This window comes from Nonomuraea fastidiosa (assembly GCF_042751225.1).
GTDB classification, from domain to species: Bacteria; Actinomycetota; Actinomycetes; order Streptosporangiales; family Streptosporangiaceae; genus Nonomuraea; species Nonomuraea fastidiosa.
This window is the reverse complement of record NZ_CP170570.1, coordinates 5,168,144-5,397,844: the sequence shown is the minus strand read 5'-3', so window position 1 is coordinate 5,397,844 and position 229,701 is coordinate 5,168,144. Positions and strand designations below refer to the sequence as shown.

201 protein-coding genes and 1 tRNA gene (2 of these 202 only partly in view) are annotated in these 229,701 nt (G+C 71.8%); 102 read left to right on the top strand and 100 right to left on the bottom strand.

Annotated elements, in window-relative coordinates; translation table 11 throughout:
* Positions 1-553, bottom strand: partial view of an Ig-like domain-containing protein gene (locus ACFMQL_RS25055; protein WP_378787280.1) — the beginning only. It extends 665 nt beyond the left edge of the window; only the first 553 of its 1,218 coding nucleotides appear in the window; the start codon lies at positions 551-553; its stop codon lies beyond the left edge, outside the window.
* Between the two features lie 165 nt (positions 554-718).
* Here ACFMQL_RS25055 and ACFMQL_RS25050 point away from each other — a divergent pair, with 165 nt between their 5' ends.
* A complete protein-coding gene (locus ACFMQL_RS25050; RefSeq protein WP_378787279.1) occupies positions 719-1,369 on the top strand; it encodes a hypothetical protein in 651 nt (216 codons plus the stop codon).
* A 93-nt stretch (positions 1,370-1,462) separates the two neighbouring features.
* Positions 1,463-2,935 (top strand): cytochrome b N-terminal domain-containing protein, encoded by a 1,473-nt coding sequence (locus ACFMQL_RS25045; RefSeq protein WP_364056469.1) that lies wholly within the window; start codon positions 1,463-1,465, stop codon positions 2,933-2,935.
* On the opposite strand, the gene ACFMQL_RS25040 is transcribed toward ACFMQL_RS25045, so the two are convergent.
* A complete protein-coding gene (locus tag ACFMQL_RS25040) occupies positions 2,901-3,026 on the bottom strand; it encodes a hypothetical protein (protein WP_378787277.1) in 126 nt (41 codons plus the stop codon). The two genes, ACFMQL_RS25045 and ACFMQL_RS25040, sit on opposite strands and share 35 nt — an antisense overlap.
* A gap of 852 nt (positions 3,027-3,878) precedes the next feature.
* On the opposite strand from ACFMQL_RS25040, the gene ACFMQL_RS25035 reads away from it, so the two are divergent.
* Positions 3,879-4,526 carry a polysaccharide deacetylase family protein gene (locus tag ACFMQL_RS25035; RefSeq protein ID WP_364056474.1) on the top strand — a complete coding sequence of 216 codons (648 nt, stop codon included), beginning with the start codon at positions 3,879-3,881 and terminating at the stop codon, positions 4,524-4,526.
* A gap of 748 nt (positions 4,527-5,274) precedes the next feature.
* Positions 5,275-6,150 (top strand): alpha/beta hydrolase, encoded by an 876-nt coding sequence (locus tag ACFMQL_RS25030; protein ID WP_378787275.1) that lies wholly within the window; start codon positions 5,275-5,277, stop codon positions 6,148-6,150.
* A gap of 51 nt (positions 6,151-6,201) precedes the next feature.
* Here the strand turns inward: ACFMQL_RS25030 and ACFMQL_RS25025 are convergent, their stop codons facing one another.
* Genes ACFMQL_RS25025 through ACFMQL_RS25005 form a run of 5 tightly spaced genes read right to left on the bottom strand, consistent with a single transcriptional unit; the run spans position 6,202 to position 13,559 of the window.
* Positions 6,202-8,985 (bottom strand): DUF5682 family protein, encoded by a 2,784-nt coding sequence (locus tag ACFMQL_RS25025; RefSeq protein ID WP_378787273.1) that lies wholly within the window; start codon positions 8,983-8,985, stop codon positions 6,202-6,204.
* The gene (locus ACFMQL_RS25020) at positions 8,982-10,094 is read right to left on the bottom strand and encodes an AAA family ATPase (protein WP_364056483.1); all 1,113 of its coding nucleotides are present in this window, start codon (positions 10,092-10,094) and stop codon (positions 8,982-8,984) included. Before ACFMQL_RS25020 ends, ACFMQL_RS25025 begins: the two co-directional genes overlap by 4 nt.
* Positions 10,095-10,109: 15 nt before the next feature.
* The gene (locus ACFMQL_RS25015) at positions 10,110-11,621 is read right to left on the bottom strand and encodes a VWA domain-containing protein (RefSeq protein ID WP_378787271.1); all 1,512 of its coding nucleotides are present in this window, start codon (positions 11,619-11,621) and stop codon (positions 10,110-10,112) included.
* 8 nt (positions 11,622-11,629) lie between these two features.
* The gene (locus tag ACFMQL_RS25010) at positions 11,630-13,021 is read right to left on the bottom strand and encodes a hypothetical protein (protein WP_378787269.1); all 1,392 of its coding nucleotides are present in this window, start codon (positions 13,019-13,021) and stop codon (positions 11,630-11,632) included.
* A gap of 46 nt (positions 13,022-13,067) precedes the next feature.
* Positions 13,068-13,559, bottom strand: a complete 492-nt coding sequence (locus ACFMQL_RS25005; protein WP_364056492.1) for a hypothetical protein — start codon at positions 13,557-13,559, stop codon at positions 13,068-13,070.
* An 896-nt stretch (positions 13,560-14,455) separates the two neighbouring features.
* Here ACFMQL_RS25005 and ACFMQL_RS25000 point away from each other — a divergent pair.
* On the top strand, positions 14,456-15,097 hold the full coding sequence (locus tag ACFMQL_RS25000; RefSeq protein ID WP_364056494.1) for a GntR family transcriptional regulator: 642 nt from the start codon (positions 14,456-14,458) through the stop codon (positions 15,095-15,097).
* Positions 15,098-15,472: 375 nt separating this feature from the next.
* Here the strand turns inward: ACFMQL_RS25000 and ACFMQL_RS24995 are convergent, their stop codons facing one another.
* Positions 15,473-15,985: a DUF1932 domain-containing protein gene (locus ACFMQL_RS24995; RefSeq protein WP_378787267.1), complete on the bottom strand. Its 513-nt coding sequence runs from the start codon at positions 15,983-15,985 to the stop codon at positions 15,473-15,475.
* 323 nt (positions 15,986-16,308) lie between these two features.
* Between ACFMQL_RS24995 and ACFMQL_RS24990 the strand changes: the two genes are divergently transcribed.
* Both ACFMQL_RS24990 and ACFMQL_RS24985 read left to right on the top strand, forming a co-directional pair.
* Complete coding sequence (locus ACFMQL_RS24990; RefSeq protein WP_378787266.1) at positions 16,309-16,668, top strand: hypothetical protein; 360 nt, start codon at positions 16,309-16,311, stop codon at positions 16,666-16,668.
* 6 nt (positions 16,669-16,674) lie between these two features.
* The gene (locus tag ACFMQL_RS24985; protein WP_378787264.1) at positions 16,675-17,676 is read left to right on the top strand and encodes a catechol 2,3-dioxygenase; all 1,002 of its coding nucleotides are present in this window, start codon (positions 16,675-16,677) and stop codon (positions 17,674-17,676) included.
* Here the strand turns inward: ACFMQL_RS24985 and ACFMQL_RS24980 are convergent.
* The 4 genes from ACFMQL_RS24980 to ACFMQL_RS24965 form a co-directional block, all read right to left on the bottom strand.
* Positions 17,663-18,076, bottom strand: coding sequence for a cupin domain-containing protein (locus ACFMQL_RS24980; RefSeq protein ID WP_364056506.1), 414 nt, complete (start codon positions 18,074-18,076; stop codon positions 17,663-17,665). The genes ACFMQL_RS24985 and ACFMQL_RS24980 overlap by 14 nt on opposite strands.
* A gap of 19 nt (positions 18,077-18,095) precedes the next feature.
* Positions 18,096-18,911, bottom strand: a complete 816-nt coding sequence (locus ACFMQL_RS24975; protein ID WP_364056509.1) for a phosphoenolpyruvate hydrolase family protein — start codon at positions 18,909-18,911, stop codon at positions 18,096-18,098.
* A 43-nt stretch (positions 18,912-18,954) separates the two neighbouring features.
* A complete protein-coding gene (locus ACFMQL_RS24970) occupies positions 18,955-20,190 on the bottom strand; it encodes a Tm-1-like ATP-binding domain-containing protein (RefSeq protein WP_378787261.1) in 1,236 nt (411 codons plus the stop codon).
* A gap of 111 nt (positions 20,191-20,301) precedes the next feature.
* Entirely contained in the window at positions 20,302-20,910 is a 609-nt protein-coding gene (locus ACFMQL_RS24965) for a helix-turn-helix domain-containing protein (RefSeq protein WP_364056515.1), read from the bottom strand.
* 96 nt (positions 20,911-21,006) lie between these two features.
* Here ACFMQL_RS24965 and ACFMQL_RS24960 point away from each other — a divergent pair, with 96 nt between their 5' ends.
* The 3 genes from ACFMQL_RS24960 (at position 21,007) to ACFMQL_RS24950 (ending at position 24,899) form a co-directional block, all read left to right on the top strand.
* Positions 21,007-22,467 carry an NCS1 family nucleobase:cation symporter-1 gene (locus ACFMQL_RS24960; protein WP_364056518.1) on the top strand — a complete coding sequence of 487 codons (1,461 nt, stop codon included), beginning with the start codon at positions 21,007-21,009 and terminating at the stop codon, positions 22,465-22,467.
* A complete protein-coding gene (locus tag ACFMQL_RS24955; protein WP_364056521.1) occupies positions 22,464-23,192 on the top strand; it encodes an aspartate/glutamate racemase family protein in 729 nt (242 codons plus the stop codon). Before ACFMQL_RS24960 ends, ACFMQL_RS24955 begins: the two co-directional genes overlap by 4 nt.
* A gap of 138 nt (positions 23,193-23,330) precedes the next feature.
* Positions 23,331-24,899 (top strand): glycosyl hydrolase family 18 protein, encoded by a 1,569-nt coding sequence (locus tag ACFMQL_RS24950; protein WP_378787258.1) that lies wholly within the window; start codon positions 23,331-23,333, stop codon positions 24,897-24,899.
* Positions 24,900-24,974: 75 nt separating this feature from the next.
* On the opposite strand, the gene ACFMQL_RS24945 is transcribed toward ACFMQL_RS24950, so the two are convergent.
* On the bottom strand, positions 24,975-25,820 hold the full coding sequence (locus ACFMQL_RS24945) for an aldo/keto reductase (RefSeq protein WP_364056527.1): 846 nt from the start codon (positions 25,818-25,820) through the stop codon (positions 24,975-24,977).
* Positions 25,821-25,966: 146 nt separating this feature from the next.
* On the opposite strand from ACFMQL_RS24945, the gene ACFMQL_RS24940 reads away from it, so the two are divergent.
* Entirely contained in the window at positions 25,967-27,586 is a 1,620-nt protein-coding gene (locus ACFMQL_RS24940; protein ID WP_378787256.1) for a M28 family metallopeptidase, read from the top strand.
* A gap of 135 nt (positions 27,587-27,721) precedes the next feature.
* Here ACFMQL_RS24940 and ACFMQL_RS24935 read toward each other — a convergent pair whose 3' ends face one another.
* The 5 genes from ACFMQL_RS24935 to ACFMQL_RS24915 are packed head-to-tail and all read right to left on the bottom strand — an operon-like array spanning position 27,722 to position 33,058.
* Positions 27,722-29,083 carry a sulfatase-like hydrolase/transferase gene (locus ACFMQL_RS24935; RefSeq protein WP_378787254.1) on the bottom strand — a complete coding sequence of 454 codons (1,362 nt, stop codon included), beginning with the start codon at positions 29,081-29,083 and terminating at the stop codon, positions 27,722-27,724.
* Positions 29,084-29,094: 11 nt separating this feature from the next.
* A complete protein-coding gene (locus tag ACFMQL_RS24930; RefSeq protein WP_364056535.1) occupies positions 29,095-29,919 on the bottom strand; it encodes a carbohydrate ABC transporter permease in 825 nt (274 codons plus the stop codon).
* Entirely contained in the window at positions 29,919-30,791 is an 873-nt protein-coding gene (locus tag ACFMQL_RS24925; protein WP_364056538.1) for a sugar ABC transporter permease, read from the bottom strand. The genes ACFMQL_RS24930 and ACFMQL_RS24925 overlap by 1 nt, the downstream gene beginning before the upstream one ends.
* Complete coding sequence (locus ACFMQL_RS24920) at positions 30,788-32,062, bottom strand: extracellular solute-binding protein (protein WP_378787252.1); 1,275 nt, start codon at positions 32,060-32,062, stop codon at positions 30,788-30,790. The genes ACFMQL_RS24925 and ACFMQL_RS24920 overlap by 4 nt, the downstream gene beginning before the upstream one ends.
* Positions 32,063-32,077: 15 nt before the next feature.
* Complete coding sequence (locus ACFMQL_RS24915; protein ID WP_364056544.1) at positions 32,078-33,058, bottom strand: LacI family DNA-binding transcriptional regulator; 981 nt, start codon at positions 33,056-33,058, stop codon at positions 32,078-32,080.
* 277 nt (positions 33,059-33,335) lie between these two features.
* Between ACFMQL_RS24915 and ACFMQL_RS24910 the strand changes: the two genes are divergently transcribed.
* The 3 genes from ACFMQL_RS24910 (at position 33,336) to ACFMQL_RS24900 (ending at position 36,928) form a co-directional block, all read left to right on the top strand.
* The gene (locus tag ACFMQL_RS24910) at positions 33,336-34,802 is read left to right on the top strand and encodes a multicopper oxidase family protein (RefSeq protein WP_378787249.1); all 1,467 of its coding nucleotides are present in this window, start codon (positions 33,336-33,338) and stop codon (positions 34,800-34,802) included.
* 167 nt (positions 34,803-34,969) lie between these two features.
* Positions 34,970-36,355 (top strand): APC family permease, encoded by a 1,386-nt coding sequence (locus ACFMQL_RS24905; protein ID WP_378787247.1) that lies wholly within the window; start codon positions 34,970-34,972, stop codon positions 36,353-36,355.
* 9 nt (positions 36,356-36,364) lie between these two features.
* Positions 36,365-36,928 (top strand): GPP34 family phosphoprotein, encoded by a 564-nt coding sequence (locus ACFMQL_RS24900; RefSeq protein WP_364056552.1) that lies wholly within the window; start codon positions 36,365-36,367, stop codon positions 36,926-36,928.
* A 22-nt stretch (positions 36,929-36,950) separates the two neighbouring features.
* On the opposite strand, the gene ACFMQL_RS24895 is transcribed toward ACFMQL_RS24900, so the two are convergent.
* Positions 36,951-37,301: a hypothetical protein gene (locus ACFMQL_RS24895; RefSeq protein WP_378787245.1), complete on the bottom strand. Its 351-nt coding sequence runs from the start codon at positions 37,299-37,301 to the stop codon at positions 36,951-36,953.
* Positions 37,302-37,311: 10 nt separating this feature from the next.
* Positions 37,312-39,051: a hypothetical protein gene (locus tag ACFMQL_RS24890; protein ID WP_378787243.1), complete on the bottom strand. Its 1,740-nt coding sequence runs from the start codon at positions 39,049-39,051 to the stop codon at positions 37,312-37,314.
* Positions 39,052-39,713: 662 nt separating this feature from the next.
* On the opposite strand from ACFMQL_RS24890, the gene ACFMQL_RS24885 reads away from it, so the two are divergent.
* Positions 39,714-40,133 carry a hypothetical protein gene (locus ACFMQL_RS24885; RefSeq protein WP_378787242.1) on the top strand — a complete coding sequence of 140 codons (420 nt, stop codon included), beginning with the start codon at positions 39,714-39,716 and terminating at the stop codon, positions 40,131-40,133.
* A gap of 320 nt (positions 40,134-40,453) precedes the next feature.
* Entirely contained in the window at positions 40,454-41,785 is a 1,332-nt protein-coding gene (locus ACFMQL_RS24880; protein WP_364056563.1) for a glycoside hydrolase, read from the top strand.
* Positions 41,786-41,849: 64 nt separating this feature from the next.
* Here ACFMQL_RS24880 and ACFMQL_RS24875 read toward each other — a convergent pair whose 3' ends face one another.
* The 3 genes from ACFMQL_RS24875 to ACFMQL_RS24865 are packed head-to-tail and all read right to left on the bottom strand — an operon-like array spanning position 41,850 to position 45,302.
* The gene (locus ACFMQL_RS24875) at positions 41,850-42,953 is read right to left on the bottom strand and encodes a 5-methyltetrahydropteroyltriglutamate--homocysteine S-methyltransferase (RefSeq protein ID WP_364056566.1); all 1,104 of its coding nucleotides are present in this window, start codon (positions 42,951-42,953) and stop codon (positions 41,850-41,852) included.
* Positions 42,954-42,958: 5 nt separating this feature from the next.
* Positions 42,959-44,443 carry a long-chain fatty acid--CoA ligase gene (locus ACFMQL_RS24870; RefSeq protein ID WP_364056568.1) on the bottom strand — a complete coding sequence of 495 codons (1,485 nt, stop codon included), beginning with the start codon at positions 44,441-44,443 and terminating at the stop codon, positions 42,959-42,961.
* A 52-nt stretch (positions 44,444-44,495) separates the two neighbouring features.
* Entirely contained in the window at positions 44,496-45,302 is an 807-nt protein-coding gene (locus ACFMQL_RS24865) for a PaaX family transcriptional regulator C-terminal domain-containing protein (protein WP_364056570.1), read from the bottom strand.
* 90 nt (positions 45,303-45,392) lie between these two features.
* Here ACFMQL_RS24865 and ACFMQL_RS24860 point away from each other — a divergent pair, with 90 nt between their 5' ends.
* The 7 genes from ACFMQL_RS24860 (at position 45,393) to ACFMQL_RS24830 (ending at position 54,307) form a co-directional block, all read left to right on the top strand.
* Positions 45,393-46,592 carry an ABC transporter substrate-binding protein gene (locus ACFMQL_RS24860; protein WP_364056573.1) on the top strand — a complete coding sequence of 400 codons (1,200 nt, stop codon included), beginning with the start codon at positions 45,393-45,395 and terminating at the stop codon, positions 46,590-46,592.
* 2 nt (positions 46,593-46,594) lie between these two features.
* Entirely contained in the window at positions 46,595-47,350 is a 756-nt protein-coding gene (locus ACFMQL_RS24855; protein ID WP_378787238.1) for an ABC transporter ATP-binding protein, read from the top strand.
* Positions 47,347-48,006, top strand: coding sequence for an ABC transporter ATP-binding protein (locus tag ACFMQL_RS24850; protein WP_364056579.1), 660 nt, complete (start codon positions 47,347-47,349; stop codon positions 48,004-48,006). The genes ACFMQL_RS24855 and ACFMQL_RS24850 overlap by 4 nt, the downstream gene beginning before the upstream one ends.
* A 22-nt stretch (positions 48,007-48,028) precedes the next feature.
* Complete coding sequence (locus ACFMQL_RS24845) at positions 48,029-48,889, top strand: branched-chain amino acid ABC transporter permease (RefSeq protein ID WP_364056582.1); 861 nt, start codon at positions 48,029-48,031, stop codon at positions 48,887-48,889.
* Positions 48,886-49,863: a branched-chain amino acid ABC transporter permease gene (locus tag ACFMQL_RS24840; RefSeq protein ID WP_364056585.1), complete on the top strand. Its 978-nt coding sequence runs from the start codon at positions 48,886-48,888 to the stop codon at positions 49,861-49,863. Before ACFMQL_RS24845 ends, ACFMQL_RS24840 begins: the two co-directional genes overlap by 4 nt.
* Positions 49,864-50,304: 441 nt before the next feature.
* On the top strand, positions 50,305-53,313 hold the full coding sequence (locus tag ACFMQL_RS24835) for an AAA family ATPase (protein WP_378787235.1): 3,009 nt from the start codon (positions 50,305-50,307) through the stop codon (positions 53,311-53,313).
* 88 nt (positions 53,314-53,401) lie between these two features.
* Positions 53,402-54,307 carry an alpha/beta hydrolase family protein gene (locus tag ACFMQL_RS24830; protein WP_378787234.1) on the top strand — a complete coding sequence of 302 codons (906 nt, stop codon included), beginning with the start codon at positions 53,402-53,404 and terminating at the stop codon, positions 54,305-54,307.
* Between the two features lie 159 nt (positions 54,308-54,466).
* On the opposite strand, the gene ACFMQL_RS24825 is transcribed toward ACFMQL_RS24830, so the two are convergent.
* Complete coding sequence (locus ACFMQL_RS24825) at positions 54,467-55,027, bottom strand: NADAR family protein (protein WP_364056594.1); 561 nt, start codon at positions 55,025-55,027, stop codon at positions 54,467-54,469.
* Between the two features lie 268 nt (positions 55,028-55,295).
* On the opposite strand from ACFMQL_RS24825, the gene ACFMQL_RS24820 reads away from it, so the two are divergent.
* Both ACFMQL_RS24820 and ACFMQL_RS24815 read left to right on the top strand, forming a co-directional pair.
* Positions 55,296-55,568, top strand: coding sequence for a hypothetical protein (locus tag ACFMQL_RS24820; RefSeq protein ID WP_364056597.1), 273 nt, complete (start codon positions 55,296-55,298; stop codon positions 55,566-55,568).
* A gap of 365 nt (positions 55,569-55,933) precedes the next feature.
* Positions 55,934-56,536, top strand: a complete 603-nt coding sequence (locus ACFMQL_RS24815) for a superoxide dismutase (protein WP_364056600.1) — start codon at positions 55,934-55,936, stop codon at positions 56,534-56,536.
* A gap of 146 nt (positions 56,537-56,682) precedes the next feature.
* Here ACFMQL_RS24815 and ACFMQL_RS24810 read toward each other — a convergent pair whose 3' ends face one another.
* On the bottom strand, positions 56,683-56,937 hold the full coding sequence (locus ACFMQL_RS24810) for a hypothetical protein (protein WP_378787231.1): 255 nt from the start codon (positions 56,935-56,937) through the stop codon (positions 56,683-56,685).
* Between the two features lie 14 nt (positions 56,938-56,951).
* Here ACFMQL_RS24810 and ACFMQL_RS24805 point away from each other — a divergent pair, with 14 nt between their 5' ends.
* The 4 genes from ACFMQL_RS24805 to ACFMQL_RS24790 are packed head-to-tail and all read left to right on the top strand — an operon-like array spanning position 56,952 to position 60,338.
* Positions 56,952-58,019 carry an ABC transporter substrate-binding protein gene (locus ACFMQL_RS24805; RefSeq protein ID WP_378787229.1) on the top strand — a complete coding sequence of 356 codons (1,068 nt, stop codon included), beginning with the start codon at positions 56,952-56,954 and terminating at the stop codon, positions 58,017-58,019.
* Between the two features lie 59 nt (positions 58,020-58,078).
* On the top strand, positions 58,079-59,116 hold the full coding sequence (locus ACFMQL_RS24800; protein ID WP_364056607.1) for an iron ABC transporter permease: 1,038 nt from the start codon (positions 58,079-58,081) through the stop codon (positions 59,114-59,116).
* Complete coding sequence (locus ACFMQL_RS24795) at positions 59,113-59,856, top strand: ABC transporter ATP-binding protein (RefSeq protein WP_378787227.1); 744 nt, start codon at positions 59,113-59,115, stop codon at positions 59,854-59,856. The genes ACFMQL_RS24800 and ACFMQL_RS24795 overlap by 4 nt, the downstream gene beginning before the upstream one ends.
* The gene (locus ACFMQL_RS24790) at positions 59,853-60,338 is read left to right on the top strand and encodes an ABC transporter transmembrane domain-containing protein (protein ID WP_364056613.1); all 486 of its coding nucleotides are present in this window, start codon (positions 59,853-59,855) and stop codon (positions 60,336-60,338) included. Before ACFMQL_RS24795 ends, ACFMQL_RS24790 begins: the two co-directional genes overlap by 4 nt.
* Here the strand turns inward: ACFMQL_RS24790 and ACFMQL_RS24785 are convergent.
* Positions 60,316-61,455, bottom strand: coding sequence for an acyl-CoA dehydrogenase family protein (locus tag ACFMQL_RS24785; protein ID WP_364056616.1), 1,140 nt, complete (start codon positions 61,453-61,455; stop codon positions 60,316-60,318). The genes ACFMQL_RS24790 and ACFMQL_RS24785 overlap by 23 nt on opposite strands.
* Positions 61,456-61,476: 21 nt before the next feature.
* Positions 61,477-64,824 carry an indolepyruvate ferredoxin oxidoreductase family protein gene (locus ACFMQL_RS24780; RefSeq protein WP_378787224.1) on the bottom strand — a complete coding sequence of 1,116 codons (3,348 nt, stop codon included), beginning with the start codon at positions 64,822-64,824 and terminating at the stop codon, positions 61,477-61,479.
* A 172-nt stretch (positions 64,825-64,996) separates the two neighbouring features.
* Between ACFMQL_RS24780 and ACFMQL_RS24775 the strand changes: the two genes are divergently transcribed.
* The gene (locus ACFMQL_RS24775; RefSeq protein ID WP_364056622.1) at positions 64,997-65,443 is read left to right on the top strand and encodes an Lrp/AsnC family transcriptional regulator; all 447 of its coding nucleotides are present in this window, start codon (positions 64,997-64,999) and stop codon (positions 65,441-65,443) included.
* Between the two features lie 17 nt (positions 65,444-65,460).
* Here ACFMQL_RS24775 and ACFMQL_RS24770 read toward each other — a convergent pair whose 3' ends face one another.
* Both ACFMQL_RS24770 and ACFMQL_RS24765 read right to left on the bottom strand, forming a co-directional pair.
* Complete coding sequence (locus tag ACFMQL_RS24770; protein ID WP_378787221.1) at positions 65,461-66,993, bottom strand: hypothetical protein; 1,533 nt, start codon at positions 66,991-66,993, stop codon at positions 65,461-65,463.
* 110 nt (positions 66,994-67,103) lie between these two features.
* Positions 67,104-67,757: an adenylate kinase family protein gene (locus ACFMQL_RS24765; protein WP_378787219.1), complete on the bottom strand. Its 654-nt coding sequence runs from the start codon at positions 67,755-67,757 to the stop codon at positions 67,104-67,106.
* Between the two features lie 183 nt (positions 67,758-67,940).
* Between ACFMQL_RS24765 and ACFMQL_RS24760 the strand changes: the two genes are divergently transcribed.
* From ACFMQL_RS24760 to ACFMQL_RS24735, 6 genes are all read left to right on the top strand, one after another.
* Positions 67,941-69,221 carry a C39 family peptidase gene (locus ACFMQL_RS24760; protein WP_364056631.1) on the top strand — a complete coding sequence of 427 codons (1,281 nt, stop codon included), beginning with the start codon at positions 67,941-67,943 and terminating at the stop codon, positions 69,219-69,221.
* 199 nt (positions 69,222-69,420) lie between these two features.
* The gene (locus ACFMQL_RS24755; protein ID WP_378790206.1) at positions 69,421-73,890 is read left to right on the top strand and encodes a hypothetical protein; all 4,470 of its coding nucleotides are present in this window, start codon (positions 69,421-69,423) and stop codon (positions 73,888-73,890) included.
* Between the two features lie 329 nt (positions 73,891-74,219).
* Complete coding sequence (locus ACFMQL_RS24750; protein WP_378787217.1) at positions 74,220-76,544, top strand: pectinesterase family protein; 2,325 nt, start codon at positions 74,220-74,222, stop codon at positions 76,542-76,544.
* Between the two features lie 4 nt (positions 76,545-76,548).
* A complete protein-coding gene (locus ACFMQL_RS24745; RefSeq protein WP_364056637.1) occupies positions 76,549-77,367 on the top strand; it encodes a helix-turn-helix transcriptional regulator in 819 nt (272 codons plus the stop codon).
* A 466-nt stretch (positions 77,368-77,833) separates the two neighbouring features.
* Positions 77,834-78,685 carry an oxidoreductase gene (locus ACFMQL_RS24740; protein WP_378787215.1) on the top strand — a complete coding sequence of 284 codons (852 nt, stop codon included), beginning with the start codon at positions 77,834-77,836 and terminating at the stop codon, positions 78,683-78,685.
* Between the two features lie 9 nt (positions 78,686-78,694).
* Positions 78,695-79,417 (top strand): SDR family oxidoreductase, encoded by a 723-nt coding sequence (locus tag ACFMQL_RS24735; RefSeq protein WP_364056643.1) that lies wholly within the window; start codon positions 78,695-78,697, stop codon positions 79,415-79,417.
* 693 nt (positions 79,418-80,110) lie between these two features.
* Here ACFMQL_RS24735 and ACFMQL_RS24730 read toward each other — a convergent pair.
* The 4 genes from ACFMQL_RS24730 to ACFMQL_RS24715 all read right to left on the bottom strand — a co-directional run bounded on the left by ACFMQL_RS24730 (position 80,111) and on the right by ACFMQL_RS24715 (position 84,324).
* Complete coding sequence (locus ACFMQL_RS24730) at positions 80,111-82,444, bottom strand: ATP-binding protein (protein ID WP_378787214.1); 2,334 nt, start codon at positions 82,442-82,444, stop codon at positions 80,111-80,113.
* Positions 82,390-82,875, bottom strand: a complete 486-nt coding sequence (locus ACFMQL_RS24725) for a hypothetical protein (RefSeq protein ID WP_378787213.1) — start codon at positions 82,873-82,875, stop codon at positions 82,390-82,392. The genes ACFMQL_RS24730 and ACFMQL_RS24725 overlap by 55 nt, the downstream gene beginning before the upstream one ends.
* 419 nt (positions 82,876-83,294) lie before the next feature.
* Positions 83,295-84,140, bottom strand: a complete 846-nt coding sequence (locus ACFMQL_RS24720) for a discoidin domain-containing protein (RefSeq protein WP_378787212.1) — start codon at positions 84,138-84,140, stop codon at positions 83,295-83,297.
* A complete protein-coding gene (locus ACFMQL_RS24715; RefSeq protein ID WP_378787211.1) occupies positions 84,109-84,324 on the bottom strand; it encodes a hypothetical protein in 216 nt (71 codons plus the stop codon). The genes ACFMQL_RS24720 and ACFMQL_RS24715 overlap by 32 nt, the downstream gene beginning before the upstream one ends.
* 1 nt (position 84,325) lies before the next feature.
* Between ACFMQL_RS24715 and ACFMQL_RS24710 the strand changes: the two genes are divergently transcribed.
* A complete protein-coding gene (locus ACFMQL_RS24710) occupies positions 84,326-84,556 on the top strand; it encodes a hypothetical protein (RefSeq protein WP_378787209.1) in 231 nt (76 codons plus the stop codon).
* On the opposite strand, the gene ACFMQL_RS24705 is transcribed toward ACFMQL_RS24710, so the two are convergent.
* Entirely contained in the window at positions 84,553-85,110 is a 558-nt protein-coding gene (locus ACFMQL_RS24705; RefSeq protein WP_378787207.1) for a hypothetical protein, read from the bottom strand. The genes ACFMQL_RS24710 and ACFMQL_RS24705 overlap by 4 nt on opposite strands.
* Before the next feature lie 365 nt (positions 85,111-85,475).
* On the opposite strand from ACFMQL_RS24705, the gene ACFMQL_RS24700 reads away from it, so the two are divergent.
* A complete protein-coding gene (locus ACFMQL_RS24700) occupies positions 85,476-86,513 on the top strand; it encodes a hypothetical protein (RefSeq protein ID WP_378787205.1) in 1,038 nt (345 codons plus the stop codon).
* Positions 86,514-87,167: 654 nt separating this feature from the next.
* On the opposite strand, the gene ACFMQL_RS24695 is transcribed toward ACFMQL_RS24700, so the two are convergent.
* The 5 genes from ACFMQL_RS24695 to ACFMQL_RS24675 all read right to left on the bottom strand — a co-directional run bounded on the left by ACFMQL_RS24695 (position 87,168) and on the right by ACFMQL_RS24675 (position 98,665).
* Positions 87,168-89,324, bottom strand: a complete 2,157-nt coding sequence (locus ACFMQL_RS24695; protein ID WP_378790205.1) for a GTP-binding protein — start codon at positions 89,322-89,324, stop codon at positions 87,168-87,170.
* Positions 89,325-89,710: 386 nt separating this feature from the next.
* A complete protein-coding gene (locus tag ACFMQL_RS24690; RefSeq protein WP_378787203.1) occupies positions 89,711-89,962 on the bottom strand; it encodes a hypothetical protein in 252 nt (83 codons plus the stop codon).
* A gap of 186 nt (positions 89,963-90,148) precedes the next feature.
* Positions 90,149-92,710: a PEP/pyruvate-binding domain-containing protein gene (locus tag ACFMQL_RS24685; RefSeq protein ID WP_378787201.1), complete on the bottom strand. Its 2,562-nt coding sequence runs from the start codon at positions 92,708-92,710 to the stop codon at positions 90,149-90,151.
* A 1-nt stretch (position 92,711) separates the two neighbouring features.
* Positions 92,712-93,431 carry a TetR/AcrR family transcriptional regulator gene (locus ACFMQL_RS24680; protein ID WP_378787200.1) on the bottom strand — a complete coding sequence of 240 codons (720 nt, stop codon included), beginning with the start codon at positions 93,429-93,431 and terminating at the stop codon, positions 92,712-92,714.
* A 68-nt stretch (positions 93,432-93,499) separates the two neighbouring features.
* Positions 93,500-98,665 (bottom strand): tetratricopeptide repeat protein, encoded by a 5,166-nt coding sequence (locus ACFMQL_RS24675; RefSeq protein WP_378787198.1) that lies wholly within the window; start codon positions 98,663-98,665, stop codon positions 93,500-93,502.
* Between the two features lie 122 nt (positions 98,666-98,787).
* Between ACFMQL_RS24675 and ACFMQL_RS24670 the strand changes: the two genes are divergently transcribed.
* The 3 genes from ACFMQL_RS24670 to ACFMQL_RS24660 all read left to right on the top strand — a co-directional run bounded on the left by ACFMQL_RS24670 (position 98,788) and on the right by ACFMQL_RS24660 (position 100,537).
* A complete protein-coding gene (locus ACFMQL_RS24670) occupies positions 98,788-99,333 on the top strand; it encodes a hypothetical protein (RefSeq protein WP_364056672.1) in 546 nt (181 codons plus the stop codon).
* Positions 99,334-99,390: 57 nt separating this feature from the next.
* Complete coding sequence (locus ACFMQL_RS24665; RefSeq protein ID WP_378787196.1) at positions 99,391-99,786, top strand: hypothetical protein; 396 nt, start codon at positions 99,391-99,393, stop codon at positions 99,784-99,786.
* Between the two features lie 79 nt (positions 99,787-99,865).
* Complete coding sequence (locus ACFMQL_RS24660) at positions 99,866-100,537, top strand: DUF6766 family protein (RefSeq protein WP_378787194.1); 672 nt, start codon at positions 99,866-99,868, stop codon at positions 100,535-100,537.
* On the opposite strand, the gene ACFMQL_RS24655 is transcribed toward ACFMQL_RS24660, so the two are convergent.
* Positions 100,471-101,310 carry a 1-aminocyclopropane-1-carboxylate deaminase/D-cysteine desulfhydrase gene (locus ACFMQL_RS24655; RefSeq protein WP_378787193.1) on the bottom strand — a complete coding sequence of 280 codons (840 nt, stop codon included), beginning with the start codon at positions 101,308-101,310 and terminating at the stop codon, positions 100,471-100,473. The genes ACFMQL_RS24660 and ACFMQL_RS24655 overlap by 67 nt on opposite strands.
* Before the next feature lie 43 nt (positions 101,311-101,353).
* Here ACFMQL_RS24655 and galK point away from each other — a divergent pair, with 43 nt between their 5' ends.
* Positions 101,354-102,469: a galactokinase gene (gene galK / locus ACFMQL_RS24650; RefSeq protein ID WP_364056681.1), complete on the top strand. Its 1,116-nt coding sequence runs from the start codon at positions 101,354-101,356 to the stop codon at positions 102,467-102,469.
* Positions 102,470-102,518: 49 nt separating this feature from the next.
* On the opposite strand, the gene ACFMQL_RS24645 is transcribed toward galK, so the two are convergent.
* From ACFMQL_RS24645 to ACFMQL_RS24635, 3 genes are all read right to left on the bottom strand, one after another.
* Positions 102,519-103,295 (bottom strand): enoyl-CoA hydratase-related protein, encoded by a 777-nt coding sequence (locus ACFMQL_RS24645; protein ID WP_364056684.1) that lies wholly within the window; start codon positions 103,293-103,295, stop codon positions 102,519-102,521.
* Positions 103,296-103,343: 48 nt separating this feature from the next.
* Positions 103,344-104,582 carry a nitric oxide synthase oxygenase gene (locus ACFMQL_RS24640; RefSeq protein WP_378787187.1) on the bottom strand — a complete coding sequence of 413 codons (1,239 nt, stop codon included), beginning with the start codon at positions 104,580-104,582 and terminating at the stop codon, positions 103,344-103,346.
* 869 nt (positions 104,583-105,451) lie between these two features.
* A tRNA-Asn gene (locus ACFMQL_RS24635) sits at positions 105,452-105,523 on the bottom strand.
* A gap of 127 nt (positions 105,524-105,650) precedes the next feature.
* Between ACFMQL_RS24635 and ACFMQL_RS24630 the strand changes: the two genes are divergently transcribed.
* Positions 105,651-105,968 carry a YtxH domain-containing protein gene (locus ACFMQL_RS24630; protein ID WP_364056690.1) on the top strand — a complete coding sequence of 106 codons (318 nt, stop codon included), beginning with the start codon at positions 105,651-105,653 and terminating at the stop codon, positions 105,966-105,968.
* Between the two features lie 113 nt (positions 105,969-106,081).
* Here the strand turns inward: ACFMQL_RS24630 and ACFMQL_RS24625 are convergent, their stop codons facing one another.
* From ACFMQL_RS24625 to ACFMQL_RS24615, 3 genes are read right to left on the bottom strand one after another with little or no spacing between them, the layout of a single operon-like run.
* Positions 106,082-106,555 carry a hypothetical protein gene (locus tag ACFMQL_RS24625; protein ID WP_364056693.1) on the bottom strand — a complete coding sequence of 158 codons (474 nt, stop codon included), beginning with the start codon at positions 106,553-106,555 and terminating at the stop codon, positions 106,082-106,084.
* Positions 106,552-107,826, bottom strand: a complete 1,275-nt coding sequence (locus ACFMQL_RS24620; RefSeq protein WP_364056696.1) for a hypothetical protein — start codon at positions 107,824-107,826, stop codon at positions 106,552-106,554. The genes ACFMQL_RS24625 and ACFMQL_RS24620 overlap by 4 nt, the downstream gene beginning before the upstream one ends.
* A gap of 32 nt (positions 107,827-107,858) precedes the next feature.
* Entirely contained in the window at positions 107,859-108,017 is a 159-nt protein-coding gene (locus ACFMQL_RS24615; protein WP_364056699.1) for a hypothetical protein, read from the bottom strand.
* A 177-nt stretch (positions 108,018-108,194) separates the two neighbouring features.
* On the opposite strand from ACFMQL_RS24615, the gene ACFMQL_RS24610 reads away from it, so the two are divergent.
* On the top strand, positions 108,195-109,370 hold the full coding sequence (locus tag ACFMQL_RS24610) for a hypothetical protein (RefSeq protein ID WP_364056702.1): 1,176 nt from the start codon (positions 108,195-108,197) through the stop codon (positions 109,368-109,370).
* A 46-nt stretch (positions 109,371-109,416) separates the two neighbouring features.
* Here the strand turns inward: ACFMQL_RS24610 and ACFMQL_RS24605 are convergent, their stop codons facing one another.
* Positions 109,417-109,608: a hypothetical protein gene (locus tag ACFMQL_RS24605; RefSeq protein WP_378787183.1), complete on the bottom strand. Its 192-nt coding sequence runs from the start codon at positions 109,606-109,608 to the stop codon at positions 109,417-109,419.
* Here ACFMQL_RS24605 and ACFMQL_RS24600 point away from each other — a divergent pair.
* Genes ACFMQL_RS24600 through ACFMQL_RS24570 form a run of 7 tightly spaced genes read left to right on the top strand, consistent with a single transcriptional unit; the run spans position 109,598 to position 116,493 of the window.
* Positions 109,598-111,544, top strand: a complete 1,947-nt coding sequence (locus tag ACFMQL_RS24600; RefSeq protein WP_364056708.1) for a tetratricopeptide repeat protein — start codon at positions 109,598-109,600, stop codon at positions 111,542-111,544. The genes ACFMQL_RS24605 and ACFMQL_RS24600 overlap by 11 nt on opposite strands.
* A 35-nt stretch (positions 111,545-111,579) precedes the next feature.
* Positions 111,580-112,380, top strand: a complete 801-nt coding sequence (locus ACFMQL_RS24595) for a protein phosphatase 2C domain-containing protein (RefSeq protein ID WP_378787181.1) — start codon at positions 111,580-111,582, stop codon at positions 112,378-112,380.
* On the top strand, positions 112,373-113,659 hold the full coding sequence (locus ACFMQL_RS24590; RefSeq protein ID WP_364056714.1) for a VWA domain-containing protein: 1,287 nt from the start codon (positions 112,373-112,375) through the stop codon (positions 113,657-113,659). Before ACFMQL_RS24595 ends, ACFMQL_RS24590 begins: the two co-directional genes overlap by 8 nt.
* The gene (locus ACFMQL_RS24585) at positions 113,659-113,901 is read left to right on the top strand and encodes a hypothetical protein (protein ID WP_378787180.1); all 243 of its coding nucleotides are present in this window, start codon (positions 113,659-113,661) and stop codon (positions 113,899-113,901) included. The genes ACFMQL_RS24590 and ACFMQL_RS24585 overlap by 1 nt, the downstream gene beginning before the upstream one ends.
* The gene (locus tag ACFMQL_RS24580; protein WP_378787178.1) at positions 113,898-114,311 is read left to right on the top strand and encodes an FHA domain-containing protein; all 414 of its coding nucleotides are present in this window, start codon (positions 113,898-113,900) and stop codon (positions 114,309-114,311) included. Before ACFMQL_RS24585 ends, ACFMQL_RS24580 begins: the two co-directional genes overlap by 4 nt.
* Positions 114,308-115,693, top strand: a complete 1,386-nt coding sequence (locus ACFMQL_RS24575; protein WP_378787177.1) for a hypothetical protein — start codon at positions 114,308-114,310, stop codon at positions 115,691-115,693. The genes ACFMQL_RS24580 and ACFMQL_RS24575 overlap by 4 nt, the downstream gene beginning before the upstream one ends.
* Positions 115,690-116,493 carry a transporter substrate-binding domain-containing protein gene (locus ACFMQL_RS24570; RefSeq protein WP_364056723.1) on the top strand — a complete coding sequence of 268 codons (804 nt, stop codon included), beginning with the start codon at positions 115,690-115,692 and terminating at the stop codon, positions 116,491-116,493. Before ACFMQL_RS24575 ends, ACFMQL_RS24570 begins: the two co-directional genes overlap by 4 nt.
* A 64-nt stretch (positions 116,494-116,557) precedes the next feature.
* Here ACFMQL_RS24570 and rpoD read toward each other — a convergent pair whose 3' ends face one another.
* Together rpoD and dnaG are read right to left on the bottom strand one after the other, a co-directional pair.
* Complete coding sequence (gene rpoD, locus ACFMQL_RS24565; protein ID WP_378787175.1) at positions 116,558-117,661, bottom strand: RNA polymerase sigma factor RpoD; 1,104 nt, start codon at positions 117,659-117,661, stop codon at positions 116,558-116,560.
* 1,556 nt (positions 117,662-119,217) lie between these two features.
* Positions 119,218-121,059 carry a DNA primase gene (dnaG, locus tag ACFMQL_RS24560; protein WP_378787174.1) on the bottom strand — a complete coding sequence of 614 codons (1,842 nt, stop codon included), beginning with the start codon at positions 121,057-121,059 and terminating at the stop codon, positions 119,218-119,220.
* A gap of 275 nt (positions 121,060-121,334) precedes the next feature.
* Here dnaG and ACFMQL_RS24555 point away from each other — a divergent pair, with 275 nt between their 5' ends.
* Positions 121,335-122,252 carry a M23 family metallopeptidase gene (locus ACFMQL_RS24555; RefSeq protein ID WP_378787172.1) on the top strand — a complete coding sequence of 306 codons (918 nt, stop codon included), beginning with the start codon at positions 121,335-121,337 and terminating at the stop codon, positions 122,250-122,252.
* A 69-nt stretch (positions 122,253-122,321) separates the two neighbouring features.
* Here the strand turns inward: ACFMQL_RS24555 and ACFMQL_RS24550 are convergent, their stop codons facing one another.
* Complete coding sequence (locus ACFMQL_RS24550; protein WP_364056732.1) at positions 122,322-123,542, bottom strand: deoxyguanosinetriphosphate triphosphohydrolase; 1,221 nt, start codon at positions 123,540-123,542, stop codon at positions 122,322-122,324.
* A 101-nt stretch (positions 123,543-123,643) separates the two neighbouring features.
* Between ACFMQL_RS24550 and ACFMQL_RS24545 the strand changes: the two genes are divergently transcribed.
* From ACFMQL_RS24545 to ACFMQL_RS24535, 3 genes are all read left to right on the top strand, one after another.
* A complete protein-coding gene (locus tag ACFMQL_RS24545) occupies positions 123,644-125,122 on the top strand; it encodes a M48 family metallopeptidase (RefSeq protein WP_364056735.1) in 1,479 nt (492 codons plus the stop codon).
* A gap of 249 nt (positions 125,123-125,371) precedes the next feature.
* Positions 125,372-126,052 (top strand): hypothetical protein, encoded by a 681-nt coding sequence (locus ACFMQL_RS24540; RefSeq protein ID WP_364056738.1) that lies wholly within the window; start codon positions 125,372-125,374, stop codon positions 126,050-126,052.
* 226 nt (positions 126,053-126,278) lie between these two features.
* Positions 126,279-126,821 carry a GNAT family N-acetyltransferase gene (locus ACFMQL_RS24535; RefSeq protein WP_378787170.1) on the top strand — a complete coding sequence of 181 codons (543 nt, stop codon included), beginning with the start codon at positions 126,279-126,281 and terminating at the stop codon, positions 126,819-126,821.
* 15 nt (positions 126,822-126,836) lie between these two features.
* On the opposite strand, the gene ACFMQL_RS24530 is transcribed toward ACFMQL_RS24535, so the two are convergent.
* Positions 126,837-127,298 (bottom strand): MarR family winged helix-turn-helix transcriptional regulator, encoded by a 462-nt coding sequence (locus ACFMQL_RS24530; RefSeq protein ID WP_378787168.1) that lies wholly within the window; start codon positions 127,296-127,298, stop codon positions 126,837-126,839.
* Positions 127,299-127,397: 99 nt separating this feature from the next.
* Between ACFMQL_RS24530 and ACFMQL_RS24525 the strand changes: the two genes are divergently transcribed.
* Entirely contained in the window at positions 127,398-128,174 is a 777-nt protein-coding gene (locus tag ACFMQL_RS24525) for an alpha/beta fold hydrolase (RefSeq protein WP_378787167.1), read from the top strand.
* Between the two features lie 229 nt (positions 128,175-128,403).
* Here ACFMQL_RS24525 and ppdK read toward each other — a convergent pair whose 3' ends face one another.
* From ppdK to ACFMQL_RS24475, 10 genes are all read right to left on the bottom strand, one after another.
* A complete protein-coding gene (ppdK, locus tag ACFMQL_RS24520) occupies positions 128,404-131,040 on the bottom strand; it encodes a pyruvate, phosphate dikinase (RefSeq protein WP_364056750.1) in 2,637 nt (878 codons plus the stop codon).
* A 371-nt stretch (positions 131,041-131,411) separates the two neighbouring features.
* A complete protein-coding gene (locus ACFMQL_RS24515; protein ID WP_364056753.1) occupies positions 131,412-132,593 on the bottom strand; it encodes a HAMP domain-containing sensor histidine kinase in 1,182 nt (393 codons plus the stop codon).
* Positions 132,590-133,258: a response regulator transcription factor gene (locus tag ACFMQL_RS24510; protein WP_364056756.1), complete on the bottom strand. Its 669-nt coding sequence runs from the start codon at positions 133,256-133,258 to the stop codon at positions 132,590-132,592. The genes ACFMQL_RS24515 and ACFMQL_RS24510 overlap by 4 nt, the downstream gene beginning before the upstream one ends.
* Before the next feature lie 10 nt (positions 133,259-133,268).
* The gene (locus ACFMQL_RS24505; protein WP_364056759.1) at positions 133,269-133,913 is read right to left on the bottom strand and encodes a trypsin-like peptidase domain-containing protein; all 645 of its coding nucleotides are present in this window, start codon (positions 133,911-133,913) and stop codon (positions 133,269-133,271) included.
* Between the two features lie 1,088 nt (positions 133,914-135,001).
* Positions 135,002-135,946, bottom strand: a complete 945-nt coding sequence (locus ACFMQL_RS24500; protein ID WP_378787166.1) for a VWA domain-containing protein — start codon at positions 135,944-135,946, stop codon at positions 135,002-135,004.
* A complete protein-coding gene (locus tag ACFMQL_RS24495; RefSeq protein ID WP_378787165.1) occupies positions 135,943-136,902 on the bottom strand; it encodes a DUF58 domain-containing protein in 960 nt (319 codons plus the stop codon). The genes ACFMQL_RS24500 and ACFMQL_RS24495 overlap by 4 nt, the downstream gene beginning before the upstream one ends.
* A complete protein-coding gene (locus tag ACFMQL_RS24490; protein ID WP_364056768.1) occupies positions 136,899-137,966 on the bottom strand; it encodes a MoxR family ATPase in 1,068 nt (355 codons plus the stop codon). The genes ACFMQL_RS24495 and ACFMQL_RS24490 overlap by 4 nt, the downstream gene beginning before the upstream one ends.
* Positions 137,963-138,109 (bottom strand): hypothetical protein, encoded by a 147-nt coding sequence (locus ACFMQL_RS24485; protein ID WP_378787164.1) that lies wholly within the window; start codon positions 138,107-138,109, stop codon positions 137,963-137,965. Before ACFMQL_RS24485 ends, ACFMQL_RS24490 begins: the two co-directional genes overlap by 4 nt.
* A 286-nt stretch (positions 138,110-138,395) precedes the next feature.
* Complete coding sequence (locus ACFMQL_RS24480) at positions 138,396-139,781, bottom strand: glycine--tRNA ligase (protein WP_364056774.1); 1,386 nt, start codon at positions 139,779-139,781, stop codon at positions 138,396-138,398.
* 89 nt (positions 139,782-139,870) lie between these two features.
* Positions 139,871-140,200 (bottom strand): antibiotic biosynthesis monooxygenase family protein, encoded by a 330-nt coding sequence (locus ACFMQL_RS24475; protein WP_364056777.1) that lies wholly within the window; start codon positions 140,198-140,200, stop codon positions 139,871-139,873.
* A gap of 59 nt (positions 140,201-140,259) precedes the next feature.
* Here ACFMQL_RS24475 and ACFMQL_RS24470 point away from each other — a divergent pair, with 59 nt between their 5' ends.
* Complete coding sequence (locus tag ACFMQL_RS24470; RefSeq protein ID WP_364056780.1) at positions 140,260-140,643, top strand: DUF6703 family protein; 384 nt, start codon at positions 140,260-140,262, stop codon at positions 140,641-140,643.
* Between the two features lie 12 nt (positions 140,644-140,655).
* On the opposite strand, the gene ACFMQL_RS24465 is transcribed toward ACFMQL_RS24470, so the two are convergent.
* From ACFMQL_RS24465 to sucC, 6 genes are read right to left on the bottom strand one after another with little or no spacing between them, the layout of a single operon-like run.
* Entirely contained in the window at positions 140,656-142,206 is a 1,551-nt protein-coding gene (locus tag ACFMQL_RS24465; protein WP_364056783.1) for an aldehyde dehydrogenase family protein, read from the bottom strand.
* A 14-nt stretch (positions 142,207-142,220) separates the two neighbouring features.
* Positions 142,221-143,942, bottom strand: coding sequence for a glyoxylate carboligase (gcl, locus tag ACFMQL_RS24460; protein WP_364056786.1), 1,722 nt, complete (start codon positions 143,940-143,942; stop codon positions 142,221-142,223).
* Complete coding sequence (locus ACFMQL_RS24455) at positions 143,939-144,799, bottom strand: NAD(P)-dependent oxidoreductase (protein WP_378787162.1); 861 nt, start codon at positions 144,797-144,799, stop codon at positions 143,939-143,941. The genes gcl and ACFMQL_RS24455 overlap by 4 nt, the downstream gene beginning before the upstream one ends.
* Positions 144,796-145,581, bottom strand: coding sequence for a hydroxypyruvate isomerase family protein (locus ACFMQL_RS24450; protein ID WP_378787161.1), 786 nt, complete (start codon positions 145,579-145,581; stop codon positions 144,796-144,798). The genes ACFMQL_RS24455 and ACFMQL_RS24450 overlap by 4 nt, the downstream gene beginning before the upstream one ends.
* Positions 145,578-146,465, bottom strand: coding sequence for a succinate--CoA ligase subunit alpha (gene sucD, locus ACFMQL_RS24445; RefSeq protein WP_378787159.1), 888 nt, complete (start codon positions 146,463-146,465; stop codon positions 145,578-145,580). Before sucD ends, ACFMQL_RS24450 begins: the two co-directional genes overlap by 4 nt.
* Complete coding sequence (gene sucC, locus ACFMQL_RS24440; RefSeq protein ID WP_378787157.1) at positions 146,465-147,598, bottom strand: ADP-forming succinate--CoA ligase subunit beta; 1,134 nt, start codon at positions 147,596-147,598, stop codon at positions 146,465-146,467. Before sucC ends, sucD begins: the two co-directional genes overlap by 1 nt.
* 89 nt (positions 147,599-147,687) lie before the next feature.
* Between sucC and ACFMQL_RS24435 the strand changes: the two genes are divergently transcribed.
* The 3 genes from ACFMQL_RS24435 to ACFMQL_RS24425 all read left to right on the top strand — a co-directional run bounded on the left by ACFMQL_RS24435 (position 147,688) and on the right by ACFMQL_RS24425 (position 150,242).
* Entirely contained in the window at positions 147,688-148,941 is a 1,254-nt protein-coding gene (locus ACFMQL_RS24435) for an MFS transporter (RefSeq protein WP_364056801.1), read from the top strand.
* 243 nt (positions 148,942-149,184) lie between these two features.
* Positions 149,185-149,922 (top strand): GntR family transcriptional regulator, encoded by a 738-nt coding sequence (locus ACFMQL_RS24430; protein WP_364056804.1) that lies wholly within the window; start codon positions 149,185-149,187, stop codon positions 149,920-149,922.
* A 143-nt stretch (positions 149,923-150,065) separates the two neighbouring features.
* Positions 150,066-150,242, top strand: coding sequence for a hypothetical protein (locus ACFMQL_RS24425; RefSeq protein ID WP_364056807.1), 177 nt, complete (start codon positions 150,066-150,068; stop codon positions 150,240-150,242).
* A gap of 123 nt (positions 150,243-150,365) precedes the next feature.
* On the opposite strand, the gene ACFMQL_RS24420 is transcribed toward ACFMQL_RS24425, so the two are convergent.
* The 7 genes from ACFMQL_RS24420 to ACFMQL_RS24390 all read right to left on the bottom strand — a co-directional run bounded on the left by ACFMQL_RS24420 (position 150,366) and on the right by ACFMQL_RS24390 (position 159,806).
* Complete coding sequence (locus ACFMQL_RS24420; RefSeq protein ID WP_364056809.1) at positions 150,366-151,358, bottom strand: TerC family protein; 993 nt, start codon at positions 151,356-151,358, stop codon at positions 150,366-150,368.
* Complete coding sequence (locus ACFMQL_RS24415; protein WP_378787155.1) at positions 151,355-151,843, bottom strand: hypothetical protein; 489 nt, start codon at positions 151,841-151,843, stop codon at positions 151,355-151,357. Before ACFMQL_RS24415 ends, ACFMQL_RS24420 begins: the two co-directional genes overlap by 4 nt.
* The gene (locus tag ACFMQL_RS24410; protein WP_364056813.1) at positions 151,843-153,249 is read right to left on the bottom strand and encodes an Nramp family divalent metal transporter; all 1,407 of its coding nucleotides are present in this window, start codon (positions 153,247-153,249) and stop codon (positions 151,843-151,845) included. The genes ACFMQL_RS24415 and ACFMQL_RS24410 overlap by 1 nt, the downstream gene beginning before the upstream one ends.
* A gap of 164 nt (positions 153,250-153,413) precedes the next feature.
* The gene (locus ACFMQL_RS24405; RefSeq protein ID WP_364056816.1) at positions 153,414-155,528 is read right to left on the bottom strand and encodes an acetate--CoA ligase family protein; all 2,115 of its coding nucleotides are present in this window, start codon (positions 155,526-155,528) and stop codon (positions 153,414-153,416) included.
* Entirely contained in the window at positions 155,528-156,751 is a 1,224-nt protein-coding gene (gene frc / locus ACFMQL_RS24400) for a formyl-CoA transferase (RefSeq protein ID WP_378787153.1), read from the bottom strand. The genes ACFMQL_RS24405 and frc overlap by 1 nt, the downstream gene beginning before the upstream one ends.
* Before the next feature lie 13 nt (positions 156,752-156,764).
* Positions 156,765-158,435 carry a thiamine pyrophosphate-binding protein gene (locus ACFMQL_RS24395; RefSeq protein ID WP_378787152.1) on the bottom strand — a complete coding sequence of 557 codons (1,671 nt, stop codon included), beginning with the start codon at positions 158,433-158,435 and terminating at the stop codon, positions 156,765-156,767.
* 99 nt (positions 158,436-158,534) lie between these two features.
* Positions 158,535-159,806 carry a molybdopterin molybdotransferase MoeA gene (locus ACFMQL_RS24390; RefSeq protein WP_378787150.1) on the bottom strand — a complete coding sequence of 424 codons (1,272 nt, stop codon included), beginning with the start codon at positions 159,804-159,806 and terminating at the stop codon, positions 158,535-158,537.
* 211 nt (positions 159,807-160,017) lie between these two features.
* Here ACFMQL_RS24390 and ACFMQL_RS24385 point away from each other — a divergent pair, with 211 nt between their 5' ends.
* The 9 genes from ACFMQL_RS24385 (at position 160,018) to ACFMQL_RS24345 (ending at position 170,143) form a co-directional block, all read left to right on the top strand.
* Positions 160,018-160,995, top strand: a complete 978-nt coding sequence (locus tag ACFMQL_RS24385) for a 2-dehydropantoate 2-reductase (protein ID WP_364056828.1) — start codon at positions 160,018-160,020, stop codon at positions 160,993-160,995.
* 38 nt (positions 160,996-161,033) lie between these two features.
* A complete protein-coding gene (locus tag ACFMQL_RS24380) occupies positions 161,034-162,935 on the top strand; it encodes a molybdopterin-dependent oxidoreductase (RefSeq protein ID WP_364056831.1) in 1,902 nt (633 codons plus the stop codon).
* Between the two features lie 4 nt (positions 162,936-162,939).
* Positions 162,940-164,829, top strand: a complete 1,890-nt coding sequence (locus tag ACFMQL_RS24375) for an NAD(P)H-dependent oxidoreductase subunit E (protein WP_378787149.1) — start codon at positions 162,940-162,942, stop codon at positions 164,827-164,829.
* Positions 164,826-165,668 carry a 2Fe-2S iron-sulfur cluster-binding protein gene (locus ACFMQL_RS24370; protein ID WP_364056837.1) on the top strand — a complete coding sequence of 281 codons (843 nt, stop codon included), beginning with the start codon at positions 164,826-164,828 and terminating at the stop codon, positions 165,666-165,668. The genes ACFMQL_RS24375 and ACFMQL_RS24370 overlap by 4 nt, the downstream gene beginning before the upstream one ends.
* Entirely contained in the window at positions 165,661-166,533 is an 873-nt protein-coding gene (fdhD, locus tag ACFMQL_RS24365) for a formate dehydrogenase accessory sulfurtransferase FdhD (protein WP_364056840.1), read from the top strand. The genes ACFMQL_RS24370 and fdhD overlap by 8 nt, the downstream gene beginning before the upstream one ends.
* 646 nt (positions 166,534-167,179) lie before the next feature.
* Positions 167,180-168,109 (top strand): metal ABC transporter substrate-binding protein, encoded by a 930-nt coding sequence (locus ACFMQL_RS24360; RefSeq protein ID WP_364056843.1) that lies wholly within the window; start codon positions 167,180-167,182, stop codon positions 168,107-168,109.
* Entirely contained in the window at positions 168,106-168,885 is a 780-nt protein-coding gene (locus ACFMQL_RS24355; RefSeq protein ID WP_378787147.1) for a metal ABC transporter ATP-binding protein, read from the top strand. The genes ACFMQL_RS24360 and ACFMQL_RS24355 overlap by 4 nt, the downstream gene beginning before the upstream one ends.
* On the top strand, positions 168,885-169,757 hold the full coding sequence (locus tag ACFMQL_RS24350; RefSeq protein ID WP_364057545.1) for a metal ABC transporter permease: 873 nt from the start codon (positions 168,885-168,887) through the stop codon (positions 169,755-169,757). Before ACFMQL_RS24355 ends, ACFMQL_RS24350 begins: the two co-directional genes overlap by 1 nt.
* Positions 169,754-170,143 carry a transcriptional repressor gene (locus ACFMQL_RS24345; RefSeq protein ID WP_364056849.1) on the top strand — a complete coding sequence of 130 codons (390 nt, stop codon included), beginning with the start codon at positions 169,754-169,756 and terminating at the stop codon, positions 170,141-170,143. The genes ACFMQL_RS24350 and ACFMQL_RS24345 overlap by 4 nt, the downstream gene beginning before the upstream one ends.
* Here the strand turns inward: ACFMQL_RS24345 and ACFMQL_RS24340 are convergent.
* Positions 170,130-171,050: a DMT family transporter gene (locus ACFMQL_RS24340; protein WP_364056852.1), complete on the bottom strand. Its 921-nt coding sequence runs from the start codon at positions 171,048-171,050 to the stop codon at positions 170,130-170,132. The genes ACFMQL_RS24345 and ACFMQL_RS24340 overlap by 14 nt on opposite strands.
* Positions 171,051-171,172: 122 nt before the next feature.
* On the opposite strand from ACFMQL_RS24340, the gene ACFMQL_RS24335 reads away from it, so the two are divergent.
* The 3 genes from ACFMQL_RS24335 (at position 171,173) to ACFMQL_RS24325 (ending at position 173,409) form a co-directional block, all read left to right on the top strand.
* Positions 171,173-171,691, top strand: a complete 519-nt coding sequence (locus ACFMQL_RS24335) for a CGNR zinc finger domain-containing protein (RefSeq protein WP_364056855.1) — start codon at positions 171,173-171,175, stop codon at positions 171,689-171,691.
* 66 nt (positions 171,692-171,757) lie between these two features.
* Positions 171,758-172,879 (top strand): XRE family transcriptional regulator, encoded by a 1,122-nt coding sequence (locus tag ACFMQL_RS24330; protein ID WP_364056858.1) that lies wholly within the window; start codon positions 171,758-171,760, stop codon positions 172,877-172,879.
* On the top strand, positions 172,876-173,409 hold the full coding sequence (locus tag ACFMQL_RS24325; RefSeq protein WP_364056861.1) for a hypothetical protein: 534 nt from the start codon (positions 172,876-172,878) through the stop codon (positions 173,407-173,409). Before ACFMQL_RS24330 ends, ACFMQL_RS24325 begins: the two co-directional genes overlap by 4 nt.
* Positions 173,410-173,450: 41 nt before the next feature.
* Here the strand turns inward: ACFMQL_RS24325 and ACFMQL_RS24320 are convergent, their stop codons facing one another.
* A complete protein-coding gene (locus tag ACFMQL_RS24320; RefSeq protein ID WP_378787145.1) occupies positions 173,451-174,224 on the bottom strand; it encodes an isoprenyl transferase in 774 nt (257 codons plus the stop codon).
* A complete protein-coding gene (gene recO, locus ACFMQL_RS24315) occupies positions 174,221-174,955 on the bottom strand; it encodes a DNA repair protein RecO (RefSeq protein ID WP_378787143.1) in 735 nt (244 codons plus the stop codon). Before recO ends, ACFMQL_RS24320 begins: the two co-directional genes overlap by 4 nt.
* A 151-nt stretch (positions 174,956-175,106) precedes the next feature.
* On the opposite strand from recO, the gene ACFMQL_RS24310 reads away from it, so the two are divergent.
* From ACFMQL_RS24310 to ACFMQL_RS24290, 5 genes are all read left to right on the top strand, one after another.
* Positions 175,107-176,666 carry a CDP-alcohol phosphatidyltransferase family protein gene (locus ACFMQL_RS24310; RefSeq protein WP_364056870.1) on the top strand — a complete coding sequence of 520 codons (1,560 nt, stop codon included), beginning with the start codon at positions 175,107-175,109 and terminating at the stop codon, positions 176,664-176,666.
* The gene (locus tag ACFMQL_RS24305) at positions 176,663-176,830 is read left to right on the top strand and encodes a hypothetical protein (protein ID WP_378787142.1); all 168 of its coding nucleotides are present in this window, start codon (positions 176,663-176,665) and stop codon (positions 176,828-176,830) included. The genes ACFMQL_RS24310 and ACFMQL_RS24305 overlap by 4 nt, the downstream gene beginning before the upstream one ends.
* Entirely contained in the window at positions 176,812-177,381 is a 570-nt protein-coding gene (locus ACFMQL_RS24300) for a DUF5941 domain-containing protein (RefSeq protein ID WP_378787141.1), read from the top strand. The genes ACFMQL_RS24305 and ACFMQL_RS24300 overlap by 19 nt, the downstream gene beginning before the upstream one ends.
* Positions 177,382-177,619: 238 nt before the next feature.
* Positions 177,620-179,002: a glycoside hydrolase family 16 protein gene (locus tag ACFMQL_RS24295; RefSeq protein ID WP_378787139.1), complete on the top strand. Its 1,383-nt coding sequence runs from the start codon at positions 177,620-177,622 to the stop codon at positions 179,000-179,002.
* A 185-nt stretch (positions 179,003-179,187) separates the two neighbouring features.
* Positions 179,188-180,129: a 2-oxoglutarate and iron-dependent oxygenase domain-containing protein gene (locus ACFMQL_RS24290; protein WP_364056879.1), complete on the top strand. Its 942-nt coding sequence runs from the start codon at positions 179,188-179,190 to the stop codon at positions 180,127-180,129.
* Here ACFMQL_RS24290 and ACFMQL_RS24285 read toward each other — a convergent pair.
* Positions 180,126-182,480, bottom strand: a complete 2,355-nt coding sequence (locus tag ACFMQL_RS24285; RefSeq protein ID WP_378787137.1) for a GH1 family beta-glucosidase — start codon at positions 182,478-182,480, stop codon at positions 180,126-180,128. The genes ACFMQL_RS24290 and ACFMQL_RS24285 overlap by 4 nt on opposite strands.
* A 93-nt stretch (positions 182,481-182,573) precedes the next feature.
* Between ACFMQL_RS24285 and ACFMQL_RS24280 the strand changes: the two genes are divergently transcribed.
* From ACFMQL_RS24280 to rocD, 3 genes are all read left to right on the top strand, one after another.
* Positions 182,574-183,059 carry an Lrp/AsnC family transcriptional regulator gene (locus tag ACFMQL_RS24280; protein WP_364056885.1) on the top strand — a complete coding sequence of 162 codons (486 nt, stop codon included), beginning with the start codon at positions 182,574-182,576 and terminating at the stop codon, positions 183,057-183,059.
* A 126-nt stretch (positions 183,060-183,185) separates the two neighbouring features.
* Positions 183,186-183,983 (top strand): dimethylargininase, encoded by a 798-nt coding sequence (gene ddaH, locus ACFMQL_RS24275; protein ID WP_364056888.1) that lies wholly within the window; start codon positions 183,186-183,188, stop codon positions 183,981-183,983.
* Between the two features lies 1 nt (position 183,984).
* Complete coding sequence (gene rocD / locus ACFMQL_RS24270; protein ID WP_364056891.1) at positions 183,985-185,202, top strand: ornithine--oxo-acid transaminase; 1,218 nt, start codon at positions 183,985-183,987, stop codon at positions 185,200-185,202.
* Positions 185,203-185,273: 71 nt separating this feature from the next.
* Here the strand turns inward: rocD and ACFMQL_RS24265 are convergent, their stop codons facing one another.
* Together ACFMQL_RS24265 and ACFMQL_RS24260 are read right to left on the bottom strand one after the other, a co-directional pair.
* Complete coding sequence (locus ACFMQL_RS24265; protein WP_364056894.1) at positions 185,274-185,990, bottom strand: class I SAM-dependent methyltransferase; 717 nt, start codon at positions 185,988-185,990, stop codon at positions 185,274-185,276.
* 35 nt (positions 185,991-186,025) lie between these two features.
* Complete coding sequence (locus ACFMQL_RS24260) at positions 186,026-187,552, bottom strand: alkaline phosphatase D family protein (RefSeq protein WP_378787136.1); 1,527 nt, start codon at positions 187,550-187,552, stop codon at positions 186,026-186,028.
* 239 nt (positions 187,553-187,791) lie between these two features.
* Between ACFMQL_RS24260 and ACFMQL_RS24255 the strand changes: the two genes are divergently transcribed.
* On the top strand, positions 187,792-189,069 hold the full coding sequence (locus tag ACFMQL_RS24255; RefSeq protein ID WP_378787135.1) for a Glu/Leu/Phe/Val dehydrogenase: 1,278 nt from the start codon (positions 187,792-187,794) through the stop codon (positions 189,067-189,069).
* 202 nt (positions 189,070-189,271) lie between these two features.
* Complete coding sequence (locus ACFMQL_RS24250; RefSeq protein ID WP_364056903.1) at positions 189,272-189,475, top strand: hypothetical protein; 204 nt, start codon at positions 189,272-189,274, stop codon at positions 189,473-189,475.
* 13 nt (positions 189,476-189,488) lie between these two features.
* On the opposite strand, the gene ACFMQL_RS24245 is transcribed toward ACFMQL_RS24250, so the two are convergent.
* Complete coding sequence (locus ACFMQL_RS24245; RefSeq protein WP_364056906.1) at positions 189,489-189,935, bottom strand: MarR family transcriptional regulator; 447 nt, start codon at positions 189,933-189,935, stop codon at positions 189,489-189,491.
* Between the two features lie 48 nt (positions 189,936-189,983).
* On the opposite strand from ACFMQL_RS24245, the gene ACFMQL_RS24240 reads away from it, so the two are divergent.
* Genes ACFMQL_RS24240 through ACFMQL_RS24225 form a run of 4 tightly spaced genes read left to right on the top strand, consistent with a single transcriptional unit; the run spans position 189,984 to position 194,380 of the window.
* Positions 189,984-191,060: a substrate-binding domain-containing protein gene (locus tag ACFMQL_RS24240; RefSeq protein ID WP_364056909.1), complete on the top strand. Its 1,077-nt coding sequence runs from the start codon at positions 189,984-189,986 to the stop codon at positions 191,058-191,060.
* Between the two features lie 54 nt (positions 191,061-191,114).
* Positions 191,115-192,482, top strand: a complete 1,368-nt coding sequence (locus ACFMQL_RS24235) for an APC family permease (RefSeq protein ID WP_364056912.1) — start codon at positions 191,115-191,117, stop codon at positions 192,480-192,482.
* Positions 192,479-193,483, top strand: a complete 1,005-nt coding sequence (locus ACFMQL_RS24230; protein ID WP_364056915.1) for an acetamidase/formamidase family protein — start codon at positions 192,479-192,481, stop codon at positions 193,481-193,483. The genes ACFMQL_RS24235 and ACFMQL_RS24230 overlap by 4 nt, the downstream gene beginning before the upstream one ends.
* A gap of 57 nt (positions 193,484-193,540) precedes the next feature.
* The gene (locus ACFMQL_RS24225; RefSeq protein WP_364056918.1) at positions 193,541-194,380 is read left to right on the top strand and encodes a trypsin-like peptidase domain-containing protein; all 840 of its coding nucleotides are present in this window, start codon (positions 193,541-193,543) and stop codon (positions 194,378-194,380) included.
* 68 nt (positions 194,381-194,448) lie between these two features.
* Here the strand turns inward: ACFMQL_RS24225 and ACFMQL_RS24220 are convergent, their stop codons facing one another.
* The 3 genes from ACFMQL_RS24220 to ACFMQL_RS24210 are packed head-to-tail and all read right to left on the bottom strand — an operon-like array spanning position 194,449 to position 196,600.
* Positions 194,449-195,336 carry a Gfo/Idh/MocA family oxidoreductase gene (locus tag ACFMQL_RS24220; protein WP_364056921.1) on the bottom strand — a complete coding sequence of 296 codons (888 nt, stop codon included), beginning with the start codon at positions 195,334-195,336 and terminating at the stop codon, positions 194,449-194,451.
* Positions 195,333-196,244 (bottom strand): NAD-dependent epimerase/dehydratase family protein, encoded by a 912-nt coding sequence (locus ACFMQL_RS24215; RefSeq protein ID WP_364056924.1) that lies wholly within the window; start codon positions 196,242-196,244, stop codon positions 195,333-195,335. Before ACFMQL_RS24215 ends, ACFMQL_RS24220 begins: the two co-directional genes overlap by 4 nt.
* A gap of 2 nt (positions 196,245-196,246) precedes the next feature.
* Positions 196,247-196,600, bottom strand: a complete 354-nt coding sequence (locus ACFMQL_RS24210) for a YrdB family protein (RefSeq protein WP_364056927.1) — start codon at positions 196,598-196,600, stop codon at positions 196,247-196,249.
* A 115-nt stretch (positions 196,601-196,715) separates the two neighbouring features.
* Between ACFMQL_RS24210 and ACFMQL_RS24205 the strand changes: the two genes are divergently transcribed.
* A complete protein-coding gene (locus ACFMQL_RS24205) occupies positions 196,716-197,429 on the top strand; it encodes a TetR/AcrR family transcriptional regulator (RefSeq protein ID WP_364056930.1) in 714 nt (237 codons plus the stop codon).
* Here ACFMQL_RS24205 and ACFMQL_RS24200 read toward each other — a convergent pair.
* The 5 genes from ACFMQL_RS24200 to ddaH (ACFMQL_RS24180) all read right to left on the bottom strand — a co-directional run bounded on the left by ACFMQL_RS24200 (position 197,407) and on the right by ddaH (ACFMQL_RS24180) (position 204,958).
* A complete protein-coding gene (locus tag ACFMQL_RS24200; RefSeq protein ID WP_378787132.1) occupies positions 197,407-198,006 on the bottom strand; it encodes a TetR/AcrR family transcriptional regulator in 600 nt (199 codons plus the stop codon). The genes ACFMQL_RS24205 and ACFMQL_RS24200 overlap by 23 nt on opposite strands.
* Before the next feature lie 10 nt (positions 198,007-198,016).
* Positions 198,017-200,389, bottom strand: a complete 2,373-nt coding sequence (locus ACFMQL_RS24195) for a PEP/pyruvate-binding domain-containing protein (protein WP_364056936.1) — start codon at positions 200,387-200,389, stop codon at positions 198,017-198,019.
* Complete coding sequence (locus ACFMQL_RS24190) at positions 200,386-201,762, bottom strand: MDR family MFS transporter (protein WP_364056939.1); 1,377 nt, start codon at positions 201,760-201,762, stop codon at positions 200,386-200,388. The genes ACFMQL_RS24195 and ACFMQL_RS24190 overlap by 4 nt, the downstream gene beginning before the upstream one ends.
* A 560-nt stretch (positions 201,763-202,322) precedes the next feature.
* A complete protein-coding gene (leuA, locus tag ACFMQL_RS24185; RefSeq protein WP_378787130.1) occupies positions 202,323-204,029 on the bottom strand; it encodes a 2-isopropylmalate synthase in 1,707 nt (568 codons plus the stop codon).
* 182 nt (positions 204,030-204,211) lie between these two features.
* Positions 204,212-204,958 carry a dimethylargininase gene (gene ddaH, locus ACFMQL_RS24180; RefSeq protein WP_364056942.1) on the bottom strand — a complete coding sequence of 249 codons (747 nt, stop codon included), beginning with the start codon at positions 204,956-204,958 and terminating at the stop codon, positions 204,212-204,214.
* A gap of 38 nt (positions 204,959-204,996) precedes the next feature.
* On the opposite strand from ddaH (ACFMQL_RS24180), the gene ACFMQL_RS24175 reads away from it, so the two are divergent.
* From ACFMQL_RS24175 to ACFMQL_RS24150, 6 genes are all read left to right on the top strand, one after another.
* Positions 204,997-205,242 (top strand): DUF2630 family protein, encoded by a 246-nt coding sequence (locus tag ACFMQL_RS24175; protein WP_364056945.1) that lies wholly within the window; start codon positions 204,997-204,999, stop codon positions 205,240-205,242.
* A gap of 43 nt (positions 205,243-205,285) precedes the next feature.
* Entirely contained in the window at positions 205,286-206,269 is a 984-nt protein-coding gene (locus ACFMQL_RS24170; RefSeq protein ID WP_378787128.1) for a GNAT family N-acetyltransferase, read from the top strand.
* A 64-nt stretch (positions 206,270-206,333) separates the two neighbouring features.
* On the top strand, positions 206,334-208,667 hold the full coding sequence (locus ACFMQL_RS24165; RefSeq protein ID WP_378787126.1) for a glycoside hydrolase family 6 protein: 2,334 nt from the start codon (positions 206,334-206,336) through the stop codon (positions 208,665-208,667).
* Between the two features lie 159 nt (positions 208,668-208,826).
* Positions 208,827-210,137, top strand: coding sequence for an MFS transporter (locus tag ACFMQL_RS24160; RefSeq protein ID WP_378787125.1), 1,311 nt, complete (start codon positions 208,827-208,829; stop codon positions 210,135-210,137).
* A 9-nt stretch (positions 210,138-210,146) separates the two neighbouring features.
* Positions 210,147-210,812, top strand: a complete 666-nt coding sequence (locus ACFMQL_RS24155; RefSeq protein ID WP_378787124.1) for a response regulator transcription factor — start codon at positions 210,147-210,149, stop codon at positions 210,810-210,812.
* The gene (locus ACFMQL_RS24150) at positions 210,809-212,134 is read left to right on the top strand and encodes a HAMP domain-containing sensor histidine kinase (protein ID WP_364056957.1); all 1,326 of its coding nucleotides are present in this window, start codon (positions 210,809-210,811) and stop codon (positions 212,132-212,134) included. Before ACFMQL_RS24155 ends, ACFMQL_RS24150 begins: the two co-directional genes overlap by 4 nt.
* 15 nt (positions 212,135-212,149) lie before the next feature.
* Here ACFMQL_RS24150 and ACFMQL_RS24145 read toward each other — a convergent pair whose 3' ends face one another.
* On the bottom strand, positions 212,150-213,067 hold the full coding sequence (locus ACFMQL_RS24145) for a TAXI family TRAP transporter solute-binding subunit (RefSeq protein WP_364056960.1): 918 nt from the start codon (positions 213,065-213,067) through the stop codon (positions 212,150-212,152).
* Here ACFMQL_RS24145 and ACFMQL_RS24140 point away from each other — a divergent pair.
* A complete protein-coding gene (locus tag ACFMQL_RS24140) occupies positions 213,066-213,812 on the top strand; it encodes a Mut7-C RNAse domain-containing protein (RefSeq protein ID WP_378787122.1) in 747 nt (248 codons plus the stop codon). The two genes, ACFMQL_RS24145 and ACFMQL_RS24140, sit on opposite strands and share 2 nt — an antisense overlap.
* A 20-nt stretch (positions 213,813-213,832) precedes the next feature.
* Complete coding sequence (locus ACFMQL_RS24135) at positions 213,833-216,436, top strand: BTAD domain-containing putative transcriptional regulator (protein WP_364056966.1); 2,604 nt, start codon at positions 213,833-213,835, stop codon at positions 216,434-216,436.
* A 62-nt stretch (positions 216,437-216,498) separates the two neighbouring features.
* Here the strand turns inward: ACFMQL_RS24135 and urtE are convergent, their stop codons facing one another.
* The 5 genes from urtE to urtA all read right to left on the bottom strand — a co-directional run bounded on the left by urtE (position 216,499) and on the right by urtA (position 221,035).
* Positions 216,499-217,188, bottom strand: a complete 690-nt coding sequence (gene urtE, locus ACFMQL_RS24130) for an urea ABC transporter ATP-binding subunit UrtE (protein ID WP_364056969.1) — start codon at positions 217,186-217,188, stop codon at positions 216,499-216,501.
* Complete coding sequence (gene urtD / locus ACFMQL_RS24125) at positions 217,166-217,915, bottom strand: urea ABC transporter ATP-binding protein UrtD (protein ID WP_364056972.1); 750 nt, start codon at positions 217,913-217,915, stop codon at positions 217,166-217,168. Before urtD ends, urtE begins: the two co-directional genes overlap by 23 nt.
* Positions 217,899-218,591, bottom strand: a complete 693-nt coding sequence (locus ACFMQL_RS24120) for a hypothetical protein (protein WP_378787120.1) — start codon at positions 218,589-218,591, stop codon at positions 217,899-217,901. The genes urtD and ACFMQL_RS24120 overlap by 17 nt, the downstream gene beginning before the upstream one ends.
* Before the next feature lie 324 nt (positions 218,592-218,915).
* Complete coding sequence (gene urtB / locus ACFMQL_RS24115; RefSeq protein ID WP_364056978.1) at positions 218,916-219,764, bottom strand: urea ABC transporter permease subunit UrtB; 849 nt, start codon at positions 219,762-219,764, stop codon at positions 218,916-218,918.
* Positions 219,764-221,035, bottom strand: a complete 1,272-nt coding sequence (gene urtA, locus ACFMQL_RS24110; protein ID WP_378787119.1) for an urea ABC transporter substrate-binding protein — start codon at positions 221,033-221,035, stop codon at positions 219,764-219,766. Before urtA ends, urtB begins: the two co-directional genes overlap by 1 nt.
* 147 nt (positions 221,036-221,182) lie before the next feature.
* On the opposite strand from urtA, the gene ACFMQL_RS24105 reads away from it, so the two are divergent.
* Genes ACFMQL_RS24105 through ACFMQL_RS24075 form a run of 7 tightly spaced genes read left to right on the top strand, consistent with a single transcriptional unit; the run spans position 221,183 to position 226,417 of the window.
* Positions 221,183-221,485 (top strand): urease subunit gamma, encoded by a 303-nt coding sequence (locus ACFMQL_RS24105; protein ID WP_364056982.1) that lies wholly within the window; start codon positions 221,183-221,185, stop codon positions 221,483-221,485.
* On the top strand, positions 221,482-221,793 hold the full coding sequence (locus tag ACFMQL_RS24100; protein ID WP_364056985.1) for an urease subunit beta: 312 nt from the start codon (positions 221,482-221,484) through the stop codon (positions 221,791-221,793). Before ACFMQL_RS24105 ends, ACFMQL_RS24100 begins: the two co-directional genes overlap by 4 nt.
* Positions 221,786-223,495 carry an urease subunit alpha gene (locus tag ACFMQL_RS24095; RefSeq protein WP_364056988.1) on the top strand — a complete coding sequence of 570 codons (1,710 nt, stop codon included), beginning with the start codon at positions 221,786-221,788 and terminating at the stop codon, positions 223,493-223,495. Before ACFMQL_RS24100 ends, ACFMQL_RS24095 begins: the two co-directional genes overlap by 8 nt.
* Positions 223,495-224,286, top strand: coding sequence for an urease accessory protein UreF (locus ACFMQL_RS24090; RefSeq protein WP_378787117.1), 792 nt, complete (start codon positions 223,495-223,497; stop codon positions 224,284-224,286). The genes ACFMQL_RS24095 and ACFMQL_RS24090 overlap by 1 nt, the downstream gene beginning before the upstream one ends.
* A gap of 13 nt (positions 224,287-224,299) precedes the next feature.
* Positions 224,300-224,974, top strand: coding sequence for an urease accessory protein UreG (gene ureG / locus ACFMQL_RS24085; RefSeq protein ID WP_364056994.1), 675 nt, complete (start codon positions 224,300-224,302; stop codon positions 224,972-224,974).
* Positions 224,971-225,945 (top strand): urease accessory protein UreD, encoded by a 975-nt coding sequence (locus ACFMQL_RS24080; RefSeq protein ID WP_364056997.1) that lies wholly within the window; start codon positions 224,971-224,973, stop codon positions 225,943-225,945. The genes ureG and ACFMQL_RS24080 overlap by 4 nt, the downstream gene beginning before the upstream one ends.
* A gap of 4 nt (positions 225,946-225,949) precedes the next feature.
* On the top strand, positions 225,950-226,417 hold the full coding sequence (locus ACFMQL_RS24075; protein ID WP_364057000.1) for a hypothetical protein: 468 nt from the start codon (positions 225,950-225,952) through the stop codon (positions 226,415-226,417).
* A gap of 37 nt (positions 226,418-226,454) precedes the next feature.
* Here the strand turns inward: ACFMQL_RS24075 and era are convergent, their stop codons facing one another.
* From era to ACFMQL_RS24050, 5 genes are all read right to left on the bottom strand, one after another.
* Positions 226,455-227,363 (bottom strand): GTPase Era, encoded by a 909-nt coding sequence (gene era, locus ACFMQL_RS24070; RefSeq protein ID WP_364057003.1) that lies wholly within the window; start codon positions 227,361-227,363, stop codon positions 226,455-226,457.
* Positions 227,364-227,381: 18 nt separating this feature from the next.
* On the bottom strand, positions 227,382-227,858 hold the full coding sequence (locus ACFMQL_RS24065; RefSeq protein WP_364057006.1) for an NUDIX domain-containing protein: 477 nt from the start codon (positions 227,856-227,858) through the stop codon (positions 227,382-227,384).
* Positions 227,859-227,865: 7 nt separating this feature from the next.
* Entirely contained in the window at positions 227,866-228,183 is a 318-nt protein-coding gene (locus ACFMQL_RS24060) for a cytidine deaminase (RefSeq protein ID WP_364057009.1), read from the bottom strand.
* Positions 228,184-228,193: 10 nt separating this feature from the next.
* Complete coding sequence (locus ACFMQL_RS24055) at positions 228,194-228,841, bottom strand: hypothetical protein (RefSeq protein ID WP_378787113.1); 648 nt, start codon at positions 228,839-228,841, stop codon at positions 228,194-228,196.
* 332 nt (positions 228,842-229,173) lie between these two features.
* Positions 229,174-229,701 carry the 3' end of a hemolysin family protein gene (locus ACFMQL_RS24050; RefSeq protein WP_364057015.1) on the bottom strand. The gene runs 834 nt beyond the window's last position, so 528 of the gene's 1,362 nt are visible here — the last part of the coding sequence; the start codon falls outside the window, past its right edge; the stop codon is at positions 229,174-229,176.

Here is a 229,701-nt window from a genome sequence, read left to right as displayed (position 1 = left end):
GCGACCGCTCGATCGCCGCCCGCGCCTCGCGCGAGGTGATCGGCCGCGACAGCAGGAGCTGCACGGGCATCCCGACGCCGGCCTTCTCGCCGTCGAGCGGTGCCATGCCGCTCTCCAGCACGCGCTTGGGATTGAGCGTGGTGAACGTGGACGCGCCGTTCACCTGCAGTCCGCCGGCGCCGGCGGCCTGGGCTTTCACCGTGTACGTCGTCGAGGGCCGCAGCGGCCACTCCGGCCGCCACGTGCCGTCGCTCCCGATGGCGCCCTTGACGGTGCGGCCCTTGGCGTCGGCCACGGTCACCTTCGTCACCTCGCCCCCGGTCGCCTTGACGGCGATGCCGGTGTCGGGCGCGACCTTCTTCGCGCCGTTCGCGGGGGTGATCGTCAGCGTGGCCGCCGGGCTCCGCTGCGACCGCCCGCTCTGCTCGCCCTGATCCGGTCCGCCCTGAGTACCGCCGCCCGGCGACGTGCACCCCGTGACGGCGAGCGCCACCGCCGCCGCGACGACGATGAGAGTGGAGGTGGGGGTGGGACTGGTCCGGCCGTTCCGCATCGCCGATGCCTCCGTGCCCGATATAGAGGGAAATATCCACATTAGACCGTTTCTGGAGATCCGGCGGACACCTGCCCGGATTGGCGCCGCGCATGCGGGCACCGGCACGCGCGGCGCGATTGAATGATCTTGATCTGGCGTTCCGCCGCCCACAATCATGGGCCGGTGGATTACTACCTGATCTCCGCGACCGCGGGCGATCGCACGCCCGCGGGGCTCCTGGTCGAGGAGTTCGTCCTGTGCGAGGACTACACGGCGGCCGGAATCGACGGCGCCGAGTGGAGACCGGAGATCGGCGCCTGGTCCTCCTCCGCCGAGCTGAGCCGCGCCATCCGCGCCGACAGCTCGCTGCGCGGGCGGGTCACGCCGGTCAGCAGGCAGCAGGCGTGCGAGGCCTTCGCCCGGATGGGCGGCGGCGTACTGCCTGAGGAGGCCGGGCTGCGCACGCTCTTCCAGGAGCGCCGTACGCTGCCCACCACCGCCCCGCTCAACCTCGGCGGCTCAGGAGCGCGCCGCTACCGCATCCTGTTCGCCGGCGAGCTGGGCGCCGACGGCCTCGCCAACGCGCGTACGGCGCTGCGGCTCAAGCCGGCCACCGGCGACCCGCGCGTGGTCGGCACCGCGTCGGCCAGCTCCGGCGGCCACGGCTTCACCTGGGAGCTGCGCCGGATCGGCGCGGGCATCGCCTGGTGCGTGGACGTCACCGCCAGGCTCGGCTCCGGCCCGCTCACCGCGCTCGGCGCGCTGCTGCACCACCACCGCCAGGCGGTACGCGAACAGGGCCTCATCCCCGTCACCGTCGAACGCTTCGCCTGAGAGAAGACATCCACCGGCCGGTGACTGTCACATTCGCGGCCCCTGCCCCGTCTTGTTTCATGAAGGTGCGGGCAAGGGGCATGCGGAGCGGCGATGAAGGGCAGCTCACTGGCCAGAGCGTTGGACGACCGGCTCGGCGGGGCCGGGTTCCTGAAGAAGGCGATGCGGAAGGTCTTCCCCGACCACTGGACGTTCCTGCTGGGCGAGATCGCGTTATACGCCTTCGTGGTCATTTTGCTCACCGGCGTCTTCCTGACGTTCTTCTTCAAGCCGTCCATGCAGGAGGTCGTCTACGACGGTGGCTACGCGCCGCTGCGCGGCGTCACGATGAGCGAGGCGTACGCGTCGTCCCTGGAGATCAGCTTCGAGGTGCGCGGCGGCCTGCTGATGCGGCAGATGCACCACTGGGCGACGCTCATCTTCCTGGCCGCCATCGTCGCCCACCTGCTGCGCAACTTCTTCACCGGAGCCTTCCGCAAGCCGCGCGACCTCAACTGGCTGATCGGCGTGGCGCTGTTCGCCCTGGTGCTGATCAACGGGCTGTTCGGTTACTCGCTGCCGGACGACCTGCTGTCCGGGGCCGGGCTGCGCATCCTGCACGGGGTGATCATCTCGGTGCCGCTGGTAGGGACGTACCTGGCGATGTTCCTGTTCGGCGGGGAGTTCCCCGGCGAGGACATCATCTCCCGCCTCTACAGCCTGCACGTGCTGCTGATCCCCGCCCTGCTGCTCGTGCTGCTCCCGCTGCACGCGGTGGTGCTGACGTGGCGGCAGACGCACACGCAGTTCCGGGCCAAGGGGCTGCGGAACGAGCAGGTGCGCGGCGCGCCGTTCTTCCCCGCGTTCCTGGCGAAGACGACGGTGTTCTTCCTGTGGGTGACCGGGGTGATCTCGCTGCTCGCCACGGTGTTCCAGATCAACCCGATCTGGCTGTACGGGCCGTACCTGCCCAGCGCGGTCAGCGCCGGATCCCAGCCCGACTGGTACATGGGCTTCCTGGAGGGCGCGCTGCGGATCATGCCGCCGTGGGAGTTCACCGTCTTCGGCTCCACGGTGACGATGAGCGTGCTGATCCCCGCGCTCGGCGCGCCGGGCCTGCTGTTCACCGCGCTGGCGCTCTACCCGTTCGCCGAGCGGCGGTTCACCCGTGACCACGCCGCGCACCACCTGCTCGACCGGCCGCGCGACGTGCCCGTGCGGACAGGGCTCGGGGTCGCGGGCATCGTGTACTACGGCGTGCTGTGGGCGGCCGGCGGCAACGACGTGATCGCCTCGACCTTCCACATCTCGCTCAACGCGACCACCTGGATCTTCCGCGTCGCCATCGTCGCCGGGCCGGTCCTGGGGTACGTCGTCACCCGCCGGATCTGCCTGGGACTGCGGCTGCGCGACCGGCACACCGTCGCGCACGGGGTGGAGACCGGGGTGATCGTACGCGGACCCGGCGGCGGCTTCACCGAGATCGAACGCCCGGTGACCGAGGAGGAGGCGGCGGTACTGCGGGCCGAGCCCCTGCCGTACCCGGCGCAGGTCATGGAGAGGAGCCGCGCAGGCCGTCGAACATGACGGACAGGGCGCGCGTGCGCAGGCCCTCATCCCGTTGACCGCGCCCGGCGGCCAGGCAGGCCGCGCTGAGCAGGGCGAGCAGTCCGGGCATGCGCAACGACACCACCCCGGCCGCGGTCTCCCTTTCCGGCCATACGTGCCTTTCCCGCGAACCAAGAACGATCACCGGTAGTCCAACCCGTTGGTACGGTCCCGGCCGCCTCGCCGGGGCCTCCGTTCAGGGGGACGCACCGGGGGCGGTGCGCGAAGGGGGAACGGCATGAACATCGGCACACCACCGCGCCGGCCTGCCCGCGCTGGAGCGAGACGGGGGACGGCGGGAGCGCTCGCCCTGGCCGCCCTGCTGGCAGCAGGCTGCGACACGACCAGGCTCACCGGGGGACGGGACGGCGGCGAAGCCGCCGACGGCCGGCCCCGCACGACCCTTTCCGCCAAGTCCGGGCCGAGATCCAACAAACCGGCTCCCCGAACATCGTCCGGGACGAGATCCGACAAATCGGCTCCCCGAACATCGGCAGCCTCGGGCGCGTCGGGCACCTCGAGCGGATCGGGCTCCTCGCCCCGGCCGGGGGCCCGCGAGCGCGCCCATGCCGCCACACCCTCTCCCCAGCCGGAGGCGCAAGCCGGCGATCCCACGCCCTCTGTCCTGGGCCGGACGCAGGCCGACGCCCTGGGCCGGACGCAGGCCGACCCGCTGGGGCGGACGCAGGCCGACCCACTGGGGCGCAAACCCGCTTCCGCTCCTCCGGCCAAAGCGCAGGCCAGCGTGCGCGCCCGTCCACCCGCGGCCCCCGGCCAAGCCGGGACACGGGCAGGCGCGCCAGAGCGCGAACCCGCGACCTCCGGCCGGGCTATGGAACGTTCCGAAACCTCCACCCGCGCCTCCGGAGCTCAGGCCCGTGGGCGGACGCGAGGCGGTTTACCGGCCACGACCACCGGGGCGGTGCAGGCGCCGGGGAAAGCGGGCGCGGCACGCCCGGTCAACTGCCGCCGGGTGAAGTGCGTGGCGCTGACGTTCGACGACGGGCCTGGCGCGTACACGGACGCGCTGCTCGGACACCTGGCTCGATACCGCGCCAAGGCGACGTTCTTCGTCGTCGGGCAGAACGTGGCGGCGAACCCCGGCATCGTGCGCAAGGCGTACGCGGCGGGGCACGAGATCGGCAGCCACACCTGGTCGCACCCGGACCTGACGAAGCTGACGGCCGCCGGGGTGCGCACCCAGCTCGCCCGTACCGACCACGTCGTCAAGTCGGCGATCGGGGTGGTGCCGAGGCTGGTCCGGCCACCGTACGGGGCGATCAACGCCACCGTCAGCCGGCTGACCGGGCGGCCGATGGTGTTGTGGAGCGTGGACACCTTGGACTGGCTGCACCGCGACAGCGGCAAGGTGGTCCGTAAGGCCGTCAGGTCCATACGTCCGGGCAGCGTCATCCTCTTCCACGACATCCACCCGTCCACGGTGCGGGCGATGCCCCGCATCCTCAAGATCCTGTCCAAGCGCGGCTACCGGTTCGTCACGGTCAGCCGGCTGTTCAACGGCAAGCCGCCGAAGACCGTCTACAGCGCCGCCCGCGCGGGCAAGGGCTGACCGGCGGCTCGCAGAGCCTCACGCTCGGTCCCGCCGGGGGTTCGCGAGAAATCGTCGCGTCCGATGAACCGAGGCCGCGCCGCCGCCGTATCTCGTCGTGTCAGCGGTGATCGCACATGAAGTCCGTCGAGAAAGGATGCGGCATCGGTAGCAGGGACACCGCGCAGGCCGGTCGGCCCGGCCTGCGCGGGCTGCACGGCCGTCCAGCCGCACGACTCGGCCGTCATCGGCCCGGTAGCCGGGCACGTCGTCGGCGTCGACCTTCGCCGTCACAGGCCGGCCGCAGAGGTAGTGCGGGCACTACCTCGAAGACTGGTCGTACCGCTATCGAGTTCCACGCCCGCGGCGGCGAGCGTTGAGGGCATGACCACATCCGCGATCGGCGCCCTGACGATGACCCTTACCCCGGCGACCGCCCCGGCCACGCCGGACGCCCTGAAGTGGGCTGCCTGCGACGGCGAGGGACGGCCACAGGACCTGCGGTGCGCGTCCATCGAGGTGCCGCTGGACTGGAACACCCGAACGGCAGGAAGCTCACCATCAAGATCGCCAAGCTGCCGGCGACGGGACGGCGGGCGGGCACGGTGTTCAGCATCCCCGGCGGCCCTGGCGGGTCCGGCATCGACGACCTCACCTCCTCCCGCGACAGCTTCACCGAGCTGCGCGAACGGTTCGACGTGGTGAGCCTCGAGCCGCGCAACGCCGGCACGTACGGACGCCTTCCCCGACGATGCTTCACCACCGGCCCGTGGCTGACCCGTCCGGACACCGTGCGCGAGTACGCGCGCCAGGCGGCCACCGTACGGGCGAGCGCGCAGGAGTGCAGGAAGGCACGCACGAGGCGCAGTTCCGGCGCTTCCTGGCCTGGTGCGACCAGAACACGGACGTGTGCGGCCACGGCATGGGGGCGCGCTGGCGCAGGCTGGTGGCCGGCGCCGACCGCGAGCCCCTGCCGGTCGACGGCGCGCGGGTGGCCGCCGATCGCAGGCACCTCCCGATCGAGGACGGCGCCGACGAACAACCCCTGCCGGGCGGGGACGCGCGGGTGACGTACACCGGGTTCGACATGAAGGTGGCCGCGATGCCGCACCTGTTCGCCCCGGGCCCCGCACCCGGCTACCCGCGCCAGGCCATCAGGCAGGCCGAGGGCGGGGACGCGGGCGGCTTCGCGGCGTACGTACGGGCGGGCACCGGCAGCCTGAAGCCGCCGTCGCTCGTCGGCATGAACGCCACCCAGTGCCTGGACGGCCTGCGCTTCCGCGACCACCGCGAGTACCGGAAGGTGCGGGCGCTCGGGGAGCGCAGGTCGCCGAACCTCGCCGGAGCCGAGGTGTGGCACCGGCTCGGCTGCGCGGGCTGGCCCACGCCGGCGACGAACCCGGCGCGGGCGCTGCCGGAGGGGCTGCCGCCGTTCCTCGGCGCGGGCACCTGGACCGACTACACGGACACCGCCGACCTCGTACGGCGCGTGCCCGGCTCGCGCACCGTGAGGTTCGACGGCCCAGGGCACGGGCTGTACCTGACGGGGGACCCGTACACGATCGCGCACGCGTACGCGTACCTCACCGATCTCCGTCTGCCCCCGCCCGGCGCCACCTGCCGCCCGGCCCCCGCCGCCTCCTGACACCGGATCAGGAGACGGCGACCGGGACCGGTCAACGGCTTGCCGCCCGCCTCACCCCAGCAGCCCGGCCACCGCGAGCGCAGACTCGGGGTGAGCCGCCAGCAGCGCCGCCACCCGCGGATCCGCGCCGGGCGCAGCGCCCTCGCCGGGCGCAAGCCACTCGCCGGAGCAGCCCAGCACCCCGGCCACGGCGTCGCAGGCCGCCGGGTGGGCGCGCAGCAGCTCGGCCACCGGCCCGCCCGCCACCGGAGCGGCGGCGGGCGCGGCCGGCTTGGGGCGGGCGGTCCACGGCGGCACCCACGAGTCGACCGCCGTCAGCGAGCCGGGGAACGTCCGCCCTGCCTCGCGTACGAGCATCGGCATCAGCTCGGCGGCGCCGTCGCGCAGCGCGGTGATGAGCTTCGGCAGCCACGGCAGCAGCACGCTGTCCGGCAGCCGCCCGAACGCCTTCGAGATCACCTCGACCACGAACCCCGACAGCGCGGGCACCGGCTCCAGGGCCTGGACGAACCCGATGACGTACTGCGGGAACGACGGGATCACCAGCGGGTTGGCCAGCAGCTCGTCGCAGCGCGACCGCAGCTCGGCCGGCGGCAGCAGGCCGAGCTGGTGCTGGGCCGCCCACAGCAGCGCCACCTTGGCCGGCGACTCGGGGTGTGACTGCTGCACGGCCAGCTCGAGCTGGGCGCGGTCGCAGCCGAGCGCCAGCGCCAGGCTCTCCATGTGGAACAGGAAGCCGAGCATGGCCCCCACCTGCCGTACGCCGGTGTCGTCGTCGACGAACGCCGTGGGCAGCAGCGTGCAGTAGTGGGCGTAGCCGGACGTCACGAACTTCTCGCACCACGCGGGCAGCTCCGGCTCGGTGGCCCGGTAGTGGGCGAGCAGCCGCCGGATACGGCGCAGCACGTCGGGCGCGTCGTCCACGCTCCGCTCGGCGGCGAGCAGCTCGACCGCCCGCTCCCCCAGCTCGTCGGCGAAGCGGCGGCTGCCGAGGAACAGGATGGCGTCCTCGACCGCCGCCAGCGCGACGGACGCGGTGGCCTTCGGATCCCACACCGAGCGCCGCAGCCGCTGCTCCAGCACCTGCTCGACGGTGACGCCCTCGTAGCCGAGCTCGATGATCGAGCGCTGGTATTTGCCGATCGCGAGGTCCCAGCTCTCCTGGATGGAGCGTTCGCCGAGGCGCCGCTCCCCCATGATCGGCCGTACGGCGTCGGACGGCAGCAGGTAGCGCAGCATCCACAGCACGTCGGAGCAGGGCCGCAGCTCGGGCTCCGCGGTGAAGTCGAGCAGCGCCCGCTGGATCGTGCGTTTGCTCAGGTCGAGCCCGAGAGGGGCGAGCCGGTCGTAGACGTCCCTGGCCAGCGGCGGCAGCGCGTCGTAGCCGACCTCGCCGATCTTGTCGCCGCCCAGCAGGATCTCGCAGAGCCGCCGCACGTCGCGCCGTCCCGGCACGACGTCCTTCTCGATGCAGGTGACGGCGGCGTCCTGGAAGTCGTACGGGGTGGGCCTGGCGCGGTTGCGCATGCCGGCCAGCAGGATCGAGGTCTCGTAGACCGCGATCGCGTCGGCGGTGCTGGCGAGGTAGCCGTTGCGGCGGGCCAGCCTGACGATGTCGACCGACCAGCCGAGCAGCTCGGCCTCGTCGAGCGGGTCGAGCGCGGGCGGCCGCGACAGGAACCCGGTCAGCTTGTCGGCCACCTCGCCCTGCGGCGCGGGCGGCGGCAGCTTGGCATGGCGCTTGCTCCCCTTGCCTGCCGAGCCCTTCTGCCCGGCCAGCCGGAACGGGGTGAGCTTGCTGCGCGTCAGCGCCTTGTTCCAGGTGGCCGCCGCGATCGACACCGAGCCGGGGGCCAGCCCGAACTGCGCCTCGATGGCCGAGTGGCTGGAGGGGATGAGCCCGTACAGCCACTTCGTGCCGGTGCGCGGGCTGATCTCGAACGTGGCCGTGGACCTCAGCCCGAACTGCTCGACCCGGCTCGCGGCGTGGAAGGCGCCGCAGACGTAGAGGCAGTCGGCGGGGTCGGCGCCGGAGGCGGCCAGGTGCTCGCGCATCCTGGTCCACATGTAGCGCTCGCGGTCCTCGTCCACCGACAGGCGCGCGTCGCCCTCGGGCCGCAGCCGCCGGAACAGGCTGCCGATGAGCACCATGACCTGGCGGTAGGTGTCGTAGTCCGCGCCGGACAGCGGCTGCTCGACGTACTGGTCCCACCACTCCGACCAGTGGCGCACCTTGCCGTGGTGCAGCAGGTGCTCCTCCAGCTCGGCGAAGCGGGGCCGCAGGTCGCCGATCTCCACGCCGACCGCGTCGCCGTGCAGGCCCGCGCCCTCGTCGGGCTTGGGCTTGGCCTCCTTCTCGGGCGCCCACTGGAAGACGTGGTCGGTCGAGCGGTCCACCAGCACCAGCTCGACGCCGGGGGTTTCGAGCGCGTACGCGATGGCCTGGTATTCGGCGGACGCCTCCGTGATGGGCGCCACCACGCTGAGCGGCGCCCACGACTTCGGGAACCCGTCGAGGTCGGTCGCGAACGCCTGCACCGCCACCGGCAGCTTGCAGTTGCGCAGCTCGGTGAGCAGCGGCTGCAGGTCCTCGCACAGCTCCAGATAGATGACCTTCGGCTGCTTCTCGCGCAGCCTGCGCACCATGGCCAGCGCCGAGGCCGGCGAGTGGTGGCAGACCGGGAAGATCTCCAGCTCCTCGCGCAGCGCCCGGTCGACGTCGTCGACCATGCCGGACAGGATGCCGGCGACCTCGACGGGACCGCCGGCGAACGTCTCCGCCGCGTCGAGAAGCTGCTCGCGGAGCGAGCCGAAGGGGCTCGACTGATCGATCATGACAGCGTCGCGATGGCCTGCCGGCCGCCCTCGAGGAACTCCGGCCACTCGCCGCCCTCCTTCTTGCTGCGCGGCTCGACCACGCCGTGCCAGTACTTGTTGAGGATCGCGAGGTCCTCGGGGCTGCGCCGGGCCAGCGAGCCGACCAGCGAGCTCGCCAGCGTCTGCGCGCGCAGCACCCGGTCGCCGAAGAAGTGGCTGTGCAGGATCGCATCCTCCAGCACGCCGATCTGCTCGGCCGTGGACAGCGCCGACTCCAGCTTGTCGTCGTCGCTGGTGGCCGAGGCCGCCGCCGAGCGCAGGTCGGCGAAGCTCTGCAGCAGGATGTCGAGCAGCGTGGGCGGCAGGTCCAGCTCGATCTGGTGGCGGCGCAGCAGCTCCTCGGTGCGGAAGCGGACGATCTCCGCCTCGCTCTTCTTGTTGGTCACCACCGGGATGCGCACGAAGTTGAAGCGCCGCTTGAGCGCCGACGACAGGTCGTTGACGCCGCGGTCGCGGCTGTTGGCGGTGGCGATGATGGAGAAGCCCGGCTTGGCGAAGACGATGTTGTCGTCGTCGAGCTCGGGGATCGAGACGTACTTCTCCGACAGGATCGAGATGAGCGCGTCCTGGACGTCGCTCGTCGAGCGGGTCAGCTCCTCGAACCGGCCGATCACGCCCCGCTCCATCGCCGTCATGATCGGCGAGGGGATCAGCGACTCGCGGGACTGGCCCTTGGCGATGACCATGGAGACGTTCCACGAGTACTTGATGTGGTCCTCGGTGGTGCCGGCCGTGCCCTGCACCACCAGCGTGGAGTTACGGCAGATCGCCGCCGCGAGCAGCTCGGCCAGCCAGCTCTTGCCGGTGCCCGGGTCGCCGATCAGCAGCAGGCCGCGGTCGGACGCCAGCGTCACGATGCTGCGCTCGACGAAGCTGCGGTCGCCGAACCACTTCTGCGGGATCTCCCTGTCGAGCCCGTCGGCCCGCTCGGAGCCGAGGATGAAGATCCGGATCATGCGGGGGCTGAGCCGCCACGAGAACGGCTTGGGCGCGGTGTCGATGGACTCGAGGTAGTCGAGCTCTTCGGCGTACTTCACCTCTGCGGGCGCGCGCAGCATGTCGGTCATGGTTATCGGGGTCTCCTAAGCGAGGAAGTTCTTGAGCTCGGACACGAGCTTGCGGATGTGGCCGGAGAGCACGGGGGTGCCCATGGCCTTGAGCTTCTGGCGGTACCACGGGTCGACGCTCGCGTGGCCGGAGCTGTTGACCGAGCCGACGGGGATGAACTTGACCCCCGAACGGTGGATCGCCTCGAAGTCGTTGATCAGTGAGCGGTTGTCGTAGAAGTCGGAGATCCACACCATCACGGTGTTGCGCGGATCGCTGATCTTCGGTCTGGCCTGCGCCATCGCGACCGTGCCGTCGGTGCCGCCGCCGAGCGTGGTGCGCAGCAGCACCTCGAACGGGTCGTGCACCCACGGGGTCAGGTCGAGCGCCCTGGTGTCGTACGCGATGAGGTGCACGTCGACCTTCGGCAGCCCGGCGAAGATGGACGCGAGGATGGTGCAGTTGACCATCGCGTCGACCATCGAGCCCGACTGGTCGACCACCACGATCATGCGGGCCGGAGTGGTGCGCCGGGCGGTCTGCTTGTAGTAGAGGCGGTCGACGTAGAGGCGCTGGTCTTCCTCGTTCCAGTTGGTGAGGTTCTTCCAGATCGTGCGCTCGACGTCGAGGTTGCGGAACACCCGCTTCGGCGGCACCGAACGGTCGATGTCGCCGACACTGGCCTTCTCGACCTGGGTGCGTAGCACCTGCGCCACCTCGTCCACGAACCTGCGGATCAGCGCCTTGGCGTTGGCCAGCGCGACGCCCGACAGGTTCGACTTGTCGTGCAGGAGCTGCTCGATGAGCGACATGCTGGGCGTGAGCTGCTTGGCCAGCGCCGGGTCGGCCAGCACCTCGCGCAGGTGCATGCGCTTGACCAGGTCGCCCTCGATGTTCGCGAGCACCTTGGCCAGCTCTTCGTCGCCGACGCGATGGCGCAGCCCGCCCGGCTCGCAGCCCATGCCGCGCTCGAACCAGGCCGCATCCGACTTCCAGCCCTCCAGCCGGGTCGCGGTGACGTTGCCCGAGCCGGTGGCGAACACGTTCAGCAGCAGCTTCGACACCAGCGCCGCGCGGCGCACCTCGTCGCCGGGGCCGTGGTCCTTGTCGGCCATGAGGTCGTGGAACTCGGCGGCCAGCTCGGGGAAGCGCTGCACGAGGTTGTCGATCGAGACGCCGGGGTCGAGCAGCGCGGGCGGCAGGCCGAGGTCGCCGACGATGCCGACGCTGGCGGTTTCGAGCGCGGGCTCCTCCTCGGGGCTGAACAGCCGCGACAGCAGCCGCCAGTAGAGCACCTGCCGCCGCGTCTGATCGGCACTCTGCCCGCCGCCCTCGGCCACCGCAGGCGAGGCCGCACCCGCGCTCTGCCCGCCTCCGCCGGCCACCGCAGGCGAGCCGCCCGGCAAGGCCGCACCCGCACTTTGCCCGCCTCCGCCGGCCACCGCAGGCGAGCCGCCCGGCGAGGCCGCGTCCTCGGCCGACGAGGTCGTGTCGCCGGCCGGCGTCGCGTTCTCGGTGAGGTCGGTGAGATCGGTGTGTCCATTCATGTGCTCGCTCATTTGCGCAGCAACCGTCCCGCTCGTTCGCGCAGCACCGCGACCACGTCACCGGACCTGGCCTCGGCCTTGACGACCTTGGGGTCGGTGGGGCCCTGCGCCCAGTCGCCGGTGTGCGCCGCAACCGGCTGCTTCTTCACCGTGGCCTGTACGCCCAGCGGCTGGAGCGTCCATCGCCCGGCGTCCCAGCGCAGCAGCCCGATGCAGGCCGTGGACGCCTTGAGCAGCGCGGGCGTGAGCGGGCCGCAGGAGGGCAGCCGGTCGAGGTCGAACGCGATCGTGTGCTCGCCCAGCTTGAGCGAGCTGCCGTCGCTCTTGTACCCCTCGACGAAGACGGGCTCCGCGATGCGTACGGGATGACGGTCGAGCGGCGTCACCGCGGCCGCCGTCGCCACCGGGAGCTGGAGCCTGGCCACCGCGAGCGGGTCGGCCTCATCGCCCGTACGGGCCCTGTCGTCGTGCCAGATGAGGTCGCCGCCCGGCAGCAGCGGCATGTCGGTGATCTCCAGACTGCGATGCTCGGCCAGCGCCGCGAGCAGCGTCGGGTGCCCGCCGAACAGCCGCCACACGGTCGGGCCGACGATGGTGTCGACCTTCGCGGCGGCCACGCTCGTGCGTACCAGCCGGGCCTGCCCGCCTCCCGAGGGCTCCAGGACGGCGTGCACCTGGACGCGTACGGCGGTGGCGTGCTCGTGCACGTCGACGCCCAGAATCAGCAGCCGACCCGACACCTCCTCGGCCTCGTCCCGCCACGGGCCGCGCTGCGCCAGCAGCGTCGCGCGCGTCCACAGGTCGGCCCAGCGGCGCGCGGGCACGCGGTCCATCGTGGCGACCGGCGACGAGGCGCGCAGCTCCGCGGCCAGGCCGTCGAGCAGCACCGCAAGGCCGCGCAGCGCCGGCTCGGCGAGCAGCGCCTCGATCGTCTGGTCGGCGGAGGAGACCAGGTCGTGATCGACCCCGCGCCAGCCCGTGATGGCCAGCTCGCGCAGCCACGCCCGGCATCCGGCCAGCAGATTGTCCGCGACCTCGGCGTCCGGGCCCGGCCCGGCCTGCTCGACGGCGGCGCGGGTACGCCCGAGCGCCGCGTCGAGCCGGGCGAGCAGCGTGTCGTGCACCGCGCCGAACAGCGCCGCCCGGCCGCCGGCCAGCGCCGCCAGGTGCTCGTCCGACACCGAGCCCGCGGCCACCTTCGCCACCGCCTCGGCCAGCCGCTCGCCGACGGGAGTGCCCGCCAGCGCGCCCGCCAGGGCGTTCAGCGCCTGCGCGCGCTCATCGCCGAGCCGCGCTAACCCGTACGTGAGCGCCTCGTCAAATCCCGTCACCAGGGCGAGCGCCTCGTCCACCCCCGCGGGGGCCGCGCCCATCAGCTCTCCGAGCTGTACGTCGAGCATCACCGCACCGCCCTGTCCGTCATGTCTTCCGTCGAGATGAGTGGCATCAGCGCACCGCCCCCGTCGCGGGGAACCAGTGCAGCTCCGCCAGCGGATCGGCGCTGTCGGGCACCTCGAGGTAGGCCAAGTGGCGCAGGAACCTGCTGAACACCACGGCCGCCGGAGTACGCTCGACCGGCCCGTTGACCTGGTCCATCAGCGAGCCGCCCGGCGGCACCTCGATGCGCAGGTAGCGGGCCACCCGGTCGAGCCCGTACTGGACGACCGCCTCGGCCGCCAACGCGTTGATGTGCTTGCACGCGTGGCCGTACAGGCCGCCGCAGGGGCGGTTGTTGTTGGTGCTGCAACTCAGCGCGAGGGTGCCGGCGGCGATCGACGAGACGTAGACCCGCTCGATGTCGGACCCGCTCGACACGACGCCCTGCAACCGGCCGTCGGCCAGCTCGACGAAGGGCACCTTCGCCAGCTTGCGCGGCTGCACGGGCGGCACCACCCGCACGGCGCTACGCTGCTCCCACGCGGTTTCGTCCGCGTCCACGATGTCAGAACCCCCTAACCCCGGCCGGCTCACGAGCGCAGGCGGAAATGCCCGGATCCGTACGGCCGGCTGATCAATTGATCGTGGAACTTACCGAAGCCGACTGACAGAACTCAGCGAAACGATCAAGCCCGCAGGTGGGCCGCTTCTGCGCGCAGGCCGGAGGCTTCTGGGGGCAGGTGAGGCGCTCCCGCGCACACGCGGGCGCTTGAGTGCGACCGCGTTGTCGCCGTGGGCGTGACCGGCGCTCCCACGCACACGCGGGCCGCTTCTCGCGGCAGGTGAGGCGCTCCTGTGCGCAGGTCCGCCACTTCTGCTGACAGGCGAGGCGTTTCCGCCCGCAGGTCGGCCGCTTCCGGCGGCGGACGAGGCGTTTCCGCGCGCACGTGGGACGCTCGGGCGCGCAGGTAGAGCGCTGCCGCGCACAGGCAGGCCGACCTCCGGCGACACGTGGAACGCTCGGGCGCGCAGGTAGAGCGCTGCCGCGCACAGGCAGGCCGACCTCCGGCGACACGTGGGAGGCTGCGCGCGCCCATAGGCCGCATTCAGCGCGGACAGGTGAGGCACCGCCGCTCGCTCTGGCCACGGACGCTTCTGACGGCAGATGAGCCGCTTGTGGCGGCGTGGGCCGCGGTCGTTGTCGGGTGTGTCTCGCGGTTCGCGTTGTCGCGGGGCGCGGAGACGCGGGGCGCGGGGCGCGGAGACGCGAGGCGCAGGGACGCGGAGACGCGAGGCGCAGGGACGCGGAGACGCGAGGCGCAGGGACGCGGGGTGCGGGGCGCGGGGCGCGGAGACGCGAGGCGCGGAGACGCGGGGAAGCAGAGTCCTGGGCGTTCGGAGATTGTTCATAATATTGTCGAACAAGACACCGACCCGATCAGCGCCGGGAGGATCGCGTGACCGCAGGGTCCCCGCGCGGGGAGACGCTGACCGACCGGCTCAGGGCCGCCATCCTCGGCGGCGACTTCGTGCCCAACCAGCGGCTGGTCGAAGCCGACATCTGCGAGCAGTTCAGCGCACCGCGCGCCGCCGTACGCGAGACCTTCAAAGAACTCGCCGGCGAAGGGCTCGTCGAGATCCTGCGCAACAAGGGTGCCAGGGTGCGCGCCGTGTCGAAAGCCGAGGCCATCGAGATCACCGAGGTCCGGATGGTGCTCGAAGGGCTGTCGGCGGCCAAGGCGGCTGAGCGGGTGACGCCCGAGCAGGCCGGCGAGTTGCGGCGGCTGGTGGCCGAGATGCGCACCGCCGTCGACGGCAACGACCTCGACCGCTACTCCGAGCTCAACGCCGCCCTGCACGCCAAGGTGCGCGAGATCGCCGGCCACCGCACGTCGGCGGCCATCATCGAACGGCTGGGCGCGCAGGTGGTCCGCCACAAGTTCCGCCTCGCCCGCCAGCCGGGGCGGGCCGCCGTATCGTTGCCGCAGCACGAGCTGATCGTCGCCGCCATCGTCGCCCGCGACCCGGAAGCGGCCCAGACCGCCATGCAACAGCACCTCCGCAGCGTCGCCAAAGCCCTCGAAGCCACCCTCGAGTGACCCGCTTTCCGGCAGGCTCGCCGTCGGTCCCGCTCCCCGGGGCACGAGCCCGGGTGCGGGGAACTCGCCCGTGCTAGGGCGGCAGCGGGTGTCTCGCTTCCCGGCTGAAGCCGCCGGACTTCCGTGACTCGCCCGTGCTCAGGGGCGGGCGCTACGCACTCGGCCACCGCCAGACGCGGCGGCACCACCTCCCCCTGAGCCCGGGGCAGGGCAGTAGAGCCCGGGGCAGGGCAGTGGGTCGTCGGCCTGCCTCTCCAGCTGGGACACGAGTCCCGCTGCAGAAGACACGCTCCGCCTCCCAGCGCGCAAGACACGCTCCGCCCCCCGACGCAAAAGACACGCTCCGCCTCCCGACGCGAAAGACGCGCTCCGCCATCAGCGCACCCACCCCGTCGGCCAGAGTGGGTCCCCTACGGCCCCCAGAACTGACGGGGCGACGGTGCCACGACGGCCCTTCCAGCGAGCCGCCTCGCTCGCCCACGACCACCTGGCCCGAATGGGCGGACCGCCTTTCGGCGCGGCGAGCCCGCGGGGATCCACGTGGCGCCGGGCGCGGCGGCGCGCCGGTGCGGGGGCGGGGGCGGGGGCGGGTCTCACGTAGTGCGAGGGCTGGGTGGGAGGCCGCTGCGGGTCGCCGTGTCGAGGGTGGCGGCGGTGGCGCGGGTCATGGCGTTGGGGGACGGTGAGGGGGTCGAGCATGGCGGTGGCGGCCTCCATCTCGTGGACGCGGCGCACGCCGTGCTGGGCCGCGCCGCGCAGCAGCCGTACGACGAACTCCTCGTCCGCGTCCGTGACCGTCTCCACGAGATGCTTCCAGAACCAGTCGCCCAGGCCCGCAGCGTCGGCCGCCCGCTGCGACTCGGTGATCAACGCGCTGAGCCCCTTCACCAGGACGCTGCGCAGCGGCTTGCGCGGCGCCGCCTCCGGCCCTCCGTACGGCCCTAGCCGGTACGGATCCAGGCCGCCGACTCAGCATCTCGTTAACAATATTGTCTACATTAACGCTAGAGCGAGCGAAGTAGCCCGGCAACACAAGGCTGATCGCAGGAAGTGTTGACAATCGATCATCAGGCTCTTAGCGTCGGCGCGTGACCACGGCTCCGACCGCACCCAGCACCCTTGCGGGTGATCGGCGCCCACGCGGGCGGCTTCGTCTGGCGGGCGGCCGGCGCCATCGCCCTCGTCACCGGGCTGGCGGCCAGCGCGCCAAGGTGGTCCGCCCCAGCTTCGGCGAGCGCGGCGAGTCCGCGAAGGCGTGGCGGGCCGGCCACACGCTGGAGGAGATCAAGGCGATCCGCCGCGAGGAGGCGGAGAACGCCGCCGCGGCCCTGGGCGCCGAGATCGAGTTCTTCGACGCGGGCGACTATCCCCTGCTGGAGAGCCCCGAGCCGGTGGACCGGCGCGTCATGGGCAGCCCCGGCCCGCGCCACCGCACAGGCCACCTCCAGGTCGAGGTGGAGCTCGACCTGTCCACGAGCCCGCCGACGGCGATACGCGCGGCGAACGTACGCACCGCGCCCAAGCTGGTCGACGGGACCGAATACCCCCGATCCCTAGCCGACGGAGCATGACCTGCCATGAACGCCCTGTTGCATGACGTCGCCCACCTCGGTCACGTCGAACTGCTCACCCCCGAGCCGGAGCGGAGCCTGTGGTTCTTCACCGACATCCTCGGCATGACGCGGGCAGGCGCGGACGGCGACTCGGTCTACCTGCGCACCTATGACGACTACGAGCACCACAGCCTCACGCTGACCGCCCACCGCACCTCCGGCATCCGGGCGACGGGCCTGCGCGCGAGCAGCCAGGAGGCGCTCGACCGCCGGGTACGTGCGATCAAGGACGCGGGGCTCGGCATCGGCTGGCGCGACGGCGAGCCGGGGCGCGGCCCGACGTACGCCTTCCGCGACCCCGACGGCCACGAGCTGCGCCTGTACTGGGAGACCGAGTGGTACGAGCCGCCCGAGGAGCTGCGGCCCGCGCTGAAGAACCAGCCGCAGGCCTACCCTTCGCACGGCATCGGCATCCGCCGCCTCGACCACGTCAACTTCCTGGCCGCCGAGGCGGCGGCGAACGGCGCGTTCATCCGCGACGCGCTCGGCGCCCGGGTGACCGAGCAGATCCGGCTGGACAGCGGCCGCATCTCGGCCCAGTGGCTGCACTTCGCGAACAAGTCGTACGACGTCGTCTACACCGACGACTGGACGGGCACGTCAGGGCGGCTGCACCACCTGGCGTTCGCCACGAACACCCGCGAGGACATCCTGCGCGCCGCCGACATCTGCCTGGAGAACGGCGTGTTCATCGAGACGGGCCCGCACAAACACGCCATCCAGCAGACCTTCTTCCTGTACGTCTACGAGCCCGGCGGCAACCGCATCGAGCTGTGCAACCCGCTCACCAGGCTCATCCTGGCCCCCGACTGGCGCACGATCACCTGGACGGAGGCCGAGCGCGCCAAGGGCCAGGCGTGGGGCCTGAAGACGATCGAGTCGTTCCACACGCACGGCACGCCGCCGGTCGAGACGCAGGACAAGACGCAGGACGAGACGCAGGACGAGGGCGTCAGCCCAGCTTGACGGCCCAGCTCGGGTGCTCGCCCGGCGGCAGCTCGACGAAGCCGGGCAGCTCCCGCAGCGCCTCCTCGGCGCCGCCCGGCGTGTACGTCGCGATGATCCGCAGGGGCCGCCACCCGGTGTTGAACGTCGAGTGCGGCGTCCCCATGGGGATGTAGACGGCGTCGCCCGCCTTCACCTCGAACTCGGGCTCGTCGCCGACCATCTGCCGCCCCTCCCCCTCGATGATGTAGAGCACCTCGTCGGAGGCCGGGTGCTGGTGACGCTCGTGGCCCCGGTCGGGGTTGATCACGACCTCGCCGAACGTGGACGACGCGCCCGGCACGGTGGCCGGGGTGACGTGCCACTTGATCGAGCCCCAGTCGAAGATCATGGTCGGTACGTCTTCGGGCCTGCGGTGCACGGACGGTCTCCCTCGATCGTCAGAGGGCCTTGAAGGCCCGGAGCTGGTCGGCGATGGCGCGCTCGGCGGGCAGGCGCTCCATCGAGGAGGCGCCGAAGAAGCCCGCGATGCCCTTGGTGCGCTCCTGGATGAAGCGGACGTCGTCCGGTTCGGCGATGGGCCCGCCGTGGCACAGGACGATGATGTCGGGGTTGACGGCCACGGCGGCGTCGTGCATCTCCTGCACGCGTACGGCCGACTCCTCCAGGGTGAGCGCGGTCTTGGCGCCGATGCTGCCCTTGGTGGTCAGCCCCATGTGCGGTACGAGGATGTCGGCGCCGGCCTGCGCCATGGCGGTGGCCTGCTCGGGCGTGAAGACGTAGGGGGCGGTGAGCATGCCGCGCTCGGCGGCCAGCCGGATCATCTCGATCTCCAGGTCGAACCCCATGCCGGTCTCCTCCAGGTTCGTACGGAAGACACCGTCGATGAGGCCGACCGTGGGGAAGTTCTGGACGCCGGTGAAGCCCATGGCCGCGAGCTGGTCGAGGAACTGCGGCATGAGCCGGAACGGGTCGGTGCCGCACACCCCGGCGAGCACGGGGGTGTCCTTGACGACCGGCAGCACCTCGCCGGCCATCTCGACCACGATCGCGTTGGCGTCCCCGTACGGCAGCAGCCCGGCCAGCGAGCCGCGCCCGGCCATCCGGAACCGGCCCGAGTTGTAGATGATGATGAGATCGACGCCGCCGGCCTCGGCGGCCTTGGCCGACAGGCCGGTGCCCGCGCCGGCTCCGATGATCAGCCGGCCCGCGTTCCGCTCGGCGCGCAGCCTGCCGAGCGCCTCCTCACGGTTCATGCCGTCCTCCCTTCCTGCGCCCGGCGGGTACCCCCGGCGCGTCTCATGCCGTCCCCTTCTGGATGAGCTCGTGCAGCCGCTCGGCGGCGGCGACCGCGAATGCGGGCTTGTTGATGTCGTCGGCGCTCTCCACCACCTGCACGTCGCCGCCCGCCACGGCCGCGAGCACGGCGTCGAAGCAGGCGGCGTCGGCGGCCGGGTCGTGGAACGGCCCGCCGGGCACGTCCACGGCGGAGACGCCGCCGCGCGGCACGAACAGCGCGGTGGGCCCGCTGGCGGCGGCCAGCTTCGCGCCGATGCGCCGGCCCAGCTCGGCGTTCTCCTCGGGCGTCGTCCGCATCAACGTGACGGTCGGGTTGTGCACGAGGAGGTTGCGGTCGCGGAACCGGTCGGGGACGGTCTCCATCGGCCCGAAGTTGACCATGTCGAGCGCGCCCAGGCTCACGACCTGGGGAACCCCGGCGGCCCCCGCCGCGGTGAGCCGGTCCGGCCCCGCCGACAGCACGCCGCCCACGAGGTCGTCGGCCAGCTCGGTGGTGGTGAGGTCGAGCACCCCGGCGAAGTAGCCGCTCGCGATGAGCGCCTCCATGGCCCGGCCGCCCGAGCCGGTGGCGTGGAAGACGATCACCTCGTAGCCCAGCTCCTCAAGGCGCGCGCGGGCGGCGTCCACGGCGGGCGTGGTGACGCCGAACATCGTGGCCGCCACCAGCGGCCGATCGTCGCCGGTCGGTCCGGTACGGCTGCGGGCGTCGTACGCGGCGGCCATCCCCGCGATCGCCGCGGCGGCGTTGCCGAGGATCTGCCGGGAGATCGAGTTGACCCCGGCCACGTCGACGACGCTGTACATGAGCGTCACGTCGCTCTGCCCCACGTACGCCGACACGTCGCCGGACGCCATGGTCGAGACGAGCAGCTTGGGCAGGCCGACGGGCAGCGCCGCCATGGCGGCGGCCGCGATCGAGGAGCCGCCGCTGCCGCCCAGCGCCAGCACGCCGCTCAGCCGGCCCTGCTCGTGCAGGTCGCGGGCGATGCGCGCGGCACCGGCGGCCATGGCGCGCAGCGCCGCGCCCCGATCGCCCGCACTGCGCAGCCGTTCCAGGCTCTCCCCGCCCGCCTCGGCCACCTCCTCGGCCGCAACGTCGGGCACCAGCGCTCTGGCGCCGGCCATGACGCCCGTGTCGACGAGGACGACCTCCTGTCCCGCCGCCGTGATCAGGTCACGGACGTAGGCGTACTCGGCGCCCTTGGTGTCGAGCGTGCCCAGCAGTAGTACCGCCATGCCGGTCTCCTTCAGGGACGACGCGTTCGCTGCCATCCGACAGCCTGCCCAGCCGCACAGGGGATCACGCCTGCGACATCGCGCCCGTGAAGGAGCCGGTGGAGGAGCAGGTCAGCGGCCGTGCACGATCAGCCAGGTGGCGACGGCGGTGACGGTGTCCGAGCGGTTGCCGATGATGTGGGGGCGGCTGCACGGGAACGTGATCGAGTCGCCCTCGGCCAGCGTGACGGTCTCCGACTCGAACTCGATCGTCAGCTCCCCCGCCGTCACCGTGCCGACCTCGTAGCCCTCGTGGTGCAGGAAGCGGCCGTGCGCGGTGGAGACCGCGTGCGGCGGATAGGTGGACTCGAAGAACTCGACGTCTGGGGTCGGGCGGGGTGAGAGCCTGCGGAACGTCACTCCCCCGCCGAGCCTGATGGGCGCCGTCTCGCCCGCCCGCGCCACCAGAACCTCGCTCCCAGCGCTACTGCCGGGCGGTCCCGGCTCGTACCCGTCGAAGACCGCCGCGAGCGGCGCTCCGATGGCCGACACGTACGCGATGAGCCTGCTCACCGACGGCCGCATCGTGCCGCGCTCGATCTGGGACACCGCGCTGGGCGAGATGCCGAGCTCCCTGGCCACCGCCCGCAGCGACTTGCCGGACTCCGTGCGCAGCTCCCGCAGCCGCTTGCCGAGCCGCTCGCCGCTGATCGCCTCCAGGCCCTCCATGGCCTCCGTCACACGTCTTTAACACTTGCGCAATCGGGCCGAACGCCCTCAAGTGTTAAGTGATGGCTTAACACCGTCCGGCGACCCTACCCCCCAAGGATGCCGCACATGACACAGCCCACCGTCGCCCAAGCCCCGCCCCACGACCCACGGCTCACCAACGCGGACCTCGCTCCGCTGCGCGAACAGACCTGGTCGTCGTACAACATCTTCGCCTTCTGGATGTCCGACGTGCACAGCGTCGGCGGCTACGTCACCGCGGGCAGCCTGTTCGCGCTGGGCCTGGCGAGCTGGCAGGTGCTCTTCGCGCTGCTCGCCGGCATCGTCATCGTCAACGTCTTCTGCAACCTGGTGGCCAGGCCCAGCCAGGTCACCGGGGTGCCGTATCCGGTGATCAACCGGGTGGTGTTCGGCGTGCTCGGCGCGAACATCCCGGCCATCGTGCGCGGCTCGATCGCCATCGCCTGGTACGGCGTGCAGACCTACCTCGCCTCGCAGTCGCTCATCATCATCTTCCTGAAGTTCTGGCCGGCCACGGCCGCGCTCAACGAGCCGACGTTCCTCGGCCTGTCCGCGCTCGGCTACATCTGCTACGCGATCCTGTGGGTGGCGCAGGCGGCGGTGTTCTGGCGCGGCATGGACGCGATCCGCCGCTTCGTGGACTGGGCCGGGCCCGCCGTGTACGTGGTCATGCTGGTGCTGGCCGTCTACCTGGTGAGCCGGGCCGGATGGGAGAACATCAGCCTCGACCTGTCGCAGGGCGAGAGCCTGGGCTTCGCCGAGTCGATCCCGGTGATGCTGAGCGCGATCGCACTGGTCGTGTCGTACTTCTCGGGGCCGATGCTGAACTTCGGCGACTTCTCCCGCTACGGCCGCTCGTTCGAGGCGGTCAAGCGCGGCAACCTCCTCGGCCTGCCGGTCAACTTCCTGTTCTTCTCCCTGCTGACGGTCATCACGGCCTCGGCCACGGTGCCGGTGTTCGGCGAGCTGATCACCGACCCGATCCACACCGTGCAGCGCATCGACACGCCGTTCGCGATCCTGCTGGGCGGCCTGACGTTCGTGATCGCGACCGTGGGCATCAACATCGTGGCGAACTTCATCTCGCCGGCGTTCGACTTCTCCAACGTCAGCCCGCAGCGCATCAGCTGGCGCACCGGCGGGATGATCGCGGCGGTCGGCTCGGTGCTGCTCACCCCGTGGAACTGGTACGGCAACCCCGATGCCATCCACTACACGCTGGGCCTGCTGGGCGCGCTGATCGGGCCGCTGTTCGGCATCCTGATCGCGGGCTACTACGTGTGCGCGCGGCAGCGGGTCTCGGTGGACGAGATGTTCACGCTGGACCCGGGCGGGCGCTACTGGTTCAGCAAGGGCTACAACCCCAACGCGGTGTGGGCCACGGCGGCGGCCGGGGTGCCGGCCATCGCCGCGGTGCTGGTGCCGAAGTGGGTCACGGCGGTCGAGCTGGCCTGGCTGGCCGACTTCAGCTGGTTCATCGGCTGCGGGCTCGGGTTCGCGGCGATGGTGCTGCTGGAGCGGCGCGTACCGAGGATCATTCCGGCATGACCCGTATCCGTGTGATCAACCCGAACACCGCCCTGGCCATGACCGAGTCCATCGGCCGGTGCGCCAGGGCGGTGGCGTCGCCGTCCACCGAGGTGACGGCGGTGAGCCCGGCCATGGGGCCGGAGTCGATCGAGAGCCACTACGACGAGGCGCTGGCGGTGCCGGGGGTGCTGGCGGAGATCGCGGCGGGCGAGCGCGAGGGCGTGGACGCGTACGTGATCGCCTGCTTCGGCGACCCCGGCCTGGACGCGGCGCGCGAGCTTGCGACGGGCCCGGTGCTGGGCATCGCCGAGGCCGCGATGCACGCCGCCACGATGGTCGGCAGGACGTTCAGCGTGGTGACCACGCTGGCCAGGACCACCGGCAGGGCGTGGGACCTCGCGCACCGGTACGGCTTCGCCGCCGCCTGCCGGGGCGTGCACGCCTGCGAGATCCCCGTGCTCGACCTGGAGAAGCCGCCGGCCCGCGCGGCGGTGACCGAGCTGTGCGCGGAGGTGGCCGAGCGGGACGGCAGCGACGCGATCGTGCTGGGCTGCGCGGGCATGGCGGACTTCTGCGCCGAGGTGTCGCGGGCGACGGGCGTGCCGGTGATCGACGGGGTGGCGGTGGCGACGCGGTTCGCCGAGTCGCTGGTGGCGCTGGGGCTGCGGACGAGCACGCGCGGCGAGTACGCCCCGCCACGCCCCAAGCGCTATTCGGGCCTGCTGCGCGACTTCACGATCTGACACGTTCCTGACACAGAGGTCTTGACTGCCTGCACAGGTCGGGGTTACTGTCGGCACACAACTGACAGGAAAGTTTCCTAATAGTTGATCCCAGACATCCCATCCCCCGTACACCCCTCGACCGGATGTCGGAGCATCATGAAGAACCCCACCTTGAGCAAGGCCCTCGCCGGGCTGGCCGCTCTGGCGCTGCCGCTCACCGCGGTCGTCGCCGGGTCCGGCCCGGCCCTCGCCTCCACCACCTCCCCCTCCTCCGCGCTGTCCGCCCCGCTCTCGGCCCCGCTCGCCGCCGCGCAGGCGACCGAGTGGGCGGCCGGGACCTCGTACACGGCCGGCACGCGCGTCACGTACAACGGCGTCGAGTACGAATGCATCCAGAGCCACACCGCGCTGCCCGGCTGGGAGCCGCCGAACGTCCCCGCCCTGTGGAAGCAGGTCTCAGGCGACGACGGCGGAGACCCCGGTGACGGCGGCGACCCCGGTGACGGCGACGGAGACAACGGCGACCCTGGCGACGGCGGCGGCCCCGGTGACGGGGGCGACGGCGGAGACGACGGCGGCCCCGGTGACGGCGACGGCGGCGACGACGGCGACAAGAAGGTCCTCGGCTACTTCGTGAACTGGGGCGTCTACCAGCGCAACTACCACGTCAAGAACATCGACACGAGCGGCTCGGCGGCCAAGCTGACGCACATCAACTACGCGTTCGGCAACGTGACGAACGGCCAGTGCGCGATCGGCGACAGCTACGCCGACTACGACCGCTTCTACCAGGCGAACGAGAGCGTGGACGGCGTCGCCGACACCTGGGACCAGGGCGCGCTGCGCGGCAGCTTCAACCAGCTCCGCAAGCTGAAGCAGAAGTACCCGCACATCAAGGTGCTGTACTCCTTCGGCGGCTGGAGCTGGTCCGACGGCTTCGGCCAGGCCGCGCAGAACCCGGCCGCGTTCGCCGAGTCCTGCTACCGCCTGGTGGAGGACCCGCGCTGGGCCGACGTCTTCGACGGCATCGACATCGACTGGGAGTACCCGAACGCCTGCGGTGAGACCTGCGACTCCAGCGGCCCCGCCGCGTTCAGGAACCTCATGCAGGCGCTGCGCGCCCGCTTCGGCCCCGACTACCTGGTCACCGCGGCGATCACCGCCGACGGCACGGACGGCGGCAAGATCGACGCGGCCGACTACGCCGGCGCCGCGCAGTACGTCGACTGGTACAACGTCATGACCTACGACTACTTCGGTGCCTTCGCGCCGCAGGGCCCGACGGCCCCGCACTCGCCGCTCACCTCCTACCCCGGCATCCCGACACAGGGCTTCTACTCGGATGCGGCCATCCAGAAGCTGAAGAGCAAGGGCGTGCCGGCGAGCAAGCTGCTGCTCGGCATCGGCTTCTACGGCCGCGGCTGGGCCGGGGTCACGCAGGCGGCGCCCGGCGGCACCGCGACCGGTCCGGCGCCCGGCACGTACGAGCAGGGCATCGAGGACTACAAGGTGCTCAAGACGCGCTGCCCGGCCACCGGCACGGTCGGAGGCACGGCGTACGCGTACTGCGGGAACCAGTGGTGGAGCTACGACACGCCGGCCACGATCGGCGGCAAGATGAGCTACTCGAAGGACCAGGGCCTCGGCGGCGCGTTCTTCTGGGAGCTCAGCGGCGACACGACGAACGCCGAGCTGCTCACGGCCATGAAGAACGGCCTGAGCTGATCCCCATCACGGTGGGCCGGCCCTCCCCGCGCGGCGGAGGGCCGGCCTTTCCGCGTCTACATCACCGTCCCCGGCTCAGCTGAGCTCGGCGAACTGCTCGGCGGTGAGCGTCACGGTGGAGGCGCCCAGGTTCTCCTCCAGGTGGGCGATCGACGACGTGCCGGGGATCGGCGCGACCACCGGCGAGCGGGCCAGCAGCCAGGCCAGGCTGACCTGCGCGGGCGTCGCGCCGAGCAGCTTGGCGACGTTGTCGACGGGACCGCCGGGCGCGGCCAGCGTGCCCTTGGCGATGGGGCTGTAGGGGATGAACACGATGCCCTGCTCGGTGCAGTGGTCGAGCACGCCCTCGGAGAAGCGGTTGGTCAGGTTGTAGCGGTTCTGTACGGAGACGATGTCGGCGATCCGCCGCGCCTGCTCCAGCTCGTCGACGGTCACCTCCGACAGGCCGATGGCGGCGATCTTGCCCTCGTCCTGCAGCGCCTTCAGCTCGCCGATCTGGTCCTCAAGCGGCACCTTCGGGTCGATGCGGTGCAGCTGCAGCAGGTCGAGCCGCTCCTGGCCGAGCCTGCGCAGGCTCATCTCGACCTCCTGCCGCAGGTACTCGGGACGGCCCACGGCGTGCCACTGGCCGGGCCCGGTGCGCACGAAACCGGCCTTGGTGGCGATCAGCAGATCCTCGGGGTACGGGTGCAGCGCCTCACGGATGATCTCCTCGCTGACGTACGGGCCGTAGGAGTCGGCCGTGTCGATGAGGTTCACCCCCAGCTCCACAACGCGCCGCAAAAGCTTGACGGCCGCGTCCCGATCGGCGGGCGGCCCCCAGACGCCCGGGCCGGTCAGGCTCATGGCGCCGAAGCCGAGACGGTGCACGGTCTTGCCGCCGATGGTGACGGTGCCGGTGGACGGGAGGGAGATGGACATGACAGTTCCTCGTTTCCGAGAGTGACGTTCCAAGTCCGTGATGCAACGGATACGCGGACAAATCTTCCCTATCACCCGCCCGATGAATACGTTTCGGGGCACGTGCGAATAATGACCCGGTTCACCCTCCACGTTCGAGGAGCACCATGGCTTCCCGCTTACGTAACGGCATGCTCGGCGCCATCACCGCCGTGGCCGTGGCCCTGTCACCCCTCGCCTTCACCGGAACCGCCGCCGCGCACGGCGGCCAGCACGGCGGGCACGGTGGTCACGGCGGTCACGGCAAGCCCGGCGGACCGGGCGGGCACGGGCCGAAGGACCCCGTCACGAAGGAGGTCGCCAAGCTCGTCAAGGCCGTGTCCGGCAAGAACGTCAAGAAGCACCTCAGGGAGTTCCAGGCCATCGCCGACGCCAACGACGGCACCCGCGTCTCCGGCACCCGCGGGTTCGACGCCTCCCGCGACTACGTGGCCGGCAAGCTGCGCAGGGCCGGCGACAAGGTGACGATCCAGCCCTTCGAGTTCGTCTTCGACGGCTACATCACCCCGCCCGTGCTGCAGCGGACCAGCGGGACGCCGAAGACGTACACGTACGGGTTCTTCAGCGACTACGTGGCGATGGGCGACTCGCCCGCCGGGTCGGTCAGCGGCACCGTGCAGGCCGTGGACCTGACGCTGCCGCCGGGACCGGAGAACAGCTCGACCTCCGGCTGCGAGCCTGAGGACTTCGCCGGCTTCACCCCCGGGAACATCGCGCTCATGCAGCGCGGCACCTGCGACTTCCGCGTGAAGGCGGACAACGCGGCGGCCGCGGGCGCCATCGGGGCCATCGTCTTCAACGAGGGCCAGGAGGGACGCACCGAGGTGGACCTCAACCCGGTGCTCGGCGGGCCCGGCGTGACGATTCCGACGTTCTTCACCCGCTTCTCCGTCGGCGAGGAGCTGGCCGCGGCCGGCACCGCGGTCACCATGAACTGGGACCCGATCGTGGAGACCAGGACCACCTACAACGTGATCGCACAGAGCAAGAAGGGCGACCCGAACAAGGTCGTCATGCTCGGCGCCCACCTCGACGGCGTGCAGGAGGGGCCCGGCATCAACGACAACGGGTCCGGCAGCGCGGGCGTCCTCGAGGTGGCCCTGCAGGCGGCCAAGCTCAAGCCCAGGAACCAGCTCCGCTTCGCCTTCTGGGGCGCAGAGGAGTTCGGCCTGCTCGGCTCCGAGCACTACGTGGCCTCGCTGAGCGAGGAGGAGCGAGCCAAGATCAAGCTGTACCTGAACTTCGACATGATCGGCTCGCCCAACTACACGTTCGGCATCTACGACGGTGACGGCGACGCGTTCGGCACCGCCGGTCCTCCCGGCTCCGACAAGATCGAAGAGGACTTCGAGAAGTTCTTCACCGGGCGGCGGCTGCCCTTCACCGCCTCCGCGTTCACCGGACGCTCGGACTACGGGCCGTTCATCGAGGCCGGGATCCCGGCGGGCGGCCTGTTCACCGGGGCCGAGGAGCGCAAGACCGAGGAGGAGGCGGCGATCTTCGGCGGCACGGCGGGCCTCCCGCTCGACCCGTGCTACCACAGCGCCTGCGACACGATCACGAACATCAACGACTTCGCTCTTGACGTGAACTCCGACGCCATCGCGACGCTGACCGGCACGTACGCGTTCGACATCGGCGACATCGGCGCCACGCGGCCCGCCCCGGCGAGCGCGGCGCGCAGCGCCGGGAAGCACACGCACCAGCCCGCCGGCTCGGCGAGCTGATCCCCGCGTGCGCCTCTCCACCCTGCAAGAGGAGGGGGGTGGAGAGGCGCACGCATGCCGGGGCCGTGCCGGCTCGCCCGGGCGCAGGGGCCGCGCCTTCAGACACGCCCAGCGCAGGCTCAGGCCACGCCGGGCTCAGGGGCGGGGCTGGTGGCCGAAGCGGACCGGTTTCACGCCGTGCGTCCGGGCCGCCGGGTCGGGCATCGCCTGGTTGCGGCTCGGGACGGGCTCGGCGGGCTCGATGACCGGCTCGGCCTCGCCCGCCGCGACGATCCGGCGTACCAGCCGCTCCCGCAGCTCCGCCGCGACCTGCGCGTGCGAGGCGTGCCCGGCCAGGTTGACCAGCTCGTACGGGTCGTTGACCACGTCGTACAGCGCCTGCTCGCGATAGCGGGCGGCGGCCGGGTCGTCCCAGGGGTCGGCGTCCTCGGCGACGGCGTAGTACTTCCACCGGGACGTACGGATGCCGCGCCCCACCTCCGACTCGCTCACCTGGAAGAACACCTCTTCCGGCCAGTCGGCGCCGGGATCGCGCAGCAGCGGCAGGAACGAGCGCCCCTGCATCTCCTCGGGCACCGGCAGCCCGGCCGCGTCCAGGAGCGTCGGCGGCAGGTCGATGGTGCTGACCGGCCGGGAGATCGCACCACCGCCGTCGAAGCCGGGCCCGCGCAGCGCCAGCGGCACCCGCAGCGAGGCGTCGTGGCAGGAGCGCTTGTACTCGGCGTTGCGGGTCTTGAAGTGGTTTCCGTGGTCGGAGGTGTAGGCGACGATCGTGTCGTCGAGCAGGTCCATGCTGCGCAGCGCGTCGAGCAGCCGGCCGAGCCCTTCGTCGAGGCGTTTGACCTGGCCGAGGTAGCCGCCCATGTGCCGGTGCGCGGTGCCGCCGAGCGTGGCGAGGTCGGGCGGCATCCAGGTGCCCTGGTAGCGCTCCTCGTAGCCGTCGGGCGCGGGATAGTTGTCCAGCTCGTTCTGGTGGTGCGGCTCCAGGAACGACAGGAACAGGAAGAACGGCTCGTCCGCGTGGTCGGCAACGAACCGCACGGCGGCGTCCACCAGCGCGTCGGAGCGGTAGCCGGGCAGCATGACGGGCTCGTTCGCCTCGTCGAAGACGATCGTGCGGTAGGCGTCGGAGGTGTGCTCCAGCGCGTTGGCGGCCAGCCAGCTCTGGTAGCCGCCGCGCTGGTGCTCGGGCACCGGCTCTTGCCCGGCCAGGTGCCACTTGCCGATGTAGCCGGTGGCGTCGCCGGCCGCGCCGAAGTGGTGGGCGAGCGTGCGCTCTTCCGGCGGCAGGACGCGGCCGTTGCGGTGCACGCCGGTCGTGGTCGGGTAGCGGCCGGTCTGGAGCGCCGCGCGGGCCGGCGCGCACACGGGCTGCGGTGTGAGCGCGACCGTGGCCTGCGTGCCGTGCCTGGCCATGCGGTCGAGGTTGGGGGTGAGCGGGCCGACGGTGTCCCACCGCTGCTGGTCGGTGAAGACGACGATCACGTTGGGGCGCAAAAGGGAGACTCCTATCGAAGGCCGGTGAGGGCGATGCCCCGCACGAAGTATCTCTGGGTGAAGACGAACAACAGCGCCGTGGGCACGAACAGGATCACCGAGCCGGCCGCCGTGAGGTGCCACAGCGTGAAGTACTCCTGGTTGAACAGGGTGAGGCCGACCGGGATCGTCCGCATCTCGGGCGTGCTGGTGGCGACCAGCGGCCAGAGGAACTCGTTCCACTGGAAGACGAAGGTGAACAGCGCGAGCACGGCGAGCGCGGGCCGGGTCTGCGGCAGGATGACGCTGCGGTAGATGCGCAGCTCGGAGGCTCCGTCGATGCGGGCCGCGCTGATCAGGTCGTCGGGGATCGGCTGGATGAACTGCCGCATGAGGAAGATCCCGAACGCGTCCATGAGGAACGGCGTGATGAGCCCCTGGTAGGTGTTCAGCCATCCCAGGTTGGCCATCATCACGTACAGCGGGATCATCCGTACGAAGAACGGCACCATGAGCGTGGCGAGCAGCGCCACGAACAGCGTGTTGCGCAGCGGGAAGCGGAACTTCGCGAACACGTAGCCGACGAGCGGGTCGAAGATCAGGTGCGACAGCGTGATCGCGCCCGCCACGACGAGGCTGTTGACGATGAAGTCGCCGAACGGCGCGCGGGCGAACAGCTCGGCGTAGTTGCCCCACTGCGGGCTCTCCGGCCACAGCACGGCGCTCGCCGCCAGCGTCTCGGCCTCGGTCTGCAGCGACAGCGAGACCATGTAGAGCAGCGGCAGCACCGTCACCAGGCTCGCCAGCGTGAGCAGCGTGTAGAGCAGCACCTTGCGGCGCACCGTCATCCGTTCCATCAGTACGTCACCTCGCCCCGCCGCCCGGCCCGAAGCTGGATCACGGTGAACGCCACGATCACGAGGAGCAGCAGCACCGACTGCGCCGAGGAGTAGCCGAAGTCCCTGGTGCGGAAGGCCACGTTGAAGATGTGGAAGACGGTCAGGTCGGTGGCGTCGCCGGGCCCGCCGCCGGTGATGATGTACGCCTGCCCGAACGCCTGCAGCCCCGAGATGACCGCCATGACCGACACGAACAGCGTGGTCGGTCCGAGCAGCGGCAGCGTGATCCGCCAGAAGCGGCGCCAGGCGTCCGCCCCGTCGATCTTGGCGGCCTCGTGGTAGGTCTCGGGGATGCCCTGCAGACCGGCGAGGAACAGCACCATCGTGTAGCCGACGCTCTGCCAGAGCGTGACGGCGGCGATGGTGAGCAGCGGCGCGGTGTTGAGCCACTGCTGGGTGGGCAGGCCGAGCGCGAGCAGCACCCGGTTGAGCACGCCCAGCTCGGGGTCGAGGATGTTGCGCCACAGCAGCCCGACGATCGCCACCGAGGTGAGGTACGGCACCAGCAGCAGCACGCGGAAGGCCACCCGCCCCTTGAGCGGCTGGTCGATGGCCAGCGCCAGCGCCAGCCCGAGCACGATGGAGCCGATCACGACCAGCACCGCGAAGACCGCCGTGACGAGGAACGAGTGCCGCACCGACGGGTCGGACAGCGCCTGGGCGTAGTTGCTCAGGCCGGTCCACTGGTCGGCCATCGGCCCGGTGCGGAAGCCGGTGGCGATCACGTTGCCGATCGGCAGGTAGAACAGCGCCGCGAAGAACAGGATGGCCGGCAGCAGGAAGAGGTAGGCGGTCCGCGCGTACCGGCCGGAGAGCGTGCGCGGCCTCACTTGAGGTAGCCCTCCGCCGTCTTCGCGAACTCGGTCAGCACCTCGGCGGCCGGGCGGTTCTGGATGATCACCTGCTGGTACATCACCTTGAGCTGCTCTTCCCACTTGCCGAACCGCCCGGTCAGCCGCACCTCCTGCGAGGAGTCCTTCGCCTGCGGCAGCGCGTCGGCGAACACCTTGATGACCGGGTCGGTCTGCACCTCGGGCAGCTCGGCCCAGGACTTGCGGGGCATGAGCATGCCGGTCTCCTGGGTGGCGGCCTGCTCGACCTCGAGGGCGGTGACGCGCTTGATGAAGTCCCACGACAGCTCGGGCCTGCTCGCCTTGGCCGGCACGAACAGGCTGACCCCGGCCGCCTGGGTGGCCTGCACCTTGTGCTTGAGCGGCGGCGCGACGCCGAGGTCGATGTCGGGGCTGGTCTTCCTGATCGGGTCGAGGTCCCAGGGCCCGGTGAGGATCATCGCGGCGCGCCCCGCGGAGAACAGCTTCTGCGGGCCCGAGTAGTCGGTGCCCGTGACCGGCACGGGGGCGACCTTGTGCCTGTGGATGAGGTCGGCCTGGAACTGCAGGGCCTCGATCGCGTCCTCCAGCGGCGTCATGGCCTTGCCGGTCCCGGCGTCGTACGGGGTGACGCCCGCCTGCATCATCCACGGCCACATGTAGGAGTAGTCCTGGTTGAGCGCGACGCCGTACACGCCGTCCTTGGTCAGCTTCTTCGCCGCTTCGAGGAACTCCTCCCAGGTGGTGGGCACCTCGACGCCCGCGTCCCTGAGCATCGCCTTGTTGTAGAGCAGGGTGTTGCAGGTCAGGTGGAGCTGCACGCCGTACACCTTGCCCTGGTAGGAGTTGCGCTCGACGGTCACCGGCTGCCAGTCGGAGGGGAAGCCCATGGCCTGGCCGTCGCGGTCGACGAAGTCCTGCAGCGAGCGGGCGTTTCCGGAGACGGCGAACTCCTGTACCCACCCGCCGGGCTCCTCCACCAGGTCGGGCACGGTGCCGGAGGCGAAGTCGGCGAGCAGCCTGGTGCGCAGGTCGGGCCACTGGTACTTCTGCAGGTTGACGGTGACCTTGTGTGCCTGCTCGAACGCGGCGATCACCTTGCGGTAGGCCTGGTAGTCGTGGCCGGCGTTCCAGTAGACGGTGAAGGTGCCGGGGTCGGCGCTCTGGGTGGCCGGCGCTCCCGCGCACGACGACAGGGCCGGCACGCCGGCGGCGGCGGTGGCCGCGCCGAGGAGCCGGAGCAGATCACGGCGTGAGGGGTGAGCGGGCATCGTGGGGTTCCCTTCTTAGGACGAGCCCCGCCGCAGGAAGGTCCACGACCGGACGATCTCGCGGGCGGGCGGCGGCTCATCGGCCTGGAGGCGGTCGAAGAGCAGGCGTACGACGTCGGTGTAGTCGTGGCGCAGCGGGCCGACGGTGCTGAGCTGCGGATTGGTGATGAGACCTTCGTCGATGTTGCCGACGCCGACGATGGCGACGTCATCGGGCACGGCGAGCCCCAGGTCCCTGGCGGCCGAGATGGCGCTGATCGCGGCCCGGTCGGCGGCGGCGAAGATCGCGTCGGGCCGGTCGGGCGAGCGCAGCAGCTCGGTCGCCGTCTGGTACGCCGCCACGCGGTCGTCGGCTCCCCCGGTGACGACGCGGTCGGTGACGCCGTGTCGCTCCAGGGCGGTGAGGTAGCCGAGCAGCCGCCCGGCCGGCTTGTCGCGGTAGAGCTCGTGCCGCTGCCCCATGAACGCGATGCGCCGCCGCCCGGTGGCCAGCAGGTGCTCGACGGCCTCCGCGCTGGCCTCGGCCTCCGGGGTGCGGACGACGTCGCAGCCTTCGAGGCCGCTCTCGTTGCTCAGCACCACCATCGGCAGCCCGGTGGCGGCCACCCCTTCGAGCAGGTCGCGGGCGAGGTGGTCACCGACCACGTTGATCAGCGCGCCGTCGGCGATGCCGCCGCGCAGCATCTCGATCGCGGCGGCGGCCCTGGCCTCGGAGTAGACGGCGAGGGTGATCACGGAGTAGCCGCGCGCGTCGGCCATCTCGTGCAGGTCGGTGGCCAGGCGCTCGTCGGCGGGGACGCCGCCGAACGTGCTCAGCACCAGGCAGACGCGCTGGGTGCGGCGTCTGCGCAGGCTCCTCGCCGCCTGGTTGGGGGTGTAGCCGAGCTGCCTGGCGGCGTCGAGCACCCGCTGCCTGGTCTCGGCGGCCACGGGTCTGTCGCGGCCGCTGAGGACGTAGGAGACGGTCGCCACTGACACGTTCGCCAGCTCGGCCACTTGTCGCGCTGTAGGTCTCATGTTAGTCGAATAACCTAGCATTCCCTATTGGGTTTTGGGGTAATTGGTGGCGGCGGATCTGGGAGAGCAGGTCAATCCCTGGTGTCCGGCCGCCACCCGGCCCGCAGTGTGCGTTAATCGATTAACACGCTAGTTCGCGGGCGAGGGCCCGGCAAGGGTCCGCACGACCCGGGACCCCCGGTTGTGATCGGCAGCGTGGCGCGCGGCTTCTGCGATCACTCTCCGTTACCTTGCGAGGTGAATGGGGGGATCTGCAGTGAATGGTTCGGCATGGGGTTCCGGCGAGGGCGTCTCCCGCCGGCTGCTGTTCACCGGCACGTTCGCCGCCGCCGCAAGCGCCGTCACGGGCTCGTTCTCCGAGGCCGCGGTGGCCGACCGGCCCGGCCGTGCCCGGCGGCCGGGGCGCGGCATGGCACTGCGGGCCAAGCCCGCGACCGTCTCGCTCGGCGGGCGCAAGGTGGCGACCTGGACGTACGACGGCATGGTGCCGGGGCCGATCATCCGCGCCACGGCGGGCGGCGTCGTGCGCGCCCGGCTCGTCAACGACCTGCCTGCGGAGACCACCGTGCACTGGCACGGCATCAGGATCGACCCCAGGATGGACGGCGCGCCCGGCTACACCCAGGCGCCCACGAAGCCGGGCCGCGCCTTCGACTACGTGTTCAAGGTGCCCGACCCCGGCACGTACTTCTACCATTCGCACGTCGGCACCCAGCTCGACCGCGGTCTGTACGGCCCGCTCGTGGTGGCCGACCCGCACGAGCCGCTCGGCTACGACGAGGAGTTCGTGGTCCTGCTCGACGACTGGCTGGACGGCGTCGACGGCACGCCCGACGACGCGCTGCGCCGGCTCAACTCCACCACCGACCACGACGACACGCTGCGCAGCACGCTGCTCGGCGGGGTCTCCGCCGAGATCCGCCACCCGTTCCACCTGATCAACGGCCGGATGGCGGAGGCGCCCGAGGTGTTCAACAGCCGGCCGGGGCGGGTGGTGCGGTTCCGGGTGATCAACGCGGCGGCCGACACCGCGTACCGGGTGGCGCTCGGCGGTCACCGCATGACGGTCACGCACGCGGACGGGTTCCCGTGCGGGCCCGCCACCGTGGACGCGTTCCTCATCGGCATGGGCGAGCGGTACGACTTCGTCACCCGGCTGGGCGCGGGCGCGTTCCCGCTGGTCGCACTGGCCGAGGGCAAGGGGGCGCGGGCGTTCGCGATCGTCAGGACGACGCGCACCGCCCGGCGTCCGTCCCGCGACGTCAAGGTGCCGGAGCTGGAGCGGCGGCTGCTCGCCTACGCCGACCTCAGGCCGCGCCGCGCCGACGCGCTCCCCCGCCCGTCCAGGACCGTGACCGTGACGCTCGGCATGCGGCCGTCGGGCAACGAGTGGACGCTCAACGACCGGCTGGCCGCCGACCCGCTACGGGTGCGGGTGGAGAAGGGCGAGACGATCAGGATCGTCATGGACAACACCTCGCCCATGTGGCACCCGATGCACCTGCACGGCCACACCTTCCAGGTCCGCGTGGGCGATCGGCGCGGGCCGCGCAAGGACACGGTGAACATCAAGCCGCGTGAGCGGCTGAGCGTGGACGTCGAGTGCGACAATCCCGGCGAATGGATGTTCCACTGCCACAATCTCTACCACCAGGAGCAGGGCATGATGGGCGTTCTCGGGTACGGCCCGCCATCGCCCCGCAATCGCCACATGACCCATTAGGTCAGCTTCTGTCGGAGTTACGCTCAAGTAATGTATTACTCCCGACACATTTCACCAAAAGCGTGATTTTCAACATTTGGCGACGTACGGTCTTGCGACACGCGCCCACGCTGCGAAAGGATCTCCAGTCGGACCCCAGCCCGGCATGACGACTGGAGACGCCTGTCGTGCGCGCACAACAGAACATCGAGCAGTTCGGCTACCGCCAGGAGTTACACCGTGGGGTCGGCCTCGCCGACCTCATTTTCTACGGTTTGGCATACATGGTACCGATCGCACCTTTCGCGATATTCGGGAATGTCTATTCGGAATCAGGTGGCATGCCGGTCCTGGCGTACCTCGTCGGGATGATCGCGCTGCTGTTCACCGCCGCCTCGTACGCGCAGATGGTGAAGGCGTTTCCGCTGTCCGGCTCGGTCTACAACTACGCCGGGCGCGGCATCGCGCCGCCCGTCGGCTTTCTCACCGGCTGGATGGTGCTGCTCGACTACATTCTCGTCCCCTGCCTGCTCTACCTGGTGGCCTCGATCGCCATGAACGCCAGCGTGCCCGCCGTGCCCGTCTGGGCCTGGCTGGTCGGCTTCGCGGCGGTCAACACCGCGATCAACCTGCGCGGCATCAAGATGACGGTCCGCCTCACCCGCATCCTCATCGCGGTCGAGCTGGCCGTGCTCGCCCTGTTCCTGCTCGTCGGTGTCTGGGCGCTGCTGCGCGGCGAGGGCCACGGCTTCAGCTTCTCGCCGCTGTTCAACGCCGACACCTTCACCTGGCCGGTGATGTTCGCCGCCGTGTCGGTCGCCGTCCTGTCCTTCCTCGGCTTCGACGGCATCAGCATGCTGGTGGAGGAGTCGACCGGCGGCTCCGCCCAGGTCGGCCGGGCCATGCGCGTCGCGCTGCTGCTGGCCGGCGTGCTGTTCATCACCCAGGTCTGGGTGGCCGCGCTGCTCGTGCCCGACCCCGCCGGGCTCATCGAGCACCCCAGCGACACCGCCTTCTACGACGCCGCCGCCGTCGCGGGCGGCGAATGGCTCAGGCACGTCACCACCGCCGCGACCGCGCTCTCCTGGGGGCTGGTCAACACCATGGTCGCCCAGGTGTCGGTCTCCCGACTGCTGTACGCGATGGCCCGCGATCGGCAGCTGCCGTCGTTCCTCGCCAAGGTATCGGTGCGGCACTCCGTGCCGTCGAACGCGATCCTGCTCATCTGCCTGTTATCGATCGGCGTCGGCCTGTGGTCGGCCGCCCGCGACGACGGCGTCGCGCTGCTGTCGAGCCTGATCAACATGGGGGCGATGGTCGCGTTCATCGTCCTGCACGCCTCGGTCATCGTGCACCATGCCCTGCGCTCCGGCTCCGACCGGCTCTGGGCGCACCTCGTCTCGCCCCTGATCGGCGCCGGCATCCTGGTCTTCGTCGTGATCAACGCGGACATCATGGCCCAGCTCCTCGGCCTCGTCTGGCTCGGGCTCGGCGTGCTCGCGCTCATCACCCTGTACGCGCTCGGCCGCCGCCCCACGCTGCGGAGCATGCCCGCCGGATCGGACCGCCGCTGAGGAGGCCCCATGGACCGGCTGCCGCTGCACCAGGACCTCTACCTGATCGCTCACGACAAGTCCGGCAAAGCGTTCGTCCACCCGACGTCGCTCTCGCTCGGGCTGGCCGGCGCCGCCCTGCTCGACCGGCTCCTCGCGGAGCCTTTCACGCCGATCGGCGGCCGTGACCCCGCGCCCGCGGCGCTCATCAAGGGGGCCGCGGCGGGCGGGATCTACGAGCGCACCCGGGAGGAGCTGCTCGGCTCGGGGGTGCTCGTCCGGGTGACCGGGCGGCGGCTCGGCATGCTGCCGTACACGCGGTACGAGGTGGCCGACATCGCCGCCGTCGTCCGCGCGTCCTCGGGGGTGCGGGCGGCGGTCGAGGGCTGGAAGGCACCGGACGCGCGCTGCGCCGGGCTGTGCGGGCTGGTCGCGGTACTGCGCCTGGAGGAGCAGCTCTACCTCGACCAGCCGGCCGCCAAGCTGGTCGCCAGGCTCCGCGAGATCGCCGCCGGCGCCACCCCTCCGGTGGGCGAACTGGTGGAGACCGTGGACACGCTCGTCGCCGAGGCCGCCATCGCCGTCTACCGCTGACCGGCCCGGCACCGGGCGCGGGTCACGGAAAGAGGGCGCGGATCTGAGAGATCACCTCGACGATGACCGACACCTCGGCGGCCCGCGCCGACAGCCGCTTGAGCGCGTCCACGATCCGGGACCCGTCGGGCTCGGCCTCCTCCAGCTCGCGCCGCACGTCGGCGGCATCGCGCCGGGCCTGGGCGGGTTCGCGGACCTCGCCCTCGTGCTCGGCGAGCAGCCGTTCGAGCCGCTCGACCAGCCGTACCAGCTCATCGGCCCCCGCCTGGGCGGGCGGGTGACGGTGGACGGTGGCGCGGGCGTGCGGCCCCATGGCGATGGGGCCGCTGACCTCGCCGCCGCTGATGTGCACGCGGTACTCGTCGCCGCTCATGACCCCTCCCTCAGCTCGTGGCTCCGGCGGTGCCGTGCAGGGTGGCAGAGGAGTGCGGGCCGAACGCCATGGGCCCGCTGACCGTCGCGCCCGGCCCCACGGTCACCGTGGCGTTCATCGTGACCCCTGCCGCCTGCAAGCGGTAGGCCCCGGTGTCCACCTGGCGCTCCTCCAGGTAGTCGAGCACCGCCTCGGTGAGCCGGTGCTCGATCATCTTCACGTACTTGGCGACGTCGAGGGTCTGGATGTAGGTCTGCATGTCCGTGTCGGCGCCCAGTTCCCTGACGCTGCGCAGCGCCCCGTACGGGTAGACGATGTGCGCGCGCGGGTCGCGGGCCGTCACCCCCTGCCGGACGGCCTGCACCGCCGTGCGGACGACGCGCGCGGGCGCGGCGAGCACGTCGCGCAGCAGCCGCAGCCGCAGCACCCTGACGGCCTCCCAGGCGATGCGCCCCGGGTTCATCGACGGCAGCCGGTCCACCACGTGGTACGGATCCAGCACCGGCGGCAGCACGGTCACCACGAACTGCGTGTAGAGCATGCGGCCCTCGACCGCGAGGTAGATGAACGCCGAGGTGAGCGCCTCCTGCTCGGCCGCGGGCGCGACCAGCTCGCCCTTGGCGTCGCGGATCTCCTGCCCGGCGTTGCCGATCGTCACGCGCTGGTAATAGCGCACGCCGCCCTGCGGGTGGCGGGTGATGGCGGCGATCTCCTCGGGCGTGGCCTGGTACCTCGGCAGGCCGTCCTTGCCGATGAACGGGTGCGCGCCGGGCAGCCGCCGCCCGGTCCAGTCGGCCACGGTGAACAGGCCGCGCATCACCACGTGGTCGCCGATGTCCAGCCGCTGGACGCCCTCGTTGGGCCGTAACACGTGGTCGCGCATCTCGGCCATCCGCCGCCGGACGAAGGCGTGCAGGTCGACGGGGTCGATGTCCACGGGCGTGTGCTGCCGCCTGCTGCCCGCGCCGTCGCGTACGCGGTCGAGCTCGACCGCGATGGACCAGGTCCGCTCGACTCTCCCGGCGCCCAGGAAGGCGTTCTCGTTGCCGTACATGGTGATGTTGCCCCACTGGGCGCGGCGGATGTAGTCGAGGCGGGCGCTGGTCTGGGGGTGGACGGCCCGGCCCGGCGGCTCCGGCGTGCCCGGCCTGAGCGAGCCGGCCAGCGTGAGGTAAATGACGACCCGGTAGATCACGGCGACGCCGAGCGTAGCGGCGGGGACGAACAGCGACTGCGTGAGCGTGCCGCCGGCTCCCAGGGCCGCGAGCGGTTCTGGGAGGCCGAAGTCGGAAGAGCCGTAGCCGAGAGAGTCGTAACGGCCGGTGTCGAACATCGCGATGTAGAGGCTGAAGATCACCGCCGCGAACATGGAGAAGATCCCATAGACGGCCCAGAACCAGATGAGCAGCCGCAGGATGATCGGCCAGCGCCGTACGCGGCGTCCGGTGAGCAGAGCGAACGGGATCAGCACGAAGATCCAGTTCAGCGCGGTGAGGGGCGATATCAGCAGCCCGGCCGCGAACAGCGCGGAGATGAGGATGTCGCGGATGAGAAGCAGCTGCTGCGAGCGCCGACAGTGGTGGAGCACCGGGATGAGGTCGAACCCGCCGTAGGAGGGCGGGACCGCCCGGTAGGGGTCGGCAAGCAGCTCGTCGAGAACCCGGTAACGGAATTCACTGTCGAGGTAGGCGGCGGCGCACAGGTAGCGCGTCACGTTGCTCATAGGAACGCCGGCGTTCTGCACGACCATGAGCCCTCTCCCATCATTTCTCCTTGAGGGCAGAGCTTATGAGCGGCGAACGCTGCACGTGTGGGTTGTTAGCAAATAGTCTCTCGTCCGTAGCGCGAAACACCGAGCCTTCCACTAATTCCAACACACCCCTTTCTACCCATTTTCCTGTTACATTTCCGGGAGGGTGCTGTGGCGTACGAATCAGGGTCTGATCGCCGGTGCGGACGGTGTGGATCGCACGTCGGCTCCCTCGCCCAATGCCCCCGCTGCGGCGTCCCGCAGATACAGCAGGGCGGCCTCCCCGTCTCCACTCCGGGCACCGGCCCCACACCTGCGCCGGGCGGCGGCGATGAGCCCGACCGGCTGCGCCCGCCAGCCCCGGCGTGGCGGCGAGCTCCGGCGCTGGCCGGCGCGATCGCGGCGGTGCTGACGCTCGCCTTGGCCGGGTGGATCGTCGTCGGTCGCACGGGCGGCGATGCGGCTGCTGGCGGCGGCGCGGACCAGGCCGAGGCCGCGGAACGGCTTCCGGAGAGCGCCTCGGACGCGCAGGCGGGTGAGAACGCCGGCCCGAGTCCGACGAGGCCGAGCCCGGCACGAAGACCGACTCCTCCGACACCGACGGCTCCGATACCGACGAGACTGGCGACACCGAGGAGCGGGCCAGGGGGCAGGCCAAGGAGGTGAACAGGCTGCTGTCGAGCAGCACGTCCGCCCGTTCCGGCCTGAGCGAGGCCCTCGACGCCGCCGCCCGGTGCGAGAGCGCCGGGCCGAGCAGGATCGAGGAGATCACAGAATCCCGCCGCACCCAGCTCTCCGCCGCACGGAGCCTGACGGTGTCGGCGCTGACGGACGGAGCGCAGCTTAAGGACGCCCTGGTGACCGCGCTGGACGCCTCCTATCAGGCCGATCGCGCGTTCCTGGCCTGGGCGCGGAAGCTCGCGGCGTCGGGATGCCCGGGTGCGGTGCGGGAGCACCGCGATTACCTGCGGGGACTCGACTGGTCGAGGGCGGCGCAGGAGGCGAAGGCGCGTTTCGCCCGATCGTGGCGGCCGATCGCCGAGACGTACGATCTGACCGCTTGGAAAGCCGACCAGATCTGATCAGCGGCCTTTTCGCCTTACCAGACGGCTTTTCTACCCGCCGTTTCACGAAATTTCGGCTCGGCCTGATTCCAGGGACCGACCGCCACGACGGCTCCAGATCGAGGCCCCGCTTTCCACCGCGCCTTCCACCGGGCTTTCCACCGGACTTTCGGCCGTGCTTTCTGCCGGTCTTTCCGCCGTCCTTTGTGAGCGATGCGCGGGATGAAACGCCGATGAAACGCGCTCAGCGTGTGGTTGACGAGCCCGCGCCCGAGCGCTTAGGTTCGCGGAGATCGACGAAACATATCGTCATTTTTCCGAAAACTTTCGGAGGCGCCATGTTACGCGGAATCCTCGCGATCGGCCTGCTCGGCCTCCCCGCCGTACACCCAGGGCACCCGGCACCGCCCCCGGCCATCACCGTCAACGAGCGCGTCAGGCACCAGGAGATCGACGGCTTCGGCATCTCCCAGGCGTTCCGCCGCAACGAGCTGCTCAAGGCGCTGCCCGCCGCCAAGCAGCGCGAGGTGCTCGACCTGTGGTTCCACCGCACCAAGGGGGCCGGGCTGAGCATCCTGCGGCTCGGCATCGGCTCCTCCCCCGCGGGCAGCCCGTACGACCACATGGTCTCGATCCAGCCCGAGGACCCCGGCGGCCCGGACGCCCCGCCCAAGTACATGTGGGACGGCGACGACAACAGCCAGGTCTGGGTGGCCAAGGAGGCCAAGCGGTACGGGGTCGAGCGGTTCTTCGCCGACGCCTGGAGCGCCCCCGGCTACATGAAGGACAACGGCGACGACAAGAACGGCGGCACGCTGCTGCCCGAGTGGCGGCGCGCGTACGCGAAGTACCTGGTGGCGTACACGCAGTTCTACGCCGAGGAAGGCATCAAGATCACCGACCTGGGCTTCACGAACGAGCCCGACTACACGGCCCCGTACGCGTCCATGCGCTTCACCCCGGAGCAGGCCGCCGAGTTCGTCAAGGTGCTCGGGCCGATCGCGCGCGACACGAACGTGGTCTGCTGCGACTCGTTCGGCTGGCGCGAGGCCAAGGCGTACACGGCGGCCATCGAGGCCGACCCGGAGGCGCGGCGCTGGGTGAAGACGCACACGGGCCACACGTACGCGAGCCCGGTGGACGGCCCGCTGCCGACGTCCAGGAAGACGTGGATGTCGGAGTGGAACCCCAGCGGGAACACCTGGAACGAGGCGTGGGACGACGGCAGCGGCTATGACGGCATGACGATCGCCAAGGCCGTGCACGACGCGCTCACGCTGGGCAACGTCAGCGCGTACGTCTACTGGCTGGGCGGCTCGCGCGGCGAGACCAGGGCGCTGCTGCAGCTCGACGACGAGGCGGGCGAGTACCACGTCTCGAAGCGGCTGTGGGCGCTGGCCGGCTACAGCCGGTTCATCAGGCCGGGCGCGGTCCGGCTTGAGGCGGGGGCGGCCGATCCGGCGCTGAAGGTCTCGGCGTTCCGCAACCGCGACGGCTCGAAGGTGATCGTGGCGCTCAACACCGGCACGGCCCCGGTCGAGTGGACGGGCGTGCGGGGCCGGGCTTCGGCGTACGTGACGGACGAGGCCCGCTCGATGGCCCCGGTGAGCGTCGGGAGGGGCGCGGTGACGCTGGCGCCGCGCGCGCTCACCACGGTCGTCATCCGCTGACCTGGACGGCTCCCCACCCGGCGGAACGGGTGGGGAGCGGGTCAGCCCCTGGTGAGGCCCGGTGTCAGCCCCAGACCTCCTGGGCGGTCTCCACGATGAGCCGGAGCTTGGCGAACTGCTGCTCCTCGGTCAGTTCGTTGCCCTCGACGGTGGAGGAGAAGCCGCATTGCGGAGACAGGCAGAGCTGGTCGAGGTCGACGTACTTGGCGGCCTCGTCGATGCGCCGCTTGAGCGTGTCCTTCGACTCCAGCTCCCCGTGCTTGGTGGTGACCAGGCCGAGCACGATCATCTTGCCCTTCGGCACGAACCGCAGCGGCTCGAAGCCGCCGGAGCGCTCGTCGTCGTACTCGAGGAAGAAGCCGTCCACGTTCAGCTCGTTGAACAGGGCCTCGGCGACGAAGTCGTAGGAGCCGGACGCGGCCCAGGAGGAGCGGAAGTTGCCCCGGCACATGTGGGTGGTGACGGTCATGCCGTCGGGCTTGGCGGCCAGCGCGGCGTTGATCTGCTTGATGTAGCGCAGGTGCATGTGGTCGGCGTCGTCGCCGCGCTCGGCCAGCTCGGCGCGCTGTGCGGGGTCGTTGAGATAGGCCAGGCTGGTGTCGTCGAACTGCAGGTACGTGCAGCCGAGCTCACCGATCCTCCGCACCTGTTCGGCGTAGGCGGCGCTGAGGTCGTGCCAGAACTCCTCGACGTCGGGATAGACCTTCGGGTCGATGGCGGCGGGCCCGCCGCGGTAGTGGACCATGCTGGGCGACGGGATGGTCAGCTTGGGCGTGACGCCCTCGCCGGCGGTGTCGCGCAGGAAGGTGAAGGCGTCGGCGAAGATCGGCTCGTTGAGCGTGATGCGGTCGTGCACGCGCAGCGCGGCGGGGGTGAACTCGATGTCGCCGCGCTCGTTGTGGAAGCGCACGGTGATCTTCTCGTCGTCGGCCTGCCCGATGCCGCCGAGCCGGTAGATGAAGTCCATGTGCCAGGAGGACCGGCGGAACTCGCCGTCGGTGGCGCTTTGCAGCCCGACCTCGCGCTGCTTGCGTACCACGTCCCTGATGGCCGCGTCCTCGGCGGCGCGCAGCTCGTCGCCGGTGAGGGTCTGGCGGGCGCGCAGCAGCTCCTGGGGACGCAGCAGGCTGCCGACGTGGTCGGCGCGGAAGGGCGGTGAGGTACGCATGGGGATCATCCTCCTCCGTAGAGCTTTCTCAGCGGGGCCTTGAGGAGCTTGCCCGCCGCGTTCTTGGGCAGTTCCCCGACGAATTCCACATATTTCGGGATCTTGTAGCGGGCGAGGCGTCCGTCCAGGTGCTTGAGCAGGTCGTCCGCGCCGGCCCGGTGATCGGGGCGGAGCACGACCAGGGCCTTGCCGACCTCGCCCCACCGCTCGTCCGGCACCCCGATCACGGCGCACTCGGCGACGGCCGGGTGCTCGTACAGGGCGCTCTCAACCTCGGCGGGGTAGATGTTCTCGCCGCCGGAGATGATCAGGTCGTTGATGCGGTCGGAGATGCGCACGTAGCCGTCCTCGTCGGCCACGCCGATGTCGCCCGAGCGGAACCAGCCGTCGTCCGACAGCACCTTGGCGGTGTCCTCGGGCCGCCGCCAGTAGCCGGCCATGACGTTGGGGCCCTGCACGTACAGCTCGCCGGGCCGGCCCGGCGCGGCGGGCGAGCCGTCGGGGGCGACCAGCCGGACGTCGGAGAAGAAGCACGGCACCCCGGCCGTGCCCGCCTTGTCCACCGAGCGCTCGGCGCCCAGGAAGAGCGCGCCGGGCGAGGTCTCCGTCATGCCGTATCCCTGCAGGAACGTCAGCCCCCGCTCCTGGTACGTCCTGATCAGCGGCTCGGGCACCGGCGCTCCCCCGCACAGCAGGTGGCGCAGGCTCGACAGGTCGGCGGTCGGCCAGCGCGGCGACTGGGCGATGAAGCCGAACATCGACGGCACACCGAACATCACCGTCACCCGCTCGCGCTCGATGAGGTCGTAGGTGCGGTCCACGTCGAACGACGGCTCCAGCACGGCCCTGCCGCCCTTGAGCACGCACGGGATCAGCGTCTGCGCCAGCGCAGCGATGTGGAACATGGGCGCGCTGATCAGCACCACCTCGTCGTGCGCCAGCGGCACGTCCACGAGCAGGTTGACCGCGTTCCACGTGAGGTTGCCGTGGGTGAGCATGGCGCCCTTGGGGCGTCCCGTGGTGCCCGAGGTGTACATGATCAGGCAGATGTCGTCCTGGCTCACCGGCTCGTCGACCGGCTCGGGCGAGCCGGACGCGATCAGCTCCTCGTACTCCGCGGCGCCCACGTGCCTGCCGGGCAGCCCGCCGCCGTCGCGCTCCTCGCCGAGCACGAGCACGGCGGCCTCGGCGTCCTCCAGGATGTAGCGCAGCTCGGGCTCGGCCAGGCGGGTGTTGAGCGGCACGAACACGGCCCCCAGCAGCCCGGCGGCGAAGAACGTCTCCACCATCGCGGGCTGGTTGACCCCGAGGAAGGCGACCCGGTCGCCGCGCCGCACGCCGAGTGTTCCGCCAAGGGCGCAGGCCAGCCGATAGACACGTTCCAGCAGCTCACGGTAGGTGCGATCGCGCCCGCGGTAGGACAGCGCCACCCGCTCGGGCGTCATGCGCGCTCTGCGCGCCGGCCACGAGCCGATCCCTTGATTCCGCATCGGGCCCTCCTCGACGCTCAAGCCCTCAAGTTAGGCCACTTTTCGACTGCTGTCACGGTTCTGCCGAACTTTCGTCCGGGACGGTGTCGAGAAGATCGGCCACGATGCCGGCCGCCTGCGGCCTGAACCGCTCGTGCAGCGAGTGGCAGACCCGCTGCGCCTTCTCGGCCGGCCAGTCGTGCGGCAGGTAGCGCAGCGGCAGCCGCGGATCGGTCCTGATGATCTGCAGCCAGCCGGTCAGCAGCATGAGCGAGCGGGCCAGGTCGTCGGGGGCCTCGGGGGCCGGGTCGGCGGTGTCCCAGCGGCGCAGGAACTCCCGGTAGCGCTCGCCGAGCCCTTCGAGGTCGTAGGCGTCGCGGACGAGGGCCTGCATGTCGGTCGGAGTCCTGGGCTCGGCGGCGAACACCTTGACGTTCGCGCCCAGGTCCTCGATCACGCCGGTGGCGTCCACCTCGCCCGGGGCGATCCACAGGCCGTTCTGCAGCGGGCCGAAGCCCGCCCAGACCAGCCGCGAGCGCAGCTCGTGCCGCTGGCGCTGCCACGACTCCGGCAGCGAGAAGCCGATCAGCGTCCAGCGGTCGGCGTCGGAGTCGTTGACTACGCCGCTGTGCCAGATGCGCCGCTCGCCGTCCTTGAGCACCTCGGTGCTGATGGGGGTGAGGCCGAAGTACATGCGCCGGCCCGAGCGCTGGCGGCGCAGCAGGCCGCGCCGCACCATCCTGGTCAGCGTCGAGCGGGTCGCCTCCTCCGAGATGCCGACCTTGCCGAACGCCTCGATGAAGCTCCGCGAGGCGACGCAGATCCCGCGGCCGTACACGTAGTCGCCGAGGAAGGTCAGGATCGCGGATTGGGGCCTCATTGCGGGTCTCCCGATATTCGGCACTCTATTGACAGCCGTAATGTACCTGCCTACTGTCGGGGCCACCATCGCCCGGTCTCGGAGGTCCTGATGCGCAGGCTTCTACCGTCCCTGGCTTGTCTCCTACTTGCGATCACCGCGTGCGGGGGCGGTGGTGACGGCGGGGGCGGCGGCTCGGGTGGGCAGGACCCGATCAAGATCGGCCTGATCGTCTCCCTGACCGGCAACTACACGCCGCTCGGCAGCGAGGACAAGAAGGCCGTCGAGCTGGCCGTCGAGCAGGTCAACCAGCAGGGCGGGCTGCTCGGCCGCAAGGTGGAGCTGATCACCAGAGACGACAAGACCGCACCCGACCAGGGCATCGTCGCCTACAACCAGATCAAGGGCGAGATCGACGCACTGATCGGGCCGGTGTTCTCCAACTCTGCGCTCGCCATCGAGCCGCTGGCGCAGCGCGACAAGATGCCGTACCTGTCGCTCGCCCCGGCCCAGGAGCAGGTCGAGCCGATCAAGTCGTACATCTTCGTCACCCCCGCCCTGTCCAGCATGTACGCCGAGCGCTTCCTGCAGTACATCCAGGCCGAGGGCATCAAGACGATCGCCGTGGCCTGGGATTCCAAGAGCGCCTACTCGGTCTCGGGACACAAGGCGATGGTGGAGCTCGCGCCCAAGTACGGCGTGACGATCGCCGTCGACGAGCCGTACGAGACCACGACCTCCGACTTCAGCCCCGTGTTCACCCACGTGCGCGACTCCGACGCCGAGGCCCTGGTGTTCTGGGGCTCGGGCGCGCCCGGCGTGACGGCGGCCAAGCAGTACAAGGCGTCGGGGCTGAAGACCCCGCTGTTCCTCACCGGCTCGCAGGCCAGCAAGCTCTGGCTGGAGCCGATGGGCGACGCCGCGGAAGGCATGATCGTGCAGAGCGCGATCGGCGTGGTGGGCGAGCACCTGCCCGACGGCAAGCAGAAGCAGGTCATCGACCAGATGGCGGGGCCGTACGAGGAGAAGCACGGCTATCCGCCGCCGCAGTTCGCCCAGGACGGCTACAGCGCCTCGCTGCTGCTGTTCGAGGCGATCAAGAAGGCCGGCAGCACCGACAAGACCAAGATCCAGCAGGCGCTGGAGACCATGGACCTGATCACGCCCAACGGCCGCTTCCGTTACTCCCCCACCGACCACTCCGGGCTCACTCCCGAGTACATTTCGATCAACACGGTCAAGAACGGCGAGTTCGTCCCGACCGAGTGGGCCAAGGAGCAGCTCGCCAAGACCGTCTCGGCGCTGGGGTAGGCGTGCTCGAGGTCACCGGCGTCTCCCGCTCCTTCGGCGGCGTCTACGCCGTCCGCGACGTGTCGCTGAACGTCGCGGACGGCGAGACCTGTGCCGTCATCGGCCCGAACGGAGCCGGGAAGTCCACCCTGTTCAACCTCATCACCGGGCACCTGGCCGCCGACTCCGGCCGCATCTCCTTCCTCGGCCGCCGGGTGGACCGGCTGCCGCCGCACCGTAGGGCCAGGCTCGGCATGTCGATCGTCTTCCAGGCGGCCCGGGTCTTCCACGGCATGACGGTCAGGGAGAACGTCATGGTCGGCGCGCACGGGCGTACCCGGGCCGGGTTCGTCTCCGCGGCGCTGCGGCTGCCCCGGCACCGGGGCGACGAACGGGAGATCGGCGCCGCCGCGGATGACGCACTGGAGCGGGTCGGCCTGGCCGAGTGGGCCGACCGCCCCGCCGACCGGCTGCCCATCGGCCAGCAGCGGGCGCTGCAGCTCGCCCGCGCGCTGTGCGCCCGGCCCCGGCTGCTGCTGCTCGACGAGCCCGCGTCCGGCCTGCGCGGCGAGGAGCGCGAACGCCTCGCCACGCTGGTGGAGGAGCTGCGGGCCGACGGGCTGACGATCCTGCTCATCGAGCACGACGTGGCGTTCGTGACCCGGCTGGCCGACCGCATCGTGGTGCTCGACCTCGGTCAGGTCATCGCCGACGGCCCGCCCGCCGAGGTCAGGGCCGACCCCCTCGTGCTCGCCGCCTACCTCGGACAGGCCTCATGATCGACGTCCAGGACCTGGTGGTCTCGTACGGCACCGCGACCGCGCTCGACCACGTCACGCTGACCGTCGGCAAGGGCGAGATGGTGGCCCTGCTCGGACCCAACGGCGCCGGCAAGTCGACGCTCGCCAACACCCTCGCCGGGCTGCTGCGGCCGGCCTCCGGCAGCGTGCGGATCGACGGCAGGCTCGCGCTCATCCCCGAGGGCCGCCAGCTCTTCCCCGACCTGTCCGTGGCCGACAACCTCGCGCTCGGCGGCTGGCGCTCCGGCCGACGCGACCCGTCCGCCGTGTACGAGCTGCTGCCCCGCCTGGCCGAGCTGGCCGGGCGGCGGGCCGGGGTGCTGTCCGGCGGCGAGCAGCAGATGGTGGCCTTCGGCCGGGCCCTGATGTCCGAGCCTGACGCGCTCGTGGTGGACGAGCTGTCGCTCGGGCTCGCCCCCGGCGTCACCGCCGACCTGGCCGCCCACCTCGCCGAGCTGAACCGCTCCCGCGGGCTGACCGTGCTGCTCATCGAGCAGAACGCGCGGCTGGCGTTCGACCTGTGCTCGCGGGCGTACGTGCTGGAGTCGGGGCGGCTGGTCACCGAGGGCGAGTGCGCGCGGCTGGCCGACGACCCCCGGGTGGCCGGCGCGTACCTGGGAGGAGCGATCACGTGAACGGTCCCAGGGAGGTGGCGCGGTGAGCGCGTTCCTCACGTACCTGCTGAACGGCCTGGCCGTCGGCTGCGCCATCGCGCTCATCGCCAGCGGCCTGGTCACCATCCACCGCGTCACCGGCGTGGTGAACTTCGCCCAGGGCACCTTCGCCGTCGTCGCGGGCCTGTGCACGTCGTCGCTGCTCGGACTCGGCTTCCCGCACGGGCTGAGCGAGGTGGCCGCCGTGCTCGCCGCCGCGCTCGCCGGGCTGCTCACCGGCCTTGCCGCCATCGGCAGGCCGGGCACCACGCCGCTGTCGTCGCTGATCGTCACGCTCGGCGTGGGCGTGCTGGCGTACGCGGTCGAGATCGTGCTGTGGGGCGACCAGCCACGCTCCGCCCCCGGGCTGGCCGGCTCGGTGGTGATCGCGGGGGCACGCATCCAGACCCAGCACCTGCTGGTCATCGGGGTGACCGCGGCCACGTTCGCGCTGCTGGCCTTCTTCTTCGGGCGCACCTACCTGGGCAAGGCGCTGACCGCGTGCGCGTCCAACCCGTACGCCGCCCGCGTCGTCGGCATCGACGTGCGGCGGATGGGGCTGCTCGCGTTCGCGCTCGGCGGGCTGCTCGGCGGCATCGCCGGGGTGCTGGTGACGCCGCTGCGGCCGATCTCGTTCGACACCGACGTCACGCTCATCGTCAACGCCTTCGCCGCCGCCGTCTTCGGCGCGCTCACCCGGCCCGTGATCGCGCTGGTGGGCGCGCTGCTGCTGGGCGTCGCCGAGACCATGGCCGCCGGTTACGGCTACGGCTCGCACCAACTGGAGATCGCGCTCGGGCTGATGATCGTGGTCATGATCGTGCAGGCGAGCCGCCGTACCACGCTCTCCCAGGAGTCCGCATGATCAGGATCGTCGCCGGGCTTCTCGCCGCCGCCGTCACGCTCGCCCTGCCCGCGGTGCTCGACGACAGCGCGCTCGCCGTGTACATCCTGCTCGGCCTCGCCGCCATCGTCACCGTCGGTGTGTCGCTGCTCATGGGGTACGCCGGGCAGGTCTCGCTCGGCCAGGGCGCCTTCTACGCCATCGGTGCCTACACCGCCGCGCTGCTCGCGCTCGGCGGCGTGCCCCCGGTCGCAGGACTGGTCGCCGCGCCCGTCGTGGCCGCCGCGTCCGCGCTCGTCATCGGCGTCCCGCTGCTGCGCCTGCGCGGCCACCACCTCGCCTTCGCCACCCTCGCCATGCAGCTCATCCTGCTGTCGCTGGCCGGGCAGCTCGAATTCACCGGCGGCGACATCGGGCTGCAGGCCATCCCGCAGTTCTCCATCGGGTCGTTCGAGGCCGAGAGCGCCGTCGCCTACGCGTACCTCACCTGGGGCGGGCTCGCGCTCGTCCTCCTGATCACCCACAACGTGATCACCTCGCGTCCCGGCCGGGCCCTGCGCGCGCTGGCCACCAGCGAGACCGCGGCCGCCTCGTCCGGCATCCCCGTCGGGCGCTACAAGCTGGTCGTCTTCGCGCTGTCCGCCGCCTTCGCCGGGCTCGCCGGGGGCATCTACTGCTTCTACACCGGGTACGTCGCGCCCGGCTCCTTCCCCGTGCTGATCTCCATCCAGTACATCGTCATGGCCGTGGTCGGCGGGCTCGGCACGCTGTGGGGCGCGGTCGTGGGGGCCGCCGCCATCACGCTGCTCGTGCAGGGGCTCGACGGGCTCGCCACGCTGCCGGGGATGCCGTCGTACGCGCCCAGCGTGCTGTCGTACGCGGTGTACGCGCTCGTCCTCATCGTCGTCGTGCTGTTCCTGCCCCAGGGGCTGTTGCCCGCCGTGTCCGAGCGGTTCTCCAGGAGGCGGCGGGTGCGCGAGGAGCGTGCCCGGTGACGGCTGCCGTGCGGAAAGCACGTCCTGTGAGAGTTGCCGTGCGAGGGACGCGCCGGTGAGGGATGCCGTGCGAGGGACGCGCCCGTGAGGGATGCCGTGCGAGGCGCGCGCCGGTGAGAGTTGCCGTGTAGGAGGCGCGCCGGTGAGAGTTGCCGTGTGGAGGACGCCGCCGGCGGCTGCTGCCGTGGGGTTGGAGTGCCAGGTGAATTGCGTTTTGCGGCGAATGTGCCCTTTCACGGCCGACATCCGCGCGTAACACTGGACGCTGTGTCCCCTGTCACACGTGTTCCTGCGGTGCACGACCTTCGGGAGGAGCGCGGCGCCTCTTCGGAAGAGCGCGGCCTCGCGGGCTTAGGCGGCCCGCCTGGGGTGCGCGATCTACCTGGGCCGCGTGGCCTTCCGGAGGCGTACGGCCTGCCTGGGGTGCGCGGCCTGCCTGGGGTGCGCGGCATTCCGGCGGTGCGCGGTCGCGGCGCGGAGGAGCAGGCGCTGCGGCGGCTCCTCGACGGCGCCCGCGACGGCGACGGCGGGGCCCTGGTGCTGGTGGGCGAGCCCGGCATGGGCAGGACCACCCTGCTCGACCTCGTCGCCGGGCTGGCCGGGGAGGAGTTCCTGGTGCTGCGGGTGTCGGGGGTGGCCGCCGAGTCGCGGCTACCGTACGCCGGGTTGCACGGCTTGTTACGTCCGGTCGCCGGGGACGCCGCCGCCCTGCTGCCGGAACCGCAGCTCCGCGCCCTGGCCCCGGTGCTGCAACCAGAGCTGTCGTCCACGGCTGAAGGCGGCGAGACGGTGGCGGGCGCGGCCCAGGGCGGCGGGCCGACGTTGCCCGTGCCCGCACCTACTGCGGCTGAGGGTGGCGGGCCGATGCCACCCGCGGCAGCGCCAGGCGCGACCCGGGGCGGCGGGCTGGCGTTGCCCGCGGCCGTGCTCGCGCTCCTGGCGGCGGTCGCGGCCGAGCGGCCGGTGCTCGCCTGCGTGGACGACATGCACCTGCTGGATCCCGCCAGCCGCGAGGCGCTGGCGTTCACGGCCAGGCGGGTGGCGGGCGAGCGGGTGGCCCTGGTGTTCACCACCCGTACCGGCGAGCCACCGGAGCCCCGTACAGACGAGAACGGGACAGCCGAGACGGCGGGAACGGGCGGTAGCGCACGGGACCGCGCGGCCCGAACAGGCGGAACGGCGCCGGGCCGGGCGGCGGGAACGGGCGGGGCGGTGCCCGGCTGGGCGGCGGGGCTGCCGGTGCTGACGCTGGGCGGGTTGGACGGGACGGCCGTACGCGAGCTGGCCGACGACCTGGCACCGGGCGAGATCACCGACGAGCTGCTGGCCGCACTGAACCAGATCGCCCGCGGCAACCCGTTGGCGCTTACCGAGCTGATCGGCTCGCTCACCAGGGACCAGCTGAGCGGCGTCGCCGCCCCGCCCGAGACGCTGCCCAGGGACGGCCGCCTGTGGCGGGAACAGGCGTCCCGGCTGGCCGCGCTGCCCGAGGAGACCGTACGGCTGCTGCTGCTCGTCGCCGCCGACCCGGAGATCGACGTGCCCGCGCTGCTCGCCGCCGCCCGCCCGAGTTGCGCGCTCGCCGTCCTGGAGCCGGCGGAGCGCGCCGGCGTCCTGCACGCCATCGGCGACCGGTACGCCTTCCGCGACCCGGCTCTGCGCGGCGTCGCCTACCACGGGGCCTCGCTCCTCCAGCGCCGCACCGCCCACCGCCGCCTCGCCACGCTCATCGAGCCGGGGGACGACCGGCCGGGCGCGCGGCTCAGGCGGGCGTGGCACCGCGCCTGGGCCATGGACGCCGCCCCCGACGAGCTGGCCGACGACCTCGCAGCGGCGGCCAGGGACGACCGCACGCCGGGCGGGCACCCCGAGACGTACCAGGCGCTGGAAAGGGCGGCCGAGCTGACCGGCCGGCACCGCCCCGAGAAGGCGGAACGGCTCGCCGCGGCGGCCAGGCACGCCTGGGTGGCCGGCCGCCCGCAGGTGGCCCGCGCGCTGCTGGCCCGCCTGCACGGCCTGGCGGCGGCGCCCAACGAGGTGCGCGCCCGCGTACGCCTCCTGCGCGGCAGCCTGGAACTCCTCGGCGGCGAGACCGGCAGCGCCAGGGAAGAACTGCTGGCCGCGGCGACGTGGCTGCTGGAGAGCCACCGCGTCCTGGGGGTGCGGGCGCTGGTGCGGGCGGCGGACGCCAGCTACCGCGCGGGCGACAACCGCCAGTTCATCGCGATCGCCCGGCAGGCGGCGGCTTTGCGCCGTCCGGACGAGCCGGTGCCCGCGCAGCTCATGTTCGAGTACCTGGAAGGGATGGCCGCCACGTTCAGCGGCGCGCACCGGGAGGCGGCGGCGCCGCTGCGCCGGGTGGTGGAGCTGGCGGGCGCGGTGGACGACCCGTCGGTGCTGGTGTGGGGGTGCGTGGCGAGCATGCTGCTGGGCGAGGAGGCCTCCGCGCAGCGCCTGTCGGCCCGCGCGCTGGAGGCGGCCGGTGTGCGCGGTGCGGCCTCGGCGATGCCGCAGCTTCTGGAGTACTCGATCTATCCGGAGGTGTGGACGGGCCGCTACGCGTCGGTGGCCGAGACCGCGGCCCGCGGCCTGCGCCTGGCCAGGGAGGCGGGCCAGCTCAACACGGCGGCCCAGCACCTGGCCTGGCTGGCGATGACGGCGGCGGTGGAGGGCGACCAGGAGACGTGCCGGATGCGCGCGGACGCCGCCATCGACCTGGCCGGGGCGCACGACCTGGGCATCGCCGGTGCGATCGGCACGTGGGCGCTGGCCTGCCTCGACCTGGCGGCCGGTCGCCCTGCGGACGCGGCGGGCCGGTTGCGTGCCGAGCGGCGTACCAACCGCCATGTGGTGATCCGCGTGATGGCCACGCCGCACCTGATCGAGGCGTGCGCGCGTACCGGCGATCATGAGGGCGCCGAGGAGGCGCTGAAGGTGCTTGAAGGCTGGGTGGGCAGCACGCGCAGCCCCGATCTGCGGGCGCTGGTCGCCCGCTGCCGCGCCCTGCTCGCCGGTCCCGGCGAGGCGGACGAGCTGTTCAGGGAGGCGCTGGAGCTGCACGCGCAGGGCGGCCACGAGTTCGAGGCGGCGAGGACGCGGCTGCTGTACGGCAGCGCGCTGCGCCGCGACCGCCGCCCTGGCGCGGCGAGGGCGCATCTGCATGCGGCGCTGGAGACGTTCGAACGCTACGGCGCCCGCCTGTGGACCGAGCAGGCCAGGACCGAGCTGCGCGCTTCGGGCGAACCGGTCGGCCCGGCCCCGGCGGCGGCCACCGCCCGGCTGACCGCGCAGCAGCTGCGGATCGCCCGCATGGTGGCCGAGGGCGCCACCAACAAGGAGGTGGCCGAGCAGCTGTTCCTCAGCCCCCGTACGATCGAGCACCACCTGCGCAACATCTTCACCCGGCTCGGCGTCCGCTCCCGCGTCGAACTGGTAAGGCTCATGTCCTGATCGAGGACCGGTGATTTCACCGATGCACGGTTGACCGCCGCTCCGAACAATGGCGAAAGACAGCTGTCACCGACCGAGCCACCCCCCGATGAGCAGGGAGTATGACGACGTGCAGCTCTTCACCCCCCGATCATGCGCGCGAACGTTGACCAAGCTCGCCCTCGCCGTCTCGCTGATCGGCGGCACCCTCGCGGCCACCTCCCCCGCCCACGCGGCCGGCGACGAACGCGGCCCCGACCCCACCGACGCGCTGCTCGAAGCCTCCAGGGGCCCGTTCGCCACCGCGGAGACCAGGGTCTCGGCGCTGGTGCCCGGCTTCGGCGGCGGCACCATCTACTATCCGCTCGACACCAGCCAGGGTACGTTCGGCGCGATCGCCATCTCCCCCGGCTACACCGCCCGCTGGTCCAGCCTCGAGTGGCTGGGCCCGCGCATCGCCTCGCACGGCTTCGTGGTGATCGGCATCGAGACCAACACCATCTACGACCAGCCCGACAGCCGGGGCCGCCAGCTCCTCGCCGCCCTCGACTACCTGGTCGAGGACAGCCCGGCCACCGTGCGCAGCCGCATCGACCCGAACCGGCTGGCCGTGGCCGGCCACTCGATGGGCGGCGGCGGCACGCTCGAGGCGGCCAACAGCCGCCCGTCGCTGCAGGCGGCGGTGCCGATCGCGCCGTGGAACCTGCAGAAGTCGTGGTCCGGCGTACGCGTCCCGACCATGATCATCGGCGGTGAGGCCGACGCCATCGCCCCGGTCCTCACTCACTCCAAGCTGTTCTACGACAGCATCCCGGCGTCGTCGGAGAAGGCGTACCTGGAGCTGAACAACGCCAGCCACTTCTTCCCGCAGCTGCCCAACACCACGATGGCCAAGTCGATGGTGGCCTGGCTGAAGCGGTTCGTGGACGACGACACCCGCTACGAGCAGTTCCTCTGCCCGCCGCCCAGCGGCCTGGCGATCTCGGAGTACCGCGACACCTGCCCCAGCTCCTGATCCCTATTTCCTTGGTAACCGCTGATGGCGGCCGCAAGACGCGGCCGCCATCGGCGCATACACCGAACCGCAGGGCCTCGGGACACAGGTGGCCGGGGAACGGCGAGAAGTAGCACGGCCAAAGCGGCAAACCGCCCACCGACCGGCCCGATGGGTTTGTCACGACCGCCGAAGCGTGTCGCGAACCTCCATCAGGGCGAACCCGAGCAGATTGAGCCCCTGCCACATCTCCGGCTGCTCGGCCCGCTCGTCATCGGCCGCCAACCCGATCCCCCAGATCCGATCCACGGGACTGGCCTCCACCAGCACCCGCTCACCGGTCCCCAGCAGAAACTCCCTGAGCTCGGGATTCTGCCCGAACTTGGCGAGATTGCCCTGTACCACGATGTCGAACCGGGCCGCCGCCCACTTCTCCTCGTCGAAGCCCCGTACAAGCCGCCCGAGATCCTTGGCCTGCTTGGGATGCGCGGCCGCGACGATGGCGCTCGCCGTCTCCTCATCCCCGAACAGCCGCGCCTTCCCCGCCATCATGAAGTGCTCAGCGGTCGCGTACGTGACCCCGTCCACCACGAACTCCGCCGGCCACCACTGCGACAGGCACCCGGCTCCCACCCCACCGGACCGCGGCGGCCGATGCCCCCAGAACTTCAGGTACCTGACCCGCTCCCCCCGCCGGACGGCCTCGACCAACCCCTGCACATCCCGCACCACTTCCGCCATACCCCCAACCATCCCAAATCCCCACAGGTCACCGCCAACCGCTTTCCGCTCGTCCGGTACCGGGAGCGTGCACGAACGCTGCCCCGCCCGCCGGAAGGGCACCCCGGAAGAGGCCGCGTGCGCAGACGGACCGGCGGGCGGAGGAATCCGCCGCTGCGCGTCTTCGTGCTCGACAGCGAGGCGCTGTCCCTCTCCATACGGGGCGACCGGTAGATGATCACGTGGCCAGACCTCGCCCCGCGGCCACGCAGAGGTGGTGACGTCGCCGATGACGGTGGTCGAGGCGTACGACGGGAGGATCACCGAGCAGCGCTGGGACTGGGTGCTCTCCCGGGTCAACGTCGCCGAAGTGGGCAAGGACGAGGCCCGCGAGGCGCGCCGGCTCCTGTCCGACGCCAAGCTCCACGGCCACAAGCACGTGATCGCTGCCGTGCTCGCCGTCATCGCACGACGTCAGAAGGGACAGGTCACCGTCCTCACCTCGGACCCAGGCGACCTGGAAAGGCTCGTCCCCGGCACGATCCTCGTCAAGAAGATCTGACCCCTCCGGCTCCCGTCACCGATGGGTGACCCGGGTCAGGTACCGGGTTCGTACTCCCCTGCGCATCCCCCTGGCCGCGCCAGCGACCGTTTCCCCACCCACCGACGACACCTCCTCCATGGATTTCGGCCTGAGCGGCACGTACGCCAGCAGGGGATAAACCTCCGCTGATACTGACCTCCCGGCCACCTGCCGTTGTGGCGGAAACTTCTTCAGAGCGTCGTCGATGATCCCGTGCAACGCCCTGGCACAGGCTGATGAGCGGAAGTCGCCGCGGTTGTCGGCACGTTGCCCGGGACATTCGCTAGTTGCTGATCTATTGTTATTGCAAACAATACGCAACTACATACTTGGGGAGATAGCTCATGGGGCAGTACACCCTCCCGGACATGCCGTACGACTACGCGGCGCTGGAGCCCGCGATCACCGGCGAGATCCTGGAGCTGCACCACGCCAAGCACCACGCCGCCTACGTCAAGGGCGCCAACGACACCTTGGAGCGGCTGGCGGAGGCCCGCGAGAAGGGCGAGTTCGGCGGGCTGGTCGGGCTGGAGAAGACGTTCGCGTTCAACCTGTCGGGCCACGTGCTGCACAGCATCTTCTGGCAGAACCTGTCGCCCGACGGCGGCGACCGCCCTGACGGCGATCTGGCGGCGGCGATCGACGAGCACTTCGGCTCGTTCGAGGCGTTCAAGAAGCAGCTCACCACCGCCACCACCACCGTGCAGGGCTCGGGCTGGGGCGTGCTGGCCTGGGAGCCGGTCGGCCGTCGTCTGGTGGTCGAGCAGGTCTACGACCACCACGGCAACGTCGGCATGAACACCACCCCGCTGCTCGTCTTCGACGCCTGGGAGCACGCCTACTACCTGCAGTACCGCAACGTCCGCCCGGACTACGTGGAGAAGCTGTGGGACCTCATCAACTGGAACGACGTCATCGCCCGTTACGACGCCGCCCGCGGCGCCTGACGCATCCCCCATGCCGGCGACGTCCGCCCGGTCACAGCTTGGTCCGCAAGGCCGGGCAGGCGTCGCTTCCGTGAGCATCCGCCTCGTCCCACCGGACGAGGCGGATGCCTTCCCGGCCGGCGTGGCCGAAGTGGCCGGCCGGGTCTTCACTCACCCACACGCGTGCCGACGCGGCGCTCGGCTTGTATCGCGAGGCGCGGCTGGCGGGCGGTGGCGATGCGCCCGGGAACCGAAGCCAGGCCGATCACGGCCCGCAGGCCTGGCGGCACCCTGTCCGGAACGGCGATGCCGGCGTGAGATTTGTCCAGCACAGAGGCGTACATCACCTTGATGCCACTTGCTGGCAATTGCACATAATGTGCAGAATGAGGCTCTCGATCACCTCTGTTGTCGAGCGCCACGGGAGACACACCGCATGAGCCGCCCGCCCCATACCCATGCCAGGCACCGCACCGGACGCGGTGGACGGATCACCAGCAGACTGCTCGTCCTGGTCACGGCTCTCACGCTGACGACGGCCTGCTCCCAGCCCTCCACGGAGGGCAGTGCGCAGGTGACCGAGCAGGCGGCTCCCGGCTTCCCGGTGACGGTGGAGAACTGCGGGCGCAAGCTGACGTTCGACCGGCCGCCGTCCAAGGTCGTCACCGGTTACCATCCGGCGCTGGAGACGCTGCTCGCGCTCGGGCTGGGCGATCGGATCGCCGGGCGTACGAACTTCTCCGAGAGCGCGTTCCTGCCCGGCCAGAAGGAGCAGTACGACAAGATCCAAGAGATCTCACCGACGATCATGTTGCCGCAGAAGGAGATCATGCTCGCCCAGGGCGCCGACTTCGTCCTGGACAATTCGATGGCCGGCTTCGACGCCGCCGGCGGCTACGCCACCGTGGAAGAGCTGGACGCCGCCGGCTCGCCCGTCTACATCCTGGGCGGATGGTGCAGTCCCGAGGAGGTGCTCACGTTCACCCTCGACGACACCTTCGACGACCTGCGCAACCTCGGCAAGATCTTCGGCGTCTCCGACCGTGCCGAAGCGCTCATCAGCGAGCTGCAGGGCGAGCTGGCCGATGTCAAGAAGCGCGTGGAGGGCCGCACTCCGGTCAAGGTGCTCGCCACCGACGGCGGCGAAGGCCCCGTCAACGCCTTCGGCGGTTCCGGGATCACCAACCAGATGATCGTCGCGGCAGGAGGGGAGAACGTCCTCAAGGACGTCAAGGGCGACTACACCGAGGTCAGCGCCGAACAGATCAGCGCCTCCGAGCCCGAGGCCATCCTGGTCAGCGACTACGCCACGCTGCGCGGTGAGGACATGCCCACTTCGCAGGCCAAGGCGGAGGAAGCCTTCGCCATCGTCAGGAACAGCCCGGCCGCCAAGAACAAGCGCTACCTGGCCCTTCCGGTCGCGGCCCAGCATCCCGGCTACCGCAACATCCTGGCGATCACCGACATCGCCCGGTTCCTGCACCCGGACGCCTTCGCCCAGTGACCAGCACGCTCCGGCAGAACCCGGCACCCGCCGGACTCGTTCCCGGGCGCCGCCGCCCCATGAGCCGGTTTCTCCTGCTCATCGTCGCCCTCGTCGCCGCGGTCGTCGCCTCGACCTGGCTGGCGGTGAGCATCGGCGCGGTGCACGTCGCCCTGCCCCAGGCGTGGGGCATCGTGGCCGATCACATCGTCCCCGGCGTGGTGCCGCGCACCTGGACCCCGGTGCAGGAGCAGATCGTGTGGGAGTTCCGGCTGCCACGCGCCCTGCTGGCGTTGCTCGTCGGAGCCGGTCTGGCGGTCGTGGGGGCGGTGCTGCAGGCATTGGTCCGCAACCCGCTGGCCGACCCCTTCCTGCTCGGCGTCTCCTCCGGCGCCTCATTCGGCGCGGTGGTCGTGCTGATCCTGGGTGCCTCCGCGCTGGGCGGGCTGTCGCTGTCGGCCGCGGCGTTCCTCGGCTCCCTGCTGGCCCTGGGCCTGGTGTACGCGCTGGCCCAGCGCTCCGGCCGGCTCACCGCGGCCAGGCTGGTGCTGTCCGGCGTGGCGCTGGCGTACCTGTTCCAGGCCGCCTACAGCTTCGTGCTGCAGCTCGCGCAGAGCGGGCGGGCCGCCCAGCAAGTGCTGTTCTGGCTGATGGGCAGCCTCGGCGGGGCCCGCTGGCCGATGCTGCCGCTGCCGGCCGTCGTGCTGGCCGTCGGGGTGGCGTACCTGCTGATGCAGCACCGCCGGCTGAACGCGCTGGCCGCCGGCGAGGAGACGGCCGTCTCGCTCGGGGTGAACGTCAACCGGTTGCGCCTGAGCCTGTTCGTGCTGACCTCGCTGCTGGTCGGCGTCATGGTGGCGACCAGCGGCGCCATCGCGTTCGTCGGCCTGATCGTGCCCCACGCCGCCCGGCTGCTGGTGGGCGCCGACCACCGGCGCGTGCTGCCCGTCACCGCCCTGCTCGGCGCGGTCTTCCTGCAGCTCGTCGACATCGCCGCGCGCACCGTCAACGCGCCGCAGGAGCTCGCGCTCAGCATCGTCACCGCGCTGTTCGGCGTGCCGTTCTTCCTGTGGCTGCTGCGCCGCCGCTCGGCGGACCGGGCGGTGAACGTCTCATGAAGCTCGATCTGCGCGGCCTGTCCGTCGCCCTCGACGGCACTCCGATCGTGCGCGAGGCAGACCTGGTGGTGGACGACGGTGAGTTCGTCGCCCTGGTCGGGCCGAACGGCTGCGGCAAGTCCACCCTGCTGCGCTCGATCTACCGGGCCCTGCGCCCCACGGCCGGACTCATCACGGTGGACGGCGACGACGTACACCGGCTGCCCGCCCGCCAGGCCGCCCGGCGCACCGCCGTCGTCGCCCAGGAGACCCCGCCCGACCTGGACTTCACCGTGGCGGAGATCGTCGCCATGGGCCGCACCCCCTACCCGGCCGATCCTCGTGCCGACGAGGAGCTGTGCGCTCGGGCGCTGGACCGCGTCGGCATGGCCGGCGCCGCGGGCCGGATCTTCGCCACGCTGTCCGGCGGGGAGAAGCAGCGCGTGCTGCTCGCCCGCGCCCTCGCCCAGCAGACCCGCCTGCTGCTGCTGGATGAGCCGACCTCGCACCTGGACATCCGCCACCAGCTCGAACTGCTGCACCTGGTGCGCGAGCTCGGCGTCGCCACCCTGGCCGTCCTGCACGACCTCAACCAGGCCGCGGCCTTCTGCGACCGCCTGTACGTGATGAGCGCCGGCCGCATCGTCGCCGGCGGCCCGCCCGATCAGGTCCTCACCCCCGAGCTGATCTCCGAGGTGTACGGCGTGCGCGCCGTGCGCCGTACCCAGCTCGTCTTCGAGCGGCTCAAGGAGGAGCAGTGATCCCCCGGCTGCTGGCCCCGTCACCGTCCGTCCGGTGGCGCCTGGCGGGACTCGTGCTGTTGCTGCTGTCCGTCACCGCCACCTACGTCGGCCAGGGCGTCCTCGTCGCCCAGGCCCTGGCCCGGATCTTCGCCGGCCGGGACGCGGGCTCGATCGTCTGGTTCGTGGCCGGCGTCGTCGTGTTGCAGCTCGTCCGCAGCGCCGTGCTCGCGGTGCGCGAATCCGTCGCGCTGCGCGCCTCGGCCGCGGTCACGACCGAGCTGCGCCGCCGCCTGACCGCGAAGCTGCTGCGGCTCGGCCCCGCGCACGCCCAGCGCGGGCGCACCGGGGCGGCGCAGACCACGCTGGTCGACGGCATCGAGACCCTCGACGCCTACATCGGCCGGTTCCTGCCCCAGGTGATCGCCTCCATCGTGGGCGCCGTCGCCGTGACCGCCGCAGCGCGGCCGGCGACCATCGCTACTTCGCCAGATCCCGGCTGATCACCAGGCGCTGGATCTGGTTGGTGCCTTCGAAGATCTGCATGATCTTCGCCTCGCGCATGTACCGCTCCACCCGGAACTCCCGCGTGTACCCGTACCCGCCGAACACCTGCACCGCGTCCGTCGTCACCTTCATCGCGGCGTCCGTCGCGACCAGCTTCGCGACGGAGGCGTGGCGGCCGTAGGGAAGGCCGGCGTCGCGGCGGCGGGCGGCGTCGAGGTAGGTGGCGCGGGCGCTGTCCACGGCCGCCGCCATGTCGGCCAGCAGGAACCCTAGCCCCTGGTGGTCGATGATGCGCTTGCCGAACGTCCGGCGTTCCTTGGCGTAGGCGACGGCCTCGTCGAGGGCGGCCTGGGCGAGGCCGGTGGCGCAGGCGGCGATGCCGAGGCGGCCGGAGTCGAGGGCGCTGAAGGCGATCTGCAGGCCCTGGCCTTCCTCGCCGATGAGGCGGTCGGCCTCCAGCAGGACGCCGTCCCAGTGGGCGCTCGTGGTGGGCACCGCGTGCAGGCCCATCTTCTCCTCGGGCTTGCCGAAGGTGAGGCCGTCGGCGGCGCCGGGGGCGAGGAAGCAGGAGACGCCGCGCGAGCCGGAGCCGGTGCGGGCGAAGAGCGCGTAGAAGTCGGCGATGCCGCCGTGGGTGATCCACGCCTTGTTGCCGGTGATGCGGTAGCCGTCGGCGACGCGTTCGGCGCGGCAGGACAGCGCGCCCGCGTCGGAGCCCGCTTGCGGCTCCGAGAGGCTGTAGCCGCCGATGAGCTCGCCGGCGAGCATGCGGGGCAGCCACCGTTCGCGCTGCTCGGGGGTGCCGTAGGTGAAGACGGTGTAGCAGGCCAGGGTGTGCACGCTGACGGCGACGGCGACGGCCGCCCAGCGGGCCGCCAGCTCCTCCACGACCTGAAGGTACACCTCGTACGGCTGCGCGCCCCCGCCGTACTCCTCGGGGTAGGGCAGGCCGAGGAGCCCGGCGGCGCCCAGGGTGGCGAAGAGCCCTTCAGGGTAGGTCTCGGAGCGTTCGTGCTCGTCGACCCTGCGGGCCAGCTCCTTGTCTGCGATGTCGCGGGTCAGCTCGATGAGGTCTTCGGCGTCCTGGTCCGGCAGCAGGCGTTCGACGGTCACGGTGACTCCCTAAGGACGGCTTTAGAGATTGTCCAGCGCTTTCTGGGCGCGCTCGCGGAACTCTGCGACCCTGGCGAGCTTGATGTCCTCGTACCCCCGGATGAGGTCGGGCAGCCCGGCGATCTCCTCGACGACGGAGGCGGTCTCGGGGGTGAGGCGGTCGAGCGCGGTACGTACGAGCCCGCGGTATTCGCCGATGAGCGCCCGCTCGACCCGGCGCACCTCGGCCTTGCCGAACACGTCGAACGCGGTCCCCCGCAGCACCCTGGCGGCGCGCAGGCCGCGGAAGAGCACTCCGGCCGAGCGGCCCACCTTGATCTTGCGCTTCATGCCCATCGCGCGCAGCACGGGCGGGTGGAGCAGCACGGTGACCTTGGCGTCCTTGCCGAACTCGCGCTCGCGCCGCGCCACCTCGGCGGGGTCGAGGTGGAGGCGGGCGACCTCGTACTCGTCCTTGTAGGCCATCAGCTTGTGCAGGCCGCGCGCGTAGGCGAGGGCGATGGCGGTGCCGGCCTCCTCGCCGGCGCGTTCGACGGCGAGCGCGGCGACGCTGCGGACGTCGCCTTCGTACGTACGGGCGTAGGTGGCGTTCTGGTAGCCGGTGAGGTCGGCGACGCGGTCGGCCACGACCTCATCGAACGTCTTCGGCCCGGCGGGCTCGGGCAGCACGGCCCTGCGCACGGCCTCGGGGTCGTGCACGGCGGCCCGCCCCCACCGGAACGCGGCGAGGTTCTGCTCGACGGAGGCCCGGTTGAGCTTGATGGCCTGCTCGATCGAGGCGGCGCTGACGGGCAGGCAGCCCTGCTGGTACGCGGCGCCGAGCAGCAGCAGGTTGGCCGGCATGTGGTCGTCGAACAGCTCTTCCGACAGCGCGTGGGCGTCCACGCAGATCTGCTCGCGGGTGGCGGAGGCGACGCGGGCGACGGCGTCGGCGTGGCCGGGCACGGGGATGCGTCCGGTGACCATGGCGGCGGTGGGCACCACGGAGGTGTTGAGCACGGCGACGGTACGGTCGGGCGCGGCCACGGCGAGGGTGGCGTCGGCCGCCGCCCCGAGCACGTCGAAGCCGATGAGCACGTCGGCGCTGCCCTGCGAGGCGCGCACGTGCCCGGACGGCGGCCGCTTGCCGATCCGCACGTCGCTGACCACGGGCCCGCCCTTCTGCGCCAGCCCGGTCTGCTCGAGGCCGGTGGCGTGCAGCCCGTCGAGGTGTGCGGCCATCTGGAGGATCTGCGAGACGGTGACCACGCCGGTGCCGCCGATGCCGGGCATCCTGATGAGCGTCTCGTCGCCGTGCGCGGCGACCGGCTCGGGCGCGGTGACGGGCGGTTCCGGCGCCTTCCTGGGCTCCTTGGTGCCCGGCTCGACCAGCAGGAACGACGGGCAGTCGCCCTTGAGGCAGCTCAGGTCGGTGTTGCAGGACGCCTGGTGGATGCGGGTCTTGCGGCCGTACTCGGTCTCGACGGGCTGCACCGACAGGCAGGTCGAGACGTCGCCGCAGTCGCCGCAGCCCTCGCAGACCCGCTCGTTGATGTGCACCTTCTGGGTGGGCGCGGGCAGCTTGCCGCGCTTGCGCAGCCGCCGTTCCTCGGCGGCGCAGCGGTCGTCGTGGATGAGCACGGTCACCCCGCCGGCCGCGGCCAGCTCCTTCTCGACCTCGGGCAGGTCGTCACGGTGTCGTACGGAGGCGATCGGCGCGAGCTCGACGCCCCGGTACCGCTCGGGCTCCGGCGTGGTGATCACCACTTTGCGCACGCCCTCCAGGGCCAGCTCGCGCGTCAGCGACGGCACGTCGAGCTTGCCCTCCGGGTGCTGGCCGCCGGTCATGGCGACCGCGTCGTTGTAGAGCAGCTTGTACGTGATCGGCACCCCGGCCGCGACGGCCGCCCTGATGGCCAGCGAGCCCGAGTGGTGGTAGGTGCCGTCGCCGAGGTTCTGCACGAAGTGCCGGTCGTCGGTGAACGGCGCGAGCCCGATCCACTGGGCGCCCTCGCCGCCCATCTGCGTGATGCCGACCTGGGTGCCGCGCCCGTGGCCGTCGAGCGCGATCATCGCGTGGCAGCCGATGCCCACGCCGACCAGCGTGCCGTCGGCGGTGCGGGTGGAGGTGTTGTGCGGGCAGCCGGAGCAGAAGTACGGGGTGCGGGCGGCGACAACCGGCAGCAGGCCGCGGCGGCGCTCGCGGCGGGGCGGCTCGATGCCGAGGCAGGTGGCGATCGCCTTGGCGACGTCGTCGGCGCCCAGCGTGCCCCTGGCGGGGAGCAGGTCGCGGCCCCTGATCTCGGGGGCGTGCGCGGCGCCGTACAGGGCCTGCTTGAGCTGGCCTTCGAGGAACGGCACCTTGTCCTCGACCACCAGCACCCTGGTGAGGCCGGAGGTCAGCTCGGCCAGCTCGGCGGGGTCGAGCGGGAACGGCATCGCGATCTTGATGAGCCGCAGGCCGTGCTCGTCCATGGCGGCCTCGTCGACGCCGAGGTCGTTCAGGGCGCGCTCGACCGCCGCGTACGTGGCTCCTGAGGCGAGGATGCCGAGCGCGGTGTTGCCGGCGCTGGCCGTCACACGGTTGAGTCCGTGCTCGCGTGCGTACGCGCGGGCGAGGGCGAGGCGGCGGGTGAGCATGTCGTGCTCGGCGTCCAGCGCGGCGGGGCCGAGCAGGATGGGGGCGGGCCCCTTGGCGACGCGCTCGGGCACGGGCACGCCGGCGCGCAGCGGCCCGAGGTCGACGGTGGCGGAGGCGTCGGCGATGTCGGCCACGATCTTCAGGCCGACCCACAGGCCGCTGGCCCGCGACATGGCCACCGCGTGCAGGCCGTACTCGATGATCTCGGCGACCGTGGCGGGCGCGAGCAGCGGCATGGACAGGCTCTGGCACATCGGCTCGCACGAGCTGGGCAGCGTGGACGACTTACAGCCGGGGTCGTCGCCGATCCAGGCCACCGCGCCGCCCAGCGGGGCGGTGCCGGCGACGTTGGCGTGCCTGATGGCGTCGGCGGCGCGGTCGAGCCCGGGGTTCTTGCCGTACCAGAAGCCGGTCACGCCCTCGTGGCGGCGGCCCGGCACCTGGTCGAGCAGCTGCGTGCCGGCCACCGCGGTGGCGGCGAGCTCCTCGTTCAGTCCGGGCTGGAAGACCACGCCGGCGGGCTCCAGGTGCCTCGCCGCCCTGCCCATCTCCAGGTCCACACCCGCCAGCGGCGAGCCAGGGTAGCCGCTGACGAACGCGCGGGTGTCCAGCCCGCGTTCGTCGTCCAGGCGGCGCTGTTCCAGCGTCAGGCGGACCAGGGCCTGGATGCCCGAGATGAGCACGCGGCCGTCGAGTGCCGTGTACTTGTCGTCGAGCGACACGGGGGTGGGAGTCTCGCTCGCGCTCATGCGAACCTCCTGGCTTTCATACGTGCTCGCCTCGTGGCACGCTGCTTCCCAGCACAGCAACCCGGGCATGATATGCGCAAGTATTAGACGAGAAACCGGGCCGAAGACGCAAACAATATGAGTTCATGGACCTGCCAGCCGACGTTCTTTGCGCGTGAAGGGGGCGTACTCCGTGCCTGAGATCGACGAGATCGATCACCAAGTGCTGCGGCTCCTGCGCGAGGACGGGCGCAGGACGTTCTCCGAGATGGCCGAGCGTATCGGCCTGTCGGTGGCGGCGGTCAAGCGGCGGGTCGACCGGCTCAAGGAGATCGGCGTGATCACCGGCTTCTCGGTGCAGATCGACTACGCCAAGCTCGGCTGGGGCATCGAGGCCTTCACCGAGCTGCGCTACCCCGGCACCACTCCGGTCAGCGAGATCATCCGCACCGCCACCGACGTGCCGGAGGTGCAGGAGGTGTTCACGATCGCGGGCGACCCCGACGCGCTGATCCACGTACGAGTGCGCGACCTCGGCCACCTGCAGCAGGTCATCGACCGGCTGCGCAGGGCCGGGGACGTCACGGGCACCAAGACCCTGCTGGTCCTCGGCTCGTGGAGCCGCGACGTGCTGGGCTGAAAGCTCCGGGGCGCAGGTCAGGAGGTGCGCCTGTCCTGGTGGGAGAAGGAGCGCACGAGCAGGCCGATCGCGAGCAGCACCGCCACCCCCAGGCCCAGCATCCAGACCGACGCGCCGGTCACCGGGAGCTGCCCGGCCTCGTGGTGCGCGGGCGGCGGCACCTCGCCCGCGGCGGCGGGCGTGTCCCTGCCGCGCTCGCGGCGGTGCTCGTCCTGCTCCGCGTGCTCGTGCTTGCCGTCCTTGCGCTCCGCTTCCGGGGTCGCGGTGGGGGTGGGCTCGGGCGTCTCCTCCGCCTCCGTGGTGCTCTCCGGCTCCGGCGCCGCCGCCACGACCGTGTCGGCGCAGACGTGGTTGTCGGCGGTGTTCTCCTCGCCGTCGCCCGTGGTGACCGACGCGCAGATCGTCAGCGGGCCCGCCTCGTGCGGGGTCAGGCTGAAGGCGTACGTCCTGCTCTCCCCCGGCGCGAGCGGGCCGAGCGGGCAGGTGAGCGCGGGGCCGGTCTGCGGGCACTCCGCCGGGCGCTGCGCGATCGTCGCCCGGCCGCCGTCGGCCGGGTGGTGCAGGGAGACGTTCGCCGCTCGCGAGGGGCCGTGGTTGGTCACCGTCAGCCGGTACGGGATCGGCTCCCCGTGGCCCACCTCCTTCGGCGCGCCCTCCTGGCGTACCTCGACCTCCGCGACCGCCCGCGCCCTGGTCGTCAGCTCGGCCTCGTCGGGGGTCGCGTCGGGGGCGGTGACGGAGGCGCGGATGGCCAGGTTCGTACCGTTCCGCAGCGCCGGGTCGGTGGTGACCGGCAGCTCGAACGTCACGCTCTGCCCCGCCGGGAGCGCCATGCCGGGGCCGCCGCAGGTGAGCGTGCGGCCGGTGAGCCGGCAACCGTCGGGGAGCGGGCCCGGGGTGAGGTCGCGGTCGAGCAGGCCGGTGGCGACGACGCCCGTGGCGTCCGTGACGCCCGCGTTGGTGACGGTCAGGACGTAGGCCGCGTCGTCCCCGATGATCACGGGGTCGGGGGTGAGCTCCTGGGCGACGCGCAGGTGCGCCGGCACTTTGGGGGTCCCGGACGTGCTCGGCCTGGGTGCGGGCGGGCCGCCCCGCCGTCCTCCCTGTTCGCCGTCCTGTCCGTACGTCTGGTTCCAGCCGCGCGGGCCCGGCTGGCCGGGCAGCGGTCCGTACGGGGAGCTGCGCACGACGCCGTCCGGGCCGAGCGCGCTCTTGGCCGCGCTGCCGGGTGCGCGACCCCAGCCGGAGCCGCGAGCGGCCCAACCGGGTGCGGGACCGAAACCGGCGCCGCCGGCGGCCCCGCCGGACCGGGGACCGAAGCCCGGCTCACGAGCGGCCGCGCCGGACCGGGGACCGAGGCCCGGCTCACGGGCGGCTCCTCCGGGCGCGGACCGGCCCTTCTCAGCGGCGGGCCAGAGGTCGGCGTCCGGGACGGGTGCGTGTATCGCAGGCGGGGTGGAGTTCGCAGGAAGTGCCGTGGTCGCCGCCCAGGCGGCGCTGCCCAGCGCGGCGAGCGAAATGATGATCGCCGCGATCCCGGGCCTGCTCATGTCGTACCCCCGCCCTATGCGCTTGTCTCGACCCGGTGGCGATCCTCCTGCCGGCCGGTCAGGTCGCGGGGGCGGTCCGACCGCAACGATGCGCCGCCATGACCGACTCTTTAGCCGTCGCCCCGGTAGGGCGGCAGGTTGAAGCGGGCGCGGATGGTGCGCTGCACCTCCAGCTTGTCGGCGCGGGCGTCGATGGTCAGCACGTACTCCTTGCGCCGGAACAGTTCCAGCACCGGCCCGGTCTTGTCGTGGTAGTCGGCCAGCCGCCTGGCGAGCGCGTCGGGGGTGTCGTCCGGCCTGGTCACCAGCTCGCCGCCGCACACGTCGCAGCGGCCCTCCTCCTCGGGCCGGTGGGCGATGAGGTTGTAGTCCATGCCGCAGCGCGAGCACAGCCGCCGGGCCAGTACCCGCCTGCGCACCTCCTCGTCGGGCAGGTCGAGGTGGATGACGCCGTCGATGTCGTAGCTCTCCAGGAAGAACTCGGCCTGGCGGCGGTTGCGCGGGAAGCCGTCGATGATGAAGCCGTAGTTCCAGTCGTGCAGGTCGAGCCGGTCCTTCACGACGTCCTCCACGAGGTCGTCGCCGACCAGCTCGCCGGCCGCGACGAGGCGGCGTACCTGGGCGCCGAGCTTGGTGTGGTTCTTGACGTGCCAGCGGAAGATGTCGCCGACGCTGATGTGGACGAGGTCGAGGTCGCCGGCGAGCATGGCGCTCTGGGTGCCCTTGCCGCTGCCCTGCACCCCCATGATCACGTATTTCCGCATGTCGAGCGCTCCCGTCCTGTCGTAGGCATGCTCACCCGCGTATCGGCGATCATGCGCGGAGAGACGCACGAACCGTCGTGCGGGGACGAGGTGCCGCCCGATTACGTAGATCTGCCGATGGTTTTGCGCAGGCGGCGCGCATACTGTCGGCCCTGCCGAGCGCCTTCGAAGCAGGGTGGGTTCATGCGCGCGCTGACCGTGTTCCTGTCGTTCCGGTGGTTCCTGTCGTTCACGTCGCTCGCGTCCACGTGCGCCATGGCAGCGGCCTGCGCCGCCCCCGCGGGCGCGAGACAGGCCGCGGCGACGCCCGACGTGGTGTTCCAGCGGGCCGACTTCACCACGGGCACCGCCGAGGGCACGACGGCGTCGGAGGGGCTGGCGTTCGGGGAGGCCGCGGGCACGGTCTCCTACACCGACGCGCTGGGCACCAAGACGTGGGAGTACGCCCGCTGGACCGGCCCTGAGCAGGCCATCGGCTTCCCGGCCACCGAGCTGATCGCGTCGTGGACGGCCGACGTGCCGCCGGGGAGCTGGCTGCAGGTACAGGCCAGGGGCAGGAACGCCGGGGGCCTGACCCGGTGGTATGCGCTGGGCCGCTGGTCGTATGCGGAGGGCGACGTGCTGCGCACCTCGGTGCCCGGGCAGTCGGACGCGGATGCGAAGGTGGCCGTGGACACACTGGTCGCGGCGGCCGGCAAGCCGCTCAGCGGCTACCAGCTCCGGCTGACCCTCTATCGGCGGCCCGGCTCGGACGTCGTCCCCCGGGTGCGTACGTCCGGCGTGATGAGCTCCAACGTGCCCCGCCGCGAGAGCGTGCCGGTCAGCCCCGGCGGCGGCGCGTGGGGCAAGGAGCTGGCGGTGCCGCGCCGCTCCCAGAACATCCACAAGGGCCACTACCCCGAGTGGAACGGCGGCGGCGAGGCGTGGTGCAGCCCGACCTCGACCACGATGGTGATGGGTTATTGGGGCGTCCGGCCGAGCGAGCAGGACACCGCCTGGGTGTCAGGCTCCGACCCGAACCCCGAGGTCGATCACGCCGCGCGCTACACCTACGACCATGCCTACAAGGGCACCGGCAACTGGCCGTTCAACACCGCGTACGCCGGCCGGTACGGCCTCGACGGGTTCGTCACCAGGCTGCGCTCGCTGACCGAGCTGGAGCGGCTGATCAGCGCGGGCGTGCCGGTGATCACCTCGCAGTCGTTCAAGGAGGATGAGCTGCCGGGCGCGGGCTATGGCACGGACGGCCACCTCATGGTGGTCGTCGGCTTCACCGAGGACGGCGACGTGATCGCCAACGACCCGGCGTCGCCGAGCAACGCGGCCGTGCGCAGGGTCTATCCGCGGGCCGCGTTCGAGAACGTGTGGCTGCGCGGTTCGAGCAGCGGCGGGGTGGCGTACGTGATCCATCCGCGGGGTCACCGGCTGCCCGCCACGACCCCCGGGCTGCCGGCCAATTGGTGACGCAGATTGCCCGTCATGATGTGCCCGAATATGCGGGGATAACTGCTGGTCAGCGGGTGTTCGTGCCCCTCGACGGCCGCCCCGGAGCTGCGTACATTGTCATCCGACAAACGCCGAACTCGACGAGCCTTGCGCGGTGGAACGCCGGATGACCGAGGACGAACCAGCCACGATCGAGAAGACTCGGCCCGTGCGCGACATGCGATGGAACGGTCCACCGCTGCTGCTGTCCGACGCCGGGGCCCGGGTGCTGCTGGCCGGCACGGGCACGCACCGGCCCGCCTCCCGGCTGCCGCACGCGCCCGCCGTGGCCGCCACGCTCGACGACGTCGCCCGCTGCCTGGTGGAGCGGGCCGGGCTGTCCCCGGATCGGCTCGACGTGCTGCTCGACCCGGCCGGTCCGGCCGAGCTGGGCACGGCGCTGGAGCGGGCGGCGCGCGAGGCGACGAGCGTGCTGATGTTCCACTTCGTCGGCCATGCCCTGTTCGGGCCGGGCGACGAGCTCTACCTCGCCACCGGCGCCACCGCCGACCTGTCGGAGGGCACGGCGGGCTATCAGGCGCTGCCGTACGCGCTGGTGCGGCGGATCATGGCCGGGTCGCGGGCCGGGCTCGCGGTCGTGGTGCTCGACTGCTGCTTCAGCGGCGGCGGGCGGCCGGTGCCCGCCAAGCTCATGGAGCAGTCGCTGGCCTGGCCGGGGGCGTACGTGCTGGCCGCGACGAGCAAGGAGCCCAACTCGTGGGCGCTGCCCGGCGTGCGGCACACCGCGCTCAGCGGCGGGCTGCTGCGGCTGCTGCACGAGGGCGATCCTGAGGGGCCTGCCGCGTTCACGCTCGACCACGTGCACCACCGCCTGGCCCGGTCGCTGCCCGCCGCCGGGTTCCCGCGTCCCCGGCGGGAGGCGATCGAGCTGGAGGAGCTGCCGCCGCTGGCCGTCAACCCGGCCCACGCGGCGCCCCGGGTCCGGCAGCGGCCGGTGGCCACGCCCGGCGACCCCGGCAGCCCTTACCGGGGGCTGGCCGCGTACGGGGCCGAGCACGCCGGGGTGTTCGCCGGGCGTGAGGAGGCGACGCGGTCGCTGGTCGCGCGCGTCCGTCAGGCGCTGCGGGCGGCCCGGCCGCCGATGGTGCTCGGCGCGCAGGCGTTCGACGGCGCGGGGCCGCTCGTGCTCACCGGCCCTTCGGGGTGCGGCAAGACGTCGTTGCTGCGCGCGGGGCTGCTGCCCGCACTGAGGGACGAGGTGGGGCGGTGCATCGCGCTGACCCCCGGTGCCGAGCCGACGGCGGCGCTGGCCGCCGAGCTGGCCGCGCTGAGCGGCGCCGATCCCGTACGCCTGCGCGCGATCATCGAGTCCGACCCCGCCGCGGCCCGTCGCGGGCTGCCCGGACCCACGCTGGTGGTGGTCGACCAGTTCGAAGAGGTGTTCACCGCGTGCGGCGACGAGACGGCGCGGCGGCGGTTCGTCGCGGCGCTGGCCGAGCTGTCCGGGTCGGCGGCGGTGGTGATCGCGGTACGCGGTGACTTCTTCGCGCGCTGCGCGGCCTACCCGGGGCTGCTCCAGGCGCTGCGGCGGCCGGAGGTCGTGCCGCCGCTGTCGCCCGCCGGGGTGCGCAGGGTCATCGAGGAGCCGGCCGCGCGGGCCGGGCTCGCCGTCGAACCGGGGCTGGTCGAGCTGATCCTGGACGATCTGCGCCGGGTCGATGAGGACCCGTTGCCGAAGCTGTCGCAGGCGCTGCTGGCCACCTGGCGGCGGCGTACCGGCGGGGTGCTCACCATGGAGGGCTACCGCGCGGCCGGCGGGGTCGCGCGGGCGATCGCGATGAGCGGCGAGGAGACGCTGCGGGGGCTCGGCGCGGAGTTCGAGCCGGTGGCGCGCGGGCTGCTCGAACGTCTCGTCTTCGTGGACGAGCAGGCGGGCGCGCTGCCCAGGCGGGTGCCGGTGGCCGAGCTGAGCCCGGGGCCCGAGTCGGTGGCGGGGCAGGTGCTGGCCGAGCTGGTCAGGGCGCGGCTGGTCACCGTGGAGCGCGACGAGGCGCGGCTCGTCCACGAGGCGCTGGTGCGGGCCTGGCCCCGGCTGGCGAGCTGGGCGGAGGCGCGGCGGGCGCGGCTGCTCGTACGGGGGCGGCTGGCGGAGGACGCCGCCCTGTGGCGGGAGGACGGCAGGAACCCGTCGTACCTGTACGCCGGTGACCGCCTCGCCACGGCGGAGACCGTCGTCGGCCTCGCGCAAGCCGGCCGCCGTGAGACGGCGCGACGGGCGGAAAGCGCGGCGCGGCGGACGCGAAAGGCCGGGGCGGACGCGCTCGCGCAGTGGGCCGAAGAGGACGTGCGGCGGGCCGGGGAGGGCGTGCCGGAGGCCGGCCAGGACGCACGGGACGTCCGTGATGCGAGCCCTATCGAGCGGGAGTTCCTGGTGGCCTCGCGCCGCCGCCAGGACCGCAGGAGGCTGATCGCCCGCGGCACCATCGCCGCGCTCTCCCTCCTCGTCCTGGTCGGGGCGGCGGGCGGCGTGGTGGCGGTGGTGCAGGGCGGCCGGGCCGACGCGCGGGCCATGGAGGCGGCGAGGATGCGCGACGAGGCGCTGTCCCGCGAGGTCGCGGCGGCGGCGAGCCGCGCGGGCGACACCTCGCTCGGCTCCCAGCTCGCGCTCGCGGCCTACCGCCTGTCGCCGACGCCGGAGGCGCGCGGCGCGCTGCTCGGCTCGCTCTCGCGTCCGATCGGGGCGCGGCTGATCGGCCACACCGCCCCAATCGAGCAGGTGGTCTTCCGTCCCGACGGCCGCGTGGCCGTGACCGCGTCCGGCGACTTCACCGCCCGGCTGTGGAACATCGCGGACCCGCTGCGTCCCCAGGCGCTGGGCGTGGTGGGCGGCCACATCGGCGGAGTGCGCGCGGCGGCGTTCGCCAAGGGCGGGAAGGTGCTGGCGACGGGGTCGGCCGACGGCACGGCCCGGCTCTGGGACGTCTCCGACACCGCGAGCCCGCGCCCGCTGGCCACGCTCGAAGGCCACAAGGAGCCGGTCGGCTCGGTGGCGTTCGCGCCGGAGGGCGACGTCTTGATCACCGCCTCCCCCGACGGCACGGCCCGGCTGTGGAACGTGACAAACCCCCGCAAAGCCGAGGAGCTGTCGGTCGTCCGCCAGGACGCCGACTTCACCGGGGCGGTCTTCAGCCCCGACGGCCGCACGGCCGCGCTGGCCACCGCCGCGGGCACGATCACGATCCTCGACGTACGCAGCCCCTCGACGCCGGTCACGCTGGCGATCCTGACCTCGACGCACGGCGGCCTGCGCGGGCTCGCGTTCTCCCCCGACGGCCGCACGCTGGCGGCGGCCTCGGCGACCGGCACGATCGAGCTGTGGGACGTCGCCGCCGCCGAGCAGTCGGGCACCGCCAAGGGCAGCGGCGCGGCGGTGCACGACGTCGCGTTCAGCCCCGACGGCACGCTGCTCGCCGCCGCCTCGGCGGACGCCGACGTCCGGCTGTGGAGCCTGGACGACCCGGCGGCGCCGGAGATGGTGGGGACTCTGGCCGGGTCTCCCGACGCGGTGACGGGGGTGGCGTTCAGCCCCGACGGGCGGCACCTGGCCACCTCGGGTGCCGACGGGATCGCCCGCCTGTGGAACGTCGCCGACGCCGCCCGCCTCACCCCCCGCGCCCGCCTGGCGCGGCACACCGGCGAGGTGAACGCGGTGGCGATCTCCAAGGGCGGCACCGTGCTGGCCAGCGCGTCCGACGACGACACGATCCGGCTGTGGGACCTCTCCGACCCGGCGGCCGCCGTCCCGCACTCCACGCTCACCGGCCACACCGAGGCGGTGCTGACGGCGGCGTTCAGCCCCGACGACGACCACCTGGTGACCGCTTCGCGGGACGGCACCGCCCGTCTCTGGGACGTCTCATCGCCGGAGGCGCCCAAGCCGCTCGGCACGATCACCGGCGGCATCCGTTCGGCCGCGTTCGGGGCGGACGAGCGTACGGTGCTGACGACCTCGTCCGACGGCCGCGCGGCCCTGTGGAACGTCGAATCTCCCGCCGCGCCCGCCCGCCTCGCCTACCTCGGCCCCGCCGAGATCCGGCTGACCGCCGCCGCGTTCCGCCCGGACGGCAAGCTCGTGGCGACTGGCTCGGGCACCTCGTCCGTTCGGCTCTGGGACGTCTCCAAGCCGGCCCGCCCGCGCTCGGTCGCCACGTTCACCGCGCACACCGGCGAGGTGCTCGGCCTGCGGTTCAGCGGCGACGGCGCGACGCTGGCCACCGCGTCGTCTGACGGCACGGTCCGGCTGTGGGACGTCTCCGACACCGCGAACCCGCGCCGCCTGTCGGAGCTGACCGGCCACGCCGCCGACGTGGTGAGCGTGGCGTTCGCGGCCGACGACCGCAGGCTTGTCACGGCCTCCGACGACCGGACCGTACGCGTGTGGGACGTGGTCGATCCGTCCGCTCCGGCGCTCTGGGCGGTGTTCGCGGGCTCGCGGCCGGTGCGCGACGCCGTGCCGGGACCCGACGGCACCGTGCTGGCCGGCGCGTCGGGCAGCGCCGTACAGCTTCATGGGCTGAACGTGGAGCAGGCGAGCGCGCGGATCTGCGAAGAGGCCGGCACGTCGATCACCCGCGCCGAGTGGGACCGCCACTTCCCCGGCCGCCCGTACACGCCTCCGTGCCCCTGACAAGCGCCCGCCCGGACGCACCCTCCCCGCCCCTGAGAAACGCCCGCCCGGACGCACCCTCCCCGCCCCTGACAAGCGGCTGCCCGGACGCACCTGACGCCCCCGAGAAGCGCCCGCCTGTCCTCGCCTCCGCCCTCATGAGGAGCGGCGCCCGGACACGCCTCCGCCCCCTCAAGAAGCGGTTGCAATCGCTTGTTGCTGCAACTTCGCCTCGGAAGTGCAGTTTCACTGCAGGCCATTGACGAAGTGAGGGCTTTCGGCGAACGTTTCATGCAAACGATTGCCGCACGTCCCGAGGTTGCGCCATGCGACTTCCGTCACTCCCCCCATTGATCGCCCTGACGGTGATCGCCGCTCTCACCCCCCTCTCCCCCGCCACCGCCGCGACCGCTGGCAGGTCCACGATCGTGGTCGCCGCCGACGGCTCAGGCGACTACACGACCGTGCAGGACGCCGTGGACGCCGTGCCCTCCGGCAACCGGCGGCCGGTCACGATCCTGGTCCGCAAGGGCACCTACCGGCAGAAGGTCGTCATCCCGGCCGACAAGCCGTACATCACGCTGGCCGGCGACACCAAGGACCCGCGCGACGTGGTGCTCACGTACGACGTGTCGGCCGGCACGCCGAAGCCGGACGGCTCCGGCACGTACGGCACGTCGGGCAGCGCGTCGTACACGATCGAGGCCCCCGACTTCACCGCCCGCAACCTCACCTTCGAGAACGCCTACGACGAGGCCGCGAACGGCAACAGCCAGGCCGTCGCGGTCAGGACGACCGGCGACCGGCAGGTCTACGACAACGTCAGGTTCCTCGGCAACCAGGACACGCTGTACGCCAACACCCCGTCCGCCACGACCGTCGCCCGCCAGTACTTCCACAACTGCTACGTCGAGGGCGACGTGGACTTCATCTTCGGCCGCGCGACGGCGGTGTTCGACCGCTGCGTCATCAAGGCGCTGAGCCGGGGCAGCTCCGACAACAACGGCTACGTGACCGCCGCCAGCACCGAGATCACCAACCCGTACGGCTTCCTCATCTACCGCAGCCACCTGACCAGCAACGCGCCGGCCCGCACCTTCCATCTGGGCCGCCCGTGGCCGGCGGGCGGCTCGACCACGGCACGCGGGCAGGTGCTGGTGCGCGAGTCGTGGCTCGGCCAGCAGTTCAAGGACGCGCCGTGGACCGACATGTCGGGCCTGAACTGGCGGGACGCCCGCCTGTCCGAGTACCGCAATCACGGCCCCGGTGCCACCGTCAACGACGACCGCCCGCAGCTCGACCCGCGTGAGGCCGCGAAGTACACGCCTGAGCGCTACCTGGCGGGCCGCGACGGCTGGAACCCGGTCCGCCGGCCGAGCCCCGAGCCCAGGCCAGAGCCGGGCCGCGAGGTGCTGCCCAAGGGCGACGGCTGGGCGGCGGCCACGACCGGCACCACCGGCGGCTCGGCCGCCCGTCCCGAGGACGTGCACGTCGTCACGAACCGGGCGCAGCTCATCGCCGCGCTCGGCGACCCCGCCGACAACACCCCGAAGATCGTGTACGTCAGGGGCGCGATCGACGCCGACACCGACGCCGCGGGCAACCCGCTGACCTGCGACGACTACGCCGTGGACGGCTACAGCCTGGAGGCCTACCTGGCGGCCTACGACCCGGAGGTGTGGGGCCGCGACCGGGTGCCGTCGGGGCCGCTTGAGGATGCGCGCCGGGCGTCGTACGCGAAGATGGCCGAGCACGTCACGATCACCGTCGGTTCCAATGTCACGATCATCGGCCTGGGACGCGACGCCGCGCTGAAGAGCTTCGGCCTGCGCATCACGAACGCCGACAACGTGATCGTCCGCAACCTCACCATCACCGACACCGCCGACTGCTTCCCGCAGTGGGACCCGACCGACGGCGAGGAGGGCAACTGGAACGCCTCCTTCGACAACGTCGAGGTGTCCGGCTCGACCCACGTGTGGCTCGACCACAACACGCTGAACGACGGCGACAACCCCGACTCCGGGCAGCCGCGCTACTTCGGCCGGCCGTACCAGGTGCACGACGGGCTGCTCGACGTCGTACGCGGATCCGACCTCGTCACGATGTCGTGGAACCATCTCAGCGGCCACGACAAGGTGACGCTGATCGGCAACACCGACGATCCGGCACGCTACGACGAGCAGGACAAGCTGCGCGTCACCCTGCACCACAACTACTTCGAGGGCCTCGGGCAGCGCACGCCCCGGGTGCGGTGGGGACGCGTGCACGTCTACAACAACTACTACCGGGGCGGCGACACGCACGCGTACAGCATCGGCGTAGGCGTGGGCTCCAAGGTCTACGCCGAGGCGAACGCGTTCGACGGCATCGCCGCTGACAAGGTGCTCAGCGTGTTCGGCGGCACGGCCATCACCGCCAAGGGCAACCTGGTGAACGGGCGGACGGTGGACGTGGTGGCCGCGTACGAGGCCGCCACCGGCGCCACGCTCGGCCGCGACGTCGGCTGGACCCGCCGGCTCCGCGCATGCACCCGGCGAACGCACTGCGGGGTCTGGTGCCGGCGGGCGCGGGCGCCGGCCACCGCCTGTGAACCCCCAATGATCGGCTCTGAGGGTGGGAGTATCACGCCCACCCTCAGAGCCTGTGAACAGGGCGTTCCTGGCCTAGCCTGAAGGCATGGAGACGGAGAACCTGCTCGGGCAGTTCCTGCGAGCGCGCCGCGAGCTACTCCAACCGGAGGACATCGGCATGCCGGTCGGCGCGCGCCGCCGCGTGTCGGGGCTGCGCCGGGAGGAGGTGGCGCAGCTCGCCGGAGTCAGCACCGACTACTACATCAGGCTTGAACAAGGCCGCGAACGGCACCCGTCGGACCAGGTGGTCGACGCGCTCGCCAGGGCGCTGGAGCTGGACGACGACGCCGCGGCCCACCTGCACCGCCTGGCCCACCCGGCCGTGGACAACCGCCGCACCGCCCGCGGTCCTGAACGCGTCGGCGACGCCCTGCTGCGCATGATGGCCGCCTGGCCGCAGACCCCGGCCGTGGTGCTGGGGCGGCGCCTGACCGTACTGGCCGCCAACACCCTGGGCAAGGCCCTGTTCGCCGGCCACACCTACAGCGACGACCTGGTACGGCTGGTCTTCCTCGACCCGGACGCGCGGACGTTCTATCCCGACTGGGAGCGAGCCGCGCTCAACACCGTGGGTGCGCTGCGCGCGAACATCGGCACCGACTACGACGACCCCGACCTGATCGAGCTGGTGGGCGAGCTGTCGCTGAAGAGCGCCGAGTTCCGCGAGCTGTGGGCCCGCCACGACGTCCGCCAGAAGACCCACGAGACCAAGCGAATCCACCACCCGCTGGTGGGCGAGCTGATCCTGCACTACGAGTCGCTGACCGTGAACAGCGCACCCGGCCGGCAACTCGTCGTCTACCAGGCCGAGCCCGGCAGCCCGTCGGAGGAGCGCCTGTCGCTGCTCGGCAGCCTCACCGCCTGACCCGCCTGTTTCCCTGCCTTGTGACCCGCCTGATTCCCGGCCCGATGACCCGCCTGATTCCCGGCCCGTGACCCGCCTGTTTCCCGGCCCGATGACCGGCACCGCTCGGCCAGATGCCCTGACCGGGCTCGGCCAGACGCCCTGACCGGCGCCGCCTGAGCCTGGACCGGGCGCTAGCCGCCGTCACATGCGTGCCTGACCGGCGCCGGATCCACATAGCCACCCACACCGTCATCACCCGCACCGCTATTTGCGCGACCGCGGCATGACCGCCGCGTCGCCATCCCGGCATGCCCGCGTACCCGACGGCACGTCGGTTCGTCTGCCGCTGCGACGTACGAACCGGATGCACCGCCACGGCGACGGGTTCGCCACAACGACCACACAACGACCCACAACAACTCACAACGACTCACAACGACAACGAACGCGCCACGACAACAACCGCATTGGAGCTTCGCATCACATGAGCAAGCAAGACGGAACCCCTGTCTGGTTCATCACCGGATGCTCGTCCGGCCTGGGGCGGGCGCTGGCCGCCGCCGCCCTCGACCGAGGTCATCGAGCCGCCGTCACCGCCCGCTCGCCCGAGCAGGTCGCCGACCTGGTGGAGGCGCACGCCGGCCGCGCCATCGCCCTGCCTCTCGACGTCACCGACCGGTATCAGGTCGCGCGGGCGGTGGCTGCGGCGGAGTCGGCGTTCGGGCGTATCGACGTGCTGGTCAACAACGCCGGGTACGGCTATCTCGCCGCCCTGGAGGAAGGCGAGGACGACGAGGTCAGAGCGCTGTTCGAGACGAACGTGCACGGCCTGGTCGACGTCACCAAGGCCGTGCTGCCCGGCATGCGCGCCCGCCGTACCGGCCACATCGTGAACATCTCGTCGCTGGGCGGCCTGGCCGCGTTCGGCGCGACCGGCTACTACCACGCCACGAAGTTCGCCGTGGAGGGGCTGTCGGAGTCGCTCGCGGCCGAGGTAGGGCCGCTCGGCATCAAGGTCACGATCGTGGAGCCGGGCGCGTTCCGTACGAACTGGTCCGGGCCGTCGATGCGGCAGTCCAAGATCCGCATCGACGACTACGACGAGACGGCCGGTGCCCGGCGCGCGTCCACGCTGGCCACCTACGGCAAGCAGCCCGGCGACCCCGACCGCGCCGCCGCGGCGATCATCACGGCGGTCGCGTCGCCGGAACCGCCGCTGCGGCTGCTGCTCGGCAAGGCCGACTACGACATCGCCACCGACCGGCTCACCACGTTGCGGGCCGGTTTCGACACCTGGCGCGAGCTGACGCTCAGCGCCGACTACCCGGCCTCCTAGGAGGAGACAGTGAGCAAGATCGTTCTCATCACCGGCGCGAGCAGCGGCATCGGCGAGGCCACCGCACGCCGCCTGGCCGCCGACGGCCACATCGTGGTGCTCGGCGCACGCCGCGAAGACCGGCTCGCGGAGATCGCGAAGGCCATCGAGGCGGACGGCGGCACCGCCGACGTCCGGCGGCTGGACGTGTCCGACCGCCAGGACGTCGCCGCCTTCGCCGACGAGGTCTTCGAGCGGTACGGCCGCATCGACGTGCTCGTCAACAACGCGGGCGTGATGCCGCTGTCCCGGCTGGACGCGCTGCTGGTGGACGAGTGGGAGCGGATGATCGACGTGAACGTTCGCGGCCTGCTGTACGGGATCGCCGCCGCGCTGCCCCACTTCAAGCGGCAGGGCTCGGGGCACTTCGTCACCGTCGCCTCGATCGGCGCGCACCAGGTGGTGCCGACGAGCGCCGTCTACAGCGGCACCAAGTACGCCGCCTGGGCCATCACCGAGGGCCTGCGCCAGGAGATGGACCCGTCGATCAGGGTCACCACGATCTCGCCCGGCGTCGTGGAGTCGGAGCTGGCCGACTCCATCACCGACCCGGGCGCCCGGGAGATGATGCGCACCTATCGGGCGAACAGCATCTCGCCGGACGCCATCGGCGGCGCCATCGCGTACGCCATCGGCCAGCCGCCCGACGTGGACGTCAACGAGATCATCATCCGGCCGACCCGGCAACGCTGAGACCTCCTTACCCACCCCTCATACGCCGCCCGCCTCCGTGGGAGTCACGCATCCGGCGGGCTTCACACCGCGCGCACGTGGCACTGGCCGAGGCTCAAGCCGAACCCACCCGCCCCGACCTCCGCCACCGGGCGTGCCCAACGCCAGATCGCCCCTGCGCCACTCACCCGGCTTCGGGCGGCCTCGCACCGGAGCGATCTCGTACCACCGGCACCCGCCCTCGGGCGGGCGTCCTTCCGGCAGGTCCCACCGGTCGCGGCCGGTGTGCGCAAGGGCGTCCCTTCGCCCCATCGCCGCGCGCTGTTTCACAGCCGCGCACTGTCGTTCCAGCTCCGCGCACGCCGCCCGCGCCTGGCACTGGGCGGCGCGCGTCCTCCCGGCAGCTCCCGCGCCGCCCGCACCTGACGCCAGGCGACGCGCGCCCATCCGGCAGATCCCGCCGCCCGCACCCGACACCAGGCGGCGCGCGCCACCCAGCAGGCCCCACACCGCCCACACCCGACACCAAGCGACGCGCGCCCATCGGCAGGTCCCGCTCGGCTCGCGCCTGGCACTGGGCGGCCCCGCCTTCAACACACCCTGTGCCAAGCCCACCTCCGGGCAGGGGCTCAGGAGGTGTGCCACGGCCTCGAGGGGTTCGCCTGGAAGGGCGGCTCGGCCGGCGGGTGGGCGTTGCCAGGTTCCTGGAGCCGGTCAGAGGTGGGGGCCGCTGTGCGGGAGGCCCTCGCCTTCCGGTTCGAGCGCGTACGCGATGCCCGCGTCGACGTCGCTGTCGAAGCCGGTGCGGTAGGCCGCCGCATACGCGCTGTCGCCGAGGGCGGCCCTGGCGTGCGTCTCGCACGCTCGCCTGGCCGCCACCCACTCGGGAACGCTGGCCTGCGCCTGGCCGTGGTTGCTCCACACTCGCTGGGCCAGCCCGAGCAGCCGGGCCGCGCGCCCGGCCTGCCCCGCCGCGCCGGCCGCCAGCGCCAGCAGATCGACGGTCAGCCCGATGCCGAAGCTGTCGTGCAGCCGCCGCTTGGTCCGTAAAGCCGCCTGCCCGTAGCGAACGGCGGCGGCCAGCCGTCCGCTGCTCAGCTCGGCCTGTCCGCGCAGGAAATCGCCGTGGGAACGCATGAGCTGCTCGCCGCGCCCGTCGCACAGCGTCCGCAGGTCCTCGAGTACGGCGATGGCCTCGTCGAGCCGCCCGGCCACGGTCAGCGCATGCGCCCGGCACAGCAGTGCGAGCAGGCCGGCGATGGTGGGCGGCTCGTCGTTCCACCGGTCGCGGTACGCGGGCTCTGACTCGGCCAGGACTCGCGCCAGGTCGCCGCGGATCACCCCGGCGGCCGACCTGAGCGCCCTGACGCAGGTGGCGGCGTACGCGCCGAACCCGCCCGGGACCAGGGCAGCACGCCCGTAGATGCCCGCGAGGTCACCGCCCGTGACGGGGTAGCCGCGAGTGCCCGCATGGCTGTAGCTCGCGGTAGAGGCCCCAGGAGCACCGGCGTCGCCGTAGATGCCGGCGCCATCGCCGGAGGTCGCAGCCGGACCTTCGAAAGCTGCGCGCGCGTGGCCGCCAGAGGTGGCAGCCGAACCGCCGGAAAGCGCACCTGGACCACCGAAGTTCACAGCCCAATCCCCGGGGGTCGCGGATAGGCCGCCAGAAGTCGCGGCCGCATCGCCGGAGGTTCCGGGCGGGCCACCAGAAGTCGGGGGCAGGCCACCGTAGGTCGAGGACGGACCTCCGGGAATCGACGCCGAGTCACTAGAAGCCGCAGGCGGGTGACCAGTAGTCGCGGACGGCTGGCCGGGAGGCGCAGGCGAATGGCGAGAAGCCGCGGACGCCTGACCGGGAACCACAGACGAATGGCCAGAAGCCGCGGACACCTGACCAGGCACCACAGACGAATGGCCAGAAGCCGCGGCCACCTGACCAGGAACCACAGACGAATGGCCAGAAGCCGCGGCCACCTGACCAGGAACCGCAGGCGGATGGCCAGGAGTCGACTGGGGATCGCCGGAAGTCGTGCGCAGGTCGTGGGCGACGGTGGCGATCTGGGTGGCGCGGGTTTCGGCGCCGTGGGCGTCGCCCTGGGAGGCGGCCAGCAGGCCATCGGCCCACAGCGTCTGTACGAGGGCGGGTTCCGGGCGCCGGGCGAGGGCGAGCGCCTGCTGGAGGTAGTGGCGGCCCTCCTTGGCGTGGCCGCAGCCGTACCAGAAGAAGGCCAGCACGCCGGCCAGCTCGAGTGCGGGCGTGGCGTCCTCGGCGGCCAGCGCCACTTCAAGCGCCGCCCGCAGGTTGTCGTGTTCGCCGACCATGCGGTCGTACCAGGAAAGCTGGCCGGGCCCCAGCCAGCCGGCGGCGCCCTTGATGGCCAGCGACAGGTAGTGCTCGCGGTGGCGCTGCTTGAAACGTTCCTCCTCGCCGAGGTCGCGCAGCAGGCGGGCGCCGTACTCGCGCAGCGTGTCGAGCATGCGGTAACGCTCACCCGCGCCGGTCGGCAGCCACGTCAGCACCGAATCCTCGGCCAGGGCGTCGAGCAGCAGCCCGATCTCGGACTCCGGGAGCCGCTCGTCGGCGCACACCCGGCGGGCGGCCTCGGTGTCGAAGTCGCCGGCGAACACCGACAGCCGCGCCCACAGCAGCCGCTCGGCAGGCTCGCACAGCTCGTGGCTCCACCCGACCGCCGTGCGCAGGGCGCGGTGCCAGGGCGGGTCGTGCGGGCTGCCGGGGTCGGCGTCGAGGGCGGCGAACCGGTCGTCGAGCCGGTCGGCGAGGTAGCTGACGGGCAGGTCGCGCAGCCGGGCGGCGGCCAGCTCGATCGCCAGCGGGATGCCTTCGAGCCGCCGGCACAGGCGTACGACGGCCTCGGGGTTCTCGCTTCCCAGGTCGAAGCCGGGCACGACGTCGGCGGCGCGCTCGGCGAGCAGCGTCACGGCGTCGCCCACGAGCGCCGTGGTGCCGGCGGGCGGGACCGGCAGCGGCTCGATCACGACCAGCGTCTCGCCCGCCACTTCGAGCGGGCGGCGGCTGGTGGCGAGCACGCGCAGCCCCGGTACGGCGGTGAGCAGCGCGGCGACGACCTCGCCGCAGGGCCGGCGAGGTGTTCGCAGGAGTCGAGGACGATCAGCAGCTCGCGTCCGGACAGGTGCTCGGCCAGCACCTCCGTCATGGGCCGGGCGGTCTGGTCGGCCAGCCGGAGCGCTCCGGCGATCGCGTGCGGAACGAGACCTCCGTCGTTCAACGCGGATAAACCCACCAGCCAGGCTCCCCCGCCGAACTCGGACCGCAGCTCGGCCGCCGCACGCAGAGCCACGCGTGACTTGCCGACGCCGCCGATGCCCGTGAGCGTCACCAGGCGGGAGTGACGCACGGCGGTACGCACCACGTCCAGCTCGGCGCGGCGGCCGACCAGGCTGGTCAGCTCGGGTGGAAGGTTGCCCGCCTGCCACTTGCCTGCCATCGCGATCGCCACCCATCCGGCCGGGAGTGTGACAGCAGCTTGCCCCACGACGGCCTGCTCGGTCACCACAGGTAAGGGAGCAACTACTCCGCTGCTGGAGATGGTCCGCCCGGGCTGCGGGTGGCGTCAAGAGCGTTCCCCTTCCGGCAGGGGATCGGCAGGGGAACCTGCCGATCCGGCCGTGGAGGACGGAGAAAACGCGCGGCGGAGGGCTCGCCCACGGGCGTGCGCGATGGGTGAGGGGCGGGCGTTGGGAACCGGCGCCCTCCCCAAGTGAGGGGCGAGCGTGGGGAACCGGTGCCCTCCCCAAGTGAGGGGCGAGCGTGGGGAACCGGCATCCGCCCCAGGTGAGGGGCGGGCGTTGGGAACCGGCGTCCGCCCGGGGTGAGGGGCGGGGGCGCGCCCGCGGGCCTGGGCGCGCCCCCGCTTTCTCAAGTCCCGTAGGCCTTGACCTCCAAGAGGCCCACGGAACTGGTCCCGTTGCCGGTGAGCAGCACCCGCAGGCGGGTGGTGTTCACGGCGGTGAAGGTGACGGTGTTGTCGGCGTCCTTGGCCAGCGTGTACGCCGACGCGCCCGGCACGTCCGCGTACGCGCTGCCGTTCCAGTACTGCAGCTTCCACGACGCCGGCATGTCGATGCCCTGGTCGTCGTCGAAGAAGTACACCTCGGCCCGGTTCAGGGTGCGGGCGGACGGCCAGGTGAGCTCGACCCACTGCTGCCCGGTCTCCGGCCAGCGGCCCCAGCGCGGGTTCACGGTGTCGTTGGAGGAGGGCGGGTCGATGCCGTCGTTGACGGCGGCCACGCTCTCCCACGGCGAGGTGTACGACGCGGTGGCCACGGCCGACTGCGCGAGGTTGGACGGCTGCGGGGTGCCGCCGCCGCGGTTGTGCACCTTGATCTCGGTGAGCCCGGTACGCGCCCCGGAGACGGCGTTGAACACCACCCGCATCCGCTGAGCGTTCACGGCGTTGAACCGCACCACGTTGTAGTTGCCGCGCGGCGTCGCCGGGTTCTTGACCTGGGAGGAGGCGCTGACCCAGGTGCTGCCGTCGTGGTACTGGACGTCGTACGAGGCCGGCGCCCGGTAGGTGCCGCTGGCCTGGCGGCTGTCCTTGAAGTACAGCCGTACCTCGTCGAAGGTGCGGGCGGAGCCGAAGTTCAGCTCGTACCAGTCCTGGCCGGCGGTGGCGGTGCCGCCCCAGAACGGCTCGTTGATGGGGAAGCCGTCGACCGCGGTGGTCACGTCACCGGTGGCCCGGTCCCACGTGAACGGCACCAGGTCCGAGACCGTGGCGGCGCGGGTGCCGTTGACCGTAGATGGAGTAGCCCTCGGGCACGCCCGGGTAGCGGACCACGCCGTCGGCCGGGTCGTCCCAGACGATGGTGAGGTCGGCGTTGCGGTAGCGCAGGTTGTTGACCGTGAAGTGGGTCCAGCCGATGTGGATCGGCGACAGCTCCACCTTGGCGTCGTTGCGCGGCCGCAGCCCGGCGACGTCCTCGATGATCGTCCAGTTGCTGCTGCCGAGGATGTTGTGGTGGATCCAGGAGCGGTACGTGATGGAGGAGCCGTTCCAGTCGGCCCAGAACTCGTTGGCGTCGGGCCACTGGGTGTTGCCGCCGATGTACTGCGCCCAGGCGTTCCAGGAGAGCAGCTTCTTGTACCAGGTGGCGTCGATCCACTCGTTGGGTTAGTTGCGCAGCACCGACGACAGCAGGCGGAACTGCACGGTGGAGTTGATGGTGGAGAAGTTGTTGCTGCCGGTGCCGGAGGCCGCCTTGTCGGCCTGGTTGGCGGTGTAGAAGGGGAAGATCGGGTACTGCGCCGGGTCGTCGAACAGGCGCAGCGCCTGCTTGTACGTCGCGGTGTTCGGGATCGCGCCGACCGCGAACGGGTAGTAGTTGTTGATCTCCTTCCACGGCACCCACTCGTTGGTGGACTTCAGGCGGTGCTCGAAGAGCTGCCGGTTGGGGTTCCAGAGAACGTTGAGTATGGCGTTCTGGATCCTGGTGGCGAGCGTGCGCATCTCGTTCGCCTTGGCGGTGTTGCCGGCCGCCTCGTACGCCTGCGCGGCGGCGAGCGCACCGCTGTACTGGTAGGCGGACTCGGCGCGGTCCATCCTGCCGGGCTTCCAGTGGAACGACACGGCGTCGGCGGTGGTGATCGGCGGGCCCGCGAGTGCGGGCCGCGGAGTGCCGAGGAGGAGCAGGAGTGCCGCGGCGACGGCCGCCGCCCATCGTCGTCTCATGTGGTGGCCCCTAGCTGGTTTATGTGAGCGCTAACATCATGGATTCGAGACTCCCTAAAAGGTTTTCGGGAAGATAGATCGGGCCGGTCAAGGCCGTCAATGAGCCGTTGCAACGTCCTGCATGTGCTCTGACATGCTCGATTCGGTGACCATGGGCGCCGATCTGGCGGCTCATGCTTGTTCACATTTTCGTATCACCGAAAAGGCTTTCGGTGTGTCGGCTGGGATCCCTTCGCGCTTGGCAATGGTCTTCGGTGCGTTTGCGCAGGTCAAAAGGGGTGGAACGGGGTGCGCGGCGTTGCCGGGAAGGTCGCACTTCTCGTGAGAAATTCCGAACAGTAGCTCCTGACCTTGAGGGACGTCTCATGGGACACGATCACCAGGACCGCCAGGTCAGCCGGCGACGGCTCATCACCGGCATCGGCTCGCTCGGCCTCGGCGGCCTCCTGACCGCGGGCGACCCCCGCGCGGCGGGCACGGTCGCCGACAGCTCGGCGGCGGGAACGGTCACGGGTAGCACGACGGCGCGGTCCGGCGACGGACCGGCTGCCCGGACCGGCACCGGATCGGGCGCCGGCTCCGCGACCGGCACCGGATCGGGCGCCGGCTCCGCGACCGGCACCGGATCGGGCGCCGGCTCCGCGACCGGGACCGGCAGTGGAGCGGCCTCCGGCGCGACGTCCGCTGTGGGGCCCGCCGCCGGGTCCGCAGGCAGCGCCTTCGATCCCGATACGCACGCCAAGGCCCAGGCGCTGCTGTCCAAGGCACAGATGTGCAAGCTGACGCCCGGCACCAAGCAGGGCCCCTACTACTTCGAGACCGGCTCCGTACGCAGCGACCTGCGCGAGGACCGGCAGGGCGTGCGGCTGCGGCTGGCGCTCAAGGTGCAGGACGGCGCCACCTGCCGGCCGCTGCCCGGCGCGGCCGTCGAGGTCTGGCACTGCGACGCCTCCGGCCTCTACTCCGGCGCCGAGCGGCAGTCGCGCCTGGTGCTGACCGGCGGGGACAAGGTGCGGGTCAGGCCCGGCACCGTGTTCACCGACATCACCCCGTCCGACGGGCGGCGCTACCTGCGCGGCGTGCAGCTCACCGACCGCGACGGCATCGTCCGCTTCACCACCATCTGGCCGGGCTGGTACCCGGGGCGTACCGTGCACGTTCACGTGATGGTCGTCGTCGGAGACCATCGGGCGCTGTGCACCGAGATCATGTTCGACGAGAAGCTGAACAGGAAGGTGCTCGCCACACCCCCGTACCGCGCGGGGCACAAGCGGCCCAGGGACACCTTCAACGGCAACGACCCGATCTTCAGGGACGACATGCTGGCCTACGTCGTCGAGGACGGCGACGGCTACCTCGCCGCCGCCGTCCTCGCCACCGACCACGACGAACGCCCCGTCTGACCCACAGCGGTCGCCCGACCCACCTTCCGGTCCACACCGGCGCCTGGGCCGCCCCGGCATCCGGCCCACCCTCGATCCACACCAGCGCCCGGCCCGCCCCGGTCCACACCGGCGTCCGGCCTGCCCCGGCATCCGGCCCGCCCCCGGTCCGCACCGGTTGCACGGCCCGCGCCAGGTCCGCACCGGTGTCCGCCCCCTACGCGCGTCCGGGCACGCGCCGGAGCCCGGCGCCTACGGGTGGCCGGCCCGCGCATGGGCAGGCCCGGCTCGCACGGGTGCCCGGCCCGCACGGATGGGACCGGCCCACACAGGTGGCCAGCCCGCACGGATGGGACCGGCCCGCACGCATGGGGCTGGCCCACACGGGTGACTGGCCCGCAGAGGTGGCCGGCACGCACGGATGGACCTGGCCCTCACAGGTGGCCGACACGCACGCCCGGGGCCGGCACGCACGGGTGGGGCTGGCCCGCACACGTGACCGGCCCGCACGAAAGGACCTGGCCCTCACAGGTGGCCGACACGCACAGACGGGGCTGGCTCGCACGGGTGCTCGGCTCCTCATGAGTGGAACTGGCCCGCATGGGTGACCGGCACGGACGGGTCGGCCGGCCCGCACGCGAAGCCGCGCCCGCGTTCGGCCTACCCCCGCGCGGGCTACACCCGCCGCACGACATGCAGCAGGTACTCTTTCCTGTCGAGCGGGTTGTGGTCGGTACGTGGGCGTTCGGGGATCGGGCCGCGTACCGGCTCGTAGTGGGAGAAGGCGGACTCCAGCACGCCCTCACCCCGCGTCAGCCCCGGCAACCGCCGCTCCAGCTCGTGCACCCTGGCCGCCGGGATCTCGCCTTCCACCAGCGCCGCATGCCGGGTGCGCGGCACCGCGCCCAGCCTGGTCAGCACCGGCAGCACCGAGCTGAGCAGGTCGGGCGGCAGGTCGAGGCGGAAGCTGTGCATCGGCTCGTACACGGTGGTCCCGGCCTGGCGCAGCGCCGCCATCAGCACCAGCGGCACCAGGTTGCGGAAGTCGCCGGCGGTGCTCGACATGCTCTTGTCGAAGACGCCGCCGGAGTGGCTCTGCCTGGCCCAGTAGCCCGAGTGGGTCAGCGTGACCACGCAGTCCAGCACCTCCCAGCCGTGCAGGCCCTGCTTGAGCGTCTCGCGCACGGTCTCCTCGACCGTTCGCATGAACGCGTACGGCAGCGATCCCAGCTCCACCTCCAGCCGGAACTTCACTCCGCTGCCGGGCGGGCCGGGCTCGACCCGCAGGCCGACCGTCGCGAGGAACGGGTTCGGCTCCTTGCCGATCAGCTCGTACGCCGCCCCGGTGCCCGACGGGCGCTCGACGCAGATCGTGGTCGTCTCGCGGAACGTCACCTCCAGGCCGTACTCCTCGGCCAGCGTGTCCTGGATGACCTCCTTCTGCACCTCGCCGTAGAGCGAGACCGACACCTCCTGGCGTACGTCGTCCTGGCGCACCGCGATCAGCGGGTCCTGCTCGGCGAGCTGCGCGAGCGCGAGGTGCAGCGCGGCCCGGTCCTGCGGCCGCCGGGGCACCACCACGGTCTCCAGCGTCGGGGGCGCGAAGTACCCACCGCCCCCGCCGTCCCTTCCAGGGGCGGGGCCTGGGGGGCCGGGCGGGATGGCACGGCGGGACTCGGCGTGACCGTTGAGGCCCGGGCCAGGGTGGCCCAGGGGGTCGGCGCGGTGGGCGCCGGAATGACCGTTGAACCGCGAGCCGGCGTGGCCGGGCGGGACGGCGCGACAGGACTCAGCGTGACCGTTGAGGCCCGGGCCAGGGTGGCCGGCGAGGTGGACGGGGTCGCAGATGCGGACGTCCGTCAGGCCCCAGACGCGGGCGATGCGGCCCGCGGGCACCTCCTGCCGCCGCTGGTCCGTGCCGGAGTCGAAGACGCTGATCGCGGTGACCCTGCCCGCCCGATCTCCGAAGCGCAGCCGGTCGCGGACGCGCAGCGTGCCGCCGAACATCCGTACGTACGCGACCTTCTCCCCCGCCGGGCCCCGCTCGACCTTGAAGACGGTCCCCGACGGCGGCCCTTCCGGGTCGCCGGGCGCGGCGGGCAGCAGCTCGTCGATGCCCGCCATCAGCGCCTCCACCCCGGCCCCGATGATCGCCGAGCCGAAGAACACCGGGTGCACCGCGGCCTGCGCGGTCTGCGCCCGCAGCTCAGCGCGGAGCCGGTCGGGGGTGATCGAGCCCTCATCGGTCACGTACGCGGCCAGCAACGCGTCGTCCCGCCGGGTCAGGACGTCCAGTAGCCGGTCGGTGAAGGCGGGCTCGCCGTCGTACGGGGTGAACCCGGCCTCGGGAGTGCCGAGGTTCGCGGTCGTGCCCATGGGGACCACGGCCGGCGAGATCTTGGCGGCCAGCTCGGCGAGCACGTCATCGGCGCGGGCGCCACGACGGTCGATCTTGTTGACGAAGACGAGCGTGGGGATGCCGAGGCGGCGCAGCGTACGCATGAGCACGCGCGTCTGCGCCTGCACCCCCTCCACGGCCGAGACGACCAGAATGGCGCCGTCGAGCACGTTGAGCACCCGCTCCACCTCGGCGATGAAGTCTGGGTGTCCCGGGGTGTCGATCAGGTTGACGGTGGTGCCGCCGACAGCGAACGAGACGACGGCCGACTTGATGGTGATGCCGCGCCGGCGTTCAAGTGCCAGGACGTCGGTCCTGGTGGTGCCGCCATCGACGCTGCCGGCCTCGTCGATGGCTCCGGCGGCGTACAGCAGCCGCTCGGTCAGGCTGGTCTTACCGGCGTCTACATGCGCCAGAATCCCCAAGTTGAGCACACGCAACGAACGTCATGTCCTTCGGTGAGACGACTCCTTCTTGCTGGGAAGACATGACAGTTGTGCGCATTTCCGCTCCTCGGGTCGGCCGGATCGCGATCCAGCACACCAAACGAGCACGACAGGCGGCAATCGAATTTCCGGTCTGGGCGCCTGCGCGCATGAAGTTTTCGGCCCCGCGGCTCCGCGGCTCCGCAGCCCCGCAGCCCCCGCGGCCCCCGCGGCCCGACAGGCCCCCAGTCCTTCGGCCCTCAGCCCGGCTGACCCTCACTCCCCCGACCCTCGGCCCGGCTGACCCTCAGTCCCTCGACCCGACAGGCCCTCAGTCCCTCAACCCGGCCAACCCTCAGCCCTCAACCGTGCTAACCCTCAGTCCCTCAGCCCGGCTAACCCTCGGTTACCCAGCCCCAGCGGGTGCGGAGCCAGTTCAGCGTGGCGCGCCGTGACTGCTCGCGGCGGTCCTGGAGGTGCGGCGCGTGTGCGGGACCGGGTTGCGCCGCCGTGCGCGTCCAGTAGCCAGCCAGCGCCACCAGCAGCGCGTCCACCTGCTCAGGCGGCGCGTCCCTGCCCAGGGGTTGTTTGGTGAAGACCTCCTCGGGGTCGGGCTCGCCCAGGTCGGACTCCAGCAGCAGGCACACCAGGTCGGTCCAAGGCGGTCCGGCGCAGGCGCGGCCCCAGTGCGAACATGGCCATCTGGAACAGCGCGCAGTACTCCTCCGGCTCCCGTTCGTCCTCGAAGTTCGACTCTTCGATCACGCCATTCACGGGATCACACGCCGGCGGCCGAGACAACCGGTTCGACGCGGCTTTCCCTGCCGGATGCGCTACCGGAGCACCTCGACGGTGCCGCGTTCGCCGTCAACCCTGATTCGGTCGCCGTCGCGCACCCGCATGGTCGCGTTGCCGGTGCCGACGACGGCGGGGATGCCGAGTTCGCGGGCCACGATGGAGGCGTGCGACAGCGGCGCCCCCATGTCGGTGACGACGGCGGCGGCGCGGGGGAACATCGGGGTCCAGCCGACGTTGGTGAGCGTGGTGACGAGTATCTCGCCGGGCTGGAGCCGGTCGCCGTCCTCGGGCCCGGCGATCACGCGGGCGACGCCCTCGACCACGCCGGGCGCGCCGGGGAAGCCGGTGATGGCATCGCGCTCGGCCACGGAAGGCACGGAAGGTACAGAAGGCACAGAAGGCACAGAAGGCACAGAAGGCACGGAAGGCGCGGAAGGCGCGGTGGCGCGGGCGTCGTACAGGTCGGCGCGGCGGGCGGGGTCGGCGGCCCAGCGTACGGGGTCGAACGGCCCGACGATCAGCGCCGGGTACGGCGGCAGGGCCGCATACCGCTCGTACGTGGCCCGCCGCGACGGCACCTTCTCCAGGACGGACCGGTCGCCGCGCAGGAGATCGAGCAGCTCGTCCAGGTAGAGGTAGAAGACGTCGTCGCCGGCCCCGGACAGCTCGCCCGCCCGTACGGTGAAGGCGCGCAGCACCCAGAACGTGCGGACCGATTCGGAGCGTGCGGATTCCCGGTCGCGCACGACGGCGCTCCACCGCCGCACCCGCGCCCGCATCGGGGCGGCCTTGCGCGGGTGGCTGCGGGCGAAGCGGGCCCACGCCTCCTCCCTGGCGGCGCGCTGGCGTTCCAGCAGCGCCTCGGTGTCTTTCCGCAGGTCGCGCAGGCCGGCGAGCTGGGCGTCGATCCACTGCGCGTCCTCGCCGGGCCGCGGGAAGGACACCTCGAACTCGTGCGGGCCGCGATGCCCGTACGTGCGGGCGAACTCGTCCCTGCCGATCTCGCCGGCGGCCAGCTTGGACAGGCCGGTGAGCAGGCCCATGCTGGCCAGCCCGCCGTCGGCGTTGACGCCGGTCAGCATGGCTTCGGCGTCGATGTCGCCGACCAGGTCGCGCAGCCGGTGGCGGGTCATGACGAGGGTGGCGTTGCCCTGACGTCCTGCGGCCTCCAGCATCTGGAAGGAGGTGACCGCGTGCGGCCTGATCTCGCGTTCCCACAGGTCGGCCAGCTCGACGGGGGTGGCGGTGGCGGCGACGCGCTCGCGCAGCTCCTCGCACCGGGCGGGCGAGGCGGCGAGGAACGCGTGCATGGTCTTGATGTTGCGGCGGACGCGCCGCCGGATGCCGACGGCCACGGGCAGCACCCGCCTGATGATCTCCCACCGTGACAGGCCGACCAGCGGCACGTCCAGGCCGGGCGGCAGCTTGCCGAAGATCTGCTCGATCGCGCCGAGCAGCCGCCGCACGCCGATGGCGGTGGCGACGGAGTGGACGACGCTGAGGTTCATGTAGAACCGGCCGCCGATGTTGCCGACGAGGTCGAAGCCGGGCAGGGTGCTCGCCGACATGGCCTCGGCGATGAACAGCCGCACGTACGACCAGGTGATGGGGGTCATCACGTCGGGGATGGCCTCGCCCAGGTTGCCGCCGGTCCACAGGTGGCCGCCCTTGAGGCTGTCGTTCCACTCCTCCAGCGGCGCGGGGAGCCCGGTGATGGGGCGGGCCTGGACGATGGCGAACGCGCCGTCGCGCCTGGCCCACTCGATGTCCATGGGGACGCCGTACAGCGCCTGGATACGGGCGCCGAGCCCGGCCAGCGTCTCGGCTTCGGCGTCGTCAAGCACGGGCGCGGCGCGCCGCTCCTCGGGGACCGGGCGCTCCTCGGTGCCGGTGGCGGTGCGCACGGTCATGACCTTCTTGTCTCCGGTACGCGACTCGGCGACCCGGCCGCCGCGCACCGTGATCACGTCGGGCGTGACCTGCCCGCCGACGACGGCCTCGCCGAGCCCCCACGAGGCGTTGATGACGGTCGCGTCGCGGTCGCCGCTGACCGGGTCGGCGGTGAACAGCACGCCGGCCGCGTCGGCGTCCACCAGCTTCTGGACGACGACGGCCAGCGCCACGTCGTCGTGCGGCACGCCCTGCCGGTCGCGGTAGGCGATGGCGCGGGGGTTCCACAGCGAGGCCCAGCACCGCCTGACCGCGTCCAGCAGCGCGCCGGGGCCTTTGACGTTGAGGAAGGAGTCCTGCTGGCCGGCGAACGACATGCCGGGCAGGTCCTCGGCGGTGGCGGACGAGCGCACGGCCACGGGCACACCGTCGCCGAGCTCCGCGTACGCGCGCAGGATCGGTTCCGCGAGCCGCTCGGGCACCTCGCGGGCGGCGAACAGCGCCGGGATCGAGCCGGGGTCGCCGGCGGCGGCGCGCAGGATCTCGTCGCGGAAGCCCGCGACGAACGCGCGGTAGGCGTCGGTGGTGATGCAGAACCCACCGGGGACGGGCAGCCCGGCCCTGCTCAGCCGGGCCAGCGACGCGCCTTTGCCGCCGGCGGTGGCGAGGTCGGCGGCGGGGTCGTCGAGGGGGAGCACGGCGCGCATCTCATGCCTCCAGGGAAAGGGCCAGCTTGCGCTGGGCGGCCTCGGCCATGCCGTCGAGAAGGCGGCGGGTGGCGAGCGCGACGACCTGCTCGCCGCCGGGCGGCAGCGGTTCGCCGATGCCGAGCGCCCGGTCGATGGTGGTGGCGACCAGCTCGGCGATCCGCTCGTCGGGCAGTTTCGCGTCCTCGGGCCTGACGTCCGGCAGGAACAGGAACCCGTAGACGATCGAGGAGATGACGATCACCTGGTCGCGCGGCTCTCCGTGGACGGCGCCGATCGCGGCCAGCTCTTCGACGTACGCGTCGAGCGGCCCGCCGAGCGGGAGCTGCGGCCCGCTCTCGCGCTTGCGGCGGGCGAGCTTGCCGAGCACCTCGGAGTCACCGCGCAGCATGGCCCGCATGAGCGGCCTGCCGAGCAGCGTCAGCGCGAAGCGGCCGAACAGCTCGCCCGGCGTGGTGAACCCGCACTCGGGCTCGCGCTCGCGCAGCTCGGCCACCGTGTGAACCCGCTCGCGCCGCAGCAGCGCGGTGAACAGCTCGTCGCGGGTCTTCCAGTGCAGGTAGATGGTGCCTTTGGCGACGCCGGCGCGCTGGGCGACGTCGTCGATCGTGGTCTTGTCGTACCCCCACTTGAGTATCAGCTCGGTGGCCGCGTCGAGGATCCGGTGCGCCCGTTCCAGCCGGCGCGCCGGATCCTGCGGTGGCCGTCCAGCCCTGCCCATGATGAACTCACCTCATTTGTTTGACCAAATGAGGCTATTCAGTCATTTAATTGTGCGCAAGCGGAGGCTCACCCGATCTTGCTGAGCAGCGCCTCCGCTTCGGGGGCGAACGACGGGTCGCCGGTCTCGACCGCCCTGGTCAGCAGGGTGCGGGCCAGGTCCAGGTCGCCGCGCTCGTACCGGATCTCGCCCATGCGGCAGGCGGCCTCGGCGACCAGCTCGGCCTGCTCGGTCAGCCCCAGCGTCAGCTCGTAGAAGCGCAGCGCCCCGTCGCGGTCGCCCAGCCAATAGCACAGCTCGCCGAGGTGCGCCGCCGCGAGCCCGGACTCGGAGTCGCCCGAGTCGATCACCCGCTGGTACCAGGTCAGCGCCTCGGGGAAGTCGCGCTCGCGCTTGGCCAGCGCGCCCAGGTACATCGCGGCCAGCGCGCTGATGTGCCCGTCCGCCTCCTCGGCCGCCCTGCGGTACCAGGCGCGCGCCTGCGCCGCGTCCTCGTCGTGGTACGTCTGCCCGAGCGCGATCATCGCCCGTGCCGCGAGGTCGGCGTCGCCGGACTCCAGCACCCGCAGGTAGACCTCGCGGCCCTCGTCCACCCGCCCGGCGTCGGCGAGGCGCTGGGCGTACAGGGTGAGCGCGGTCGGATCGCCGTCCCGCGCCGCCTCGCGCAGCGTGCGCAGCGACGCCTCCAGGTCGCCCTGCTGCTCCTGCAGCATGCCGAGCAGGCCGCCGAACACGCCGCGCGCCGGGCTTTCGGCGTCGCGCGCCTGCCGCTCGGCCAGGGAGTAGACGGCCTCGGTGTCGCCGTCGGCGTCCAGCAGCTCCAGGAGCCGGCCGTCCGCGACGAATCGCACGTCGGGGTCGTCGTGGCGGCTCAGCCGCTCGTACGTCTCCCGCGCCCGGCCCTTCTCGCCCAGCTCGGCCAGCCGCTGAGCCGCCTCCAGCTCCGCGTACGGGCCGGTCCCGGCCAGCGCGAAGTAGCCGGGCACCGCGTCGGGGTCGGCGCACCGGCCGCCCAGCGCGCGGGCGGTGTCGGCGGCCCGCTCGCCCATCAGCGCGAGCGCCCGCTGCGCCAGCGCGTGCTCGCCGCGCTCGCACGCCTCGTGCGACAGGCCGGTCAGCGACTCGATCCCCAGGTCGTCCACGGGGGTGCCGAGGGCCAGCGCGAACGCCTGGGCGGCGGCGCCGAGGTCGCCGTCCTCGTACGCGAGCACGCCGAGCCGCACGCCCGCGCGGCCCACGGCGGCCGGGTGCCCGGAGCCCGCCGCGACGCGCAGCTCGCGCGCGGCCCCTGCGCGGTCGCCCAGCTCCTCCAGCACGCCCGCCAGGTCCACGCGCAGGGAGGCGGCCAGCTCGCCGGGCGCGGCCTCGACGCCCCGCGCGAACGCGGCGGCCGCCTCCTCCTTGCGGCCCCTGAGCGCCAGCGAGGCTCCCCGCGCCCAGTGGCCCGTGGCCGCCGTCTCCGGGTCGCCGCTCTCCACCGCCAGGGCTGCCTCGGTCTCGAGTGTGTCGTGGTCCTGCTCGCGTACGAGGAGGGTGAGCAGCTCGCGGCGGGACTCCAGGTCGCCGCTCGCCGCCGCTCCCTCCAGCACCTCGCGGGCCCGCTCCGGCTCGCCGCGCTGCTGGAGCAGCCGGGCGGCCAGCGCTCCGGTACGGGGCAGCCCGGCCATCGCGGCCTCGACCGCACCGTCCGGGTCGCTGCGGCGGTGGCGGACGATCGCGATGTCGTGCCAGGCCACGGCCGCCGCCTCCGGATGCTCGGCGGCCCGCAGGAAGAACAGCTCGGACCTGCAGTGGTCGCCGTCGGCGGCCAGCAGCGCGCCGAGCTCGAACGCGGCCCTCGCCTCGCCGTCCGCGACGAGCGGGCGCAGCAGCCGCTCCGCCTGGTCCCTGTCGAGGTCGGTGGCCACGTCCAGGACGTGACCGACCGCCTCGTCGCGTTCGGGCCCCTCGGGGATCTCGGCCAGCAGGGCGTGCACGCGGGCCACGTCACCGTCCCGCAGCGCGAACAGCAGCGCCGCCAGCGGACGCGAGCCGGTCAGCTCGGCCAGCGCCGCCTCCGCGCCCGCCCGATCGCCCTCGGCGTCCAGCACCCACGGCAGCTCGTCGGCCGCCGCCCTGCCGAGCAGGTGCCGCGCCGTCGCCCCGACCAAGCGCTGCGCCCGGACCTTCGCCGGCACCGCCGTCCTGCCGTCCGGCGACGACGCCGTGCTGCTGCCCGTGGGCGCCGCCGTGCCGCCATCCGCCGCCGGCATCGATTCTTTGCCTTCCGCAGGCGCGGACGTGCCGGCGTCCGCCAGGGCCGCCGCGCGTTCCAGCGCGAACTCCGCCGACTCGGCGTCCCCGGCGGCCCGCAGGCTGCGGCCGGCGACGAGCATGGTCTCCGCCTCCGAGCCGGGGTCGAGGGCCGCCGCGCGTTCGAAGGCCGCCTTGGCCTCCTCCAGCTCTCCGGTCTCGGCCAGCAGCACGCCGAGCAGGCGCTCCGCACGCGCCGTCGCGGGCACCCGCCAGGGGCCGCGCACGTCCGCGCCGCGCTCCGGAGCGCCGTCCTGCAAGACAGCGCCGTCCTGCGAGACAGCGCCGTCCTGGGAGGCGGGGTCCCGGGAAGCGGGATCTTGGGAGGCGGCAGCGTCCTGGGCGGCGGCGGTCAGGGTGGCGAGGGCCGCAGGGGCGTCGCCGCGTTCGTGCAGCCGCTCGGCCACCAGCACCGGGCCGTCGGCGCCGAACGAGGCGGTCAGCCGCTCCAAAGCGTCCGGCACCCGGCCGGCGTCCACGAGCGTCCGCCCGAGCAGGAGCGCCGCGTCCCGGTCGTCGCCGGGCAGGCGGGAGAGCACGTTCACGGCCTCGTCGTGCTCCCCGAGGTCGTGCAGCAGCGCACCGGCCGCACGCAGCGCCAGCCGGTCCAGCTCCTCGTCCTCGCCCAGCCCCGCCAGGTACGCCATGACCGCCCCGCGCGGATCGCCCGCGTCGCTGCGCAGCGCGCCGAGCAGGCAGGCGGCGTGCTGGCGCGGCACCGGATGCCCGGACTCGACCGCCAGCGACAGCGCGCCGTCGGCCGCCTCGATCTCCCCGAGGTGCCGCCAGGCGCCCGCGCACTCGATGGCCAGCCGGGTCGCCATCGACCCCGCATCGCCCTCGGGCATCGCCCGCGCGGCGGCGGCGAAGTCCCGGTCGAGCACCAGCCTGCCGAACCCGCTCAGCTCGTCCGTCCCCAGGTCGAGCGCGGCCCGCGCGCCCGCCACGTCGTCCAGCCTGAGCCGGGTGACGGCCAGCGGCAGCGCGGCGCGCTCCGTCTCGCCCTCGGCGATGAGCCGTTCGTGCAGCCGGCAGGCGGCGAGCAGGTCGCCCTGCCGCTCGTAGATCTCGGCCAGCGCGGCGGCGGCCTCCAGCCGCAGCCCGCGGTGCGGGCCTTGGAGGACGCTTTCGTACGCCGCCCGCGCCCGCCCGGGATCGTCATCGGCCACCAGCCCGCCGAGCGTGGCGCCCACCCATGGGGCCAGCGCGGGATGCCCGTCGGCGTAGGCGCGTTCCAGCAGCTCGGTGGCCTGCCGCCGGTCGCTCAGCACCTCCTTGCCGAGCACCGCCGCGTACGACAGGGCCAGCGGGTCACCGCTGTTCGCCGCCGACAGGAACAGCTCGGCCGCCTCGGACGGGTCGTAGCCGGTGGAGACCAGCACGTGCGCGAAGACGGCGGTGCCGAGCGCCGCGACGGCCGGATCGAGGTGCTCGGTGGCGGCGCGGTAGCCGTGCAGGCCCTCGTCCCTGCCCAGCCACTGGTGGTCGAGCAGGGCGTTCAAGACGGGGTGCGGCTCCTCGCCGGAGGCGTGCAGCAGCTGCAGCAGGACCGCCGCCTGGAAGCCCTGCGGCACGTCGTCGCCCTCGGCCACGTACGTCAGCAGCTCGTCGGCCTGCTCGGGGTCGCCCTCGCGCAGCTCGAGCCCGGCCAGCGCGACCATGGCGCGCGGCGCCTGGACGGGCGCGCCGGAGTCGGCGGCACCGCGCAGCAGCCGCCTGGCCTCGGCCAGGTCGCCTTCGCGCAGCCTGGCCAGGCCCTCGTCGACGTCGTTGAGCGCCTGCTCGGTCACGGGGTCTTCGGGCGGCCGCCGCCGGGCGTCGTGTTCGAGCAGCAGCGTGGCCTTGAACGCGGTGTCGGGGTCGGCGTTCCCGGCCGCCAGCCTGGCCAGCTCCATGGCTTCGTCGCGTATCTCGGGCCGCTGCTCGATCAGCATGCCGAGCAGGGTGACGCAGGCGGAGGACCATTCGCACTCGCCCGCCTCCAGCACGGCCCTGATCGCGGCCAGCGCGGGTGCGCTCTCCCCCGCCTCGGTGTGGAGCTGCGCCAGGCAGGCCTGGGCCTGCAGGGCGTGCTCGCGATGGCCGCTGGCGATGACCCGGTTGAAGATCGCCCTGGTCTCCTCGTCGTCGCCGAGCTGCGCGGTGACCTTGGCCAGCTCGATGAGGGAGGGCAGCCGGACCTCGGGGTCGGGGTGCTCGGCGGCGACGCGGTAGGCGGCGGCGGACTCGGCGGACTCGCCGAGATCGACGAGCACCGCGCCGAGCAGGTTGTGCGCCATGGCGCGGTGGTCGGGGGTTCCGACGGCGATGGCGTGCTCGCAGACGGCGCGGGCCTCGGCGAAGTCGCCCGCGTCGGCGTACATGCGGTAGAGCTGGAACGCGGCCAGCGACACCACTTCGGGGTCGCCGCAGGTCAGCAGCGCGCGGTAGTCGTCCTCGGTCTCTGCGGCGTCGTACAGCTCCTTGGGCGGGGCCTGCGCGGGCGGGAACTCGGGCAGCTCGAGCCGGGCGGCCAGCTCGGCCACGGCGGGGCTGTCACACCGGCGGGCCCGTTCGAGCGCCTCCTGCGCGCCCGCCGCGTCGCCGAGCTGCGTGCAGACCAGGACCAGCGCCGTGTCGGCGAGCGCGGCCACCTCGAAGTCGGCGCCGTCCGAGGCGATCATCAGCACGCGGTGCGCCGCCGCCCACTCCTTGGCGTTGACGAGCATCATGCCCATCGCCATGGCCGAGCGCTGCCCGAACACCGGGTCGCCCGACTGGATCACCGCGCGGTGCGCCGCCTCCGCGCCGTCGAGATCTCCTTGCTCCTGCAACAAGCCGGCCAGCAGGTGGGACGCCTCGGGGTCCCCCGTCGCCGCGATCTGCCTGAACAGCGCGGCGGCCTGGTCGAGATCTCCGGCTCTCCAGTGGCTCATGGCCGCGTCGAGCTGCTCTGACGCCATTCCTCACTCCAAAGTCATCGAATATCGTGAAAAAGCTACACATGTGTCACTCACGTCACACCGCAATTGGAGATCTCCGGTACGCCCGCGAAGCGGACGGGGAGCGCCGTAGCGTAGAGCGCATGGGCAGAGCGTTCTGGATCGACCAGGAGTTCGACAGAGACCGTGATGGGCGCTATGCCGTGCACGTGAGGAAGAACCTCGACGAGTTCGAGTGGGGCGACATCGCGCCCGTACGGTTCGCCTGCACCGCGTGGCGGCTGGCCACGCCGCCCTCCCTCGACCCCGGCTTCGTCCGCTGGGACCGCCGCGTCCTCGAGGCCACCTGCCACCGCAACACCTGGGACGGCAGCCTGTACGCCCGGGTGCGCATCGTCTCCCCGCTGCCCGAGGAGCTGCGCCGCGACCGCACGTGGTGGCGCGACCGCGGCTGGACGGGCTGGCAGGAGACCTTCGGCCAGTACGTCGAACCCACCCAGCAGGACCTCGCCCGGCTGCCGTTCCTGCGCGCGTCCCTGCTGGTGGAGGCGCCGCTGCCGCTCGACGGCCTGCCGCCGGAGCCTGAAGGCCCGCACGAGGAGGTCGAGCAGAGCGCACACCGCGCGGTGACCGTGCTGGCCCGCGAGCTCGACGCCCTCGTCTCCCCGGTGCTCGCCCAGCTCGGCTGACCGGGTGTCTCGGGAGCCGCGCGCATGCGCGATCCTCCGCCGGGTAGCGGCAGGCGCATGAGACCGGTGATCGCCGTATCGGCCCTGACCCTGCCCCTTGCTCTGGGCGCGGGGACGGGCTGCGCCGTGGACACGGCCGCTCCCGCGCGCGCCGCGCTGCGCTTTTACGCCGCGCTCTCCGCCCACCGGGAGGAGGCCGCGTGCGCGCTGCTCGCCCGCAGGACCGCAGAGAGACTCCCCGACCGGGGCCAGAGCTGCGCCGACGCGCTGCGCGAGCTGCGGCTCGGCCCCGCAGGCGCGGTCACCGAGGTGAGCGTGTGGGGCGACGAGGCGCTGGTACGGCTGCGCGGCGACACGCTCTTCCTGCACCGCTACGCCGACGGCTGGCAGGTCAGGGCGGCGGGCTGCACACCGGCCGGCGACCTGCCCTACGACTGCGAGGTGGACGACTGATGCGCACGGTGTTCACGGTGACCCTGCTGCTGATCGCGGCCGGGCTGGTCTGGTTCTTCGTCCTGGGGTGGTCGCGGCTGTGAGGTGGATCAAGGAGAACTCGCTGGCGCTGACGTTCCTCGTGCTGTTCCTGCTCGCGGTGGCCGGGCAGGCGGTGGCGGGCCTGTTCCACTACAACGACGAGCAGACGGCCCAGGGCGGCGAGCCCGTCTCGCTGTGGTCGTACGTGGCCTCCTCGTCGTACGCCGTGAACGTGGCGGAGAACTGGCAGTCGGAGTACCTGCAGTTCTTCCTGTTCATCGTGCTGACGGTCTGGCTGGTGCAGAAGGGCTCACCGGAGTCGAAGGAGCCGGGCAGGGCGGGCCGGGAGTCCGACGAGGAGCAGCGCGTCGGCCGCCACGCGGACCCGGACTCCCCACGCTGGGCCAGGGCGAAGGGGGCGCGCCTGTGGCTGTTCAGCAACTCGCTCGGGCTGGTGATGGGGCTGATCTTCCTGCTGTCGTGGCTGGCGCAGTCGGTGGCGGGGCATGCGGCCTACAACGCACAGCGGCTCAGCGGCCTGCGCGATCCGGTCACGTGGGGCTCGTACGTCACCTCGGGCGAGTTCTGGGACCGCAGCCTGCAGAACTGGCAGTCGGAGCTGCTCGCCGTGCTGTCGATGGTGGTGCTGTCGATCTATCTGCGTCAGCGCGGCTCGCCCGAGTCGAAGCCGGTGGGCGCGCCGCACGCCTCGACCAGCGTGGGGGGCTGACCGGTGATCACGGCGACGATGCGGGTGCCGGGCGCGAAGGCCCCCTGGCGGGCCAGGTCGACGATGCCGAGCATCATCTTGGCCACATAGATCCGTTCGAAGCCGTGGCGGGCGGCGAACGACTCCAGCTCGGGCGTCGTACGTGCGTAGCCGCCGAAGTGGTGGTCGAGGTCGATCGACCAGTTGCGCCACGTGCGCCCGTACGCCTCGCGCTGCAGCCTGGCCACCTCGTCCTCCAGGAACGCGGCCCCTTTCAGGACCGCGAACCCCAGCGCCCGCTTCCCTTCGGGCAGCCCCGCCGCGATGCCCGCCAGCGTGCCGCCGGTGCCGACCGGGCAGCAGATGACGTCGTAGTCGTCCTCGATCTCCCCCGGCAGCTCCGCGCACCCGCGTACGGCCGCCGCGTTGCTGCCGCCCTCGGGCAGGATCGTCACATCCTCGCCCCATTCGGCGCGCAGCCGCGCCAGCACCTCCTCGGTGTGCTTGCGCCGGTAGGTCGCGCGGTCGAGGTAGGTGAGCTTCATGCCGCAGGCGGCGGCGCGGGCCAGTACGGGGTTGAGCGGCAGGTGCTCCTCGCCCCTGATGACGCCGATCGTCTCGATGCCGTGACGCGCACCCGCCTCGGCGACGGCCCTGATGAGGTTGGAGTAGGCGCCGCCGAACGTCAGCAGCCGCGCGTGCCCGAGGTTGTACTTCAGTTTGCGCGGCTTGTTGTCGTCGTGACGCAGGAAGACCCGGACCTGGCCAAGCGCTGGATCCAGGAACTCCTCCATGGCGCTAGTCTACGGACGGGTCCATGTTGAGGAGTGTTCGCTTATGCGCGTTGTTGAAGCTTTTCGTGCCGCCTTCGGTGCGGCCCCTCAAACCGTCTGGCGCGCGCCCGGCCGCGTCAACCTGATCGGCGAGCACACCGACTACAACGACGGTTTCGTGCTCCCGTTCGCAGTGCCTTGGGGCGTCACGGCGGCGCTCACCCCGCGCGCCGACGGCAGGATCCGCCTGCTGTCGCTCCAGTCCGCCGACGGCGAGCCGGTCGTCATGGAGACCCGCGAGGAGTCGCGCGGCTGGACCCGCTACGTCGTCGGCGTCCTCGCCATGCTCGGCGACCGCGTCGCCGGCGCCGACATCGCCATCGACGGCGACGTGCCGCAGGGCGCGGGCCTGAGCTCCAGCGCCGCCCTGGAGGTGGCCGTCGCCTCCGCGCTCAACGACGTGCACGACCTCGGCATGACGCCCATGGAGCTGGCGCTGCTCAGCCAGAAGGCGGAGAACGACTTCGTCGGCATGCCCTGCGGCATCATGGACCAGGCCGCCTCGGCCCTGTGCGAGGAGGGGCACGCGCTGTTCCTCGACTGCCGCTCGCTCGGCACCCGCTCCATCCCGCTCGACCTGGCCGCACACGGCCTGAGCATCCTCATCATCGACACGCAGGTTCACCACGAGCACGCCGGCGGCGAATACGCCAAGCGCCGCGCCGAGTGCGAGTCCGCGGCGCGCAAGCTCGGCGTGACCGCGCTGCGCGACGTCACCGACCTGGCCGCCGCGCTGGAGCGGCTCCAGGGCGACGAGCGCAAGCGCACCGAGCACGTCGTCACCGAGAACCACCGCGTCGAGGCGCTGGTCGGCCTGCTGCGCGCGGGCGCCGTCACGGAGATCGGCGCGCTGCTCAACGCCTCCCACCTGTCGCTCAGGGACAAGTACGAGGTGTCGGCGCCCGAGCTGGACGTCGCCGTCGAGGCCGCGCTGAAGGGCGGCGCGCGCGGTGCGCGGATGACCGGCGGCGGCTTCGGCGGCTCGGCCATCGCGCTGGTGCCGGTCGAGCGGCTGGAGAGCGTGCAGGAGTCGGTGTCGGCCGCCTACGCCGAGCGCGGCTTCCAGGCGCCGCGCTTCCTGCCCGCCACCCCGGCGCGGGGCGCCCACCGCGTCGCCTGACGTTCGCTGACCGGCCGTCTCTGCCGGGCCGCCCCGGAGAGACGGCCGGTCACAGCGGCGGGAAGTTCGGCGGGCGGCGCTCCAGGAAGCTCGCGACGCCCTCCGCGAAGTCCGGCCGCTCGAACGAGGCCAGCATCTCGTGCACGGCCGTCTTGGCCGACTCCTCCAGCGTGGCCTCCCAGTCGTGCCACACCTGCCGCTTGATCACCGCCATCGACGCCGGGGAGCTGTGCACGGCCAGCTCCCGCGCGTACGCCAGGACCTCCTCCATCAGCGACTCCCCCGGCACCGCCCGGTTGGCCAGCCCCAGCTCGTACGCCTCCCTGCCGGTGAAGACCCGCCCCGACAGCAGGACGTCCATGGCCCGCTGCTGCCCCATCACGCGGGGCAGCACCCACGCCAGCCCGTACTCGGCGACCAGTCCGCGGCGCGCGAACGCCGTCGTCCACTTGGCCTCCTCGGCGGTGAAGACCAGGTCGCAGACGAGCGCGTGCACCATCCCCAGCCCCGCGCAGGCCCCGTTGACGGCCGCGATGATCGGCTTGCGGATCGTCGTGGGGAACGTGTTGGGGCGCGGGTCGGGCGCCGCGTCGTACGAGCCGCTTCGGATCGCGCTCAGCGTCTTGAAGTCGGCGCCGGAGCAGAACCCCTTGCCCGCGCCGGTGACCACCACCACCCGCACGCCCGGATCGGACTCGGCCTCGGCCAGCAGGTCGAAGTAGCGCCGGCCCATCGCGTCGGTCCACGCGTTGAGCGTCTCCGGCCGGTTGAAGGTGAGGGTCAGCACGCCCTGGTCGTCGAGCGAGGAGAGCACGAGTTCCGCCATGCCCCCAACAGAACCATGTTCTAGCCCGGGAAGGCAAGGACACGGTGATCAGTCGTGGTGGACGAAGGTGGGGGTCAGGACGCGGGTGTCGTAGTAGCGATGGAAGACCGGGGTGGCGCTGCCGGACATCGGCGGCACGATCCACGACCAGTCCGCCGGGCAGACCCGGCCCGCCTTCTCCTCCCGTTCCAGGTGGGTGAGGAAGCGGCGCGACTCGGTGTGGTGGTCGGTCATGGTCACCCCGGCCCGCTCGAACGAGTGCAGCACCGCCACGTTCAGCTCCACCATGGCGTGGTCGCGCCACAGGGAGCGCTCGGTCGAGGTGTCCAGGCCGAGCCGCTCGGCCACCACGGGCAGCAGGTTGTACCTGGCCTCGTCGCCCAGGTTGCGCGCACCGATCTCGGTCCCCATGTACCAGCCGTTGAACGGCGCGCACGGGTAGCACAGGCCGCCGATCTCCAGGCACATGTTCGAGATGGCCGGTACGGCGTGCCAGCGCAGCCCCAGCTCCGCGAACCACGGGTACTCGGGATGCGTCAGCGGCACCTCCAGCACGGCGTCGCCAGGCAGGTTGCACAGCAGCGGGCGGCCGCGGCCCGGGTGGATGATCAGCGGCAGCACGTCGAACATGCCGCCCCCGCCCTGCCAGCCCAGCGCCTGCGCGGCCTCGGTGAGCGCCACGTTCGCCGGGTCGCCCACAACGCCGTCAGGGGTGCGGTAGCCGGCGTACCGGATGAGCTGATCGTTGACGATTCGCGGGGCGCGCATGGTGGGCGTGTCGGGCGGCAGCACGGTGATCGTCGGCCTGATCTTGCCCCGGCCGACGCCCTTCCCGGAGCCGGTGACTCCCCCGGCGTCTGCGCCGGGGCATCCGCCGGAGCCGGGGCCTGCGGCGGGACTCCTGCCGATGCCGGAGGCTTTGCCGGAGCCGGTGGCGGCGCGCAGGTGCGCGACGCACTCCAGCGCCACGCCCTCGGCCGTGTGCACGTCGCGGCGGTCGCGGACCTTGAGCGAACGCCAGTACAGCCGGCCGATGCAGCGGTTGCTGTTGCGCCAGGCCACCCGGGCGCCGAATTCCAGCTCCTCGTAGGTGTGCGTGTAGGTCCCGTAGCGGGCCACGTCTCTGGCCACGTCACGGAGCCTGGCCTGCAGGCCGCCGACCGAGGGGTTCTCGGCGTGGAAGAGCCTGATGAAGCGCTCCGCCTCGCGGAGGTCGATGGTGCGCCCGTTCACCGTCCTGGAGACGGGCGCGTCGAAGGGACGTAGGGACCTGATCCAGGTAGTCACGCGGCAACCAGCACTTCCCGGTCATCGGATCGCCCCGCCGATTCCGGGTCGGCGACACGTCCTGCCGGAGGCGCCCTCTCCCCGCCTCCACGACTTCTGCCCGCGGCTCCGGTCATGACGACCGGCTCCGCCATCCTGCCGCCCCGGCCCACGCCTTGTCCCGCGAATCACGAAATCCCGTCACCATCGCACTACATAACGTGAAAATCGGGACCCAGCCGCCTTTCCCCGCCGAGCAGACCAGGACCACCCCTCGGCAACGTGACCCAGATCACTCTCGAGAAGGCACTCGATCAGAGGCCGGCGCACGCCGAATCGCCTCCCCACGAGACGTCCGAGCGCGCCGAACGTGACGCAGATCACGTCCGCGAGGACGGCCCGGCCGCTTCCGATCCGGCCCGGCGCGAGACGGTTCGCCGCCCCGGAAGGACTTCGGAGGGGCGCCGATGCCGCCCGGGGTGACGAAGATCACTTATCGTCGGGGGCCCGAGCGTCTCGAAGATCGGCGCAGCCGGCCGATATGGGCCATGTCGCCGCCGCGCATGAGCGCGTAGCCGATCACGGAGGAGGCGGCGGATTCCGCACGGCGCCCATCGGGCGGAGCGCTCGGCGACGGTGCGAAACCCCTGGAAACGGCGGCCGGAACCACGAGGGCCGGGCCGGACGGCCGTGGAAACGGCGGCCGGGACCACGAGGGCCGGGCCGGACGGCCCTGGAAACGACGGCCGGGACCACGAGGGCCGGGCCGGACGGCCCTGGAAACGACGGCTGGGACTGCGAAGACCGGGTCAGGAGGCGCTGCGAACGACTCAGGCCCCCTCACTCGTAGGTGAGAGGGCCTGAGTTACCAACCTCTTGGTTGATGGCAGCTCCCGCGATTGGACTCGAACCAATAACCTGCCGGTTAACAGCCGGCTGCTCTGCCATTGAGCTACGCGGGATCGAACCGTTTGCCCACTTCGTCGGGGCTTTTCCGGCCCCTCCGCGGTGCGCACGAATAGATTAGCGCACTCTCGGAGTGCGTGTCGCATCGTGAGCGGGGTAGGCCCGAGACAGCGGAGGTGCAACATGCGTTATCGGATGACATTCGCTGTCGGTCTGGCGATCGGCTACGTGCTGGGCAGCCGCGCCGGCCGCGAGCGCTACGAGCAGATCAAGCAGGCGGCGCAGCGCGTCGCCGACAACCCCCGGGTGCAGGAAGTGGCCGGGATCGTCGGCGCGCAGGCGTCGAAGGTCGTGGGGAAGGCCAGGACGAAGGTGGGCGATCAGCTGCAGCGGCGGATCCCGTTCCTCGGCTCGCACGAGCATCAGCCCGACACGGGCACCGGCTGGCCGGATGAGGAGAACGTCGAGCCGAAGACCCGCGAGAGCGGCATCCCGTACTGACCCCTTCTCACGAAAGTTCGCAGAAGACGGCATGGGCGTGTGCGGGCGTACACCCCCGCACGCCTGAGCCCGCCCCGCCCATGCCGCTGAAGACCCCTGAAGACCCCTAAGGGTCAGACGCCCATGCTCCGCCGCACGCCCTCCAGGGCCTGCTCGGCCTGCGCGCGCAGGCCGGGGTCGTCGGGGTCGAGCCCGTCGTCGAAGACGAGCGTCCAGCCGAGCACCTCGCCACCGGGCGGACGCCGCGCCACCAGCCGCACCCCGCCCCTGCCCGGCAGGCTGACGTGCTTGTTGACCACGATCGTGGAGTTGACCCGCTCCCGGACGGTCTCAGGCAGCAGCCGCGGGTCGGCGATGAGCTCGTGGTACTGCTCGCCGCCGGTGGTGGTCAGGTGGATGCCGGTCTCGTCCCACGACGCCCGGTCGATCTCCTCGTACGGCACCCGCGTCCCGTCGGAGAGGTGGAGCGCGAGGTTGGTGGCCACCACGTGGCCGTCGGCGGATGCGGCGAAGGTCAGCACCCGCTCGCCGCGCTCCGTCTTCAACGAGGTGCGCACGTCGGCGGGCAACCGGCGGAAAAGACTCATTGCTCCACGTTATCCGCGAGCAGGTCGAGGGTGAGCGCCGCGCTCCAGGAGAAGTCCCGGCAGCCGCGCCCGCTGCCGTCGAAGGGGTCGAAGCACTCGCGGAACCCGGCCTGCCTGACCAGGCGCAGGGTGCCGTTGGCGAGCTGGCGGCCGAGGTGGTCGAGCGAGTGCACGGCGGCGGCCCTGCGCAGCAGCCAGTTGGTGTTCACCCAGGAGGGGCCCCGCCAGTAGCGGGTGCGGTCGAACTGGGCGGCGCGGATCTCGCAGCTCGGCACGGGGTAGCCGGACGCCCCCATGAACCTGGCCGATTCCAGCGTCTCGACGGCCGCCTGGAGGTGTCCTGCGGGCAGCTCGGGGTCGAGCAGCGGACCGAACGAGCCGACCGTGCACACCTTGATGAGCCGGTCCGTACGCAGGTCCCTGGCGTAGAAGCAGCCGTCCCAGAGACGGTCGAGCAGCCCCTGCCTGATGCGCTCGGCCCGCTCGGCGTGGGGTGCGGGGTCGGCGCCCGCGAGCGGCGCCAGCTCGGCCATGGCCTGGCAGGAGGCCAGCCAGATCCCGTTGAACATCGGGTCCTCGACCGCGAACGGATGCTCGTCACGCAGGTACTCAGGGCTGTAGCCGGCGTCGCGGTAGCGCATGGCGAGCCAGACGTAGCGGTCATGGTCGCCGCCTGGGTGGCGTTCCTCCATCTCGACGGCGCGGTTGCCGTACCGGGGGGCGGGGACGGCGGTGAGCGGCTCGTCCCATGCCGGGCTGTCGTCCATGCCCGACTCCCACGGGTGCACGATCGCGGCCAGCCCCGCGCCGCCGATGTCGCGGGTGGCGGCGAGGTAGTCGTGCTGGGCGGCGAGCGCCGGGTACGTCGCGCGGACGAACGCGGCGTCGCCGGTGTGGCGGTACAGCCACCACAGCGCCAGCCCGTGCAGGGGCGGCGCGGTGAGTCCCGAGGTGAGCACGCCGGGCGCGGCGTCGTGCTCCTGCGAGCGCCAGACGGAGGGCCCGGGGAAGTACGCCTCGCGGGTGTGGAAGACGATGTGGGGCACCATCCCGGTCGCCCATTGCCCGCGCAGCAGGCTGAGCAGCTCGTCGCGGGCCCGGTCCGGCCGGTGCCTGGCCAGGCCGATCACGATGAACGCGGAGTCCCAGCTCCACTGGTGGGGATAGAGCCCCGGCGCGGGCACGGTGCCCGTGCCCGTCCAGTTCGCCTCGAGCACGGCCAGAGCCTCGCGCCCGAGCGCGGCATCGTCTACGGCAGGCCGCGCCTCCATCTTCCAACTATGACCGGGGATCCGGCGGGATGCTACGTCCGCTTGAGCATCTTCGACACGAACGCGACGCCGAAGAGGACCAGGCCGATGACGAGCGCCCATTTGAGCAGGTCGAAGACGAATCCCACGAGAGGGCCGAGCAGGAAGAGCGCGGCGATGACGGCCGCGACGATCAGAAGTACACGTCCCATGTCCGAAACGCTAAGAGATCGTTAAGTCGTTTGCAGGCGGCCAGGGGTTAGATCAGGGACAAGTCAGGGGCGTCCCCGAGCTAAAGGAACTAAAGCCGTTGAACCGGCCGTTCAGCCGGTATAAACGGGGCTACGGGGGGCCTCCTCACGGGGAGCGTGATGAGCCTGGGACCACCAATGAGCCGCGAAGGCGCCGATCACGCCCTGCGTACGCGCGCCGACGAACGCGACCGCATCTCCGGCGACCTGCTCGACCTCGAGTCCCACACCACGTACCGGCTGCTGAAGGACGCGAAGCTGCGCGGCGCCACCGAGCGGCGCTGGGCCAAGGCGAGGGAGTCGCTGACCGCGCTGTGGTCGCTGTACGACGCCTACCGCGCCGTGCTGCGGGAGGCCGAGCAGGTCAGGGCGAGCCGCACCCGGCTGGGCGCGGAGCAGCTGGCCCGGCTCACCGAGCTGCTGGCGGGCGAGTCGGTGGTGCTGCGCGCCGCGGCCAAGCCGGTCGAGCGGCGCTCTTTACGCGGTGAGGCCGACGAACGGCTGACGCTCGACGAGGCCGTGATCCGCATGGACACCGCCTTCCAGGAGGTCACGGGAGCGCTCAACGACATCGACGCCGTGTGGAACGCGCTGCTCCCCCGGCTCGATGAGGCCGCCGCCGACCTGCGCCGCATCAGGGAGCTGGCGCGCGAGCTGGGTGAGGACGACGATCCCGGCGCGGCGTACGCGGTCGAGGAGGCGGAGCTGGCGCGGCTGCGGTCGGCGGTCGTCGAGGATCCGCTCGGCCCGCCTATCGAGCAGGACCTCGACCGGGTGGCGGGCCTGCTGGCCGCCGGCCGGGCCGAGCACGAGCAGGCGGTGACGGTCAAGGCCGAGTACGCCCGGCGCAGGGAGGACCTGGTGGCCGCTCTCGATCGCGTACGCGCGGCCGAGAGCGAGGAGCGGCTGGCCCACGGCGCGGTCGTCGTCAAGATCGCCCTGCCGCCGCAGGCACAGCCGCGCAGCAGGGTCGAGCCGCTGGCGGCGGAGCTGGCCGCGCTCGACGTGTCCGCCGGCACCTGGGTGCTGCGGGCCAAGCGGCTCGCGGCCCTGGAGGACGAGGTGCGCGCCGCCGAGGAGCGGGCGCGCACCACCGCGAGAGCCCTGTACGGCCTGCTGGCGCGGCGTGACGAGCTGCGCGGGCGGCTCGGCGCCTGCCAGGCGATGGCCGTACGCAAGGGGCTGGCAGAAGACCCGGAGACGACCGAACGGTACGAGCTGGCGCGCGCCCTGCTCTGGACCGCCCCGTGCGATCTGACGCGGGCGGCCGCGGCCGTCGATGACTACCAGCGCGCGATCCACGGAGGTGAGTGATGAGCCGCTGCGCGCAGCCCGGCTGCACGGGCACGATCGAGGATGGCTACTGCGACCTCTGCGGCATGGCCGAGAGCCCGCCTCCGATCCCCGCGGCCGCGTCGCCGAGCATGTCGTCGAGCACGTCGTCGAGCACGTCGCCGAGCCCGGCGCCCGACCCGCTGCAGACCCGGCCGGTGAGCAGGTCGGTCAGCTCGCCGTCGGGCAGCGGCAGGTCACGGGCCGGAGTGCTGGCCACGATCGCCGACCTGCCGTCGGTGCCCTACCGCGACCCGGCGACGGCGGTGATGGCCGATCCGCAGGTGCCGGAGGAGAAGCGGTTCTGCGCGAACTCGGCCTGCGGCAAGCCGGTGGGCCGCTCCCGCGACGGGCGTCCTGGGCTGACCGACGGGTTCTGCAGGCACTGCGGCACCCAGTTCTCGTTCACGCCGAAGCTGGCCAAGGGTGACCTGGTGGGCGATCAGTACCGCGTGCTCGGCTGCCTGGCGCACGGCGGGCTCGGCTGGATCTACCTCGCCTCGGACGAGAACCTGGACGGCCGCTGGGTGGTGCTCAAGGGCCTGCTCAACACCATGGACCCCGAGGCGCTCAGGGTGGCGGAGGCCGAGCGCAGGTTCCTCACCACGGTCGACCACCCCAACATCGTCAAGATCTACAACTTCGTCCGCGCCGGCGGCCACAGCTACATCGTCATGGAGTACGTCGGCGGCCAGTCCCTGCACGAGCTGCGCCGCCAGGGCCCGCTGCCGCTGCGCGAGGCCCTCATGTACGGGCGCGAGATTCTGCACGCCTTCGGCTACCTGCACGAGCAGGGCCTGGTCTACTGCGACCTCAAGCCGGCGAACGTGATCAGGGTCGGCAAGGGGCTCAAGATCATCGACATGGGCGCGGTGCAGCCGTTCGGCTCGCCGGTGGGCTCGTCGTGGGTGACGCCCGGCTACCACGCCCCCGAGCTGGAGACGCGGCCGTCGTCGGTGGCCTCCGACCTGTACACGGTGGCGAGGACGCTGGCGGTGCTGGCGGTCCCCGGCTGGAGCCCGACGTCGGGCGGCGTGCCGAATCCGCTGCCCGACGACTGCGGGCACCCGTCGTTCACCCGGCTGCTGCGGCGGGCGACCGCGCCGGATCCCGCCGACAGGTTCCAGAGCGCGTGGGAGATGGAGGAGCAGCTCGTCGGCGTGCTGCGGGAGGTCTGCGCGCTCGAGGAGGGCGTGCCGTACCCGGCGATGTCGTCCCTGTTCGGCCCGGAGCGCACGGCGGTCGGGACGGCGCTGTCGGAGTCGCGCGAGCAGGTGTTCGGCCCGCTCGACCCGCGGGCGGCCGCGGCGGCGCTGCCGGTGCCGCTGACCGACCCTGGCGACCCGGCGGCGGGCGCGCTCGCCGGTCTGCTCGGCAGCGAAGGGCCTGAGCTGCTCGCCCAGCTCGCCGGGATGACGCAGACGCCGGAGACGAAGCTGATGCGGGTCAGGCTGCTGGCCGAGGACGTCTCGCCCGAGGCGCCGGCCGCGCTGGACGACCTCGACCACGAGCTGCCCGGCGACTGGCGGGTCACCTGGTATCGCGGGGTGTTCGCGCTGGCCGGCGGCCAGGCGGACATGGCGGTGGCGTGCTTCGACGCGTGCCTGTCGGCGCTGCCCGGCGAGCCCGCGCCGAAGCTGGCGCTCGCCTTCGCGCTGGAGTGCGCGGGCAGGCCCGCGGCCGGCTGGTACGACCTCGTCTGGCGCACCGACCGCGCCTACGTCAGCGCGGCGTTCGGGCTGGCCAGGTCAGGCCGGATGAACGTGCTGGACGAGGTGCCCTCGACGTCGGTCTACCGGGTGGCGGCGCAGGTGGCGCTGGCGGCCTCGGTCGTGCGGCGGCCGGACCTGAGCGGGCTCACGCCGTCCGATCTGGTGTCCGCCGTCGAGCGGGTGACCGGGCTGAAGGGCATCGACGGGCGGCAGCGCGACGTGCTCACCGCCGAGCTGCTGCGCGGGGCGCTGGACTGGCTGGAGACCGGCCCGCCGTCACCGCCGAAGGACCTGACGCTGGCCGGCGCGCCGTTCACCGAGCAGGGGCTGCGCCGGCGGCTCGAATCGATCTACCGCAGGCTCGCCGCGCACGCCGACTCGCGGCAGGAGCGGCACGCGTTCATCGACCTCGCCAACTCGGTGCGGCCCAGGACGTGGTGGTGATGGGCGGCAACGGGCCGGCCTGCCCGGTCTGCGACATGTCCGTCATGCCCGGCGACTCCTACTGCGAGGCGTGCGGGCATCCGCTGGGCTCGCCCACCTGCGCCTCGTGCGGGGCGGCGGCGGTGGACGCCGACGGCTACTGCGAGCGGTGCGGGCTGCGCCAGCCGACCGGACGCGACCACGCCGAGCTGGTGCTGCCGGGCGGCGCCGCCGCTTTGACCGACAAGGGGCTGCGGCGGGCCCGCAACGAGGACGCGGTGGCGCTGCTGGAGGCGGGCGGCTCGGTGGTGACCGTGGTGTGCGACGGCGTGGGCAGCTCGCCCCGCGCCGACGAAGCGTCCGCGGTGGCCGTCGAGACCGCGGCGGCGGCGCTCGCCAGGGGGCTGCCGGAGGAGGAGGCGTTCGCGCTGGCCGGGCGGGCGGTGGCCAAGCTGGCGACCTCGCTGGACGACGCGCCCGCCTGTACGTACGTCTCGGCCGTGGCCGAGCCAGGCGGACGCGTGCGGCTGGCGTGGGCCGGCGACACGCGGGCGTACCTGCTGCCCGGCGGCGAGCTGCTGACCGAGGACGACGTGGTGGCGACCGGCGAGATCACCGCCTGGCTCGGCGCCGACGCCGACGGCGCGGCGCCGCACGTCCGCACCCTCACCCCGCCCAGGCCCGGCCTGCTGCTGGTGTGCAGCGACGGCCTGTGGCGCTACCTGGAGGGCTACGCCTTCCCCGCGTCCGGCACCCCGGTCGAGATGGCGCGCGAGATGCTGCGCCACGCGCTCGACTCCGGTGGCCAGGACAACGTGACCATCGTCGTGATCCCCCTAGGAGAGGCTCATGAGTGACCAGCCTGCCTTCACGCTGACCATCGACCAGAACAAGTACCTCCCTCTCGATGGCCGCGAGGTGCACGCGATCCTGACCGTCAGCGCGACGGGGGCGGCGACCGTCCAGGCGGCCTCGACGGAGGCGGCCGAGGTGATCATCGTGGACACGTCGGGCTCGATGAGCGGCAGCAAGATCCGCGAGGCCAGGATGGCGGCGACGACGGCGGTGCAGACGCTGCGCGACGGCGTGCACTTCGCGGTGATCTCGGGAACGAACCGGGCCAGGGTCGTCTATCCCACGAGCCGCGACGGCCTGGCCGTGGCGAACCCGGCGACCAGGGCCGAGGCCGAACGGGCCATCTCCAAGCTGACCGCGCACGGCGGCACCGCGATCGGCGCGTGGATCAAGATGGCGGGTCACCTGCTGACCGCGCACCCCTCGGCGATCAAACACGCGCTGCTGATGACCGACGGGCAGAACAACGAGGGCGAGGACACCTTCGCCAACGTGCTGGCGGCCTGGAGCGGCAAGTTCGTGGTGGACAGCCTGGGCGTGGGCGACGACTGGGTGCCGGCCGAGCTGCGCAAGGTGGCCGAGGCGATGCTGGGCACGTTCGACTTCGTACGCAACCAAGAGGACCTGCCGGAGTACTTCCGCAGGCTGACGCAGGCGTCGATGAGCAAGACCGTGGCGGAGCTGTCGCTGCGGGTGTGGACGCCGCAGGCGGCGCGGCTGAAGTTCGTCAAGCAGGTCTCGCCCACGCTGCTCGACCTGACCGGCAAGCGCACCGACGTCAACCCGCTGACCGGCGACTACCCGACCGGCTCGTGGGGGCAGGAGGAGCGCGAGTACCACATCTGCGTCGAGGTGCCGCAGGGGCAGATCGGCCAGGAGATCCGGGCGGGCTGGGTCAAGCTGGTACGCCCCGACACCCAGGAGGTCCTGGCCAGCGGCAACGTGCTGGCGCAGTGGACCGACGACCTGGCGGCGTCCACCCAGATCAACCGCAAGGTCGCCCACTACACGGGCCAGGCCGAGCTGCACGACCTGATCCAGGAGGGGTTGAGCGCCCGCGCGATGGGCGACGCCGACACCGCCACCGCGCGCCTGGCCAAGGCGCACCGGCTGGCCGAGGAGTCGGGCCGCGAGGACACCGCGCGGCTGCTGGAGAAGGTGGTGGAGGTCGATCCGGCCACCGGCACGGCGCGGCTGCGGCGCCACGTGGACAAGGCCGACGAGATCGAGCTGGACACCGGGTCGGTGCGCACCAGCCGGCTGCGGAAGGAGGGAAGCTGATGGCGACCTGCCCGCAGGGACACGCGTCGGGGGCCGACGACTACTGCGACGTCTGCGGCATCCAGATGGCCCCGCCGGCCCGGCCGGTGTCGCGGCCCCAGCCCCGAGCCCAAGCTCCCCAGCCTGAGACGCAGGCGCAGCCGGCCGAGAACTGCCCGATCTGCCAGACGCCCAGGGCGGGGCAGTTCTGCGAGGTGTGCGGCCACGACTTCACCGGTGCCACGCCGGCCCCGTCCCCGTGACCGGCGTGCGGTGGGAGGCCGTCGCCGCCGCCGACCGGGCGTACTTCGACAAGGTCATCGCCGAGGGCGGGCCGGACGCCGCCGCGATGCAGTTCCCGCCGTACTGTCCCGAGCGTTCCTTCCCGCTGCTGGGCGAGCAGGTGCGCATCGGGCGGCGCAGCAGGGCCAGGAACATCACGCCCGAGATCGATTTGACCGGGCCGCCCGAGGACCCCGGCGTCTCCCACCTGCACGCGGTGCTGCTCGCGCAGCCCGACGGCGGGTGGCTGCTGGTGGATCCGGGCTCCTCCAACGGCACCCAGGTCAACGGCCGCACGCTGCAGACCAACGTGCCGACCAGGGTCGGCCCCGGCGACCGCATCCACCTGGGCGCCTGGACGGTCATCACCATCAGGGAGGGCACGCCATGACGATGGTGCGGACCCCGGCGGGCGCCGTCACCCGGGCACCCGCCGCTCCCCCGCCCGCGCGCCGGCGCAGCGTCCCCGGCCGGATCCGCCTCATCACCGGCGTCACGGTCGTGTCGCTGGCCCTGCTGTTCGCCGCGCTCGCCGCCGGCGGCTCCAGTGCCCGCGAGGGGCTGCGGGTGATCGGCCGCGACGCCGGCCCGCAGGTCGTCGCCACCGCCGGGCTCTACCTGGCGCTCAGCGACATGGACGCGCAGGTCGCGAACGCGCTGGTGATGGGCAAGGACTACCCGCAGCAGCGGCAGGAGGCCACGAAGGCCTACGACAAGCGGCGGGCCGAGGCGGGAGCGGCGCTGCTGAAGGCGTACGAGCTGTCGCTCGACGACGAGGCCGAGCGCACGACCGTGCGGTCCATACTCGACGGTCTCGGCCGCTACGACATGCTCGCCGGTCAGGCGCTGCTGCTCGACGAGAAGGCGGGGCACGCGGCGGGACCGCCGCCCGAGGAGGTGGTGCGGACCTATCGGGAGGCCACCGACCTCATGCGGCAGGTGCTGCTGCCGCAGGCGTACAACCTGACGCTGGAGAACGGCACGATCGTGCGCGCCACCTACGACGAGAAGGCGTTGTGGGTGCCGCTGTGGCGGGCCGTCGTCGTGGTGACCGGGCTGATCGCGCTGGGCTGCCTGATCTGGCTCCAGGTGTTCCTGGCGCGCCGCTTCCGCCGCGTGTTCGGGCCCGCCCTGGTGGTGGCGACCGTGACGACGGCGGTGGCGCTGGGGTTCGGCGTGCACGTGCTCGGCCAGGACGAGCAGGCGCTGCGCACCGCCAAGAACACGGGGTTCGACTCGGTGCTGACGCTGGCCAAGGCGCGGGCGATCAGCAACAGCATGCAGGGCGACCAGAGCCGTGCTCTGCTGGACGAGGAGCGCGCCGACACCTACAAGCACACGTACTTCGACAAGTCGCTGTCGCTCGTCTTCTACGACGTCGGCAACCTGGACGCCTACCACGACCAGGTGACCGCGGGTTCCACGAACTTCCTCGGCATGCTGGGGCCCGAGCTCGTCGGCTCTCAGGGGCATGCGGTCTTCCGCGCGTACCAGGCGTTCCAGACGGAGGACGAGAAGTTCCGCGCGCTGGTCGACGAGAAGCGGACGAACGAGGCCGTCGCCGCCAGGATCGGGCCCGTCACGGGCGCGTTCACCGCCTACGACGACGCGCTGAAGGCGCTGGCCGGCACCCACCAGGGGGTGCTCGCACGGGCCACCGCGCAGGGCGAGGGCGCGCTCGACGACCTGTGGCGGCTGCTCCCCTACGCCATCGGCGCGATCGGGCTGCTGGTGATCGCCGGGGTGTGGCCACGACTCAAGGAGTACCGATGAAGCGAGTGCTGACGGTGGCGCTGCTCCTGGCCTCGGTGGCGGTCTCGGGCTGCGCTGCGGACGGGCGGGAGTCGATCCTCGACAAGGACCGGCTGGTCATCGGGGTGCGCTCCGACCTGCCGTCGGTCGGGTTCGAGCGTGCGAAGGGCACGTTCGAGGGCTTCGACGTGGACGTGGCCGCCTACATCGCCGGGAAGCTGGACAAGGAGTTCACCTTCCGCGGCGTGCTGGCCGCCGACCGGGAGAAGGTGCTCGCCGACGGGCGGGCCGACATGGTGCTGGCCACGTTCACGATCGATCAGGACCGCAAGCAGCGGGTGCTGTTCGCGGGGCCGTACCACATCTCGTACCAGGACATCCTGACCAGGCCGGGCGAACGGATCGGCGACGTGCGCGAGCTGGAGGGGCGCCGGATCTGCGAGGTGCAGGGCGCGAACGCGGCCCAGCGGGTCGTGGACGAGCGCGGGGTGAAGGCGCAGGTGGTGCCGGTGCGCGACTACGCCCAGTGCCTGGCGGCGCTGAAGAACCGCCAGGTGGACGCCGTCACCACCAACGACGTCATCCTGGCCGGGCTGGCCAAGCAGGACGGCTCGGGGCTGACGCTGAACAACGCCCAGTTCAACGAGCAGCGCACCGGCGTGGGGCTGCGGAAGGACGACGTGGCGGGCTGCGAGGAGGTCAACCGCGCGATCACCGAGATGTACCAGGACGGGACGGCCGAGAAGCTGCTGAAGAAGTGGTTCGGCGGGTCACTGCCCCTGGACACCGTCGCCGTGCCCCAGTTCGAGGGCTGCTCGTAACGGGCTCGAAGATGTAGGGGGCAGGGGAAAGGGGACGGCCGTGGCCGTCCCCCGTCGTCCCTGATCAGTCCAGGTAGTCCCGCAACATCTGCGCGCGCGTCGGGTGGCGCAGCTTGGCCAGCGTCTTCGACTCGATCTGGCGGATGCGCTCCCGCGTGACGCCGAACTCCCTGCCCACCTCCTCCAGGGTGCGCGGATGCCCGTCGGCCAGGCCGAAGCGGAGCTGGATGATGCGCTGCTCCCGGTCGGAGAGCGTGGCGAGGATGTCGTCGAGCTGGTCCTGCAGCATGATGAAGGCAGCGGCCTCCATCGGCACGACCGCGTCGGCGTCCTCGATGAAGTCACCGAGGTCGGAGTCCTCCTCGCCGATCGGCGACTGCAGCGACACGGGCTCCTGGGCGATGCGCTGGATCTCGACCACCCGATCGACCGGGAGGTCCATCTCCTTGGCGATCTCCTCGGGCACCGGCTCGCGACCGAGATCCTGGTGCAGCTGGCGTTGCACTCTGACCAGCTTGTTGATGGTCTCCACCATGTGCACGGGGATGCGGATGGTCCGCGCCTGGTCCGCGATGGCCCGGGTGATCGCCTGACGGATCCACCAGGTGGCGTACGTGGAGAACTTGTAGCCCTTGGTGTAGTCGAACTTCTCGACCGCCCGGATCAGACCGAGGTTGCCCTCCTGGATCAGGTCCAGGAACAGCATGCCGCGGCCCACGTACCGCTTGGCGATGGACACCACGAGCCTGAGGTTGGCCTCGATCAGCCGCTGTTTGGCCCGCGTGCCCTGCCAGACCAGCTCCCTGAACTCAGGGAAGGCCAGAGGCGAGACCCCGTTCGCCAGCTTGTCCTCGGCGAACAGGCCGGCTTCGATCGACTTGGCGAGCTCCACCTCCTCCTCAGCGGTCAGCAGGGGCACCCGGCCGATCTCCCGCAGGTAGATACGGACGAGATCGCTGGTCGGCGCCCGCTTGCCTACGTCCTCCTCATCGGCGCGGGTGGATTCCTCGTCGCCCTGTGGCTCGAGGACCTCCACGCCGTTCTCGGCGAGCATGCGCACGACGCGTTCCAGCGCGTCGGACGGCAGCTCGGATCGGTCAAGCGCGGCTGCGACGTCATCGACGGTTACGCTCCCGCGCTCCCTTCCTTTCGCGACGAGGTCCGCCACCTGATCTACGGATGGCGGTCCACTTGGCAGCACCGATGCACCCACGAAGGACAGTCTGCAGTATTGGTTCCATCAAATGGCAGACCCATTTTTGTCACCGAAGGTAAGACGATCGTCTTTGCCGAATTGAGATCGCAATAAGGTTTGGCCCGAGTTTGATCAGGAAAGTAAAGTCAATTACGCGGTCTGGGAATCACGCGCCCGGCGACGACGTCTGGCCGGACGCATCTCTTTCGCTGCCTTCTTCCCCGTTGCACGCCTGCTTTGTCCAGCATTGGACCGCGCCAAGTTTCCTGGTCAACCACCCGGTTTCGCTGCCAAGCCCGCTGCAAAACTGTTACCTGAGCGACGACTCTGAACACCGTTCAGCCCCCTCGAAACGCCGCGCGGGACGGCTCGGAGGGCGGCCCGGGATGCTCAGGGACCCCCGCACGCGGCGCACTCGCCCGGAATGGGCGAGCGGGGCCCCGCACATGGCCAGGCACGGGCTGGCGGGACGGGACGGGGCGTGGCAGGGCCGCCCGCACGACGATCGCACAGGCTGCGAGTGCTGCGCTCACGCCCCGTCAGGCAACCGCCCAGCGCTGCCGGTGGGAGCTTGCGTCCACCCGCCGAGCAGGCGCGCATCGCTGCCGGTGAGGCTTTCGCCCGCCCGTCGAGCAGGCGCGCATCGCTGCCGGTGAGGCTTTCGCCCGCCCGCCGAGCAGCCGCGAGAGCTGCCGTCGGGGCGCTCAGCCGCCCACGAAGCCGCTGCCCAGTGCAGGTGCCAGAGCGGTTCGGCCGTCCCGCTAGGCGGTCGCGCCGACCGTGCGCGATGGGGGCGCTCGGGTGGCCGCATCGCGCGACGCTGCCGCCGGGCCCGCTCAGACGGCTGTCCGCACACGCGTCGCGGGTGACCGGTGGCGACACGGCGAACGGGGAGCAGGACGCCACGCTCAGCCGCTCACGAGGCTGGCGCGCAGGCCGTGGGCAACGGTGTCCGGGCGCCCTGCTCGGCTGCCGTGCAAGGATGCGGGCTGGGGCTGCTCAGGTGGCCGGATCGCCCACAGCGGCGCGCTGGAGCCGCTCAGGCGGCCCACCTGCCACGCATCAGCGCCGCATACGAGAACCCTCAACCGCCCACAGGGCACCCGCACCGGCCACACGGTAGGCCCGCGGGCAGGACCGGCTCAGCCGCCCGCGACACCGCCGCACATGGCGGTGGGACGCTCGCCTGCGGGGGCCGTCGCGCGGGCGGCGAGCAGGCCCCTCATCCGCCCGTAGGACAGTCCCGCAGGTCAGCCGTGAGCAACCGCCGCGAGGCGCCGGTAAGCGGCGCCTCGCGGCCGGGGCAGGAAGCCGCCGGAAGTGGTCCGTTGCCCAGGCCACAGGCCCCACGGGGCAGCCGTCGCGAGGCCCCGGAAGCGGGGCTCCGTGGCCGAAGCAGGCGGCCGCCGGGATCGGCCCGTCCTCAGGCCACAGGCCACAGGCCACAGTGAGCCTGCTCCGTTCCGGCGGACGCCGTCGTTGTGGTGGTCAGCCGCCGCAAGAGGCCGGTGCGCGGCGGCCGAAGCGGGTCAGCCGCCGGCGAGGCGGTCGCGGAGGACGCGGCGGCGTTGTTCCAGTGCTACCAGCTCGCCGAACAGCTTGTTGTACTCCTGCTGCTCCTCCACCGGGTTGAGCCGCTGGATGCGGGACTTGACCTGGGCGATGGCGCGGTCGACCGGCATCGCCTCGGCGGCGGCCATGATGTCGTTGGCGTAGCGCTCCTCGGCGTGGGCGTCGGCGTGGATGGGCTCGACGGCGAAGCGGGTGACCAGCGCCCGCGTGCCCTCCTCGTGGGCGTGCTCCATGAGCCGGTCGACCCACTCGCGGCCGCCGTGGCCGGCCGAGACGACGCCGCCGGCGGCCATGATGACGCGGTGGAGCGCCGCGTGCTCGGGCGTGGTGAACGCGTCGGCCTCCAGCGCGTCGAAGCGCGGCCCGAGCAGCGCGGGCCGCTGCACGGCGAGCTTGAGCAGCTCGCCCTCGACCCGCGCGCTCGGATCGACGGGCGCCGCCTGCGGTGCGCGCCTGCGGCGGCCCTGCTGGGCGCCGGAGACCTCGGAGATGCGCTGCATGACGAAGCGTTCGTCCATGAACCCGAGCCAGCGGTCGAGGTCGATGGCGTAGCGCTTGCGCAGCCCGGCGTCCTTGATGCCGGCCACGATGGGCGCGGCGGCGTCGAGCGCGGCGATCTTGCCTTCGTTGCTGCGCAGGTCGTAGCGGGAGATCGTGCTCCTGATCGCGAACTGGAACAGCGGCTCGCGGCTCGCGATGAGGTCGCGCACGGCCGCGTCGCCCTGCTTGACGCGCAGGTCGCACGGGTCGAGCCCGTCGCTCTGCACCGCGACGTACGTCTGCGTGACGAATTTCTGCTCGTCGGCGAACGCCCGCAGCGCCGCTTTTTGACCCGCCTCGTCGCCGTCGAAAGTGAAGATCACCTCGCCGCGGAACTCGGCCTGGTCGAGCAGGAAACGCCGCAAAACCTTGATGTGCTCTTCGCCGAACGAGGTGCCGCACGTGGCCACGGCGGTGGGCACGCCGGCGAGATGGCAGGCCATCACATCGGTGTAGCCCTCGACGATCACGGCCTGCGCGCGCTTGGAGATCTCGCGCTTTGCAAGATCGATTCCATAAAGGACCTGGCTCTTCTTGTAAAGCGGCGAGTCAGGTGTATTGAGATATTTCGGGCCATCATCGGAATCGAGCAACTTACGTGCGCCGAAACCGATCACATCGCCCGTGGCGTCCCGAATCGGCCAGATCAGCCGGCCCCTGAACCGGTCGATGGGCCCGCGCCTGCCCTCCCTGGCCAGGCCGCCCTTCACCAGCTCGTCGACGGTGAATCCGCGGCCCAGGAGGTGGCGGGTCAGCGCCTCCCACTCGGCCGGCGCGTACCCGACACCGAACTTCTCGGCGTCGGCACGCTCGAAGCCGCGCTCGGACAGGAAGCGCCGCCCCGGAGCCGCCTCGGGGCTCATGAGCTTCTCGGCGTAGAACTCGGCGGCGATGCGGTGGGCCTCGATGAGGCGGGCGCGCTCGCCGTGGTCGCGCCTGGGGACGTAGCCGCCCTGCTCGTACTGGAGCTGGATGCCGGCCCGCTGGGCGAGCCGCTCGACGGCCTCCGTGAACGAAAGGTGCTCGATCTTCTCGACGAACGTGATCACGTCGCCGCCCTCGCCGCAGCCGAAGCAGAAGAACATGCCCCGCTCGGGCGTGACGTTGAACGACGGCGTCTTCTCGTCGTGGAACGGGCACAACCCCTTGAGATTGCCGCCCCCGGCGTTGCGCAACTGGATGTGCTCGCCGATCACATCGGCGATGGGAGAGCGCTCGCGCACGAGCGCGATGTCGACGTCACGGATCCGGCCAGCCACGCCGGGAAGTCTATTCCGCCCCACCGACGGTTCTGCTCGTCGTGGGTGTCCCCGGCATGGGGAGCGGGCCACCCCGGCATGGGGAGTGGGCCGCCCTGACATGGGAGTGCGGGTGTCCCCGGCATGGCAGATCACGGGTGTTCACGGCGCGGGAAACGGGGAGGTAGCGGAGGGTCACCACGCGGCTGCTAAAGGGGGAAAGCGGCAATGCGGGGGCTCCCGGTCGGCTACAAAGGTAAAGGTTGTCGGTGGAAACGGTGACACGGGTGGAGAACATGCGATCGGGGCTTATCGGACGTTGGGCGGCCGTCACGGGCGCCGTGCTGCTGACCGGTGCCTGCACCCAGGCCACTGGCCTCGCGGGAGTCGGCGTGGGCCGCTCGGCCACGCCTCCCGCCACCGTTCCCGCATCGGGCCCCGCCGGAGGGACGGCGGCCGAGCCGACGCCGACGGCGAGCCCCGCTCCGACCCCGGAGCACCAGGCGGCCGAGCGACCCAAGGGCGACGACCCGGTCAAGGTGCCGCCGCCGAAGCTGTCGAAGTACACCTACACCTTCCCCGTGAAGGGCTGTAAGGTCAGCTACCAGCGCAAACTCCTGGTGCTGCCCAAGACGACGATCTGGGCCAAGGAGGGCTGCTCGTTCGTCGCGCCCGTGGACGGCGTGGTCGACGAGGTCAACCTCACCGACAACTGGTCGCCCGCCACGGACGCGGGGGCGGCGCGCGAGGGCAAGTTCGTCACGATCATCGGGGCCGACGGCGTGCGCTACCTCGGCGGCCACCTCTCCTCCGTCGCCGACGGGATCAAGCCCGGCACGAAGGTCAAGGGCGGCCAGGTGCTGGGGAAGGTGGGCAGGTCGGGCAACGCCCGCGACACCGGCTCCAACCTCTACTTCGCGATCTCGTGGAAGACCGGCCCGGCCTACTGGTGGGTGCGCAGGGGCATGGTCAAGCCGTGGGACTACCTCGACGCCTGGCGTAAGGGCAACCGCACGCTCTCGCCCCGCGAGGAGACGCTGAAGCTGCGCAAGAAGCTGGGCGAGACCCCGCCCTGCACCGTGCAGTGCGTCGGCAAGGTGGTGGCGCCGGTGCAGACGACGACGTCCAGCACCCCGAAGCCGACGAGCAAGCCCAAGAAGCGCAAGCCGCGCGAGGAGGAGATCGTCACGCTCAACCCGACGACCGCTTCTTGAGGCGGATGGCCGTCTGAGCCTCGCGCAGTCAGCGTGAAAGGCGGCGGTGCCAGGCGACGGCCTGAGCGGTCAGCGTGAAAGGCGGCGGTGCCAGGCGACGGCCGAGGTGTCGGTGAGCGAGGCGATCTGGTCGATCACCACGCGTATGCGGGCCGGGTCGTCGGGCGCCTCGATGAACGCGGGCCTGAAGGCGGGCTCCAGCGTCTCCGGCGCGCCGAGCGTGATCAGTGAGGCCAGCTCGGTGATGAGGTCGCGCTGCCTGGCCTGGTTGGCGTGGTGGAACTCGGTGGCCATCACGTAGTGCGCGGTGACGCCCTTGAGCAGCGCGCACTCCAGCCGGGTGGCGCGCGGCACGACGAGGTCGGCGCGGTGCCGCGCTCCGTGCACCTCCTTGGTGGCGGCCTGCGCAGAGCGGCAGAAGCGGCCGATGAGACCGCTGGTCAGCGCCTTCAGCCCGGCCAGGTCGGCGAGCGTGGCCGCGAAGTGGCGGGGCCACAGCGGGTCGTCGATCAGCTTGGCGAAGACCTCCTCCAGCTCGTTGAGGTCGGCTCCGGGGGCGTACCAGGTGCGGGTGGTCTCGCAGACGTCGGCGCGCTCCCGGCGCGACCGCAGCGCCTCGGGGGTGACGTGCCCCGAGTGCAGGGCGTCCTCCAGGTCGTGTACGGAGTAGGCGACGTCATCGGCCCAGTCCATGATCTGCGCCTCGAAGCTCACCCGGCCATCGGGCGCGCCCTGCCTGATCCACTCGAACACCGGCAGGTCGTCGTGGTAGACGCCGAACTTGGGCGACTTGTCGCACGTCCAGGGGTACTTGATGGAGGCGTCGAGCGCGGCGCGGGTGAGGTTGAGCCCGGCGCTGCGGCCGTCCTCGGTGAGCACCTTGGCCTCCAGCCTGGTGAGCAGGCGCAGGCTCTGCGCGTTGCCCTCGAAGCCGCCGCATGAGGCGGCGAGCGCGTTGAGCGCGACCTCTCCGTTGTGCCCGAACGGCGGGTGCCCGAGGTCGTGCGCCAGGCAGGCGGTCTCCACCAGGTCGGGATCGACGCCGAGCGTGGCGCCCATCTCGCGGCCCACCTGGGCGCATTCGAGCGAGTGCGTGAGGCGGGTGCGCGGGATGTGCTGGCCGCCGCCGAGCGTCTCGACGGGGCCGACGACCTGCGTCTTGGCGGCCAGCCTGCGTAGCGCGGCGCTGTGCAGCACGCGAGCTCTGTCCCGTTCGAAGGCGGAACGCTGAGGATTGCCGGGTGGCTCGGGAACCCAACGCTCCTGGTCGTGCTCGTCGTAGTACGCCATGTGTGCGGTGATTTTCTCCAGTTTCGTCTCTCCGCTAGTGTCAAGCCTCGCGAGAACCCCTTCCCCGGGAGCCCTCCCCCATGACGACAGCATTCCGAGCGGTGTTGGCCTTCACCCTGCTCGCCGGCTTCTACGTGCTGGTCGGCCTCATTCTGGCAGCCGCCGTCTTCTTCGACGTGCTGCTTTTCGTGGACTTCCACACCAATCTGGTCAAGTTCGCGGTCGTGCTGACGCTGGCGGCGGGCGCTCTCGTACGCGCGCTGGTGATGGTCAGCCGCCGCCGCGGGGGCGAGCAGCCGGGCGTGGCGGTGGGCCGCGAGCACGAGCCGGTGCTGTGGCAGACGGTCGAGGAGCTGGCCCAGCGCGTCCGTACGGCGCCGCCGGACGAGATCCGGCTGGTCCCCGAGGTGAACGCGGCGGTGTCGGAGGACACCAAGTTCCTCGGCATGAAGGCGACCAAGCGGCGGATGTTCATCGGCCTGCCGCTGTTGCAGACGCTCACCGTGGACGAGCTGCGCGCGGTGCTCGGGCACGAGCTGGGCCACTACAGCGGCGCGCACACCCGGCTGGGCGCGCCGGTCTACCGCGGCAGGGTCTCGCTGATCGCGACCGTCCAGGGCCTGCAGAACCACCCGTTCGTGCAGCGCCTGTTCACCTGGTACGCCAAGCTCTACCTGCGCATCTCCCAGGCCGTCTCGCGCAAGCAGGAGCTGGAGGCCGACCGGTTCGCGGTGGCGATCGGCGGCCGGCAGGCCATGGCGGGCGCGCTGCGCAAGATCCACGCGACGGCGGCGGGCTGGGCGCTGTACGCCGAGAACTACCTCGTCCTGACCGGGGCGGGCGGCGCCAGGCCGGCGTCCGTGTTCGGCGGGTTCCACGCGCTGATGAGCGACCCCGAGCGGCAGGCGCAGATCGCCAAGCTTGCCGAGCAGCCCGAGGAGGTCTCGCCGTACGACTCCCACCCGAGCCTGGCCGAGCGCCTCGCGGCCATCGAGCACCTGCCCGAACCGCAGCAGGTGCCGGACCCGCGCTCGGCGCTGACGCTGCTCGTCGATCCCAACGTGGCGGTGCAGGCCGTCGAGCAGTCGATGTGGAGCCCTGAGGCGCTGATGACGCTGCGCCCGGTGCCGTGGGAGGAGCTGGTCGCGCACGGCATGTACGCGGCGCGCAACGCCGAGGCCCTGCACGACCTGGCGATCGCGGGCCAGCAGGTGATGGGGGCCTCGCGGCCGTACCTGGACGCGGCGTTCGAGGCGATCGCCCGCGGGCGGCAGGCCGAGCTCGAGGCCAAGCTGCTCGAGCAGGGCTGGAACCCGTCGCCGACGCTGCTCGCCGGGGTGCTCGGCCAGGCGCTCGAGGCGGTGCTGATCCAGCTCGGCCAGGCCAAGTGGACGCTGTCGTGGTCGGGGCCCGCGCGACTGCTTTACGACGACGGCGAGGAGGTGGCGCTGTCGGAGTACGCCGCCCAGGTCGCGGCCAACCCGGCGGCGGTGCCCGGGCTGCGGCAGTGGCTCGGCGACCACGGCATGCGCCACGACTACGTGCCGATCGAGGAGCCCCGCCCGGCCGCCCTGCACTGACCCCGCCGCCGCACGCCACCGGCCTGGCAGCGCCCCATAGCGGCACCGGCGCCTGCCCCGGCAGCGCCTCGGTAGCGGCCCTCACACCACCCCGGCAGCGCCCCGGTAGCGGCCCCGGCACCGCCCCTGCACCCGCTGCGACACCGGACCTCGACGGAGATCGCCCCGAAAAATCGCCGATCCCTTGCCAGGTTGCGATCCGTGGCCTTACGGTCACCGTTAGCATACGGACGGCCTGGAGGAGGCCATGTGAGCAGGCAGGACGGCGGGGCCCGGGCGATGCTTCCGCACATCGCCTGGCGCCTGGAGGAGATGCTCGCGGCCATCGCCGAGCGCCGGCCGCGCGCGACGGGCGCGATCGAGCAGGCGCTGCGCAAGGTGCCGCGCCACTGGTTCGTTCCCTCACGCGGGCTGGTGCTCGAAGACGACGGCGCGCGGCCGATCGACCGCGACGACGATCCGACCGCCTGGTGGGACGCCGTCTACTCCGGACGGCCGATCGCCACGCCGAGCCCCAAGGGCTCGAGCTCCTACCGCTGCGTGATGCTCGCCCCGAGCTGTGTCGTCGACCTGCTCGAACTGCTCGATCCGCAGCCCGGTCAGCGGATCCTCGAGGTGGGCACGGGCAGCGGCTGGATCACCGCGCTGCTGTGCCGGCTGACGGGCGAGTCGGGCAGCGTGACGTCGGTCGAGGGCGACGCGGCGGTGGCCGAGGACGCGTGGCGGAACCTGGTGGCCGCCGGAGTGCGCCCCCACCTGATCGTCGGCGACCCGGCGCGCGGGTGCCCGGAGCGGGCGCCCTACGATCGGGTGCTCGCGCCGTCCGTCATGCCCGACACGTGGGTGTCGCAGGCGCGGCCTGGCGCGGTGATCGTCGGCGGGAACGACCGGGCGGCGATGCGGCTCGTGGTCCCCTCGGACGACGCCTGACCTCAGCGGGGAGTCGACCGGACCGTCACACTGCCCGCCTCCCCGCCGCCTGCCCGCCGGTGAGTACGCGCTGCTGCCCGGCCTGCCCGATCCTGAGCTGACCTCGCACGCCGCGCGCCGCCCTTCTTCTCCGGGGGCGGCGCGCCCGCCTGATGGCCGCGTCCGTACGGTTCTGGCCGGATTTATTCGGTTGACCGCGCGTACGGCCGGTCATGACGATGGCCGGGTGCAGATCGAATACAAGCGGCTGGCACCAGAGGACAACGAGAAGCTGGTCGATTTCCTGATGTCCAGCCAGTGGCCGTTCCACGCCAGCGTCCCAGAGCCCGACGCGATCAGGCAGCGGGTGGCTTCCGGTGTCTACGACGACGCCGACAACCGTACGTTCTGGCTGCTCGCCGACGGCGAACGAGCGGGGCTGATCAGGCTGACCGACCTCACCGACCCCACGCCCATGTTCGACCTGCGGATCAGCTCCAAGTGGCGGGGACGCGGGCTCGGCAAGGCGGCGGTGCGCTGGCTGACGGAGTACCTGTTCAACGAGTTCCCGGAGATCCGGCGGGTGGAGGGGCAGACCCGCGGCGACAACGCGGCGATGCGGGCCGTCTTCCGCGCGTGCGGCTACATCAAGGAGGCCCACTACCGCGAGGCGTGGCCGTCTCCCGACGGGTCGGTGCACGCCTGCATCGCGTACGCGATCCTGCGCCACGACTGGGCCACCGGCACGACGACGCCCCTCGTCTGGGACGACGAGCCTGTACGAACGTGACCCCCTGCGGCCCGCTCAGTCCACGTCGACGTCGTCGAGCAGCCTGAGCAGCCGCGAGAGCACGCGCAGGCAGGCATCGACCTCGGCCTCGGTCAGGTCGGCGCCCACCTGCCGCAGCACCGCGCGTTCGCGCGCGATCACCGCGTCGATGGCGGCCCGCCCCTTGCCGGTCAGCCGGATCAGCGACGAGCGCTTGTGCGCCGGGTTGGGCACCGTCTCGACCAGCCCACGCGCCATCGCGTCGTTGGTCATGCGCTGTACGAACTGGCGGCTCAGCGCCTGCGCCCGCCCCATCTGCGGGACGGTCATGGGGCCGAGGTCACGCAGCATGTTGAGCACCGCCCGCACTCCGACCGACAGGCCCTCGATGGGCGCATCCTGCTCCACCTTGCGCTGGGCGCGCCGGTAGAGGGGGCCCACCAGGTCGAAGACCTCGGTGAGCCGGTCGGTCACCGGCTGCCGTGCCGCCTCACTCACCCTCCCATCATGACACCTCAGTTGTCATCCCGAACGCCTTCACCCGGCGATATGACACCTTAGTTGTCATTCTCACGCGAACATGACACCTTGGTTGTCATGATGGGTCTGTTCTGGATCGAGCGTGGCACCGGCATGCCCGTCGTCCTGCTGCACGGCGGCTTTCTCGACCACACGATGTGGGACGACCAGATCCCGGTGCTCTCCGAGCGCCACCGGGTCATCGCGTACGACGCGCGCGGCCACGGCCGCTCACCCAACGCCGACGGGCCGTACCGGCTGACCGACGACCTCGCCGCCCTGCTGCGCCACCTCGGCACGGGGCCGGCCGTGCTGGTGGGAGTCTCCATGGGGGCGGGACTCGCGGTGGACACGGCCCTCGAGCACCCCGACCTGGTGCGGGCCCTGGTGGTGACGGGGGCGGGGACGAGCGAGCCGTGCTTCGAGGACCCGTGGACCCTGCGGGCGCTGGCCGCCTGGCACGGCGCGATGGCCGCGGGCGACCTTGAGGGCTCGGTCGAAGGGCACCTGACGCTCGGCATCGGCCCTGGCCGCGACCCCGCCGGCCTCGACCCCGAGGTGGTGCGGCGGCTGCGCGCGATGGCGCGCGGCACGATGAGCAAGCATGCCGTGGGCGAGCCGAACCACGTCGTGCCCGTGACCGACACCTGGCGGCGGATCGGCTCGATCCGCGTGCCCGTGCTGGCCGTGCACGGCGCGCTGGACTCCCCCGACCACATCGCGATGGCCGAACGGCTCGCCACCACGGTCGCCGGCGGGCGCTCGGTGACGATCGAGAACGCCGGCCACTACCCGAATATGGAACGGCCGGACGAGTACAACAGAGTCCTCGAGGACTTCCTCGCCTCGCTGTGACACCTCCCCACTCGGCACAGCAGAACGTGACAGCCGGGCTGGGCTCTTGAAGGGGGTTGGGCAGGACCGGCCAGACTGGGCACTTGAAGGGGGATGGGCGGGACCGGCCAGACTGGGCTCCTGAAGGGGGTTAGGGGGTGCCGGCCGGGCTGGGCTCTTGATTGGGTGGGCGGGACCGGCGTCGGCGCCCGCCGGGGATTCGGGCGCCGACGCCAGTGGTCTCAGCGGTTCAGCGGGTGTCGGAGTCGCTTTCGGACAGCGCCGCGCGCCCCGCCTCCAGCCGCGCCACCGGGATGCGGAACGGCGAGCAGGAGACGTAGTCGAGGCCCACGTCGTGGCAGAAGTGCACCGAGTCGGGGTCGCCGCCGTGCTCGCCGCAGATGCCGAGGTGCAGATCCGGCCGGGCGGCCCGGCCCTCGGCCACGGCGATCTCGATGAGCCGCCCGACGCCGTCCCTGTCGATGCTCTCGAACGGCGACACCCCGAAGATGCCGAGGTCGAGATAGCGGTGGAAGAACGACGACTCGACGTCGTCGCGGGAGAAGCCCCACGTCATCTGGGTCAGGTCGTTGGTGCCGAAGGAGAAGAACTCGGCGGACTCGGCGATCTGGCCCGCGGTGAGCGCCGCCCTCGGCACCTCGATCATGGTGCCGATGAGCGCGTCCACGCCGGTCTCCGCGAGGATCTTGACGGCCTCCTCCCGTACGGACTCCAGCTCCTGGACGGTCGCCACCAGCGGGATCATGATCTCGGGACGCGCGCCAGGCACCTCCTTGGCGGCCTGGGCGATGGCCCTGACCTGCATCGCGAACAGGCCGGGGATGACCAGGCCGAGGCGCACGCCGCGCAGGCCCAGCATCGGGTTCTGCTCGTGCAGGCGCTTGACGGCGCTGAGCAGGCGGCGATCCTTCTCGGTGGCCTCCTGGGTGGCGGCCTTGACCGACAGCTCCACCAGGTCGGGCAGGAACTCGTGCAGCGGCGGATCGATGAGCCTGATGGTCACGGGGGCGCCGTCCATGGCGCGGAAGATGCCGATGAAGTCGGCCTTCTGCAGCGGCTCCAGCGCGTCGAGCGCGGCCTGGCGCTCCTCGTCGGTGGTGGCGAGCACCAGGTCCTCCACGAGCTGCCGCCGCTCACCGAGGAACATGTGCTCGGTACGGCAGAGCCCGATGCCCTGAGCGCCGAAGCGGCGGGCGCGGGCGGCGTCCTCGGGGGTGTCGGCGTTGGCGCGCACCCGGAGCCTGCGGGCGCCGTCGGCGTGCCGCATGATGCGGTCCACGGCCTTCACCAGGTCGTCCGCCGGTTCGGCGTCGCCCTCGAAGTACTCGACCACGGCCGACGGCACGACCGGGACCTCGCCGAGGAACACCTCGCCGGTGGTGCCGTCGATGGAGATGACGTCGCCTTCGGCGACCACCACGCCGCCGGGGGCGGTGAAGCGCCGCTCGGCGGTCTGCACCTCCAGCTCCTCGGCCCCGCACACGCACGTCTTGCCCATGCCGCGGGCCACCACGGCGGCGTGCGAGGTCTTGCCGCCGCGGCTGGTCAGGACGCCCTTCGCGGCGATCATGCCGGACAGGTCGTCGGGGTTGGTCTCGCGGCGTACCAGGATGACGTCCTCACCCTGCCCGGCCAGCTCGACGGCGCGCTCCGACGAGAAGACCGCCTTGCCGACCGCGGCGCCGGGAGAGGCGTTCATGCCCTTGGCGATCCGCTGCCTCTCCGCGCCGCTGTCGAAGCGGGGGAACATGAGCTGCGCGAGCTGGTCGCCGGTGACGCGGGTGACGGCCTCGTCCATCGTGATCAGGCCCTGGTCGACGAGCTGCGTGGCGATGCAGAACGCCGCCGCGGCCGTGCGCTTGCCCACCCGCGTCTGCAGCATCCACAGCTTGCCGCGCTCGATGGTGAACTCGATGTCGCACAGGTCCCGGTAGTGGTTCTCCAGCGTCTCCATGATGCCGAGGAGCTCGCGGTAGGAGTTCGGGTCGATGCGTTCGAGTTCCTGCAGGGGCATGGTGTTGCGGATGCCGGCCACCACGTCCTCGCCCTGGGCGTTCTGCAGGTAGTCGCCGTACACGCCCTGCCTGCCCGAGCCGGGGTCGCGGGTGAAGGCGACGCCGGTGCCGGAGTCGTCGCCGTAGTTGCCGAAGACCATCGCCATGATGTTGACGGCGGTGCCGAGGTCGGCGGGGATGCGCTCCTGGCGGCGGTAGAGAATGGCGCGCGGCGCGTTCCAGGAGTCGAAGACCGCCATGACGGCCAGCCGCATCTGCTCGCGCGGGTCGGACGGGAAGTCCTTTCCGGTCTGCTCGCGCACAATGCCCTTGTACGTCTCCACGAGCCGCTGCAGCTCGCCGGCGTCCAGGTCGGTGTCCTGGCGGCGGCCCTTCAGCCTGTCGAGCGCGTTCTCGAACAGGTCGCCGTCGATGCCGAGCACGGTCTTGCCGAACATCTGGATGAGCCTGCGGTAGGAATCCCAGGCGAAACGGTCGTTGCCGCCCGACTGCTTGGCGAGGCCGTGCACCGACTCGTCGTTGAGCCCGATGTTGAGGACGGTCTCCATCATCCCGGGCATGGAGAACTTCGCCCCTGAACGTACGCTCACCAGCAGCGGGTCGTCGGCCTGTCCGAGCTTCCTGCCCATCCGGGACTCCAGCGCCGCGAGATGCTCGGCGACCTCCTCTTCCAGGCCGTCGGGCAGGGAGCCTTCCGCCAGGTAGTGGCGGCACGCGTCGGTGGTGATCGTGAATCCGGGGGGAACGGGCAGCCCGAGGTTCGTCATTTCGGCGAGGTTGGCGCCCTTACCGCCGAGAAGATCTTTGAGATTCCTGTTGCCCTCGGTGAAATCGTAAACGTACTTGGCCACCACAGCTCCAATCGAACGCCTCTGAACCGGACTCTACCGGTGAAATTGATGATGAAACTGCACCCCTCCGTTAAGTCGTCGTTTGTGCTGGTAAACACGGTATGACAGGTCTAATCCAATTTGAAGGGTCATAGCCGAAGAATTGGATTAGACCAATTGGTTTACACCAATTCTTGAGAAAGGCGAGTGGCGGATGAGAAACAGGTCACACTGCTACTGGAAGGCGCTCGTCACCACCCGGCACAAAGGCTCGTCGGCCTGCTAAGCCATGTCGGGAACGCGGCGGTCACCCCGGGCCTGGGCGCGTCCGTACACACGAAAGGGCCGGCGCGTGACCCTCAGGTCGGGTCCCGCGCCGGCCCTGTCCCGTCTCAGGCCACAGAGCGCGCCAGCGGGTTCGTCTCAGGGGGCGCGTCTCCGGCGCCCTCGCTGGGCGGGAGCCAGAGCACGAACGTGGCGCCCTGGCCGAGCCGGGAGAAGACCGCCACGCGGCCCCCGTGCGACTCCACGATCTGCCGTACGATCGCCAGCCCCAGCCCGGTGTGCCGGTCGCGGCGGCTGGACTCGCCGCGCCAGAACCGGTCGAACACCCGCTGCTGATCCGCCTCCCGCAGCCCGGGGCCGTCGTCGCGGACCGCCGCCCACAACCAGCCGCCCATGCGGCCCGCGCCCACCCTGACCGTGCCGCCGGACGGGGAGAAACGAACGGCGTTCGACAGCAGATTCGCCACCGCACGCCGCAGCGCGTCGGCGTCGCCGATCATGCCGAGGCCGCTGCCGAGCTCGCGGACGATCGTCACGTCGCGGGCGGCCGCGGGAGCGGTGTACTCCTCGCACGCCTCCCCCGCCACCGTCGCCAGGTCGAGATCCGTGTCCGCGAACGCCGTGCCCTGCCGCCTGGCCGTGGCCAGCAGGTCCTCCACCAGCGTCGTCATCCGGGTGGTCGCGCGGTCCACGATGGCCACCGCCCGTGCCCGCTCCTCCTCGCTAGCGTCGGGAGAGGCGAGCACGGCGTCCACGTTCGCCCTGATGATGGTCAGCGGGTTGCGCAGCTCGTGCGAGGCGTCGTCGATGAGCTGCCGCTGCGCGCTGAACGCCTCCTCCAGCCGGTCGAGCATCGTGTCGATGGTGTCGGCCAGGTCCTTCAGCTCGTCGCGCGGGCCGCGCAACCTGATGCGCCGCGTCAAATCGGTGGCCTGGATCTCCTCCGCCGTACGGGTGATCGACCGCACCGGCCGCAGCACCCGGCCGGACAGCACCCAGCCGATGCCGAGGCTGGCGACGTACAGGCCGGCCAGGGTGAGCAGCGAGTACTCGCGCAGCGTCGCCAGCGTCGCGACGTTGACCGCGTTCTCGACCTCCTCCACGAACACCACTTCACGCCTGCCCAGGTACTGGTTGCCGCTGTAGGCCTTGGCGTACTGCGTCGTGATCGGCCGCTCCTGCGTCGTCTTCGACACGGCGAAATAGATGCCGCCGAGCACCAGCGCGGCCAGCACGAACAGCAGGCCCGAGTAGAGCACCGTCAGGCGGAAGCGGATGGTGTGGATCACGACACGGGCTCCTTGAGCCGGTAACCCCGGCTGATCACGGTCTCGATCAGGCCGTCCTCCTGGAGCTTGCGCCGCAGGTTGCCGACCGTGACCCGGACGGTGTTGGTGAACGGGTCGGCGTGCTCGTCCCAGACGTGTTCGAGCAGCTCCTCCGTGGAGACGACGTGTCCCGGCCTGGTCATCAGGTAGTGCAGCACGCCGTACTCCTTGGGCGTGAGCGCCAATGCCCGGCCGTTCAGCGTCACCTCGAGCCGGGCGGTGTCGATCCGCAGGCCGCCCACCTGGAGCACCGACGTGCCGCCCGTGATGTCCCTGCGCAGCAGCGCCCGCACCCTGGCCAGCAGCTCGGGGAACGCGAACGGCTTGACCAGGTAGTCGTCGGCGCCCTCGTCGAGACCCCTGACCCGGTCGTCCAGCCGGTCGCGGGCGGTCACCATGATGATCCGCACGCCCTTGCCCGCGGCGCGCAGCGACCGGCACAGCTCGAAACCGTCGCCGCCCGGCAGGTTCAAGTCGAGCAGCACCAGGTCGTAGGTGTTGACCTGCAGCCTCTCATGCGCGGCCGGGGCATCGTAGGCGACGTCCACCGCGTACCCGGCCCGGACCAGGCCGACGCGCATCGCGTCGACCAGGTCCTCTTCGTCCTCCACCACCAGCAGTCGCATACTTTGAACCCTAATTTCGGATGATGCGTTCAGCGATCGGCGCCGCCCTGTCGATCGGGATGGCGAACCCGATGCCGATGTTGCCTCCGCCCCTGCCCGCAGCGATCGCCGTGTTCACGCCGACGACCTCGCCTCGGGCGTTCACCAGCGGGCCGCCCGAGTTGCCGGGGTTGATGGAGGCGTCGGTCTGCACCGCCGTACGGCGGGCGCTGCCGAGGCGTACCTCCCGGTCGAGGGCGCTCACGATGCCGGCCGTCACCGTGCCCGACAGGCCGAGCGGCGAGCCGATCGCCAGCACCTGGTCGCCCACCGACAGGTCGGACGAACGGCCCAGCGTCGCAGGCGTCAGCTCGCCCGGGTAGTCCACCTCCAGGACGGCCAGATCCTCGTCGCCGTCCGCGCCCGCCACCCTGGCCGTCAGGCGTCTGCCATCGGAGAGCACCACCGTCACCCGGGTGTTGCCCGCGACCACGTGGGCGTTGGTGAGAATGTGGCCGCGGTCGTCCACGACGAAGCCGGAGCCGCCCGCGGTGCGCGTCTCGATCGAGACCACGCTGGGCAGCACGCGGGCCGCCGTCGCGCTCAGCCCCGTCGGGGGTGTGGACGGTGCGGGCGCCACCCTCGGCAGCGCCGCCGGGGCCGCCGGCTCCTCCACCGGTCGCGTCCCTGCCAGGCCCCCTGCGGCCCCGCCTGCTGCGGCTCCGGCGAGCACGGCCACCAGTGCTGCGGCCGCCAGCCCCCGTCCCCGGCCCGGAGCCGCAGGACCGGCCTGACCGCCTGTCCCGGCCATGCCTACCCCGCCCGCACCTGGTCCGCCCGCACCCGGTCCGCCTGCACCTGGCCCCACCGCGCCTATCCCGGCCCCTGCTCCGGCCGCCGAGGGGGCCGCCCACGAAGGCGCGGTTCCCGTCGCGTACGGCCCCGTGGGGTACTGGCCCGCAGGCGAGGCCCCCGCCGACGTCCCGCCTGCACCGGCCGACCCCAGAGGCGACGCACCCGCGTAGGGGGAGCCCGTGGCGGAGCGCCGCGACCGGGGCGGCAACGAGCTGGGCAGGTGCCCGGCGACCCACCCCGCCTGCACACCGGCACCACCGCCCGGCCCGCCGCCCGCGCCCGGCGGCCCTGCCGCGCCCGGTGCCCCTGAGCGCGGTGTCCCTCGCAAACCGGGTGCCTCTTTCGAGCCCAGTGCGCCTGCCACGGACGCGGGTCCTGCGCCTGTGCCGGTTCTAGCGTCTGGCTCGGCGCTCAGGCCCGTGCCGCGTCTCGGCTTCGGCAAGGCTCCTGGCCCTGACGCGGTACCCGGTCCCGGCCCGTGTTCCGCGCCAGCGGAACCCGCGGCAGAGGTGCCGGTGGTCCCTACGGCGAAGGCGCCTGCAGGCCCTGCAGCCGTGACGCCTACGGGCCCTGTGCCAGGGGTGCCGGCGGCGGAGAAGCCGACGGACCCTGCGGCGGAGAAACCGGAGGCGGAGGCACTGGAGGCCGAAGCGCCGGCGGCGGAGAAGCCGGCGCGTTCTGCGGCCGAGAGACTGGAAGCGGAGGAGCCGACGAGACCAGCGGCGGAAGTGCCGGAAGCGGAGGTCCCGGGGGCGGGGGTGCGGCGGGGGAAGAGGCGGCGGGGCGCCTTCCCCTCGGGGCGGGACTCGTCGGCGGGTGATGCTGAAGGGGCGGCGGACGGTGCGGACGGACCCGGACGGACGGCGGGCGGAGTGCGGAAGTCGGGACCTGACGGCGAGCCGATGCCTTTCATGGCAGCCTCGAGAACCACAGCATCGACGTCACCGCCGCCACCAGCCCGCAGATCAGCCCCGCCGCCACGAACCACTGCCAAACCTCCTGACGCTCGGTGCGGTAGCCGACCGAGGTGCCGATGTCCTCGTAGACGGCCTGCAGCTCGTCCCCGCTCGCGGCCTCGTAGAAGCCGCCGCCCGCGGTCTCGGCGAGGCTCTGCAGCGCCGGCCCGTCCACCGGGACCGGTACGTCGCGCCCGGACAGGCTGATGACGCCGTCCGGGGTGCCGTACGCGATGGTGGTGACCGGGACGCCGCGCGCGGACGCCTCGGCCGCGGCCTCGCCCACGGTGCGGCCGGTGGTGTTGGAGCCGTCCGACAGCAGCACGATGTGCGCGGGCGGCGCCTCCTCCTCGCTGTCGAGCGCGGCGATCGCCTCCAGCGAGGTGAAGACGGCCTCGCCGATGGCGGTGCCCGAGTCGGTGCCGAGGCGATCGAGCGCGGTCAGTACGGCCTGCCGGTCGGTGGTGGGCGGCACCGCGACGGAGGCCGAGCCGGAGAACGACACCAGCCCGAGATTGAAGCGTTCGGGCAGCCCTTGGACGAACTGGTCGGCCGCCCGCTTGGCCGCCTCGAACCGGTTGGGCGAGACGTCGGTGGCCCCCATGGACGCGGACACGTCGAAGGCCACCATGATGGTCGCCCGCTCCCGAGGCACCAGCACCTCGGCGGTCGGCCGGGCGAAGCCGACCACGAGCAGCGCGAACATGAGCAGCAGCGCCGCCGCGGGCACGTGCCTGCGCCAGCCGGGCCGGCGCGGCGCGACCTTGTCGAGCAGGTCGTAGTTGGCGAAGCGGACGGCGTACGCGGTCCTGCTGCGCAGCGCGACGATGACGTACGTGACCGCGAGCAGCGCCACCGGGATGAGCAGCAGCAGCCAGAGGGGCGCGATGAGGGTCACGCCGCGTCACCTCCTCCTCCGCTCATGGGAGCGTGTCCGTGCCTGGTGGGGCCGGCGGCCAGGGCGGCCAGGCGGCGCTGCCGCATGACGTGCCTGACCAGGTCGCGCACCCAGTCCCGGTCGGTACGCAGCCGCATGTGGGTCACCCCGGCCCTGCGCAGCCCGGCGGAGACGGCGTCCCGCTGGGCGAGCGCGGCCTCGGCGTACCTGCGGCGCAGCCGGGAGCTGCCGGTGGCGGCCTCGCGCCGCCGTCCGGACTCCGGGTCGATCACCGTGAGGATGCCGACGTTCGGCAGCGTCAGCTCGCGCGGGTCGATCACCTCCACGGCCAGCACCTGGTGGCGGGCGGTGAGGCGGCGCAGCGGCGGCTCCCAGGTCTCGGGCGAGTCGAGGAAGTCCGACAGCACGACGACCATGCCGCGCCGCCTGGTCAGCCGCCCGAGGTGCTCGGCGGCGACGCCGAGCAGCGGCTCGGCCACGCCGGGCGGGGTGCGCGGCAGCGCGAACGCCGCCTGGAGCAGCGCCATCAGGTGCGGCCTGCCCGTCCTGGCGGGCAGCGTCCTGACCCCGCCGCCGTGCAGCACGTGGACGCCGATCCTGTTGCCGGTGCGCTGGGTGATGAAGCCGATCGCGGCCAGCGCGGACAGCGCGAGCTCGCGCTTCTCCATCGCGACGGTGCCGAAGTCCATGCTGGCGGTGGCGTCGAGCAGCGCCCATACCTCCAGCTCCCGGTCCGCGACCAGGTCACGGACGTGGGGCTCGTTCGTGCGCGCGGTGACGTTCCAGTCCATCCGCCGCACGTCGTCGCCCGGCCGGTACGCCCGCGACTCCGCGGGCTCGCTGCCCGGACCCGGCACCAGGCCCATGTGCTCGCCCTGGAGCAGCCCATCCAGCCTCCTCGTGATCGTCAGCTCGAGCCTGCGCAGCGCGGGCTCGGCCATCAGGTACGGCTTCATGCGGCGTCCGTTCTCATGTCCGGCCGCATGTCCGCCCGCATGTCCGCCCGCATGCCCGGCTGCGTGTCCGGCTGCGTGTCCGGCTGCGTGCCGGCCCGCTGCTGGGGAGTGACGACCGGCAGGGGCACCGCCGCCACCACGCGGTCCACGACCTGCCGGGGCATGACGCCGTCGGCCAGCGCGTCGAAGGAGAGCACGAGCCGGTGCGCCATGACGTCGTGCGCGAGATCGCGTACGTCCTCGGGCAGCACGTAGTCGCGCCCACGCAGCAGCGCGAGCGCCCGCCCTGCGGCCAGCAGGCCGAGCGTGGCCCTGGGGCTGGCGCCGAAGACGAGCTGCCGGCCCACCTCGGGGATGCCGTACCTGTCGGGGTCGCGGGTGGCGTACACCAGGCGGACGGCGTACTCGGCGACCGCGTGGTGCACGAAGACCTCCTCGGCCCGGCGCTGGAGTGCGATGACCTCCTCGGGGCCGAGGACGCGCTGGGGCGCGGGCGGGTCCACGCTCATGCGGTAGACGATCGCCAGCTCCTCCGATTCGCTGGGATAGTCCACGTCGATCTTGAGCAGGAAGCGGTCGCGCTGCGCCTCGGGCAGGTGGTAGACACCCTCGGACTCGATGGGGTTCTGGGTGGCGAGCACCAGGAACGGCCGGGGCACCTCGTACGTGGTGCCGCCGATGCTCACCTGCCCCTCGGCCATGATCTCCAGCAGCGCCGACTGCACCTTGGCGGGCGCCCTGTTGATCTCGTCGGCGAGCAGCAGGTTGACCATGACGGGTCCGAGCTCGACGTCGAACGTCTCGGACGACGGCCGGTAGATCCTGGTGCCGACGATGTCGGCCGGCACCAGGTCCGGCGTGAACTGGATGCGCGCGAACGTGCCGCCGGCCACCGTGGCGGTGGTCTCGGCGGCGAGCGTCTTGGCGATGCCGGGCACGCCTTCAAGCAGGCAGTGGCCCTTGGCGAGAACGGCGACGAGCAGGCGCTCGACCATGTGATCCTGACCCACGATCACGCGCTTGATCTCGAACAGGGCGCGTTCGAGCAGTGCGGGGTCGGTCATGGCTGCACGCTCCCGTGCCGGCAGTCGTCCACGACGACCCGCAGCTCCAGGGCCGATGTCTCCGGTTCGGCGAACGCGGCGCCGCCCGTCATCATCAGCGCGGCTGCGGCGAGCAACGTAAGAGCGAAACGTGGTTTACGCATGAATCCCTCGTCCCTCGTATGTGCCGGTAATCGGCTTAGGACGAATGTCATCAGGCGACCGCGAAAAGCAGCGTAACCGTCGTCTTTATACAAATTTTCGGTGTACGCCCCGAGACGCCGACCTGCGCTCCGGGAGGCCGGCCGGTCTGCGCCCAGGAGGGACTCCGGGAGGCCGGTCTACGCTCCGGGATGCCGGTGTCACGCCCCAGGACGCCGCCCCCGCACAGGGACGTGAAAGGGCCGCCCGCCACAACGGCGAGCGGCCCTCGAAGCGACCCTCGGCGGGTCAGTCGTTCAGGTGCTGGCGCAGGTAGGACTCGACGCCCTCGATGGAGATGCGCTCCTGGGCCATCGAGTCGCGCTCGCGGATCGTCACCGCGTTGTCCTGCAGGGTGTCGAAGTCGATCGTGATGCAGAACGGCGTGCCGATCTCGTCCTGGCGGCGGTAGCGGCGGCCGATCGCGCCCGCGTCGTCGAACTCGACGTTCCAGCGGCGGCGCAGCTGCGCGGCCAGGTCGCGCGCCTTGGGCGACAGGTCGGCGTTGCGCGACAGCGGCAGCACCGCGGCCTTGACCGGCGCGAGCCGGTGGTCGAGCCGCATCACCGTGCGCTTCTCCATGACGCCCTTGGCGTTGGGCGCCTCGTCCTCGCTGTAGGCGTCGAGCAGGAACGTCAGCGTGGCGCGGTCGACACCGGCCGCGGGCTCGATGACGTACGGGATGTAGCGCTCGCCGCTCTCCTGCTCGAAGAAGCTGAGGTCGACGCCGGACGCCTTGGCGTGGGCCGACAGGTCGAAGTCGGTGCGGTTGGCGATGCCCTCCAGCTCACCCCACTCCGAGCCGGCGAAGTTGAAGCGGTATTCGATGTCGACCGTGCGCTTGGAGTAGTGGGACAGCTTCTCCTTGGGGTGCTCGTAGAGCCGGAGGTTGTCCTTGCTGATGCCGAGGTCGGAGTACCAGCGGTAGCGCTCGTCGATCCAGTACTGGTGCCACTCTTCGTCGGTGCCGGGCTTGACGAAGAACTCCATCTCCATCTGCTCGAACTCGCGGGTGCGGAAGATGAAGTTGCCCGGCGTGATCTCGTTGCGGAACGACTTGCCGATCTGGCCGATGCCGAACGGGATCTTCTTGCGCGCCGACTGCTGGACGTTGAGGTAGTTGATGAAGATGCCCTGCGCGGTCTCGGGCCGCAGCCAGGCCAGGCCCGACTCGTCCTCGACCGGGCCGAGGAAGGTCTTGAGCAGGCCGCTGAACTGCCGGGGCTCGGTGAAGGTGCCCTTGTTGCCGCAGTTGGGGCAGGTGATGTCGGCCAGGCCGCCCTCAGGGGCCTTGCCGTTCTTCTCCTCGTACGCCTCGATGAGGTGGTCGGCGCGGAAGCGCTTGTGGCAGGACAGGCATTCGGTCAGCGGGTCGGTGAAGGTGTCGACGTGGCCGCTCGCGCGCCACACCTCGGGCGCCAGGATGACGGACGAGTCGAGGCCCACGACGTCTTCGCGGGACTGGACCATCGACAGCCACCACTGCCGCTTGACGTTGTTCTTCAGCTCGACGCCCAGTGGACCGTAGTCCCACGACGCGCGCAGTCCGCCGTAGATCTCGCTCGACGGGTAGACGAGCCCGCGGCGCTTGGCGAGGCTGACGATGGTGTCGATGACGTCGGTGCGTCGTGCCATTTTGGTTGATTCTCTTTCCGGCTGGAGGTCGGCGAGGGTGATTCGATGAGCTCCCAGCTTAGGGCACGGTCGGCTGCTCTCGCGCGCGACTAATCACTCGTCCCGGAGGAGGTGTCAGGGGCGTCCTGGGCGTCCTGGGCGTCATACGTGTAAACGTCCTCGTACGCGCTGGGCTCGTTCAGCATGAGGATCATCAGCGGATACATCACCATCCGGGCGGCCGACAGGGCCCTGCGGTAGAAGCCGGCGCCCTCCCATTCCGAGATCAGCGCCCACAGGTTGGGCTCGTCGACCGAGCGGGCGAGCCTGCCACGCCGGTAGCCGGGCTGCTGCGCGAAGGTGTCGAGGATGGTCTGGCCCTGCTTGACGAAGTCCTGGGACTGGGACTCTGGGACGGTGTATCGGATCACGGCGAGCACCCGACCAGCCTAGAGGTGCAGGCCCCACGAGTCGCGCGAACTCCCGTAGGCTTCGCGGCGTGGCCCCTGAGAAGAGGCGCGCGGACAAGCGCGACGACATCCGCGGCGGCAAGCAGCGCCCGCTGCCGCCGGGCGAGCAGTTCTTCACGCCGGGCGCGACCGGGCTGCGCAAGGCGGTGGAGCAGCGCAGCGCGGTGCCGATCACATACCTGTTCACGCAGGTGCCCCGCTGGGTGACGCCGGCGGTGATGGTGATGCTGCTGCTGGCCGGGTTCGCGGTGACCAACCCGCTCGGCGGCGTGGCGGTGCTGCCGGTGCTCGCGTTCATCGGCTGGCTGGCGTATCTGTCGTGGCCGTCGCTGGGCGCGGGCGGCAAGCTGCTGCGGGTCGCCATGCTGACGTTCCTCGTCCTGCTGGCGGCGACCCGCTTCGGCGCGCTCTGACACCTCAGGTGGTCAGGGCAGCAGCGTGTAGCCGGGGAAGTTGCCCGGCAGGCGCTCGTCGTCCGAGCCGCCGGAGACGGGAACGGTGACGGCGCGGACGAGCAGCTCGCCGCCCACGAACGCGCCGCGCCACGACGCGCCGAGCCCGCCGAACAGCTCCTCGCGGTCGCCGCGCGAGCGCGGCCGGTTGTGCCCGACCTTGAACGCGCGCACCTCGGGCGCGAGCCGCTGGAAGGTCGCCTCCTCATCGCACGACAGGGTGGCGACGAGGGCGCCGTTGCTCGCGTTCATGGCGGCCAGCAGCTCGGCCTCGGTGTCGACCAGCACCATCGTGTCCACGGGCCCGAACGGCTCGGCGTGGTGCAGCGGCGACGACGGGGGCGGGTTGAGCAGCGCCGTCGGTGCGAAGTACGCCGAAATATCCTGACCGGGGAGGAAGCATCCGTCGTCGAGTGCGGCCCGGTACACCGGCACCCCGCCCCTGGCCACCGCCTCGTCCACCTGATCGGCCAGTTCCTTGGCCTTGGAGGCGTTGATGAGCGGGCCGAAGTCCAGCTCCGGCAGCGGGTCGCCGGCCTCGGCCACGGCCAGCGGATGCCCGAAGCGCAGCGAGCGCACCGCCTCCAGGTAGGCGGCCAGGAACTCGTGGAAGAGCGAGCGCTGCACGACGAAGCGCGGGTAGGCGGTGCAGCGCTGCTTGCCGTAGTCGAAGGTGGCGCGGATCTGCCTGGTGAGCAGGTCCCAGTCGCCGTACTCCCACACGCCCCAGCAGTTGAGCCCCTCCTGCTCCAGCACGTGCCGCCGGCCGAGCCCGCCGAGCCCGGCCAGCGAGGTCGCCACCTTGGCGCCGGCGTCCCTGCCGCCCACGAACGACACGCAGCCCAGCGCGGCCGAGCCGACGAGCACCGGGGACAGCTCCGCCCCTCCCCCGCTGACCAGCGTGAACGGCAGCCCCTCGCGCACGGCCAGCGCGCAGGCCAGGGTGAGGCAGCACAGCCCGCCGTCGGTGGGCGTCTTGGCGATCACCGCGTTGCCCGCGAGCGCCTGCACGAGCATGGCGTGCATGAGCACGCTCATCGGGTAGTTCCAGCTCGCGATGTTGCTGACCGGGCCCGGTAGCGGGGCGCGCCCGGCCACCATGCGGTCGATCTCCTCGACGTACCAGCGGACGCCGTCGAGGCAGCGGTCCACGTCGGCGCAGGCCGTCCTCCACGGCTTGCCGATCTCCCAGACCAGCAGCAGTGCCAGCAGGTCGCGGTGGGCGGCCATCGACTCCACGGCCGCCGCCACCATGGCCTTGCGCTCGGCGAGCGGCGTGTGGCGCCAGCGGCGGTGCTCGTCGACCGCGCCCGCCACCGCCCGGCCGGCGCCTGCCCTGTCGAGCCGGGGCGGTCCCGCGATGGCGGTGCCGTCGAGCGGCGAGAAGCCGGGCACCGGACGCCCGTCGCGGTGCCAGATGCCGCCCCAGTGGTTCAGCACGCGGTCGTCGTGAAAGGCCTCGGGGGCGACGCGGCGGCACCGCTCGTACGCCTCCTGCCAGGACGTCCCTGGTTTGAGCCGCATGGTGACCTCCCTCCTCAGTCCGACCAGTCGGCGGTGATGAGCTCGGGCAGCGGCTCGAACTCCTCGACGGCGTCGAGCGCCGGCCCCATGGCGGCGTCGGCCTCGCGTTCCACCATCACCTCCACCAGCACCGGCAGCCGTTCGCGCGCCGACTCCGCGCTCGCCCATGCCAGCGCGTCGCGGATGTCGCCGGGCAGCTCCACCCGGCGCGCCGGGCAGCCGAACGCCTCCATCGCCTTGACATGGTCGATGCCGCCCTCCCCGTAGTGCAGATCGACGGCGTAGTTCATGCCGTACGGGAGCTCCGCCTGCCTGATGAGCCCGAGATACTCGTTGTTGATCATGACGATGACGAACGGCACCCGGTACTGCGCCGCCACCGCAACCTCCTCCATGAGGAACTGGAAGGAGTAGTCGCCGGCCACCGCGACGACCTGCCGCTCGGGATGGGCGAGCTTGACGCCCATGGCGGCGGGCACCTCCCAGCCCAGCGGCCCGGCCTGCCCGCAGACCAGGTAGCGGCGCGGCAGGTACGTCCTCTGGAACTGGCCCGACCAGATCTGGTAGAGCCCGATCGCGGTGACGAACGTGGTGTCGCGCGGGAAGTACTCGTTGATCTCCTTGAACACCCTGGGCGGCTTGATCGGCACCTCGTCGAAGTCGTCTCTGCGGGTGAGCGTGCCGCGCAGCTCGGCGACCCGGCGCACCCACCTGCCCGGCTCGCGCGGGCCGCCGCGGCGGCGTGCCTCGTCGCGCAGCCCGGCGAGCACCGGCCTGGCGTGCCCGACGACGCCGAGGTCGGGCTCGAAGACCCGGCCGATCTGCAGCGGGTCGATGTCCACGTGCACGAACCTGCGGCCGCGCCGGTAGACGTCGAGGTCGCCGGTGTGCCGGTCGCCGAAGCGGGCGCCCACGGCCAGCACCAGGTCGCTCTCCAGGAACGCGGCGTTGCCCCACCGCGTCTGCGTCTGGATGCCGGCCATCCCGGCGAACAGCGGGTGGTCCTCGGGGAAGGCGCCCTTGCCCATGAGCGTCACCTGCACCGGCACCTGAAGGTGCTCGGCCAGCGCGCGCAGCTCGTCGCACGCGTTCGCGATGATCACGCCGCCGCCGGCCAGGATGATCGGCCGCCTGGCCTCCTCGACGAGGTCCATGGCCGCGCGCACGGACCGGGGCAGCGGCTCGGGCACGGGGACGGGCAGCGGCGCGTCCAGCTCCCGGTCGTACCGGCAGGTGCCGCGCTGCACGTCGATCGGCAGGTCGATGAGCACAGGACCGGGACGTCCCGAGCGGGCGACCCTGAACGCCTCCCTGAACACCCACGGCGCCTGCGCGGGCTCCCTGAGCTGCACCGCCCACTTGGTCACCGGCCTGGCGACCTCCACGATGTCCACCGCCTGGAACGCCTCCTGGTGCAGCTTGGTGCTGGCGGCCTGGCCGGTGACGCAGATGAGCGGGATCGAGTCGGCGAGCGCCGTGTAGAGGCCGGTGATCATGTTGGTGCCGGCGGGGCCCGACGTGCCGATGCAGACGCCGACGTTGCCGGTCGCCCGGGCCCAGCCGTCGGCCGCGTGGGTGCCGCCTTCCTCGTGCCGTACGGTGATGTGCCGGATCGAGCTGTGCTGGAGCGCGGCGTACAGCGGGAGGATGGCCGCGCCCGGGATGCCGAAGACGGTGTCGACGCCCTCCGACTCCAGCACCGCGACCACGGCCTCCATGCAGGGCACTCGCTTCATGCGTTCAGCCTTTCGATCACCTTGAGCAGGGCGGAGTGGTCGAGCGAGCCGTGCCCCTGCGCCCTGGCCGCCGCGACGAGCTGGGCGACCTGCCCGGTGAGCGGCAGGCTGACCCCGGCGGCGCGGGCCGCGTCCAGGGCGATGCCCATGTCCTTGTGGTGCAGGTCGATGCGGAAGCCGGGGGTGAACTCCCGTTTGACCATGGTGTGGCGCTTGAGGTCGAGGATCCGCGAGCCCGCCAGGCCGCCGGCCAGCACGTCGAGCCCGGCCGCCGGATCGACGCCCGACGCCTCCAGCAGCACGATCGCCTCCGACACCAGGCCGTAGATGCCGCCCACGACGAGCTGGTTGGCCGCTTTGACGGTCTGTCCCGCCCCTGCCGGGCCCACGTGCACGACGGTCGTGCCGAGGCGCTCCAGGACCGGCCTGGCGGCCTCCACGTCCTCGGGCGCGCCGCCCACCATGATCGACAGGGTGCCGTCCACGGCGCCGCGCTCGCCGCCGCTGACCGGGGCGTCGAGCGCGCGTACGCCGACGGCCGCCGCCCGCCTGGCCACCTCGCGCGAGGTCTCCGGCTTGATCGTGCTCATGTCGATGTAGAGCAGGTTCGGCTTGCCGTACTCGATGACGAGCGGCGCGACCTCCTCCACCTGCGGCGAGTCGGGCAGCATGGTGATCACCACGTCGGCGCCGGCCACCGCGTCGACCACGCCCGTCGCGCCCTTGCCGCCGCGTCCGGCGAGATGCTCCACGCGCGCGGCGCTGACGTCGTAGCCCTTCACGGCGAATCCGGCCTTGAGCAGGTTGGCCGCCATCGGGCCGCCCATGATCCCCAAGCCGATGAACCCGATGTTCATGTGCGCCTCCAGTCGAACGCGCCCGGCCCCTCGTGCCGGTACTCCAGGCCGACGTGGCCGCGGTAGCCCGCCGCCGCCAGCCGCTCGAAGATCTCCCCGTACGGCATCCGCCCGCTGCCCGGCGCTCCCCTCCCGGGGTCGTCGGCGATCTGCACGTGCCCGAACGCGCCGGCGTGCCGGTCGATGAGCGCGAGCACGTCCTCGCCCATCCTGTGCAGGTGGTACAGGTCGGCGAGGAACGCCACGTTGGGCCGGTCCACCTGGCCGATCAGCTCGAACGCGGCGGCCGACGAGGTGATCGGGTAGTGCGGGTTCTCGTGGCCGTTCAGCGCCTCGACGACGACGGTCGCGCCGATGTCCGCCGCCGCGTCGGCCGCCCTGCGCAGGTTGGCCACCGCGAGATCCCTGTCGGTGCCGGGGTCGTTGCCGTACAGGGCGTTGAGCACCGTGCAGCCCAGCTCGCCGGCCAGGCGTACGGCGGCGTCGACGTTCGCCTGGAAGCGGGCCGAGCCGCCGGGCCTGGCCAGCAGGCCGCGCTCGCCCGCCGCCATGTCGCCGGCGTCGAAGTTGAGCGCCACCAGGCGCACCCCGGCGTCCTCGACGGCCGCGCGCAGCGCGGCGAGCTCGGCGCCGCTCGGGTCGGGACCGCCGAACGGCCACCACAGCTCGACCGCGCCGAACCCGGCCTTGGCCGCCGCTGCGGGGCGTTCCAGCAGCGGCAGGCCGGTGAACAGGATCGACAGGTTGACGTCGAACGCGACCCCTTCGGGAACCCGGATCACGACGCCGCCGCCCTGAACAGGGCCGAGCGCAGCAGCCGCGCCGTCTCCGACGGCGTCTTCCCGACCCGTACGCCGACCGCCTCCAGCGCCTCCTTCTTGGCCTGCGCCGTCCCCGATGAGCCGGACACGATCGCGCCCGCGTGCCCCATGGTCTTGCCCTCGGGCGCGGTGAAGCCCGCGACGTAGGCGACGACGGGCTTGGTGACGTGCTGCTCGATGTAGGCGGCGGCCCGCTCCTCGGCGTCGCCGCCGATCTCGCCGATCATCACGATGGCGTCGGTGCCCGGGTCGTCCTGGAACGCCTGGAGGCAGTCGATGTGCGTGGTGCCCACGACCGGGTCGCCGCCGATGCCGACGGCGGTGGAGAAGCCGAGGTCGCGCAGCTCGTACATGAGCTGGTAGGTGAGCGTGCCCGACTTGGAGACCAGCCCGATGCGGCCGGCGGAGGTGATGTCGGCGGGGATGATCCCGGCCGACGACTGTCCCGGGCTGATGAGTCCCGGGCAGTTGGGCCCGATGATCCTGGTGCGCCCGCGCGCCAGCGCGCGGAGGCGTACGGCGTCGTGCACCGGCACGCCCTCGGTGATGACCACGCAGAGCGGCACGCCCGCCTCGATCGCCTCCTCCACGGCCGAGGCGGTGAAGCGCGGCGGCACGAACACCACCGACACATCGGCCCCGGTCTCGGCGACGGCCTCGGCCACCGAGCCGAACACCGGCACCGTGCGCTCGCCGAAGTCCACCGAGCGCCCGCCCTTGCCGGGGGTCACGCCGGCCACCACGTCGGTCCCCGCGGCGAGCATGCGGGCCGTGTGCCTGCTGCCTTCCGCGCCGGTCATGCCCTGCACGAGCACCCGGCTGTCCTTGGTCAGAAAGATCGCCATTACGCACCTGCCGCGAGTCGTGCCGCCATCTCGGCGGCGCCGTCCATGGTGGAGACCTGGCGTACCGCCGGGTGCCTGGCCTCGCTGAGAATGCGCCGGCCCACCTCGGCGTTGTTGCCGTCGAGCCGTACGACGATGGGCCTGCCGTTACCGCGGTCGCCGAGGAGCCGCAGCGCGGTGACGATGCCGTTGGCCACGGCGTCGCAGGCCGTGATGCCGCCGAAGACGTTGACCAGCACCGACCGCACGTCGGGGTCGGCCAGGATGATCTCCAGCCCGTCGGCCATGACCTGGGCGGAGGCGCCGCCGCCGATGTCGAGGAAGTTGGCCGGGTTCGCGCCCGCGCCCGCCACCACGTCGAGCGTGCTCATGACCAGGCCCGCACCGTTGCCGATCACGCCGACCGTGCCGTCCAGCTTGACGTAGTTGAGCCCCTTGGCCCTGGCTTGGGCCTCCAGGCCGTCGGACCGCTCGGCGTACTCCTGCCGGTCGTGCCGGAAGGCGGCGTTGTCGTCGAGCGTGACCTTGCCGTCGAGCGCCACGATGCGCTGGTCGGTGGTGCGGATCAGCGGGTTCACCTCGACCAGCAGCGCGTCCTCCGCGACCAGCACCTGCCACAGCTTCTCCAGCACCTCGGCGGTCTGCTCGGGCAGGCCCGCCTTGGCCGCGAGCAGCCGCGCGGTGCCGGCGTCCACCCCTGTCGCCGGGTCGATCGGCAGTTTCACGATGGCGTCGGGGTCGCGCGCCGCCAGTTCCTCGATCTCCATGCCGCCCTGTGCCGACACCATGGCAAGGAACGCGCCTTCCGCCCGGTCCACCAGGAAGGCGGCGTAATACTCCTCGAACGGCACGGTCGCGGCCTCCACCAGCACCCGGCGGGCCGTGTGCCCCTTGATGTCCATGCCGATCACGCGTTCGGCCTCCGCCTGGGCCGCGGCCGGCCCCGCCGCCGGTCTGATGCCGCCCGCCTTGCCCCGCCCGCCGGTCTTCACCTGGGCCTTGATGACAACGGGCGTGCCCAGCTCCGCCGCGATCGCGCGGGCCTGTTCCGGAGTGGCCGCGACCCGGCCGGCGGGGACCGGGATCCCGTGACGCCCGAAGAGCTCCTTCGCCTGGTACTCGTACAGGTCCATTCGAGCCTCCTTTGTAGACGGTATACCGTATGGAGTATTCGCCGTCTAGGGTCTCGACAGGCTCCGGCATTCTGGATATTCCATACTGTATGGAGAATGCAATTAAAGACTGGCGGGGGCGCTCGTACCTCCCTGGACCCGTCCCCGCCGACCGCGTGTGCATGTTCCGGCTGGCCCTGGCCTCGATGGCGGTGATCAGCCCGCTCCAGTACGGCTACGCCGCCCTGCACACCCGCCAGGCGGGCGGCCTGACGCTGCTCGCCGTCTGGATCGCCTGCCAGGCCGCGGGTGCGCTGCCCGCGCTGCACCTCGTACGCCGCAGGCGGCTCGGCGTGCGGCCGTGCCTGGCGGCCGGAGCCGCGCTCACCGGGCTCGGCCTGGCCACCGCCGGGCTCACCTCCGGCCTGTCACCCGCCGCGCTCGCCGGGTACGCGGTGCTCGGCGGCCTCGGCGCCGGCCTGGTGTACGGGGTCTGCGGCGAGGTCGTCTCCTCCTGGTACCCCGAACGCCCCGCCGCCCGCGTCGGCCTCATCACCGGCGCCTTCGGTTACGGCGCCGTGCCCCTGCTGCTGTGGGCCGGGCCGTTCCCCGCGGCCACCGGCGCCGCGTTCCTGGTCACCGCCGCGGTCGCGACGGCCGTGCTCGCCACCGCCGCCCGGCATCTGCGCCTGCCTCCTCCCCTGTGGTGGCCGCAGGACGTGGACCCGCGCAGCCACGCGCTCGACGCGGCGCGCCTGCGCACGGCGCCCGAGTCGGCCAAGCAGTTCGGCCTCGCGCAGGCGCTGCGCACCCGCACGCTGCCCGCGCTCGCGGTGATGCTGGTCTGCGCGGGCGCGGTCTCGGTGCTCGACGTGATCGTGGTGGCCGCCACCGGCGCGTGGGGCGCGGTGGCGCTGCTCGTCGCGCTCAACGGCGCGGGCCGGGCGGTCGCCATGCGCGCCTGCGAGCTGTACGGCCGCCGGCGGGTGCTGTCCGCCGTGTTCTGCGCGCTCGCCGCCGGTCAGGTGCTGCTCGCGGTGGCCGCGCAGACCGCCTACGAGCGGCCGGGCGGCACGCTCCTGCTGTGGCTCGGCGCGATCGCCGCCGGGCTCGGCGGCGGCGCGTTCTACCCGCTGCTCGCCGGCCTCGTCCGCGAGCTGTTCGGCGCGGAGCGGGCCACCGAGATCCACGCCGTGGTCTACAGCGCGAAGGCGGTGGCGGGGGTGATGGCCGCGGGGCTCGCGTACATCGCGCTCACCGCCCCCGGAGCCGCGCTGCTGGCCGCCGCCGCGCTGGCGGCACTGCCCGCGCTGGCGACGCCCCGCCTGCGCATCCCCGGCCTGCCCGCCACCATCCCGCTGTGACGAAGCCCTCCGCACCCTCCCGGACACCGTCCCCCGGCACCCTCCCGGACGCCGCCCCCGGGACCCTCCCGGACGCCGCTCCGGCACCGTCCTCAGCACCACCCCCGAACCGTCCCTTCACACCGTCCCTACCGACCACCGTGATGACGCACTGTGATGAGACTCACGGGCGAGCGGAACCCCAGGACGGTATGCTGTAGGCAGTCGACCAAAAACCGAATTCCAGCCCTGGAGACGTGACCCATGTTGCTGTCGGATCAGGCCGGTCAGACGGCGGCCCCGAAGATCCCCCGTCCGGCGACGCTCCGCGAGAGCGTCATCGAGGCTATCCAAGAGCTCATCGTCTCCGGGCAGCTCAAGCCGGGCCAGCACCTCGTCGAGAGCGAGCTGGCCGAGTTGCTCGGCGTCTCCAGGCAGCCGGTCCGCGAGGCGTTGCAGCAGCTCAGCGGTGAGGGCTGGGTCGATCTCTTCCCCGGCCAGGGCGCGTTCGTGCACGTCCCGACCGTCGAGGAGGCCGACCAGCTGCTCGCCGTACGCGCTCTGCTGGAGACCGAGTCGGCGCGCCTTGCGGCCAAGCACGCGGGCGAGGACGGCGTGAAGCGGCTGCGCGAGCTGTGCGCGCGCGGCATCGCCGCCGTGCAGTCCGACGACGTCGAAGCCGCCGTTGCCACCAACTCCGAGCTGCACGCGCTGGTCACCGACCTGTCGGGCAACAAGGTGCTCGCCGAGCTGGCCGCCCAGGTGGCCAGGCGGGTGCGGTGGTACCACACGCCGGTGGCCCGCCAGCGCGGCATGGCCTCGTGGGAGGAGCACTCCGCGCTCATCGACGCCATCGAGGCCGGTGACGAGCGGCGCGCGGCCAAGATCATGCGCGAGCACACCGAGCACACGCGTACCTCGTACATGAAGCAGCGCGAGAACGAGCCGGTCGAGCCCGCGCCCAAGCCGGTGCGCCGCCGCCGCACCCGCCAGGCCGGCTGAGCGCTTCCCTTCCACCGCGCAGTGCCCCGGATCGGGCCCGGCCCGCGGGAACGGTCCCGGTTGACGTGACGTTCACACAAGCCCACGTGCTCCGAAACACCTCGGGCAGAGGATGGAGCCACACCGATTGGAGGTGCATGACGATGAAAGCGTTCTTCCGCTTTCTCCTCGGTGATCCGCCCGGTCAGGCGGCGGACGGCCGGGCCATCGGCATCGGCCTGAGCACCGCGCTCAGGAAGCACTACTCCGCCGACGACGCCGACCGCCATCTGCGCGAGTGGAGCAAGGACATCGACATCCGCAGAAGCCCCCGGCACTGAGTGCCGTCAGCGAGCACCCCCACCCGGGCTCAAGCCGTCGAGACACCGTCGCCGGCATGATCGGCGGCAGGGGGGGCGGCCACCCTCGAAAGCAGCGGCCTCCGCCCCCGCGTCCGGCGCGGATCAGCGTTCCGCGGCCGGCTCCGGCTCCTCCTCCGATTGCTTCGCCTTCTCCGCCTTGGCATCGCGTGCCGACTTGATCAGGCTGAGCACCGTCGTCACGGCGAGAGTGCCGACGATGACCCCGAGTGACACCAGGATCGGGATCTCCGGCGCCCACGAAACCCCGTCGTGGTGCAGGGCCTCCAGGATCAGCTTCACCCCGATGAAGGCCAGCACGACCGACAGGCCCTTGCTGAGGTAGACCAGCCGGTTCAGCAGTCCTCCGATCAGGAAGAAGAGCTGGCGCAGCCCCATGAGGGCGAAGGCGTTGGCGGTGAAGACCAGGTACGGCTCCTTCGTCAGCCCGAAGATGGCCGGGATGGAGTCCAGCGCGAACAGCAGGTCGGTGGTCCCGATGGCGACCATGACGATCAGCATCGGGGTCACCATCCTGCGGCCGAGGTGCACGGTCAGGCGGGCCCCGTAGTAGGTGTCCGTGGTCGGCAGCACCCGGCGCACCGTGCGCAGCGCGACGTTCTCGGAGAACTCCGCCTCCTCGTCCTCCTCGCCCATCAGCTTCCACGCCGTGTAGACGAGGAAGGCGCCGAAGACGTAGAAGAGCCAGTCGAACCTCGACACCGCCTCCGCGCCGGCCGCGATGAAGCCGCCCCGCAGGATCAGCGCCAGCACGATGCCGATGAGCAGCACCTTCTGGCGGTACTCCCTGGGCACCCGGAAGCGGCTCATGATCAGCAGGAAGACGAAGAGGTTGTCCACGCTGAGCGAGTACTCGGTGATCCACCCGGCGAAGAACTCGCCGCCGTGCGACGGGCCCGACAGCAGAAGCAGCCCTGCCCCGAAGGCCACCGCCAGGCCGACGTAGAAGCTCACCCAGGCCACGCACTCCGTGAACGAGGGCTCGTGCGGGTTCCGGGCGACGAGGTAGAAGTCGACGGCGAGTACGACGCAGAAACCGCCGATCGTGGCCAGCCAGATCCACAAGGGCAGGTTCACCTACGCGCTCCCTTCCTCGCCTGCATCATCCGGGCGTAACGGATGTACTGGTCGAGCAGCTCCTTGGCGGCGGGGTTGCCGCCGGCCACCCGGACCAGCCAGTGCGGCATGAGCCGCTCGTGCATCCACAGGAAGCCGATCGCGAAACCGAGGCTGATCATCGCCTGGTACGCCAGGAACAGCGGCACACCGTCGGCCATGCCGGCCCCGGCCACGCTCTCCTGCAGCAGGCGCGAGAGGGGAAAGGCCACCATCCAGTAGAGGCCGACGGGCCCGAACGTGCCCGGCCGGAACACGCGGTGGGCCAGGAGCACGCCGTACATGCCGCCGAAGAAGGCGAGCGGTGCGGCGAGCGCCAGGGCCGACAGCGCGGCCATCCCGATGGGCTGTCCCGCGAGCAGGATCAGCCCACCGGCCATGGCTCCGGCGACGGCTCCGATCGACGCCCCTGGCAGGGCGAGCTCGAAACTGTGCCGACCGGTCATCAGCCCACGACCACGCCGTAGGCGAACAGGCTGTAGAAGAGCATGCCCAGGTAGAACACCGCGCCCAGCCCGATGATCGCGTTCGCCCACCACTTGGGCCTGATCGGTTTGGGCAGCATGCGGTTGTTCACCAGAAGCAGGGTGACGCAGTACGCGCCCATCGCGAACGTCGACAGGAACGCCAGCGTGTCCAGGATCCCGCTGGGACCGTCGGCGGGGCCGAACAGCAGGATCAGAATGCCGAAGATGATCACGCCCCAGAGGAAGATGCCGTACAGGCGGGACATGCCCAGCTTCTTGGCACCGGGAATGAAGTGGTAGGTCATGTCGGCCTGGCCGCGCGAGAACGAGTCGAACAGGCCCAGCGTCGCGTTGAGGCCGATCAGGGCGATGAACCCGAGGAACACGACCCCGAGCACCGAGCTGCCCGCCGAGGAGACGGCGTTGGCCATCGCGGTCAGCGCCACCTCACGGTCGTCGGCCATGAGCGCCGAGCGCACGGCCGGGTCGATCCGTACCGCCGCCTGGGCGATCACCGTGAAGGAGATGGTGACCAGCATGGTGATGCCCCAGAAGAGCAGCAGCGCGTCGAAGGTGACCCAGCGCCGCCAGCCCTTCCACTTGGCCATCTCGGCCGGGTCGGAGGTGTCGAACATGTACCCGCGGCTCTCCTGCTCCTCCTGGGCGCCGGCGTGGCGCAGCCCGACCACCTTCGGCTGGTGCACGCCCATGCCGGCCCCCGAGTCACGCAGGTGCAGCGTGTACCACATCTGCTGCATGCCCGAGGGGCCGGCGAAGGCGCAGGCGCCGACGATGACGGGGAACCAGGTGGCCGTCATGGCCTCAGGAGGCAGGTAGCCGAAGGAGAACATGCCGGTGATCGTGGACACCACGTCTCCCCAGGAGCCGACCATGGCCGCGACCACGGCCGTGCCGAGCACGAGCGCCCCGATCAGCAGGGAGAGCACGTTCTCCAGCAGGTTGTAGATCACCTTGGCGAGGGTGAAGACCACGCCGACGAGGACCAGCCCGGCGATCGCGGTCACCACCCAGGGGATTCCGGTGATCTCCTCGAACGCCGCCGCGCCTGCGGACAGGTGGCCGGGCCAGATGTAGACGGCGATGGCCACCACGAAGAAGAACCACATCAGCGGCTTGAACACCCTGGCCGCGCCGGAGAAGATGCTCTCCCCCGTGGCCATGGCGTAGCGGGCCATCTCCAGCATGACCACGGCCTGGAGCGTGACGCCGATCAGGAACAGCCACCTGATCTCGGGCCCGAACAGCAGCACCAGCCGGGGCCACATGTACGACTCGCCCATGCCCACGCCGAGCGCGACGAGGAACACCGTCGGCCCGATGAGGTGCACCGAGGGAGGCGCGTCGGGGAGCTTCCTGATGGGCATCGGCGCCAGCCGGCCCGCTTTCCATACTCGTCGATCCTCGACCGGCGGCGTGGCCGTCGCCGGTGGTCTGTTCGATGTGTCCACCTACGGACCTCCTGGGGGGTTTGTTGCCTTCCTCTGCGCCCCGAATTGCCCCCTCGCCTGGTACTGCTGCGGCTCGGCTCTTAGCCCAGCAGCCCGGCCGCCCTGGCCCAGCGGTACTTCGCACCGAGGACCGCCACGGGCTTCTCCGTCGTGTACGGGTACGCGACCACGCCGCGCTCGAACAGGTACTCGCTGGCCTCCTCAACCTCGGTGTCGCCGGCCAGTGACGCCACGACCGGCTTGATGTTGCCCTTCGCCCGCTCCTCGGCCACCACGCGGGCGATCAGCTCGGCGAAGACCATCGGCGGCGTCACGATCGTGTGCCAGTAGCCCAGGACCAGCGCGTGGATGCGCTCGTCGGACAGGCCGAGCCGCACCGTGTTCTCGTAGGTCGAGGGCGGTTCGCCGCCGGTGATGTCGATGGGGTTGCCCGCCGCTCCGAACGGCGGGATGTAGGCGCGGAACGCCGCGTCCAGGTCGCCGGGGATGTCCATGAGGGTCAGCCCGGCGTCCACGATGGCGTCGGACAGCAGCACGCCGGAGCCGCCCGCGCCGGTGATGATGACGACGTTCTCGCCCTTGGGCGCCGGCAGGATCGGCAGCGCGCGGGCGTACTCCAGCATGTCGTTCAGCCCGGGCGCGCGTACCACGCCGGCCTGGCGCAGGATGTCGTCGTAGACCTTGTCGTCGCCGGCCAGCGCGCCGGTGTGCGAGCCCGCGGCCCGCGCGCCCATGGCGGTGCGCCCGGCCTTGAGCACGATGACCGGCTTCTGCTTGACCACGCGGCGGGCGGCCTCGACGAAGCCGCGCCCGTCCTTGAGGTCCTCCAGGTGCATGGCCACGGCCTGGGTGTTGTCGTCCTGCTCGAAGAAGGTGAGCAGGTCGTCCTCGTCCACGTCGGCCTTGTTGCCGACGCCGACGATCGCCGACACGCCCATCTTGGTGGTGCGGCTGAAGCCCAGGATGGCCATGCCGATCCCGCCGCTCTGCGAGGTCAGCGCCACGCTGCCGCGCACGTCGTACGGCGTGCAGAAGGTCGCGCAGAGGTTCTCCGGCGTGTAGTAGTAGCCGTAGATGTTGGGGCCGAGCATGCGCACGCCGTGCCTGCGGGCGATCTCGACGATCTCCTTCTGGCCCTCCACGTTGCCGGTCTCGGCGAACCCCGACGGGATCATCACCGCGCCGGCGACGCCCTTCTGGCCGGCCTCCTCCAGCGCGGCGGCCACGAACTTGGCGGGAATGGCGAAGACGGCCACGTCCACGTCGCCCGGCACGTCGCCGATGCTCTTGTACGCCGTGAGCCCCATGATCTCGTCGGCCTTGGGGTTGATCGGATAGATCCGCCCCTGGTAGCCGCCGTTGATGAGGTTGCGCATGACCGAGTTGCCGATCTTGCCGGTCTCGGCGGAGGCGCCGATGACGGCGACCGAGCGCGGCTTGAAGATGCGGTTCATCTGCCGCAGGATCTCCTCGCGCGGCAGGCGCTCGGCCTCGGGCGCCGGCTGCCCGATGAGGATGCGCACGTCGGCGGCCACGGCGCCGTTCGCGTCGGCGAAGACCGGGTTGAGGTCCACCTCGACGATCTCGGGGATGTCGGTGACCAGCCGGCCGACCCGCTCGATCAGCTCGGCCAGCGCCCGGCGGTCGGCGGGCTCGGCCCCGCGCGCGCCCTTGAGCACGTCGGCCGCTCTGAGGTCGTCCAGCATCTTCAGCGCATCATCGCCCGAGACCGGGGCGAGCCGGAAGGTCACGTCCTTGAGCACCTCGACGAGCACGCCGCCCAGGCCGAAGGCCACGACCTTGCCGAAGGTGGGGTCGGTGACGGCGCCGACGATGACCTCGTGTCCGCCGCCCACGAGCTGCTGCACCTGGACGCCGTCGATCCTCGCGTCCGGGTTGTAGGCGCGGGCGCTCGCGAGGATCTTCTCGTAGCCCTCGCGCACCTCGTCGGCGCTCTTCAGGCCGACCAGCACGCCGCCGGCGTCCGTCTTGTGCAGGATGTCGGGGGAGACGATCTTCAGTACGACCGGGAACCCGATCTCCCCGGCCAGCCGGGCGGCCTCGTCGGCCGAGGTGGCCAGGCCCTCGCCGGGGGTGGCGATGCCGTACGCCTGGCACAGCTTCCTGCCCTCCGGCGCCGTCAGGGCCGTACGCCCTTCGGCCAGCGCCTTGTCGATGACGTCCCTGGCAGGCACTAGATGACTCCGTTCGTCTTGAGTTCGGCCAGCTCTTCGGGGCTCACGCCGAGCTCGCCGTAGATCTCCTGGTTGTGCTCGCCGAGCAGCGGCGGGGTGCGGACCTCGACCGGCGAGTCGGAGAGCTGCAGCGGGCTGCCCACGGTGACGAACTCGCCGCGCTCGGGGTGATCGACGGTGACGACGATGCCCTCCTCGCGCAGGCTCTGGTCCTCCACCAGCTCCTTGGTGGACAGGATCGGGCCGCACGGGATGTTCTCGGCGTTGAGCCGGTCGAGCACCGTCCACTTGTCGTGGCGGATCGTCCATTCCTCGATGAGCTGGAACATCTTGTCCAGCTTGGGCAGCCGGGCCTCCGGCGTCGCCCACTCGGGGTCGTCGGCCAGCTCGGGACGGCCGATGATGTGCGCGATCGGCTTCCAGCCGACCGGCTGGACGATGACGTAGATGTAGTCGTTCGGGCCGCCGGGCGCGCAGCGCACCGCCCAGCCGGGCTGGCCGCCGCCGCTGGCGTTGCCCGAGCGCGGCACCTCGTCGCCGAACGTCTTGTTCGGGTACTCGCGCAGTGGCCCGTGCGCCAGGCGCTGCTGGTCGCGCAGCTTCACCCGGCACAGGTTCAGCACGGCGTGCTGCATGGCCACCTGCACCCGCTGGCCGCGACCGGTCTGGTTGCGCTGGTAGAGGGCGGCGAGGATGCCGGCGACCGCGTGGATGCCGGTGCCCGAGTCGCCGATCTGGGCGCCGGTGGCCAGCGGCGGGCCGTCCTCGAAACCGGTCGTGCTCATCGAGCCGCCCATCGCCTGCGCGATCACCTCGTACGCCTTGAACTTGGCGTAACGGCCGGGGCCGAAGCCCTTGATCGAGGCGTAGATGAGGCGCGGGTTCAGCTCCTGGAGGCGCTCCCAGGGGAAGCCCATGCGGTCCACCGCCCCGGGGCCGAAGTTCTCCACCAGGATGTCGGCGCGCTTCACCAGCTCGGTGAAGATCTCCTTGCCACGCTCGGTCTTCATGTTGAGCGTGATGCTGCGCTTGTTGCAGTTCAGCATCGTGAAGTAGAGGCTGTCGACGCCGGGTACGTCGCGAAGCTGCTGCCGGGTGATGTCGCCGGTCGGGGCCTCCAGCTTGATCACGTCGGCGCCCAGCCACGCGAGCATCTGGGTGGCCGACGGGCCCGACTGGACATGGGTCATGTCAAGGACGCGGACACCTTCGAGAGCCGTCATCTGCACCGTTTCCCTACTTGTACATGGTCTGGTTCATGGTTCCGGGGGCGTAGACCTCTGGGTCGACCCAGACGTTGATGAGCGAGGGCTTGCCGGACTCGCGGGCCCGCTCCAGCGCCGGCCGGATCTCGGCGGGGTCGCGGACCTCCTCGCCGTAGCCGCCGAGCAGCTTGGCGAACTCGCCGTAGCGGACGTCGCCCAGCGTGTTGCCGACGCGGGCGCGGTCCTGGCCGTACTTGGCGGCCTGGCCGTACCTGATCTGGTTCATCGAGGAGTTGTTGCCGATGACGCCGATGAACGGCAGGTCGAAGCGGACCATGGTCTCGAAGTCCCAGCCGGTGAGGCTGAAGGCGCCGTCGCCGAAGAGGCACAGCACCTCCTTGTCGCGGCGGGCCTGCTTGGCCGCCATCGCGAAGGCCATGCCGACGCCGAGCGTGCCCAGCGGGCCCGGGTCCATCCAGTGGCCGGGCGACTTGGGCTGGACGACCTGGCCGGAGAAGGTGACGATGTCGCCGCCGTCGCCGATGTAGATCGTGTCCTCGGTGAGGAACTCGTTGATCTCGTGGACCAGGCGGTAGGGGTCGATGGGCCTGGCGCCGGAGAGCTGGCGGGGCAGCCGCTTCTCGTACGCCTGGGTCTCGACGGTGCGCAGCTCGTCCATCCACTCCTTGCGGCGGGCGGCGCTGTTGTCGATGCGGCCGCTCGCGGCCTGCGCGACGGCCGACAGGATGAGGCCGGCGTCGCCGACGATGCCGAGGTCGATGTCGCGGTTCTTGCCGACGGTGCGGTAGTCGAGGTCGATCTGCACGACCTTGGCCGCCGGCGACAGGCGCTTGCCGTAGCCCATGCGGAAGTCGAACGGGGTGCCGACGATGATGATGAGGTCGGCCTCGGTGAAGGCGTAGCGGCGGCTGAGCTGGAAGTGGTGCGGGTCGCCGGGCGGCAGCGTGCCGCGGCCCGAGCCGTTCATGTACGCCGGGATGTTCAGCGTCCTGACGAAGTCGATGGCCGCGTCGGTGGCCCGGCACGTCCAGATCTGGGTGCCGAGCAGGATGCACGGCTTCTCGGCGTGCGCGATCATGTCGGCCAGCCGCTCGATGGCCTCGGGGTCGCCCTGCTGGCGGGTGGAGGCGCGGTAGTGGCCGGGCTTGGGGATGCGCGCCTTCTCCAGCGGCACCTTCGCGTCGAGCACGTCGCGCGGGATCTCCAGGAACGACGGCCCCGGAGCGCCGTGGTAGCACTCGCGGAAGGCCATGGAGACCATGTCGGCCACCCGCTCGGTGCCGGGGACCGTCGCCGCGAACTTGGTGATCGGGCTCATCATGTCCACGTGCGGGAGGTCCTGCAGTGAGCCCATCTTGTGCTGGCTCAGCGCTCCCTGGCCGCCGATGAGCAGCATCGGGCTCTCCGCGCGGAAGGCGTTGGCCACGCCGGTCACCGCGTCGGTGGTGCCCGGCCCGGCGGTCACGACCGCGCAGCCGGGCTTGCCGGTGATGCGCGCGTAGCCGTCGGCTGCGTGTGCGGCCACCTGCTCGTGTCGTACGTCGATGACCTCGATGCCCTCATCGACACAGCCGTCGTAGATATCGATGATGTGGCCGCCGCAGAGCGTGTAGATCACGTCCACGCCCTCGGCCTTGAGCGCCTTGGCTACGAGATGACCACCGGAGATCGTTTCCGACATCGTGCAACCCTTTCCTGGCGACGAGCCTCGCTGTCTTCCGCATACTGCATACCGTATGAACGCAATGGTTACTCTCTCCGGAAGGGCGTGTCTAGGCCCCTAGGGCAACTCGATCAGCTCGACCTGTTCGCCGGACCACCCCGGCGGCACCACGGCCAGCGCGTCCGCCAGCGCCGCGCCCCACAGCGAACCCGGCCGGTCATGCCCCACCGGGACCGCGCCCCGCCCCGACCGCCTGACCGGCACCAGCCGGGTGTCGCACGGGTGCGGGCGCACCTCGCCGGACAGCGCGCTCGTCTGCGCAGGCGCGGGCGAGCAGGTCAGCTCGCGCAGGATCGGGACGAGCAGCGTCATGGCGGCGCCCAGGGCCGCGAACGGGTTGCCGGGCAGGCCCACCACGAGCCGGCCGTCGGCCAGCCTGGCCAGGAGCTGCGGGTGCCCGGGGCGTACGGCGACGCCGTCCACGAGCACGTCCGCGCCCAGCTCCGCCAGCACCGCGCGCAGGTGGTCGGCAGGCCCCTTCGACGACGCCCCGCACACGACCACCACGTCCGGCCCGCCTGGGGACTCGCCGCCTTGGGAGCCCCCGCCCGGCGTCCCGGCCCCCGGCTCCGCCCATCCGCCCGGCGTCCCGGCCCCCGGCTCCGCCCATCCGCCCGGCGTCCCGGCCCCCGGCTCCGCCCATCCGCCCGGCGCACCGGCGAGCGCGGCGCGCAGCGGGGCCGGGCCGTCGGGCAGGCGGACCGTCCCGGTGACCCGGCCGCCCGCCCACTCGACGAGACCCGGCAGGAACGGCCCGATCGCGTCGCGCACCCGGCCGGGCGCGGGCAGCCCGGCGTCCACCACTTCGTCGCCCGTGACCAGCACCGCGACACCCGGGCGGGGGCGCACCTCCAGCACGTCGTGACCGAGCGCGGCGGCCAGCCCGAGCGTCACCGGCGTCACCACCGTCCCGGCGGCCAGCACGACGGCGCCTTCGGAGATGTCCTCGCCCCTGCGCCTGATGTGCTTGCCCGGCACGACGGGCCCGCCGATCACTCCGCTCCGGGACAGGTCCGCGTGCTCGTACGGCATCACCGCCTCCGCGCCGGCCGGCACCGGCGCGCCGGTGGCGACCTCGACGGCCTCCCCCGCCCGCAGCTCGCCCGCGTACGGCGCTCCTCCGGCCAGCACCCGCCCCACCACGCGCCAGGGTCCGGCGCCCGCGACCGCGTACCCGTCCATCGCCGAGACGTCCGCGCCCGGCACTGCGACCAGCGCGCGCAACGGCACCGCCAGCCGGCAGCCGAGGGCCTCTCCAAGAGGCACCGCCGAGGGCTTCGAAGGGCATGCCGCACTCGCCGCGAGGGCCCGTGCCGCGGGCCATGTCATCGCTTCCACCACTGATCCATGCCACAAAACGGTCACAGGCACACTCCTTGACCCTCGTTTTTCCATACTGTATACCGAATGCACGGTGGGGAGTGTCCAGCGATCCCGCCGCAAGCACGGGGCCCCCGTACTTACGGCCGGGTCGCCTTTTAGCGACTGCCGCTGCCACGGGGCTCCGTGCTTACAATCCGACGCGAGAACGGAGCGCAGCATGAAGGTCGCTGTTCTTGGCGCCGGCGCCATCGGCGCATACGTGGGGGCCGCCCTCCACAGGGCGGGAGTCGAGGTGCACCTCATCGCCCGAGGCGCCCACCTCGAGGCGATACGCCGCGCCGGTGTGCGGGTGCTCTCCCCCAGAGGCGACTTCACCGCCCATCCCCATGCCACCGGCGACCCCGCGGAGGTCGGCCCGGTGGACCACGTCTTCCTCGGGCTCAAGGCCAACGGCTACGCCTCGGCCGGCCCCATGATCCGCCCGCTCCTGCACGAGACGACCAGCATCATCGCCGCGCAGAACGGCATCCCGTGGTGGTACTTCCACGGGCTCAAGGGCCCGTACGAGGGCTACCGCATCGAGAGCGTCGACCCGGGCGGCGCGGTGTCGGCCGCGCTGCCCCTGGAGCGCGCCATCGGCTGCGTGGTCTACGCCGCGACGGAGATCGCCGAACCGGGCGTGATCCGCCATCTCGAAGGCACCCGTTTCTCCATCGGCGAGCCGGACGGCCGGCTGTCGGAGCGGTGCCTGTCCTTCAGCCGGGCCGCCGTCGCGGGCGGGCTGAAGTGCCCGGTGGAGCGCGACCTGCGCAAGGACGTATGGATCAAGCTGATGGGGAACATCGCCTTCAACCCCATCAGCGCGCTGGCCCGGGCGACGATGGCCGGGATCTGCCGCCATGACGGCGCGAGAGAGCTGGTCGTGGCCATGATGCGGGAGACCGTGGAGGTGGCCCGGCGGGTGGGCTGCGATCCGGGGATCTCGATCGAGCGCCGCCTGCGCGGGGCGGAGAAGGCGGGCGAGCACAAGACGTCCACCCTCCAGGACCTGGAGAAGGGCAAGCCGCTGGAACTCGACGTGCTGCTGGCCGCGGTGGTCGAGCTGGCCGATCTGACAGGAGCGGAGGTGCCGACCCTGAGGGCGATCCACGCGGTGAGCGACCTGTTGAACGAGAACCTTGTCCGTGCGGGGTAGCCCGGAATACCGTAGATTGTATACAGAATGGAGGGATCATGGGATATGACCGCCTGACCCATCCACTGGTACGCGAAAACGGCGTGCTGCGCAAGGCGTCGTGGGAGGAGGCGCTGGAGGCGGCAGCCGAGGGCTTCCGCCGCAACATAGAACGTCACGGCCCCGACAGCTTCGCGATGCTGTCCTGCGCCCGCTCCACCAACGAGATGAACTACATCGGGCAGAAGTTCACCCGCGTGGTCGTCGGGACCAACAACGTGGACTCCTGCAACCGCACCTGCCACGCCCCGAGCGTGGCCGGCCTGTCGGCGGTGTTCGGCAGCGGCGGCGGCACCTCCTCCTACCAGGAGGTCGAGGACACCGACGTGATCGTGATGTGGGGTTCGGCGGCCCGCAACGCCCACCCCATCTTCTTCCAGCACGTGCTCAAGGGCATCCGCAAGGGCGCCAGGATGTTCGCCGTCGACCCGCGCCGCACCGGCACCGCCCAGTGGGCCGACCTCTGGCTCGGGCTCAACGTCGGCACCGACATCCCCCTCGCGCACGCCATCGCCCGCGAGATCATCCACGCGGGTCTGCACAACAAGGCGTTCATCGAACGGGCCACCGTCGGCTTCGAGGAGTTCGCCGCGTCCGTCGAGCCCTGGACGCTGTCAGCGGCCGAGCAGGTCACCGGCGTGCCCGCCGGCGCCATCCGCGAGCTGGCCCACGCCTACGCCCGCGCCGACCGCGCCCAGCTGTGCTGGACGCTCGGCATCACCGAGCACCACAACGCGACCGACAACGTCCGCGCACTGATCAACCTGGCCCTGCTCACCGGCCACGTCGGCCGCTACGGCTCCGGCCTGTCCCCCCTGCGCGGCCAGAACAACGTGCAGGGCGGCGGCGACATGGGCGCCATCCCCAACCGCCTGCCCGGCTTCCAGGACATCCTCGACCCCGCCGTACGCGAGCGCTTCGAGGCCGCCTGGGGCCGCCCCATCCAGCCCCGCTACGGCTACCACCTCACCCAGATGCTGGAGGCCATGGGCGAGGGCAAGGTCACCACCTGCTACATGATCGGCGAGAACCCGGTTCAGTCCGAGGCCGACTCGCTCGCCTGCATCAAGCGCCTGTCCATGCTCGATCACCTGGTCGTCCAGGACATCTTCCTCACCAAGACCGCCCAGATGGCCGACGTCGTGCTGCCCGCCAGCGCCGCCTGGTGCGAAGCCGAGGGCACGTTCACCAACAGCGAGCGCCGCGTCCAGCGGGTGCGCAAGGCGCTCGACCCGCCGGGCGAGGCCCGCGACGACATCTGGATCGTCTGCGAGATCGCCCGCAGGCTCGGCCACGACTGGCACTACGACAGCGCCGAAGAGGTCTGGAACGAGCTGCGCTCCCTGTCGCCCATCCACCGCGGCATGACGTACCAGCGGCTGGAAGAGCACCAGGGCATCCAGTGGCCGTGCCCGTCGGAGGACTCCCTGGAGCCGCCCTACCTGCACGGCAGGCTGTGGGAGACCGACCCGGCCAAGCGGGGCGACCCCGCGCCGTTCGCGGTACTGCGCCACTCGCCGCCGGTCGACCTGGTGGACGAGGAGTACCCGCTGCGGCTGACCACCGGGCGGCGGCTCGACTCGTACAACACCGGCGTGCAGTCCTCCGGCTTCCCCTCGCCGCTGCGCCGCGGCGAGACCATCGAGCTGTGCCCCGAGGACGCCGAGAAGCTCGGCGTCGTCCAGGGCGAGGAGGTGCGGATCACCTCGCGGCGCGCCTCCGTGGTCGCCCCCGTGCACATCGACCCCGGGCTGAGGCCGGGGCTGGTGTTCATGACGTTCCACTTCCCCGACGAGGTGGACACCAACTCCCTGACCATCGAGGCCACCGACCCGATCGCGGGCACGGCGGAGTTCAAGGCGGCCGCGGTCAGGGTCGAGAAGCTCGTCAAGGCCGGGTGAGCAGATGGACCTGAGATTCCGCGACGCCAAGCCCACCGACGAAGAGCGCGCGGCGGTCGACGACCTGCTCGGACCGCCGCCCACCGCGTGGACCGGCGGCACCCGTACCGAGACCGACCTGCGGGTCGCCGTCCGGCCCGAGGACGCCCGCGACATGCTGCTGCCCGCCCTGCACGCGGTCAACGACCGCGTCGGGTGGATCAGCGAGGGCGCGCTCGACTACATCTGCCGGCGCCTGACCATCCCGCCGTCCGAGGCGTACGGGGTGGCCACCTTCTACTCGCTGTTCTCCGTCAAGGAGCGGCCCAAGCGGGTGCTGCACGTCTGCACCGACCTGGCCTGCCAGGCCAGGGGCGCGCAGGCCGTACGCGACCGGGTGCAAGAGCGCTTCGGCCCGCCCGGCACGGACTGGCACGAGAGCCCCTGCCTCGGCCTGTGCGAGCGGGCCCCCGCCGCGCTCGCCCTGGAGGCCGGCGTGCCGCACCGGGCCGAGGTGTACGCCCCCGCCACCCCCGGCACGATCACCACCATCACCGGCACCACCATCACCGGCACCACGGTCACCGGCACCACGGTCACCGGCACCACGGTCACCGGCACCACGCCCGGCTCCAACGGCCACGCGCCCGCCGTCCACGTCGCCGGCGAGACCCCCGTCGAGAAGGCCGTGCCGCAGGCCGGCGACCCGGACCTCGTGCTGCTGCGCAGGATCGGGCAGGTCGATCCGGCCAGCCTCGACGACTACCGGGCGGCCGGCGGCTACACCGCGCTGCGCCGCGCCTTCGAGCTCGGCCCCACCGGGGTGATCCGCGAGGTGCTGGAGTCCGGCCTGGTCGGCAGGGGCGGCGCGGCCTTCCCCACGGGGCGCAAGTGGGAGGCCACCGCCCGCCAGCCCGACCACCCCCACTACCTGGTGTGCAACGCCGACGAGAGCGAGCCCGGCACGTTCAAGGACCGGGTCGTGATGGAGGGCGACCCGTACGCGCTCATCGAGGCGATGACGATCGCCGCGTACGCCACCGGCTGCACCAGGGGCTACCTCTACATCAGAGGCGAGTACCCGAGGGCGACCGCGCGGCTGCAGCACGCCATCGCCACCGCGCGCTCGCGCGGGCTGCTCGGCGACGACATCCTCGGCAAGGGGCTGTCGTTCGACATCGAGCTGCGCAGGGGCGCGGGCGCGTACATCTGCGGCGAGGAGACCGCGATCTTCAACTCCATCGAGGGGCGGCGCGGCGAGCCCCGCAGCAAGCCGCCCTTCCCCGTGGAGAAGGGCCTGTTCGGCAAGCCCACCGTGGTCAACAACGTCGAGACGCTGGTCAACGTGCTGCCGATCCTGGAGCGCGGCGCGCAGGCGTACGCGGCGGCCGAGCCCAAGCTCTTCTGCGTCTCCGGCGCGGTCGAGCGGCCCGGCGTGTACGAGCTGACCTTCGGCGCCACCCTGCGCGAGCTGCTCGACATGGCCGGCACCACCGGCACCATCAGGGCCGTGCTGCTCGGCGGGGCCGCCGGGGCGTTCGTCACCGACCTCGACATCCCGCTCACCTTCGAAGGCACCAGGAACGCGGGCGCCACCCTCGGCTCCGGCGTGGTGCTCGTCATCGACGACAGCGTCGATCTCAAGGCGCTGCTGCTGCGCATCGCTGCGTTCTTCCGCCACGAGTCCTGCGGGCAGTGCGTGCCCTGCCGGGTCGGCACCGTACGGCAGGAGGAGGCCCTGCGGCGCCTCGCCCGCCGCGTCGATCCGAACCGGCCGCGCGGCGACGACGACCCCGACCTGGTGCTGCTGCGCGAGGTCGGGCAGACCATGCGCGACGCCTCCATCTGCGGCCTCGGGCAGACCGCCTGGAACGCCGTCGAATCGGCCATCGACCGTCTGGGAGTGTTCACATGATCCCGCTCCAGCCGCCCCGCCGGCTCATCGACGTCGAGATCGACGGTGAGACCGTACGCGTGCCGGAGGGCTCCACGATCCTCGACGCCTGCCAGGCGGCGGGCAAGGACGTCCCCACCCTCTGCTACGGCGACACCCTCACCCCGAAGAACGCCTGCCGGGTCTGCGTCGTGGAGGTGGAGGGCGCGCGCACGCTCGCGCCCGCCTGCTCCAGGAAGGCCGAGCCCGGCATGAAGGTCGGCACCGACACCGAGCGCGCCCGGCAGAGCCGCAAGGTCGTGCTGGAACTGCTCGGCTCCTCCGTCGACCTGTCCACCACGCCGCGCGCCGCCGAATGGACCGAGCAGTACGGCGCCGACCCCGCCAGGTTCGGCGACGACGCCGCCACCGTCGAGCAGCCCGCGAAGATCGACAACGACCTGTACGTCCGCGACTACAGCAAATGCATCCTCTGCTACAAGTGCGTGGACGCCTGCGGCGACCAGTGGCAGAACTCCTTCGCCATCTCCGTCGCGGGGCGCGGCTTCGAGGCCGAGATCTCCACCGAGTTCGACGCCCCGCTCACCGACTCGGCCTGCGTCTACTGCGGCAACTGCGTCGAGGTCTGCCCCACCGGGGCGCTGTCGTTCAAGACCGAGTACGACATGCGCGCGGAAGGCACCTGGGACGAATCCCGCCAGACCCAGACCACCACCATCTGCAGCTACTGCGGCGTCGGCTGCAACCTCACCCTGCACGTCCAGGACAACAAGATCGTCAAGGTGACGTCGCCGCACGACAACCCCGTCACGAAGGGCAACCTCTGCGTCAAGGGCCGCTTCGGGTACGGCTATGTCTAGGGTCACCGTCAAGCGGCGCATCCTGCGGGTGAAGGACGCCGCCCGGGTACGCAAGGTCGACGCGCTGGCCGCCGAAGAGCCGCTGGAGATCCGGCTGAACGGCACCCCGCTCACCGTCACCATGCGCACGCCCGGCGACGACTTCGACCTGGCGGCCGGCTTCCTCGTCAGCGAGGGAGCCGTCGCCTCGCCTGACGACATCTCCACCATCCGCTACTGCGCCGGGGCCACCGTCGACGGGCAGAACACCTACAACGTCCTCGACGTGCGGCTCGCCCCCGGCGTACCCGAACCCGAGCCGCGCAACTTCTACACCACCTCCTCGTGCGGCGTCTGCGGAAAGGCGTCGCTCGAGGCCGTACGCACAGTGGCACGCTGGAACGCGGGCGATGACCCGGTCGAGCTGGCGCAGACGACTGTCGCGAGCCTGCCGGACCGGCTCCGCGCCGCCCAGCGGGTCTTCGACAGGACCGGGGGCCTGCACGCGGCCGGCCTGTTCACGGCCGACGGCGAGCCGCTGTGCGTACGCGAAGACGTCGGCCGGCACAACGCCGTCGACAAACTGCTCGGCTGGGCGCTGCGCGAAGGACGGCTGCCGCTGCGCGGCACCGTGCTCATGGTGTCCGGGCGGGCGTCGTTCGAGCTGGTGCAGAAAGCCGTCATGGGCGGGGTGCCGGTGCTCGCCGCGGTCTCGGCGCCCTCCTCGCTCGCCGTCGAGCTGGCCGCCGACGAGGGACTGACGCTCATCGGGTTCCTGCGCGGGAACTCGATGAACGTCTACACGGGTGAACACCGGCTGAGCGCCCGTGAAAGCGTCACCTCGGGCGCCGGCAACGGCTCTGCCGGCGCACTCCCACCGGGGTGATGAAACGGGATGCCGCACGACCCGCCGGGCCCCCAGCGGAGTCGTGCGGCAGCCCTGTTTGATTTGCCGCACTCCGTGCGGCGGCTCGCTCGCTCTTGACGCCACCGTCCTCCCCCGCTCTGGTCGCTACGCTCCCGCCGCTCCTCCAGACGACGGCGGCTCCCTCGCGGGTCTGATTTGCCGCACTCCGTGCGGCGGCTCGCTCGCTCTTGACGCCACCGTCCTCCCCCGCTCTGGTCGCTACGCTCCCGCCGCTCCTCCGGACGGCGGCGGCTCCCTCGCGGGTCTGATTGCCTCGCTCCGCGAGGCGCGCTCGGTCGCTCTTGACGCCACCGTCCTCCCCCGCTCTGGTCGCTACGCTCCCGCCGCTCCTCCGGACGGCGGCGGCTCCCTCGCGGGTCTGATCGCCGCACTCCCCTCGCCCCTGGCCATCCCCTCGCCCATGGACCGCACACCGGGCAGCGGGCAGGTGCGCCGACCGCGCCAACCGACGTCGCGGCCTCGCCCTCGCGCACCCCGCCCCAACCCCCGAACCCCGGCACCAGGGGAATGAGGGCGGGGTTGGGGTGGTTGACGTCGCTGGTCACCGAGCGCCCCAACTCAGGAGACTTTGACAATCATTTTCATTTTGGCAATACTGACTCCCATGATGTCAGGATTTTCCCGGTCGTGGGCTGTCGGCCTGCTGGCCGCGTCCGCGCTGCTCACCACCACTGCCTGCGGTTCCGGCACCGCCGAGACCGGCTCCGGGAGCGGCAAGACCGAAGTGGTCGCCGCCTTCTATCCGCTGCAGTGGCTGAGCGAGCAGGTGGGAGGGTCCGACGCGCAGGTGAGCGTGCTGACCGCGCCCGGCGTCGAGCCGCACGACCTCGAGCTGGGCATCCCCCAGGTCACCCAGATCAAGAACGCCGCGCTCACCGTCTACGTCAAGGGCATCCAGCCGGCCGTGGACGACGCGGTGGACCCCGAGACGAGCTTCGACGCCGCCACCGCCGTCTCCACGATCCCCGCGGGTGAGCACTCCGAGGAGGACGGCCACTCGGAGGAGGAGCATGAGCACGAGGTCGCGTACGACCCGCACATCTGGCTCGACCCGGCCCGCCTGGCCACGGTCGCCACCAAGCTCGGCGAGCGCCTGGCCACGGCCGACCCCGCGCACGCCCAGGGCTATAAGGACCGGGCCGCCAAGACCGCCGCCGCACTGAACGCCCTCGACCAGGAGTTCGCCAAGGGCCTCGCCACGTGCACGACCAAGACGCTGGTGACCGCGCACGAGGCGTTCGGCTACCTCGCCGACCGCTACCACCTCAAGCAGGTCGGCATCACGCTCGACCCGGAGACCGAGCCCTCTCCCACCCGGCTGTCGGAGGTCGGCAAGCTGGCCAAGGCCGAGGGCGTCACCACGATCTTCACCGAGTCCCTGGTCAGCCCGAAGGTGGCCGAAGTGCTGGCCGACGAGGTCGGCGCGAAGACGGCGGTGCTCGACCCGCTGGAGAGCAAGCCCTCGGGCGACTACGTCTCGGCCATGCGCGATAACCTCAAAACCCTACAAACAGCACTGGGGTGTACGTCATGAGCGAAACGGCCTTCGCGATGACCGACGGCCGGGTCTCCTACGATGGCAAGCCCGTCCTTCGCGGGATCGACCTGACCGTCCGTCCCGGGGAGGTCGTGGCCCTGCTGGGCGCCAACGGCTCGGGCAAGTCGACGCTGGTCCGCGCGCTGCTCGGCCTGACGCCGCTGACCGGCGGCACGACGCTGATGTACGGCACCCCGCCGGCCAGGTTCCGTGACTGGTGGCGCATCGGCTACGTGCCGCAGCGCCTCCAGGTGGGCGGGGGCGTGCCCGCGACCGTACGCGAGGTGGTCGCCTCGGGCCGCATCGCCAGGCAGCGCCGGCTGCGCAGGACCAGCGCGGCCGACAAGGAGGCCGTGGCGAGCGCCCTGGAGTCGGTGCGCCTGACCGACCGGGCGGGCGACCCCGTCCAGTCGCTGTCGGGCGGGCAGCAGCAGCGGGTGCTCATCGCCCGCGCGCTGGCCGGGGAGCCCGACACGTACGTGATGGACGAGCCCACCGCAGGCGTGGACGCCGAGACGCAGCAGCTGCTCGCCGACACCCTGGCCGGGCTGGTACGCGACGGCAAGACGGTCGTCCTGGTGGCCCACGAGCTGGGCCCGCTCGAGCCGATCATCACGCGCGGCGTGGTGATCCGCGACGGCCGGGTCGCCCACGACGGCCCGCCGCCGCGCCCCGAGGGCGACTGCGCGCGCCCCGGACACGAGCACCAGCACCCGCACGCCGCCGAACCCGCGGGCGGCCCGCTGACCGGGTGGCAAGGGGAACCAAGGTGATCTTCGAACTTCTGCAGGAGCGGCTCTTCCAGCTCGCGCTCATCGCGGCGCTGCTGGTGGGGCTGTGCGCGCCCGCCGTGGGCACGTTCATCGTGCAGCGCCGGCTGGCGCTGCTCGGCGACGGCGTCGGCCACATCGCGCTGACCGGCGTCGCGCTGGGCTTCCTGACCGGCAGCGCGCCCGTGCTCACCGCCGTCATCGTGTCGATCGCCGGGGCCGTCGCCATCGAGCTGGTCAGGGCGCGCGGCCGCACCAGCGGCGACGTGGCGCTCGCGCTGATGTTCTACGGCGGCATCGCGGGCGGCGTCATGCTCATGGCCATCGCGCCCGGCGGCAGCAACGCCAAGCTCAACTCCTACCTGTTCGGCGCCATCGCGAGCGTCACCGTGGAGGACATCTGGGTCGTAGGCGCGCTCGCCGCCGCCGTGCTGGCGGTCGTGGCGATCTTCGGCAGGGAGCTGTTCGTGCTCTGCCAGGACGAGGAGATGGCCAAGGCGAGCGGCCTGCCCGTGCGGTTCCTCAGCATGCTCATCGCCGTCACCGCCGCGCTCACCGTGGTCATCGCCATGCGCGTGGTCGGGCTGCTGCTCGTCAGCGCCCTCATGGTGATCCCCGTGGCGACCAGCCAGCAGCTCACCCGCGGATTCCGCAGCACGATGGGGCTGGCCATGCTGTTCGGGGTGCTCGCCTCCGTGGGCGGCCTGCTCGCCTCCACCTACTCGGCGAAGGTGCCGCCGGGGGCCGCGATCGTGCTTCTTGCGCTCGCCGGCTTCGTCCTGGCGCTCGGGGTCGGTAAATTCGTACGTCGAGGGCGTACCCAGGAGTCGACAGTGAGCGAGCGGCCAAAGCTGCGCATCGAGGAGGTCGCATGACGACGAGACGCGATGCCGTGCATGACACCCTGCGCAAGAGCGAGGGGTTCCGCAGCGCGCAGGACGTCTATGCCGAGATGCGCCTGCACGGCGCCAAGATCGGGCTGACCACCGTCTACCGTGCGCTCCAGGCTCTGGCCGACGGCGGCAAGGTCGACGTGCTGCGCAACGACGACGGCGAGTCCGTCTACCGCGCCTGCGCCACCGACACCCACCACCACCATCTGGTGTGCCGCCGCTGCGGCCACACGGTCGAGGTGGCCGGTCCCGCCGTCGAGCGGTGGGCCGAGATGGTGGGCAGCGAGCACGGCTTCACCGAGGTCACGCACACGGTCGAGGTCTTCGGCACCTGCTCGACCTGCTCGGCGGAGGTCAAGACGGGCTGACCGGCGCCCCGCCGGTCCCGGCCTCCTCCACGTGCTCCTGCGTCCCTTCACGCGTCTCCTGGGGCGGGCCGCCGCGGGAGCCGTACAGGACTCCTAGAACGATCACCGCGCATCCGGCGAGCTGTAGCGCCGACGGGCGCTCGCCCAGCGCGAGCGCGCCGATCGCCACCGTCGTCATGGGCTGGACGAGCAGCAGCAGCGCGGTCAGCGCGGCGGGCTGGCGCGGCAGCGAGTACGTGATCAGCGACCAGCCCAGCACCTGCGGCCCCAGCGCGAGCAGCAGCAGCCACCCGTGCCCCGGCCAGGTGGGCACCGGATCGGCGCCGCCGAACACCGGGCTGAGCACCGCGATGCCGATCGTGGCCACCACGGTCGCGTGCGCCAGCGGCCCGGCCGCCCGCTCGGGCCCGGCGCTCTTCATCAGCAGCAGGAAGACGGCGTACGACACCGACGTCGCAAGCCCCGCGAGCACGCCCATGAGCGGGTCGCTGCCGTAGGCGGCGCTGTCGAGCACCCCGGAGATGAGCACCACCCCGGCGAAGACGACCGGCGTGCCGACCATGAGCCGGGTGGACGGCCGCTCGCCGAAGAATCCCCACGCCGCGAACGCCACGAGGAACACCTGAAGGTTCCCCAGCACGGTCGCCAGGCCCGCGCCCACGTAATCGATCGCGTGGTGCCAGAACAGCAGGTCGAACGCGAACGCCACGCCCGCCGCCCAGGCCGCGGGCAGCGCCCTGCGCGGCAGCGGCCCCAGCCTGCGCCGTTCACGCCAGGCGAGGAGCAGCATGGGAGGTACGGCGTACGCACAACGGAATAACGCCGAGGTGGCGGGCGAGACCTCAGAAAGCCGGACCAAGGGGGCCGAGGTGGAGATGATGAGCGCTCCGGCGATCGCGATCAGCACGATACGGCGATGTGCGCTCACCGAAACCCCCGCAGTCCCGTATAGGAGATACGCTGCGACCACGCTAGAACCCGGCGCGGACAGGAGTCAACATGCCGTTTGGCCATGACATGCTGCATGCATTGGCCACCGTTGTCGAGCTGGTCAACACCTCGCCCGCCACCGGCGGCGAGGAAGGACTGGCCGACTTGAGCGACCTGCAAAAGCTCGTGGAGGCGCGCGAGATCAGCGGCATAGACCGGATCACCCACAAGGACCTCAGCCAGGTCCGCTCGCTGCGCGAGGTGTTCCACCGCGTCTTCACCGCCCCCGACCAGCCCACGGCCGTGCAGACGCTCAACGCGTTGCTCTCCGAGACCCGCATCACGCCGCGCCTGACCGAGCACGACGGCCACCCCCTGCACGTCCACTATCACGCCGTCGACGCCGGCCTGGCCGAGCACCTGGCCGCCGACTGCGGCGTCGCGCTGGCGCACCTGCTCGTCGAGGGCGAGGCCGAACGCCTGCGCACCTGCGCCGCCCCCGACTGCGACCGCGTCTTCGTGGACGAGTCGCGCAATCGCTCACGCGTCTACTGCGACAGCCGCACCTGCGGCAACCGGATGCACGTGGCCGCCTACCGCGCCCGCCGCCGCGCCTGAGCCCCGCTCGACCATGCGCACGACGTCGCCGTTGCGATTTTCGCAACGGCTGCATAGGCTGCTCGCATGGCCGGGGAAACCGCAGCACGCGTCCGCCAGCTGATCGAGCAGAGCGGCCTCACTCAGGCCGAGTTCGCGGCGAAGGCGGGACTGGACGCTCCGAAGATGTCCAAGTCGCTGTCGGGCGTTCGCAGATTCACCTCGCTCGACCTCGCGAGGATCGCCGACCTGTGCGGCGTGTCGGTCGACTGGCTGCTCGGCATGTCCGAGCCCACCCCCGCCACCTCGGCCCGCGCCGCGACAGACCGGCCCACATCGGCCGACGCAGCCGTCAAGGAGGCTGAGCGCCTGGCGCAGCTCCGTGCCGACCTCGCCTTCCTCGGATACCGGCAGGAAATCCCGCGGTTCGAGACGGGCGGCTTGTCGCGGCCGTCTGTACGCCAGGGCCGTGATCTCGCCACCCAGGCCACGGCGCTTGCCGCGGCCAAAGGCTACGAGCTGTGGCGATGCCAGGATCTCGCCGGCGCGGTCGAGGCCGCCTTCGGCGTTGACGTCCGCGTTCACCGGCTGGCCCCTGGCTTCGACGGGCTGTCCTGGTCCGACGCCAACACCGCGCTCATGGTGGTGGCCACGTCTGAGGTGCCGGCCCGGCAGCGCTTCACCATCGCCCACGAGCTCGGCCATCTCCTCGCGGGCGACGATCAAGGGCTCCATCTCGACGTCGACATCCACGCCGCCGACCACCGGCGCGAACCCTCCGAGAGACGGGCGAACGCCTTCGCCGCCGAGCTGCTCCTGCCGGCCGAGATGCTGCACGACAGGGTCCGGCGGACGAGCAGGCCGGTGGACGAGCTCGCCCGGCTGGCCTGCGAGCTGTGGGTCTCGCCCAGCACCCTCGCGTGGCAGCTGTTCAACCTCCAGCTCATCGACAAGAGCCAATGTGACTCGTTGCGGGCCCTGACCGCCTGGGACGCGGCGTGGAAGGCCGGCGCTGTCGAGGCCCTCGGCGAGTGGATCCAGCTCGCCTCGCGGCCACGGCTGCCGGGGCCACTCGTCCGCACGACGTTCCAGGCCTACGCCGAGGGCAAGGCGACGCTGCGTCCCTTCGCCAACCTGATCGGCTCCGACACCGACACGTTGCGGCAGGCCATCACCGGCATGGCAGAGGGCTCCCCACTCCAGCCATGACCTGGTACTGGTTCCCCGACAACACGGTGCTGTGCAACTTCGCCTCGGTGGACGGCCTGCCGCTCCTCCAGCGCATCCTCCGCGGCCGCGGCCGCTGGACGGAGGCGATCGCCTACGAGGCAGAGCGCTCCGCCCGCTTCTACCCCGCTCTGGAAAAGCTGCCGGCCGAAGGCTGGCTCGGCGCTCCCATCGAGATCGACGATCCCCAGGAGGCCGACCAGGTGGAGCGCATCCGGCGCGCCGTATTCGGCGGCTCTGGCAGCGAACCGCTGAAGCATCTCGGGGAAGCCCAGACGTGCCACGTCATCCGCAACTGGAAGGAGTACGCCGGCTCCTGCTGGATCACCGACGACCGCGACGCTCTCGACTACGCCCGGCGCGTCGGGATCACCGCGCGGGACACGGCCGACCTGATCAGCGAGGGGATCAGCGACGGCTGCTGCACCCGGAGCGACGGCTATGAGCTTCTCTGCCTCATGCGAGCCCGGGGAAGGAAGCTTCGCGTGCCGCCGCACCAGGCGCATCTGTGAGCGGCGAGAGGGCGGCAAGACGCCGCCCCCGCAGGCGGGTCTCAGACCGGGTTGGGCACGGCGCCGCCGTAGCGGCGGTCGCGCTTGGCGAAGATCTCGCAGGCCTCCCACAGGTCGCGCCGGTCGAAGTCGGGCCAGAGGCGGTCGAGGAAGACCATCTCGGCGTACGCCGACTGCCAGAGCAGGAAGTTGGAGATGCGCTGCTCGCCCGACGAGCGCAGGAAGAGGTCGACCGGCGGGATCTCGGGCTCGTCGAGGTAGCGGGCGAAGACCTTCTCGTTGACCCGCTGCGGCTTGACCCGGCCGGCGGCGATGTCCTGGGCGAGCTTGAGCGCGGCGTCGACGATCTCGGCCTGCCCGCCGTAATTGACACAGAATTGCAATGTGAGCTGGGAGTTGTCCTTCGTCATCTCCTCGGCGGTCTGCAGCTCGGAGATGACGCTCTTCCACAGCCGCCCGGGGCGACCGGCCCACCGCACGCGTACGCCCATGGCGTGCAGCTCGTCGCGCCGCCGCCTGATGACGTCGCGGTTGAAGCCCATGAGGAAGCGGACCTCGTCGGGCGAGCGCTTCCAGTTCTCGGTGGAGAAGGCGTACGCGCTCAGGTAAGGGATGCCCAGCTCAAGGGCGCCTTCGATGACGTCGAAGAGCGAGGATTCGCCCGCCTTGTGGCCCTCGGTGCGGGGCAGGCCGCGGGCCTTGGCCCAGCGGCCGTTGCCGTCCATGACGATGGCGACGTGCTGGGGCACCAGCTCTCGCGGGATGGGCGGCGGCGTCGCCCCCGACGGGTGCGGGGACGGTGGTCGTACGTTCACGCAGGCTCCCTTTCGACGTGTCGGAGAGAGCGTATTCCGTGTTCGAGGTGCCATTGCAGATATGCGGCGACCAGGCCGCTGCACTCGCTGCGATGGCGCGGCTCCGATGCGTCGGCGGTGGCCCAGTCGCCGCGCAGCAGCGCCGACATGAGGCCGATCGTCTCGCTCGCGGGCACCGCCGCGCAGGCCGGCTTGCACGCCCCGCACACCACGCCACCTGCGACGATGGCGAACGCCCTGATCGCCGGCGCCTGGCATTTGGCACACGCGTCGAGCGCGGGCGCGTAGCCGGCCACGGCCAGGGAGCGCAGGAAGTAGGCGTCGAGCACCAGCCGGGCCTCGTGCCCGCGGTCGGCGAGGGTGCGCAGCCCGCCCACGAGCAGCAGGAACTGCCGCAGCGCCGGCTCCTTCTCCCCGTGCGTCAGCCGGTCGGCGGTCTCCAGCATCGCGCTGCCGGCGGTGTAGCGGGGATAGTCGGCGGCCAGCGCCTCTCCGTAAGGTCTGATCGTCTCGGCCTGGGTGACGACGTCGAGCGTGCGGCCGGTGTGAAGCTGCAGGTCGACGTGCGTGAACGGCTCCAGCCGCGCTCCGAAGCGTGAGGTCGTGCGACGGACCCCCTTGGCCACCGCGCGGATCTTGCCGGTGCGCTTGGCCAGGATGGTGACGATGCGGTCGGCCTCACCGAGCTTCTGAGTGCGCAGAACCACGCCTTCGTCACGGTAGAGACTCACTCGCACATCTTACGGCCGACCTGTATACCGACGGACGAGACGTTACGGTCATGCTCTGGTGACGCGACTTTGCGTCACTCTCACTAGACTTTGACGCCTGTCCCCGCATTACCCGTTGTTCAACCCCCCGCTACCGCCTCGAAAGGGAGTCATGACCCGCGTGGTCCTGCTGGGCGCATCGCCCGGCCCCGACATCTCTCCGACCGGCCTGAGGCTGGCCGCGCTGCCCGGTAATCCGACCGTCTCCGAGCGCCTGCACGGCCAGCTCACATCGATGGACCCGCGTTACGCGAAGGTCCCAACGGGCGATGTGGCCGCCGCTCTGCGCGCCGTGGCCGACGTCGCCGAGTCAGCAACGGAGAGCCTTTTCATCATCCCGGAGAACTCGGTCGTCCACGACGAGCTGATCTACCAGATCACCAAGTCCAAGCGCGGTGCGCTGGCGCTCGTCGCGAAAGAGCCGCGCATCAGGGTGACGGAGGACAACGGCCAGGACGTCGGGCTCGAGGTGCCCGAGTCCGAGCACGAGGAAGAAGGCCCTGGAGACCGCATCCCCATCGACGAGGCGGAGCCGGAGATCGGCTACAACCGCCTCGAGGGGCTCCCGGTGCGCGTGCGCATCGGCAAGTCGCGCATCGTCTCGGTCGGCACCGCGAACCATGCCGTGACCAGGCCCAACGGCGTGGTGCTCGGCCCGCTGCACATCAGCGCCCGCAACGCGCCGGTGCTCGCGCAGACCTGCCGCGAGCTGGCCGCCATGGCCGACCGGTTCGGTGACGACGACGACCTGGTGCAGCTCATCGTCTTCGGCCTCGTGCGCAACGGCGTGTCGGTCGGCATCCGCGGCCGCCGCGACCTGTTCTACCGCCGGATCACCACCCAGGAGGAGGCCAACGAGGCCGCCGCCGAGATGGCCGGCATGGACGAAGACCGCTCCAGGCTGAAGAACGCGGTCAAGGGCGCCGACGGCTTCTTCACCACGTTCTTCGTCTCCACCTACTCCCGCTACATCGCCCGCTGGGCGGCCCGGCGCGGCCTGACCCCCAACCAGGTCACGCTGATCTCCATCTCGCTCGGCGTGGCGGCCGCCGCCTGTTTCGCGACCGGCGACCGGCCGTGGATGGTGGCGGGCGGCGTGCTGATCTACTTCGCCTTCGTCTTCGACTGCGTCGACGGCCAGCTCGCCCGGTACGCCCGCAAGTTCGGCGTGCTGGGTGCGTGGCTCGACGCCACGTTCGACCGGTTCAAAGAGTACGTGGTGTTCGCCGGCCTGGCCATCGGCTACGTGGTCTCGGGCCACGGCGAGGAGATCTGGGTGCTGGCCCTCGCGGCGATCGCCCTGCAGTCCGTACGCCACCTGCTCGACTTCTCCTTCGGCGCCGCCCGCCGCCGCAAGCCGAAGGCCCCGCTTCCCTCGATCCCCCTCGACGCCCCCGACGACCGCGAGCTGCGGCAGGCGCTCAGCCTCCGCAGGGAGGAGCGGAAGCAGGGTGTCCGGGGCGTGCTCAAGATGTGGACCAAGGCCGGCAAGTACCGAGTCATCCACTGGGCGCGTAAGATGATCGTCTTCCCCATCGGCGAGCGCTTCGCGGCCATCGCGATCACCGCCGCCCTCTTCGACGCCCGGATCACCTTCATCACGCTGGTGGTCTGGGGTTGCGTCGCCGCCGCCTACACCCTCACCGGACGCCTCATGAGGTCGCTCGTATGATCACCCACCCGCAGGCCATGGCCACCCCCACGCCGGATCCCGACGAGGAGCGCCGCCGCATCCAGACCGCCCGCCTCGTCGCCTACCGGGACGACGGCCCGCTCGCCTACGCCCTGTCCAGCAGGATCGGGCCGGCCTGCCTCCTGTGCCCGCCACGCTCGTAGCCCTGCTGGCCGTGGTCGCCGTCACGGTCGCGGGGCTGCTCGAGCCGGGTCCCATCCTGCTGCTGCCCGTGGCGATCGTGCTGGTGCTCGTGCTGCCCACGGCGTCGCGCGACCACCTGGGCCGCTTCGACTGGCTGACCCCGCCGCTGGTGCGCGGCGCGGAGTTCTTCACCATCATCGCCATCGGCCTGACCGCCGACGCGCCGAAGTGGCTGCTGTTCGTGCTGGTCTACGTCATCGGCTACCACACCTACGACACCGTCTACCGCACCCGCCAGAGCATCTGGCCGCCCGCCTGGGTCTTCCGGGCGGGGCTCGGCTGGGAGCTGCGGCTGGTGATCATCGGTCTCGGCGCCGCGTTCGGCGCGGTGACGCCGGTGCTCGCGGTGCTGACGGCGTACTTGTTCGTGCTGTTCGCGGTGGAGAGCGTGACGAGCTGGGTGCGCCTGGACAAGGCGTCCGCCCAGGCCAGTGCCGACGCAGAGCAGGACCTGGAGGCATCCCCTGAAGAAGCCCTTGAGCGGGCCACGGGAGAGGCGGAGCGGGGCTGACCCGTCGCCGCCCGCCGTCTCGCGCTCTTTCCTGGGCCGCGGCGCCGCACCCCCGGCGGGTGCGGCGCCGCGGTTTCTTCATTCTTGCTGAGCCAGAGAGCGCTCTCCAGCTTCGGCTTCACAGCGTTGTCAAGGGCTCGGTGCGGAATGTTGACAGCAGGTAAGTCCGGCGTCCACACTGCATGAGAGAGCGCTCTCTCACGTCCCTCCGCACCCCCCTGGAGCGATGATGACCCGTGTGAACAGGCACAGACGCCGCCTGGCCGCGGTGGCCGTGGCGCTCGCGGCGCTCGGCGGCCTGCTCGTCCAGACGGCCGGCAGCGCCTCGGCCTCCGTTCCCTCCACGCCGTCGGGCTGGACGCTGGTCTGGTCGGACGACTTCAACGGCCCCGCCGGCACCCTCCCCTCGTCGGACAACTGGATCATCGACACCGGCCACTCCTACCCCGGCGGCCCCGCCAACTGGGGCACCGGCGAGATCCAGCGCTACACCGACAGCACCGCCAACCTCAGTCTCGACGGCTCCGGCAACCTGCGCATCACGCCGCTGCGCAGCTCCTCAGGCGAGTGGACCTCGGCCCGCATCGAGACCAGGCGGGCCGACTTCAAGCCCGCCGACGGCCGCATCCTGCGCATCGAGAGCCGCCTGCAGATGCCGAACGTCACCGGCCAGGCCGCCCTCGGCTACTGGCCCGCGTTCTGGGCGCTCGGCTCGCCGTACCGGGGGAACTACTGGAACTGGCCGGCCATCGGCGAGTTCGACATCATGGAGAACGTCAACGGACTCAACACCGTCTGGGGCGTGCTCCACTGCGGCGTCAACCCCGGCGGTCCGTGCGACGAGACCAACGGCCTGAGCGCCAGCCGCGCCTGCCCCGGCTCGACCTGCCAGTCGGCCTTCCACACCTACCGCTTCGAGTGGGACCGCAGCGTCTCGCCCAACCAGCTCCGCTGGTACGTGGACGGCCAGCTCTTCCACAGCCTGAGCCAGTCCCGCTTCGACGCCACCACCTCTAACAACATGACCGGCCACGCCGGCGACTTCCTGCTGCTGAACGTGGCCATGGGCGGTGCCTTCCCGAACGCGCTCGGCGGCCAGACCCCGACCGCGGCCACCGAGCCCGGTCATCCGATGGTGGTCGACTACGTGGCGGTCTGGCAGAGCGGCGACGGCGGCGGCACTGACCCGACCGACCCGCCCGGCGATGTGGACGCCCGCTCGACCATCCAGGCCGAGCATTACACGGCCCAGTCGGGCACGATCGTGGAGACCACCACCGACACGGGCGGCGGCCAGAACGTCGGCGCCATCGCCAACGGCGACTGGCTGCGCTACGACGGCGTGAACTTCGGCTCGACGCCCGCCACCCAGTTCAAGGCCCGGGTGGCCTCGGGCGCGGCGGCCGGGGTGAGCGGGCTCGTGCAGGTCCGGCTGGACAGCCCGACGGCTCCGCCGATCGGCGACTTCGCGATCTCCAACACGGGCGGCTGGCAGAGCTGGCGTACGGTGCCCGCCAACATCTCGGGCGTGACCGGCACGCACACGGTGTACCTGACGTTCTCCTCCGGGCAGCCGGCGGACTTCGTCAACGTCAACTGGTTCACGTTCTCGACGTCCTGACCTGATCGGGAAGGGCCCGGCCGTACGCCTCCGGCCGGGCCCTGTGCCGCGCTCAGGAGGGCGCGACGCCAGGCGATGATCTTCTCCGCCCGGCCCGCCCTCTCGGAGCCCCACAGCCCCTCACAGCGCCGCCCAAGCCCGTCTGAAGGGGGCGACCCCGGCGGAATCGGGGAACAATGGCCCCCGTGAGCGAATTGCCGATCATCGATGTGTCGCCGCTCGTCACCGGCGGGCCGGGCAAGGAGGCCGTGGCCGAGGAGATCGGCGCGGCCTGCCGCGACAGCGGGTTCTTCTACATCCGCGGCCACGGCGTGCCCGCCGAGCTGATCGACCGCCTCGACGCCGCCGCCAGGCGCTTCTTCGAGCTCCCCGAGGACGTCAAGAACGAGATCGCGATGGAGCGCGGCGGCCGGGCCTGGCGCGGCTTCTTCCCGGTCGGCGGCGAGCTGACCTCGGGCCGGCCCGACCTGAAGGAGGGCATCTACTTCGGCGCGGAGGAGCCGCCGGGCCCGCTCCCGCTGCACGGACCCAACCTGTTCCCCGCTCAGGTGCCCGAACTGCGCGAGGCGGTGCTCGAATACCTGGACAGGATGACGCAGGTCGGGCAGTCGGTCATGGCGGGCATCGCGCTCAGCCTGGGGCTGGACGAGGACTACTTCCGTACGGGCTACACGGCCGACCCGACCATCCTGTTCCGGATCTTCCACTACCCGCCGGGTCCGCCGGACGACCCCGACACGTGGGGCGTCGGCGAGCACACCGACTACGGCCTGCTCACGCTCCTCCTCCAGGACGCCAACGGCGGCCTGCAGGTGCACACGCGAGGCGGCTGGGTGGAGGCGCCGCCGGTGGAGGGCACGTTCGTGTGCAACATCGGCGACATGCTCGACAAGCTCACCGGCGGCCGCTACCGCTCCACGCCGCACCGCGTGCGCAACCTCAGCGGCAACGAGCGGCTCAGCTTCCCGTTCTTCTTCGACCCCGGGTGGGACAGCGAGGTGCCGCCGCTGCCGTACGCGCCGGGCCGCCGCTGGGACGGGCAGGTGGACTTCACCGGCACGTACGGCGAGTACCTGCTGTCGAAGGTGTCGAAGGTCTTCCCCCGGCTGTTCGAGCAGCAGATCTAGGCCGACTCGCGCTCCACGAGCCGGGCGGGCAGCACGACCGAGGTGGTGTGGCGGCCCTCCAGCCGCGACAGCAGCAGCCGGGCCAGCGCCAGAGCCTGGTCGGCGACCGGCACCCGCACGGTGGTGAGCGCGGGCGTGGTGGCCGAGGCGGCGTCGATGTCGTCGAAGCCGACCACCGCCACGTCGTCGGGCACCCGCCGCCCGGCCTCGCGCAGCGCCCGCATGGCGCCGATGGCGAGCTGGTCGGTGGCGGCGAAGACGGCGTCGAGCGCGGGGTCGTCGGCGAGCAGCCGCCGCACGGCGTCGGCGCCCGCGGCCCTGGTGAGGTCTTCGGCGGGCGCCAGGTGCGGCTGCAGCCCTGCGCGCTGCAGCGCCGCCCGGTGCCCGGCCAGCCGGTCCTGTACGAACACCAGGTCCATCGGCCCGCACACCATGCCGATGCGCCGCCGGCCGCGCTCCAGCAGGTGCTCGGTCGCCGCCGCCGCGCCGCCCGCGTTGTCGGCGTCCACGTACGGCACCAGCGAGGCGATCTCCGGCTTGCCCAGCAGCACGACCGGCACCCCGGTCCGCGACAGCCGCTCGGCCAGTGTGTCGGCCCGGTCGGGCGGCAGCAGCACCACGCCGTCGGCCAGCCGCGCCTCCACGTGGGCGACGATGCGCCGGTGGCTCTCGGCGGTGTCGGCGAGCATGAGCGTGATCTGCTTGCCCGCGCCTTCGAGGAAGCTGGTGACGTACTGGACGACGGCGGCGGTCAGCGCGTCGCCGCCGCCCTGCCTGGGCACCGACAGCACGAGCGCGATCGCGTTGGTCCTGCGGGTGACGAGGCTGCGGGCGGCCAGGTTGGGCACGTAGCCGAGCTCGTTGACGGCCTGCATGACGGCGGCCCTGACCTCGGGGCTCACCGACGACTCGCCGTTGACGACGCGGGAGACGGTGGCGCGGGAGACGCCGGCGCGGGCGGCCACGGTCTCCAGCGTGGGCCGCTTGGGCCGGGTCTGCGCCAGGCCGTTGCGGCGTACGACGTCGCGGTACCACAGGGCGCTGTCCTTGAGCCGCCGCCGCTGGGTGGCGAAGTCGACGTGCACGAGGCCGAACTTGCGCTGGTAGCCGTCCACCCATTCGAGGTTGTCGAGCAGCGTCCAGGCGAGGTAACCGCGCACGTTGGCGCCCTCGTCGATCGCGGCGCGCAGCGCGCGCAGGTGCTCCTCGATGAAGCTGATGCGATCGACGTCGTGGATGCCGTCGCCGGTGACCACGTCGACGAAGTCCGCGCCGTTCTCGGTGATCATCAGCTCTTGACCGGGGTACTCGCGGGTGAGGCGGCGCAGGAGCCGCGACAGGCAGCCGGGCACGATGGGCCAGCCCATGGCGGTGACGGCGGTGGGCACCGTGCAGAACAGCACGCCCTCGCTGCCCGGGTAGGCGGGGTCGGCGGGCTCGCTGGGCTGGGCCTGCACCACGAGCGGCGTGTAGTAGTTGACGCCGAGCAGGTCGATGGGCTGCCCGATCGTCTCCAGGTCGCCGTCCTCGATGTGGCCGAGGCCGCCGTGCCGCTCGATGACCGGCAGCAGCTCCTCCGGATACGCCCCGCGCAGGATCGGCTCGAGGAACTGCCGGTTGACCAGCGTGTCGATCCTGGCCACGGCCACCGCGTCCTCCTCCGAAGCCCGGCGGCCGGGGTCGCTCACCTGGGCGGGCGTCACGACGGGCGAGAGGTTGAGCACCACGCCCGTCTCGGCCGCGCCGGCCTCGCGCAGCGCCCGCACGGCCAGGCCGTGGCCGAGCAGCATGTGGTGGGCGCTCTTGAACGCCTCGGCCGCGGAGGTACGGCCGGGCGCGTGGATGCCCGCGCCGTAGCCGAGAAAGGCCGCCACCCACGGCTCGTTCAGCGTGAACCAGGTGCGCACCCGGTCGCCGAGCCGCGCGTACACGGCGGCGGCGTAGTCGGCGAAGCGCAGCGCCGTGTCGCGCGACGGCCAGCCGCCCTGATCCTCGAGCGCCTGCGGCAGGTCCCAGTGGTAGAGGGTCGCGTACGGCCTGATGCCGGCGGCCACCAGCTCGTCCACCAGCCGGTCGTAGAAGTCGAGCCCCGCCGGGTTGGGCTTGCCACCGCCGCCGGGGAAGATGCGCGGCCAGCTGACCGAGAACCGGTAGGCGCGCAGCCCCAGGTCCCGCATCAACCGGACGTCCTCCTGGTAGCGGTGGTAGTGGTCGCACGTCTCCACGCGGTCGACGGAGAAGGTGTCCCATATGGACGGTCCGCGGCCGTCGATGTTCGTGGCCCCCTCGATCTGAAAGGCCGAAGTCGACACTCCCCACTCGAAGCCCTCGGGGAAGCTTGCGGTGCTCATGTGTACGGGTACCTTCCGGTCAACGATCAACCGGCCCAGTGTCCCGCGCGCCCCTCGTCGCGCGCCAGCCTGGCCAGGCGGTATACAGGGCGCGTGGAACTGGACCGGCTCGATCGTGACATCATCGCGGCGCTCGTGGACGACGCCCGCCAGACCTACGCCGAGATCGGCAACCGGGTCGGGCTGAGCGCCTCGGCGGTCAAGCGCCGGGTCGACCGGTTGCGGCAGGTCGGGGCGATCACCGGGTTCAGCGCGCGGGTGGCGCCGCAGGCGCTCGGCTGGACGACGGAGGCGTACGTCGAGCTGTTCTGCCAGGGCAAGACCAAGCCGTCGGACATCGCGCTCGCGGTGGCGAAGTTCCCCGAGGTGGTGGCGGCGGCCACGATCACCGGCGAGGCCGACGCGCTGCTGCACATCAGGGCGAGGGACGTGCGGCACGTGGAACGGGTGATCGAGCGCATCGCGGCGGAGTCGTTCGTGGTGCGGACCAAGAGCGTCATCGTGCTGTCGCGGCTGATCGACACACCGCCCGGCGCGCTGGTCCACGAGGCGCGCAACGAATCCCCCATCACCGGCTGAAACACGCAACAGGCTTGCGCAGATGCGCAATGTCAAGCCCTTGGCCTGCCCGAATACGCATTCCTAGGCTGTCCTCAGCTCCCGCTCGTGGAGTTTTCCCTGCTGAGAGTGCCGATGGAGTGCTGCATGCCCAAACACTTCCTCATGTGCCGTCCGGACTATTTCACGGTCGAGTACGCCATCAACCCGTGGATGCATCCCGAGGCGGGCGCGGACCGCGAGCGCGCGATCCGGCAGTGGGAGGGCCTGAAGTCGGCGTACGAGGAGCTCGGGCATCAGGTGAGCCTGATCGACCCGATCGAAGGCCTGCCCGACATGGTCTTCGCCGCGAACGGCGCGCTCGTCGTGGGCGGCCGCGTCTACGGCGCCCGTTTCGCCTACCCGCAGCGCGCCGCCGAGGGGCCCGCCTACCTGCGCTGGTTCGCCGAGCGCGGCTACCCGACGATGGAGCCGTCGCACGTCAACGAGGGCGAGGGCGACTTCCTCACCCTCGACGAGGTCATCCTGGCGGGCACCGGCTTCCGCACGGACGTGGTGGCCCACCAGGAGGCGCAGGAGTACCTGGGCCGCCCGGTCGTCTCGCTGACGCTGGTGGACCCGCGCTACTACCACCTCGACACGGCGCTGTTCCCGCTCGACGGCCACAACGTCGCGTACTACCCCGAGGCGTTCTCCCCCGGCAGCCTCGCGGTGCTGCGCCGCATGTTCCCCGACGCGGTGGTCGCGACCGCCGAGGACGCCGCGGTGCTCGGCCTGAACGCGGTGAGCGACGGCACGAACGTGGTCATCAACGCCGAGGCGACCAATCTCCAGCTTGAGCTCAAGCGGCGTGGGTACGAGGTGATCCCCGTCGACCTGTCGGAGCTGCGCAAGGCGGGTGGGGGTCCCAAGTGCTGCACACTGGAGATCAGGGGGGAGAACTGACATGATCACCAGCGCCGAGCTCATCGAAGTGAGCGAGCGCCGCAGCGCGCATAACTACCATCCGCTGCCCGTCGTCATCCGCGAGGCCGAGGGCGCGTGGGTCACCGACGTCGAGGGCAAGCGCTATCTCGACTGCCTGTCCGGCTATTCCTCGCTGAACTTCGGCCACCGCCACCCGAAGATCATCGAGGCCGCGCGTGAGCAGCTCGACCGGCTCACGCTGACCAGCCGCGCCTTCTACCACGACCAGTTCGCGCAGTTCTGCGCCGGGCTCGGCGACCTCACGGGCAAGGACATGATCCTGCCCATGAACACCGGCGCCGAGGCCGTCGAGACGGCGATCAAGGTGGCCAGGAAGTGGGGCTACGACGTCAAGGGCGTCGAGCCCGGCAAGGCCAACATCATCGTGATGGAGAACAACTTCCACGGCCGCACCACCACGATCATCAGCTTCTCCACCGATCCGGAGGCGCACGACGGCTTCGGCCCGTACACGCCGGGCTTCAAGATCGTCCCGTACGGCTCCGCCGACGCCGTGCGGCAGGCCATCGACCCCGAGACGGTGGCCGTGCTGGTCGAGCCGATCCAGGGCGAGGCCGGGGTGCTGGTGCCGCCGGACGGCTACCTGACCGAGCTGCGCGAGATCTGCTCGGCCGAGGGCGTGCTGCTGATCGCCGACGAGATTCAGTCGGGTCTCGGGCGCACCGGCCACACGTTCGCCTGCGACCACGAGGGCGTCGTGCCCGACATCTACGTGCTGGGCAAGGCGCTCGGCGGCGGCGTGGTGCCGGTGTCGGCCATCGCCGCCGACCGCGACGTGCTCGGCGTCATCCACCCGGGCCAGCACGGCTCCACGTTCGGCGGCAACCCGCTGGCCTGCGCGGTCGCCAACGCCGTGATCGAGATCCTGAACACCGGCGAGTTCCAGGCCAGGGCCGCCAAGCTGGGCGAGGTGCTGCACGGCCGGCTGCGCGAGCTGGTGGGCCACGGCTCCATCGTCGAGGTGCGCGGGCGCGGCCTGTGGGCGGGCGTGGACATCCACCCCGACGTCGGCACCGGGCGCGAGGTGTCGAAGGCGCTGCTCAAGCGCGGCGTGCTGGCCAAGGACACCCACGGTTCCACGATCCGGCTCGCCCCGCCGATCGTGGTCACGGAGGACGACCTGCACTGGGCGGTCGACCAGCTCGTCGACGCGGTCTACGAGCTCCAGAGCAGATGAGTTAAGGGCCGGAGGTCACGCCTCCGGCCCTTTCGCCGTTTCCAGGCGGCGCGCCCCGCCGGCTTGCCGTCTCAGGCGGCGCGCCACACCTGCATGCCGTCGGGGGCGTCGTCCTGGACGAACCCGGCCTCCTTCAGCTCGGCCGCCACCGCCGTACTCGGCGGCCAGTGCGCGGTGCTCACCACCTCGTCCTCGCTGAGCAGCGTCTCGCCGTGCCTGACGCGGTAGAGGAAGCGCGAGGTGACGCTCTCGCCGGTCACGTCGAGCACCTGCCCGGCCACCTCGTACGTGTGCCGCCCCACCTGGTACGTGCCCATCACCCCTGGCTCGGTCTCCGGCGCCGGCGGCCGCCTGTCGCGCCAGTTGAAGAGCAGCCGCCCGTCGCGTTCGAGCTGCCCGGCCAGCACCCGCCACAGGCGCGGCCGCTCGTCGGCGGTGAAGCTCTGCAGCACCGAGATCATCACGACGGCGCCGGCGGGCTCGTCCACCTTCACTTCCAGCCCTCCGCACGGCAGCACGGTCACCCTGCGCTGCAGTTCGGGGTCGCGGGCCAGCCGGTTGACCAGCACCGAGCGCATGCCGGGCGACGGCTCGACGGCGTGGATCTCGGCGGGCGTGGCCCGGGCGATGACCTCGGTGATCAGGCCGGTGCCCGCGCCGATCTCGATGACGCCGCGCCGCACTCCGGCGAGCAGCGGGGGCAGCAGCTCGCGGATCGCGGGCACGTGACCGTCCTCATGGAAAAGGTCGTAGAAGGGGACGGCAGCGGCACAAGGGTCGTCAAGCATGCCGGTCAGCGTAGTTAAGGGGCGCCTCGGGTCCCTCAGCGGAGCTCGACGGAGTCGATCGGCGCGACGACCTCGCCGGTCGAGCCGTACCAGGTGACCGTGCGCGGCAGCTCGAGGGTGGCCAGGGCGTTCTGGAACCAGGGGCCCTTGGTGATGCGCCAGCGGAACGGCGGGCGCGGCACGCCGGCCAGGCGCGCCATCAGGTTGCCGACCAGGGTCGCGATGGAGAACTGGGTGAAGACGTTGGCCCAGCGCAGCAGCCGGCTGAGCGGGTTGCGGATGGGCGAGCAGACGAGCTGGAAGATCTGCCCCTTGTCGGCCTGGGCGAGATAGGAGTAGTGGACGTCGCCCGACAGGATGTAGACCGGCTTGCCGATCTCCACGAGCAGCCTGGCCATGTCCTCGAACGAGCGCCGGAAGGCCGCCCAGTGCTCCAGGTCGACGGCCTGGCGGAACGCCTCGGACCAGCGGCGCACCAGCGGGCCCCACTTGCCGTCGCACAGCGCCTCGTTCCAGTTCTGCACGCCGTGGACGCCTTCGGGCAGCAGGAACGGGATCGACGAGCCGATGATGAGCCGCTCGGCGCCGGGCCTGCGTATCTGCTCCTCGACCCACTCCCACTCCGTCGGGTCGACCATGCGCCGGTCTCCGGGGGTGAGCTGCCTGGCGCACCGGGTGTCGACCATGACGAGCCGGGCGGTGCCGAGGTCGCGGGCGTAGCTCCAGCGGTTGCCGCTCGGCTCGGCGTCGGCCTTCTCGGCGAACGCGTCGAGCGCCGCGCCGCCGTCGCCGGCCATCAGCTTGGCCAGCACCGGGTCCTCGGCGCGCTCGGCCGGCGAGAGGTTGCCGAGGTGCTGGTAGATCCAGTAGGCGCTGAGGCCCGACACCACGCGGCGGTGCCACCAGGGTGTCTTGGCCATCTGCTCGCGCCAGGGCTGTGAGGTGTTCCAGTCGTCGCGCAGGTCGTGGTCGTCGAAGATCATCGCCGTCGGCACGGTGGACAGCAGCCAGCGGATCTCGGTCTCGGTCCACGCCTGGCGGTAGAGCTCGGCGTACTCCTCGAAGTCGGCGACCTCCCCCTGCGGCTCGGTGTCCCTGCGGGAGCGGATGAAGGCCAGCATGTCGGGCGAGGGGCTGTCGGCGTAGACCTGGTCGCCGAGGAGCAGCAGCAGGTCGGGCCATTCGTCGGGGTCGGTGCGGGCGAGGTGCTCGCCGTAGGCGCGCAGCACGTCGTCACCGTGGGTGCGCACGTGGAAGTCGTCGTGGGGGACGCTGGTGCGGCAGGATCCGAACGCCAGGCGCCGCACGCCGTCGCGGGGCAGCAGCCGGATGCGGCTGGGCGGGCGACCCGCCATCGGCCATACCTGCTCCCCGTCGCAGCTGACCGTGTACGACGCGATATCCTGGGACAACTCAACGAGATCCACGATCGCGTAGTGGTGACCGTGCACGGTGAAGGTAGGCGACCGGTAAGTCCTGCCGTCCGCTTCAACGGCGACCGTGCAGGGTTCGGCGGTCTCCACCCAGATCGAGGCGCTGTCGGAGTCGACATAACGCAGCATCGGCCCCACCACGAGTGCGGGCATGTGACCCCCCGATTCGACGTTTCGGCACACTCTCGCCTGTAAGCCTGCCAGAGTGGCACGACCCGCAGCACACGATCGCCGGCGAGAACTTCTACCAACAACTAGGCAAGGCTAAACCCCCCGCCCTAGGATGATCGTGACAACAACGCCCAAATGGGATTGGCAATGGCGCCTTTTCCGGAAAAAGGGCGTACATAACAGGAGGAATTTCTTCCATGAGCATCATGGTGCCGTCAACGACGCCGGCCCTGATCACCCCGGGCCGTCAAGCCCTTGACTCCGCCCTCCACCAGCTCGACCGGGCCGCCGCGCACCTCGGCCTGGACGACGGGCTCCGCACGATGCTGGCCACGCCCCGCCGCTCGCTGACCGTCTCGGTCCCCGTGCGGCGCGAGGACGGCAGCCTGGACGTCGTCCAGGGCTTCCGGGTCCAGCACAACATCTCGCGCGGGCCCGCCAAGGGGGGCATCCGTTTTCATCCCGCCACCGACATCCACGAGGTCACCGCGCTCGCCATGTGGATGACGTGGAAGTGCGCTCTGGTCGGCATCCCGTACGGCGGCGCCAAAGGCGGCGTGGCCGTGGACCCGAGCCAGTTCACCACCCGCGAGCTCGAACGCCTCACCCGCCGCTACGTCAACGAGATCCTGCCGCTGATCGGCCCGGAGAAGGACATCCCCGCGCCCGACGTCGGCACCGACGAGCAGACCATGGCCTGGATCATGGACACCTACAGCGTCAACGCCGGCTACTCGGTGCCAGGGGTGGTCACCGGCAAGCCGATGACGCTGGGCGGCTCGCTCGGCCGCGGCGGCGCGACCTCGCGCGGCGTGCAGATCGCGACGCTGGCCGCGCTCGGCCGCTCGCCCGAAGGCGTGACGGTGGCCGTGCAGGGCTTCGGCAAGGTGGGCGCGCTCACCGCGCAGTACCTGTCCGACGCGGGATGCAAGGTGGTGGCGGTCTCCGACATCACCGGCGCCGTGCACGACGCGCGCGGCCTCGACATCGCCGCGCTGCGCGCCCACGCCGCCGAGAGCGGCGGCGTGCACGGGTTCGCCCAGGCCGACGCGATGGCCCACGAGGACCTGTTCGAGCTGGACGTGGACGTGCTGGTCCCGGCCGCGCTCGAAGGCGTCATCACCGAGGCCAACGCGCCCAGGATCCGCGCCCGCCTCATCGTGGAGGGCGCCAACGGCCCGACCACGCCGGAGGCCGACGAGATCCTGGCCGCGAACGGCACCACGGTCGTCCCTGACATCCTGGCCAACGCGGGCGGGGTGATCGTCTCGTACCTGGAGTGGGTGCAGAACCTCCAGGCGTGCTCATGGAGCTCCGGAGACATCGAGCTCAAGCTGCGCGAGCTGATGTTGAGCGCCTTCGACGAGGTGAAGGCGCTGGCCGCCGCGCGCGGCCTGACGCTCCGCCAGGCGGCGCACGTCATCGGCGTGGGCCGGGTCGCCGAGGCGCACCGGATGCGCGGGCTCTACCCGTGACCCGGCGGCCTCTCATGAGGCCGCGCCCATCCGCGAGCCCGCGGCTTCCCGCGAGCCCGCGACCACCAGCGAGGCCGCGACCGTCCGTGAGGCCGCGACCACCAGCGAGCCCGCGCCCATCCGCGCGGCCGCGACTTTAGTAGCAGCAGGCCCGCCCAAGGTTCGATGCCGGGGCGGGCCTGCTGTTGCGAACCTTCGATGCATGAGAGAACTCGTCAACATCGTCGGTGTGATCGCCATCATCCAGGGGCTCGGCGGCTTCGCCGGGCGGATGTGGTTCGACAGCGACTGGGGTTTCCTGCACCACCTGATCGACCTGCCGCTGCCCGGCTACCTGGGCGTCGCGGCGGCCGGACTGATCGCGATCGTGGTGACCGCCGCCACCAAGGAGCGCGACCGGGGCTAGCGCTGGAGCGTTCTCAAGCGCTCAGCTCGGCGTGGCCGAGCGTGTCGGCCAGGCTCTCCAGGTCGCGCATGAGCCGCGCGGTGCGCTCCGCACCGAACGCCGCCGCGACCAGTGCCTGCTGCTCGGCCACCGCGCCGTCGATACGGGCCAGCAGCTCGGCCCCGCGCCCCGAGACGAAGACCGCCACCCGCCGCCGGTCGCCCTTGGCCGGCCCGCGATAGACGAGCGCGCGGTCGATGAGCCTGTCGACCGCCTTGGTGAGCGTGGGATGCGGCATCAGCACCGCCTCGGCCAGCTCGCCCATCGACTCGCCCCGCCCGTCGGCCAGCGCCCGCATGATGCGCCACTGCTCGACGGTGACGCCCTCGACGGCCAGCGCCGCGGCCAGCCCACGATTGACGACGCGCTCCGCACGGCTCAGCAAGTAGGCGAGTGAGGACCCGAGCCCGTGGGTGGTCATCGAACTGGTCCTTTCATCGTGCGGTTTGAAGGGAGGATACTCGTCGGCGTGGCGGCGACGGTCGATCCTCTCGAAGCGCGGCTCCTCCCCTCCGACGCGATCAGGATCGCGTTGGTCGTACCGGTCTCCGGAGTGCTCGGCCTGATGGGGCCCTGCGCGATCAACTGCGCGGTGCTGGCCGCCGAGGAGATCAACGACCGCGGCGGCATGCTCGGACGGCCGGTCGAGCTGGTGCTCATCGACGGCGGGCGGCCCGCGCCACAGGTGGCCGGCGAGGTGGCCGGGCTGGTGCGATCGGGCACGGTGGCGGCGGTGGCCGGGGCGCACGCCAGCGACGTGCGGGTGGCGGTGGTGGCGGCCATCGCGGGGCGGGTGCCGTTCGTGTACGCGCCTCCGTACGAGGGCGGCGGCCGCGCCCCCGGCGTCTACTTCCTGGGCGAGACCCCCGACAGGCAGCTCGCGCCCGGCATCGAGCGGCTGACCGCCGATCGGGCGCGCCGCTGGTACCTGCTGGGCAACGACTACATCTGGCCGCGCCTGGTGCACGCCGCCGCGCGCGAGCGGCTGCACGCGGCGGGCGCCACGGTGGTGGGCGAGAGCCTGGTCCCGTACGGCCAGGCGGTGGACCGGCTCGAACGGGTGGCCGACGCCAGGCCGGACGCGATCCTGCTGACGCTGATCGGCAGCGACCTGGTGGCGTTCAACCGGGCGTACGCGACGGCGGGGCTGAGCGCGGTGCGGCTGTGCGGGGCACTGGAGGAGCACGGCCTGCTGGGCATCGGCGGCGACGTCACCGGCGGCCTGTACTCGTCGATGGGCTACTTCCGCAGCCTGCCGACCGAGGCGGGGCAGGGCTTCGCCGAGCGCTACACCGCCCGGTTCGGCCCGGACGCGCCGCTGCTCAACGCGCACGGCCACGGCTGCTACGAGGCGGTGGCGATGCTGGCGGCGCTGTGCGCGCGGGCGGGCTCGCTCGCGGTGCCCGCGCTGGACGCGGTGGCCGACGGCACCACCATCACCAGTGCGCGCGGCACGCTGACACTCCTCGACGGCCAGGTACGTCACCCCGTTCACCTGGGCAGAGCCGACGGCCTTGATTTTTTTCTAGAGAAATCTTTTCACTAGAAAGCTTTGGCTCTAAGGTGGCCGATCGCCCCCTACAGCAGTCAGGAGCCGTCCATGAGCACAATCGAGCAGTTCGGCTACCGCCAGGAACTCCAGCGGTCCCTGAGCTTCGCCGATCTGATGATCTACGGCCTGATCTTCATGGTGCCGATCGCCCCCTTCGGCATCTTCGGCGAGGTCTTCTCCATCTCGCACGGCATGGTGGCGCTCGCGTACATCATCGGCGTCGTGGCCATGGCGTTCACCGCGCTGTCGTACGCGCAGATGGCCAGGGCCTTTCCGATGGCCGGCTCGGTCTACACCTACGCGGGACGCGGCATCGCGGCCCCCGTGGGCTTCTTCGCCGGCTGGGCGATCCTGCTGGACTACGTGCTGGTGCCCTCGCTGCTCTACCTGGTGGCCGGCACGGCGATGAACTCGTTCGTCCCGGCCGTGCCCGTCTGGGTGTGGATCGTGGCGTTCGTGGCGTTCAACACCGTCGTCAACTACCTGGGCATCCAGATGACGGCCAGGATCACCCGGATCATGCTGATCGGCGAGCTGGCCGTGCTGGCGATCTTCCTGGTGGTCGGCGGCGTCGCGCTGGCCCAGGGCAAGGGCCAGGCGGGCGCGCTCACCCCGCTCTTCGACCCCTCGTCCTTCACGTGGAGCGTGGTGTTCGCGGCGGCGTCGGTGGCGGTGCTGTCGTTCCTCGGCTTCGACGCCATCTCGACGCTGGCCGAGGAGAACCGCGAGGACGCCCGCAGGCTTGGCCGCTCCATGGTGGCCGCGCTCGCGGTGGCGGCGGTGCTGTTCGTGGTGCAGACGTGGGTCGCCGCGCTGCTCACCCCGAACCGGGCCCAGCTCATCGCCGAAGGCGACCTCACCGGCAACGCCTTCTACGACACGGCCGCCTTCGCCGGCGGGCAGTGGCTGGGCGTGCTCACCGCCGTCGCCACCGCCATCGCCTGGGGCTTCGCCGACTCGCTGGTCGCGCAGACCGCCACCTCACGGCTGCTGTTCGCGATGGCCCGCGACCGGCAGCTCCCGTCGTTCCTCGCGAAGGTGCATCCCAAGCACAAGGTGCCGGTCAACGCGACGTTCGCGGTGGCCGCCGTGTCGATCACGCTCGGCGTCTTCATGAGCACGCGCGACAATGGCATCGGGGAGCTCGCCTCCCTGGTCAACTTCGGTGCGATGAGCGCGTTCCTGCTGCTCCACGTCGCCGTGGTCGTCCACTACATGATCAAACAGCGCAGCCGGAACATCTGGGCGCACCTCGTCGCGCCCGCGATCGGCTTCACGGTCCTGGTGGCCGTCGTCATCAACCAGAACGTCGCGGCGCAGTGGGTCGGCGGCGTCTGGCTCGCGATCGGCCTGCTCGTCATCGGCGTCTCCTACGCGATGGGGCGCCGGCCCGAACTTCCCACGGAGGTCAAGTGAACGTCGTCTCCTTCCGTCCCAAGCCCGAGGAGCTGAGCTACACCTTCGGCGGACGGCCGCCCGTCGCCAAGGTACGGCCGGGCACGATCCTGGAGCTCTACACCGAGGACTGCTTCGGCGGCCGGGTGCAGACCGTGGACGACCTGCCGTCCCAGGTGTGCGAGTTCCCCTACCTCAACCCGGTGACCGGCCCCTTCCACGTCGAGGGCGCCGAGCCGGGCGACACCCTGGCGCTGCACTTCGTCTCCATCACCCCGGCCAGGGACTGGGCGGTCTCCACCACGTTCCCGCACTTCGGCGCGCTGACCGCCACCCACACCACGGCCATGCTGCATCCGCCGCTGGAGGAGCGGGTCTGGCGCTACGACATCGACCTGGAGCGGAACGTGGCCGTCTACCACGCCCGCAACAGCGACTTCACCGTGGACCTGCCGCTCGACCCCATGCACGGCACGGTCGGCGTCGCCCCGGCCGCGAACGAGACCCGCATGTCGATCACCCCCGACGCGCACGGCGGCAACATGGACACCCCCGAGCTGCGCGCGGGCGTCACCGTCTACCTCGGCGTCAACGTCGAGGGCGGGCTGTTCGCCATCGGCGACGGCCACGGCCTGCAGGGGCACGGCGAGGTGTGCGGGACCGCCATCGAGTCGGCCATGAACACCGTGGTCGCGGTCGAGCTGATCAAGGGCGTCGCCACGCCGTGGCCCCGCCTGGAGGACGACGGGCACCTGATGTCCACCGGCTCGGCCCGGCCGCTGGAGGACGCCTACCGCATCAGCCAGCACGACCTCGTCACCTGGACCTCCGAGCTGACCGGGCTCGACACGCTGGATGCGTACCAGCTCGTCAGCCAGGCCGGGCAGGCGCCGGTCGGCAACGTGTGCGACACCAACTACACGATGGTCGCCAAGCTGCCCAAGGCGCATCTCGGCAAGATCGCCGTCTACGAGGACGCGCACGCCCGGCTGCGCGCGCTCGCCTCCGCGTACACAAGTTAGGGTAAACATTGATGTCGCAGGTCAGGGCACTGATCATCTTCCCCATAAGGTGTGAGGGTGCTCAGGTTGGTGCTGTCCCTGGTCCTGCTCGATCCAGCCGCCGTCACCGAGGTGTTCCTACGCGACGTTCCCGCTTCCCGCATCCTCACCCCCGACGGCGACCGCCTGGGCTACGCGCCGGTCCCGCGCCCCTACACGGGGGCGCGGCGGCTGACGGGAGTGCTGCTCGGCCGCGACCCCGTCGCCAAGACCGACGTCCTGTGCGGAGGCACGGTGATCGGCTCGCGCAGCCGCAGCCTCGTGCTGACGGCGGCGCACTGCATCTACCGCAACGGGCGGCCGCTTGAGCACCTCGCGTTCCTGCCGGGCTTCGACCGGGGGCGGCCGAAGCTGGGCGTGTGGCCGGTCGTGCGCGCGTGGGTGCCGGCCCGGTGGCGCGACCGGCCGTACTCGCCGGATCTGCTGCCGTACGACGTGGGGCTGGTGGGCGTCGCGCACGGCAAGCACCCGCTCGAGTCGGTCACCGGGCGCGGGCTGAAGACGATGCCCACCGCGCGCGGCACCGAGCTGCGCGGGCTCGAACTCCTCGGCTACCCGGCGGGCAAGGGCTATCCGGGCACGACGCTGTACCGGTGCGTAGGCGACACCGTCGAGGCCGTCAGCAAGGGCCCCGGGCTGATGGTGACGCACAACTGCCACGCCAGCGCGGGCGGCAGCGGCGGCCCCGCCCTGTACGGCGGCGCGGTCGCGGGCGTGGTGTCCTCGTCGAGCCCGCTGCGCGACGCCGAGGGCTACACGGTGCTGACCCGGCTGAGCGAGAAGGTGTTCGGGCGCATGTACGCCAAGGCCGACCGGGTGATGCGCCGCCGGGCGGCGACCCGACGCCCGATGGCCTGACCCCCCGATGGCCTGACCCCGCAGCCTGATGCGGCGGCCCGTCTTCGCGGGCCGATCGCGCCGCCCGGTCAGCCGGCCTGGAGCACGATCTCCTCGCAGAGCGCGTGGGTGGCCAGCGCGTCGCCCGCGTCGATGCGCCGCCCCTCGCGCACGGCGTCCAGGAACTCCAGGCAGATCTGCTCGATCCCGCGCTGCCTGGCCACCGGCACCCAGTCGGGCCGCCGCACGAGCCGCTCGCCGCCCTCGTAGTCGATGACGTCGCCGAGATTGACCACCCGCCGCTTGGTGCCGTCGCCCATGACCTCGCAGCTCTCCTCACCGGCGCCGCTCATCCTGTTCATGATGCCGATGGCGGTGAAGCCGTCGCCCGACAGCTCGAGGACGATGTGCTCGATGAGCCCGCCGTGGACGCGGGTCCTGATCGTGGTGTCGGTGACCGGGCCGGGCACCAGGAACCTCAGCGTGTCGGCCACGTGGATGAAGTCGTCGAAGACCGCCCTGCGCGGCGTGTCGGGCAGGTTGCGCCGGTTCTTCTCCATGAGGATCAGCCGGCGGGGGTGCGCGATCAGCTCGGCGTAGCCGGGGGCGTAGCGGCGGTTGAAGCCCACCATCAGCGACCTGCCGGTGTCCCTGGCCAGCTCGACGAGGCGCTCCGAGTCGGCCAGAGTGTAGGCGATGGGCTTGTCCACGTAGACGTGGATCCCGGCGGCGAGCAGCGGCTCCACGATCTCCGGATGCGCCTCGGTGGCCGCGTGCACGAACGCCGCCTCCACCCCCGCTTTGATCACCTCGTCCACGCTGGTGAAGCGGGCGCCGATGCGGTAGGCGTCGCCGAGCCGGTCGAGCCGGGCCTGGTTGCGGGTGCACAGGTGCAGGTCGAGGGCTGGCTGAGCGGCGAGCACGGGAAGATAGGCCTTCTCCGCGATGTCGCCCAGGCCGATCATCGCAATCTTCACGCCTCGAGCGTAGCCTTGAGCGCCTGGTCGACCGGGGTAGGCGCGACGCCGAACGTCCGCTGGAAGGCCGAGGAGTCCATGACGAACGGCTCGGTGAACTGGTAGCGGACGTGCCGCAGCTCGCCCAGCATGTACGAGAACGCCCCGAGAGCCCTGGTCACCGGCCACGGGATCTGCCGCATGCGCGGCGCCGGGCGGCCCAGCAGCGCGGCCATGCGCTCGCCGATCTCCCTGAAGGTCATCGGCTCGGGGCTCGGCACGTGCCAGGGGCGGCCCCAGGCGCGCTCGTCGCCGCCGGCGATGATCAGCGCCTCGGCGACGTCCGGCAGGTAGCTCCAGGTGTGCGGCACGTCGGCCGGCCACAGCAGCGGGATCGTCCTGCCCGCCCGCAGCGGGCCGAGGAACCGGTCGCCCAGGTAGGACTGGTCGGTGGCGCCGGGGCCGAAGTAGTCGGACGCGCGGACCTCGGTGGCCCTGATGCGGCCGGCCTCGTGCGCGGCCAGCGCGTCCTGCCACATCGTGGTCCGCACCCGGAACTTCTCGTTGGCAGAGGCGAGCGGCAGGTCCTCGGTCATCGGTCCGGTGACCGGGCCGTACGGGTAGAGGTTGCCGAGCATCACGTACACCGCTCCGGTGGCCTCGGCGGCGGCCAGGAACGCGGCGGCCATCGGCGGCCAGTCGATCAGCCAGCGGTCGTAGCGCGGGTTGACGCAGTTGTAGAGGACGTCGGCCCCCTTGGTGATCTCGGTCAGCCGGGACGCGTCGCTCACGTCGGCGGCCACCTTGACCGCCCCTTCGGGGCCGCGCCCCGAGCGCGACACCACGACGACCTCGTGGCCGCGTGCCAGCAGCTTGGCGGCCAGGTGGCCGCCGACCTGGCCGGAGCCCACGACGACATGCTTGCCCATGATCAGACCTCGTTCCACAGCAGGCGGAGAACCGCGTTGACGATGAAAAGCGCGAGGAACACGAACGCCTGGGTGCGCAGCCCCGCGGCGTAGAGCGCCAGGGCACCGCCGCCGAACCAGATGATCTCCAGCGCGGCACGGGCCAGGCCGGTCAGCGGGAACGCGGCGTTCGCGCCGCCGCCCGCGCCGAACAGCGCCCACGCGGCGATGAACAGCGCCGGGCCGGCGATCCCGGCCAGCAGCTTGACGCCCCAGTTCGAGCCGAGGGTGAAGCCCCAGTAGGCGACGGAGGCCAGGACGCCGAGCTCCAGCAGGAACATCAGGAGCGCGTTGGCGTTCTTGGCGAGGACGTGCATCGGGGTCACCTTCCGGAGCGGCGTTCGCTAACGAGAGCAATGCTCTCTCACGAGAGCGCCGTTCGTCAAGAGCAGTGCTCTCGTCTCGAGATCACTGCTCTGGTAGCCTGCTCGCATGACAGCCAGCCGCACCGCAAGAGAACGCGTCAGGGCCGAGCTCATCAGGGAGATCACCGACATCGCGCGGCGCCAGCTCGCCACCGAGGGCGCCGGAGGCCTGTCACTGCGGGCCGTCGCGCGCGAGATGGGCATGGTCTCATCGGCCATCTACCGCTACTTCCCGAGCCGTGACGACCTGCTGACCGCGCTGATCATCGACGGCTACAACGCGCTCGGCGAGGCCGTCGAGCAGGGCGAGGCGGCCGTCGCCCGCGACGACCACCTCGGCCGCTGGCTGGCCGCCTGCCACGCCGTACGCGGCTGGGCCCTGGCCCATCCGCACGAGTACGCGCTCATCTACGGCTCCCCCGTACCCGGTTACCAGGCACCGCGCGCCACGGTCGAGGCCCGCGTGCGCGACGTCACCGTGCTGGGGCGCATCGTCTCCGACGCCTGGCGGGACGGCGCGCTGCGGCCGCCCTCCTCCGAGCCGCCGCCGGAGCTGTCCGCGGACGCCGCCGCGGTCCGCGAGGTGATGCCCGAGGTGCCCGACGAGATGGTCTGGCGCTCGGTCACGTCGTGGAGCACGTTGTACGGCTGGGTCAGCTTCGAGGTGTTCGGCCAGTTCAACAACACCATCGACAACCGCGAGGCGGCCTTCGACCACGCGATGCGCCTGGCGGCGAGCACCCTGGGGCTCGCCGCGGTCAGCTCCGCTTCGACGGCTTGAGCAGCGGGACGAGCACCTCGTCCACGATCTGCACCACCAGGTCGTCGGGGAACGGCAGGCCATCGAAGAGGAAGTGGTGGCGCAGCAGGGCCTGGCCCGCGTCCAGGCGGCGCGGGGTGACGTCGGCCGGGTCCACCTCGCCGCGCTCGACGGCCCGCTGCACGACCTCCTCCATCAGCCGCCTGGCTCGCCCCTGCGTGTTGCGCCGCATCGCGCCCAGCGGCGACTCGCCGCGCAGCGCCTCGCCGAGCAGCCCGCGCATCGCCTCGCCCGCCGGGCCGTGCAGGGCCTCGGCGGTGATGCTGAGCAGGGCCACCAGGTCGTCGCGCAGGTTGCCGGTGTCGGGCACGGAGCCCGGCGCGGGCAGCGAACGGTAGACCGCCTCCATCACCAGCTCGATGCGGCTGGGCCAGCGCCGGTAGAGCGAGGCCTTGCTGGCCCGCGCCCGCTCGGCGACGCCCTCCATGGTCAGCCCCGCGTAACCGACCTCGGCCAGCTCGTCGAGCGTGGCCTGCAAGATCGCGGCGCACAGCGCCTCGCCCCGGCGTCTCGGCTGCTTGCGGTGGTCGGTCACCATGGCAGGCATTCTAGGGAGCCGCCGTGATGGCGCCGGTGTCGCCGTTGACGGTGACGATCTTGCCGTCTTCGAGCACCGACGTGCCGTTTCCCGTGCCCATGACGGCCGGGATGCCGTACTCCCTGGCGACGATGGCGGCGTGCGAGGCCGCGCCGCCGGTGTCCACGACGACCGCCGCGGCACGCTGGAACAGCGGGGTCCACGACGGGTTCGTGTACGGGCAGACCAGCACGTCGCCAGGCTCCAGCCGGCCGAACTCGGCGGGGTTCGCGATCACCTTGACCGGTCCCGTGGCGGTGCCGCCTCCGGCCGGGACACCGGTCAGCAACGCCGTGCCGGCGTCGGCGACGGGGTGCACGGCGGCCGGGTCGATGAGCCGCACGCCGGACAGCTCCTCCCGCTTGGCCGCCCGCTTCCTGACCACCTCGCGCAGCCGGGCGGCGGCCGGGTCGTCGGTGCCCCGCAACCGCTCCAGCTCCTCAAGGCGCAGGTGGAAGACGTCCTCGGGCGCGTCGAGCAGGCGCGCGGCGGCCAGCCTGCGGCCCATCTCCAGCAGCGACCTGCGCAGGATCGGCGCGGGCAGCATGAAGGAGAAGTGGCTGTCCTCGCGGAAGGTGATGCCCGCCTGGGCCGCCGCCACCCTGCGGGCGAGCCCGGGCGACCGCAGCGGCGGCCGTTCCTGCTCCTTGCGCTCCGGTGGCGCCGCCGCCAGCACCCTGACCAGATCGAGCACCACCTCGGGGGCGTCGGCCCAGGTGGGCGCGGTGATGAGGAGGGGGCTCGCGGTCTCGCGGTGCCCGTACTCGGCGAGGAACGCCTCCAGCTCTTCTGCGAACTCCTTCGGCGGCTCATCCGCCTCCAGCGCGCCCGTCCTGCGCGCCGTCTCGGCCAGGCGCTCCAGCGCCCGGTTGGCGTCGGATGTGCGGGTACGCGCCCCCAGCAGCAGCTCGCCCATCATGCCCCTGCGACCGCGCAGCGCGAGCGCCACCATCAGCCGCAGCAGCGCCAGCCCGACGCCCGGAAGGTAGGCGGCGCGCAGGTCGGCGACCGGCCGCGCCACGGCCAGCGCCTGCCTGGGCACCCGACGCAGCTCCTCCCACGGCATCGCCGCGAGGTCGCGGGAGCGCAGCTCCTCGACGTCCTTCAGGTACGCCTGGAAGCGGGGGTCCTCGGTCCAGCGGGCGGGGTCGTACCGCAGGGCCCTGGCCAGCAGCTTGAACGGCGTCGCCAGCGCCCTCACGGTCAGGCGCGGCTTGGCGGGCGCGAGGCGGTAGACGACGCCGTCCTCCTCGTGCAGGGCGCCGTCGATCATGTTCTCCACGCCGTACTCGGAGAACACCTTCGCCATCAGTCCCGCCGGGCCGTCGGATACCCAGGTGGACATGTCGATCGGGTACGGCCGCTCCGGCAGGTACTCCGTGAGGATCATGGCCACGCGGCGCTGGAACGTGTTGAGCGGGCCCACCGGGGGCGGCGGGAGCGCGGTCATGGGGCGGGCCTGCAGCAGGTGGAGGCGGCCCGCCGCGTACGCCCACTCGATGTCCTGCGGACGCCCGAAGGCCCCGGCCACCCGCCGCCCGAGCCCGGCCAGCTCGCGCAGCGTCTCACCGGACAGCAGCCCGCCCGAGGACTGCGAGTCGGGGTGCTCGCGCCCGACGCCTCCCCCGGCGGCGCCGCCCACGGACTCGTGGTGCTCGTGCACCACACCTCCACCGGCGGCGCTGCGGACGACCACCTCACCCCGGCCCGGCGTGAACTCCACCACCTCCCCCGACGGCCGCAGCACGTAGTGGTCGGGGGTGACCAGCCCGGACACCACCGCCTCGCCCAGCCCGCTGCCCGCGTCGACGACGAGCTGTCCGCGGTCGCCATTGACCGGGTTCGCGGTGAACATCACCCCCGCCACGTCGGGCTCCACCATGCGCTGCACGACCACCGCGATCCGCACCTCGGAGTCGTCCAGGCGCAGCCGGGCCCGGTAAGAGACGGCGCGGTCGGTCCAGAGCGAGCCCCAGCAGCGGCGTACCGCGTCGAACAGGGCCTCCTCGCCGACCACGTTGAGGTAGGTGTCCTGCTGACCGGCGAACGCCGCGCCCGGCAGGTCCTCGGCGGTCGCGCTCGACCGCACGGCCACCGGGCCGCCGCCGAGCTCCGCGTACGCGCCGGTGATCGCCTCGCGCAGCTCCTCAGGCAGCTCGACGCGCTCGAAGTGCTCGCGGGTGTCGCTTCCTTGGGCGACCAGCTCGTACGCGTGCGTGGTGATCACGAACCCGTCCGGCACCGGGAAGCCGTTCTTGACGAGCTCGCCCAGGTTTGCGCCCTTGCCCCCGGCCATCGCCAGGTCGGCGCGCCCGAAGGCGTTCAGTGGTGCGACCAGTTTCACTGTCTCTCCTCGACGTAGGCGGTGGTGCGGAGCGGGCGGGCCGGCATGATCAGGGCAAGGACGAACGCGACGACGAGCAGCGGCGCCATCGCGGCGAACACGGGCGGCACGGCCTGCGCGAACGCCTCGCGCACCCCTGGGGGCAGGGCTGCGGGAGTGCTTCCCGAGATGCCCGAGCGCATCGTGATCAGCGCGCCGACCAGCGCGACCCCGGCGGAGGCGCCGATCTGGCGCAGGAACGTCACCGACGACGTGGCGGCGCCCAGGTCGGCGTAGCGCACGGCGTTCTGGGCGGCCAGCACCATCACCTGCATGACCAGCCCCACGCCCATCCCGGTCAGCACCATCGCCACGACCAGCCCGGCCGGCGAGGCGCCGGCCAGCCCGATGAGCCCCATCCCTGCCGCCGCGACGATCGTGCCCGCGATCGGGTACGGCTTGTAGACGCCGGTCTTGGAGATGAGCCGGCCGGAGACGATGGTGGTGAGCAGCACGCCGCCCATGAGCGCGGTCACCATCAGCCCGGCGCGCGTGGCGCTCGTGTGCAGCGCGATCTGCGCGTACGCGGGCAGGTAAGAAACCGCGCCGAACAGCGCGAACCCGATGATGAAGCTGATCGCCACCGGCACCGCGAACGCCCGGTCTCTGAACAGCCGCAGCGGCAGGATCGGGTCGTCGGTGTACCGGGTGCTGATCACCCACCCGACCGCCCCCGCCGCCGCCAGCCCGACGTAGGCGAGGTTGCCGCTCTCCCCCAGCAGCACGACGCCCAGGACGGCCACGCCCAGCGTGATGGCCCCCGCCACGTCCAGCGGCGCCCGATCGGCGGGCTTCGGCAGCTTCAGCGTGGCGGTCAGCACGATCAGCGCCAGCAGCCCCAGGGGCGGGTAGATCGCGAAGATCCACCGCCAGCTCATCCTGTCGATCACGAGCCCGCCGATCAGCGGCCCGCCCACGGCCGCCACGACGTACGCGGCCCCGATCAACCCCAGGTAGCGGCCCCGCTCGCGCGGGCTCACCACCTCTCCGATGATCGCCTGCGCGCCGATCATCAGCCCGCCCCCGCCGATCCCCTGGACGGCTCGGGCGGCGATGAACAGCGGCATCGACGTGGCGAACGCGCAGAGCACGGCGCCGGTGACGAAAATGACGATGGCGGCCTGCATGGTGGGCTTGCGGCCGTAGCGGTCGCCGAGCTTGCCGTACACCGGCATGACCACGGTGGCGGCGACCAGGTAGGCGCTGATGACCGCCGACATCTGATCGAGCCCGCCCAGCCCCGCCGCCACGGCGGGCAGGGCCGGAGCCATGATCGTCTGATCGAGCGCGCCGAGCAGCATGCACAGCATCAGCCCCGGCAGCACAAGCCCCATGGCCGCTCCTTAGAGAACGTATCGTTCTCTAAGGAGCATAGGTGTCATTCTTAGGAAACGCAACGTTCACTAACTATCCACGCGAGATTACGAAAGAGCGGACACCCGGGCGACCAGCCGGCCCGGGACACGAACGAGGAGTGGGTGCGGAGGCGACCGCCACTCGACGCACCAGCGCAGGCGACGCTGCCAACGCGCGCACCGCAACGGCGGGCGACGAGGAGACCCCGCTTGCCCAGCACGAGATAGGCGGCGCGCGGATACGCGGCACGCGGCGCGCCACGAGCGACCAGTCACCCCAACGAGCAGCTACAGACGGCGCGGACCGTCACCGCCGCGCGCCCGGCAGGCGAGCGAAGGCCGATGGTCGGCGCCACGAGCCACACCCCGGCAGAACCGAGTGGTCGGCTCCACGAGCCACACCTCCGGCGGAGCCGAGTGTTCGCGTTCTCGCAACGATCACCGCAGCCGCTCCCCCGCCCCGTCCTCGTGCGGTCGGAAAACGCGGCGCGCCCGAGCCCTCACAAACGGAGGGCTCGGGCGCTAGGCGAAACCCGTGGTCAGCGGTAGGCGCGGTTGACGGCGGAGATGATGGCCTTGAGTGAGGCGGTGGTGACGTTGTGGTCGATGCCGACGCCCCACAGGACCTGACCGTTCACCTCGCACTCCAGGTAGGAGGCCGCCTTGGCGTCGCTGCCTGCGGTCATCGCGTGCTCGACGTAGTCGAGGACGCGGACCTGAATGCCGACGCCGGCGAGGGCGTCGATGAAGGCGGAGATGGGGCCGTTGCCGGTGCCGTCGATCTCGCGGATCTCGCCGTCGAGGCGCACGTCGGCGCTGATGCGGTCCTTGTCCTCCACCGCGGACTCGTGGCGGTGGGCCATGAGCGAAAGCCTGCCCCAGCGGTTGGCCGGGTTGGGCAGGTATTCGTCCCGGAAGATCTCGAACATCTCGGCCGGGCTGATCTCGCCGCCCTCGCTGTCGGTGCGCGCCTGCACGACCTTGGAGAACTCGATCTGCAGCCGTCGCGGCAGGTCGAGCTGGTGGTCGGTCTTCATGATGTACGCGACCCCGCCCTTGCCGGACTGGCTGTTGACCCGGATGACCGCCTCGTACGTGCGGCCGATGTCCTTGGGGTCGATCGGCAGGTACGGCACCGCCCAGCGGAACTCGTCGACGGGCACGCCCGCCGCGGCGGCGTCGCGTTCGAGGTGTTCGAAGCCCTTCTTGATGGCGTCCTGGTGGGAGCCGGAGAAGGCGGTGTAGACGAGCTCGCCGCCCCACGGGTGGCGCGGGTGCACGGGCAGCTGGTTGCAGTATTCGGTGACGCGGCGGATCTCGTCGATGTCGCTGAAGTCGATCTCGGGGTCGATGCCCTGGGAGAACAGGTTCATGCCGAGGGTGACCAGGCAGACGTTGCCGGTGCGCTCGCCGTTGCCGAACAGGCAGCCCTCGATGCGGTCGGCGCCCGCCATGTAGCCCAGCTCGGCGGCGGCGACGGCGGTGCCGCGGTCGTTGTGCGGGTGCAGCGACAGCACGATCGAGTCGCGGTACTTGAGGTGCCGGTGCATCCACTCGATCTGGTCGGCGTAGACGTTGGGGGTGGCCATCTCGACGGTGGCGGGCAGGTTGATGATGACCTTGCGGTCGGGAGTGGGCTGCCACACCTCGTTGACGGCGTCGCACACCTCGACGGCGTATTCGAGCTCGGTGCCGGTGAACGACTCGGGCGAGTACTGGAAGCGGATGTCGACGTCGCTGGCGTCGGCGAGCTTCTTCACCAGCTTGGCGCCCTCGACGGCGATGGCGGTGATGCCCTCTTTGTCGAGGCCGAAGACGACGCGGCGCTGGAGGGTGGAGGTCGAGTTGTACAGGTGGACGATGGCCCGCTTGGCGCCCTCGAGCGACTCGAAGGTGCGCTCGATCAGCTCGGGCCTGGCCTGCGTCAGCACCTGGATGACCACGTCGTCGGGGATGCGGTCCTCTTCGATGATCTTGCGGATGAAGTCGAAGTCGGTCTGCGACGCGGCCGGGAAGCCGACCTCGATCTCCTTGTAGCCCATGCGTACCAGCAGCTCGAACATCTGGAGCTTGCGGTGGGAGTCCATCGGGTCGATGAGCGCCTGGTTGCCGTCGCGCAGGTCGACCGCGCACCATCGGGGCGCCTTGGTGATGACCTTGTCGGGCCAGGTACGGTCGGGCAGCCGGATGGGCTCGAACGGCTGGTACCGATGGATGGGCATACGGCTGGGCTGCTGAGCGGTCATGATGTCGGGGCTCCTCGTCGGTCTCGGAAAGGGAAGCGGCCGACGCGCACGACTGGCTCCGCGGCGAGGAGCCGGCCTTACAGGCCCCCGCCGCGGCAGCTAAGAAGCAGCCCACGCAGCATGCCATGCACGCTACCAGACGTCTCACCGTGAGCCGCGCAGGTTCTCACATCGTGAGAACGTCAGTCGGCGATGAGCACGCTGAGGCAGGTCACGCAGCCTTCCAACCGCTCAAATTCCGAAATATCCACCTTTGTCACGATATATCCCCGCCGCTCGAGCAGCGTCCCGGTCTTCGGCGCGGAGGCGGCCAGCAGCACCCGGTTCCCGCCCAGCGGCACCACATGCGCGCCCGCCTCCTCCTCCGGCACCAGCAGCCCCGGCAGGTCCACGTGATGCGGGTCGCCGATGAGCGTGCCGTCGGGCAGCGCGGTCACGGCCGACTTCAGGTGCAGCACGCCCCGGAGATCGACGGGGACGACGTTCCGCTCCGGCAGCAGGGCCGCGAGCTGCGCGATGCCCTCGTCGTCGGTACGCCCCGACCTGCCGACGTACACGGTGGAGCCGACCTGGAGCACGTCGCCGCCGTCGAGCGTGGCGGGCGGCTCGATGCGTACGGAACGCAGACCGAGATCGCGCACCACCTCGGCCACCGACTCCACCTCGGGCCGCCGCTGCTCGGCCCCGGGACGGGTCAGCACCGCGAGCCGGTCCGCCACCACCAGCGCGTCCTCCACGAACGGCGCGTCGGGCAGGTCGTCGGCGCGCGGCGCGTACACCGGCCGCCATCCGGCGGCGGCCAGCGCGGCGACGTAGGCGTCGTGCTGGACGGCGGCCCGCTCGGGATCGACCGGCGCACGTTCGAGGTGGGTGACGATGCCCTCGGCGATCCGGGGACCGGGCTTCCTTACCAGCGCAATGCCTGACATAGGGCGTGTTGTATCACGCACTGGTTAGAGTCTTGGGCATGCGGGACGACGAGATTCTCAGCAGGATCAGCGACCTGGTCGACGAGGAGCACGCGCTGCGCGACAAGCTCAGGTCGGGCCAGGTGACCACCGACGAGGAGCAGGCGCGCATCAAGGAGCTTGAGACGGCTCTCGACCAGTGCTGGGACCTGCTCAGGCAGCGCCGGGCCAGGCGCGGCGTGGGCGAGGACCCCGACGGCGCGACCGCCAGGCCGGCCAGCGAGGTCGAGAACTACCGGCAGTAAATTCGCTCGCCACGGGGCCGCGCCGTGCGTTCTGATGGGTGCCATGCATATAGAGCCGATCGACCTCGGCCGGCCTGGCGACTCCATCGAGGGCCTGCACGAGGCGTTCACGGCGGCCACCGCGGCGAGCCGCGACGACCGCGGCCCCCTGCCGTCCTTCGCCCGTTTCTCCCACCTCATCAGGAGCGGCGGTGCGGGAGCGCGCACCGAGCCGGTGGTGGTGCGAGAGGACGGCAAGGTGGCCGGGGGCTACGCGCTGGAGCTGTACGAGGAGGACAACCAGCACGCCGGGTGGATCTTCGCGTTCGCCGTACGCCCTGAGCTGCAGCGCCGCGGCATCGGCACCGCGCTCTTCGAGCATGCGGTGGACCGGCTGCGCGCAGAGGGCAGGACGCTGCTGCTGACGGAGACGCCCGCGGGCGGCGTGGGCGCCCGCTTCGCCGCCTCGAAGGGGATGGCGGTGACGCTCACGGAGGCCCGCAGCACGCTCGACCTGCGCACCGCCGACTGGGATGCGCTGCGCGGCATGCGCCCTGAGGCGCCCGGCTATCACCTTGAGCAGTGGATCGGCCCGGCCAGGCAGGAGCTGCTGCCGGATCTGGCGCTGGTGATGAACGGCATGAACGACGCGCCGCACGACCCGGACATCGAAGAAGAGGTCCACACCGTCGAACGCGTGCGCGAGCGGGAGGAGGCTCTCGCGCTGACCGGCCGCACCTGCTACACCACGGTCGCCCGCCGCACCTCCGACGGCGCGCCCGCCGGCTACACTCGCATCCTGCTCGACGAGGCCCGCGACAGCGGCTGGGGCCACCAGGCCGACACCACCGTGGTGCGCGAGCACCGCGGCCATCGCCTCGGGCTGCTGATGAAGATCGCCAACCTGCTCTGGCTGCACGAGCAGGAGCCGCACATCGACCGCGTCATCACCTGGAACGCCACCTCCAACGCCCACATGCTGGCCATCAACGAGGCGATGGGGTTCACGCTGTTCGACCAGTGGAACCAGTGGCGGCTGGCGCTCTGAGACGACCACGAAGATCGCGAAGGGCATGGCCCCGGCCGTCGTGCCGGGGCTAGTCTGACGCATTATGACCTTGGAGTCGCTGCGAAGCGGAGATCCGCGGCAGGTGGGGCCGTACACCCTGGTGGGCAGGCTCGGCGAGGGCGGTATGGGGGTCGTCTACCTCGGCCAGGGCCCCGACGGCGTCCGGGTCGCGGTCAAGGTCATCCACGCCAGGATGGACGCGCAGCCCGACTTCCGGCGCAGGTTCGCCCGCGAGGTGGCGGCCGCGCAGCGGGTGGCCAGGTTCTGCACCGCGCCCGTGCTCGACGCCGACGTCACCGGCGAGGTGGCGTACCTCGTCACCGAATACGTCGAAGGCCCCAGCCTGGGCGCGGCCGTGAAGGAGTCGGGGCCGCTCAAGGGATCCGCGCTCGACGGGCTCGCCGCCGCGATGGCGATGGCCCTGCGCGCCATCCACGGGGCCGGGGTCGTGCACCGCGATCTCAAGCCGTCGAACGTGCTGCTGTCGCAGGTCGGCCCCAAGGTGATCGACTTCGGCATCGCGCAGCTCATGGACGCCGAGGTGAGCAGCGCCATCGTGGGGACGCCGTCGTACATGTCGCCCGAGCAGGTGTCGGGCGTCACCGTCGGGCCCGCGTCGGACATCTTCTCCTGGGGGTCCACGGTCGCCTTCGCCGCGAGCGGCGTCCCGCCGTTCGGCACGGGCCCGGTGCCGAACGTGCTCGTGCGGGTCGTGAACGAGCAGCCGGAGCTGTCCGGGCTCTCCGGCCCGCTGCGCGAGCTGGTGGCCGCCGCCATGTCCAAGAACCCGACGCACCGGCCCACCGCCCAGGACCTCTTGGACCGCCTGAGCGCGGACGCGTCCGGCGGCGCGATCAGCATCCCCGGCCTCCCCGGCGCAAGCGGCCCGCCGAACCCGCCCGGCACCGGCTCCATCCCGCCTGACACCGCTCCCGCCACCGGCCCGAGCGGCGCGTCCATCCCGCCCGGCGTCGGCGGAGCGTCCGGTCCTCAGAGTGCGGGCGGTGCTTCGCCGATGACCGGTCCGAGCGGGGCGGGCGGCATGGGCGGCCGGCCGCGTCCTCCCCTCCACGAGGGAGCCCCCACAGGCAGCGGGGAGGTCACGGAACCCACGGGACGGCGGAGGTGGGTGGCGGCGGGCTCCGCCGTGGCCGTGGCGGTGGCCGCGCTCGCCACGACGCTCGTGGTGCGAGGACTGAGCGGCGACACGAGCCAGACACCCACCGGAACGGCCGCCACGGGCACGACGCCGGGCGCGGCGACGTCCACGAAGAACACGGCCGCGAGCAGCGCCACGGGCACGGCCACGAACGGCGCCACGAGCAGCGCCACGACCACGCCGGCGAACACGAACGCCGAACCGGGCAACCCGTTACGCGCCGCCGGCTCCGTCGGCTTCTACTCGCCGAAGGAGCCGGGCGCGCGCGACCAGGCCGAGGCATGGCGCAAGGACCGCCCTGAGGACGCCAAGCTGATGGAGCTGCTGGCCGCGGTCCCCCACGCCATCCGGCTCGCCCAGCCGGAGGTCAGGCCGAAGGTGGAGGAGTCCATCGCGGCGGCCGCGCAGGCGGGCGCGGTCCCGGTGTTCCTGGTGAGCAACCTGCCGGGCGGCGACTGCAGCAAGCCGGGCCCGGGCGAGATGGAGCGCTACCAGCAGTGGATCGAGGGCATCGCCCGGACGATCGGCCCGGCCAAGGCCGTGGTGATCCTGGAGCCGGACAGCCTGGCTCGCGTCCCCGGCATCAAGGGCTGCGACCCCGGCGGCTCCCCCGATGAGCGTTACCGCGCGCTGCGCGACGCCGTGACCACGCTCAAGTCCAATCCGAGCACGGCCGTCTACCTGGACGGCAGCCAGGTCTACTGGCCGGGCGCGGAGGTGATGGCCGAGCGGCTGATCGAGGCGGGCATCGACAAGGCCGACGGGTTCTTCCTCAACGTCACCGGCTTCCACGCCACGGACAAGAGCGTCGAGTACGGCAAGGAGCTGTCGGCCTGCATCGCCGCGCGCGTCAAGAAGGGCGGCGGCGGCTGCCCGAAGGACGTCGACGTGGACCCGGCCGACATGCCGCACTTCGTGGTGGACACCAGCAGGAACGGCCAGGGCGCCTGGGTGCCGGACAAGCACTACAAGGACCCGCAGACGTGGTGCAACCCGCCGGGCAGGGGCGTGGGCCCGCGCCCGACCACGGAGACGGGCGAGGAGCTGGTGGACGCCTACCTGTGGATCGCCAGGCCGGGCGTGTCGGGCGGCCGGTGCAGGCGCGGCACGGACGGCGAGAAGGACCCCGAGCGCGGCGTGGTGTCGCCGCCCGCCGGCCAGTGGTGGGACGTGCTGGGGCTGGAGATGGCGAAGAACGCGAACCCGCCGCTGCGCTGACGCGGGCACCACGGCGGCGTTGCGGCCGGGTTAAGCCCAGGTAAGAACTCACGTTAAGCGCACGTTAGATCTGACGCCCCGCGTCTTGTCCGAACAACCTTCTGACGCGAGGCTCTGGCCAGCACCTACTCCCCCCAGAGCCCTCCAGGAGGTATCTACGTGAGCAAGGCACGCGTGCCGTGGAAGGCCGTGGTCGGCGGATCCGTCGGCAATCTCGTCGAGTGGTACGACTGGTTCGTCTACAGCAGCTTCGCCGTCTACTTCGCCGCCTCCTTCTTCCCCGAGGGCGACAACACCGCCAAGCTGCTCAACACGGCCGCCATCTTCGCCGTCGGGTTCTTCATGCGCCCGCTCGGCGGCTGGCTGCTGGGCCGTTACGCCGACAGGAAAGGCCGCAAGGCGGCGCTCACGCTCACCGTCACGCTGATGTCGGCGAGCGCGCTGCTGATCGCCGTCGCGCCCACGTACGACGCGGTCGGCTACTTCGGCGCGCTGGTGCTGGTGGTGGCGCGGCTGCTACAGGGCCTGTCGGTGGGCGGCGAGTACGCCGCCAGCGCCACGTACCTGACCGAGGCCACCCCGCAGGGCCGGCGCGGCATGGCGTCGAGCTTCCAGTACGTGTCGATGACCGCGGGCCAGCTCGTCGGCCTCGGCCTGCAGATCATCCTGCAGAACACGATGTCGAAGGAGGCGCTCGACTCCTACGGCTGGCGCATCCCGTTCGTGGTGGGCGCGGTGGCCGCCGCGGTGGTGTTCTACCTGCGGCGTAACCTGCTGGAGACGGAGGCGTACGACGAGGAGCAGCGCGAGGCGGCGCCCGCCCGCCGGGGCACGATCGCCCAGCTCCTGACGCACAAGAAGGAGGCGCTGCTGGTCATCGCGCTGACGATGGGCGGCACGGTCGCGTACTACACGTACACGACGTACCTCACCAAGTACCTGTCGAACACGGCGGGCCTGCCGAAGGAGACGGCGACGCTGGTGAGCTTCTGCGCGCTGCTCGTCTTCGCGTGCCTGCAGCCGGTCGCCGGATCGCTGTCGGACCGGATCGGGCGCAGGCCGCTGCTGATCACGTTCGGCCTGGGCTCGATGATCGGGACGGTGCCGCTGATGACGGCGCTCGGCCAGGTGAGCGGGTTCGGCGGCGCGCTCGTGCTGTCGCTGATCGGCCTGATCATCGTCACCGGCTACACCTCGATCAACGCGGTGGTGAAGGCCGAGCTGTTCCCGACGCACGTGCGCGCGCTGGGCGTGGCGCTGCCGTACGCCATCGCGAACGCCCTGTTCGGCGGCACCGCCGAGTACGTGGCGCTGTGGTTCAAGAACAGCGGCATCGAGTCCGGCTTCTACTGGTACGTCTCCGGCTGCGCGGCGGTGTCCCTCGTGGTCTACCTGTTCATGCGCGAGACCAAGGACGTGGCGCTGTCCAGGGCCGAGGCGGCGGCGGAAACGGTGCCCGCCCGCGTCTAACCTGGCGACATGCGGGTTCTCCTGGTGGAGGACGACGATCGGCTCGCCTCCGCGCTCACCACGGCGCTCGCCCGGCACGGCCATCAGGTCATCCGGGCGGCGCTGGCCGTCGACGCCCTCCGCCTGGCGGGGGGCGTCGACTTCGTGCTGCTCGACCTGGGGCTGCCCGACATGGACGGGCTCGACGTTTTGCGCAGGCTGCGGCGGGTCTCGGCGGTGCCGCTGATCGTGGTGACGGCCCGTACGGAGGAGCGCGAGGTGCTGCGCGGCCTGCGCTCGGGGGCCGACGACTACCTGGTCAAGCCGTTCCGTACGACGGAGCTGATGGCCCGCATGGAGGCGGTGGTGCGGCGGGGCACGCGCCCGCGCCCGCCGCGCGACCAGGTGGTCCAGGTCGGCGACGTGCGCATCGACCTGGAGGCCAGGCAGGTCACGGTGGCGGGTGAGCCGGTGACGCTGACGCGGCGCGAGTTCGACCTGCTGGCGATGCTGGCGCGCGAGCCGGGCGTGGTGCGCGGCCGGGAGGAGATCCTGGACGAGATCTGGGGCGACCCGCTGCTGTCGGCGTCGCGCTCGCTGGATGTGCACGTGGCGAACCTGCGCGCGAAGACGGGCCGGCCCGGCCTGGTGGAGACGCTGCGCGGGACGGGATACCGGCTGGGCTCGACGGCGTGAACGCCAGGCTGGTCGGCACGTTCACGACGCTGATCGTGTTCCTGGTGGCGGCGCTGGCGGTGCCGCTCGGCCTGGCCTATGCCTCACACCGTACGAACCGGCTGCTGCTGGACCGCCGCGCCGACGCCACCCGCTTCGCGGAGCTGGCCGATCAGGCGGCCCGTGAGGACGACTACACGGGCCTGATCTCGGAGGTGGACCGCTACGCCTCCCTTTACGGCGCGGCCGTGCGCATCCGCGACAGGGACGGTGCGATCCTGCTGACCGCGGGCGACTTCACCGCCGACGACGGCGACGCGCTGCGCCTCGCGCTGTCGGGACGCACGACGGAGGAGCTGCCGACGATCAACCCGTTCAGCCCCGACACGGTGCTGCTGGCCGAGCCGGCGGGCCGCGACGCGCAGCTGTCGGGCGTGGTGCTGCTTCAGGCGCCGGCGGAGCAGGCGCGCAGGGACGTGACGCTGGTGTGGGGCGCGCTGGCGCTCGGCACGCTGGTCTCGCTGGCGTACGCGGTGCTCGCGGCCAGGCGACTGGCCCGCTGGATCCTGCGGCCGGTCACCGAGCTCGACCGCACCACGCAGGCGATCGCCCAGGGGAGGCTGGACGCGCGGGCCCATCCCGGCGGCGGCCCCTCCGAGCTGCGGCGGCTTGAGGAGCGGTTCAACGCGATGGCCGACGCGGTCTCCGCCGCGATGGAGCGGCAGCGGGCGTTCGTGGCCGACGCCTCCCACGAGCTGCGCACCCCGCTCACGGTGCTCGGGCTGCGGCTGGAGAACCTGGAGCCGCATCTGCGCCGCGAGGGCACGGCCGAGTACGAGGAGGCGATGGCGGAGCTCGACCGGCTGGCGCTGCTGGTGGAGGACCTGCTCGCGCTGGCCAAGGTGGAGGCGGGCGCGGGGGCCGGTGGCAAGGAGGTCGAGCTGGCGCCGCGGATGGGGACGTGGCGCGAGGTGTACGCGGCCAAGGACCTGACTCTGCGGACCGAGATCCCCGAGGGGACGGTGGTGCCGGAGGCGGCGGCCAGGATCGCCGACATCGCGCTCGACAACGCCCAGAAGTTCGTGCCCGCGGGCGGCACGGTCACCGTCTCCCTGTCCGACAGGGTGCTGCGGGTCGCCGACGACGGCCCCGGGCTCAGCGACGAGGAGCGGGAGGAGGCGCCGGGACGCTTCTGGCGCTCCAGCTCGCACGAGAACGTGCCGGGCAGCGGCCTGGGGCTGGCCATCGCGGCCGAGCTGGCCAGGGCGTGCGGTGCCACGCTGCGCCTGCTGCCCGCCGACCCGCACGGCCTGGTGGTCGAAGTCCGCCTCCCCGAGCCGTAGCCCCGCAAAGAAGCTCTAGCCGTAGACGGAGCGGTAGTAGCGGGCCGCGCCCGGGTGCAGGCTCACGACGCCGGTGCCGATGGCGTAGCGCTTGTCCAGCCGCCCGCCGGGCGCGGACGGCGCCTGGAGCCGGTCGCGGGCCGCGAACAGCGTCTCAGTGATCATGTACGCCGTGTCGTCCGGCAGCGAGTTCCGGCACATCAGGTAGCTGGGCGTGCCCACGGTCGGCACCGCCCTGACGCCCCCGTACGCGCCGGCCGGGACGGACGCGTGCTCGTACACCGGCCCGTAGCGCCGCCGCAGCTCCGGCACCAGCGGTTCGAGCGGCACGAGCCGGATGTCGGGCAGCGCCTCAAGGGCGGGCGTGGGCACCCCGCCCGACCAGAAGAACGCCTCGATGCGCCCCTCGCGCAGCGCCTCGATGGACGGTTCGAGGCCGAGCCGGGAGACCTCGGGCGAGCGCTTCAGCCCGGCGACGGACAGCACGCGGGCGGCGGTGACGGCCGTGCCCGACCCGTAGAGCCCGATGGACACCGGCCGCCCGGCCAGCCCGCCGAGCGAGGTGATCGCGGAGTCCTTGGCGACGACGAGGTGCACGTAGTTCATGTACATCCTGGCCAGCGCGGAGACGGGCCTGCGGCGTACGCGGACGGCGTCGTCGGCGCTGTCGGCCAGCGCGAACCCCACATCGGCCCGCCCGTCGGTCATCATCGTGAGGTTCTCCACGCTGGCGGCCGTGCGCAGCACCCGCACGGGCTGCCCTTCGCGCCGTAGCTCCTCGGCGAGCCGGTCGCCGAGCGCCCCGTAGGGGCCGCCCGCGAGCCCCGTGGCCAGCCGCAACTCGGGAAGCCCCGGGCCGCCGCCGGAACAGCCCGCGGCCACTCCTGCGGAAAGCAGGGCGAGACCGAGGAAAGAACGCCGGGAAACGGGCATGATTTCACGCTATCCGGTGGCGGAGAATGGACGGGTGACGACCGCACGCCTGCGCATCACCCCAGAGCTGCAGATGTTCCTGCCCGCCAATCGCCGACAGGAGTGGCAGGAGGTCACCCCCGACGGCACCGCCACGCTCGGACACCACGTCGAGTCGCTGGGAGTGCCGCTCACCGAGGTGGGGCCGATGCTCGCGGACGGCCGGCAGGTGCCGCCGTCCCACCTGCTCGCGCCCGGCGACGTCGTGGAGGTGCACCCGGTGCCGCGCCCGCAGCCGCTGCCCGAGGAGCCGCGGTTCCTGCTCGATGTGCACCTGGGCACGCTGGCGCGGCGGCTGCGGCTGCTCGGCATCGACGCCGCGTACCACAACGACATGGACGACCCCGAGCTGGTGGTGCAGGCCAACGAGGAGCGGCGGGTGCTACTCACCCAGGACCGCGGCCTGCTGCGCCGCCGCGCGCTGTGGCTGGGCGCGTACGTCCGCGGCTCGGCCCCGTCCGACCAGCTCCGTGACCTGCTCCAGCGCTTCGCGCCGCCGCTGCGCCCGTGGACGCGCTGCACCGCCTGCAACGGCGTGCTGGCGCCGGTGTCCAAGGACGAGGTGGAGCCGGAGCTGGAGGCGGGCACCCGGCGCTCCTACGACGCCTACGGCCGCTGCGAGTCGTGCGGCCAGGTCTACTGGCACGGCGCGCACAGCGGGCATCTGGAGGAGATCGTCCGCATGGCCACCGCCTGGGTCGCGTGACGCCGGCCATGAAGGGGCGCATGCAGTTCCGCATCATGGGGCCGCTCGCGGTGCTCGACGCCGAGGGCCGCGACCGCACCCCGACGGTGCCCAAGCACCGCGACCTGCTCGCCTTGTTCCTGCTGCACGCGGGCCGTCCGCTGACGGTCGAGCGGCTGCGCAGGCTGTTATGGGCGAGCGAGGGCGGTGACCGCTCCGACTCCCTGGTCCGGGGCTACGTCGGCGAGCTGCGCCGGCTGCTCGGCAAGGACGTGATCACCACCGTGTCCGGCTCGTACGCCCTCGCGCTGGGCGACGGCCTGCTCGACGTGGACAGGTTCCGGCTGCTGGTCGATCGGGGCGCCAACGAGGAGGCGCTGGCGCTGTGGCGCGGCGAGGTGCTGGAGGACGTCGATCCCGAGGGCACGCGGTGGGCCGAGACGCGGCGGCTGCGCGAGGAGCTGGAGGAGCTGCGGCTGCTCGCGCTGGAGCGCCGGGTGCAGGCCGACCTCGACGCCGGGCGTCACCGCGAGCTGCTGGCCGAGCTGAAGCAGCTCGTCAAGCGGCATCCGACGTGGCAGCGCTTCCGCGGCCAGTACATGCTGGCCCTCTACCGCAGCGGGCGCCGGGTGGAGGCGCTGGCGGCGTACGCGGTGCTGCGCGACCAGCTCGACGGCGGCCACGCCATCGAGCCCGACCCCGAGCTGCAGCTCCTCTACCACCGGATGCTGCACGACGACGCGTCCTTGCACGTGTCGGCCGGCCCGCCGGTGCTGCTGCCGCCCGACGTGAGCGGCTTCGTCGGGCGCGCCGACCTGCTCGACCGGGTGATCGGCGGCCAGGTGGTGGTGCACGGGCAGGCGGGCGCGGGCAAGTCGGCGCTGGCCGTGCACGCGGCCTGGCGGCGGCGCGCGGACTTCCCCGACGGCATCCTGTACGCCGACCTGCGCGAGACCACGGCCCCGGCCGCCGTGCTCGAAGACTTCCTGCGCTGGCTGGGCTGCCCTGCGCAGGCCATCCCGGCCACGCTGGAGCAGCGGGTGCGGCTGTTTCGCACGTACGCGGCGAACCGGTCGCTGCTGGTGCTGCTCGACAACGCGGCGGGCGAGGCGCAGGTGCGGCCGCTGCTGTCGGCCTGCCCGACGGTCGTGACCAGCCGTTCCCCGCTCGGCGGCCTGACCGAGGCGCGGCGGCTGTCGGTCGGCGTGCTGGCCGAGAAGGAGGCGCTCGAGCTGCTGGTCACCGGCTCGGGCCGGGACGCGGACCGGGGCGGCGAGCATGACGGCGGGGAGGCGTGGCTGCGGCTGGCGCGGCTGTGCGGCGGGCTGCCGCTGGCGCTGCGCATCGCCGCCTCGCGGCTGGCCGCCCGCCCCGAGTGGACGGTCGGCTACCTGGTGCGGCTGCTGGAGGACGAGCAGGAGCGGCTCGACCGGCTGCACGCGGGCGACCAGGCCGTGCGCAGCGTGCTCGCGATCGGCTTCGACGGCCTGCCCGAGCCGGCCAGGCTGACGCTGCGCGGGCTCGGCGCGCTGTCCGCGCCCGACGTCGCCGACTGGGTGACCGACCTGCTCGGCGGGCAGGCGGAGGCGCTGGTGGACGCGGGGCTGCTGGAGACGTGCGGGGTGGACGTCGCGGGCCAGGTCCGCTATCGGATGCACGATCTGACCCGGCTGTTCGCCCGCGAGCATCCGGTGCCCGGCGTGCCGGCGAAGGTGGCGTCGGTGGTGCTCGCGCGGGTGCAGGCGTCGCGGTTCTCGCTGGTGTCGGACGACCCCGGCACGGTGGTGGCGACGCGCGACATCAGGGAGTCGGTGGAGTGGCTGGCGGCCGAGCGCGGCTTCCTGGTCAGCCTGGTCGCCGACCTGCACGCGGCGGGCCTCGACGACGAGTGCTGGCGGCTCGCCCACCTGCTGGCGCCGTTCCTGGAGCGGCACCGGTTCCTGGACGACTGGCGGGCGGTGACCGGGCCCGCGCTGGCCTCGGCGCGGCGGGCGGGCGATGACCATGGGGCGGCGCTCGTCCTGCTCGACCTGGGCGATCTGCACCTGGCCGAGCGGCGGTGGGACCGCGCGGAGGAGGCGCTGCGCCCGGCCCTCGAGTCGTGCCTGCGGCACGGCCTGGCCCGCGACGCGAACCGGGTGCGGCTCCGGCTGGGCCGCGTCCACCTGGAGCTGGGCCGGCTGGAGGCGGCCGAGCAGGCGCTGCGGCAGTGCCGGGCGGCCGCCGCGGGCCTGCGGGACGAGGCCGACGCCGACCGGGTGCTCGGCGAGGTGCTGCGCCGCGCGGGCCGCCTCGACGAGGCCGCCGGGCATCTGCTCGCCGCCGTCGAGGGGCTGGCCAGGCTGGGCGACCGGCACCGGCAGGCCGACACGCTGATCGACCTGTCCACGGTGCGCCTCGCGCAGGCCGCCAAACCCGCCGCGCGGGCCGCCGCCGAGCAGGCCAGGGGCATCGCCGTACGCCTCGGCGACCGGCTGCTCGACGCCCACGCCCTGCTGGCGCTGGCCCGGGTGAACCGGGCGGAGGGCGCGGCCGAGCTGGCCGCCGAGCTGGCCGGTGCGGCGCTGGAGGTGTTCGAGGAGACCGGCGACCAGCGGGGCGCCGCCAACGCCCGCGCCCTGCTGGCCGGGACCGCACGCCGCTGAACGCAGTCGGCAGGGCTCACATCGCGAGCAGCCGCCGCGTCCCCCTTCCGGCTGACTGCGGCTCAGACGGCGAGCAGCCGCTGCACGTCCTCCCTGTGCAGCTCCTCGGCCGTCCCGGTGCGCACGACGTGCCCTCCGTCGAGGATCACGAACCGGTCGGCCAGCCGCAGCGCGATGTCCAGGTACTGCTCGACCAGCAGCACGGCCAGCCCTGAGGCGTGCAGCCGCTCGATGGCCGCCTCGATCTCCAGGATGATCGACGGCTGGATGCCCTCGGTCGGCTCGTCGAGGATGAGCATGCGCGGCCTGGTCACCAGCGCGCGGGCCATGGCGAGCTGCTGCTGCTGGCCGCCGGACAGGTGCCCGGCGCTGCGCTTGAGCAGCGGCCGCAGGGCGGGGAAGAGGTCGAGCGCCTCGTCCACGGCCGAGCGCGGCTGCTTCGCGGCTTCGACGGTGACCAGCAGGTTCCCCAGCACCGACAGTTGCGGGAAGCACTGGTGGCCCTGGGGGACGTAGCCCATGCCGAGGCGTACGCGCTCGTGCGGCTTGAGCCTGGTGACGTCGCGGCCGTCGAACGTCACCGTGCCCGCGGTCGCGGGCAGCACCCCCATGACGGTGTTGAGCAGCGTGGTCTTGCCCACGCCGTTGCGTCCCATGACGCACACGAGCTCGCCGGGACCGACCTCGACCGAGACCCCGAACAGCACGCGTGCCCGCCCGTAGCCCGACTCAAGGCCGGTTACCGACAGCATCGCTGGTCCTCCTTCCCAGGTAGACCTCCTGCACGCGGGGGTCGCCGCTGACCTGCTCGACCGATCCCTCCACCAGGACCTTGCCCTCGTGCAGGACGGTCACCGTCGAGGCGTGCCGCCGCAGGAACTCCATGTCGTGCTCGACCACGATCACCGTGTGGTCGTCGGCGATCTGCATGAGCAGCTCGCCGGTGCGTTCGCGTTCGTCCTTGGACATGCCGGCGACCGGCTCGTCCAGGAGCAGCAGCCGGGGCCGCTGCGCCAGCAGCATGCCGATCTCCAGCCACTGGCGCTGGCCGTGCGAGAGAACGCCCGCTGAACGTCCGGCGAGCTCTTCGAGACCCGTCCTGGCCAGCGCCTCCTCGACGGCCTCCGAGACGCCCGAGCGCTTTCTCGCCAGCGACCACAGCGGCTTGCGGAAGGTGGCGGCGAGGTCGAGGTTCTCCAGCACGGTGAGCGCCTCGAACACCACCGACGTCTGGAAGGTGCGGCCGACGCCCATGCGGACGATCTGGTGCTCCTTCTTGCCGACGAGGTCGTGGCCGTCGAAGCGTACGGTGCCGGCCGCGGGCTTGGTCAGCCCCGTGATCACGTCGATGAGCGTGGTCTTGCCCGCCCCGTTCGGCCCGATGAGGAAGCGCAGCTCGCCCTCGGGCACGGTGAGGTTCACGCCGTCGAGCGCGCGGAAACCGTCGAACACGACCTGGACGTCACGTAGTTCGAGCACGTCGCAGCCTCCCTGCCAGGCCCACGATGCCTCTCGGGGCCAGCGTCATGACCAGGATGAACAGCGCTCCTTGCAGGTAGAGCCAGCCGTCGGCGAACTGCTCGCTGAAGGCGGTCTTGGCGTAGCCCATGACGACCGCGCCGAGCACGGCCCCGGCGAGCGCGTGCCGGCCGCCGACGGCCACCGCGACGACCAGCTCCAGCGAGGGCACGACGCCGAGCAGGGCGGGCGAGATGATGCCGACGACGGGGACGAACAGCGCGCCCGCCAGCCCCGCCATGCCCGCCGAGATGGCGAAGGTGACGGTCTTGACCAGGGCCGGGTCGTAGCCGAGGAAGCGGACCCTGTCCTCGCCGTCGCGTACGGCGACGAGCAGCCGGCCGTACCGGCTGTTGACGAGCTGCCTGGTGGCCAGGTAGAGCACGCCGAGCACGCCCGCGACGACCAGGTAGAGTCCGCGCTGGGTGGAGTCGTCGGCGAGGTCCTGGCCGAACAGCTCGAAGAAGTTCGTCATGCCGTTGGTGCCGCCGGTCAGGCCCTGCTGCCCGACCAGCAGGATGACCATGGCGGCGGCCAGCGCCTGGGTGAGGATCGCGAAGTACGCGCCGCGTACGCGCTGACGGAAGACCAGCGTGCCGAGCAGCACCGCGAGCGCGACCGGCGCGAGCATCGCCATGCTGAGCGCGAAGACCGGGTCGGCGAACGGCGCCCACAGCGCGGGCAGCTCCTCCCCCGCTCCACACCATGAAGTCGGGCAGCCCGCCCGGCCCCGCCTCGGTGAGCTTGAGGTACATCGCCATGGAGTAGCCGCCGAGCCCGAAGAAGACGCCCTGCCCGAGGGTGAGCATGCCGCCCTGTCCCCAGGCCAGCCCGATGCCGAGCGCGACGATCGCGTAGCACAGGTATTTGGCGAGCAGCCCGAGCCGGAACGGCTCCAGCAGCAGCGGCGCGGCGACGAGCGCGATGACCGCGATGGCGGCGAACGGAAGGTTGCGCTTGATCACGTCAGCACCCTCGACCTGAGCACGAACAGCCCTTGCGGCCTGATCTGGAGGAACGCGATGACGACGGCGAACACGATGACCTTGGCCAGCGAGGCGTCCGACCAGAACTCGGCGTAGGAGTTGAGCAGCCCCAGCCCGGCGGCGGCGAGCACGGCGCCCCTGAGCTGACCGAGCCCGCCGGCCACGACGACGAGGAAGGCGTCGACGATGTAGTACGTGCCGAGCGCCGGCCCGACCGGCCCGATCAGCGTGAGCGCGACCCCGGCGATCCCGGCCAGGCCCGAGCCGATGAAGAACGTCAGCATGTCCACCCGGCCGGTGTCGATGCCGCTGGTGGCGGCGAGCTGCCGGTTCTGCACCACGGCCTGCGTCCGCCTGCCCAGCCCGGTGCGCGTCAGGTAGACCCAGACCGCGACCACGCCGGCCACCGCCAGCGCCATGATGAACAGCCGGTTGTAGGGCAGGATGCCGACGCCGCCCGACAGCCAGGACGGCGCGGGCACCTGCACGTTGGGCGCGCCGAACAGGTCGCGGGCGAGCTGCTGCAGCACCAGGCTGACGCCCCAGGTGAGCAGCAGCGTGTCCAGCGGCCTGCCGTAGAAGTGGCGGATCGCGGCCCGCTCCAGGATCAGCCCCATCACCCCGGCCACGAGGAACGCGACCGGCAGCGCGAGCAGCAGGTCCCCGATGAGGAACGCGGTGTAGGCACCGGCCATGATGAACTCGCCGTGCGCCATGTTGATCACGCCCATCTGCCCGAACGTGAACGTCAGGCCGAGCGCGATGAGCAGCAGCACCGCCCCGATCGACAGCCCGATCGGGAGCTGGTTGACGAACGCCGACATCACTGGCCCGCCGACAGGCCGCCCGCCCACGGGTAGCCCTTGAGGTACGGATCCGGCTTGATCGGCTCGCCCGAGTCCCACACCTGCTTGATCAGGCCGTCCGGCTGGATGATGCCGATGCGGGCGGTCTTGTACATGTGCTGGTTCTCGCCGTCGATGGTGACCTTGCCTTCCGGGCGATCGAGCGAGATGCCGGGCGCGGCCTTCCTGACCGCCTCCACCTCGGTCGTACCGGCCTTCTTGACGGCCTCGGCCCACAGGTAGACGGCGTTGTATCCGGCCTCCATCGGGTCGGAGGTGACCTTGTTCTGCCCGTACTTGGCCTTGTACGCCTTGACGAACGCCTCGTTCTCGGGGGTGTCGGTGGTCTGGTAGTAGTTCCAGGCGACGGGATGGCCGGCGATGTTGTCCACGCCGATGCCGGTGACCTCCTCCTCGGCGACGCTCACCGACAGCACCGGCATGGTGTCGGCGGTGACGCCCGCGCTCTTGAGCTGCTTGAAGAAGGCCACGTTGCTGTCGCCGTTGAGGGTGTTGAACACCGCGTCGGGCTCGGCCTGCACGACCTTGTTGACGAGGGTGGAGTATTCGGTGTGGCCGAGCGGGGTGTACTCCTCGCCGAGGATCTCCATGCCGTTCGCGGCCGCGTACGCCTTGATGATCTTGTTGGCGGTGCGCGGGAAGACGTAGTCGCTGCCCACCAGGAACAGCCTCTTCTTGCCCTGCTCCTTCAGGTAGTCGAGGCCGGGGATGATCTGCTGGTTGGTGGTGGCGCCGGTGTAGAAGATGTACGGCGAGCTCTCCAGGCCCTCGTACTGCACCGGGTACCACAGCAGCGCCTTGTACCGCTCGAAGACCGGCAGCATCGCCTTCCTGCTCGCCGAGGTCCACCCGCCGAACACGGTCGCCACCTTGTCCTGCCTGATGAGCTTCGTCGCCTTCTCGGCGAAGGTGGGCCAGTCGGAGGCGCCGTCCTCCACGATGGGGACGAGCTTCTTGCCGAGCACGCCGCCCGCCTTGTTGATCTCCTCGATGGCGAGCAGCTCGGCATCGCGTACGGTGACCTCACTGATCGCCATGGTGCCGCTCAGCGAGTGCAGGATACCGACCCTGATCTCGTCGGACGAGGCCGCCGGCTCGGAGTCCGATCCACAGGCCGCGATGGGTAATACGAGGAGCGCGGAGACGAGCAGACGGGCAATCGGGCGGGGGATGCGCACAGCCGTTCCTTCCTGCCGACCGGTACTGCGAGAAAGGTGACTCCGCGACATTTCGCCTTGAGTTCTCGATTGTTAATTGGCGATTGCCGAACGTTCACAAACGCACATAACCCGTCATGTCGGCGATCGCCAGGGCGCGAAACCAACACGACATCGACCGGCAACAGGGCGGAAACGGCCGGTTCCTATGGTCCGGCCATGCGGCTAACCTCACACGAGCAGGAGCGGCTGCTCATCCACGTCGCCGCCGGGGTGGCGCGCGAGCGGCGGGCCAGGGGCCTGCGGCTCAACCACCCCGAGGCTACCGCCATCATCGCCTCTTTCCTCATGGAAGGCGCCCGGGACGGGCGCAGCGTCGCCGAGCTGATGGAGGCCGGACGGTCGGTGCTCAGCCGGGCCGACGTCATGGAGGGCGTGCCGGAGATGCTGGAGAGCGTGCAGATCGAGGCCACGTTCCCCGACGGCACCAAGCTCGTCACCGTCCACAGGCCGATCCCGTGATCCCCGGCGAGTACGTCCACCCCGAGGGCGCCGTTCCGCTCAATCCGGGTCGGGAACGGGTGACGGTCCGCGTGGTCAACACCGCCGACCGGCCCATCCAGGTGGGCTCCCACTACCACTTCGCCGCCGCCAACCCGGGGCTGGACTTCGACCGGCGGGCGGCCAGGGGCATGCGGCTCGACGTGCCCGCGGGCACCGCCGTCAGGTTCGAGCCCGGCGTCGAGCGCGACGTCACCCTGGTGCCGCTGGCCGGGCGGCGCGTCGTCCCCGGGCTGCGGCCGGAATGGGCGGGGCCGCTCGATGACTGAGATCTCCCGCGAGCGCTACGCCGCACTCTACGGCCCCACCACCGGCGACCGCGTCCGGCTGGCCGACACCGACCTGTTCATCGAGGTCACCGACGACCTGTCCATGGGCGCGGCGGGCGCCGGCGACGAGGCCGTCTTCGGCGGCGGCAAGGTGATCCGCGAGTCCATGGGCCAGGCCAGGACCACCCGCGCGGAGGGCGCAGCCGACCTGGTCATCACCGGCGCGGTCATCCTCGACCACTGGGGCGTGATCAAGGCCGACGTCGGCATACGCGACGGCCGCATCGCCGCCATCGGCAAGGCCGGCAACCCCGACACGATGGACGGCGTCGGCATCGTCATCGGCCCGTCGACCGAAGTGCTGGCCGGCAACGGCAAGATCCTCACCGCCGGGGCCGTCGACTCCCACGTCCACCTCATCTGCCCCCAGCTTCTCGACGAGGCCATCGGGTCCGGTGTCACGACGATCGTCGGGGGCGGCACCGGACCCGTCGAGGGCACCAAGGCCACCACCGTCACCGGCGCCTGGTACCTCGGCCGCATGCTGGAGTCCCTCGACGCCTACCCGCTCAACTTCGCCCTGCTCGGCAAGGGCAACACGGTCAGCAGCGAGGGCCTGGTCGAGCAGCTTGAGGCCGGAGCCTCCGGCTTCAAGCTGCACGAGGACTGGGGCACCACGCCGGCCGCCATCGACGCCTGCCTGAGCGTCGCCGACGCCTCCGGCGTGCAGGTCACCATCCACACCGACACGCTGAACGAGGCCGGCTTCGTCGAGTCGACGCTCAAGGCCATCGGCGACCGGACGATCCACGCGTACCACACCGAAGGGGCGGGCGGCGGGCACGCGCCCGACATCATCCGCGTCGCCTCCTACGCCAACGTGCTGCCGTCATCCACCAACCCGACCAGACCGCACACCGTCAACACGCTCGACGAGCACCTCGACATGCTGATGGTCTGCCACCATCTCAACCCGGCCATCCCCGAGGACCTCGCCTTCGCCGAGTCGCGCATCAGGCCGAGCACGATGGCGGCCGAGGACGTGCTGCACGACCTCGGGGCCATCTCCATGATCGGCTCCGACTCGCAGGCCATGGGGCGCATCGGCGAGACGATCATCCGTACGTGGCAGACCGCCCACGTCATGAAGGCCCGGCGCGGTCAGCTCGGCGGCGGACCCGCCGACAACCTGCGCGCCCGCCGCTACATCGCCAAATACACGATCTGCCCCGCCGTCGCCCACGGGCTCGACGGCGAGATCGGCTCGGTCGAGCAGGGCAAGCTCGCCGACCTCGTCCTGTGGGACCCCGCGTTCTTCGGGGTCAAGCCCGACCTGGTGATCAAGGGCGGGGTCGTCGCCTGGGCGCAGATGGGCGACGCCAACGCCTCCATCCCCACGCCCCAGCCGGTGCTGCCCCGCCCCATGTTCGGGGCCTCACCCGTCACCGCCGCCGCCACGTCCCTGCACTTCGTCGCCCCGCTCGCCGTCGAATCGGGCCTGGCCGACCGGCTCGCCGTCCGGCGCAGGCTCGCGCCGGTCGCCGACGTGCGGCGGCGCGGCAAGGAGGCGATGCCGCTCAACGACGCGCTCCCCCGGATCGACGTCGCCCCCGACACCTTCGACGTCCGCATCGACGGCGAGCTGATCGAGCCCGCCCCCGCCACGTCCCTGCCCATGGCTCAGCGCTACTTCCTGTTCTGATGAACCCGTCCCTGCTGCTCCTGACCGACTCCCGGCTCCCGGCCGGCGGCCACGCGCACTCGGGCGGCGTCGAGCGCGCCGTCGTCTCGGGTGCCGTGCACGACGCGCCGTCGCTGGCGGCGTTCCTGCGCGGCCGCCTGCACACCGCCGGCGCGGTCACCGCCGCGCTGGCGGCCGCCGCCCGCACCCACGCCGCCGCACCCGGCACGCGCATGTGGGCGGAGCTGGACGCCGAGGTGGACGCCAGGACCGCATCGCCCGCGCAGCGCGACGCCTCCCGCACCCAGGGCAGGCTGCTGCTGCGGGTCGCGCGCCGGGTCTGGCCCGCTCCGGCGCTGGACGAGCTGGCCCGCGCCGTGCCCAGCGCGCACCACCCGATCGCGCTCGGCGCGGCCGCCTTCGCCGCGGGGGCGAGCGCCGAGGAGGCGGCGCTGGCGGCCGCCTACCACGCGGTCACCGGGCCGGCCACCGCCGCCGTACGCCTGCTCGGCCTCGATCCCGTGGCCGTGCACGCCCTGCTCGCCGGCCTCACTCCCGACCTGGCCGCCGTCGCCTCCCGCGCCTGCCGCTTTCCTGACTCCGCCCCCGGCTTCGACGCCGCCCCCGACGCCGCCTCCGACACTGCTCCTGACACTGCCCCTGACACCGGCCCCGACCCTGCCCCCGGCTCTGACCCCTGGCTCGATGACCTCGCCGGCGGGTGGGAGTCGTTGCCCGCACCCTCCGCACCCGCCCTCGACCTCATCGCCGAACAGCATGCCCAGGCCGAGGTCAGGCTCTTCGTCTCCTAGGAAAGGACCCCACATGGGAGCCAACCACGACGACCACCACCACACGCCCGACGGCCGCGGCCGCGCGCTGCGCCTCGGCGTGGGCGGCCCGGTGGGCAGCGGCAAGACGGCCCTGGTCGCCGCCCTGTGCCGGGCGCTCGGCCCGTCCCTGTCGCTGGGCGTGGTGACCAACGACATCTACACCACCGAGGACGCCGACTTCCTGCGCCGCGCGGGCGTGCTGGACGACGAGCGCATCCTGGCCGTCGAGACCGGCTGCTGCCCGCACACGGCGATCCGCGACGACATCGCCGCCAACCTCGACGCCGTCGAGACCCTCGAATACCGCTTCGGGCCGCTCGACCTCGTCATCGTGGAGAGCGGCGGCGACAACCTCACCGCCACCTTCAGCCGGGGGCTCGCCGACCGGCAGATCTTCGTGCTCGACGTATCGGGCGGCGACAAGGTGCCGCGCAAGGGCGGCCCCGGCGTCACCACCGCCGACCTGCTGGTGATCAACAAGACGGACCTCGCGCCCATGGTGGGCGCCGACCTGGGCGTCATGGCCCGCGACGCGGCGGCCGTACGCGGGGAGCGGCCCGTGCTGTTCACCTCGATCCGCCAGGACCCGACCGCCGACGCGGTGGCCGCCTGGGTCAGGGACGAGGTCCGCGCCTGGTCCCACTCCCACGCCACCCCGGTCTCGTGAACCCTCCTCCCACCACCGTCGGGCAGGCCACCCGCTCCCCCGCCCCGCTCGGCACGGCAGCGCACGCGGTCCTGCACGAGGCCACCCCGCCCACCGAGGCACCCGCCTCAGCCGAGCCCGCACCCGTCGCCGGACCGGCCACGGAGACCGCGACAGGCACGGGCGGGCGCACCGCGCACTCTCCCGGTCCGGCAGGGCGGGGGATGCGGGCGGAAGCGGCCGTGGAGACGGCGGCGGGGGCGGGTGGGCGTACGGTCATCGAACGGCTGGCGTCCGCACCACCGTTGACGCTGCGGCAGACGGGCCCGCACACCGTGCACCTGATCTCCACCGCGGCCGGCCCGCTGGGCGGCGACCGGCTCCGGCTCGACCTGCGGGTGGCCCCCGGCACGACGCTGGAGCTGGGTTCGGTGGCGGCCACGCTCGTGCTGCCCGGCGACGGCCCGTCGATGATGCTGATCACCGCGCACGTCGGCGCGGAGGCGACGCTGAGGTACGTCCCCGAGCCGACCGTGCTGGCCGCCCGCAGCGATCACCGCCTGCGCGTCCGCCTCACGCTGGAGCCGGGCGCGACGGTGCTGTGGCGGGAGGAGATCGTCTTCGGCCGCCACGGCGAGCCGTCAGGCCGCTGCCATGCACGCTTCGACGCCACCTGCGACGGCGTGCCGCTGCTCAGGCAGGAGTTCACGGTCGGCGACCCCGGCCTGGACGGTTCACCGGCGGTGTACGGGAGTGCCCGCTGCGTCGGCACGACGTTCCTGACCGAGCGGGCGCCCGCGCCCGCCGTGGCCGAAGGGGTCGCGGTGCTGCCGCTGGCCGCGCCGGGCACGCTGGTCTCGGCCCTGGCCGACGACGCCGTCCAGCTCCGCGCCCGCCTGGAGTGGGGCGAGCGCCAGGCGATGCCGGCACCGCCCACTGGTGACGACTCCGTTGCGTACGGTGGTGAGGCGGCCTCCCCCGGCATAGGCTGATCGTGTGGCCGACGACCTCAAGCCCGCGTCCGCCCGTACCCGCCTGGGCCGTGGCCCCGCGATCGCGGTGCTGGCGGCCGGCGTGCTGCTCACGATCTGCGCGATCCTGCCGTGGGCGGGCATCCAGGCGACGAGCAGCCTGATCGGCGCCGGCGTGGCCAGCGACGTGCGCGGCATCGACGACCCGCTCGGCGTCTACACCCTGCTGGCGGGCCTGGCCGCGCTGGGCTGCGGCGTGGCCGGCCTGATCGCCCATCCCCGCCTCGCCGCCCTGGCGATCGCGCCGGGCGTGGTGGCGGTGTTCGTGCTGGTGTCGTACGTGGCGGGCAGCGACGGCCTGCGCGACCGCGTCTCCATCCACCTCGGCGACCTGCTGTCGATCGAGCCGGTGATCAGGCCAGGCTGGTTCGCCGCGCTGGCCTGCGCGGTCGCGACCGTGCTGCTGTCGGTCGTGGCCCTGGTACGCCGCTGACCGCCCCGCGGCCCTCCAGCCCGGCAGGCGCGGGGGATCAGTCGTAGAAGCCGAGCCGCCGCAGCTGCTTGGGGTCGCGCTGCCAGTCCTTGGCCACGCTGATGCGCAGGTCGAGGTAGACGCGGGTGCCGAGCAGCGCCTCGATCTGCTTGCGGGCCTTGGTGCCGACCTCGCGCAGCCGCTCGCCCTTGTGCCCGATGACGATGGCCTTCTGTGACGGCCGCTCGACGAACATGTGGGCGTAGATGTCGAGCAGGTCGTCGCGCCCCTGCCTGGGCAGCATCTCGTCGACGACGACGGCGATGGAGTGGGGCAGCTCGTCGCGTACGCCCTCCAGCGCCGCCTCCCTGATCAGCTCGCCGACCAGCACCTGCTCGGGCTCGTCGGTGAGCTGCCCGCCCTCGTAGAGCGGCGGCGACTCCGGCAGGTGCTTGATCAGCACGTCGCCGAGCACGTCGAGCTGCTCGCCGGCCTCGGCCGACACGGGCACGATGTCGGCGAAGTCGGCCACCTGCGACACCGCGAGCAGCTGCTCGGCGATCTTCTCCTTGCTCGCCAGGTCGCACTTGGTGACCACCGCGACGACCGGGGTCTTCTTCACGGCCGAGAGCTTCTCGGCGATGAACCGGTCACCCTTGCCGATGGGCTCGTTGGCCGGCACGCAGAACCCGATGACGTCGACCTCGGTGAGCGTGGACAGCACGAGGCTGTCGAGCCGCTCGCCCAGCAGCGTGCGGGGACGGTGCAGGCCGGGGGTGTCGACGATGATGAGCTGCGCGTCGGGCCGGTGGACGATGCCCCTGATGACGCGCCTGGTCGTCTGCGGCTTGGACGAGGTGATCGCCACTTTCTGGCCGACCAGGGCGTTCATCAGCGTGGACTTGCCGACGTTCGGCCTCCCCACGAAGCAGGCGAATCCGGCGCGATGGTTGTCTGGCGAAGTCACATAGTGCATTGTGGCCTATCAGCGGGCGTGTTCACGCCACCAGGCGTACGCCTGGGGCGCGACGCCCGGCGTCCACGGGGTGGTTTCGAGGCCGGGGAGCTCCTCTTCGGCGACCCAGCGGTAGTCGTGGATCTCCACGCCGTCGGGGCGCGGCTCGGGGGATCCGGGGGCGAGCCGGCAGCCGTAGGCGGCGATGACGTAGCCGACCTCGTGGCCGTTGGGATAGACCGTGCGGAACTCGGGGCCGCCGTACACGCCGATCAGGCCCCGCACCTCGATCTCGACGCCCAGCTCCTCGCGCAGCTCCCGCACGACGGCGTCCTCGGGCCGCTCGTCGGGATCGACGCCGCCGCCCGGGGCCGCCCACCGCCGGACGTCGCCGTGGTTGGCCAGCAGCAGGCGGCCGTCGTCGTCGAACACGAACGCGGAGACCGAGGGCAGCATGATCAGGTCTGAGCCGACCTTCTCCCGCAGCCTCGCCAGAAAGGGCGACATCGGCATGTCAGCCTCGCAGGGTGCCGTCGGGACCGGCCACGAGCAGCTTGCCCGCACCCAGCTCGGCCGCCACCGCCTCGTCGGCGGGGCTCGGATCGCCCTCGCTGACCAGCGCGACCGCCTCCAGGGAACGCGCGCCGCTGGAGACCGCCATGGCCACCGCGACCTGCACGGCCGAGAGCGTCAGCGCCGACAGGGCCACGTTCGTCGCCGCGTAGGTGCGGCCCGTCTCGTCGCGCACGGCCGCGCCCTCGGCGGAACCGTTGCGCGCCCGGGCCGAACGGGCCAACGTGATGATCTTGCTGTCTTCGGGATCGAGTGTCACGCGCTCTAGGTTAGGCGCTGACCATGGAGAGCGCCGCCTCGACGACCTTCCGGGTACGGCCGGCGTCCACGTCGTTCATCCCCGTGTGCACCACCGAGACCAGCGTGTCGCCGACGCGGGCGAGCACGAGGTCCATCTCGTACGGGTAGCCGTTCAGCCGCCCGCTGAAGCGCGCCCCGACGGCGTCGTCGGCCGCCTCCCGCACCGCCTCGTCGATCGGCAGTTCGTGCGGCCGCAGGTCGGTGCCGCTCGAGCTGCGCACGGCGTGGCACTTGCGCAGCGCCTCGGCCAGCTCGTCCAGGTGGTCCTCCGCCTCGCCGGCCGCGTACCTGGCGAGGCCGACCCCGGCCTGCTCGCCCAGGCCGTCGCCGTGGTAGCTGACCGCGGCCTGCGCGGTGAGCGCCTGTCCCGGCGCCTTGCCTCCGGGCGGTTCCAGCACGGCCCGGCAGTTCTCGTCCGCCTGCCCGAACGGCATCTGCCAGGCCTGCTCCGGTCTGATCGTGAAGCCGTCCGGCAGGCGCGGCTGTTCCTTGCTGAGCACTTCGCGCAACTGCGCCATGGCCTGCGCGTCGAGAAAGCTCTCGGCTCCCACGCCGCCGCACCCCGCCAGGAGGCAGGTGAGCAGCGCGCAGGCGCCGATCCCTGGTCTTCGTTTCATGATCCCCCCTTGAACCGCAGCCTCCCCGCACGAGTAATGCGGCAATCCACCGGAGTGACCACCAATACGCAAAAAGGGTGCCCCCGCCCTGATCAGGACGAGAACACCCTTTACGCCGACCAGCGTCGCGACCCGGTACCAGGCCGGGACGCCGTCGTTCCCCCAGGATCCGTCCTCGGGCCGCGAACCCCACCCGGCCTTCGGACGGTCTCCCCTCGTAGACACCCACCGCACTGGATGTCGTTGGTTCGAGAGTGCCGTACCCGGCTTGCAGAAGACTTGTAGAACGCTTGCCGTTTCGCCCGCATTCGCGGCCTTCGCCGGAAGTGGCGTCACTCCCGGCCGGCGGGGCGCTCCCGCTCGCGTTCGCGCTCGCGATCCCGTTCCCGATCGCGTTCACGCTCGCGCTCGGCCGCCACCGGCAGCGCCTCGTCCTCCGGTGGCGTCACCCGCCGCACCACCACGGTGCTGATCCGGTTGCGCCGGCCCGCCAGGCTCTCCGCGGTCAGCGACAGCCCCGCCACCTCGGCGTGGGAGCCCGCGATCGGCACCCGGCCGAGCGCGTGCGCGAGCAGCCCGCCCACGGTCTCGACGTCATCGACGTCGATCTCGGTGTCGAACAGCTCGCCCAGCTCGTCGACCGGCATGCGGGCGGTCACCCGCATGCCGCCGTCCTCCATGGGCTCGACCCTGGGCGCCTCCTGGTCGTACTCGTCGGTGATCTCGCCGACGATCTCCTCCAGGACGTCCTCGATCGTGACCAGGCCGGCCGTGCCGCCGTACTCGTCGATGACGATCGCGATGTGGATCTGGCGCGCCTGCATCTCCCGCATGAGCTGGTCGATGGGCTTGCTCTCGGG

Bases quoted from the DNA above. Each gene is read 5' to 3' on its own strand.
- ACFMQL_RS24830 (WP_378787234.1), top strand. From the start codon at position 53,402: ATGAGCAGGGAGTATGACGACGTGCAGCTCTTCACCCCCCGATCATGC.
- ACFMQL_RS24410 (WP_364056813.1), bottom strand. From the start codon at position 153,249: ATGCCCATCAGGAAGCTCCCCGACGCGCCTCCCTCGGTGCACCTCATC.
- ACFMQL_RS24490 (WP_364056768.1), bottom strand. From the start codon at position 137,966: ATGACCGACCCCGCACTGCTCGAACGCGCCCTGTTCGAGATCAAGCGC.
- ACFMQL_RS24095 (WP_364056988.1), top strand. From the start codon at position 221,786: ATGACTGAGATCTCCCGCGAGCGCTACGCCGCACTCTACGGCCCCACC.
- ACFMQL_RS24485 (WP_378787164.1), bottom strand. From the start codon at position 138,109: ATGCGTAAACCACGTTTCGCTCTTACGTTGCTCGCCGCAGCCGCGCTG.
- leuA (WP_378787130.1), bottom strand. From the start codon at position 204,029: ATGACCGCTCAGCAGCCCAGCCGTATGCCCATCCATCGGTACCAGCCG.
- fdhD (WP_364056840.1), top strand. From the start codon at position 165,661: ATGTCTAGGGTCACCGTCAAGCGGCGCATCCTGCGGGTGAAGGACGCC.
- ACFMQL_RS24360 (WP_364056843.1), top strand. From the start codon at position 167,180: ATGATGTCAGGATTTTCCCGGTCGTGGGCTGTCGGCCTGCTGGCCGCG.
- ACFMQL_RS24675 (WP_378787198.1), bottom strand. From the start codon at position 98,665: ATGGCGTCAGAGCAGCTCGACGCGGCCATGAGCCACTGGAGAGCCGGA.
- ACFMQL_RS24985 (WP_378787264.1), top strand. From the start codon at position 16,675: ATGAACGCCCTGTTGCATGACGTCGCCCACCTCGGTCACGTCGAACTG.
- ACFMQL_RS24285 (WP_378787137.1), bottom strand. From the start codon at position 182,480: ATGAGCACCGCAAGCTTCCCCGAGGGCTTCGAGTGGGGAGTGTCGACT.
- ACFMQL_RS24415 (WP_378787155.1), bottom strand. From the start codon at position 151,843: ATGACCGGTCGGCACAGTTTCGAGCTCGCCCTGCCAGGGGCGTCGATC.
- ACFMQL_RS24820 (WP_364056597.1), top strand. From the start codon at position 55,296: ATGACGGTGGTCGAGGCGTACGACGGGAGGATCACCGAGCAGCGCTGG.
- ACFMQL_RS24250 (WP_364056903.1), top strand. From the start codon at position 189,272: ATGAGAGAACTCGTCAACATCGTCGGTGTGATCGCCATCATCCAGGGG.
- ACFMQL_RS24525 (WP_378787167.1), top strand. From the start codon at position 127,398: ATGATGGGTCTGTTCTGGATCGAGCGTGGCACCGGCATGCCCGTCGTC.
- ACFMQL_RS24805 (WP_378787229.1), top strand. From the start codon at position 56,952: ATGAGCCGCCCGCCCCATACCCATGCCAGGCACCGCACCGGACGCGGT.
- ACFMQL_RS24705 (WP_378787207.1), bottom strand. From the start codon at position 85,110: ATGAGACGACGATGGGCGGCGGCCGTCGCCGCGGCACTCCTGCTCCTC.
- ACFMQL_RS24755 (WP_378790206.1), top strand. From the start codon at position 69,421: ATGCGATGGAACGGTCCACCGCTGCTGCTGTCCGACGCCGGGGCCCGG.
- ddaH (WP_364056888.1), top strand. From the start codon at position 183,186: ATGCCCAAACACTTCCTCATGTGCCGTCCGGACTATTTCACGGTCGAG.
- ACFMQL_RS24255 (WP_378787135.1), top strand. From the start codon at position 187,792: ATGAGCATCATGGTGCCGTCAACGACGCCGGCCCTGATCACCCCGGGC.
- ACFMQL_RS24370 (WP_364056837.1), top strand. From the start codon at position 164,826: ATGATCCCGCTCCAGCCGCCCCGCCGGCTCATCGACGTCGAGATCGAC.
- ACFMQL_RS25020 (WP_364056483.1), bottom strand. From the start codon at position 10,094: ATGACCGACATGCTGCGCGCGCCCGCAGAGGTGAAGTACGCCGAAGAG.
- ACFMQL_RS24625 (WP_364056693.1), bottom strand. From the start codon at position 106,555: ATGAGTCTTTTCCGCCGGTTGCCCGCCGACGTGCGCACCTCGTTGAAG.
- ACFMQL_RS25010 (WP_378787269.1), bottom strand. From the start codon at position 13,021: ATGCTCGACGTACAGCTCGGAGAGCTGATGGGCGCGGCCCCCGCGGGG.
- ACFMQL_RS24435 (WP_364056801.1), top strand. From the start codon at position 147,688: ATGGAGAATGCAATTAAAGACTGGCGGGGGCGCTCGTACCTCCCTGGA.
- galK (WP_364056681.1), top strand. From the start codon at position 101,354: ATGCGCGTTGTTGAAGCTTTTCGTGCCGCCTTCGGTGCGGCCCCTCAA.
- ACFMQL_RS24215 (WP_364056924.1), bottom strand. From the start codon at position 196,244: ATGGGCAAGCATGTCGTCGTGGGCTCCGGCCAGGTCGGCGGCCACCTG.
- ACFMQL_RS24665 (WP_378787196.1), top strand. From the start codon at position 99,391: ATGAGACCGGTGATCGCCGTATCGGCCCTGACCCTGCCCCTTGCTCTG.
- ACFMQL_RS24960 (WP_364056518.1), top strand. From the start codon at position 21,007: ATGACACAGCCCACCGTCGCCCAAGCCCCGCCCCACGACCCACGGCTC.
- ACFMQL_RS24620 (WP_364056696.1), bottom strand. From the start codon at position 107,826: ATGGAGGCGCGGCCTGCCGTAGACGATGCCGCGCTCGGGCGCGAGGCT.
- ACFMQL_RS24425 (WP_364056807.1), top strand. From the start codon at position 150,066: ATGAAAGCGTTCTTCCGCTTTCTCCTCGGTGATCCGCCCGGTCAGGCG.
- ACFMQL_RS24135 (WP_364056966.1), top strand. From the start codon at position 213,833: ATGCAGTTCCGCATCATGGGGCCGCTCGCGGTGCTCGACGCCGAGGGC.
- ACFMQL_RS24595 (WP_378787181.1), top strand. From the start codon at position 111,580: ATGTCCGTCATGCCCGGCGACTCCTACTGCGAGGCGTGCGGGCATCCG.
- ACFMQL_RS24175 (WP_364056945.1), top strand. From the start codon at position 204,997: ATGCGGGACGACGAGATTCTCAGCAGGATCAGCGACCTGGTCGACGAG.
- ACFMQL_RS24930 (WP_364056535.1), bottom strand. From the start codon at position 29,919: ATGGAACGGATGACGGTGCGCCGCAAGGTGCTGCTCTACACGCTGCTC.
- ACFMQL_RS24815 (WP_364056600.1), top strand. From the start codon at position 55,934: ATGGGGCAGTACACCCTCCCGGACATGCCGTACGACTACGCGGCGCTG.
- ACFMQL_RS24200 (WP_378787132.1), bottom strand. From the start codon at position 198,006: ATGGTGACCGACCACCGCAAGCAGCCGAGACGCCGGGGCGAGGCGCTG.
- ACFMQL_RS24685 (WP_378787201.1), bottom strand. From the start codon at position 92,710: ATGCGCGCCGTGCTCCCCCTCGACGACCCCGCCGCCGACCTCGCCACC.
- ACFMQL_RS24760 (WP_364056631.1), top strand. From the start codon at position 67,941: ATGCGCGCGCTGACCGTGTTCCTGTCGTTCCGGTGGTTCCTGTCGTTC.
- ACFMQL_RS24670 (WP_364056672.1), top strand. From the start codon at position 98,788: ATGGGCAGAGCGTTCTGGATCGACCAGGAGTTCGACAGAGACCGTGAT.
- ACFMQL_RS24105 (WP_364056982.1), top strand. From the start codon at position 221,183: ATGCGGCTAACCTCACACGAGCAGGAGCGGCTGCTCATCCACGTCGCC.
- ACFMQL_RS24610 (WP_364056702.1), top strand. From the start codon at position 108,195: ATGAGCCGCGAAGGCGCCGATCACGCCCTGCGTACGCGCGCCGACGAA.
- ACFMQL_RS24970 (WP_378787261.1), bottom strand. From the start codon at position 20,190: ATGGCGGTACTACTGCTGGGCACGCTCGACACCAAGGGCGCCGAGTAC.
- ACFMQL_RS25015 (WP_378787271.1), bottom strand. From the start codon at position 11,621: ATGAATGGACACACCGATCTCACCGACCTCACCGAGAACGCGACGCCG.
- sucC (WP_378787157.1), bottom strand. From the start codon at position 147,598: ATGGACCTGTACGAGTACCAGGCGAAGGAGCTCTTCGGGCGTCACGGG.
- gcl (WP_364056786.1), bottom strand. From the start codon at position 143,942: ATGAAGCGAGTGCCCTGCATGGAGGCCGTGGTCGCGGTGCTGGAGTCG.
- ACFMQL_RS24850 (WP_364056579.1), top strand. From the start codon at position 47,347: ATGATCGACGTCCAGGACCTGGTGGTCTCGTACGGCACCGCGACCGCG.
- ACFMQL_RS24510 (WP_364056756.1), bottom strand. From the start codon at position 133,258: ATGCGACTGCTGGTGGTGGAGGACGAAGAGGACCTGGTCGACGCGATG.
- ACFMQL_RS24615 (WP_364056699.1), bottom strand. From the start codon at position 108,017: ATGGGACGTGTACTTCTGATCGTCGCGGCCGTCATCGCCGCGCTCTTC.
- ACFMQL_RS24920 (WP_378787252.1), bottom strand. From the start codon at position 32,062: ATGCCCGCTCACCCCTCACGCCGTGATCTGCTCCGGCTCCTCGGCGCG.
- rocD (WP_364056891.1), top strand. From the start codon at position 183,985: ATGATCACCAGCGCCGAGCTCATCGAAGTGAGCGAGCGCCGCAGCGCG.
- ACFMQL_RS24950 (WP_378787258.1), top strand. From the start codon at position 23,331: ATGAAGAACCCCACCTTGAGCAAGGCCCTCGCCGGGCTGGCCGCTCTG.
- ACFMQL_RS24680 (WP_378787200.1), bottom strand. From the start codon at position 93,431: ATGGGCAGGGCTGGACGGCCACCGCAGGATCCGGCGCGCCGGCTGGAA.
- ACFMQL_RS24145 (WP_364056960.1), bottom strand. From the start codon at position 213,067: ATGCCCGTTTCCCGGCGTTCTTTCCTCGGTCTCGCCCTGCTTTCCGCA.
- ACFMQL_RS24800 (WP_364056607.1), top strand. From the start codon at position 58,079: ATGAGCCGGTTTCTCCTGCTCATCGTCGCCCTCGTCGCCGCGGTCGTC.
- ACFMQL_RS24260 (WP_378787136.1), bottom strand. From the start codon at position 187,552: ATGCTGCGTTATGTCGACTCCGACAGCGCCTCGATCTGGGTGGAGACC.
- ACFMQL_RS24495 (WP_378787165.1), bottom strand. From the start codon at position 136,902: ATGAAGCCGTACCTGATGGCCGAGCCCGCGCTGCGCAGGCTCGAGCTG.
- ACFMQL_RS24575 (WP_378787177.1), top strand. From the start codon at position 114,308: ATGACGATGGTGCGGACCCCGGCGGGCGCCGTCACCCGGGCACCCGCC.
- ACFMQL_RS24770 (WP_378787221.1), bottom strand. From the start codon at position 66,993: ATGAGCAGGCCCGGGATCGCGGCGATCATCATTTCGCTCGCCGCGCTG.
- ACFMQL_RS24090 (WP_378787117.1), top strand. From the start codon at position 223,495: ATGAACCCGTCCCTGCTGCTCCTGACCGACTCCCGGCTCCCGGCCGGC.
- ACFMQL_RS24380 (WP_364056831.1), top strand. From the start codon at position 161,034: ATGGGATATGACCGCCTGACCCATCCACTGGTACGCGAAAACGGCGTG.
- ACFMQL_RS24375 (WP_378787149.1), top strand. From the start codon at position 162,940: ATGGACCTGAGATTCCGCGACGCCAAGCCCACCGACGAAGAGCGCGCG.
- ACFMQL_RS24210 (WP_364056927.1), bottom strand. From the start codon at position 196,600: ATGCACGTCCTCGCCAAGAACGCCAACGCGCTCCTGATGTTCCTGCTG.
- ACFMQL_RS25025 (WP_378787273.1), bottom strand. From the start codon at position 8,985: ATGATCGATCAGTCGAGCCCCTTCGGCTCGCTCCGCGAGCAGCTTCTC.
- sucD (WP_378787159.1), bottom strand. From the start codon at position 146,465: ATGGCGATCTTTCTGACCAAGGACAGCCGGGTGCTCGTGCAGGGCATG.
- ACFMQL_RS24630 (WP_364056690.1), top strand. From the start codon at position 105,651: ATGCGTTATCGGATGACATTCGCTGTCGGTCTGGCGATCGGCTACGTG.
- ACFMQL_RS24330 (WP_364056858.1), top strand. From the start codon at position 171,758: ATGGCCGGGGAAACCGCAGCACGCGTCCGCCAGCTGATCGAGCAGAGC.
- ACFMQL_RS24310 (WP_364056870.1), top strand. From the start codon at position 175,107: ATGACCCGCGTGGTCCTGCTGGGCGCATCGCCCGGCCCCGACATCTCT.
- ACFMQL_RS24860 (WP_364056573.1), top strand. From the start codon at position 45,393: ATGCGCAGGCTTCTACCGTCCCTGGCTTGTCTCCTACTTGCGATCACC.
- ACFMQL_RS24430 (WP_364056804.1), top strand. From the start codon at position 149,185: ATGTTGCTGTCGGATCAGGCCGGTCAGACGGCGGCCCCGAAGATCCCC.
- ACFMQL_RS25040 (WP_378787277.1), bottom strand. From the start codon at position 3,026: ATGCCCGGACTGCTCGCCCTGCTCAGCGCGGCCTGCCTGGCCGCCGGG.
- urtB (WP_364056978.1), bottom strand. From the start codon at position 219,764: ATGTCGGCGTTCGTCAACCAGCTCCCGATCGGGCTGTCGATCGGGGCG.
- ACFMQL_RS24465 (WP_364056783.1), bottom strand. From the start codon at position 142,206: ATGCGGCTCAAACCAGGGACGTCCTGGCAGGAGGCGTACGAGCGGTGC.
- ACFMQL_RS24655 (WP_378787193.1), bottom strand. From the start codon at position 101,310: ATGGAGGAGTTCCTGGATCCAGCGCTTGGCCAGGTCCGGGTCTTCCTG.
- ACFMQL_RS24875 (WP_364056566.1), bottom strand. From the start codon at position 42,953: ATGCGTACCTCACCGCCCTTCCGCGCCGACCACGTCGGCAGCCTGCTG.
- ACFMQL_RS24570 (WP_364056723.1), top strand. From the start codon at position 115,690: ATGAAGCGAGTGCTGACGGTGGCGCTGCTCCTGGCCTCGGTGGCGGTC.
- ACFMQL_RS24585 (WP_378787180.1), top strand. From the start codon at position 113,659: ATGGCGACCTGCCCGCAGGGACACGCGTCGGGGGCCGACGACTACTGC.
- ACFMQL_RS24880 (WP_364056563.1), top strand. From the start codon at position 40,454: ATGTTACGCGGAATCCTCGCGATCGGCCTGCTCGGCCTCCCCGCCGTA.
- ACFMQL_RS24645 (WP_364056684.1), bottom strand. From the start codon at position 103,295: ATGGCGGAACTCGTGCTCTCCTCGCTCGACGACCAGGGCGTGCTGACC.
- ACFMQL_RS24900 (WP_364056552.1), top strand. From the start codon at position 36,365: ATGGACCGGCTGCCGCTGCACCAGGACCTCTACCTGATCGCTCACGAC.
- ACFMQL_RS24745 (WP_364056637.1), top strand. From the start codon at position 76,549: ATGGAGACGGAGAACCTGCTCGGGCAGTTCCTGCGAGCGCGCCGCGAG.
- ACFMQL_RS24940 (WP_378787256.1), top strand. From the start codon at position 25,967: ATGGCTTCCCGCTTACGTAACGGCATGCTCGGCGCCATCACCGCCGTG.
- ACFMQL_RS24165 (WP_378787126.1), top strand. From the start codon at position 206,334: ATGACCTTGGAGTCGCTGCGAAGCGGAGATCCGCGGCAGGTGGGGCCG.
- ACFMQL_RS24235 (WP_364056912.1), top strand. From the start codon at position 191,115: ATGAGCACAATCGAGCAGTTCGGCTACCGCCAGGAACTCCAGCGGTCC.
- ACFMQL_RS25045 (WP_364056469.1), top strand. From the start codon at position 1,463: ATGAAGGGCAGCTCACTGGCCAGAGCGTTGGACGACCGGCTCGGCGGG.
- ACFMQL_RS24795 (WP_378787227.1), top strand. From the start codon at position 59,113: ATGAAGCTCGATCTGCGCGGCCTGTCCGTCGCCCTCGACGGCACTCCG.
- ACFMQL_RS24870 (WP_364056568.1), bottom strand. From the start codon at position 44,443: ATGCGGAATCAAGGGATCGGCTCGTGGCCGGCGCGCAGAGCGCGCATG.
- ACFMQL_RS24395 (WP_378787152.1), bottom strand. From the start codon at position 158,435: ATGTCGGAAACGATCTCCGGTGGTCATCTCGTAGCCAAGGCGCTCAAG.
- ACFMQL_RS24895 (WP_378787245.1), bottom strand. From the start codon at position 37,301: ATGAGCGGCGACGAGTACCGCGTGCACATCAGCGGCGGCGAGGTCAGC.
- ACFMQL_RS24265 (WP_364056894.1), bottom strand. From the start codon at position 185,990: ATGCTTGACGACCCTTGTGCCGCTGCCGTCCCCTTCTACGACCTTTTC.
- ACFMQL_RS24945 (WP_364056527.1), bottom strand. From the start codon at position 25,820: ATGTCCATCTCCCTCCCGTCCACCGGCACCGTCACCATCGGCGGCAAG.
- ACFMQL_RS24390 (WP_378787150.1), bottom strand. From the start codon at position 159,806: ATGACATGGCCCGCGGCACGGGCCCTCGCGGCGAGTGCGGCATGCCCT.
- ACFMQL_RS24245 (WP_364056906.1), bottom strand. From the start codon at position 189,935: ATGACCACCCACGGGCTCGGGTCCTCACTCGCCTACTTGCTGAGCCGT.
- ACFMQL_RS24055 (WP_378787113.1), bottom strand. From the start codon at position 228,841: ATGAAACGAAGACCAGGGATCGGCGCCTGCGCGCTGCTCACCTGCCTC.
- frc (WP_378787153.1), bottom strand. From the start codon at position 156,751: ATGACGGCTCTCGAAGGTGTCCGCGTCCTTGACATGACCCATGTCCAG.
- urtA (WP_378787119.1), bottom strand. From the start codon at position 221,035: ATGTCGCGGAGTCACCTTTCTCGCAGTACCGGTCGGCAGGAAGGAACG.
- ACFMQL_RS24765 (WP_378787219.1), bottom strand. From the start codon at position 67,757: ATGCGGAAATACGTGATCATGGGGGTGCAGGGCAGCGGCAAGGGCACC.
- ACFMQL_RS24700 (WP_378787205.1), top strand. From the start codon at position 85,476: ATGGGACACGATCACCAGGACCGCCAGGTCAGCCGGCGACGGCTCATC.
- ACFMQL_RS24955 (WP_364056521.1), top strand. From the start codon at position 22,464: ATGACCCGTATCCGTGTGATCAACCCGAACACCGCCCTGGCCATGACC.
- ACFMQL_RS24325 (WP_364056861.1), top strand. From the start codon at position 172,876: ATGACCTGGTACTGGTTCCCCGACAACACGGTGCTGTGCAACTTCGCC.
- ACFMQL_RS24065 (WP_364057006.1), bottom strand. From the start codon at position 227,858: ATGTCGCCCTTTCTGGCGAGGCTGCGGGAGAAGGTCGGCTCAGACCTG.
- ACFMQL_RS24975 (WP_364056509.1), bottom strand. From the start codon at position 18,911: ATGAACCGTGAGGAGGCGCTCGGCAGGCTGCGCGCCGAGCGGAACGCG.
- ACFMQL_RS24555 (WP_378787172.1), top strand. From the start codon at position 121,335: ATGCGATCGGGGCTTATCGGACGTTGGGCGGCCGTCACGGGCGCCGTG.
- ACFMQL_RS24865 (WP_364056570.1), bottom strand. From the start codon at position 45,302: ATGAGGCCCCAATCCGCGATCCTGACCTTCCTCGGCGACTACGTGTAC.
- ddaH (WP_364056942.1), bottom strand. From the start codon at position 204,958: ATGTCAGGCATTGCGCTGGTAAGGAAGCCCGGTCCCCGGATCGCCGAG.
- ACFMQL_RS24480 (WP_364056774.1), bottom strand. From the start codon at position 139,781: ATGGCACGACGCACCGACGTCATCGACACCATCGTCAGCCTCGCCAAG.
- ACFMQL_RS24780 (WP_378787224.1), bottom strand. From the start codon at position 64,824: ATGAGCGCGAGCGAGACTCCCACCCCCGTGTCGCTCGACGACAAGTAC.
- ACFMQL_RS24205 (WP_364056930.1), top strand. From the start codon at position 196,716: ATGACAGCCAGCCGCACCGCAAGAGAACGCGTCAGGGCCGAGCTCATC.
- ACFMQL_RS24890 (WP_378787243.1), bottom strand. From the start codon at position 39,051: ATGGTCGTGCAGAACGCCGGCGTTCCTATGAGCAACGTGACGCGCTAC.
- ACFMQL_RS24840 (WP_364056585.1), top strand. From the start codon at position 48,886: ATGATCAGGATCGTCGCCGGGCTTCTCGCCGCCGCCGTCACGCTCGCC.
- urtE (WP_364056969.1), bottom strand. From the start codon at position 217,188: ATGCTGTCGGTAACCGGCCTTGAGTCGGGCTACGGGCGGGCACGCGTG.
- ureG (WP_364056994.1), top strand. From the start codon at position 224,300: ATGGGAGCCAACCACGACGACCACCACCACACGCCCGACGGCCGCGGC.
- ACFMQL_RS24170 (WP_378787128.1), top strand. From the start codon at position 205,286: ATGCATATAGAGCCGATCGACCTCGGCCGGCCTGGCGACTCCATCGAG.
- ACFMQL_RS24355 (WP_378787147.1), top strand. From the start codon at position 168,106: ATGAGCGAAACGGCCTTCGCGATGACCGACGGCCGGGTCTCCTACGAT.
- ACFMQL_RS24385 (WP_364056828.1), top strand. From the start codon at position 160,018: ATGAAGGTCGCTGTTCTTGGCGCCGGCGCCATCGGCGCATACGTGGGG.
- ACFMQL_RS24190 (WP_364056939.1), bottom strand. From the start codon at position 201,762: ATGGGGCTTGTGCTGCCGGGGCTGATGCTGTGCATGCTGCTCGGCGCG.
- ACFMQL_RS24590 (WP_364056714.1), top strand. From the start codon at position 112,373: ATGAGTGACCAGCCTGCCTTCACGCTGACCATCGACCAGAACAAGTAC.
- ACFMQL_RS24140 (WP_378787122.1), top strand. From the start codon at position 213,066: ATGATTTCACGCTATCCGGTGGCGGAGAATGGACGGGTGACGACCGCA.
- ACFMQL_RS24305 (WP_378787142.1), top strand. From the start codon at position 176,663: ATGATCACCCACCCGCAGGCCATGGCCACCCCCACGCCGGATCCCGAC.
- ACFMQL_RS24550 (WP_364056732.1), bottom strand. From the start codon at position 123,542: ATGGCGTACTACGACGAGCACGACCAGGAGCGTTGGGTTCCCGAGCCA.
- ACFMQL_RS24825 (WP_364056594.1), bottom strand. From the start codon at position 55,027: ATGGCGGAAGTGGTGCGGGATGTGCAGGGGTTGGTCGAGGCCGTCCGG.
- ACFMQL_RS24120 (WP_378787120.1), bottom strand. From the start codon at position 218,591: ATGGCGATGCTCGCGCCGGTCGCGCTCGCGGTGCTGCTCGGCACGCTG.
- ACFMQL_RS24345 (WP_364056849.1), top strand. From the start codon at position 169,754: ATGACGACGAGACGCGATGCCGTGCATGACACCCTGCGCAAGAGCGAG.
- ACFMQL_RS24155 (WP_378787124.1), top strand. From the start codon at position 210,147: ATGCGGGTTCTCCTGGTGGAGGACGACGATCGGCTCGCCTCCGCGCTC.
- ACFMQL_RS24740 (WP_378787215.1), top strand. From the start codon at position 77,834: ATGAGCAAGCAAGACGGAACCCCTGTCTGGTTCATCACCGGATGCTCG.
- ACFMQL_RS24455 (WP_378787162.1), bottom strand. From the start codon at position 144,799: ATGAACATCGGGTTCATCGGCTTGGGGATCATGGGCGGCCCGATGGCG.